The organism is Bacillus sp. ISL-55, assembly GCF_018613155.1.
Classification (GTDB): domain Bacteria; phylum Bacillota; class Bacilli; order Bacillales; family Cytobacillaceae; genus Mesobacillus.
The window spans coordinates 1-215,819 of the sequence record NZ_JAGGQU010000009.1; the positions used below are offsets into that span (position 1 = coordinate 1).

Sequence of the window (215,819 nt, forward strand, 5' to 3'; positions counted from 1 at the left end):
TGTTTTTTGCAAGACTCAAGTAATGATAGTGAGGGGGTAGGAACATAATGGGTACAATTATAATAATTAATAAGGATATAAAGAAAAAATCTTTATTAAACTGGAATAATAGCTGGATTAATAAGTTTGAATCAATTTGGAGTATATTTGAAAAAATAAAGCTAGCAAACAATATTAGCAATAAAGAAATTTTACATCTGTTCGCAAGTGATAAAATTGCTCCAGCTAACAATCGCTCAATATATTTTTCTGAATTTAATTCAGAGACGAATATATTAATTGGTTATGATCTCTATAAACATCAATTGAACATAGTCAAATTACTTTCTACTGGACTACCAATTGATAATTTCCCTCTTGAAAAGTTGTTTAGAAAGGAAGTTACAACTTGCAAAACATGTATAGAGTTTAATTATCATAGCATATTCCATCAATTTAAGTTCTTAAGCTACTGCCCTTTTCATAAAATACCTTTGGCTATCACTAACCATAAAAAGAATATTATAGTTGATGCTTCTCTTGATAGTAATTTTCAACTTAATGCAGTAAGTAGAGATGTAGAAACAAGCGAAAAAGTTCATTTGTTTTTTAATTCAAAAAAGAAATGGCAAACAGTAAACTCAAATAAATTTCAGTTAAGCTGTGCTGTTACAAAAGAATTAATTGAAAAAAAATCAAATAAAGGAAATGTAACTCTTTATTTTGATCCATGTGTATTCTTTGTCAGGGAGGCTGCTTTAGAGAAGTATAACTACATTTTATCTAATAAATATAAAGTGAATATTGGTAAAGAAGAGTGCCTTACCTTCAGTAGTCCAAAAGCAACTAATCATGAAGAGAAATTCAATTTTACTGAAAACGACTTTAAATTACTGTATTTATCTACTCTAAAAACCTTTTATTCTATTGTAAGGCACCTTAAAGCTACCATATTATTTAAACACAAAAAATGTATAGAATTGAATATAAGAAATCATCCTGTTAAACCAAAGTGTCCATACTCAAACACTTACGTTCATTGGAGAAAGTTTATTGAGGGGCTTAATAATATTTCTGAAGTAGAGAAAAAAATTTCAAAAACTCATGATTCTTACCTTAATTTTAAAGTTTATTGCTACCAAGAACATGGTTTTTTTGAAAGACTTTTTTATACAACGATATCCTCTATTGATGAAAAATTTAGAACTCGCAAATTAGTTTTGTGGTTAATTAATAAAATTTATGGAAAGGTTATTACTAACTATTTCTATTGTTGGTTCGAGCACTTTCAGCGAAGGGAAGTCAATGAAAATACTTATTATTATTGTCCTCTAGAATTGGATTACATACCAACTTTTATAGTTGAAATAAATAAGGACCAAAAAGATTCTGTTAACCTTCACATTTGGAAAAAGTAACCAAGTTAAATTATCTTATCAAAAGTTAACAAACCAAATACCTAAAAGGCATTTGGTTCATTCTGCTTATTATTATCTAGTCCGATTTGATTCTTGTTAATATATCTAATATTCTCGCATCAGAATTACCTAGTAGACTTAATAAGGTTAATACATCTTTATTACGGTTCCAATGTTGTACCGCATAAGATTGTCTAAGTTGTTGGGGACTCATACTTTTTGAGAATGAATTTGTATATTTCTCAACTATTAGTTGAATGCTTCGAATTGAAAGGGGTGTGTAACTTCCTAAATGGTTTTTCCCAAATAAGGTTTTACTTTCATTTAAAAAACTTTCCTTTATCAATTTAGAATAGTGAACTTTTAAGTGAGTCAAAGCTGTTAGTGAAATTGGTACTAAGACTTTTTCTCCTTTTCTTATAACTATTATTATTTTTTCCTCCCACTTTATATCATTTTCTTTTAACGAAATTACTTCTGCTGCACGTAAGCCAGATTCTAAAATCAAGCTAACAATTGTTATATCTCTATTTTTATTCTTTTGGAAGGATGTGCGTTGCCGTGCTGAAATATTTTCTCTTTCATAATCATTTATTATAAAGTCTAATAATTCCTTTGTTTTACTTCCGGATAAAATAATGGTTGAAATTTCATTAGCTACTGTTTGCTTCGTTTTCTTTCTCAAATGAATATAGTTCATAACATTTCTGTTAAAATAACTCTCACCATCATCATCTTCATATTCTACTGTAAGATATACAAATAATGAACGGAGGGATGAAATTTTTCGGTTAATTGTATTATCCGAATGTTTCATTTCGAACTCTAGCCAATTTAGATATTCTTGAACTTCATTCTTACTCAACTTTTCTAAATCGTATAAAGTAACAGATTCAGAGGTCCTAGATATAAATATTCCTTGTTCACAATTCCAATTTAAAAAATGATGGATGTCCGAGGCATATCCATATACTGTATCAAACGAGCGTTTATTTTTAATTTTAACATCCAAGAACTCATTAACAAACCACGGAAGTTGGCCCTTTATATTTTCAATTGTTTTTAATTTTCCTTCATGTAAATTCATTCTGCTTTTCTCCCGAATTACTTCATTTTTAACTAGGAAAGATTAAACGTGTAATTAGTCTACTATAGAAATTAACTAAAAATAATATCTAAAAATGTTCCAATTATTTGAGGCCTATTTTGGGGTTCGTTCTTGTCTAGTTAGTCTTTAAAATACTTGAAGCTCATTATTTTGCAACCAAACACACTTTTACCTTTAAAAGTGGCGTCATTTCTAGGAACCAACTACACCTAATTAAAATCAAAATCATTTCTATACAATTATCTCAGCTTATCCACAGCTCCTTAAAAATGAAGGTAGTTCCCAATAATCTTGAATGAATTCTGTTAATGAACTAGTTGATCATAATTGGTGAGAATCAGGAGTTCAAGCGTTAATGAAAGCCATGCATTACGAAGTCTATATCGGTAGAAATTGTATATTGTAGATTAAAATATTGCAGTAAATATGAATTTCAAGAAATTGTTAAAATGTTTCTTGATATTTTTCTTTTTGTGATGTGCATCACATTTCCGATAGGAGAACCCGGTTATGCTATCGGTGTAATCACATTAAGGAGGAATTCAGATCATGAGAAAATCTTATTTTAGAGGGATAAGTTTAGTGATAGCAGCAGGTATCTATCTTGCCGGGTGTGGTATCGAACCTGCCAAAGATGTTACAGAGGCGACTGCCAAGGAAAAGCAGCAAGTCGAAGAAAAATCAGAACAAGCATCAAAAAATGCTCAGGTAGACAAGTTTTATTTTACAGCCAATGAAGGGGGAACAATAAGCAAGGTAAATGCTATGAACAATGAGGTTGTTAAAACGATTCAAGCAGATGGGGTTGTCCATAATATTCAAGTGTCACCCGATGGAAAGACAGTTGCTGCTACGATCGTCCCGAGCATGGGGGCTCACGGAGGTGACGAGCATGATGATGGAGGACATGAAATGAAAATGAATGGCACTGCCCTTTTTTATGATACTGAATCAGATGAGTTGCTGAAAGAAGTAGAAGTCGGCAGCCATCCGGCCCATGTTGTGTATACAGAGGATGGAAAATACGCCCTTGTCACAAACAATGAGGACAATAATGTTTCCGTTATTGATACTAAAGACTACACTGTGGTCAATACAATAGGAACAGGGAAAGGCCCGCATGGCTTCAGGATATCAAGCGACAGCAAGCATGCTTATATAGCGAACATGGGTGAGGATTCTGTCAGTGTCATTAATCTCGAATCAATGAAAGAAGATCGCAAAATACAGGTAGGTGCCGCTCCGGTCACGACAGGAATAAGCGCTGATGGGAAGACATTGGTAACAACGCTCAATGCTGAAAATGCTCTGGCAATTGTTGATCTTGAAAGTGGAAACATAGAGAAGGTAGGAGTCGGTATTGGCCCGGCTCAAGTATATCTTGATGCTAATGATCAATTTGCCTACGTGGCCAATCAGGGAACAGAGAGTAATCCTTCTAATAGCATAACGATTGTAGATTTGAAATCAAAAGCAGCAGTTTCCACAATTGAAACGGGTAAAGGAGCGCATGGTGTGGTGCTGAGCGGTGACAGTAAGACGGCGTATGTGACCAATATGTTCGAAGATACGGTAAGCATTATAGATCTTGAAGCGAAAGAAGTAAAACAAACGATTCAGGTTGGAGAAGTCCCAAATGGGATCACGATCATGAAGTAATGGATGGATGCCGCGCCTCTTATCTTGGGGGGCGACTTTTTGCATGAATGAATACAATTATTCGTCACATAAACTCGATTGTTTCTACACATTTGACTTATAGAATCAAAATGAATTAAGGGTTCCCCTTAGTAAAGGAGGCTTTGTATACCATGAAGCTAGTAAAATGGACAGTAAATACAAGTAAACTAATCGGGGAGATGAATGGACAAGTATAAAAGAATCGTGCTGTTGGCAGCAACTGTTAAGCGATTCAAAAGGCTAGCCTGATAGCCAACGCAATTTGACTTCGACTGCCGGAAAGTGGCTTGAAAACTTCAGTCTTTCGTAAAGAAAGAGGCCAATATCAACAACTCCGGTAAGTTTAGAAGAAGTTGCGAGGACTAAATCTAGTTAGGTTCCAACTAGGGAGGAAATCGGAAAAACACATTGGTGAAAGGCTATATATACCGATTGAAGAAGGGACTGAAAGTAAAAAAGGAAGCCAGGTAGGCTTCCTCTTTGAAATCAGTTTCTTATTCTACATTTTAATGCTCTAACGGAAGATGTTATTATTCAGGTTTATTATTTGCATCAGGATCGGGAGTGAAGTTTACTTTAAACCCATCATATTTAACCATATTCACCATTCCTGCAGTGGCATGATGCAAATCGTGACAATGGAATAGCCAGTTACCAGGATTGTCTGCTTTAAATGCAACGACATATTCATCACCAGGTTTTAAATTAATCGTATCTTTCATGATTGGAGCACCTTCTACAGGTTTTCCATTTTTGCTAAGAACCTGGAAGAAGTGACCATGCAAGTGCATAGGATGGTCATCCATCATAGAATTGTTGGTCAGTGTTACTTTAACAAGATCGCCTTCCTCGACATTTATACTATCAGTTTCTGGGAAAGTTTTGCCGTTAATCGTATATGCCATTTCGTTGCCATCCATCGTTGTGTTTAAATCCATTTTATATTCAATATCATATTTTTGATCCAGTGAAAATTCACCCTTTTCAGAGCCGCCATAATTCATAAAGGAAAATTCAGGTAAATCTTCGGACTTGTTAGATTTGTCAGCTGAATCAGTAGAGTTTTCATATTGAATTTTTGTATTCATTCCACTTGAACCTTCCATATCTCCGTGGCACTCTATGAACCATTCTCCAGGGTTGTTTGCCGTAAACTCAATGTCATATCTCTCACCGGGTGCTATTGAGATTACTTGATCCTTCAATTCTTTTGGTTTATTTAGTTCTTGTCCGTCAATTGCTGCGACTTTAAAGTCATGGCCATGCAGGTGAATTTTATGAGACATATACCCTACATTGACAAGACGAATTCTGACCTTTTCTCCTTCTTTGACCTTTAATGGTTCAATGCTGTTACCGCTTTTGCCATTTATCGTAAAGATATCGTAAGCACTCATATCGTGGCCCATTTCTTCCATTCCATCCATGCTTTCATTCTCATTTGACCCCATATCGCCGTGATCCATGCCACCAGAATCAGTTTCTTTATCACTGTCCTCGTCTGAATCCATATTACCGTGGTCCATTCCCTCCATACTGGATTCAGCTTCTTCTGGCTTGCTCATCCACTCGTCTAGCATAAGGGTATAATCACGATCATAAGACTTATCATTTGGCTCTACAATAAATGAACCATAAAGCCCTTTATCCATTTGTTCAACAGCATTTTGATGGGTATGATACATATAAGTTCCCGGATCCTCAGGGGTAAATTCATAGGTGAAGCTTTCACCTGGCTGGACTGCATTTTGTGTCACACCTGGGATGCCATCCATTTCATTTGGCACTGTAATTCCATGCCAGTGTATAGAGATTGGTTCATTCAGTTCATTTTTAAGATTTATTTTTAATTTCTCTCCTTGCTTTACCCGAATTTGGGAGCCGGGAACAGAACCATTGAAAGTAAGTGCTTTTACACTAACATCCTCACTTAGCTGATGCTTGGCTTCTTTGGCAATAATATTTATTTCATTGCCAGTAAGTGTTTCAGTAACGTTAGCAGTTTGTAGACCTTCTAAATTTTCTTTTACTTCAGAGCTAGGTTCTTCTTCCATGTTTTTATGATCCATTTCACTCATACTGCTACTGGAACAGGCAGCAATAAAAAGGGTGGAGAAAATGAGAATTGAAAGGAACTTTAATTTCATGCTGTATACCTCCTGAAATTTTTTTAAGGAAATCATAATACAAATAATTGCAGAAATTATGGATGAAAATTCGTCGTTTTTTTAGAAAATAGTTATTTGGGTATGAGTTACCATGAAATTTTTGTAAAGTTTTATTTTATCAATTAATAATTAGAAATTTCTGCAAAAAGTAATGTTAAGATTGTTTAAATAGGAGGTGGCGAATTTGGATAAAACAGGAAGGAAGTTAAAAGCCCTGCTATATAAATGGGCTTTTTAATTTTCTTTGTGTTTCGTTGCTTGTACCAGAGTGTGTATATTCTTGTCTGAAATTTATGGTTAAAGAAAAAGGCGTTTTTTTCTAATATTTTATTGCGCATCTCATTCAATTTAATTCATTATATAGGACTGTTAATTTAGAAAGGAATAACTTTAATGAACTTATTTATCAGACACATGGTTGTTGGATTGACAAGCAGTATTCTTGTCTACCTATTCTTAAGTAGTCGCTCCGAATGGAGTCCCATGCATGCTTGGAATAGATCTTATGCTGATGTATCTCTTATTCTTCTCTTCATTACCATTATAATCGGTCCATTAAGTAGATTAAATAACCTATTTATTCGCTTTTTATCATGGAGAAGGGAGTTAGGGATTTGGTGTTTTATCATGGCTTTACTACATGTATATGTACTATTCCAGGGGTGGTTTTACTGGGAACCGATCAGACTGATCATTGGCGTGAACCAAGAAACTGGCCAGCTTTCGTTTGATCCTGGTTTCACCCTCGCTAACCTAGTTGGTGCTGTGGGATTAGCTTACTTATTTCTGCTTGCTTTAATATCAAATAATTATGCAATAAAAATATTAGGGGGAAGGAGTTGGGACTACCTCCAAAAGAAAAGTGGGACACTTTATATTCTAGTAGTATTGCACACTGCATTTTTTCTCTTCTTTTTTAGATTAGGCAGTTATAATTGGGTACAAAAACCTTTTTTAGTAACCGTAACAGTTATTCTCGTGCTGCAATGGGCTGTTTTTATTCGAAGCGTCTACCAAAGCAAAAATTGAAGGAAAATAGAATAGAGTTCTTATTTTTTTCAATTAGAAAAATATGCCTTGCGATTGTATTTTCAGTTTCATTTATTTAAGTGTGTTACTGTGAGCATCTTAAGAGATATGCATTTTATATGCAGTTTATTTACTTAATGCATGGGTATCCTATCAAATGAAAGGAAAAAACAGAAAGGGTGATTCTATGTATAACCAAACTTATGAACAGTGTATTCAGGCTTGCCTTGAATGTTTGGAGGCTTGCAATGTATGCTATGATGCTTGTTTCCATGAAGAAGACTTAAAAATGATGGCAGATTGTATAAGAATGGATCGGGAATGCGCTGACATTTGTGCTTTCGCTGCCAAATCTATGCAATCAAACAGTCCTTTCGTAAAACAAATCTGCCTGTTATGTGCAGATATTTGCGAGGCTTGCGGAAACGAATGCAAGAAGCATTCACATGAACACTGTCAAAAATGTGCAGATGCTTGCTTTAAATGTGCAGAAGCATGCCGACAAATGGTATAGTAACCCAAAAAACAGACACTTGGTGTCTGTTTTTTTGTCTTCAAGATGTCTGAATTCCGACATGCCGGCAAAGCCCTTACCCTAAAAGTCTACATGGAAATCTAGTCTATTATTCTATTTCCGGTCATATAAATCGAGTAAGTTGATAGTTTTAGAACGGAGTGAACGAATGAACAAAAGACATCAAAATACTATATTTTTAATAAGAGTTCACAAGATTTATTTCGCGTTTTTTTTCTTAATTATTAGTATTATATTTTTCATTAATTTTCTTGATTTTAAAGAAAAAATAAATTCTTCCTTTATTACAGCTACTAGCGAAAACGTACATACTAATATCATCCTAAGTCTCATGGCAACTGAAATAGGATCGCTTAGCTCAGTTATTAATGAACAAGAAACACCCTCTATCTCCCGAGCAGTATTTCTCTCTTTTACAAATATTTGGCCAGAAGACACTAGAACATTTCTCGGTCGAGAAATTCCAGGTTTTTTCAACTTTAATACCGAAATTGCTATCGCAGGAATTGGGACAGATCTTACCACAATGCCAATGGAATCTGCTCCTCCGTTAGAAGTGCTTTTGAAAGAGAAAGAAATGGCAGAACAGGAGCTAGGCGAAAAAAATGTTTCACAAGAAAAAGGGATTTCGCCTGTCCTTAATACCGGAAAGGATGTGGCATATATTTATCATTCCCACAGCTGGGAAGCTTTTTTGCCCTCATTGCCTGGAAAGAAGACCGCAAATGAAGCTGTAAGTTTAAATGAAAGTAAAAACATAATAGCAGTGGGGAAAAAGCTAAGAGACGAATTAATGAAAAAAGGCATTGGAGCAAGCCACAGCACGTCCAATGTTACAGAGGAATTAAAAAAGAAAAATTGGAATTACAATGATTCATATACGCTTTCAAGAGAGTCAGTAAAAGAGGTAATGGCACAAGAATCTTCTATTAGTTATCTTATAGATATTCACAGGGATTCCCAACCTAAAAAGCTTACAACTACAATGATCAACGGAAAACCGTTTGCAAGATTATTTTTTATAGTGGGGAGGGAAAATAAAAACTATGAAAGTAATCTTGCCTTAGCCAAAGAATTGAATAAAATGCTAGAAGAGAAATTCCCAGGAATCAGCAGAGGTGTTTTTGTAAAGACAAAAGATGATGGAAATGGAGTATATAATCAGGACCTTTCCAGCCAATCGATGCTGCTTGAGTTTGGAGGAATAGAGAATAATAGCATTGAATTGGATCATTCTATTAAAGCATTTGCGGAAGTTTTCAGTGAATATTATTGGGAAGCTGAGGAAGTAAACGGGAATTGATAGTTTTGCGATTGTGATAGAGTCTATAACTCTATCCACCTACGGAACTTTTGACAGAAGATCGAAACCCAATTCTTCAAAGTTTGCCCATCTCCCTCTTGTTAAATCAGAACCGTTTGTCAATATCGGTGCTTCATAAAAAATGCACAGCTTTATGGGATATTAGTAACAAAAGTAAAGGAATAATAAATTTCAGGAGGAAACGATGACTAAAAAGAAGAAACAAAACAAAGAGCAAAAGTTTGGCTTAGGGTGGCTCTTTCTAGTAGTAATGGGTTTATTCGTGATTATAATTCTTCTTCCTAATAACGGAGGAAATAAAATGACATTTTCTGACTTGCATGGTCTGAGCTATTCAGAAGATGGAGAAAAGTTAATTGCAGCAGTCCATGATGGTTTAAAGGTATACTCTAATGGATCATGGTCAATACCAGAAGGACCAAAAAATGATTATATGGGGTATTCACCCGTTAAGGATGGATTTTACAGCAGTGGACACCCAGCACCTGGTTCTAACCTTCAAAATCCCTTAGGAATTGTAAAAAGCAAGGACAATGGACAGACAGTTGATGTAGTTGATTTGCATGGGGAGGCAGATTTCCATGCATTGTCCGTAGGGTACGAAACAGAAGAAATCTATGTCTTTGCATCTGAACCTAATTCCAAAATGAAAGAACGAGGATTTTACTACTCAAATAATCAGGGAGAAACCTGGAATTTAATGAATTTGCAAGGGATTTCCGGCTCTCCTTTAGTAATGGCGGCACATCCTTCCAAAAATGGAACATTCGCAATTGGAACAGATCAGGGTCTCTATCTTTCTGAGAACTATGGGGATTCGTTTGAACAGATAGTAACGGATTTAAGTGTGAGTGCTGCTGTATTTTCAGAGGATGATACAATAATTGCAGGAACAAATAATGGTGACAAGCGAATCTTACAAATTAATATCAGTGATAGTAGTTTCAGTAATTTAAATATGCCCCAAAACTTTGAGGGAAATATCTCTTATATTGCCGTAAACCGTGAAAACAAAAAAGAGCTCTCATTTGCAACCGATTTACTAAATGTATATACAAGTAGTGATAGTGGCAAAACATGGGATGAAATTGTTGAAGAAGGTACAAGTAGGAAGTCAGGAGAAAAGTAATCTCTTAAATAGAAATGCAACCTGATAGTGAAAATTATATAGAATTGTATGAAGTTTACTGTCAAAAGAGTGAAGGATAAGCTAAAAGCCATCCAAGTATAAATAATAGAGGATGGCTTTTCCTAAATTCTCCGTAATAGTGCCAATCATTCAATTTTTTTATGTCCCCGAAGAGAACAATAAACCCGGTTCTGCAGGTCTTTAGAAGACATTCCAAGGTTTTAGATGGCAACCATGCTTGGGAAATGGGTTCGCAGGATCGAGTATTCAACTTGCTAAATATCTTTATGACACTCAAATGATAAACCCTTTTTATGTGCAAAAAGATACACAGGTAGTAGGCAGGCAATACCAAAAAAGCAAACTGAAAATCAAGTGCAATGCTTATCTTGTTTTGCGTTCACATTAATTACATATTTTTCTAAAAATTAATTTGTTTATATTTACATAGGGTACAGGGGTATAGTATATTGGTTATAGAAGGGGGGAAGCTAAATGCAACCTGAAATAAAAACGAATACTTTAATTGCTGATGAAGTAAATTGTTACGAGCTCGAAAGGAAAAGTCATCACTCGGATAAAGTGAAAAACTCACTTTTGATTCGACTAAACCGGATAGAAGGTCAAATACGTGGCATAAAAGGTTTAATCGAAAGAGACACTTATTGTGATGATGTCATTACACAAATATCAGCAACCCAATCTGCTTTGAACAGCGTGGCAAAAGTTCTTTTAGAAGGACATTTAAAGGGATGCGTAGTGGACCGCCTGGAGCAAGGAGATTTCGATGTATTAGATGAAGTACTCGTTACAATTCATAAGTTAATAAAAAAGTAAAGGAGCTGTTAGAAATGGAAAAGGTAACATTAAATGTACTTGGTATGTCGTGTGGACATTGTGTTAAAGCGATTGAAGGTAGTGTAGGAGAATTACCTGGAGTTTCAAATGTTAAAGTTTATCTTGAAAGCGGAAAAGTCGATGTGGAATACAGTCCAACGGAAGTTTCCCTGGATAAGATTAAGGAAACTATTGATGATCAAGGTTATGATGTGAATTAATTATGAAGAAGGGTGTGCTTAATGCGACACCCTTTCTTTTAATAACATGTATACCCTGCATGGGTATATAACCAATCTTGATAATATAGTATTTATCCTCATTTCCAGCTAAAAAGGAGGAAGAAAAATGGGTGAGAAATCAATAGCAAAGACTCAAACTGATCTTTCAGAAGAAAACGTTACATTGAGTATCACTGGAATGACATGTGCTGCGTGTGCGACACGCATCGAGAAAAACATTGCCAAAGTTCCAGGTGTACAAAAGGCTAATGTGAACCTCGCTACTGAGAAAGCTTCTGTTATATATGATCCTGCTGTTGCTTCTGTTAATGATGTCATTGCGAAAATAAAAAAGACGGGCTATGGAGTTCAGGAGGAAAAAGTCCAACTCGATATCATTGGAATGACATGTGCATCATGTTCAACTCGTGTTGAAAAAGGCTTGAAAAAGGTTGAAGGAGTTACTAGCGCAGCTGTCAATTTAGCAACTGAAAAAGCAATTATCGAATATATTCCTGGCAACACAAATATCGAGCAAATAATGGCGGCTGTAAAAAAAGTCGGCTACGATGCCAGGGTAGTAGGCGATAGTAATGATGATTATGAGCGTAGCGCAAGGGAAAAGGAATACAAAACGCAGGTCAGAAAATTCACTGTAGGGGCAATCCTTTCTGTGTTTTTCTTAATTCAAATGATATCGGATTTTGCGATGGAATATGGAAATGGGATGTTTTTTCATATGAGTCCATGGGTTCAATTCCTTCTTGCTACTCCAGTTCAATTCTATGTAGGAGGCCATTATTACCGTGATGCCTTCAACGCGGTTCGTGGGGGCAGTGCAAACATGGCAGTTTTAGTTGTACTGGGAACTTCAGCCGCATATTTTTACAGTTTAATTGTCACGATATTAGGAACAGGGCAATTTTTGTATTATGAAGCAGCTGCCATTGTTATGACCTTAATTGTTTTGGGGAAATTGCTTGAAACAAGGGCAAAAGGGCAAACATCTGAAGCAATTAAAACGCTCATGGGACTTCAAGCAAAAACAGCAAAGGTCCTACGAAATGGAGAAGAACTTGATATTCCACTAGAAGAGGTTCAAACAGGTGACTTGATTTTTGTTCGAGCAGGAGAAAAGGTTCCAGTAGATGGAGAAATAATCGAGGGAAATACTACAGTTGATGAATCCATGCTTACCGGTGAAAGTATGCCTGTTACAAAAGGAAAAGGCGACACAGTTATTGGAGCAACTGTAAATAAACACGGGGCGTTTACCTTTAAAGCGACCAAAGTTGGAAAGGATACTGCGTTAGCTCAAATTATCAAACTTGTCGAAGAAGCTCAGGGCTCAAAAGCCCCTATTCAGAAACTTGCCGATAAAATATCTGGAATCTTTGTCCCGATTGTCATACTAATTGCATTAGGTACTTTTGCTATAACTTATTTCCTGGCAGGATTTACGCCTGCCCTTGTCAGCACTATTGCTGTGCTGGTTATTGCATGTCCTTGTGCATTAGGCTTGGCTACACCAACTGCAGTAATGGTTGGTACTGGAAAAGGTGCTGAAAATGGCCTCCTTATTAAAGGAGCTGAACATCTTCAAACAGCACAGCGGGTAACTACCGTTGTACTGGATAAGACCGGTACTATAACTAAAGGAGAACCCGATGTAACAGATATCATCACATTTGGGGAATACAGTGAAAATGAATTATTGCAATTAGCTGCTTCTGCCGAAAAAGGTTCAGAGCATCCACTTGGAGAAGCAATTATTAATGGAGCAAAAGGGAAGAATCTTCAGCTCCAGGATGCTCAAAATTTTAATGCCATCCCAGGGCATGGAATTCAAGTGGACATAAATGATCAAAAGGTATTTATAGGGAATAAAAAGTTAATGCACAAAAATAGTATCGTTATTGATACTGCATTAAATCGAATGGAAAAACTTGAAGGTGAAGGGAAAACTGCTATGTTAATAGCAGTTAATGACAACCTTGCCGGTATAATCGCAGTTGCTGATACAGTAAAGGAAACATCTGCAAAAGCAATTAAACACCTTAAAAACATGGGCATAGAAGTTATTATGATAACTGGCGATAATAAATTGACAGCCGAGGCTATCGCCAATCAGGTGGGGGTTGATCGGGTACTTGCCGAAGTTCTCCCAGAAGACAAATCAGCCGAGGTAGAAAAATTGAAGCAGGAAGGGAAAATTGTAGCCATGGTCGGGGATGGTATCAATGATGCACCAGCACTAGCTGCTGCGCATGTTGGTATTGCCATTGGAACAGGTACAGATGTTGCTATGGAAGCTGCGGATATCACCTTAATGCGAGGTGATTTAATGGGAATAGTTGATACAATTAGCTTATCAAAATCTACAATGAGAAAAATCAAACAAAATCTTTTCTGGGCATTTGCGTATAATGTCATATTGATACCGGTTGCAGCAATCGGCCTTTTAAACCCAATTCTCGCTGGAGGAGCTATGGCTTTCAGTTCTGTTTCAGTAGTTGGCAATACACTGTTTTTACGAAAATGGAAACCTATTCGCTAGAAAAGGTCTAGAAAAAAGTACAAGAAATGGGAGTGACTTACTGAGTCATTCTCGTTTCTTCCCTTACCTATGAAAAAACCATACTGATTAGTAATTTTTAAATGATTGCCTTCTATGCAGTTATTAAGTAATAATTTTGACTTTCAGATAAATGTTCGCAGATGGGGAATAAAAGATTAAGGGAATTGATGTGTCTAATTACTAATTCAGGGTAAGATAATCTAAAATGCCAAAGGAGGAGTTTGTTGAATGTTAAGAATTAATACAAAAGGATTAATGCTATTTGTATTGCTGACCTCTCTTTTATTACTACTAGGGGCATGTGCAAATGCAAATGAAGAAAAAAATGAAAGTACGGGGAATAACAATACAGAAGAGAACCAAGATAATATGGATGAAGATATGGAAGATATGGATCATGGCAATATGGATATGTCCGGTTCGGGTGAAGTTCCTGAAGGTTTAAAAGAGGCGGCTTCACCAGCTTATAAAGTTGGGAGCAAAGCAATTATTGAATCCGATCATATGCCAGGTATGAAAGGTTCGGAAGCAACTATTGTAGGGGCATTTGACACAACAGTTTATACTGTTTCATATACTCCGACTACCGGGGGAGAAAGAGTGGAAGATCATAAATGGGTGATTCATGAAGAGTTAGAGGGAGTCAGAGAAGAAGCACTTAAACCTGGAGCAGAAGTTACTATAAATGCTGAACATATGGAGGGAATGGACGGGGTAACTGCTGAAATTGATTCTGCTGAACAAACAACAGTGTACATGGTTGATTTCACACTGACTACGAATGGTGAAGAAGTGAAAAATCATAAATGGGTAACAGAAGATGAACTATCACCGGTTGAATAAAACAACTTAAAAGTAACAGGGTGTCAGGTAAGTCATATTTTAGACTTTCTGAACACCCTTTTTTATGTGATTATTTTTCGAGTTACCCTTTGTAAATAAAAGGCCATTATATAAGATAATTAAGATGTTCTTTCTTCTATTTTAGTTCTTCTAAATACTGCCTCAATTCTTGCTACAATTCTGCCTCACTAGATCGTTTTAAAGGAAACAGAGAGTGGAAAAAAGAATAATTGGTTATCAGTTGCTAAATTATTAAAATGCTTTAGCCATTGAACTTTAGTCTTGAAGAAACAATACTTTATGACTTGTCTAAGTTGATTCTTGAATCAACTTGAATCAGGAAAGACGTCCGATAATCTAGGATTATCAGATTTCTCCACATTTTCTTGATTTTTTTAATCTATTATTAAATGAGTAATACAAATAAAATGAAGTAGTTATTGAGTTAGGGTGAGAATTTTATATGCCTTCTAGGTTGAAGAATATATCTTTTAAATTGGGCCTTTTGTTCAGTGGGATATTTGTCTGCTTCCTTCTACTGCTTGGTTTGGTCCTCTATAGTGTTTTCACAAATGTCTTGATTGATTATATTAAGCAGGATGTCCTCACGCGTGGAAACAACCACGCCCGTATTTTAGAAGAAAACTTCGACCGGGCAACGATTGGCCATGTGGTTGAAATGGAACAAGGAGTCACAACTGAGGTGCTTATTGTAGATTCCGAAAACAATATCATCGCTGCTTCAAAAGACCCCGACAATGACATGAAGAAGCATCTTGGAGAAAACAGGAGAAAAAGCAGTTATATTCTAGAAGATGATTGGAGGGACCATCGCTATATCATCTCAGTCTCTGTTATTGGCGATCAAGAAGGGTATGTTTACATGTACTATCCTTCAAACATCCTCCGAGAAATCGTCTTTGTCATGAATGCCCTTATCACAATAGCCAGTATTGGGATTATCCTCCTGGCTTTCGGGCTTATCGGTATTTTGTCAAAAAAACTGACCAGTCCATTGCTTGCAATGAAGGAAGCCACTTCTAAAATGTCATTGGGAAAGTATATGCAAACGATTCCGGTCAAAGGCGAGGATGAAGTAGCCCAACTTGGCATATCTATCCAGAAGTTGGGTGAACAACTTCAATACTTTGAAGATAGCAGGAATGAATTCCTGGCTGCAGTATCCCATGAACTTCGGACTCCCTTGACATACATCAAAGGGTACAGCGATGTGTTGAAAAAAGGAATGGCAAATAGCGACGAAGAAAAAGAGGAGTACTTATCAATCATAAATAAAGAGGCACAGCGGCTATCCATCATGATTAATGACCTGTTTGAAATGAGCAAGCTTCAGGTGGGGAAATTCGAACTGGATAAAAGGCCGGTCAACCTAAATGAGCTAATTAATAAAACAGCTACGAACCTCAGACCTGAAGTGGTAAAAAAAGGACTGAAGATCACTCTTGAACTTGAGGACGGACTGCCAAAAACAAAAGTAGATAAAGAGAGAATGGAGCAGGTTTTCTACAACCTGCTTGAAAACGCGGTAAAATACAGCACTGAAGGCGAAATTACCATTCGATCCTCGACCAAAAAGGACCTTGTTGTTGTAGAAATCTGTGATACTGGGGAAGGAATACCTAAGCCTGAACTTTCCCGAATTTGGGATAGATTTTACCGGGTGGAACGTTCAAGGGGAAGGAAAACTGGAGGAACAGGTCTTGGACTCTATGTGGTGAAGCAAATTATCGAAGCCCATGGTGGACAGATTCAGGTTAACAGTAAGCTGAATGAAGGTACTGTTTTTACCATCTACTTAAAAACTTCCAAGGAGAGAGTGGAATGAACAAAATATTGATTGTTGACGACGAGGCACAAATGAGAAAGCTGGTTAAACTTTATCTGCTTCAAGAAGGCTATCATGTGGAGGAAGCAGAGGACGGACAGGAGGCAATTGACATGCTTCGAAAGGATGACTACGACCTGATGATTCTGGATGTAATGATGCCTATGATGGACGGGTGGGAGACAATACAGCATGTGCGTAAAATGTCTGACTTGCCGATTATCATGCTTACTGCTAAGGGTGCTGTCCAGGACAAAGTTACTGGCTTATCAACAGGGGCGGATGATTACCTTGTCAAACCTTTTGATGAAGCAGAGCTGCTAGTAAGGGTCAAAGCACTCCTTAGGAGGACCGGCCATTCCAATTCTGGAGAGAACATCTTGAAGTATCAGGGGATGGTAATTGACCTCATCGCGAGGGAAGCAATGTATGAAGGGTTGAGCATCAACCTGACACAGACTGAATTCGACATTCTCGCAGCACTAATCGAGCACAGGGGAAAAGTCTTATCACGAGAACAACTTGTGGATATGATTTGGGGGATTGAATTCATGGGTGAGGACCGGACTGTGGATTCGCATATCAAAAACCTTCGTGAAAAGTTGCAGAAAGCTGGAGTGGATAAGTCTATTGTTAAGACAGTTTGGGGTATTGGATATAAAATGGAATAGTGGTGATGAAAAATGAAGCGTTTATTGCCGATCATCATAATGACATTTTCCACCATAACAGGGTTGTTTTTCCTATTTTTCGTAGTCAGAATGATATGGTTCCCGCCAACTTCCATGGGGATGATGATGGGAAGGCAAATGATGTACCATCATATGCGTTTCTGGTTCGGTCAGGCTTTTTGGCTGTTCCTTATATTGCTTGGAATCGGTTTGTTGCTGTGGATGGTGTTCAACCGCATTAATCGAAAAAAATAAGTAGTCATAACCCTTTTATGCCTTCCTTGTTCACTTCAAGAACAAGGAAGGCTGTTTTATTTTATACAGTAGTGACCTATAGTGTATCAGCCAATAAGAAAATTACATATTTATTAATTTCAATTAAGGAGATGACGCAAAGAATTTTGGTATCGCATCAACGGGTCAAACCGTATTCATCAATATTTAGTGAGGATTCAAGTTCTTATATTCATAATTGAAAATGAATTAACTTACTTACTCAACTACGATAATTCCGACCATTCCGTTCTCTCTATGTCCTGGCAGGGAACAATAAAACTCATATGAACCAGTTTCAGTAGGAGTAAAAGAAATGTTTCCCTCCTCATGTGGACTAGCATGTAAATGTAGTCCATCTCCATGTGAATCATGTGAACCATGTGATGTGATGTTTTCCTGGTCGGTATTAGGCAATGTCGGCATTTTTACTATCACGATATCATGCTCTATGGAGTCGTGATTAGTAAAGGTAAGTAAGACTTTTTTGTTTTTTGACAAATTGATTTTACTTGGAGAATAGGAAAATTTTGATGGGTTAACTTGAATAGTTATTCGGTTTAATTGCTCATCCTTGTCATCAGTAGTAATTTGGGAATGGTTCTCATGAATTGGTGATTCTTTTGAAATAACCGACTCTTTATTTAATTGGTTGCCAAAATAAAAGTATCCTACTAAAACAATGAATGTAAAGATTGGCTTTAAAAGCCAACTGGTAAAAACTCTAGTATCTTTGGTTGCTTTTTGTTGGGAAAGAATCAAATACAGGAATAAGGTAGAGACAGTAATAGTCAAAAATATATTTAGAAGAGAAACTGCTTGGAGTCTTGAAATCATTTCACCAAGCATTGCACCCATCATTCCCCCCATCATTCCAGCCATAGATCCCTCAATAACCGGGAGTATCCCAAATGCAAATCCTGCAGCAATACCTACCGAAATTCCAATCAATACGGAAATAAGGGAAGAAAGGAATAAATCTCCTTGATTTAAAAACCCAAAAAGAATCCCTGAGGTTATACCAATATTCATTGATATAGCCATAGATATAACCATGGATGCCATACTCTTCATCTTTGTTCTATATTGGTATGAAAGTATGATGGAAATTAGAGTCACAAGTAATAGTGTCCCTAAAACAAAATAGTGAAATTCGTTCATTCATCTTCGACCTCCTTTATTTGGTACATCATATGTCACTCCTAGACAAGCCATTCTTAAAAAAAGAATTCTATTTAAGAATAATTATTAAAAAATTCTAAATATTTAGTATTTACAAAAGGTTAGTATGGTAGTAAGATTATTTTTAATTACTCCATGAATATACCGTAGCGGGGTAAAGTACATTTGAGGAGGGAATAGAATGGCAAAAGGACAGAAAATATTGTTTCTTGGGGTCTATGGAATGGAAGTTGTAGAGTGCGGAGGTGCATTGGCTAAGAACGTTCTAAATGGTGGAGAATCATTTGCATCCATCATGCTGTGCCGGGAAACTAGCCAACCACAGGTTAGGAATGCAGCAGAAGTACTAGGAGTAAAGGATATTAAATTCCTGAATTTCCAGTATGGTACTGTTGATTTGAGCGTTGAATCCAAGAAGAAAATTGTGAAAATTATAAGGGAGGTTAAACCTGACATCATTATTACCCAAGATCCCGAACATTCCTTTCACGATTTGGACCCCGACCGTCGTCCGGCAATGACATTGCTTCTCGAGGCAATCGCCCTTTCGAGCAGAGATTTTGCTTTAGATGAACTTCCAGGATTAGAACCTCATCCGATTCCAACTATTTACTACATGACACCGCACCATCCTAATACTGTCGTTGACATTACAGAAGTATGGGAGAAAAAAGAACGTGCAATGGATATGCTTGATAGCCAATTAGAATTCAGTGGCATGCATTTTGATGAAATGCTTGATCCGAAAGCAGCTGAAATTCTGTATCCTGGATTCTCAAAATTAACCAACTTTCAGGAAAAAGGAAGAGCTATTCATCAAGTTCTAGATAAAGCTGTTCATGTTTATCATGGACTTGCAACACATGGACATTTTGCTCTTGCTGAAGCCTATCGAAGAGAAGGTAACTTCCATTTACAGGAATTAATTGTATAACAATTAAAAAGGGGGCCAGAGAATGAGAAAATTAATATCACTTATAATAATTACTCTTTTTGTTTTTTCTTCAGCAGGAAACAGTTTCGCTAAATCAGAAGTAGAATCACTAAAAATCGGGATTCTTAGTGATGAAAGCACGTTAAACCCCTATACTTACCAAACCGGTTATCCAGGTCTTGACTTGGTAAGTCTGCTGTATGACACTCTCTTACAATTAGATAAAGATAATAAACCAGTCCCTTGGCTTGTTAAAGAATATAAAGTCAGTGATAACGGATTAGAGTATAGCTTTAAGCTGAACGATAATATAAAATGGCATGATGGTGAAATGCTTACATCTGATGATGTTAAGTTTACTGTAGATTATTTCATTAAATATCCTAAATCCAGATTTACCAACCCTCTTAAAAACGTTGCCTCATTAACTGTTGAAAACGAAACAGACTTTACTATGATTCTTTCGAAACCTGATCCAAACTTTTTGATTCAACCCCTTGCAGATGTACCAATATTACCTGAGCATATTTGGTCAAAAATATCCACGCCTGACAGTGAAACCAATGCAATAGGCAGCGGCCCATACATTTTAAGTGAACATAAGGCTGACCAATATTATAAAATGACTGCCAACAAGGAATATTTTAAAGAAGCTCCGCCTATTCAAGAAATCATATTTCCAATCATCAAAGATACTACAGCACTCTACAATGCATTGAAATCAGGGGAAATTGATGCGATCTCATCAAATATATCTCCGGAGCTTGTTAGCCAATTTGAGTCTAACCCCTCATTAAAGATTTCACGTGGAGCAGGATTCAGTACCACATTATTCCAGCTAAATTCTGAAAAATATCCTATGACAGAAAAGCCTTTCAGACAGGCAATTGATCTTGCAATAGATAAAAAAAGTCTAGTTGATATCGTGCTTTTAGGATTTGCAGAAGTCGGCAGCCCAGGTTTTATTCACCCATCATCACCTTCTTACAACAGTGAAGTGAAAACTTCTTTCGATCCCGAAAAAGCAAAGCAAATCCTTGATGAAGCAGGTTTCAAGGATAACAATGGAGACGGTTTCAGGGAAGACCAAAAAGGTAATGAAATAAATTTCACCACACTAGTCCACTCAAACAATCCAATAAGAATCCGTGTAGCAGAACTCATTTCTGAAGCTATAAATGAGATAGGCATTAAAAATTCTGTAAAAGCTATGGAAGACACAACCATAATTAGTTTAATGTGGCCTGACTACGATGTTAGCAAGGGAAGAAACTTTGATATGGGAGTATTCGGCTGGTCAAACACGATGCAGCTTTTCCCTGATCGGATAGTCGAGTTGTTTTATTCAGATCCTGCAATTGGTGCTGTAAATATCGGTGGTTATAAAAACAAAGAATTTGATGCTCTGTCGGACCAACTAAGAGCGACATTTGATGAGACGGAACGACAAGAGCTTATTAATGATCTGCAATTAATGGTAGCAGATGAAGCACCAATTATTACTCTCTATTATCAGGAAATCGTCAATGCTTATAACCCTGGAAAATATGATGGTTTTGTTTTCCAAACAGGAAAAGGGATAATCAATAAGTTGTCATTTGTCTCTGGGGAAAGAAGTGAAGATGCTGCTGGGAATAACAGTAATTCCGGTGGGGAAAGTAAATCTTCTGATGAAAAAACGTCTAATGACAGCAATTCAGTAAAAGAAAATAATAACGGGATTTTAATTTTTGGCGTACTTATCGTAATAGCAGCTATAGTTTTCTTCTTATTAAAAAGGAAAAAGAAGTCGAACGATAAGGATGATTTTGATTTTTAAGGAATAAAGGATCTATCCCGTAAAATTTTTTACGGGATTTTTTCCTAAACTAGCAGGAGGTGCAGAATAATGGGGAAATTTATGGCAGGCAAGCTTTTGCAATACACAATTGTTATCTTCTTAATGCTGACATTGAACTTTCTTCTGCCTAGGCTAATGCCAGGCAATCCCCTCGTATTTTTGGCAGGTGAAGATGTTGGATTAATGTCCAGCGCTGAGAAAGAAGCAATCTTGGAAAAGCATGGACTTAATGATTCCATATTTGAACAATACGTTACTTATATAAAAAATATTCTGACAGGAGAATTCGGTTTCTCCTATCAGCAAAAAAGACCGATTTCGGAGATTATTATGGAGCGCTTACCTTGGACAATGCTTCTAACAGGGCTCGGTCTTGTCCTCTCAACCATTCTAGGAGTAATGTTTGGAGCCATTTCAGCCTGGCGCAGAGGGACTAAAACTGATGCGAATTTATTGACAGTTTTTATGTTTCTAAGTGCAATGCCTTCCTTCTGGGTCGGTATGATTTTAGTTTCTATTTTTTCAGCTCAATTAGGATGGCTCCCCGTTTTCGGAGCTGAAAGTGCCTGGTCGAACTATTCGGGTATGGATAGATTCATTGATATTAGTAGACACCTTATATTACCATTAACAACTCTTATATTAATCTCAGTAACAAGCACCTTCATGATTATGAGATATTCGATGCTAAATGTTCTTGGGGAAGACTATATTATGATGGCCAAAGCAAAGGGCGTAAAAGAAAAAGTTATTAAGTATAAGCATGCCATGAGAAACGCTTTGCTTCCGGTGGCTACTGTATTTATGCTTAGTTTAGGGTTTACCTTGGGCGGGGCAACTGTAATAGAAACGGTCTTTGCATACCCGGGTGTAGGACGATTAATGTTTGAATCAGTCCTAAGCAGAGATTACCCACTGATTCAGGCGACTTTCCTGATTATTACCTTCAGTGTTGTCATTGCCAATTTCTTGGCGGATTTACTATATCCTTTACTTGATCCGAAGGTGGGAAGCCGAAATGGGTAATAAAAAATGGAGAAAGTATTGGCATGTACTTACATCTAATAATATCGGTATAGTCGGATTAGGACTTTTGATTATATTTTTGGCGATAGCTGTTTTCGCTCCTTTACTTGCACCATTTGATCCGACTGAACGTGTGGGAACACCATTTACGAAACCTAACAGCCAATTTCTCCTGGGTACCAATGACGTAGGACAGGATATTTTAAGTGAATTGCTGTATGGTACTAGAATTTCATTATTAATTGGTGTCCTTGCTGCCTTTATTTCGATTCTTCTTGGATGCCTTATCGGTGTAATATCAGGGTATTACGGCGGAAAAGTAGATGCTCTTTTAATGAGATTAGTAGACCTTGTTCTTGTTATCCCATTTTTGCCTCTTATGATCTTATTGGCAGCCTTTATTGGTCCAAGTTTTTGGAATATCATTTTGGTTATAAGCTTAATTTCTTGGGCGAGTCCAGCAAGGGTTATAAGATCACAGGTATTAACGCTAAAAACAAAAGGGTATGTCGAAGCCGCCAAATCAATCGGCACAAATATTAAGGTCATATTAGGCCGGCATATTTTGCCTGGTGTTATCCCAATTGCACTTTCCCAATTTGTATTAGCAGCAAGTCATTCTATTTTAATTGAAGCCTCTCTAAGCTTTTTGGGTCTAGGAGACCCTTTTACTAAGAGCTGGGGAACGATTTTATATTATGCCCAGGCAAGGGGAGCGTTCTTGACGGATGCATGGATCTGGTGGATACTTCCTCCTGGCTTACTCATCACCACATTGGTAATAGGATTTGCTTTTACTGGCTATTCATTGGAAGAAGTTATGAATCCGCGACTGAGAAGGGGGCGTTAGCATATGACTGCTGTATTAACTGTTGAGAACCTCTCGACTTTCTTTAAAACCGAAAAGGGAATTGCCCGTGCTGTAGAAAACGTTTCATTCTCTGTTGAAGAGGGAGAAATGCTTGGACTGATTGGAGAGTCGGGATGCGGGAAAACGACCGTTGCCCAATCGATTCTAAGATTAATAGAGTTTCCCGGAAAAGTGGTGGCTGGAAGTGTTCATTTAAATGGTAGGGATTTGCTTAAAGCCTCCGATTCTGAACTAGATTCTTTAAGATGGAAGGATCTTTCTGTCATACCACAAAGTGCGATGAATGCACTAAATCCCGTTTATACAATAGGCGATCAAATTATGGAAGCCATTTTGCTCCATGAAAGAGTAAGCAAAAGAGAAGCACTGGCACGGACGAAGACCCTACTTGAGCTTGTCGGTATCGATGGTGACCGATGGAAAAGCTATCCCCACGAATTCAGCGGAGGGATGAAGCAGCGCGTTGCCATTGCCATGTCTCTTGCTTGTTCTCCCAAACTGGTAATTTCCGACGAATCAACGACAGGACTAGATGTATTAACCCAGGCACAGGTGATAGCATTAATTAAAAACCTTCAGAGAAAGATGGATTTATCAGTAATACTAATTTCACATGATTTGCCGATGGTTACTGCTATTTGCGACAAAATTGCAATCATGTATGCAGGGAAAATTGTTGAGCTTGCATCAACAGAGGATATATTGAATGATACAAGACATCCTTATTCAAAGGCTTTATTACAAGCGACTCCTGACCTGTCCGATCCTGATCGGGAAGTGATTTCGATACCAGGCAGTGTCCCTAATCTAGTAAACATCCCACAATGTTGCAGGTTTCATACTCGATGTGCGTTTGCCTTTGACCGCTGCAGAAAAGAAACACCTGAGTTCAGGGAAGTAAAAAATGGTCACTTTTCCGCATGCTTTCTTGAGGAGGAGGAAAATGGATAATTCAATTTTACTGAAAGTAAGAGACTTGAAGAAAACGTTTGTGAAGAAAACTGGATCGATTTTAAACCGGAAATTGCAAAATGTTTACGCCGTCCATAACGTTAGCTTTGAGATTAAAAAAGGGGAAATTCTAGGGATCATCGGGGAAAGCGGCTGTGGAAAAACTACAACAGCGCGAATGGTGATGCGCCTGATGAAGGAAACCAGCGGGGAAATCCTTTTTGAAGGAAGAGATTTATGTAAATTAACTGATTCAGAGACAAACAAGCTGAGAAGCAAAATGCAAATGATTTTTCAGGATCCATATGATACTCTCAATCCTGGTATGACAATAATGGACATTTTAATGGAACCAATCAATGCCCACGAAAAACACCTGCCATATGATGAGAAAGTCCGAAGGGTCAAAGAGGCTATTGAATCAATTGAGCTGAGGCCGGCTGAAGACTATATGGAGAGGTTTCCACATCAGCTTAGTGGCGGGCAGAGGCAAAGGATTGCTATAGCAAGAGCTGTGATTCTGGAACCACTGTTTATTGCAGCTGATGAACCTACTTCTATGCTTGATGTTTCTGTCCGAGCAGGTATTTTAAACCTCCTTCTCGAACTTAAGAAGAAAATGGGCTTGACCATGATGCTGATTACACATGACCTATCGACAGCAAGTTATATGTGTGACCGCATTGCTGTCATGTACCAGGGTAAAATCATCGAGGTCGGGCCCACCAAGAAAATCATTCAATCGCCTTCACATCCTTACACAAAGGCACTAGTTTCGGTAGTGAAAGATCTAAATTACTTTATCCAAAATCGAGAAAAGTTAATTCTAGATGGTGAAGTGGATGCAACCGAAGAGACAGCAGGATGCCCATTTGTAAAAAGATGTCCATACCAGGAGGATATTTGTAACAGTAAAATGCCTAAACAAGAATCTCTAGGCGCAGGCCATGCAGTATCTTGTCACTGCCATAGTAATTTACTTGAAAAAACTTCTTAGGAAAGGGAGTTTTAAATTGAACAACGAAAAGAAAATAAAAGTCGCTGTTAATGGTGGCATTGATTTCGGGTCCAAACTGACTGCTAATCAGCTTCGAATACTTGCAAAATATATGGAGGACAGCCAGGAGCTAGAGCTTACAACCTTCCAGCAGCTTTATATTGATATTCCTGACAGTAAAAAGGATGAAATTATTACGGATTTTGAGTCGGTCGGGTTACAATGCTACCCAGTCGGCAATTTTGTAAAGAGCCTTAGAACCTGCAACTTTTGTAAAGGTGCAGAGGAAGAGGGAATGCCTGTCGCAATCGAACTTAATAAGAGAATTGCCGGAAAACCTGTTCCGTTTACCCTAAAACCAGCATACACCGGCTGTCCTGTTGGCTGTGGAGAGCCTTTGGTTAATGATATTGGAGTTATGAAAATAAATGGGAATCAATATAATCTTTATATTGGCGGGAAAACAAAAGGAGAGGATGCCGAGGCAGGAAGCTTATTTAAGGAAAATCTAAATCCTGAAGAACTTTATACTACAGTCGAAGAAATTATTAGGGTATATGGGGAAAAAGGAAAGAAACGAGAGCCTTTCCATAAATTTTTAAAGAGATTCGGAAAGGAAGAGCTAATTGAAAATATAAGTCAGGTATAAGGGGGAATGGGCATGGGTGTAGAGGCGGCTAATGAACAAGTATTGCCACCCACTGGTTGCTCTACAAATCATAGAAAGAGCCATCATTCAGAAAAAATAAAAAAGAACCTTGATTCAAGGCTAAATCGGATTGAAGGACAAATTCGCGGGGTTAAAAGATTAATTGAAAATGATACCTACTGTGACGATGTGATAACTCAATTATCCGCCATCCAATCTGCTTTAAACAGCGTTGCAAGTCTTCTTCTTGAAGGACATTTAAAAAGCTGCGTCCTAGAAAGGATAAATGAAGGAGATACTGAAGTCATTGATGAGGTCCTAGTTACCTTCCAGAGATTGCTGAAAAAGTAAGAGAGAAAGAAAACCGGGAGGGATTTTCGGTGGCTCAACAAGAGACGGCGGGTATACAAAGTACGAAACAAAAGGTTAGCACCATCTTAGCTTTAGCTATTCCAGCTATGGTTGAGAATACCTTACAAATGGTGGTAGGTTTTGTGGATACCCTGTTTGTTGCCAGACTTGGTTTAAACGAAGTGACAGCTGTTGGGATAGCGAATGCAGTTTTAGCCGTTTATATTGCTATTTTTATGGCAATAGGGGTGGGAACTTCTTCGCTAATTGCCAGGAGCATCGGATCAGGAGACATCGAAAAAGCAAAATCGATTGCCAGGCAATCCACTTTTATTTCTATTTTGGCGGGAATGATCTTCGGTATCATTTCCGTCTTTTTTAGTGAGCCGTTGCTTAAAATGATGGGCGCAGAATCAGATGTTTTAAGAGATGGGTCCATATATTTACAGATTGTTGGAATTCCATCTGTCTTTATTTCATTGATGTTCAATTTTGGTAGCATATTAAGGGCTGCTGGGGATACTAAAACACCTATGAAAGTAAGCTGGTGGATCAACTTAATTCATATTGGTCTAGATTATGTCCTGATTTTTGGCATATTTAAGTTGGATGGATTTGGTCTAGCTGGAGCCGCGTGGGCCACTGTCATTGTAAGGCTTTTGGGGTCAGCTGCGTTGTATCATCATATAAAAAAATCTCCGGTTTCTTTTTCTTTCTTTGGCGAATCTTCCAAAGGAGATTTATTTGCTATCTTAACATTATCTGCACCTGCAGCAATTGAGAGACTAATTATGCGTCTTGGCCAGGTGGTTTATTTTGGCCTGATCGTGAAAATAGGGGCAGAAACGTATGCTGCCCACACAATTGCAGGGAATATTGAAACATTTTCATATATGCCGGGTTACGGTCTTGCAATAGCAGCCACTACCCTTGTTGGCCAAAGGATCGGTGCTAAACAGTATAGGGAGGCATATGAATTTGGTTTTTTAACTACGGGGTTAGCAATTGGATTTATGTCATTAATTGGCTTGGTGTTGTTCTTTTTATCTCCATGGTTTGCTTCCTGGTTTACTACAGACCTACATGCTAGAAGCATGGTTGTAACCGCGCTAAAAATTGATGCTTTTGCACAGCCTGCATTGGCAGTGGGTTTAGTTTTAGCAGGTGCACTTCAGGGGGCCGGCGACACAAAAAGTCCGATGTACAGCACCGCACTTGGCATGTGGGTGATTAGGATAATCGGAGTTTATATTTTTGGAATACATTTCGGCATGGGGATAGCGGGAATATGGATTTCAATCGCGATTGATTTATATACAAGGGGAGCTTTTTTGTTTTATCAATTTAAAAAACACTTTAAAAAAATAGAAGAAAAAAACTTAGGGATTAACTAAATCAATTTTTATAAGCTTATTTATCGCTGTATGTATTAACCTACAATTCTAATTTTAAAAATTCTATTTATATTTTCTTGACCATCCTTTAATGGTTATTAAAAGTTATTTTAATGATGCACCCACATATACTATAGAGGGGTAATGTATATTGAGAACAGTAGGAGGTTTTGCTTATAGATATCAAGAGGTTTACTTGGATTGATGAGGTTTCGGGTCTAGAACATAATAGGGGGAAACACAATGCTTAATTATGGGAAACGCTTATCATTTTTCAGCTTACTTTGTGTACTGATATTAGTATTTAGTGCCTGTAATAATAGTCAAGTTAATACTCCTGCAAATAAAGAAAAGAATGAAGAAAAAACAAGAAGTTCTAATAAAGAGCAAGTTATCACAGTCAATGCGTTAAGTGAACCGCCTAGTCTTGAACCAGCACTGATTGATAACCAGACTGCAGGGGATATTTCAAATCAATTATTCGAGGGTTTGGTCCGATTGGACAAAGAAGGAAACATAGTTCCTGGTGTCGCAGAAAAGTGGGACATTTCTGATGATGGAACTGTTTATACTTTCTATTTTAATAAGAATGCTAAATGGTCAAATGGTGACCCTGTGACTGCTAAGGATTTTGTCTATTCGTGGGAGAAGGTTTTACGTCCAGAAGTAGCTTCACCTCTTGGCAGTAACTTGTTCTTTATTAAAAATGGAGCAGCATACAATGAAGGTTCATTAAAGGATCAGGCACAGCTGGGAGTTAAGGCTATTGATGAGTATACACTGGAGGTTACTTTAGAAAAACCTACTTCCTTTTTCTTAGGTTTAACTGCTTTCTTTACATTATTACCGATCCATGAAAAAACGGATAAGGCAAATCCAGAGTGGGCTTCTGAAGCTGAAACCTTTGTTTCTAACGGACCTTTTAAAATTGAGAGTTGGAAACACGGCCAAGAATTAATTATGGTTCCAAATGAAAATTATTGGGGCAATGATGTAGTTAAGCTTGAAAAGTTAAAGTGGGTAATGGTGAATGAACAAAATACTGAATATGCTATGTACCAATCGAACGAGCTCGATTTTTCTGCCAATATCCCAAATTCAATAAGAAGTAAATTAATCGCTTCAGGTGAAGCAAAAACAGCGCCAAGCGCAAGTTTAGCTTATATAAGATTTAATCATGAGGATCGAATTTTTAAAAATGAAAAAATCCGTAAAGCATTAGGTCTTGCCCTTGATAGAAAACTTTTGGTCGAAAAAGTGACACAGGGAGGAGAAGTTCCCGCTCTTGGTTTAATACCATTAGGATTGAGTAGTGGTGCAGGAGAATTCAGGGAATTAGCTGGAGACTCCTTGTTTAAGGATAATGATTTAGACACAGCAAAACAACTTCTGAAAGAAGGACTCGAAGAACTGGGACTTTCTACATTGCCAAAAATTAATCTGCTTTTTTATACAGACGATACTTACAATAAACTTTCTCAAGCAATGCAGGAAATGTGGAAGAAAAACTTAGGAATTGATACAGAGCTCCAAACGATGGAACGTAAGGTATTTGTTCAAAATGTTCAAGCCGGTGAGTACCAATTAGCTTTGTACAGTACTGGCGCAGACTATGATGATGCAAGCAATTTAATGGGACAATTCATGAGTGGGGATGTCTATAACTATAGCAACATTTCTATTCCTGATTACGATCAATTAATGGAAAAAGCAGAAGCGGAATTGAACCTGGAGAAGCGAGCGGGGTATTTGGTCGAAGCTGAAAAGGTTCTAATAGACCAAATGGCAATTTCCCCACTTTATTACCGTACAAAAGTTTACTTGCAAAAGGACTATATCGAAGGAGTCTATCAGTATACAATTCAGGCAATTGATTTCCGGGAGGCGAGTGTTAAGTAGTAAAAATGGTGGCGCGCTAAGCGGCTAGAATGCTGAAAGAGTGTACAATGAGTACACTTTTTCAGTTGTTTTTGCTTAAAATCATAAAGGAGGGGGAATATGCGGCAATTTATTACCAGGAGAATTATTAGTGTTATCTTAACTTTATTTGTCATTATTTCGCTTACCTTTTTATTGATGTACGCAATACCCGGTGATCCTTTTACAAGTGAAAATCGTATTCCAGAGCAGGTAGTTGAAAACTTAAAAGAGCATTATGGACTTAATGATCCCTTGTTTATACAATATTTTAAATATCTAAAGGGAGCATTATTGATGGACTTTGGTCCTTCAATCAAATGGGATAACCAGACAGTTAACCAATTAATTGCTAACGGATTTCCTGTTTCGGCCAGGATAGGTATTCAAGCCATTCTCATAGCTGCATTCTTTGGAATCGTTTTAGGTATTCTCGCAGCTTTTCGTCACAATAGTGCAATTGACTATTTTTCGATGATTATTGCCATACTTGGCCTTTCCGTCCCCAGCTTCATTTTTGCTACAATATTAATCAATTTTTTTGCTATAAAGCTGCAATGGTTCCCTGTCGCAACATGGGGTACATGGAAACACTCCGTTTTGCCAAGCATTGCTCTTGCGGTGACACCGATGGCCTATATTGCACGACTCACTAGATCAAGTATTTTAGAAGTACTTTCGATGGATTATATTCAAACTGCCATAGCTAAAGGAGTGACTGGTTTCAGATTAATTTTTAGACATGTACTTCGTAATGCAATGATTCCAGTTGTAACAATACTTGGTCCCATTACAGCTACAGTATTGACTGGAAGCTTTGTCATAGAACAAATCTTCGGTATTCCAGGCTTGGGGAAATATTTTGTTGAGGGCATAACTGATAGAGATTATCCATTAATTTTGGGAACGACTGTTTTTTATAGTGCTATATTAATATTCTTTATTATATTAGTCGACCTTGCATACGTCCTGATCGATCCAAGAATAAAACTTATCAAAAGGAGGGGATAGATGATGCAGCAAGTGCCAGACGATCTTTTTGTTCTAAAGAAAAAAAACAAAGAAGAAAAGGCCGATAGTAAACCTAGTGAATCATTTTGGATAGATGCAATAAGCATTCTGAGACAAAACAAGCTTGCTATGACTGGACTTGCCATTAATATTGGTTTGATTGTAATGGCAATTATAGGTCCAATGCTGGTTCCCTATTCGTATTCAGACCAAAATCTGCTAAATTCCAATCTCCCTCCATCATTTGACTATTGGTTTGGAACGGATGATTTAGGTAGAGATTTATTTTCCAGGACCTGGGTAGGAGCAAGGATTTCCCTTTTTATTGGTATAACAGCAGTAGTTTTGGATTTAATAATCGGAATTATATGGGGAGGAATCGCAGCGTATAAAGGCGGAAAAACTGATGAAGTGATGATGAGAATCGTAGATATACTTTATGGACTGCCTCATTTGCTGGTGACAATTTTATTGATGGTCGTATTAAAGCCTGGATTACTCACTATTATAATTGCCATGGCTGCAACGGGATGGATTGGAATGGCGCGTCTAGTTCGCGGTGAAATACTGAGATTGAAGGAATCTGAATTTGTATTGGCATCCCAAGTATTAGGAGGGAGTTTTTTTCGGGTCTTGTTTAAGCACCTTATTCCAAATGCTATGGGCCCTATAATAGTGAGCATGACATTATCTGTTCCTGGTGCAATTTTTGCGGAAGCCACTTTAAGCTTTCTTGGACTAGGTGTTCCTGTACCGCTTGCGAGCTGGGGAACGATGACATCAGAAGGTCTCGTCACTTTATTAACAGGTGAAATATGGAGGTTGTTTTTTCCCGCATTATTTATTTCTTTAACGATGTTTTCATTTAATGTATTGGGTGATGGTCTGAGGGATGCACTGGATCCGAAATTCAGAAAATAACTCTTTTACTCAATGAAAGGGTGATAAATGTGAAAAAATTACTAGAAGTTAATGACCTGCAAGTTCATTTTCATTCAAAAAAACAGAATATCTACGCTGTCCGTGGGGTTTCCTTTCATGTGAACAAGGGGGAAGTCCTCGCAATTGTCGGAGAATCTGGATCGGGTAAATCAGTTACTGCAAAAAGTATTATGAAACTTCTTCCTGAGAAAACATGTTCCATCCCATCAGGGTCCATTTTATTTAATGGGGAAGAAATCACAACAATGAAGAAAAAACAACTTTCCAAAATCCGGGGGGCAAAGATCGGTATGGTATTCCAGGATCCCATGACTTCCTTAAACCCGACAATGAAGGTGGGTGACCAAATTGCTGAGGGGCTAATCGTTCATAAAGGCTATAGTAAAAAGTTAGCTCATGAAAAGGCAATTGAAATCATTAGTCTAGTTGGAATCCCGGATCCTATATATTGTTGTACAACCTATCCTCATCAACTAAGTGGAGGAATGAGGCAGCGAGTTGCCATTGCAATGGCTTTGATTTGCGAACCTGATCTGTTAATTGCTGACGAGCCAACAACAGCTCTTGACGTAACCATCCAAGCACAGATTTTGGATTTATTAAAAGACCTGCAGGAGAAAATGGGTATGGCGATCATTCTTATTACGCATGATTTAGGTGTGGTTGCAAGGTTTTCAGATAGAGTGAATATAATGTATGCCGGTAAAATAGTCGAAAGTGGAACGAAAAACGAAATTTTTTATAATCCAAAACACCCCTATACGATTGGATTGCTAGAATCAGTTCCTCATCTTGATTTAGAAAAAAACCAACAATTAACCGTGATTGAAGGGACTCCCCCAGACTTGCATGATCCTCCAAAAGGTTGCGCTTTTACTTCGCGATGTCAGTTTGCAATGGAGGTATGTGATTTGTATCAACCTAATAAAACCATCCTATCAAGTACACATCATTCTGTTTGTTGGTTGATGGATCAAAGAGCGCCAAAAGTAGATGACATTCAATATAACGATTTTCATCAGTGAGTTTACTTAAAGGGTTTTTTTCTCTGTTTTCTTATCTAAGCAAAGGTGATTGATATCCTTTCTTTTTTAAGCAATGACTCCCCACTCATTTTAAAATATCGTGGTTGATATCTGTCATAGTAGTCGTGCTATTGTATCCCATTCTTGCAGGGGCAGGAAGAGTACTCATTTCATTATCCGTTGTGGGGAATACATTCTTTCTCAGAAGATGGAATCCTACTAGGTAAGATTAGTCTATCTTAAAACACTCAAGTGGCCATTTGCCTTTGTGTAGCACTATTCTCATATTATGAATTTGCAAGTAGGTACGATAAATATAACCAGTATTCTAGGACATTCACGCCTTAGATTCCACAAACAGTCTGGCCTACACTCCACAAGGAGGGTACAGAAACTCAGACACTCCATTTTTTCTACATAATTAAACATTAATATCAAAGTAGAATGAAAATGAGAGGGTTGATGAAATGTTCATTAAACTGGAGAAAAGCGGCGAAATGGTTTTTGGGCTGTTAGCAGGGGATATGTTCCTTGACGGTGAATGCAGAAGCTGGGGTGAGGGAGCTGGAGTCTTTTTATGGGAGCCATTTGGGAAAGATCCGGCAATTGTTGTGTTTGAGAATAATGGTTCCTATAAATGCTATAACCTACTAGAACAAGTAGACTTTAAGGAAATTATCCTGGCAGAAAAGTAAGCGATGAATGCGAGACAGTTTTTTAATAAAGGGTTCCGTTTACAGGTGCTTTTACAATAAATGACACAAAAATTGACGTATGAAATGGCATACGTCTTTTTCTTTATTTATAAAGGTTTCCGCGGGATTTCTTTAACTTTGACATATAAATTGACATCATTATTATGATGGACAATATGTGTTAGTCAAAACATCTGTAAATTTCAGTTCTGTGTTGAGTATCAATTTTATTGATCCTTCTTCAACTAAAGATGCAGTTTACTTAAATAAAGGCCAACAAAAAGAGATTTTTATTTTTATGTATATATAACAACATTTTTTACCATCTCCATTTATTCACTAAATTTTCCTTTATAATTAAAGATGGAAGATCTTGTAGAAAAGTGGGGAGGAATGGAAATGAAAGTAAGTAGAGTAGAGGTCAAGAATTATAAGTCAATTAGCCACATCATTGCAAATATTGATGACCTAACTGCTATCGTTGGAAAAAACAATTATGGTAAATCAGCTCTATTGGATGCAATTCAGTGCTTTTATGGAGACAAAACAATTAATGATGACGATTTTCATATGGGAAAAGATGACAATATAGAAATAAGCATACTGTTCTCTAATATCATTAATGAAGACATTGAACGTTTTTTTAATTACAAATCAATGTATAACAAAACAATGATGAAAATTATGGAGAATGTAGGTAACCAGACCCTAGAAGAAAGGGAACTGCGTAAGTTGGAGGAAAAGCGAGTACAAAAGTTTGCAGAAACAACTGAAAAATTTTGTCTCGATTTAGATCAGAATGACAGTATATTAATTAAATTAATTAAGCCCAGGCGTGGAAACAGTTTATACAAATTATCAAATGACTCCACCGTGGTAAAAAACGATTTTTGTAAATTAATTCCCCCCATTAAGGTAATATCTGCTATAAGAACACCCGATAAAGAAACTACTGCTGGAACTAAATCCAATATGAAAGAACTAATTTCATTATTACAAGAGCAACAGGAAGAGGAAAATTTCGTGAAACTTCCTAATTCACGAGATAAATTAACTTATGGAGAAATAAAGGCACTGATATCAACTAATGAAGAGGAACAATGCCGAAATTTATCAACCGATTTAACTACACACTTTCAGGAAGCAATCAGTACTGATACGCTTTCTGTTAAAGTCAAAATTGAAGAAAGTTTTAAATTCGATTTTAAATACAAGACAGTACTTATTGATAGGGATATGCCCCATAAGGAAATTGATATATTATCTTGTGGAACTGGACTTCAAAGTATGATGATTTTATCCATCCTACAAACTTATATAAAAATGATGAGTGACAGCAATTTGATTTTACTAATTGAAGAACCAGAAGTTTACTTGCATCCTTCACTTCAACGTAAAATGATTAATACTTTGGTAAAAATAAGTAAGAAAAATCAAGTATTGTTAACTACCCACTCACCAATTATTATTAGCAAGATTGACCAGCAAAATATTCATTGTATAAATAAGGTAGGTGGAATATCGAGTATTATGGATGCTACAGCAACCACCATTATTGAAGAGCTTGGTATTCAAGTATCAGATATACTAAATAAAAATGCTGTATTGTTCGTAGAGGGAAAAGACGATAACAATTTATTCAGTGCATTAATTAACAAAGTAGCAACAAATATGGGCTTAGACGGCGATTTCACAATGAAAGAGATTGATATTATCCAAACAGATGGTTATGACAAAATGGATTTCTATGCCAACGCTAAGATTTTACATAAAGATGTAGTTAAAACTCCATATTGGGTGATAACTGACTCTGACGGAGAAGAAATACCAACTAGAAAAGCTTCACTAGTTAAAAAAGGTACTGATAATGGGGTAACGATTGATGAAAGACGAATAAAAATTCTCCAGGAATATGCCATTGAATCTTACTTTTTGGATCCGATCATATTATCAACAGTATTTCCAAAGTTGGGATCTGAAAATCTAAAGGAATTATGTGATTGTTACTTTCTTGCCTATGAAACAGCCTTAGCCTTATTAAGGCAAAATAGTTTCGGAAAGAAGCAACACTTCAAAGCATATTTTAAACCTAAGATTATGTTTAGTGATTTAGATAGGCCTCAACAAGCAATAAATTATATTCTTGATACACATTATCGTGCCAGCGAATCAGTTAAAGCAACAAGAAACAAATTGATACAAGAGTGGGTAGCTTTGGAGGACCCTATAATAAAGATAGTAGAAACTTTAGATATTATGCTGCTCAAAGAAACAAGAATGAGCGATATAATAAACGTGGTCGAAGAAATTATTACAGAGCTAGTTCCACAGAAACAAGTGCAATAACAGACAAAAAGAAAGTAGTTTTACTCTTCTTTTTTATATTAAAAACATTTAAAAATGCTGAAGAGGGGTGTACTAAATGTAACGGATGGGTTGCTCCAAGAAGAATTAGCCACCTCTTTTCTTGAATTTCCTTATTGAGCAAACGGAGCATTTAGTTCGAAGCTGTCAGTTGCAGAAAACTTTATTCCTTCCCGACAAAGAAAAAACCCAATGCAATTGCAGTGGGTTTAACCATAGGTACAACCGCGTTCGTCAAGTAACCGAGTCCATGTAGCCCATCTGAACAGTAAACTTCGGTAGGCCAACAGAGTTTAGAGGGCGACTAGCTCTGCGAGCTTGGCCGCTACTTCTGCCATTGGCTCTTCTGCTGTGTTTAGACCGCTTCGCGATCCGAGTAAGGGACTGACTTCGCGAAGAGCTTCATACGTTGTAGCGTGCACAATCGGAACGAGCCGATCACCCGCGAGGAGTGCCGAAAGTTCTTTGTCGGCGATGCCCTCTGTTGGGAGGCGGCGTAGCAATGCAGGGGTCACCAGCACAATCCCAACTCGTGAGTTTGCCAAGCCTTTGTCGATGGCGCGAAGTAACGGCACACCGAGGCCAACGTCTTTCTCGCTAAACCAGACGGAGACACCGTGTGACTCAAGCAGATCGTGCAGCTCCTTAGCTGCCCCCTTCCGGTCGTCCCACGCATGGCAGAGGAAGACGTCCCGAAGGTCAGGCTGATTTGCCAGGTTTTCGACGCTGTTGCGGACTGGTGTGAGTGCCCGAACTTCTTCAGGTGTGTACAATATGGCAGAACCTGATCCTGACCAGCGGGGTTTTGAACTGCGGACGGAAACTCCGCCGCTGCTTCGGACGCTCCCATTTGTCAGGGACGAGGAGTAAGAAGGGGGCGAGTACGAGTACGACTTGTAGCCCCCATAACGCCCTCTACATGCTGGACAGTTGGCTGCGGCACTCGCTGAGCTATGTCCCCTTACTGGAGCTGTACATCTAACCATGTTTCTACCTCCCTAATTAATTGAATAGTTCTGACAAATTATATCACTTTTTACCAATAAAAGACAGAATATTTAAGCTACCCTACCTTTCATCATGGAAAGTAAGTAACTGTTGTTTTGAGAGCCTATGGGGAAAATCTTTCCTGTAAAATTTGAACTCAGGGCATTGGATGTTAGCAAAGAGAACTAATATGCATTAATTTCCATTTTTATCCATACCACGCTTACAGGAAACATTAGTTTAACGAGCAAAAGGTAGTAGTCACTATCTTGTTATTCCATTATTGGGCGCTTTTCTTGAATAAGAAGGCGTCTTTTGGCATGGATAACACATTTAAGGGTTTAAGTTTCTGAAGGTGTCATAAAGAATGTGAAATATTGTACTTAAGCTGAACGGGTGCTTTAGTTAAATAAGGCTTTGGTATTCCTAATAAAGAAACTCGCCAATTAAATGGCGAGTTTTACTTTTTTATATATAAATAACGATGCAATACAACTGTCATTTCGGCACGTATTTTTAGAAAACTTCCTCAAAACGGAACCCTTTAGTTTTTTAACGGGTTACGCTTTTTTTTGATTTCAATGTACCAGGAAGGAAAAGTGGTTAATGTAGATCTGTAAGATCAAGGTGATAACTGGCTTGTAGTCCAACCATTAATATGATTTGGCATAACTCGTCCAGCCTATTATATATTGGATTTCTCTTTCAACGCTCCCAGTGATGGGGAAAAGAAGTTCAAATAAATCATTTAGATAGAAGGATAAATTTTACTAGATCCAATTGCAAGTATTATCCACCCCAATACTCATACTGATAATAATCTATAGATAGATACAAATGTGCATAGAAGGATAGAGTGGCGGCTAACTGTAAGGTTTATTACAGCCAGTAGCGGCCAACATTTTTATTACAAAAAGTAAGTTATTCAGTTATTCCGGGAACAGCCCGAATAGTGAGGACAATAAGTACAATCGATATTATCTCCTATATTTGATGTTCTTTATAATTTTTTCACTCTACATACTTTCTCCATGATTCGCTTTTATATTTAAAGCATAGAAACAAACTTCATCACCAGAAAGGAGGGGCTATCATGATGGGACCTGGTTTTGCAGCAGCTGGCTGCGGACCGATTGGCTTACTAATTGGTTTACTGTTGGTTGGTCTTTTGATCTACTTGTTGAAGAACAGGAAGAAATCAGATGGGTCGAATCTGCCTGATTCTAGTAAAGCAATGGAACAATTGAAGATGCGGCTGGCACAAGGGGACATCACCCCGGAAGAGTACCAAAAGATGAAAGACATTGTTTCAAAATAACAGTTTTCGCTTCATACTTTCTACAAATTTTTAAAAGAGAATGAAAGTATAAAGAAATGGAAAGGAGAGAAGGAAATGATGATGGGACCTGGGTATGGTTACTTTGGAGGCTTCGGGATGGGAGGTGGATCCTTGATGATGATAATAGTTTTCCTGGCAGTCGGCTATCTGCTATATCTGGCTTTCAACCAGAATAGAAGGAGTGAACAAACGCTTCCACTCCAGGCAGTGAACAATCAAGCAATTGATCTTGCCAAGGGCAGGTTGGCAAGAGGAGAAATCACTGTCGAAGAATTCGAAAAAATGAAAGCAAACCTTTTATAAAAAGTTTTAAAAAAACTTTTAAAAATAAAAAAATAGGAGTGTTTATTATGATGAAAAAGACAATTATTACTGGCGCATTAGCAGCAGCCCTTATCGCAACAGGAGGTACAGGATTGTATATGGCATCTGCGAAGGAAAATGCAGTTAATCCTGCTGATCTTATGAAGGAGCAGGGAATTGATTTCAAGAATATGGCTAACATCATGGGTGAGGGCAACTTTGAAAATATGCAGGAGTTCATGGGTGAACAGGGTGTAAATATCGATGAGATGAATCAAATGATGGAATCAGGAGATTTTGATGATATGCAAAAATTCATGGATGACCAGAATATCAACTTTGGGCAAATGAAGCCATATATGCAGCAAATGCATCCTGATTTGAGCACTAAAGACCTTGAGGATATGTATAAAGGGATGCATGGTACAGGTGGCGCATCTGACAGCCGGAATTTCCAGGGTATGGGGAACATGGGCTTATAAAATCTTACTGAGGGCCGGTCTTCCGGCCCTTAAGACCAAAATTCAGGAGGATTGAAACAATGTTTACACTGTTGATCTTGGCAATAGGTTTTTACCTTTACAAAACAGGCGATTTACAAAAATGGTTTGGGAAGATGGGTACTCACGTTCCAGATAATACCTCGGCCAGACAGACCATTGATTTGAGGTATGCTGCAGGCAAAATTACTGAGGAAGAATACGTTAAACTGAAAAATCTCATTTAATATGGAGGAGCAATGACAAATGATGAACGGTCACATGGGTTCTTTTATAAATGGTTATGGATATAGCGGTCCATCCGGCTTCACCCAGTTTGGAATGATGCCATACTTTAACTCGTCTACTTTAATTTTTCTTGTTCTAATTGCAATTGGAGTATATTTTCTGATGAAAAACCAGTTTCTACCCAAGGCGGATTCAGGGAATATCCAATCAATAGAAGCCGAAGAAATGGCAAAGTTAAGATACGCAAGAGGAGAGATCACCTTAGATGAATTCCAGCAAATTTTAAAATCGATTAAATCGTAATCGAGGTGAATGAAGTGGTGACTCTTATATTAGCAGCCATAGTCTTCTATTATTTATTGAGGACTGGAGATCTGTTCAGACTAATCAAGATGACAAGGAAGCTGTTTGTTGACCTTATGTACTCTTTCAAAAAGCAGAAGCAAGATTCAATACAAAAGGATTCTCCTTCTGAAGCTCTGAAACTGCGCTACGTCAAAGGCGAGATTTCTCAGAGTGAATATGAAATAATTTCTAAAAACCTACTCTAAAAGAAAGCTGCCAAACGGCAGCTTTCTTTTCATCAGTTTTACCATGACTATTTTTAGAAAAGCGAAACAAATCCCCAACCTGCTGTTGCAAACAGAGTGATGAGTCCTAGTGTCAGACCAATCAGTTGCCGGTTTCCCTTTTTCTGTTGATTTAAATATTCTTTGTAATCAATCTCTCCGCGAGCAAACTGAAGTCCGATTTCATCTGGCTCAATTCGGTACAGGTTACCATCCTTATCAGCCAGTACGATTTTTGAAATCACTCCGTGGTTCTCAACTGGAAAGGGTTTGCCTGCTTCAATGGCAAAGCTGCCTTCCCCGATCAATTCAATATGCAACGGGCGATAAACTGTGAATTGCACGATTTGTTCGGCGGTATGGTATGATATCTGGTCGATATTATGATGAGAAACACACATTTTTTTCACCTCACTAAAATTATATTATAAAGGTTCAAAAATGGAACTAGAAATACTTTATTCATTCTTTGTGCACAATTTGCCAGTATAATGGTCACTAATCCGTAATCAGAGAGGATGGTTTCATTGAAACAGGAATTAAATGAGAAAATTAAAAAAAGATACAACCGAGTTTCAAAAATTTATGACAGAATGGATAGAATGATTCGAGAAGATTGGAGGAGAGACCTACTGGCTGGCGCATATGGTGATGTCATGGAAGCAGGGGTAGGGACTGGGGCGAACCTATCTTTTTATCCGAATAATATTCAATCCTTGATTGGAGTGGATTTCAGCAGCGATATGTTAAAGTATGCAAAACAGAAAGCGTCACAACTTAATGCGTCTTATAAAATGGAACTAATAGAGGGAGACATCCAGGAACTGCCCTTTCCGGACAATAGCTTCGATACGGTAGTATCTACCTGTGTGTTTTGCTCTGTACCAGACCCGATTGTGGGTCTAGAAGAACTGAGAAGAGTTTGCAAACCGGACGGACAGATTCTTATGCTTGAGCATATGAGAAGCGAAAACCAGGCGGCAGGACTTGTAATGGATATACTGAATCCAATAACAGTGGGAATGTGGGGAGCAAATATAAACCGGGAGACAATGGCAAACATTAAATCAGCAGGATTGTCAGTTGTTGGCGAAGAAAGACTAATGGGGTCAATAATGAGAAGACTGTTGCTTTCTCCAAATAAATAGATCAATGTAACAAAAACGGTTCAAAAACAGAACCGTTTTTTGTTTGGGGTTTTTAATTATTTTGACTTAATCATTGATTAACTATTTGTGTTACTAAAGCAAAATTATCCAATAAATACATAAGGTAAGCCTAGTACAGAACATGACGGTATAATTGACATTTCAGTGTCTGTCGAGGTTGTATCTGAAATATTATTACTTTTAATAAAATGCATTAGGGTTTTACCATTGAGCTTAAATCAAATTTTCTTAAGGTTAATTTTGTTGTTTGAGCTTACCTCCATTTCCAGGAAATTTTCCCCTTCCCAATTTAGCAATTTACGTAGTTCACAAGGTATCGTTAAGTTACCATTATTTAGTGTTGCCTGATTTAAGTATTTATCTTCGTGGTCTTTCTCAATAACAATAGTATCTTTTTCGTTATAAATATAAAGCACGTGACCATCTTCAATTCCGAGTTCTTGTGTCACTTTCTTCGGTATGACGATTTGGCCATTATTATAAAGTTTCCTGATTAGCATAACTTCTCACTCCAATTAAGGATTTCTACTCTGTGCTTTTCACAAAGTTTTATTAACCTATGGTATCGAATAAATGAGTAGAAAGTATGCAGGGGTTAATCAATATATATAAAATCCAAAATGTATTAAGAAAAGTCCAGCCCAAGTTGAGAAGAATGGTTGAATATCCATAGTTATTGCACAAATATACGCTAACATGTAGGGTGGTTACTCCTTAACTTCCCTCGAAGAAACGGCCCGCATACAGCCGTTTCTTCATTTATAAACAGCTAGTCACTATTCTATCTTTCTAGCTAATGCCGAATAAGGGAAAATCAATGTTCTTTGTTCCCCTCCATACAAAATCCATAAATACAAGGTATGATGACAGAGAATGACATAGAAGAGGTGAAATAGATGGGAAACTTTGAACCAATTAATCGAATAGCATTGGAATTAGGCCCTATCACTATTTATTGGTACGGCATAATTATCGGCTTTGGGATTTTCTTAGGATGGTTACTTGCTACAAAAGAAGCAAAAAGAAGAGGGTTGCACCCCGATGTCTTTTCAGATTTACTTCTTTGGGCGATTCCAATTTCTCTCCTTAGTGCTCGGTTATATTACGTATTATTCAAACTAGATTACTATTTGGATAATCCAGGACAGATTCTAGCAATCTGGGAAGGCGGCATCGCCATCCATGGAGGATTGATCGGTGCGGTAGCAACCTCGATAGTGTACGCACGAAAAAAAGAAATTTCTTTCTGGCAGCTCGCTGACATAGCTGCTCCTAGCATTATTCTCGGGCAGGCCATTGGTCGATGGGGAAACTTCATGAACCAGGAAGCGCATGGAACAGAGGTGACAAGAACATTTCTTGAAGATTTAATGCTGCCAGACTGGATTATTAACCAGATGTATATAGAAGGAGCGTATTACCACCCAACCTTTTTGTATGAATCTTTATGGAATCTTTCAGGTTTTTTTGTACTCCTTGCCATCAGAAAGTTCGGAGTCAAGCGGGGAGAAGTTTTCCTTTCTTATCTCATTTGGTATTCAGTAGGCAGGTTTTTTGTGGAGGGATTGAGGACGGACAGTCTTATGGTAACGGATGGATTAAGAATAGCCCAAGTCATGTCACTGGTTTTGATTGGCCTTTCTCTTTCAATCGCCTTGTATCGAAGGCATAAAGGATTGGCAGATGAGTCTTATAAAGAAAGTGCTGCTACTCAGTAGCTTAAACACATATCATACCCCCAGACTCCCCAGAGTTCTGGGGTTTTAAGTGAAGAATACCAAAAAGATAAGAAAATGACACCCTGCATAAATTCTCCTAAATTTAATGATAACATGGTTAAAAAATTTACAGGCAGGGGGAGTCCAAAGATTAAGAACGGTATATTAAGGCATGCAATCATTATGGTTATACTCACAATTGCTTACCAAATCGCATATACATATTTTCTTTATCGGAACGGTGAATCACTTGATAAGGTATTTGCAATGGGAGGGAATGTTGTAAATCAAGCAACTTCAATGAAGGAACCGGATGAAAGCGAGGGACCAATAAAGGAAAATGTGATTGTAAGAATAAAGGATAAAGTGCTTCTTGACGCGCCGGTGGTAAAACAATTTCCGGAACTTCCACGAGGATGTGAAGTAACTAGTCTTGCAATGTTGCTTCAATACAATGATATTGATGTGGATAAAATGGAATTAGCTTCAGGCATTAAGAAGAATCCAGTGTTGCACAAAAAAAGAGAGGGTGTAACTTACTGGGGGCATCCAAACGATGGCTATATTGGGGATATGTATACCTATAATAAACCTGGATTTGGTGTTTACCATAGACCAATAACTGAGCTAGCTGAAAAATACTTACCTGGTAAAGTAAAGGATATAACGGGGGCTGACTTTTCCGAAATTAAAACCTATTTATCCTTGGACCTTCCGATATGGGTGATCATAAATACAACCTATAAGAAGTTGCCGGCCTCTTCTTTTGAGGAATGGATAACACCCTCTGGACCGGTATCAATCACATACAAAGAACATTCAGTGCTAATTACTGGTTACGACGATAAATATATATACTTTAACGATCCTATCACGGGATTAAAAAACAGGAAAGAACCATACAACAGTTTTGAAGAGGCCTGGGAGCAAATGGGCAAGCAAGCCATAATCATTTTACCTGATTCTCAGATTTCTGAATAAAGGTGTTAATTAGGTTAGCACGAATTTAATTAATACCTACTAGCTAACCATCCATCCACATTTTGTGATTTTTGGATAATGTAAATCTTTCTTTTTAACAAATGTAAAAATGCGAACTTCTGTGACAAGAAAGTTTTCATCAATTTTAATAAAGAGAAATGTAATGCATATGTAATATTAATTGCACACTAAATGCACGTTGATTCGTTATTATTTAATTACTAGGACCCCCCTTTTTTAATATAATCTTTCCCATGCATGAAAGGCTGTCGTTTAATATGCGACAGCCTTTCTGCTATAGTTGCGTTATTTGCATAGGTGCGAATCTGAGATGCATAAACCCTAAGACAGTGGTCAACCAAAAGGCTCCGGTAAATCACCGGAGCCTTGAGCCTATTCCACATTAAATTGCCCCATCATCCCTGCGTCTTCATGCTCGAGAATATGACAATGGTACATAAATAACCCTTTATGATCAAATGTTGCAATTGCTCGGACTTTTTCACCAGGTGCAACCAAAATGGTATCCTTCCACCCTCGTTCGTTCGGTGGGGGAGGATTCCCGTCACGGTCAAGGATCAGGAATTGGGTTCCATGACCGTGAAACGGATGAGCCATACCCATATTATTGCCCATCATGCCCATTCCTTCATTGGAAATTTCCCATATCTCGGTATCGTGAAGCTTAAGCTGTTCATCAATTCGGTCCATGTCCATCTGTTTGCCGTTGATGCTGACGTTGCGTCCCATCCCGGACATGACAAACGCCCTTGTCCTCACAGCCATAGCCTCATCCGGATCCGGAATGTCAACCAGTTTTGATGGAACCTCTTTTGGACCTTTTTCTTCGTCTGTGACGATGAATTTCATAAACGAGGTGCCCTTATCGGTCAATTCAACGGTTTCTCCTTCCTTAAATTCAGAGAAATCCACAATCAACTCAGCACGCTCTGCGGACCCTAATACAAGCTTGTCCATTTCTACGGGTTTTTCTAAGAGTCCACCATCTGTCCCGATCTGGTAAAATTTCTGATTGTTGCTCAGTTGGAATTGATAAATCCGTGCATTAGAGCCATTCAGCAGCCGGAAACGGACCTTGCCTTTAGGAACTTCAATATAAGGATTAATGGCTCCATTCACCATAATCGTATCTCCCTGCAGTCCCATCATGACATCGTGCATGCTCAAATCATAGGTAAACTGACCGTTTTCATCAAGCTGTTTATCCTGGACAATTAATGGTATATCATTCACCCCATATTCGTTAGGCAGATCCAGGTTCTCACTGTCTTCATCATCAATTATAAACAGACCAGCAAGTCCTTTATATACGTGTTCGCCAGTTTCATGGAGGAGATGGGGATGATACCATAAAGTAGCAGCGTTTTGTTCAATTTTGAATTGCGGATTCCACGTTGTTCCAGGCTGGATGCCGGAATGAGGGCCGCCATCCTGGTCGCCGTCAACTTCTAGTCCATGCCAATGGACCGTGGTTGCTTCATCAATCTCATTTTTTACTTTTATTGAAACATCTTCTCCAGTTTTTACACGAATCACGGGTCCTAGGTAATCGCCATTATATCCAAACGTATCTGTTGGTTTGCCTTCTATAAACTCCATGGATCCTTTTTGGGCAACAAGAGTGAACTCTGCTTTTCCTGGGTCTGGATTCTCGTCTTTTAGGATGGGGGGAATGGGAAGAGAGGTTCCTCCATCAGCGAGTGAGTCATTCTTCATATCTTCAACCTCTCCGTTATCGTTACCCATCATACCACCATCCATCATTCCTCCCCCTTGTCCAGGCATGTTGCCGTTCATGCCGCCAAAACCCCTCATAAAAAACCAGCCGCCCACAATGAGTAGAATCAATAAGATAAGTGCGGCCATAACAATTTTTTTCACCATTTTTTCCTCCTTTAGTCTTACTAGCTTTTACATGACTTTCTTTTTGAATGCACAATACCTCGCTGTGTATTTTATAAGCGCAGGTTTATAATTGCAAACAATACTGCTCACTGTGGTCAAATATGCATTTTCTATGGAGTTTAATTCGAGAAACCCGTGGTAGAAACTATAAAGTAAATAAAATTAAGGAGGAATATAAATATGCTATTACCTGCATCTGACTTAGGGTTAATTTCAACTCACCTACCTGCCCATGACGGCATGATCATGAAAGTAAAGCTTATGGCAAGAGAAGCAAAGAGGAAAAATTACTTGAATTGCTAAATACTAAGGTAGGGATTTTACGAAGCCATGTGCGTATCATGATGGATATGCTTGATCCTGACAAAAGTGATTTTGAGAAGCTTCCGGATTTCAATGAGCTTCCGGAGGGTCAGCTCGAAACTACATCTAGAGGGTCACAGCTGATGGACAAGCACATCGCAATGGAAATTAAGGCTTCTACAGAGGCAATAGCGAAGGATAACTTCGTCTCAGCTCTTAAAATGAAGGACCCGCAGGTCAAACAGACTCATATTGAAATGGCACTTCAGCAAGTAAAGCTGCTTAATATGGTTACTGAATTCCTGAAGGAGATTGAAGCAGATGTAACACCTATGGGTACGCCAGATGAACAAAAGAAAGTCACGAATCATTTCAGTCATATGATGGAAGAATAGATTTTGATTGGAGGTCGAGAGATGAATAATGAAAATGAACATAGTACTGTAAACAATCATGACCACAGTCAGACCAGCAGTATGACTAAAGATAGTAGCCAGTCCAGTCGAACACAACATTACAGTCATGAACATCATCAAGAACATAGCATGATGGATTCCCATCAGGGACACACCGACCATAAGGAGAACATAGCAAAAGTACAGGTTGATTGGATCTCAAACCCTCATACGGTCAAAGTGGATCAAGAAACAGAAATTTTTATTGACATAAAAGATCTCTCCGGGAAGGTTATCGAGACTTTTTTAGCTGTGCATGAAAAAGAAATGCACCTACTGGCAATTAAAAAGGATTTATCTGTATTCCAGCATCTTCATCCGCATTATCGTGGGAAAGGTAGATTTCAGGTGAAGACAACCTTCACAAAGGCAGGGGAATATAAATTTTATGCAGATTTCCTGCCGGAGGGGGCGAATCAGCAGCTTGCCTCTCATGAGCTTGTTGTAACAGGCTCGGAAACCAAGGAAGAGGTTGTTCCCGACAAGCTTTTGAAAAAGGAGATAGATGACCTGACAATCGAGCTTATTCTCCCAAAAGCAAAAGCAGATGAGCATATAAGTTTGATTTTCACTCTAAATGATAAGAATGGAAACCCAATTACTGAACTTGAACCCTATCTTGGTTCTGCAGGACATGTCGTAATTGTCAGTGAGGATATGAATGAATTTCTCCATGTACATCCAGTAGATGAAAACACAAAAGGACCAGATGTTGAGTATATGACAAGTTTTCCCCGGAGTGGATTGTATAAAATCTGGGGTCAGTTCAAGTACAAACAACAACTTTATACGGTGCCTTTTGTGATTGAAGTCAAGTAAAAGGCATCAGTAACTGCAATGGCACACATGAATGTGTGCTATTGTTCAATTTACTAGTAAAGGAGGTGGAACTGTGAAGGATATTGAGGGGAAAATCGACATGCCGCAAACGAACAAAGGTCGATTGAAAATTATCACGGTGCTTGCTATTCCCGCAGTCATTGAAAATTTTTTCCAGACGATCCTCGGCTTTGTCGATACATACTTTGTATCTAAAATCGGTCTGGCAGAAGTTTCGGCGGTAGGGGTCACCAATGCAGTCCTTGCGATATATTTTGCATTATTTATGGCAATTGGGGTAGCAGCCAATGTAAGGATTGCAAACTTCCTTGGTGCTAACCTTCCGGAAAAAGCAAGGCATATATCACAGCAATCAATCGTCCTTGCTGTCATATTTGGAATTATAACGGGGCTCATTACTTTGATTTTCGCTGAACCGCTACTGAAATTAATGGGAATCGAGGCAGAGGTCCTCGAGGCCGGTGCCCTGTATTTCCGTATTGTTGGGATACCTTCGATTGTTATGAGCTTCATGTTTGTATTAAGCGCTATCCTGAGGGGAGCAGGCGATACGAAATCGCCGATGAAGGTGAGTATTGTCATCAATATTGTCAATGCAGTTTTGGATTATGTACTCATTTTCGGTTTTTTGTTCATCCCCGAAATGGGCATCGTAGGAGCAGGGATTGCAACCGTAATTTCACGATTGATTGGCAGTATTGCGCTATTTTACTATGTCAATAAAACAGAAACCCTTACCTTCAGAAGAGATTACTGGAGTATTGACAGGACACATTTAATGGAACTGACTTCTCTTGGAGCCCCAGCTGCAGGCGAGAGACTAGTCATGCGTGCCGGTCAAATCGTCTATTTTGGTTTCGTCGTTGCCCTTGGTACCAATGCATTTGCCGCTCATCAGATTGCAGGCAATGTCGAAGTATTTTCCTATATGATTGGATATGGATTTGCTACTGCCGCCACCATTTTGGTTGGCCAGCAAATCGGTGCTGGTAATCTTGAGGAGGCTAAGCATTATGCGAAACTATCCACCTATCTCACAGTAGGAGCGATGACCCTGCTCGGTGCCTTGCTCTTCATCCTCGGTGACTGGGCAGGCAGCTTTTTCACCGAAGATCAGCAGGTCATCGATAATATAGGAACCGCATTAAAAATATCTGGTGTTTTCCAGCCGTTTCTCGCTGTTTTAATGGTACTTACAGGTGCATTCCAGGGTGCAAATAACACGAAGTTTCCAATGTACCTAACCGGCTTCGGGATGTGGGCTGTACGAACCGTACTTGTCTACCTCCTCGGAATCAAGTTAGGATGGGGACTTGCGGGAGTATGGATAGCAATCGGAGCCGATATCGCATTTCGTGCAATTGTCCTTGCAATCCAATTCAAACGAGGAAAATGGATGGCGCTCGAAAAAGCACCAGACCCAGAGTCGCACTGTCATCCGCAAACGACAAAAGAAACCATGTCAGCTTGCGCTAATAACTATTAATAAGGAGCATACAGTTATCAATCTGTATGCTTTTTTTAGGTAACAATATTATTGAATTGAATCTAAGCTTATCGTAAGGGGTTCCTGCTTAAAAAAGGTGTTTAGTAAAAATAAAAAGTCCTTAGATCGAGTTGTATCAAACACATTAAAGAACAAAAAGTACAGAATTAATCGTGTAACTGGAGATGTCATAGCAATAACCTTCTTTCCAGCTACCAAATCAAACTCCCTAGTTCTGTTAAAATTATGAAATTCACTCTTATTGGTTTTTTGGTGTTTTACCAAGCATCCAAGAGGTATAGGACATAAGAATCTATTTTTTAAGGAGGAACATTAATGACCAATAATAAACTGTTAAGAAGTTCAGGATTAGGTTTAGCGGCTTTAGGACTCGTTTTTTCAGCTGCAGGAGTATCGGCAGAAGCCCATAATCCCGGAGGTAAATTCCAACCCAATAATCAGCTTGAAGTTGAATTGAATGATGAGAAAAAACTAGCTATTGTAGAAAAGAAAGTGATTGCTGTTAAAACTAAAATCGAGGATATCGAAGCCTCACTAGGGGAAGCTCCTCTAACAGCTGCAGAGGTAGAAATGTATGAGAAGTACCTAGAGGATATAAATCCCTTACTTAATCGTTTAAACGCTGCGGAAAACCAGTTAGATGCCAAGGTTAAAAATCAAAGTAATCCTGATCCAATTGCTGAAGAGATTTATGGATGGATAAACGAGGTTCGCTCTAAAATTTCTGTGGTCAAGGAAACAATGGAATCTCAACTGGCTGATACAATGTCCAGTTCAGGTGAAGTTCCTGAAGGACTTGCTACAGCAGAGAATCCGAAGTTCAAAATCGGAAGCCAGGCTATAATTGAAGCAGATCATATGCCAGGCATGAAAGGTGCTCTAGCAACCATAAAAGGAGCATATGACACCACAGCATACTCTGTTACGTATTACCCTACAACTGGCGGAGAGCCTGTGAAAGATCATAAATGGGTCATTCATGAAGAGTTAGAAAACCCGGGGGAAGAACCTCTTGAACCTGGTACAGAAGTAACCCTTAACGCAGATCACATGAAAGGCATGGATGGTGCTACGGCTATCATCGAATCAGCTGTAGATACCACTGTCTATATGCTTGACTTTACAACAACATATGGAGAAAAAGTAGAGAATCATAAATGGATCACTGAAAGTGAATTAAAATCCATTGAGTAAAAAAACAAGATAATAAAGTATAACATCGAAAAAACAAAGTATACAGGTACTAATGTGCTTGTATACTTTGTTTTTTTTAAATACTTAATGAAACTACCTAGAATTTTGTCCCCCGGTTCTATAAAATGGTTTATTTCATAGTCATTTATATCCAATAAATAGTAAAATATCACTAGTGATAATAAAATTTTTCAGGAGCTGATTTAATGTTTGAAAAAATATTAGAATTATTAGAGGCTGGTGGAGAAACAAGGAATATCGAATTTAAGAAAACTTACAATTGGGGTAATCCACAACATAAAGCAAAGATCGTAAAATGTATTTTAGCTATGAGTAATACTAAAGATGGTGGGAACCTTATCCTTGGCATTGATGATGAAAAACAAGGCTTAGAGAAATTAACAGGTATGGAACAGGAGCATTTCTTAAAATTAAACTATGATCATATAGTAGTTGAGGTTAATAAATTCGCAGATCCTCCTATAGCGTTCCATATGTATCCAATTGAAAAGGATAATAAGTACTTTATATTAATTAAAATCTCTGAGTTTGATGAATTGCCTATTATTTGTAAAAGGAGTGGAGAACAAGGACTAAAAGAAGGAGCGGTATTTTCAAGATCAAAAACAAAGCCAGAATCTGCTCTTATTAGGTCTCAATCGGAAATGAGAGAATTAATGGATCTTGCAATAAACAAGGGAATTAGACAATTCTATATGAGGGTAAGAGATTCTGGATTACACCTAGCTGACGACGATACATCCCAAGAGAGTTATGCGAAAGAGTTAGTTGAAATTGAAGATGATGAAATAGTCCAACTGATTAAGAAAAAAGGCTATTGGAAAATTACAATAAGACCTACTTATTATGAGGAAGATAGAATTGAAACGTTGGAAAATTGTAGAAAGATATTACAAGACAACAAGTTGAGTTTGAGAGGGTGGGATTTCCCACACTTGAACGGTTTTGCGAATGGAAACAATTATGTCCAGTCTAAAGAAAACTTCGGTCAATTCAAAGAGCTATTAAGATTTTATAAGAGTGGTCAATTCATTTATTATAATTCCATGTACGAAGAGTATATGGATGAGAGGTATCAAAAAAGAGTGAATGGGAAGGGATTAGAGATTATTAGTTCGCTCTATTTATTCACAGAAATATTTGAATTTGCAACAAGGTTAGCACAAGGGAAAATAGTAGGAAATGAAATTACAATAAGAATTGAGTGTAATGGTATTAAAGGACGACAACTTTTCTTTTATGAAGGTACAAGACCGCTTTTCCGTGACTATATTTCAACTATAGAGGACGAAGCACACTTAGAAATAAACATTGGGGTTGAAGAATTAATATCTAATGGTAGTACAATCGCAATTGAGGTATTAAATAATTTATTTGAAAAGTTTAATTGGGACATTCATGCAATTAAAGGAGTATTTATAGAAGAGCAACAAAAACTGTTAAAAGGATTATTATAATTGCAGATTTGGTGGCCAGCAGAATAGCTCTTTTCATAGGAAAAGGGCTTATTTTAAAGTAATAAGATTCAGGCAATAGTTAAAGATAAGGGTGGAAGTATTTCGATGGAGGTCCTTAAATCATTAGCGAAAAAGTGTCGGAATCCCTTTTCCTAAACTAAACAATAATTTACATAAATTTATTCATAGAACAATAATATTATATACCTATATAACTTGTGTAGCTAAGAACCAAGCAGAGAAATAAATGATAAGTGTCTATTGATGCACCGGAGGAGATCATTAGTTGGTTATTTAGCTAAATAGAATATCAGGTTTTGAGAGGTTCCTAAGAACAAAGTAATTTAAAAAATACGAAATATTTATAGTTGCCTGGTTTAGTCATAACAAAGAAAAGGGGGATACATTTTTTTGCACAGTTAGCCCAAGGATTTAAAAATATTATTACGTAAAATATGAATTTGATGTAATATTATAACGAAGACTAATTTTTTCCTTAGGAGTAATTTGATGAAAAACAGCTCGCAGTCACAAAATTACAAAAAACTTGATTTAATACTTAAAGAACTCCCATGGTATGTAGAAGAATATATTGATAAGAAAAAAAGAAAACTCTCACCAGGCACTTTGCTTAATTACTGTCATGATTTTAAGATCTTTTTTAATTGGTTGGTGTCTGAGGGTTTTTATAATGGAGAAATAAAAGAAATTCCGCTGTCATTGTTTGAGACGCTGACTACTCAACAAATCGAAGACTTTCTCAGCTTCTTAAAGTTCCAGTTAGACAACAGAGAAATTACCATTAATAGAAAGTTATCATCTTTAAAATCACTCTTCAATTATCTGCAAAATATAGCTGAAACCGAAAAGTTAGAACCATATTTAATCCGCAATGTAATGGCGAAAATTGAATTTAATGATGTGTCCGAGGATCCTGAAACAATTGCAAACCGAATGGAAGGAAAAATTTTAATTGGAGATGAATATGAGGACTTCAGAGTATTTGTTGCTAAGGATTACGGTGAAATAAATAAATCCAATAAACGCATTACTACATTTTATAAAATGAATAAAGAACGTGATACAGCAATTGTATCATTATTCTTAGGATCAGGTTTAAGGTTATCTGAATTAGTATGGTTAAATATAGAGGATATAGATTTTAATAAAAACTGTGTGAGAGTAATAAGAAAAGGAAACAAAGAACAATACGTATACTTTAGTGAGCAAGCAATGACAGATTTAAAAGCATATCTGAGTATTAGGAGTAATAATTACAATATTCCGAGAGAAAATAAAGCTGTGTTTGTTGCAGCTCCTATGGGTCCTAAAGGAACTACCAGAAGGCTGTCAGGAAGAGCTATCGAGAAATTAATTGAAAAATACGCGATTGCGTTCGGGAAACCTTCCTTATCAGTACACAAATTAAGACATTCATTCGCAACGAGGTACCATTCTGAAATAAATGATGTACCTAAGTTAAGAAGACAGTTAGGCCATTCCTCAATTGAAACTACAATGATATATACACATCTGAAGAATGAGGATTTAAAGAATGCAATCAATAAACTTAATATGCCTAAAGAACAATAAAAAACTAATGTAGGTAAATTCTCTTCAAAAATTATGTATGTAGGTAGATTCTCTTCAAATTTTAACAATGTAGGCAAGGTCTTTTCAAAAAAATTTCAGTGATTTTAGTGCAGCAACTAAGATTTTTGTTCTAAAACACTGAAATGGAAGGAATGTAGGCACATTCTCTTCATTTATGTAGGCAGATTCTCTTCAACGGACAGGAGAAGAGTACAGATTAACCTCTCATAAAATATTTAATTTCTAGTTTACATAACATAAATTCTAGGAAGTTGAATAAATAATTTAAATTGGTATCTCATTAGCTAAGTATACTTAAATCAGTGAGACAAAATCAAAATTTTCATAAATTCACTTAATCATGATGTTTTTACAACAATCAACTTAGTTCTAAATACTAGTGAAATTCTTTTACTTATAAAAATTCGTTTTGGATACTAGTTAAATTCAATTGCTTTTTAGTTAGATCCATTTGCTTTGCTATCAAAAAATTCATTTTATCAATCATCAATCAGGCTTCTGGATCATTTGAGTAAAACTTACCGGACACTTTTAAAAACTCTATTATTTCTTATATTTCCAGTTATTCATTTACATTGTCTTTAAAACATTATAATCAAAGTCAATCCAATCTTCCTTTATACTCTTTCAATTCACTTCACTTGTTTACATAACAATATTATGTACCTCTATCTAGTATTTCTATCAACTAATAATTTAAAAAGCACAGGTTCACGCCTGTGCTTCTTGGGTTCTTTCCTTATTCACTTTGTTAAGATACGTTCTTGGCGTACCGTAGTAAGCTACCTGATTAAATTCTGCGTAAATAGATGAAAACTGTACATAAATTGGAGCATCGAGCAGCCAAGGATAATATGTGAAGAAGTTTTTATCTCCATATACCATCGCAGTCAGTGCTAAATCCAGCTCTTTTTTGAAAATCATATAACGGATCCTGGACATATTCAGGTCGTATTCCCCGTTACTGATATACACCTTAGCATACAGCAAGTATTCACCATTGATGGTGATCCAGTCTGCCAATACTTCATCCCGCATTTCATAGTTGATTGCCTGGTAATCATAGACATTCCCGACTGCTAAAAACAGCTCTCCAGTAATATCGGAATGTGTTAAAGTATATTTTCTGCTATCTATTGGTACAAAAGCAGTTGCTGGTGGAATAAAGTTAACGCTCAATCGTTCTGGCTTGAATTTGCTCACGGCAGAAGGCTCCTTCCCGCTAAAAGAATCCTTTTCCGATATCATATGCCACTGAGCGGCGATCCGTGACAATCGCCTATATTATTGAGAATTCAGGCTTTTGACTTCAGCGTTTATTAATTGCCATTTCCCCTTTTCATATAACCATGTCGATTCAATATTAGCAATTCCATCCGCATTATATGCACCATTTATTCGCTGGATGCCTTTTAACCCATAAAGATTTTCTTTTACCTTAATCGGCTTTAATGTGCCAAAAGGAAGAACCATTAGCTCTGTTGGTTCATTTAACTTTCCATCCTGATATAAACCCAGGCGTTCGTACTCCTCTTTTCTGTCGCTTAGGTCAAAACTGTATGATTGCCCTGTTTTCTGAATATTTATGGAAGCCTTGTAACCATCCTCAAATTGGCTGTTGACTGCAAGAGGTTCTGGTACAGTCAGATTGGTAACTTGGAAATCCTTTAAAGTGTATAAATAAAAATTCGACAAACCTCCACTTCCACCGGTAGGAACACTGATAAATATGTCCTTTACGGAATCGTGGTTCAAATCTTTATAACTAGTAGTGGGATCGTATCCACTATCTAGATCAATTTTATATATTTCTCCATTTGATGCTCTGACTTTTAAGAAAATCTTTTTGAGAAACTGTGCACCTTCTTCAAAAGGCACTCCTTTTACATAAATCATATCCTTTTTTCCATCACCCGTTACATCAACTTTTTCTTCAGAAATCGTCACCGTTTTTTCATTAGATTCCCCTGCATATACACCGGTAAGGGCGGTTAACGACATAAAAAAGAACGCGCTGAACGTGATTAATAGTTCCTTTTTCATAATGCATCACCCCGTTATACTTAACATCTCCAAATATGGTAAAAAAATACACAAAAACCCCTCTGATTTGATCAGAGGGGTTAATGATGATTATTTATTCTTAGATACTCCGTGTTTACGGTATTCCCAGGATTCAATTCCTGTTAAACCTTCGATTGAATCAGCATAAAACACTGGATCTTTTCCTTGTTTTCGCTGTTCTCTATAATCCTTTAAGGCAGCCATTGCTATTTTTGCAAGCAAGGTAATGGCTACAAGGTTGATTAATGCCATTATTCCCATGAAAAGGTCTGCCAGATTCCAGACAATGGCTAATTCGGCAACTGAACCGAACAAAACCATTCCCATAACAGCAAGACGATAAATAAATAAAGCTGTAGGACTTTCCTTGATGAAACCAATATTTGTTTCTCCATAATAGTAATTCCCGATAATCGAGGTGAAGGCAAAAAGGAAAATAGCTCCGCCGACGAATGCTGGTGCCCATGAGCCAACATGCGCTGTCAGCGCTGCCTGCGTTAACTGTATACCATCTAAATCAGAATTCGTATATTCGCCTGACATAATGATAATGAATGCTGTTGCCGTACAAATCAACAAAGTATCCGTAAATACTCCTAATGTTTGGATTAGGCCTTGCTTTACCGGATGGGTGACTGCAGCAGTGGCCGCTGCATTTGGCGCACTACCCATACCAGCCTCGTTAGAAAATAGGCCTCTCTTGATTCCCATCATGACCGCTGCACCCATTCCACCGCCAACTACTTCCTGTAAGCCAAAAGCATTCTTAATGATAAGTGAGAGCATAGACGGAATTTCACTGAAATTCATGATCACAATGAATAAGGCAAGAATTAAATATAACACCGCCATTATTGGCACAATTATTTGTGATACAAAAGCAATCCTTTTGATGCCGCCAAAAATGACTGCGGCAGTCATAACAGTTAAAATGATTCCCATCCAAAAGCGATCGAATCCAAATGCCTGATCAAAAGCAAGGGAAATGGTGTTAGATTGAACAGAACTGAAAACGAGGCCGAATGTAAAAACAATAATGACAGCGAATAAAATTCCCAGCCACCTTTTATTTAATCCGCGTTCCATATAGTAAGCTGGTCCGCCACGGAATTCATCCTTATCCTTGACCTTATAAATTTGAGCAAGCGTGCTCTCAATGAAGCTGGATGCTGCGCCTATGAGCGCAATGACCCACATCCAAAAGACAGCTCCCGGACCACCGGCTGAGATAGCTGTCGCTACTCCTGCCAGATTACCTGTACCAACCCTTGAAGCTAAGCTTACCGTAAATGCTTGAAATGAAGACCTTCCCCTTTTCCCTTCGGAAGAAACGGTGGCTGGATCCTTTAGCACCCTGATCATTTCAGGAAAGAATTTGAATTGAACAAACCTGGTTCTGAACGTAAAATATGTACCCAGTACAACTAGAACAGCAATTAAGATATAGCTCCACATATAGTTGTTTAATTCAGATATGATGCTGTTGAAAATCTCCATATAAAACTCCTTTTTTAGTTTTTGACAAAGCTGGTCTTACTTTGAATATTACTTTTCTTTTAATACCTATCTTCTAAAAGTGCCAACAGTACAGGAGTAACTTACTATCTACCCATCACGTATTATGGCTTTAAAAAGGCTAGAAAAAGCAAATAGGACTAAGAAAAGAGCGTTGAACAAAGATATTTTAATATAGTTTTTAATGTACCAAAATTGCAATCGCTTTACAATGGTACTTCACTCCCATTATCAGCTTTGTCCAGACAGAGAGGAAGCTATCTATGTAATACCCTGATTATGGTAAAAAAAACAAAAAACACAGCAATTTTACTGTGTTTTTTGTTGATGCTCTAGCTATTGTGAGTTTTTATCCTTTTCATTCTCACTTTTCCAAATGGCTGTAAGTTTTCCGGTTTCAGTTTCATCCACCAGGAAAGATCCATTTGTATATCGATCACTGAACCTTAATTCTGAAGCTTTCACAGATACAATTTGCTGTTTTTCAGACTGGAAGAATACTTCATCCTCGTTATGAACAGCCTCCACGCCAATAATTCGGTGAGGGTTTGCTTTCAGTTCACGCAACATCACAACACCGCGTTTTGCACGGGAAGTCTTCTCGAACTCTGACAGCTTCATTTTCTTAACGGCACCACGCTGCGTAGCGATGACGATAGAATGGCTTTGGTTGTTATCGATAATTTTCCCGCCGACAACATAATCTCCATCCTTCAGGTTCATCCCCTTAACGCCTGCTGCCCTGATTCCAATTGGACTGATTTCTTCTTCGCTGAACCATAAAGCATAACCGAGATGTGAAGCAAGGAATAAATCCTTCTCCCCATTGGTTACATGTATGTCGATGACTCTGTCGTCACCTTTGACATTGATTGCAGTTAGCGGTTTGGAGTATCGCTGAGCTTTATAAAGATTTAATTCGGATTTTTTTACCATACCATTCTTTGTCACAAATAAGAAGAATAAATTCTGTGCGAAATCGGTGACTGGAACAGCTTTGATGATGTCTTCATCCCGGTCTAACGGCACAAGATTTGCTACATGCTGACCAAGGTCTTTCCAGCGGATGTCCGGTAGTTCATGGACAGGCAAGTATAAGTAGCTGCCTTTATTCGTGAATAACAGCAAGACATCAGTTGTATTCATATTCAACTGTGATAAAAGTCTATCCGTATCCTTCATCGCGAAATCCTGACCATTGGATGCGGCATAAGATCTCTGGCTTGTCCGTTTCACGTATCCATCCTTCGTTACGGTTACAATGACGTCTTCACTTGCGATTAGGACTTCAAGGTTAATCTTGATTTCCTCAATCTCGTCCTCAATTTTTGTCCGGCGATCATCTGAGAAACGCTTTTTGACATCCTTCAGTTCCTTTTTGATGACAGATAATAGCTTCTTCTCACTGCCCAGAATGGCGGTAAGTTCCTCTACCTTCTTGGCAAGCTCTTCCGCCTCGGCTTGAAGGGCAGTAATATCAGTATTTGTCAGACGATATAGCTGTAAGGATACAATCGCTTCAGCCTGAACTTCGGTGAAGGCGAATTTTTTGATCAAGTTATCCTTGGCGTCGCGCTTATCTTTGGAAGCACGAATCGTTGCGATTACCTGGTCAAGTATCGATAAAGCTTTTATGAGGCCTTCAACGATATGTTGGCGGTCCCGCGCTTTTTGAAGGTCATATTGGGTACGCTTAGTTACAACATCCTTCTGGTGTTCAATATAAGCATCTAGCATCTCGGCAAGTCCCATCAATACAGGTCTTTTCTTGTTGATGGCAACCATATTGAAGTTATAGGTAATCTGCAAATCACTGTTCTTGTAAAGATAGTGCAAAACACCGTTTGCGTCTGCTTCCTTCTTCAATTCAATGACAACACGAAGGCCGGTGCGGTCTGTTTCATCACGCACTTCCGAAATGCCTTCCACTTTACGGTCGAGACGGAATTCATCTATCCGCTTGACCAGGTTAGCTTTATTGATTTCATAAGGAACTTCCGTGATGACGATCTGCTGTTTGCCGCCACGGATATCCTCGATTTCAGCTTTGCCGCGAACAATGATCTTCCCTTTACCAGTCTTGTATGCCTTAGCGATCCCTTCGACACCTTGTATGATTCCGCCCGTCGGAAAGTCCGGCCCCTTGATCACTTTCATCAGATCTTCAACAGTGCATGCAGGGTTGTCCATCCTCATGATGACCCCATCAATCACTTCCGCCAGATTATGCGGAGGAATATCAGTCGCATAACCCGCTGATATTCCGGTAGATCCATTAACCAGCAAATTAGGGAACATCGCAGGAAGCACCGTAGGTTCACTTGAGGTGTCATCGAAATTCGGAATGAACTCGACGGTTCTTTTCTCGATATCCCTTAACAGTTCACCTGCGATTGCTGATAATCTTGCTTCTGTATAACGCATCGCTGCTGGCGGATCACCGTCAATGCTTCCGTTATTCCCATGCATTTCGACAAGGTAGTTCCGCACTTTCCAATTCTGGCTCATACGGACCATTGCTTCATATACAGAGGAATCACCATGCGGGTGGTAGTTACCAATTACGTTTCCTACTGTCTTGGCTGATTTCCGGAAGCCCTTTTCATTTGTATTGCCTTCTACGTGCATAGCATATAAAATCCTGCGTTGAACAGGTTTGAGTCCGTCTCTAGCATCAGGAAGTGCACGTTCTTGGATAATATATTTACTATAGCGGCCGAAACGGTCGCCCAGTACGTCTTCTAAAGGAAGGTCACGAAATTTTTCAACTGAACTCATTCGTCAGCAACCTCCTCTGCAACTGAGATATTTTCATTTTCAAGGATGTTTCCATCTTCCTCGAGGCCGAACGCTACATTGGATTCAATCCACTTCCTGCGTGGTTCAACCTTATCTCCCATAAGGGTCGTTACTCTTCGCTCCGCTCTTGCTGCATCGTCAATACGCACGCGGATCAAAGTCCTCGTCTCCGGATCCATCGTCGTTTCCCAAAGCTGGTCGGCATTCATTTCTCCCAGTCCTTTATAACGCTGGATTATATAGCCTTTACCGACTTTCTTCATCGCGTCCTTCAGCTCTTCGTCGCTCCAGGCATATTCGATGATTTCTTTTTTGCCCGTGCCCTTGCTGACCTTATATAACGGCGGCAGGGCAATGAATACCTTACCCGCTTCGATCAGCGGCTTCATATATCGGTAAAAGAACGTCAGCAAGAGTACCTGGATATGGGCACCATCAGTATCAGCATCCGTCATGATGACGATTTTGTCATAATTGATGTCTTCGACGTTGAAGTCTGACCCAACTCCGGCACCAATCGCATGGATGATCGTATTGATTTCTTCATTTTTGAAAATGTCCTGCAGCTTTGCTTTTTCCGTGTTGATGACTTTACCGCGCAATGGGAGCACAGCCTGGAATTTCCTATCGCGGCCCTGCTTGGCAGAACCACCAGCAGAATCACCCTCTACCAGGTAAAGTTCATTCTTCGCAGGATTCTTTGATTGCGCTGGAGTCAGTTTGCCGGATAGTATCGCATCTGATCTCTTTCTCTTCTTCCCGCTTCTTGCATCCTCGCGTGCTTTCCGGGCCGCTTCACGTGCCTGATAAGCCTTGATGGACTTGCGGATCAGTAATGTACTGATATCTGGATTTTCCTCAAGGAAATAAGAAAGGTGCTCTGAAACGACTGAGTCGACGGCAGATCTTGCTTCGCTTGTTCCCAACTTTCCCTTTGTCTGGCCTTCAAACTGAAGCAGCTCTTCAGGAATGCGCACGGAAATGATGCCTGCCAGACCTTCTCGGATGTCAGCTCCATCAAGGTTCTTATCCTTTTCCTTGAGCAAGCCAACCTTGCGGGCATATTCATTGAATACACGGGTCATCGCTGTTTTGGAACCCGCTTCATGTGTACCGCCATCTTTCGTGCGGACATTGTTGACGAATGACAACACATTCTCTGAGTAGCCATCGTTAAATTGAAATGCAAATTCAACTTCTATTTGGCTGTATTCACCTTCGAAGCTAACAACTGGATGCATCACATCTTTTTCTTCGTTCAAATATTCAACGAAAGCCTGTATCCCAGTCTCAAAATGAAAAGTATCCTTAACATCATTGCGCTCATCGATTAACTCTATTTTTAATCCTTTTAGCAAAAAGGCAGACTCTCTAAGACGTTCTGAGAGTGTGTCATAGTTATATGTTAGGGTAGAGAAAATTTCAGGGTCTGGTTTAAAGTGGATTGTCGTACCTGATTGGTTTGTTTTTCCGATCTTTTCAAGCGTCGTGGCTGGTTTCCCGCCATTTTCAAAACGCTGTTCATAGACGAAGCCATCACGTTTGATGGTTACAACCAGCCATTCTGATAATGCGTTTACAACAGAAGCACCTACACCATGAAGGCCTCCGCTTGTTTTATACCCGCCCTGACCAAACTTTCCGCCTGCGTGCAAGACGGTAAGGATCACTTCAGGTGTCGGTTTGCCAAGCTTATGCATCCCGGTAGGCATACCTCTCCCTTTATCCTGGACGCTTATGGAATTATCTTTATGGATTTTGACGATGATTTGATTACCGTAGCCACCTAGTGCTTCGTCTACCGAGTTATCAACGATTTCGTATACGAGGTGATGAAGTCCCCGTGTATCTGTGCTGCCAATATACATACCGGGTCTTTTGCGAACCGCTTCAAGACCTTCAAGTACCTGTATGGCATCATCATTATAATCAAAAGCTTGCTGATTTCTTGCCACGAACATACCCCTTTCATTTCTTGCAAACAACATTGACGGTTTTTATGTATAGTGTCAATGATTTCGTTAAGTATTCGTCTTTTCTGATTTAAAAGATTACGTGCAACGTATCCTTTTATCAGTATCAGAACAATTGTTCTCTTAGTTATTTTACCATAAGAATGGCGTCTATGCTTAATTGTAGCGATTAATTGGGATTTGGCAAACGGATTTAAAGAATTAATTGGAATTTTGTCATAAAAATACGGTTATTAGGAGACTTATGTGAAGTTTTCATGTCATTTTTTATCCTATTTTCAGATGGATGATTCAATTCATTTTTTAGAAAATCCACCTTAACCGCCTTTTTTAAAATCCGCTAAACTCCCAGCGATTTCCGCCGTTAATTTTTTAAGATGTACTGCAACATAAGAACAAATACATTTATGGGGGCCTTTTAATTATGAGAAGAACAAGGGTAATCTTTCTTGGATCGGCATTAATCCTTCTTCTTGCACTTACTGCCGGTGGAATATTCAGGAATGATGCTAAAAAAGAGCCTGGGGCCAGAATTCATTCTTCAGGACAACAAGTTATGATGGCTCGGTCTATGGCAAAAGTCAATAACGTGAAATCGGGAGAGAAAATCAAGAACCAACTCGATACACAAGGAGAGGTCACTCTAATCTTTCATAACAAGAAGGATACTAGTCACTATTATGACCATGAAGCTACAGTTGATTTTATAAAAGAACCAAGTATGGAAGAAATCGACGAAATCACACGAGATATTAAAGGCTGGGTCATCAAGCATCTAAACTCAATTTACATTTTCAGGTCAACAGTGATGGAAACGCCCGAAATGATTGAGTATTTTAATCAGAGAGAAAACATTGAGTATTCTGAGCCTAATTTTATCTTAATGCAAAATGAAGTGAATGGACCTAATGACCTGCTTTACCAGGAGAATTACCAATGGAATCTGCCTGTCATAGGCACGGAACAAGGGTGGAAGGTAACTCGTGGAACGGAAGAAATTGAAATTGCGATCGTAGATACTGGTGTTGATCTGGATCATCCTGATCTAAGGAACCGGATTGTTAAAGGCTATAATGTCATCAATGAGAAAGGTGAACCTGATGATGATAATGGGCATGGTACCCATGTAGCTGGGATTATTGCTTCGGAAACAGATAATAACGAGGGTGTTGCCGGCATGACGTGGTTCAGTAAAATCATGCCAATAAAAGCGATGGGAGCAAAAGGCTATGGTACCACATTCGATATTGCAAAAGGGATTGTCTGGGCTGTTGACCACGGTGCAGATGTCATCAATTTAAGTCTCGGCAATTACCAGCCTTCAAAGGTCCTTGAGGAAGCAGTAAGATATGCATTTGAAAAAGATGTCGTCATGGTATCTGCTGCCGGAAATGATGGATCAGACCAGCCGACCTATCCTTCGGCATACCCAGAAGTATTGAGTGTAGCAGCTGTAGATTATAATGGGAACAGAGCAAGCTTTTCAAACTACGGAGATTATATTGATATTGCTGCGCCAGGTGTATATATACCTAGCACATATTTTAATAAGCAATACGCTGCCCTTTCTGGTACATCAATGGCCGCTCCACACGTCGCCGGTCTTGCTGCACTAATCAAATCAGCTAATCCAGAGTTGAAAAGTTCACAAGTTATCAAGATCATTAAAAATTCCGCAATTGACCTTGGCGAGCAAGGAAAAGATATTGAATATGGCAATGGCTTAATTGATGTTAATTCAGCATTGCAGGAAGCGAGTAAAGAACTGCCAAGCGTCAGTGAACAAGAAAAAACGCTGTTTGATTGGCTCAGGTGAATGAAAAAAATACAAAAACAAGCCGCCAATATATTGGCGGCTTGTTGCTGTCATTCCAGATTATATAATTGTTCATCAACATCTTCCAGAAGCGGACTAAGCTCTCCCACGGAAAGGATATATAACTCGTGCATTGCTCTTGTACAAGCTGTATATAACAATTTCCTTTCTTCCATTCTTGTGTAGGACGATGAATCGTAAATAATCACCGCGTCGAATTCAATGCCTTTTGCGAGATAAGTCGGTACGACATTAACCCCATTTTCAAAAGTCATTGTCCCTTTTTCAATCAATCTCGCATCATGCGCCAGTTTGACTCCCGCGAAAGCCGCTTTACTCTCTTTGGCTGTTTTACAAATAACCGCGATGTTTTTATGTCCTAATCCCTGCAACTCGGAGATAAGTTCATTTATCTTCAGACTATGGTCGTTGCTTTCACCGCTCGGGATGATCACTGGCTTTGGCCCCGTGCGATTGAAAGGCTCGATTATATCTCCTCCCTCAATCAGTTGCCGGGTAAATTCAACAATTTGCTTCGTTGATCTGTATGTCTTTGTAAGCCTGTATTGTTCCTTTTCTCCAAAATCAGGAGTTGACTCCGCCAAGATCGTTTGTGCACCTGTTGGTCCTGAGTAAATCGCCTGGTTTATATCACCAAGCAATGTCATCTTGCTGTATGGAAACAGCATTTTAATATATGCAAACTGGAAAGGCGTGTAGTCCTGGGCTTCATCAATGAAAACATGGCGAATGGATGTATTCGATTTCCTGCCTTCAATCAAATCTTGCAGGTATAGAAAAGGAGTTGCATCCTCATATGCAATAGATCTGTTTTCCAAATTACTGATTGACTGTTCACATGCGGCGGCCCAATTTTTAGGTAATGCCTCGATTTTGGAATGAGTATCTTTAAAGAAATTCATGTATATGGCTCTGATATTAATGAATTTCAATCTTTTTACTGCATTGAACAATGGCTTGAAACGCCTCTTGACTACCATTTCCGAAAGCCACTGCTGCTCACGGTCATAATCATGGAAGGTATCATGTGCTCCACCCTGTTTTTTCTGGCTTTGCTTAAATGCCTCTAGATAATCTTCCTTTTCAAGGAATTGAATCTCCTTTTCAACCCATTCCTGTGACATTTCCGCTTTTGCTTTTTTCTTCAGTTCCTTTAACAGCCATTCCTTAACAAGCTGAATTCTGTTTGGAATTGAAATACTGTTATCAAGTGAATCATAGTATGCTGCTATGTCTTTTTTTGAGATGATTGCCCGTTTCTTTAAGCCTAAGCTCTTAAAGACAAGCGTTTCCCTGGCTAATTTCTCAGCGTAATCATCCAATAACTTTTTAAACTCTAAACCCGCCTTAAAACGTATACTTTCAATCCGGTCAAAATAAGCATCATTTTTTTCTGCTTCTAGCAGGAATTCCATTTGTTCAAAAGGGTCCTCTAGTTCATATTCAGCGCCAAACCGTGTTGAAAGATACTCCTGGAATGTGGCCTGCTGCATATTTTCTTCACCAAGCTCCGGCAAAACTGTAGCAACATAGCTATTGAAGAGCGGATTGGGTGAAAATAACATGATATTTTCCGACGTGATGATATTCCGATACTTGTAAAGTAAATACGCGACGCGCTGCATGGCAGCTGATGTTTTTCCGCTTCCTGCCACACCCTGGACGACAACAAGACTGCTTGAGTCGTTGCGAATGATTTGGTTCTGTTCCTTCTGGATCGTTGCCACAATGGTTTTCATTTGGGTATCAGCGTTGTTGCCGAGGACTTCCTGGAGCATTTCATCACCAATGGTAACCCCGGTTTCAAACATTGCTTTGATTTTGCCGCCCTTAATGACAAACTGGCGCTTTAGCTCCATTTCCCCTTTTATGTCTTCTGTTTCTGTTTTATATTGTGCCGGACCGGGTGAGTAGTCATAATATAGACCGGAAATAGGGGCTCTCCAGTCATAGATCAGGAAGTTTTCTTCCTGTTCATCCATTAGGGTCGCAATGCCTAAGTAAATTCTTTCAGCCTCATTTTCACCATCTTCTTTAAAATCAACTCTTCCGAAATAGGGAGAAAACCTGAGGCGGGATAATGTCTGAAGCTGTTTGACCATTTGGGATTGTGTCCGTTCACGCTCCGACAATAGCGCTGCCTGTTGCTTAATGCTCGTGAACGTTTCTGCAACATCGTCAGCTTCATCAAAGTTGACTGTAACATCCTCCCAAAAGGTTTTTCTGATCTGAAGAGCATCGGAGCCGACATCACTGGAACTTTCATTCCATTTCGCTGCTTTTTTATCAATTTCCTCAATGATGGATTCAACACGTTCATGTTCCATTTCTAAATCTTTAATCTGCTTTTCTTCCATGAAAAATCACTCCCAAACTCAATGCTCTTTTACTTGACTGCCACTGTTTTATGTGATAATGTTATGATAGAATTATTATGTGTATGCACTATAGATAAACACTGCCAACTTTCATTTTACTATGTACCTATTTTTATTACAAATATCTTTTACCTAGGCTCTTTTCTCAAACTTTGTTGCTATTTGACTACAATATATGATTATATGACCGTTTTTCTTGGTAAAGTTGACTCTTTTATGAGAAAAGAGCGTACAAACTTTATTCGGAACTGCAAAATGGCCTTTTATTACGTTAAAATCGGCTTTAGGATTTTAACAACAATCTTTACGAAAACAGCCTTTACCTAAAACCACCTTTGAAGGTGCTTTTTTATTTTCTACAAATATCCTATATATATTTATTCGAAATCTAACCTTTTTAAACTTAAAAACCGCGACGCTGATTTGCAGCGCGCGGTTTTTATGGTTTTTTTTAAGAATAATTACTTGCCAAGTTTGATTACGGATGCGATGTTTGCGGCAATTCTTTCAACATACGTACTGGCGTTTTCGAACGCGTCTTGTAGAGTTATGACACCTGGTACTATGCTGAATACCGCGTCGATCCCATGTTCATGCACTACTTCACTGTCTGATGCGACATTACCCGCGATCGCGATGACCGGAACATTGTGTCGTTTCGCTGTCTTCGCAACGCCAATCGGGGTTTTGCCAAAGATTGTTTGTCCATCAATCTTCCCTTCTCCGGTTATAACAAAATCGGCATCTTGTAAATGGGTTTCAAGCTTGGCAGCCTCCAGAACAATGTCAACGCCTCTTTTTAACTCGGCAGACAGGAATGCCAGCAATCCACCGCCAAGTCCTCCTGCTGCGCCTGCGCCTGAAACATGTTCAATATCTTTGTTAAGATCTTTACGAATAACATCAGCAAAATGGCGAAGGTTATTGTCCAATTCTTCAACTATTTCTGGTGTTGCCCCTTTTTGTGGTCCGAAAATATGGGATGCGCCTCTCTTGCCTGTTAACGGATTATCCACATCGCAGGCAACATCAATTTTTACCGATTCCAGCCGTTTATCTAATCCAGCAATGTTAACACCAGCAAGCGAATTTAATGCTCCTCCACCCTCACCTATTTCTTTTCCATCAGAATCCAGAAGCATGATGCCAAGTGCTCTTGCCATTCCGGCTCCTCCATCATTAGTGGCACTTCCGCCAATTCCAATAATAATATGTTCAACACCATAGTCCAAAGCCGCGCCAATCAGTTCACCGGTACCCCGTGTTGTAGTAATCAGCGGGTTTCTGTCACCAGAAGGCACGAGATGAAGTCCTGATGCGGCAGCCATCTCTATGACCGCAGTTTTTTCATCACCGGAAATACCGAAAAATGCTTCAACCGGAGTACCAAGCGGCCCTGTTACTATTTTTGTGATGATTTTCCCTCCTGTTGCATCAACGAGGGATTGAACAGTTCCTTCGCCTCCATCTGCCATAGGTACTTTTACAAAGCTTGCCTCTGGAAGGATTTTTTTCATGCCATTCTCGATTGCTGTAGCGGCCTCAAGCGCGGTAAGGCTCTCTTTAAATGAATCAGGTGCTATTACAATTTTCATGCTCGTTTTCTCCTCTCATTGGATACCGGAGTATTATTACACTGAAATGAAAGGTCCGGACTTCTTAGAAAATCCAGACCCATTTTACTTAACTGAAGAACTTGAAGATACCAAAGATTAGTGTCGATACGATTGCAAGCGTCAAACCGACAGCTGTTTCGTAAGGAATTAATTTCAAACGTTCTTTGATTTCCATGTTTACACTTCCGCCTGTTGCGTGGAAGAAACTTCCATGCGGAAGGTGATCTAGTACTGTTGCACCAGCGTGAACCATGGCAGCACCTGCTATTGCAGTGACTCCCATTTCAAGAATTGTTGATCCGAATACCTGGGAAGCAACAGCTGTTCCTGCTGTTGTCGAAGCAGTTGCAGCCGACATGAAAATACCAGATACAGGGGCAAGAACGAATGCCGGAAGGCCAAGGGCATCCAGGCTGTTAATCAGGACATCCTTTAAACCTGAATTAGCGATGATTCCTGCTAGTGTACCTGTACCAAGGAGCATAATAGCTACACCAGACATTTTGCCGAGGCCTGCCACTGCATAGTCATTGATATGTCTGATTCGTCCCATCGCAAGAGCTCCGGCAATCCCGCCTGCAGGCAGGGCGATCATTGGGTCGATGTTAATATCAAACAAAGGACGAAGTGCAAGCAGGATGATTGTCACCAATGGCGCGACAATCGCTGGGACAATTAACGGAAGTTTCCCTTGAACTGCTGTTTCACTTTCCTGAGCTGTAACGTTAGAGCCTTTATTAACTAGCTTCTTAGCTAAAATATAAGTGACAGTCAATCCGAAAATAGCTGGAATGATTCCTGCAGCCATAACAGAAGTCAAGGGAATTCCATATGCATCTGAAGCAGCTATTGCATTCGGATTGGGTGACATGATATTTCCAACCTTACCGCCGCCGATCATCGCAAGCAGGATAGCTGTTTTGGAAATACCAGCTCTATTTGCGATGGCAAGTGCAATCGGCGCAACAGTGATGACAGCGACATCAACAAATACCCCGACAGTAGTAAGGATCATTGTTGCGATCGCAAGTGCAAGCAGTGCTCGTGTGTCGCCAACTTTTTTAACGATTGTTTCTGCGATTACTGCAGCAGCACCCGATTCAATCAAGACACCAGCAAGCACACCAGCAGCCAGGATTCTTAAAACTGCGGGTATAATCCCTTTTGCACCTTCCATCATCAAGGTCACAGTATTTGTAACATCTACTCCGCCTACAAGTCCTCCGATCAGGGCTCCGGCGATCATTCCATACGCTGGTGAAACCTTCTTTAAAATAAGGAAAATAGCAACAATAAGTGCAACGATTGCGCCGAAAGCGCTTACTTGAATATCCATCATGATGCCTCCTATAAATCATTTTGTAACTCCATTGTAAGCGCTGTCTTATCTATTTACATTAGTCAAACCATCAAAAAAAGACCTGTAATACAACAGATCTTTTGTGCATTTGCACAATTCATTCTAGTTCATTATTTAGAAACGATAAATACAAATGAAGCAGGTCAGCCGTTTTGCGGGGATCCTTCCCGGTTATTTCCGTTATTTTATCAAGACGGTATCGAAGCGTATTACGATGTACAAACAGTTCTTGTGCAGCCTTGTTCATGTCTCCGTTTGTTTCGATAAACACTCTTAACGATTCTGTGAGCTCTCCCTTTACATCCCTTTCCTTTAATGAATGAAAGAAAGGTTTTAAATCTTCGGCCAGGCCTGTTTTTGACGCATTTAAAAGAAATACAGGAAGATAATAGTCTTCATACATGAAAGTGTCTTTTTGTGGTGTCAATTTCAGGCCGGATATTAATGTATGGACCGCCTGGCGGTAGGACTTGGTCAATCCTGACAATCCCTCATGGTATTGACCAACGCCAATTTTCACCTGGTAATCCCCATTCATTTTTAACCCACTAAGCCATCCTTCTGTTATCTTTTTTAGATACTGATCATTGTCGATTTGAGGAATCCCTTTTAAAATAACAATCCTGTCATGCTGCATCAGGATCAGGTCTTCTTTTTGCATTCGGCTTTTTAAATATGTGAATGTTCTCTTACGGTCCGAAGTTTTGATGACAATAGCTGCCCGGGGAAGTTCCAGATCAATTTCCAGACGCATAGCCCTTTCAAGGAAAAGCGGGTCATGTTGGCCTTCGTAATGAATGATTTGGCTGACAAGTTCTTCTTTAAGCCTCTGATCCCATTGTATTTCATTCATCAATACTGCCTGCTGAAGGCTGAGCTCAGCAGCCATGCGTACAAGCTCTCCGAAGTTTCTAATTTCATTTGGAGAACCCGTAATCCCTATAACGCCCATGATTTTCTCATCAAAATAAATGGGCAGGTTGATGCCTGGCTTTACACCATGAAGCCTTTTAGCCTCATCTTCGGTTATTTCAAAACCGGTCCCTTGTTTGATCACAATGACTGCACCGTCATGGACATCATCAATGCGCTTTTTGTCGCCTGATCCAATAATTACGCCATGGTTATCCATTATATTAATATTTTTACCGATGATTCCCATAGTTCTGTCTACAATTTCTTGAGCTAGCTGTTTGTTTAATAATTCCATCTCAAAACCCTGCCTTGCCAACTTGAATAACTATCATTATGACCGATTATTTGCCGAAACAAAAGAGAAGCGTGAGAACATTAGTCCTCACGCGCAAAGATTATTTTGTTAAAGCGTGTTCCACTTTAATGCATCTGTCCATAATCACGGTATAGCCTTTATCTTTAAGGAAATTATAGGCTTCCTCATTTTCAAGTCCTAGCTGAGCCCAAAAAACGTCGGCATCAATTTCTGCAAATTCCTTCGCGACCTCCATCAAGTATTCCGAACGGCGGAAAACATTTACGATATCTACGTGGCCTTCGATCTCTTCAAGTGTTTTAACCGCTTTAACTCCAAGTACTTCGTCAACAGTAGGATTGACAGGGATGATTTCATAGCCTGCTGATTGCATTGCCTGCGATACCATATAGGAAGTCCGCTGTGGATTGTCGCTCAATCCAACAACGGCAATCCTTTTTGCCTTCTTAAGGATTTGGCCGATTTCTTCCCGGTCTGGATTTTTAATTGCCATATTATCTCACTCCTATGGATTATTATGACCCTGATCTTATTTTATCTCAAAATTATGAAGACTAGAAAACAAACTGCCTATTCATAATGGATGAAAACAAGTTTTATTAACTGCGAAATTTTAGTTTGTCCATGCCTCTTTTCTTCATCAATGTAAATTGGTCAGAGACAACGGCAATCAAGGTTCCAAGAATTAAACCATTATTAAGTATGGATACAAGGACAGGCGGTACGCTGCGGAAAGCTTCACCCGGAAGAAACATTGCCCCAACACCAGCCATCAGCGAAGTTCCAACAACGACCCGAACCCTCTTTTTATCATTCTCACGGTCGAATTCCGAAAAAGCGATTCCAATCATATTGACGAATATAACAAATGTGACTGAATAGCCAACGGGTGCAGGCAGTGAAGCGAACAAAGACATCACATGGGGCAGCATGCTGGCAACGACGATCAGCAGTGAGCTTATGATAAAAGGCGTAATTCTTGTAATTCCAGTTGTTGCGATAAATCCAGCTGCACCAGAGATGGGGACAGAGCCAATCGCAGAGAAAAATCCTCCGAGCAGCTGATTGATACCAGCTGTAAAACCGCTGGCCTGATAACGGAAATCAGCATTTTCAGCCCCCATATCTTTTAAAACTTGTCCAGTAACCCTAATGCTAGCTAGCATGTTGGTGATTAACAGGAATGTGATAAAGATAGAAGTCACGATTAACCCTGAATCGAAGATGGGAGGCCCGAATGCCAAAAACTCTGGAAGGGCAATTGCTGCTCCATTGTATCCTTCGTACGCTTTTCCCAGGCCCAAAATTGAAAAAACCAACCAGCCAGCGGCCAGGCTTATTAAAATTGCATACTGGCTGACCCATTTAATTTGATGTCGTGTCAGATAGAAAGTGATGCCCACCAAAAACATGCTAAAAAAAGCGATAGGAAGACTGACTTCGGTTCTTCCGCCACCAAGTCCAACCATTCCATTAAGAAATGAGCCGCTTAATTGAATGACGAGCAAAAGCAAATAAATCCCGCTCACTACGGGTGTAAACAGCTTTGCCAGCTTATCAATAAGCTTGAATAAGCTTAGCAGGAAGAATACAATCCCACTGATGATCATTGCTCCTTCTAATGCCTGCAGAGTTTCAATGTTTGATGAAAACAGAGTGGCACTTAACCCTGCATATATTGTGAATACACCCCACCAAAGACCGGCTGGCCCCTCGTTAATAGGCAAGCGATGTCCGATCAGGGCCTGCAATAGACCAGAAATGCCCAATACAAACATTGTCCTCTGAACAAGTCCTGTCGTCTCCAAATCATTCAATTGAAATAAATCTGCAATGGCAATCGGAGCTACGATTGAACCAGCAATAATGAATGCCATCCACTGAATGGCTGATAAGAATGTCTTCATTTAAAATCTCCATTTTCTTGGCGTAATAGTTATCAATATTTCCAGAAATTAAATCCATGTTTTTATAAGAGAGAGGATATTTATCCTAATTCAATAGGAGACGTCCTTTTTCCTTCGCCTATAATAATATCGTACTTAAGGATATTGTAAATAAGAAGCATTATTTGGATTATCCTGCAAACCAATATAAAAAGGAAAAAGGGCATCCGAATTAAAGATGCCCTTGCCGCTAATAGCTTGTGAACCATAAAATCCTCTGAATCCAGTAAATAATATATTTAAATGGAGTCAGTTTGTCCTTATTTTCTTCATAGTCAAGTGTAAACCTGGCTCCGTCGTTATTCCATATTCTTTTGAAATACCGGTCAACATCTTTGATAACTTGACTGTCAGAAGCGGCTGTTATCTTCATGTTGGTTTCAAGGTTTAAATCATCGAGATTTCGTCGGGTAAAGTTTGCAGAACCCCCGAGAATCACGCTGTTTTTACCACGGTCAAAGAATATCATTTTTGTATGATATTGCTCCTGGCCGGCATTATACCATTTTATTTCGATATTTTCGCTTCCAAATTCCATAATTTCTTCTGAAACAGGAATGTTGGGTAGGCCCGATTTCTGATTGCCAAACGCATTCGTATTTGGATCCAAGATAATTTTGATTTTCGCTCCCCGATCAGCGGCCTTGTCGATTTCGTCGATGACCTTCCTTTCGGCCAAATAGAACATTCCTATCCAAATTTGATCTCCCTTCCCTGTCTTTTTCAGTTCGTTGAGGAGATGCTTGAGTATTTTCCCTTCCGTCAAAACCTGGATCTTAATAGACCCTTTCTCTTCTACAGGTGTGTAATCAGGAAGGCTTCCTCCCCCTGAGAAATCGACCACTGCCTGCTCAGATTCTAGAATGTCCCCAATTATATTTCCGCTTGTTTCAAAGGCTATATTTGAGTGGAAGCCGCTAGCATCATGAGGATTCGCAGATGAAACGATAGCTGTTTTCTCAGTGACGAATACTTTCCTGTGATTAGCCTTAAGGTTCATTAGCTCAAGATAGGAACGAAGTGTCACGTCCGGAGCATTCTTTGCCATTGGATTTGGAATCCAGCCTTCTCCTGATTGCCCAAACCACTGGAAAAACGCCCTCCAAACTCCTGTATATAATGGATTGGAATCCCTCAGCGGATCTAGATTGGTAAAAATCACTTTTATGTCATTTTCACGAAGTTCTTTCAAGATTCCCGATTTGTGGGAACCGTATGTCAAATTAATTTCATCAGTGATGAACACAATTGTGAGATCCTTATGCTTTTTCTTCTGAGCTATAAGCTTTTCACCGATCGATTCACTTATTTCCGGATACCCCATATCTTCTTTATAATAGCCATTGAATAAAAACATATCCAGGACGATGAAATCCTCTGCTTCCTCAATCCCTTTCTTTACCGTATCGAATATTTCATGCTCATACTTTTTTTCACCATCTGTCCCCTTGTAGGTTAAATCATATAAAAAACGAACCTCTTGGACGTTATGGACTTTTCCCTCATACGATAAGCCATCAGGCAGATCTTTATGCGTATGATAGACAGCATTTACGATTACGATTAATGCCAGCATGAGTAAAATCAATAACGTTTTTCTCTTCGATAAACTTTTTCCGATCCTCATATAGAAGGACTCCTTAAAATAGAATAATATACTTCCTTATTCACTTCTTCAGCAAGTTATAAACTTAGCAAGCAAAGAGTAACGCAATTAATGAGCGAAATAATCTAATTGCAAATAAAACAGATACTATATAATAAGCTGGCCATAGGCCATTAATCAGTTTTGTTCAAGATTTGCATGGAGTTTTTAAGAGAACATGGTAAAATAAAAGAACCTTAAAATCTTAAAAGGAGAATATTTCATGGCATTAAACGCAATCATCATTATTCTAGCTTACTTGCTTGGTTCAATACCTTCTGGACTCATAATCGGAAAAGCATTCTATGGCAAAGACATCCGAGAACATGGGAGCGGAAATTTAGGCGGTACAAATACATTCCGGACATTAGGGGTAAAAGCTGGTTTAGTAGTAAGTATTGCTGACGTCTTGAAAGGGACTCTTGCAGCTTTTCTGCCTTTGCTTCTGAATGCTGATGGTCTCCATATGCTTTTAGTAGGGGTGTTTGCTGTAATTGGACACATGTACCCTGTTTTTGCAGGATTTAGAGGCGGCAAAGCGGTCGCTACTTCCGGTGGAGTTTTACTGGCGTACATACCGATATTATTCTTACTCATGCTCGTTATCTTTTTCATCAGCTTGTACATTACAAAGTATGTTTCTCTTTCTTCGATTCTAACTGGTATAGCAGCGTTCATTTACTCTCTGTTTACCCAGGACCTTCCGCTAATCGTGGTTGTCGCTGTCCTGGCCACCTTTGTTACTTACAGGCACAGGGCTAATATTGAGAGAATCCGCAATAAAACCGAGCCGAAAATCAAGTGGCTTTAATATCAGTTAACAACAACAAAATTAGCCGTCAAACCTTGAATAGGTTTGACGGCTTTTTTAGCTAAGAGCTTTGTTCTATTTGGCTGCTGATTTTCCGTTCCTGCCGCTTCGCTTTCCTGCTAACCAATACAATTGAGTTAACTATTTCCGGACGATCCCAAAGGCCTTTAGTGCTTTTCCCAGATTGCTATACATTTTTACGTTATCGAAATTGATGCCAAGTGTCACGACTGAGTGTGCTAGTTCAGGCCTCATGCCCGTCAGATTCACATCCACTCCAGTAAGTTTAAGGCTGTCTATTATTTTGAAAAGCTCTTGCGCAACCATTGTATCAACTATGAAAACCCCAGAAAGATCCATGATCAGGCAGTCAACTTCTTTATTCTTCGTTTCACGCAGGGTATGCTCCATCAATATCCTTGCTCTATGAGTATCAATATCGCCAATGATCGGCAAAACGGCCACTCCATCAACAATGGAAATGACAGGTGTGCTCAATTCATCAATGACCTCCTGCTGTGCTCTAAGGCGCTTATTGGCCTGTCCAGTATAGGAATTCGTGAAAGTGAGGATTAAACCGTCAATGAAGTCGTTAACGAGATTGCTTAACCTTAACATTTCTTTCGCGCTAAGATCATTTATTTTATCTGCCATATCAGAGAGTTCTTCCCATAGCGCCCCACGGATACTATTAAAATGCTGAACTGATTGACTCAGCGAAAGACCTAGTCGCACTTTATCTTCACTTACCCGATTTCCCCAATCATTTATTCTTTCATCATCTATTTCCCCTGTTAAAAAACTTTCAAGCAAATGAATTAGTTCTTCTATTTGTTCTTTATACAAATTCACTTTTATTAATTTAATGTACGTTTCTGGCTGATTTTTATCAATTGACTTTAATATATTGGCTGTTACCTTTTCTTCCCTTTCAGTCAGGAAATTTTTAAATAAGTGAATTGCTCTATCCATCTCGTAGCTCCTTTTTGTCACAAAAAAGTTCTTTTTAGAATATTTTTTGTTCTTTATAAAAAAATACATGCTTTTGCTGGTATAATTTAAATGATTATGTCATATACATTCGAAAGAAATCGAATTTAGGTTGCCCAGGTTAAAGATTGTGAATTCCTGATGAAATTACCCGAATCTTGATTGCTTCAAACAAACACAGTTCAAAAGTATTTTTAAATAAGAAGGGATACAGATGGAAGCTATTAAATATTTTCCACGCGTACAATTCAGTGCTGGAATGGAGAAGAAACGGCCATATGCCAGTAGCTTAATCTTAGCAGGACTAGAAAACCTTGTTCTATTTCCAACTTTCTTATCAATCGGAAACTCTTTCCCATATCATAACCTGGCAATTACGAAGGATGGGTTGACAATGGTTGATTTATATCAAGAAAAAGCAATTCTTGAAAACAAAAATCTCAAGCTCGAACAAGAAATTATTGAAAAACAGCAAACTTTAAAGAATTTACAACTGGCTATTCAATCAGCCACAGGTGATTTTCAAGCTGCTTCAGCGAGCCATTTGGCGGCCGGGTTAGCACATGAAATAAGGAATCCGCTGACAACGATCAAGGGTTTTATCCAGTTGCTCCAGCCGGAACTGCAGGCTGCCGGCCAGCAGGAGTTTGCAGATGTAGCTCTTGATGAACTTAATCGGGCCAACTGCTTACTGACTGAATTTCTTTCTGTATTGAAACCTGCCTCATCTGAGAAAAAGAAGATATCTGTTAACAAGTTAGCTGCAAGCATGTTCAAGCTTTTTTCAAGTGAGTCGATTCTCAAGGATATCGAGATAGATATTGAACTTCCTGATTATGAGTTGTATGTACTGGCAGATGAAAATGCGATCAAACAAGTGTTAATTAATTTATTGAAAAATGCCATTGAGGCTGTTGAAGGAAATAGTGGGAATAAAGGTTCTATAAAATTGGTTGTGAATGAAGATGCTGGTGTCATTCATGTCAGTGTATTAGATAATGGGACTGGAATTGATGAATACTCTCTGAAAAAAATCTTCACTCCATTCTATACTACAAAAACTGACGGAACCGGTATGGGGCTTGTAATCAGCAAGCAAATAATAGAAAATCATGGCGGAGAAATGACGGTTACCACTCAACCCTTAAAGACCATATTCGAATTTTCCCTCCCCGCTATTTAATTTACAGCTTTCCGATTAGTCGAAAAATTGTCAAATTGAACACAGTTCCCTTCTTCCTTCACTGGTAAAATGTAGGTAAGAACAGGAGAAAGAAGGCGGATTGAAATGGAAGAAGTTATAAAGCTGGCTGAAAATTATGTGTACACAACCACAACAGCTGATGTAACGTCGCCAGATGATTTTATTGTTGAATTTCTGACTGATATTCATGACAATGACAAAAATGGTCCATCTACAATAAAAATAAAGAATATGAACGAACTAATGGATTTCCTGGAAAAAATGGAGTGGTAGTATAGTTTCCGTCTCTCTTAAACTTACGAGCTCTACAAGTAGCCCACAGGATGTACTGATACCCAAATACATTAATAAATGCGGTCCCTCAGGAACCGCATTTTTTACTTATAACAGCTTACACTTTAAGGAGTTTAAACTTTCCTGAACCGAAAACATCTTTTAAATAATCTAGTTTGGTATTATCGAAGTAAACTGAATCCCCCTTATGAATCAGGATTGAAACCTCGTCAAATGTAAAAATCTGATCATTGGTTAATGGCTGCTCCTCCAGAGCAACTTTAAGCTGAGGTCCTCCTCAGCCGATTCCCATCGTCAGCCGGACATAAAGCTTTTCCCCATTTGCACTTTCCTTTTTGATAGCTTTGAGCAATATTTTATATGCGCTATCAGTAATTTTAAACATATCCACTCTCCCTCTCTTAGTTATTATTAACAATATACTTTTTGTCAAAAAATTTATCGAATTATGACAAAAATATGAAAATCATACTGAAATTTATACATTAATCATCATTCTTATAATATATTATCCTTAGGGGCTTAAAAATAAAAATGCCTCATTCTAATCTGGGGAGATTAATATGAGAAAAAAGAAGAAAAAACCTTTGGGACTGGCCTTGTTTGCTGGCTTAGGTGTTTTGGCATCTGTATTAACATTTCAGATGTACCATGAAGCCGAGGCAAAAACACCAAGTGTTACAGTCAAATCTCAAAAATCACATCTTGAGAGAAGCTATGATGTTTCTGGAAAGAGCTTTGTGGAGAAAGTGAAATTAGGAGCAATCGGCGATATCTTGATCCACGATACGGTTTACGAAGATGCCTTCGTGAACCCTGGTTATGATTTCAAACCGATGCTCAGTAATGTTAAGGAATATTTAATTGAACCTGACCTATTGCTGGCGAACCAGGAAACGCTTCTTGGCGGAGTGGAAATCGGACTGTCAAGCTATCCTATGTTCAATAGTCCTGTTGAAGTGGGTGAGGCGTTTATCGATGCCGGAGTGGATATTGTTTCAAATGCGAATAACCATTCGCTCGATAAGTCTGAAAAAGGTGTGATGGCTTCTATTAAAAACATGGAAGCTGCCGGTCTTCCTTATGTAGGTTCATACAAGGATGATGCCGACCAGCAAAAACTGCGCATAATGAATAAAAATGGGATTGATGTTTCCTATTTATCATACACCTATGGAACGAACGGGATTCCAGTCCCTATCGGCAAGGATCATCTCGTGAATCTCATTGACAGAGAAGCAATGAAGGCTGAGATTCATCGCGCTAAAGCAGAGTCTGATGTTGTGGTCATGAGTATCCACTGGGGAAATGAATACCAGCGCTTCCCTACAACTGAACAAAAGGATCTTGCCCAGTTTATTGTTGATGAGGGTGTCGATATCATCTTTGGCCATCACCCGCATGTACTTCAGCCTATGGAGTGGCTGACGGCAACAGACGGAAGAAAAGCATTGGTGGTCTTTTCTCTGGGCAATTTCCTGTCCGGGCAAATGTGGGACTATAAAGATATCGGCGGTCTTGCCACTGTAGAAATAACTAAAACCATCACTCCGGAAGGTAATAAAATCGTATTGGAAAAACCTGAGTTTCTTCCAACCTTTGTTTCAAGCAGCAGGCAAAGGAATTACCAGGTGGTTCCTTTGCAAGAAGCCGGTAAATTCGGTCTTGCTGGTGCAGAAAATAAATATAATGAGATCATGCATCATATGACTCAATTTATAAAAGAATAAGGTGAGAGTGCCCGGTCCATGAAGACCGGGCATTGCTTATGTTATAATCGGTCTATCTGGTATGGAAGGAGAACAATATGAATATTACAATTAATGATGATGCAGCAGCATGGTATGAAAATGAAATGGACCTTTCATCCGGAAGCTTTTTGCGATTTTTTGTCCGGTATGGCGGCTTCAGTTCAATCCAGAAAGGTTTTTCATTAGGTGTCTCCAAAGAAGAACCGGATCACATTGGGGTAAAAACAGAAAAAAATGGAATCACCTATTATATTGAAGAGAAAGATATTTGGTATTTTGACGGCCATGATATGACCGTGGAACTCCACCCGGTTGGCCAGGAACCTGATTTCAAATTCGAAAAGAAATAAGGCAGACGCATTCGCGCCTGCCTTATTTCTATCCTTTTAGAATATCGCTCTTAATGCCCTCTTGTTTCAAAATCTCAGCTTGCTTTGTTCCTAAAAGATCGAAATGAGGATACTTTATCTTCCTTTTGTCGATCCATTCCGGCCGCAAACCATATCTTCTTCCCCATTCAGCTAACTTTTCAAGATCCCTGCAACCTACTTTTGTAACCGTAGAACACTCTGGAAAGCGGTCATCAATCCAATAATGGGTCAGGAAGGCAATCTCCCCTCTATCGATTTTAGCTTTCCATTCTTCAAGCTCATGACGCTTGATCCCGAAAGCCAAATCAGACTTGCTCCTTTTCATCTTCTGGCTTCTTCATTGCCTGCAGATAAGCTTCATGCCAGTCAGGGTAGCTCCTTTTTAATGAAATCGGCCGGAAGCTATCCTTTTTAACACAGACATGTTTTGAGCTGCCAGTCAACGCAAGATCACCCTCACCATTGAAGATTTCATATTTATAGACGGAGCGAATGCCATCATATTCCTCCACCCAAGTCTTGATTGTAGCTGTATCTCCATATCTCAGCGGTTTTTTATAGGAAGCTTGGATATCAAGAACAGGTGAGATGATTCCGTCCTTCTCCATTTCTGCATAATTAAAGCCAAGCTCCTTAATCAATTGAGTTCTGCCCAGTTCCATCCACACCAGATAATTAGCGTGATACACGACTCCCATCTGGTCTGTTTCGGCATATCTAACCTCGATCTCCCTAGAAGAAATTATCATTAGCAATCCCCTTTGTTTTTTCTTGTTAGTTTAATCTATCAGCTTTTTTAAAGCCGCTTCAAAATCTTGTTTTTCCAAGTATAAAACAGCTTCACCTAAATTCTCAAAATTTTCGACGTCAATCAATCGATATGCCTGGGATTGTATCGCCTCATCCACTAAGTTAGTAGCGAATCGACCGTTTCCGTTGATTTCTGTTTCTGAGAGTTTTGCAGTTAAAAAAGCTTCAGCTTCCACCTTTATCTTATATTGATACTTTCCAGCGTAGTTCTTAATGATGAGCAGCAAATCACTCGCATTATAGTCCGGAAAATGGAAAAACTTCTTGAACCTTGACCTAAGGCCAGGATTGCTTTCCAGCAGCATGTCCATTTCTGCAGGGTAGCCAGCTAAAATAACGACGAGATTTTCATTATGCCTTGTCATTTCATCAACAAGAGTATCAATCACTTCCTTGCCAAAGTCGCCCGAGCTCTGACCAAGCAAAGAGTATGCCTCATCTATGAATAATACTCCTCCGAGTGCCTCACGGATTTTTTTCTTTGTTTTGATGGCTGTCTGTCCAACATAACCAGCGACAAAATCCGCCCGACTGCTGACGATTAGATGACCGCGCTTTAGCATACCGCATTCCTTCAGGAGCTCAGCATAAATCTTTGCGACAGTGGTTTTTCCAGTGCCAGGATTGCCTGTAAAGACAGAATGAAGCTGGATCGGAACAGCAGGCAATCCCTTTTCTTTTCGAAGCTGCTGGATCCTTACGAAGGAGATCAGTGAAGTAACCTCTGATTTCACATTGTCTAATCCGACAAGGGCATTCAGCCTGTCTAGTGGCTTTTCCGCTTGAGGATTCGAAGGTGATTCAAAGTCTTCTTTTTCCAATAATGTATAGGCCGATAAGTCATCTTCTTCAGCAGGCCTGGATCCCTTTTTAAAAATCGCTTCTAACACAAGATTGCGTACCGTCCTGGCATTTCCGAAGGTATCGTCGACTCTTTCCTTTTCAATACGATCACTAAGCTCGAGCTTCGCTGATTCTGTCATGGCATAATCGTTATCCTGTGCCGCTTGCTCAGCAATTTGCAAAAGTTCTTCATCTGAATAATCCGGGAGATGGATTAAATTTGATTGAGGGAATCGTGATCTTAATCCTGGATTCGCATCAAGAAATTGACGCATTTCTTCTGGATAGCCAGCAAGGATCACAGCGAATTTGCCTCCATACTCATTTCCTGTCATTAAGGACACTAGTGTATCGATAGCTGTTTGACCATAGTCATTTCCAGTCTGTCCTTCCCGCTTAAGACTGTAAGCTTCATCAATAAACAGTACCCCGCCCAAAGCTTGTTCGACGACCTTCCTGACATTTTCCTCCGTCTGGCCTACATAAGCACCAACAAGCTGGGACCGGTCAGCCTCAATTATTTCTTCACGTGGCAATACGCCAAGTTGATGATATATTTTAGCAAGCAATCGGGCTAACGAGGTTTTTCCTGTCCCTGGATTCCCGGTCAGGACCATATTTAAGCTTTGATCATCCTTTGTTTGCAGACCAAGCTCTTTCCGTTTTTGCTGGTACTTCAAGAATCGGTAAAAGTCATTCACTCTCTCCTTTACAGACTCCAGTCCTACCATTTTATTGAGTTCAGCCAGTGGATCCTTTTCAGACTGTGTCTGGCTATCTAATTCTTCAGCAAATTCCTCTTCCCATTGCACCTTGATCTCTTCGAGGCTTTGAAGTCTTTTCTGCATTTCTTCATAATGAACCGCTGTGTGGAAAACCCCGGTAACTGACTCTTCATATAACTCTGTGGCTTTCAGGAGAGCTGCCGTCTCTTCAATAGCCTGTTCGAGCAAATGAGTCAGCCTGTTGAACTTCGCCTCAACATCAGACCCTTTTTCAAGATGCTGGTCAGTTAAGTCATCAAGTTCTTCTTCAGCGTGTGAGAGGAATTGCTGTGAAATATCTATGTACTGCTCTGCTGTTTTCTTTTTTAATGCCCGATTATCCGTTTCCCTGATCCGCGGGTAGGCAAGTTGGTCAAAAAGGCTCCCTTTATTTTTCCATTGATTCCTGGCGAGCATGGATTTTGCCTTCTTGTTTGCCGGGTCTTGTTCAATCGCCGTTTTTAGCCACTCGAGGACTAGAGTATCATATCCGTTTCGCTGGGCCCTCGATTGAGCAGCCAAAGTAAGAGTTTGGGACAGTTTCTTATTCTCTTCGCTTTTTGTCAGCATCCTGACTGCAGTAATTAAACTGGCTTCATCCTGAATATATCCTTTTGTATTTATCTCTTCTTCCCATAGCAAAATCTGTTCATCTATAGGGATTTGTTTTTTTTGTCGATCCATCCAAATCACTTCTTTATCTAAAGTTAATTACACACGATATCTTATTTAGTTCACATTCCGTATATTATCACATTTTTACCGAAACGGAAAAAGACCCGCCTGTTGACGGGCCTTTTCGGTATTACTGCTGGTTGTGCGCTTCATCTTTGATCTCAGCTCTAAACGCATCAATGCTTTCTCGGCGGCGCTCATTTTTAGCTTTAATTCTTTGCTGGTCTTCAGGACTCGAATTGACTATTGCAGCTTCAGCATCCTCCATGTTCTCAATCGTATGATGGATCATGGACTGCAGCTTTTCCACATTATCGCTTCGATCGTCTGGCTTTGGTGTATGATTTGCCATTGTCATGTACCTCCTTTTAAAAAGTACATCAATAGTATGCTACTACTCGTGTTGATTATTAGCGGAAAACAGTGGATAACTTTTCTGGAGATAAAATAAAAGCCCGCCAAATGGCAGGCATATCATTCGGTTATTCACCTTTTGTTTGTATTACCTGGGCGTGTTCACCCGACTTATCATTCATTTTCTTTCCTTTATTGCCACTGAATCCACGCGGCTGCGTTCCTAGATGGCTTGGAACATAGTGCTTGCTGTCCTTTTTAGGATTGCTCATGTATATCCCTCCTCTAGAATAAGTTTTTCCTAAAGAAGAGGTTTTCATAAATGGTAATGTATGATATTTACTCAGCTTTACCCAAGTGTTTTTGCTCTAATTTTGCCTCGATCCTCTCGATTGCATCACGGTCATTCAGAAGTTGGCGTTTATTTTCCATTACAAGCTCTTGAAAAGAACGCTTTCTTGGTTTTCTCATCGTGTTCACCATCCTTTGTCATCATTGTAACAGTTATTATGTCCGGAAACGGTTGCAATTATTACAACTTTTTGAAAATTTAATCGTATTTTATTCTTACCCGATATTTTCGTGTATCTTCCATGCAATTTTTACCATAAAAAAAAACACCAGTAGCCGTACTGGTGTTACTTCATTAGTTCTTGCATCTGTTCGTATGTCATGGAACCAATATGCTTTTTTAGAATCAACCCATGCTCATCAATAATGAATGTGGTAGGAATTGAAATGATGGAATATGTTTGCTGTGTGGTTCCCTCTTGATCAAGTAATATTGGAAAAGTTAATTCATAGTCCTTCACAAACGACTTAACATTATTCTGAGGATCCAAATTGACTCCAAGAATTTCAATTTCCTTTGAATTCTCTTTATAAAATTGCTCCATTGCCGGCATTTCCTCTTTACAAGGCGGACACCAAGTAGCCCAGAAATTCAGCATGACCTTCTTACCTCTGTAATCTTTCAGGCTTACCTCCTCACCAGCAAGGTTTTTCAGAGTAACAGCAGGAGCTACCATCCCGGCACCGATGCCAGTCGTTGCTTTTGAAGCTTCAATCGCTTGTGGCTCTTCCGTTTTATAAAAATGCTGAAACAACGCAAACAGAACCAGACCAGCAAGAATACCAGCAGCAATCGCTTTTTTGACCATAGGAACACCCCCTTTGGTTTATTTACAAATAGGATATCCCAAGTATACAAAGATAATGAAAGTGGAGAAGTGAGAAATTTTGAGGATTATGTGAATTTTAAATTAAAAAGCTATGGGAGGTCGATCACTGCGTACCTCCTTCGGACAAAACATGCCATTCCTACCGAGTATTTGTCCGAACTTGGGGCACCTTCGGACAAAAGGTGCCGTCACTACCGATGATTTGTCCGAACTTGGGGCACCTTCGGACAAAAAGTGCCGTCCCTCTCGATGATTTGTCCGAACTTGGAGCACCTTCAGACAAAACTTGCCGTCGCTCTCGATAATTTGTCCGAACTCGGGTCACCTTCGGACAAAAAGTACCGTCCCACTTGAGGATTTGTCCGAACCTGGGTCACCTTCGGACAAAACGTACCGTCACTCTCGATGATTTGTCCGAACTTGGTTCACCTTCAGACAAAACGTACCGTCACTCTCGATGATTTGTCCGAACTAGGGGCACCTTCAGACAAAACGTACCGTCACTCTCGATGATTTGTCCGAACGGGGTTATACCCGTCCAAATCCTTTGCCAGTAATCTAATTATCAAATGCAGATCACTTTTGATGCAGCCCAACATAAAAAATGCCAGGGAGTCTCTGCCCTGGCATTCAATCATGCTTATTTTTCAAACAAACGCGGCAACTCTTCGCTGTAGTTCCCTCGCATGATCCCTTTTTCTGTAATGATCGCGGTAATTAAGTGATGTGGTGTCACATCAAAGGCTGGATTGAAAACCTTAACGCCTTCAGGTGCTGTCGATTTTCCGAAACCAGCAGTGATTTCCTCTGCTGCCCGTTCCTCTATCGGTATTTCATCCCCTGTTTTTGTTTCAAGATCTATTGTCGATAGTGGCGCAGCGACATAGAAAGGGATGTTGTGTGCTTTTGCTAATAAAGCGACACCATATGTTCCAATTTTATTAGCTACGTCCCCGTTGGCAGCTACACGGTCACATCCTACGATGACTGCTTGTACCTTCCCCTGTTGCATGACCATGGCCGCCATGCTGTCAGTAATGAGGGTAACATCGATTCCAGCCTGCATTAATTCCCAGGCAGTCAGACGCGCTCCCTGGAGCAATGGACGGGTTTCATCCGCAAACACCTTAATATCCATTCCTCGTTCCTTAGCCAAATAAATTGGAGCTAGCGCTGTGCCATACCTTGCTGTGGCAATGCCTCCAGCGTTGCAATGAGTTAAAACGGTCATTCCATCCTCGAATAAAGACAAAGCATTCTCGCCAATGGAACTGCAGACATTTTCATCCTCCTGGCGGATTAAATGCGCTTCCTCTTCCAGTAGACGCTTAATTTCCTTTACCGGTTTACTGCTTTCACCTTTAGCACGTGTATCCATCCTTTTTAATGCCCAGAAAAGGTTGACTGCAGTAGGGCGGGATGTAGCAAGATAATCTGCTTTTTCTTTGAAAAACTTATAAAATGAATTAAAATCATTTTCGGGTGCATCCTTGATACCAAGAGCCAGCCCATAAGCAGCGGCAATACCAATTGCTGGAGCGCCCCTTACTTTAAGTTGTTTAATCGCATCCCATACATCTTCAATATTGTTAATTTCCAGGAACTCAGTAACCTGGGGAAGTTTTGTTTGGTCTAAAATATATATTTTTTCACCGTCATATTTTACTGATTGTAAAAATGTTTCTTCCATGGTGATCCTCCTTATGGCTTTTAAGACAATTCTGAAACTATATATCATTTTATCAATTATAAGCCACAGAGCAAATGAAAATTATCTTTACAGGAATTTTCCCCCACCATTTTAAATATCGTCACATTCAAAAAGCAGCGCCATTGACGCTGCCTTTACTCTTTACCAGTAATATAGTATGGTGGCACCCTTAGCCAGCCTTTTTCCTGCATTAGCGTTTTAAGTGTCAAGGAAAAGGTGATTTTCATCATATGGTACTTCGCAAATAAGTAACCAACATCCGATCGGACGGATTCAGTAATTCCCCTTGTTGCTGATGTGATTCCTACTACAAGATTGTAGGCGATTAAATTGGCGATTTCCTCATCATTCATCCTTGCCCTTTCTGGAAGTGCCTTGAATTCACCTACGATTTTTTCTGCTCCAACATCAGGGAGTGGAATTCCTTCATCCTTGAAAAACTGTGTCAGTTCCTTAATCATTGGTCTGTGGACATTTTCGATGATATCTACGATCTTTTCTTTGAGTTCAGGGTCCTGGGCTAAATTGTAGGCGTGTTGATCGTATCTAAGGGTTTGTTCAGTCCCATGAAGATAAAACCATAGATTCATTACTTCTCCGACATGCAATGGCTTTTTGTCCCCGTCCATAAAAGGACCGAAAGCATCCTTCATCACTTCAAAAAGTTTCAAAGCAGGACACCTTCCTTTCTGCAACAGAATTTGGGGTTATTATTAGATTTATAAAGGTATTCTATTCATCACCATTATCGGATAACCCTAGTCTTTGCTTGACCAATCCAATGAAATTCCTTGCCGGTCTGGAAAGGTGATGCTGTTTTAACCAGATTAACCCAACAGATGATACCAACTCGGCATCTGAAATATTCCGGGTGAAAAGATTTGAATGTCCATATGATTGAAAAACAGATACAGGAACTATAGTTGAACCAATCCCTGAGGAAACCATTTGCATCAGCACATTCATATCTGAGCATTCACATATGACCTGAAGCGGAAGCTGTGCTTTTGTAAAAGCGTCATGGATTATATTGTAGCTTCCAAGTCCCTCTGTAGATGGTAAAATTAACGGAAAATTGCTTATTTCTTCTATTGATATCTCGTCTTTCCCATTTTCTCTGCAAACGAAAACAAATGATTCATTGTATAAAGGAAGGTAGTTAAGATCTTGATTAGCCAATGGCAGCCTGACCAGCCCCAGTTCTATTGTTCGATTTTTTACAAGTTCAGCTAGGTAGGCAGAGTCATTTTGGACAATCCGCAGGTAGACAAGCGGAAAGGATGTGTGAAATGCTTCCACCCATTCAGGAAATTCTGGCACAGATAGTGTGTTGATTCCAACCGATAAATTTCCCTTCCTCCCTTCATCCGTCTCTTGAAGTTCATTTTTCACTTCCTCAAAGGCATGGACAATATTTAGTGCATGTCTGTATAGCAGCTCACCCTTATCAGTCAATTCAAGCTTTTTCCCATGACGTTCAACCAGCATCACTCCTAGTTCTTCTTCCATTTGTTTTAATTGAAGGCTTAACGGCGGCTGTGACATATGAAGTCTATGTGCTGCAGCTGTTATATTCTTTTCTTCTGCGATCGCGATAAAATATCGCATCTGTCTAATATCCATAAAAACTCCTTCTATTTAAAAAAGATATGATTTTAATACAAATTATATATTTTAAATATACCTAAGGTCTATGGTACGATATTTTCATTCGTTTCAAAACGGAAAAATTTATCTGTATAAGAGAGAGGAGAAAATAATGGATAAATTATTTCAATTACAGGCACATGGTACAACGTTTGGTAGAGAGCTATCTGCAGGTCTTATTTCCTATATAACAGTTGTATACATTATCATTGTCAACGCAACAATATTAGCAGCAGCAGGCATCCCACTCGAAGCAGGAATCATCGCCACGATTCTCACAGTGTTTGCGGGCTGTTTGCTCATGGGATTTTGGAGTAACACTCCGATTCTAGTGATTCCGGGTATGGGATTAAACGCGATGTTTACATATACAATCGTCCAGTCCGGCGGTTTCACATGGCAAGAAGCTCTTGCGATGGTTTTTGTATCGGGAATCCTGTTCATGATTTTAGCCTTCACTCCGCTGGCAAAGACAATCATCGCATCCATTCCTGACTCACTGAAAGAAGCCATTACAGTCGGTATTGGAATACTGTTGATTTTAATCGGTTTTGATAATAGCGGCATTATTACAAACTCGGAACACACGCTGCTTGAAATCGGTGATTTAAGCAGCTCAACTGCACTCATCACATTAATTGGTCTAATCGTCACAGTTGTATTATTCATTAAAAACATTCCAGGTAATCTATTGCTGAGCATTGTGTTTACGTCTGTACTTTCCCTTCTTTTCGGTGACTTCGGAAGTGGAGGAGTTTCGTGGAGCATGCCGGCAATTAGTGAGTACACATCTGTCTTTGGGCAGCTGTCATTTGCCCAGGCAGGAAATTTTGTTTTCTGGCTGACAGCCTTTTCTCTTGCGATGGTCGTCATTTTTGAAAACATCGGTCTGATCCATGGCCATACAAAAATGCTTAACCAGACACAAAAAAGTAAGAGGGCACTTCAAGCAAATTCGATTTCGGTTGCCACTGCAGGTATTTTAGGCACGAGCCCAACAGTATCTTCTGTAGAAAGTGCTGCAGGGATTGCGGCTGGCGGCAGAACAGGTTTAACGAGTGTTACAACAGGTGTCCTGTTTCTGGCTTCAATCGTCCTTATTCCGGTTATTAAAGTAGTACCTGAAAGTGCGGTATCACCGGTATTAATTTTAATAGGAATATTGATGCTTCAAAATATAACCAACATCAAGCTTGATGATTTAATGGAAAGCTTCCCAGCACTTCTGATTATTGTATTGATTCCATTAACCTACAGCATTGCAGATGGCATGGCGATTGGCTTTATCCTTTACCCGCTCCTAAAGCTGCTGATGGGAAAAGGCCGAGAAATCCAGCCAGCACTTTATATGATTGCATTGCTGTTTCTTGGTAACTTCGTGCTGCAATATGCACTTTAAGAGCTGCGTAAATGATCTTCGGAATATTATGAGTACCTCAAAAATGTTACATGCCTTAAACACTAAATAGACCAAAGAGAAAAGGACGTTAGTGTATCCTGCCGTCCTTTTCTCTTTGGTCGTTGTGTTTTAAAACGAAAATGCCGTTTCACAGTAAAATGATCCATTAAGTTAGTTGGAGATTGCTCAGTCGGACTGCTTCACACTAAGTACAGTGATCGTAACCAAGATGACCATCATTCCAATAAGTTGAATAGTGGTCAAATGGTCACCGATAATCAGAACGCCAAATAATGAAGCTGTAACCGGCTCTACCATAGCAACCATTGAAGCAGTTGTTGGGGCAGTTTTACGAATGCCAATCACATAAAAAATAAATGAAATTCCAGCACCAACGATCCCTAATAGAAGAAACCATCCTATGTCGCTTGACGTTACCACAGCAACAGCTTCATCTTTGTCTGCAAAAAGAAAAAGGATGAGACATAATGAAAAGAATGCAATGGTTAACGTGGTCTGCAGCTTTCCGATAGAAGAGGCATTTTTAAACCCGAAGATAAACAATGCATAGGAAAGACCAGCAGTTAGCCCCGCTGTCACTCCTAGAAGACTCACTGAAACCGATTCGGTGTTGTAGGCACCTGTAAGAAGGGTAATTCCTATAAGTACACCTGCAATGCACCCCCATTTAAACCAAGTTGAACGTTCTATTCGCAACAAAAAAGATATTAAGAGGACGAAGACAGGCGCCGTGTACATTAGAGTAGCAGCGACAGCAATGCTTGAGGCTTGGATACTTAGAAAATAAAAAGTGAAATTTCCAGCAACTCCTATACCCGCCAATAAAGACCATATGTATAAACGGGTAGATAAGGTCCAATTTTGTCTAAAGCGAAAGAGAAACCAGGCAAAAAAACATATAAATCCAACAGCCGCTCGGTATAGGGATATCACAATAGGATCCCAGCCTCTGGTCATTAAAATATCGGCAATTCCTCCACTAATGCCCCAGAATATTGCCGCTAGTATAACTAAGCCTACCCCTGCAAATTTCATGTTGCGCCCCCCTTATGAGAAGTATGGGTTTGAATTTTTCATCCCGCGCCATAATTCACGAACATTTAAAAACAAACAATTCTTCTTAAGACCTCAACATCAATATATGTTTTAAAAAAGGTATTAACGATAATTCCCTTGTTTTCGTACCTAAAACCTGCTGACATCTTTAAGGCACGTGAATGAGATTGTTTATATGTGGGTGCAAAAAAAATAAACATAAAAATGGCGTGTCAAAACTAATTTCAGTTTACACGCCATTTTTATGTTTATAGATAGGGCACCAAAAAAACAGGCAGGTTTTAATTTGCTTTTTTGAGAATATATGAGGATGGGTTTGTATGAACGTTTGGAATGAACTTTGCCGCTTCCTGCAGCAAATGGATTTGGGCAGCCTGTGCCTGGTCAACTGTCCCCATGCCATACATCTTCAAGGACTTCTCAAGAACAAGCATCGATTCATGACCGTTTACATAGTAGAGACTCTCACCAGCACGCGGATAATAGGATTCAAGGGGCTTTGTATTGGATATGACATGATACTGTGCTTCCCCTTTTTGAGAGTACCCTGCGACCACTGCTTCAAAGGGCTGTCCATCCTCCATGAGCATGGAACTATTGATTGATGACTGGATTGATTCTGCCAATTCTTTAAGACTCATTCCTTGATTAACGAGAATTTCAGCAGCACTTGCGGCCATCATGGCATATTCCTCATCACCTGAGAAAGCAATGAAGGCTGTATTTGGTATTAATTCTTTAAACCTGATATCATTGATTATCTGATGAGTCCCCAAATCGGTAACCAATGAAATAAAATCTTCTCTTGCAACTATTGATACTAGGCCCATAGAAAACACTCCTTATGTTCCATCTATCTTAAACATACCTTTTTGCCAGCAAATTTCAATAAGAGAAGTTGTCGATACATTAGAAGTTTTCGGGAATTTTGTAAGTTCAGTAAGTTAGAAGCATTCCTCACTGTAAAATAATCGAGGAAACTGTATTTAATAGACATTTCTAATGATTATTTTCACTAAACAATAGCATAACCTCGCGAAAACAGCTTTCCATATCAAGCTGGATTTTGACAGGTTTGAGCTCCATGAGGTTAAAGGTTACGAGATTAACCGTTATCTAGACAGGTTCAACCACTTCAGGCAAAAAGTTATCAAGATTCCCCCATTATCTTGACAGGTTCAGCCGCTTCAGGCAAAAAGCTGTCAAGATTCACCCATTATCTTGACAGGTTCAGCCACTTCAGGCAAAAAGCTGTCAAGATTAACTCATTATCTTGACAGGTTCAGCCGCTTCAGGCAAAAAGCTGTCAAGATTAACTCATTATCTTGACAGGTTCAGCCGCTTCAGGCAAAAAGCTGTCAAGATTCACCCATTATCTTGACAGGTTAAAGCTCTTCAGGTGAAAAGCTGTCAAGATTAACCCATTATCTTGACAGGTTTGAGCTCTTCAGGCAAAAAGTTGTCAAGATTAACCCATTATCTTGACAGGTTCAGCCGCTTCAGGCGAAAAGTTGTCAAGATTATCCCGTTATTTTGACAGGTTCAGCCGCTTTAGGCAAAAAGTTGTCAAGATTAACCCATTATCTTGACAGGTTCAGCCGCTAAAGGTGAAAACCTGTCAAGATTAACCCGTTATCTTGACAGGTTAAAGCTCTTCAGGTGAAAAGCTGTCAAGATCACCCTCCCGATATTCTTAACTGATCTAATGACGAATAAAAGCAGCTCTACAATAAACACAAAAAACCCCCAGGTCCGCATAAAGACCAGGGGGTTCTGTGTAACAATTTATGCTTTTAACTTATCACGAAGAACCATTTGCAGGATTCCGCCGTGACGGTAGTAGTCGATTTCGACTTCTGAATCGAAACGCACAAGAGCTTCGAAAGTCTTCTTATTGCCGTCTTCATCAGTAGCTGTCACAGTGATGATGTCGCGTGGGCGGACTTTTTCATCGATCTGGACATCAAATGATTCTCTGCCTGTCAGGCCAAGAGTTTCTGCATTCTCACCAGCTTTGAATTGAAGTGGCAGAACGCCCATCAATACAAGGTTTGAACGGTGGATACGCTCGAAGCTTTCAGCGATAACAGTCTTGATTCCTAATAGGTTCGTACCCTTTGCAGCCCAGTCACGGGATGATCCCATACCGTAATCTTTTCCTGCAATAACCATAAGGCCAGTGCCCTGCTCTTTGTACTTCATGCAAGCATCAAAGATGGACATGACTTCGTTCGTTGGCCAGTAAGTTGTGAAGCCGCCTTCTGTGCCAGGAGCGATTTGGTTCTTGATACGGATGTTGGCGAATGTTCCGCGCATCATGACTTCGTGGTTACCACGGCGTGAACCGTATGAGTTGAAGTCGCGAGGTTCTACACCTTTTTCACGCAGGTATTTTCCAGCTGGTGTATCTTTGCCGATCGCACCTGCAGGAGAAATATGGTCAGTTGTTACAGAATCACCGAACTTGCCGACAATACGAAGGCTGTTCAATGGAGCAACTTCCCCAGCCTCTGGAGTTAAACCTTCAAAGAATGGTGGGTTTGCGATATAAGTTGAATCTTCATCAAATGTATAAAGCGGATCGCTGTTTGTTTGGATCTCATTCCACTTTTCATTGTCAGTGAATACTGTTTCGTATTCTCTGCGGAATAGCTCTGGAGTAACTACGCGGTGAACGACTTCGTTCACTTCTGCAGTTGAAGGCCAGATATCCTTGAAGAATACATCGTTGCCGTCTTTATCTTTACCGATTGGGTCATTCTGCAGGTCGATGTCCACTGTTCCTGCAAGTGCATATGCAACAACCAATGGCGGCGAAGCCAGGTAGTTTGCTTTTACAAGCGGGTGGATACGTCCTTCGAAGTTACGGTTACCGGAAAGTACTGAAGTTACCAGAAGGTCGCTTTCAGCAACAGACTTTTCGATTTCCGGCTTTAATGGGCCAGAGTTACCGATACATGTCGTACATCCATAACCTACAAGGTTAAAGCCAAGTGTTTCAAGGTAAGGAAGCAATGCTGAATCACGAAGATATCCAGTTACAACCTTTGAACCAGGTGCCAATGAAGTTTTTACGAACTTAGGAACTTCCATTCCCAGCTCAACAGCCTTCTTGGCTACAAGTCCTGCCCCAACAAGTACGTATGGGTTAGATGTATTTGTACAGCTAGTGATCGCGGCGATCGCGATTGCACCAGTCTTCATTGTTGTCTTGTCGCCATTAGCGAACTCGACCACTGCTTCTTTTTCGATCTCTTTCTTATCAAGGCCGAATCCCTGGTTTCCTGCAGGAGCAGTCAATGCTTCCTTGAAGGATTTCTGCATATCAGAAAGTGGGATCAAATCCTGCGGACGCTTAGGACCAGAAAGGTTAGCTTCGATGTCAGAAAGATTGATTTCTACTACATCAGTATAAACTGGCTCTAATGCAGGATCAAAGAATAATCCGTTCTCCTTGCAGTAAGCCTCAACCACTTTAATGTGGTCTTCTGTGCGGCCAGTCAAGCGCATGTAATCCAATGCTTCTCCGTCTACTGGGAAGAATCCGCATGTTGCGCCGTATTCAGGTGCCATGTTGGCAACTGTCGCACGATCAGCAAGTGGAAGTGTAACTACGCCAGGTCCGAAGAACTCGACGAATTTGCCAACAACGCCTTTGCTGCGAAGAACCTGTGTCACTTTAAGTGCAAGGTCAGTTGCAGTAGCGCCGTTCGGCATATCTCCTACTAATTTCACACCTACTACTTCTGGTACTGGGAAGTATGAAGGCTGGCCAAGCATTCCAGCTTCTGCCTCGATACCGCCTACGCCCCATCCAAGAACACCTATACCATTGATCATTGTAGTATGTGAGTCAGTACCCACCAATGAATCAGGGAAAGTTTCAAATTCGCCATCTGCATTTTCTACAGCATGAACAACATTTGCAAGGTACTCAAGGTTAACCTGGTGCACGATACCTGTTGCTGGCGGAACAGCACGGTAGTTATCGAATGCTTTCTGTGCCCAGCTTAAGAACTGGTAACGTTCAGCATTACGTTCGAATTCGAGTTCCATATTTACATTAAGTGCGTCTGGAGTTCCGTATTTATCAACCTGTACTGAGTGGTCAATAACTAGATCAACCGGCTTTTCTGGATTGATTTTTTGCGGGTCTCCACCCATGTCTGCCATTGCTTTTCTGAGTGATGCAAGGTCAACGACTGCAGGTACACCAGTGAAGTCCTGAAGAATGACACGTGAAGGCTTGAAAGGCACATCCACTTCTTTAACTTCGCTAGTTCCCCATTTTGCTAGATTTTCAACGTGCTCTTTTGTGATTACAAAGCCATCATGCTGGCGAAGTACGGATTCAAGCAATACCTTCACTGAGTAAGGCAGTTTTGATACATTGCCGATTCCAGCCTTTTCTAATGCTGCCAGGCTATAGTAATGATAGCGTTTCCCGTCAACTTCAAATGAACTGCGGGCGTTAAAAACATCTTGGTTTGACATATGTTTACCCCCTTCTTTTACGTAAACATCATAAACTAAATAAAAGTAATTGTCGAAAAGTTTGAATCTTGTATTCCATCCTAACTTTTCTCACAATTTCATATTAATATAACCTTATGTATAAGTAAATAACAAGAAAGTTATTGTGGTTGATAAGTTTTACTTATCATAAAAATTGTTAACACGATTAAAACATTCTTAATGGGATTTTATCAAAGAAAAAATCCTTCTCCTTTCTCCGCCAACTTTAAGGAAAACTATTTCACAAAAATGAAAAAGCTGGATTGTGTAAGTGATTGTGGGAAAAAATATGGCGGATGGAGGTGAATTCTATGGTAAAAAGAAAAGCAAATCATGTCATCCCTGGAGCGAATGCTGCAAAAGCGCAAGGCAATGGAGCCGGATATAACGAGGAAATGGAAAACGAACCATTATCAGAACTGGAAAAGCAAAACAATAAAAAGAGGAAAAAGAATCAATAAACAAAAAGCGGAAGGCTTCCCTTCCGCTTTTCCTGTTGATTTAGTTACGGATAACTTACATGTAGTGGTCTTGTTCCAACTCCAGCGCCTAGCCCCTTGATTCGCTTCTGTCTCCGCCCAAAGAGGCTCTTGCGCTTTTTGTTCTTATTCCATATTTACCTCAGTTACTATGCTGTGCAAGTCCTGCCGAAATCTTTCAAGCTGTGCCCGTTGGTGGTCAGATGCGTTTTCAAGGGCATTTTCAATCTGCTGGAATGCTTCATTCACTTCATTTTTAAGGTGCTTTAACTGATGACCGTAGCTTGCGCTGTCCCGAACAATTTCCGAGTACAGACCTTGTGCGTCTTCGAATCCTTGTTGTGCTGCCTGAAAGGCTTGCTGTTTATCTTTATGATAAGGCATGTGTGATTTCCTCCTGGTGTATTAAATCTATATCGTTAAATTGCTCAGTTATAAGTAATTTATTCAGTATAAATTCGTCTTAAAATCAAATCCTAAACTCAGGAGGGATGAGCAATGAACAAAAATGATTCCAAAGATATGCGCAAAAATGCTCCAAAGGGCGATCAAGACAGTCAGCCTGCTCCATTAAGCGGATCGAAGAAAGTGAAAAACCGTAACCACTCTCGCCAAAAACATAATTCACACCACGATATGTAAATATGCTCATTGCGCACCGCAAAAAAGTAAGGGCAGCCAGAAAAAGGCTGCCCTTACTTTTAAATTTGTTTTAAAGCATTTAAAAGAGATATTTCTTCTTCTTCTGTAACGGTCCGAAGATCAACATTAACTTCTTCCTTTTGAATCCGAACCACGATTGCCGGAGAATGTTCCGTTCGAAGCTTTCTGGCAATATGTTCAGCGCTAACATCCGGATGACTTATTGAGACAAGATAGGTTGGAAGCTGAACATCGGGCATCGTCCCTCCGCCAACCTGGCTAGTTCCTTCTGTCACAACCGCTTTTAGTCCACCTTCACAGGAATTAATGTTCTCCGCAAAACGCTCAGTCCTGGCTCTCAGTTCATCAATAGGAACAAGCAAGTCTCTTAGTGTAGGAATATGGAGTAACCCCTGCTCACCCTTTAAGTAATCCATCAAAGTTCCCTCTAACGCCGCGAGTGTCATTTTATCTACTCGAACGACTCTTGCCAGCTGGTGTTTTTTCAGCTTATCTATCAGTGCCTTCTTACCTGCGATGATCCCAGCCTGTGGACCGCCAAGGAGCTTGTCTCCGCTGAAAGAAACAATGTCTGCACCCATTTTCAGTACTTCTCCTACAACGGGTTCGTCACCGATTCCATGGCGTGTGAAATCATAAAGAACACCGCTGCCGAGATCTTCGTAAAAAATGACCTGCTCGTGCTTACTTGATAGTTTGGCCAATTCCTCTGTATCAACAGTTTTCGAGAATCCATATATTTTAAAATTGCTCGTATGGACCTTCAAAATCATCCCGGTGTCTTCAGAGATTGCATTCTCATAATCATATAAATGCGTCTTATTGGTTGTTCCAACTTCCACTAAATGAGCACCGCTTTCTTCCATAATGGAAGAAATCCTGAATGAACCCCCTATTTCAACAAGCTGCCCGCGCGAAACAATGACCTCCTTGTTTTTTGCAAGTGCACTCATGATTAAATAAACTGCTGCAGCATTATTATTAACGACCATCGCCGCTTCAGCCCCAGTGACTTTTTTAACTAGACTTTCGACATGGCTGTGCCGGGACCCGCGCTCGCCTTCTTTCAACCTATACTCGAGATTGGAGTAATACCTGGCAGTTTCTACTACATGCTTCACTGCATTCTCGCTCAATCTTGCCCTTCCAAGATTCGTATGCAGTATGGTCCCTGTAGCGTTAATAACCCTTTTGAGTGTATAGTCAAATCTCTCTGCTGCGGATGTATCAAATAATCTAAATAAATGGTCAACAAACAATTGGGTACCAGGCTCTGGCCCGCTCCATTCTTCGTTAACGATTTCTTTTCTTATATCATTTAACACGTCTTTAATTATTTCGGTAAAACGCTCAGCATCTGCATCATGCTTCTTGATCAGATCAAAAAATCTGGTATCTTTCTGTAGTTCATGTACAGCAGGAAGCTGCCTTAAAAACTGTTTCAAACTCGATCTCCCCCACAATATTAATGCATTCACTAATTATATCATTATTGCCCAATTAAAAGTTTTTTCAAAACGGTGAACATGAAGGAGAGACGGAAAGCCAAAACCGCTAGCTATCCAAAAAAGAGAATAAAAAAGCCCGGCTAATTGCCAGGGCATTAATTCATCGCTTCCATATGTTTGATCATGTCGTCTGTATCAGGAAAAACACCTGTATCCAGTTTCGAATATATTGTCTGGCCATTTATTGTTACTTCAAAAGCTCCTTTGGAAGCTGGAATCAGCTCCATCTTCTCAATCTGGCTTCGAAAATGCGTGAATAATTCTTCCGCGAAACTCGCGGCTTTTGGTGCATAATTTCACTGCATGCAAAATTGGATGGTTACTAGAAAATTCTTCATTGCAAAATCCCCCTGTTGTACTTTTTTATATGTTTTTACTGTCATTTTAGTGTAAAGCCATTGTCAGTGCAAATAATAATAGCTTAAGGATGATTTTAAAAACAAGAAAGAGTATACTTTTTTGTGGAGGTGATCAGGTTGAGTGAACACGAGAAAATCCGTTTAACATCACTGTCAACAAAGGCTGGCTGAGGATGCAAAATCAGTCCCGAGGACTTGACGCAAGTTTTGCGTCTATTACCAGCACAGGAAAATGTTCCTGAATTGCTAGTCGGACATGAGACTTCCGATGATGCAGGTGTATATAAACTTACCGACGATATCGCCCTGATCCAAACAATTGATTACTTCACCCCTGTAGTGGACGACCCATATATGTTTGGACAGATTGCAGCGGCGAATGCCCTGAGCGATGTATATGCAATGGGCGGCGAACCTAAAACAGTCCTTAATATGGTGGGATATCCGATCAAAAAGCTTGGTCCAGATATGCTTGCAGAAATATTGAGAGGTGCCAGTGACAAAGTGAAGGAAGCTGGCGCAGTGACGATTGGCGGTCATTCAATTGATGATCAGGAACCTAAATTCGGCTTATCCGTGACGGGTCTAGCCCACCCTGGTGCTATTTGGAAAAATATCGGCGCAGAGCCAGGTGATTTACTTGTTCTTTCAAAACCTATCGGAGTCGGTATCATGACAACAGGAATCAAGCGCAACGCAGTAACTGCACAACAAGAGCAAGAGGTAACGGAAACAATGGCCTTGCTGAACAAATCGGCAGCAGATGCTCTAAAGGCGTTCACCCCACATGCTGTAACGGATGTAACAGGGTTCGGACTGCTTGGACATGGGAGTGAAATCGCTCGTGGCAGCAATGTCAGTTTTGAAATTTCATTAGCTGACGTACCAGTTTTAGAAGGTACATATGAATTGGCTGCAAAAGGAATTGTGCCTGGAGGATCAAAATCCAACCATAAATGGCTGGATAACGATGTAGAGTATAAGGACATTTCTACTGAAGAGCAGTTAATACTCTGTGATGCGATTACTTCCGGAGGACTCCTTGTTTCGCTTCATGAAAGCGAAGCCGGGCAATATGTGGAAGCCTTGAAGAACCAGGGGCTTGTTCATGCGGCTATTGTTGGGAAGGTCACAGAAAAGAAAGATAAACTTATCTATGTAAAAAGGTGAAATCAATGAGATTTCACCTTTTCCTTTTATCTATAGCTTTGCTTTTAATTTTTCCAGCATGTCAGCAGTCATACTTGAGAGATCATACTTCGCCTTGAAGCCCCACTCTTCAGCCGCAGCTGATGCATCGATAGAGTTCGGCCAGCTGTCTGCGATTGCTTGACGTACAGGGTCGACATTATAGGATATTTCAAACCCAGGAATATGCTTCTTGATTTCCGTTGTCAGTTCCTCAGGGTCAAAGGTCATTGCTGTAACGTTGAAAGCATTTCTGTGAATCAACTTGGAAGGGTCAGCTTCCATCAAGTCAATGATCGCCCCAAGCGCATCTGGCATATACATCATGTCCATGTAAGTATCTTTATCAATATATGAACTGTATTTTCCATTCTTGATTGCTTCATAGTAGATTTCTACAGCATAATCCGTTGTACCGCCGCCTGGAGGGGTCACATAAGAAATCAAACCTGGGAATCTTACTCCCCTTGTGTCTACCCCGAAACGGTGGAAATAGTAATCAGCAAGCAGCTCACCGGCCACTTTGTTTACACCATACATTGTTGTTGGACGCTGGATGGTGTCCTGAGGGGTATTGTCCTTAGGGGTATTAGGCCCGAATGCACCTATTGAGCTTGGTGTGAAAAATTGCAAATTTAATTCTCTCGCAGTTTCTAGAGCGTTCATCAGGCCGCCCATGTTAAGGTTCCAGGCAAATACCGGCTTGGTTTCAGCCGTTGCAGACAGCAATGCAGCCATATGCATGATAGTGTCGACATTATATTCTTTTGCCAATTCAACCATTTTGTTTGCGTCCATGACATCAAGGATCTCAAAAGGACCGTTAGAAGCAGCTTCAGAATCAGTTTTCCTGATGTCCGTCGCAATTACATTATCCTGACCATAGATGTCGCGTAGTTTAACTGTTAATTCAGAACCAATCTGGCCAAGCGCGCCAGTGATTAAGATTTTCTTCATTATATGTATTCCTCCCGGTTACTCTGAAAAAGGAAGCCGGTTTGACGTTCAAACCGGCATATCCAATTAAATAATCTCTAATTCCTTGCCTACTTTTTCATAAATAGAAATGGCATTGTCCAGCATTTCCTTTGTATGTGCTGCCGAAGGCATGTTCCTTACACGGCCAGTTCCACGTGGTACTGTAGGGAATACGATTGATTTAGCGTATACTCCCTCTTCGTAAAGCCTTTTGCTGAACTGCTGCGTCTTGACTTCATCGCCAATGATACATGGAGTGATTGGCGTCTCAGAATGGCCAATGTCGAAGCCGAGTTTTTGCAGACCTTCTTTCAGATAATTTGCATTTTCCCATAAACGCTCGTTTAATTCTGTGCTTTCCATCAAAATTTCGATTGCTTTCTTGCTGGCAGCAACGTCGGCCGGAGTCAGTGAAGTTGAAAAAAGGAACGGACGGCTTCTAACCTTCAGCCAGTCGATCAAGTTTTGTTTACCAGCAACATACCCTCCGACTACACCAATAGCCTTTGATAGAGTACCAATTTGGAAATCGACTTTATCTGAAAGGCCGAAATGTTTAACCGTTCCGGCACCTTCACCAAGCACACCAGAACCGTGGGCATCATCGACGTATGTAATAAGGTCGAATTCCTCGGCGATCTCTACAATTTCCGGAAGCTTTGCGATGTCTCCGTCCATTGAGAATACTCCGTCAGTGATGACCATGATTTTATTGTATTGGCCAGAGTCCTTCGCTTCTTTAGCTTTTGCCCGAAGGTCTTCCATGTCTGAGTGGTTGAAGCGGATGATCTTTGCCCTGGATAAACGGCAGCCATCAATGATTGAGGCATGGTTCAATTCATCAGAAAGGATTGCATCGTTTTTATCCATTACAGCTGAAATGGCAGCCATATTGCACATGAATCCGGACTGGTATGCAATCGCAGCTTCTGTCTTCTTGAATTTCGCCAATACTTCCTCTAGTTCAATATGCAGCTGGAGCGTTCCGTTGATTGTACGTACTGCACCTGCTCCCACTCCAAATTTTTCAATGGCTTCATCTGCAGTCTTTTTCAGTCTTTCATCCGTAGCGAGTCCAAGGTAATTATTTGAGGAGAGGTTAATCATCACTTTCCCATTAATGGTTATGACTGGTCCATTTGGGCTCTCAAGCGGGTCGATTACATTATATAAACCCTTCCCTTTTAAATCCTCCAGGTTTTCATTTAAAAACTGATCCAATGTTTTACTAGACATCGTAAATCCCCTTTCTGCCATCACATTTGGCATGTCATTATAATGGATACATCTGTCTTTTTGGAGAGGACAATATTTTTATCTCTTTTTCCATGTTTAATGTGTGTTCACAAAATATACTTTATCATATTTATTTTGTTTGTACATCTATGAAGGACAGAAAACGCTTTCTTTTTTATCTGATTAGTTTTCCCTATTTTTTGTCACAATGCATGATTTTTTAAGAAATGCTGCTTTCGCTTTGATGGTAACATTCATTTATAACCCTATCACATGCTTTTAAATGAAGGTTCTTCCGTAACATTGATGAATGAGCTCGAAAAATAGGTTTGAAAGTTTTTATTAGGGTATAGAAAAGGGAGCCAGTCTGCAGGCAAGCAGTTTGGCGGGGGCAGTGAAATTTGAGGTTTTACATAATAATCACTTCCTCCTTATTTCATATAGAAATAGATACTGAATATGGAGGCTACTTATATGAAACATCCTTTGAACGTAACATCTGAAATTGGTGAGTTAAAATCCGTCGTCTTGCACCGGCCAGGAAAGGAAGTAGAAAACCTAACTCCTAAGTACCTAGAGAGACTTCTTTTTGACGATATCCCTTATTTACCCGCAGTACAGAGAGAACATGATTATTTCGCAGATGTACTAAGAAACCGCGGAGTCGAAGTTCTCTACTTGGAAAAATTAATGGAAGAAGCATTAAAAACTGATGAGTTACATCAACAGTTCATAGATCAGGTATTGAATGAAAGCAAGAGCAATTTGAATGGCTCGAGACAAACAGTGGAAGAGTATCTTCATTCTTTTTCAACTGATGAAATGATCCGAAAAGTCATGTCAGGGGTTCTTAAATCAGAAATCGAGCCAGAGAAAAAAGTCCACTTACATGAGCTGCTCGATGATTACTATCCTTTCTTTCTCGATCCAATGCCAAATCTTTATTTTACAAGGGATCCCGCAGCCGTAATTGGAAATGGTGTCTCTCTAAACAAGATGTGTGAAGGTGCAAGAAAAAGAGAATCATTGTTCATGGACTTTATCATTAAACACCATCCTAGATTCTCCGAGCATGATATTCCACATTGGTATGACCGTGATGAATATTATCCATTAGAGGGTGGAGACGAGTTGGTACTCAGTCGTGAGGTGATTGCGATTGGGGTTAGTGCAAGGACGTCTGCACAGGCGATTGAAAAATTGGCGAAACGGATTTTTGCAAGGAACGGTACCATTAAAAAAGTAGTTGCAGTTGAAATTCCTAAATTAAGAGCTTATATGCATCTTGATACTGTATTTACAATGGTTGATCATGAGAAGTTCACAATCCATCATGGAATTGAAGGCCCTAATGGAAATATGAAAATCTATATTCTCGAAAAAGGCATGGATCCTGACTCTCTTAATATTTCTGAACGCTCAAACCTGACACAAACACTAAAGGAAGTCCTTGGTCTTCAAGAACTCGTACTGATTCCTTGTGGAGGCGGACATGAAATCGCCGCGGCCCGGGAGCAGTGGAACGACGGCTCCAATACACTTGCGATTGCACCAGGTGTGGTCGTTACCTATGACCGTAACTATGTTTCGAATGACTTGTTGCGTAAAAATGGAGTCGAAGTCATTGAGATTCCAAGTTCGGAGCTATCACGAGGACGAGGCGGCCCGCGTTGTATGAGCATGCCGATTTATCGGAAAGATCTTTGATTAAAAAAAGCAGTCCCCTTGGGACTGCTTTAAATGTTTGTTCTAGCTGGTTGCAAGGTAGCTTTGCAGCTCTTTGATCAATTGTTCTGCTCCCTCTTTGCTTAAAACGATTTTACCTTCTGCGAGCGTCATGTTGTCATTGCTGATCGTTCCCGTAATGAGACAAGTCAGATCTGGCTGGTATTTCTTCAGGATAATCATATCCTCATCAACAAAAATTTCAAGCGGATCACTTTCCCCGATACTCAGTTTTTTCCTAAGCTCCATAGGAATGACCACTCTGCCAAGCTGATCTGTTTTCCTCACAATTCCTGTAGCCTTCATATAGCATCCTTCCCTTCAAAAAAATTATGGGATGTGGATGTCAATTCTTTGAATAAATTCTAGCCCAATACAATTATAGCAAAACGAGGCATAAGTTTACATTATTAATGTGTCGGTTTAAGCAATCAGTGTTTGACCGTTCCTATGATTTATCTAAGTATCAAAGTACCTGTAATAATCGAATTAAAGCCTATTCCAACCACAAAAAGGCTAAACTCTAATATTAGAATTTAGCCCCCTGGTGTTATTTATGGTGAAAAGGACATTTGCCTTCTATTGGTTTGCTGTCGTCTCCGATAAAATACATTTTCCATTCTCGATGATCCGGGTCGCCATAATGGCTTACATTAGGGTGCTTTGGCAGGTTGTCCCATTTCTCAACACGCTCCCTTACCTTTTCCCGTGACATAATTCCGCCCTTTGAAGTTCCTTCAAGTCCCTCAAAAATTCGACGCGGCTGAAAACCAAGAACAAGACTATTGCCCAGGTCCCTCGTTTTTCGCTGCTTATAGGCGGGTGCATTTCCGAAAGCAAAAAATGGTTCACCTGCAAATGAAAATGCCCATAAATGATGGTCAGGATCTTTCGGATAATCTGCCGGCCAAGGCTGCGTATCTTTTTCATGTAAGAACTGAAGTACATTCCAAAAGTATTCACGATAATATTCAATTGTCTTTTCTTCGATTTCAGGCTCGACGAATACAAACAGCCCATGTCTAATTAGAGGCTTGGAATCATCAAACAACGCAATGAATTCTTCAATAGCGCCGGGCAATTGATCCCAATTGTCACGGCTTATATAAGAATAGCGGAGTTCTCCTTTTTTCTCGGCAGACATTCCAAAATAGCAAGGAAACTCCCGATTTGTGACAACATCCCGGAAACTTTCATATTCTTTTATTACCCATTCAGGCACAAGGTCTGCATTGACCATATCTTCCTTTGTAAACAAATAACTATTGGTAACTGCCATGTTTTACACCTCAACTTAGTTAGTCAGTTACCATTTACCCTGTCTCTATAGTCCTAAACTTTAAAATGTAAAAGCACGCATTATCGCGTGCTTTTACTTTGTCTTTATCTTACTCCCTGGCTCTGTGGAGCGGATGAACCATTATTCTTCAATAAAACCTTTAGTCCTGAACCGATATCAGATGCAAGAATGTAATTCCTGTCCACAAACACTCCCCAGACATCGCTTCTTTCAGGTACATAATGGCCTACTTGAACAGGTACCGCTGGGTCTGTTATATCAACTGCATATACTCCTCCTGCATAGTGGGACAAGTACAATGTGTTTCCCTGGACTTTAGGGTCGTGGACTGTATTTGCGAATGTAACCTTATCCTCGACGTTATCAACTAAATCAGTCTTGAACTCACTTAGCAATTTAGGATTCGTTTTATCCTTGATATCGAAGATCCTTGTGTAGCCATAGGATTGTTCATAACCTGCTTTCGTTGGGTTATAGACTTCCCTTGTCTCAATTAGTACATTTCCTCCTTTAGCAAGGGTAGCTGAGTGTGCGGAACCCTGCTGGTCGGAGCCGAAATCTGTACGTCCAAGGTATTTAGGGTTTTCAGGACTGCTGATGTCAAAAATGACTGTTCCCAGATCCCACATGGAGACATATGCATATTTTCCGGTTTCATCGATCATCGTGCTGTGATTGAAGACAGGGCGGGTTTTTCCATCAGGAGAACTCCAATGGTATCCGTTAAAATCGTCGGGAATTTCCTCCAGCGTCCTTGGATCGAACTCCCATAGTTTTTGAGGGTTAGCAGGGTCGCTGACATCGACAACCTGGAAGTCTTTCTCCTCCCCATGGCTATAATAGTCTGCATAAGGATTAGCAGCTAGTACAATGGCGCGGTTGCCCTGCATCGTTAAGTATAATTCATGTGTTCCATTTGTCTTTTTCGTAACTTCATAGAAGCCAAGCTTGTTTGGTTCTGTAGGATTTGTTACGTCATAAAGCAAGAATCCGCCTTTTGAGTCAGGGTTATTGCGGTTAAGCTGCTGGACGCTCACCACGGCAAGATCCCCTTTAAACGATGGCGTGTTGACGCTTTTTACTATCACTTTTTCCTGCCAGGTTCCTGGGATATCATTATTGGCAAAAACAGCAACCTCTTTAGGATTTGATGGATCCTTCATATCAAATACCCTTACCCCGCCATTGCCGCCATTTTTTGTGTGAGTTCCAAGGTAGGAATAGCCTTTATGGGCAAAGACATCTGCAAAACTGTTCTGCTTTCCGTCAGCCCTTACCGTTTCCATTTGAGGAGCAGCTGCTTCATGCAAGAATTGAAGGTTTTTGCTGCCCTCCATTAGTGGGACAGAAACGTTGCTATATCCAGCCCTCTCTCCTTTTTCAATATTTACATCCCCAAGTTCGTCATGGGCAAGGACATTGAATGGGACCGTAGAAACCGTCAGAGCACCAGCTAAAATAAGACTCGATAACAAGCGTTTTTTCATAATTTAAACCTCCTTCTATGTATTGAATAACAATATAGCAGAGGTGAAAACTAGAAACCAAACAAAAAACAGTAAATTTTGTAAATTCAGTTAATTTATCCTAATTTTGTATTTCACTCCTATGTCTATGGTAGTTGTTTCGGATTCCGAATTAGGTAAAATTCCACAAAGGTGATAGGAACAGTTTCCATATCTTCCTGCCTAGAAAACGCTGGTCGAAAACCAGAGATTTTAGTATGATTAAGAAATGTGATTGTAAAATATTTGTTCTCTTAAAATAGATTAAAGCGAGGATTTTATCATGAGTTTATTAAATGTAGAAAATTTAAGCCACACATTTGGGGATCGTACCCTTTTTAAAGACGTTTCCTTTCGTTTGCTAGCAGAAGACCATGTTGGTCTTGTAGGAGCGAACGGTGTCGGAAAGTCGACATTGATGAATATCATTACCGGGCAGTTGATACACGACTCCGGTAAAGTTGAATGGACTCCAGGTGTTGAGTATGGATATCTTGACCAGCATACAGTTTTGACACCCGGAAAAACAATCCGTGATGTATTGCGTGATGCGTTTCTTCCTCTTTTTAAGAAAGAAGAAGAATTAAATGAAGTTACTGGGAAAATGGCTGATGCCTCACCAGAAGAACTTGAAAAATTACTTGAACAAATGGCTGAAATTCAGGATGCCTTAGATGCAGGAGGTTTCTACTCCCTTGATATGGAGGTCGAAGAAGCTGCGCGGGGTCTTGGGTTGGACGCAATCGGTATCGACCGCGATGTTTCTGCTTTGAGCGGCGGTCAGCGTACAAAAGTTCTGCTTGCAAAGCTATTGCTTGAAAAGCCAAAGGTTCTCCTGCTTGATGAACCTACCAACTACCTTGATGTCGAGCATATCCAGTGGCTCACAAAATACTTGAAGGATTACCCTTATGCTTTTATCCTGATTTCACATGACACTGAATTCATGAACCCGGTTTCAAATGTTATTTTCCAGCTGGAATTTTCAAAGCTGACTCGCTATACTGCGACCTATGAAAAATTCTTGGAATTGGCCGAGATTAACAAGAATCAGCATATCAACGCATATGAAAAGCAAAAGGAATTCATCAAGAAACAAGAAGATTTTATTGCGAAAAATAAGGCGCGCTATTCGACAACAGGACGGGCAAAAAGCCGACAAAAGCAGCTTGATCGTATGGAACGGATTGACAGACCCGAAACAGCGGTCAAACCTACTTTTGAATTTAAAGAATCCCGCGCAAGCAGCCGTTATGTATTTGAAGGCACAGACTTTGAAATTGGTTATACTCATCCACTTCTCCCTAAAATGTCGGTTACGATCGAGCGCGGTGAGAAGATTGCGATTGTCGGAATGAATGGTGTCGGTAAATCGACCTTGTTAAAAACGATGCTTGGGAAAATCCCTGCATTGAGCGGTAAAATCGAACGCGGCGACTTCCTCTTCCCTTCATACTTCGAACAGGAAGTAAAAGCAGGAAGTATCACTCCGATTGAGGATGTCTGGAGCGAGTTCCCAGGCATGGATCAGCATCAGGTCCGCGCTGCATTAGCACGTGGCGGCCTAAAGAATGAACATATTTCCCGTCCGTTGAACCAGCTCAGCGGCGGTGAGCAGGCGAAAGTCCGCCTGACAAAATTGCTTATGCACGAAAGCAATTGGCTTCTGTTCGACGAACCTACCAACCACCTTGACATCACTGCGAAAGCGGAGTTAAAGCGTGCGTTAAAGGCATATAAAGGAACGATTGTCCTCGTCAGCCACGAACCAGATTTCTACGAAGACTGGGTAACAAAAGTTTGGAATGTCGAAGAATGGATTGAAAAAGCAAAATAGATCCAAAGGAACCTGACGGCTATTCCGTCAGGTTTTTCATTTTTTATATTTCTGACAACTCCTAAAAGAACTTGTTGAAAACAGGATAAAATTGAGATTTCGAACTGCTTGAACAATGAATTCTCCTAGTCTCCCATAATATTCATATTAAATTTCATCAAAAATGTATTGAGTTATCCAGTAGTTATTGATAAATTTTATAGGGTGCATAAAATTTATTTATAAAGGTGATAAATAATGAAAAAAATGATTACATTATTAAGCTTGCTGATGATCTTTAGCCTTGCGGCTTGTTCTGACAATGGTACAGACGAGGGACAAAAAGATACAAAAACAGAAAGTATTAAAATCGGTGCGATTCCTGACCAGAATGCAGCAGACTTAAACAGGAGCATGGAGGATTTTGCGAAGGACCTGGAAAAAAAGACAGGATTGAATGTTGAGTATGTCCCTTCTGTCGACTATTCAGCGCTTGTTACGGCATTTGAACGAGGCGAAATCCAGCTAGCTTGGTTTGGCGGCCTTACTGGTGTACAGGCGAGAAACTTAGTTCCTGAAGCTGAAGCTTTTGCACAAAGACCAATCGATGAAAAGTTTAAATCCGTATTTATTGCCAACAGTGATGTAAAAATTGAGAAGTTGGAAGATTTAAAAGGAAAGTCATTTACTTTTGGCAGTGAGAGCTCGACTTCCGGTCATTTAATGCCGCGCTACTTTATGATGGAAGCTGGCATAGACGCGGATCAGGACCTTGATGGAAAGCCTAACTACTCCGGTTCACATGATAAAACATATAAGCTGGTAGAATCAGGTGCATATCAGACTGGCGCATTAAATATTTCTGTATGGGAAGCAGCTGTAAAAGAAGGCAAAGTAGATGAATCAAAGGTGAAAGTATTTTATACAACACCTGAGTACTATGATTACAACTGGACTTTAAACAAGATGGATGATGAAACTAAAGCTAAACTAAAAGAAGCTATCCTTTCCATGACTTCTGAGGATAATGAAATCATGGAATTATTGCAAACCGATAAATTCATAGAGACAAAGAATGAAAATTACGAAGCCATAGAAAAGGTCGCAAAGCAACTCAAGATCATCAAGTAGGTGGAATACATGCAAGAAATAATAAATCTCCATCAAATATCGAAAATCTACGAGCGGAAGATTGCCTTATCCTCCCTTTCTTTTACTGTAAAAAAGGGAGAATTGGTTGGACTTATCGGTCCAAGCGGAGCAGGAAAAACTACTCTCCTGAACATGCTGGCAACCATACTAACTCCTGATCAAGGTCAAATCCTAATCGACGGCCACCCTTTAACCGATTTAAAGGACCAGAAAAAGAGAGCAAAAAAAATCGGTATCATTCGCCAACAGTTTGATTTAGTTGGAGAGCTTCCAGTCATCCATAATGTCCTTGCTGGAAGGCTGTCTGAATGGGGGATTTTCAAATCGATACTTTCCATGCTGATCCCTCAGGATAAGGAATATGCCATCCAGGCACTGAGTCGTGTCGGATTAACGGAAAAATTGTATGAAAAAACCTCGTCTCTCTCAGGCGGTGAACAACAACGGGTAGCGCTCGCAAGACTCCTTGTCCAAAGTCCTGAAATTGTTTTAGCAGATGAGCCGGTTGCTTCATTGGATCCTGCTCGTGCGGAAGACGTTCTGGAATTATTGGTTAAAATCGCTTTAGAGGAGAACCAAACACTCATTGCAAGCCTACATTCAGTGGAATATGCAAGGAAATACTTCGATAGATTGATAGCCCTTAAAGATGGTGAACTCTTCTTTGACCTCCCCGCTTCCTCCGTAACTGATGACCATATCAATAGCCTTTACAGACTAAAGGAGATAACTTGATATGGATAAAAGATGGTTGAGCTTTGAGCTGCATAAACGAAAAATTCTATCACTGATCCTTTCGTTGGCATTTGTCATGAGCTTGTTCTCTATCGAATGGAATAACGACTTGGTTCACGGCAAAGGGTTCACTACAGCTAAACAGATTGCGGCAGCATTTTTCACTCCTGATTTGACCGGTGATATCCTGTTTCTGGCCTTGGAGTCAAGCTGGACTACTCTTTCCTACGCCGTTGCTGGTATGAGTTTAGCCATAATAATTGCCTTTTTTTACGGCGTTCCCGCCTCGGGAATTATAGTAGCAAACGGGAAAGCCAGACGTTATATCCGAAGTTTTTTCAGAGGGCAGCTTGGATTCATGAGAGCCATTCATGAACTCGTTTGGGCCTGGTTATTCGTCGCCTCGATCGGTCTCTCCCCTTTTGCCGCGATTTTTGCACTGGCTATACCTTACGGCGGCATCCTGGGAAGGATTTTTGCAGATATGCTGGAGGACATACCGAGGGAACCGATAAAAGCTTTGGAAGCGGCAGGCGCTTCTAAATTGCAGACTTTATGGTATGGTTACCTTCCAATGGTCAGGGCGAGCATTACCAGTTATGCGATGTACCGATTTGAGTGCGCAGTTCGTTCATCTGCGATTATGAGCTTTGTCGGTATCGGCGGCCTGGGGTATCAAATTCAATTAAGTCTTGATGATCTTCATTATGATGAAGTTTGGACTTTTGTGTTCTTTTTAATTGCCCTAGTCCTCATCATCGATCTTTGGAGCAACCAATTAAGAAAGAGGCTGGTACAATGAAGAAATATAAACTTAGCTTCGTGACAGCTTCTGTCTATGCTCTATTGCTACTTATGATTGGATCCTGGGCATCAATATTTATTGTAGAAAAAGCTAGCTGGTCCTTACTGTTTTCAGAAAAAAATCTTTTTTACGCTAGCAAGTTCTTCAAAGGGCTTTTGGGTATAGATGAAGAAAGTCCGGCTTATCTTAATGCCAAAAACTGGAAAAACGCATTGGATCTTACGATCGAAACATTGGTCATGAGTGTGATGGCTACTGGCTTTGCGACAATTGCGGCACTCCTGACAGTTGTGCCAGCAGCAAGGAATGTTGCAGACGGGTCCCTCACGCTGGCTAAAAAATGGCATGGCTGGCTTTCATTTGGTGTTGTTCGCGGAGGATATATCTTTTCTCGGGCAGTCCCGGAGCTTGTTTGGGCAATGATCATCATCTTCATTTTTAAACCTGGAATATTGCCGGGTGCAATCGCACTTGCTCTTCATAATTTCGGGATTCTTGGGAAGCTTTTTGCAGAGGTCATCGAAGATATAGACTCAAGGCCGGTTCGGAATCTTTCTTCATCCGGGGCAGGACGCTTTCAGCTCTTTTTGTATGGAGTATTGCCAGCTGCTCTTCCCCGATTTCTGACGTATATCCTTTACCGTTGGGAGGTCATCATGCGAACGACGATTGTCGTGGGTTTTGTAGGCGCAGGAGGCCTGGGCCAGCAATTCAAGCTGAGCATGAGTTTCTTCCATTACACAGATATTACGCTCTTGCTATTTTTCTATCTCCTTCTGGTTTTCGCAGCAGACTACATTTCAGAAAAAGCGAGAATCTTCATAAAATAAATCCGGCCATGCCTGGCCGGATTTTCCCTTATAAAATATCAATTTTGTCCAGACCGTTTTCCAGGAAGTATTTTTCATAACGTGCTTTCAGTTGGAAAAGCCGATTGATCTTTTGTTCGATAGAAGCATTGATGCTGACTTCACGCTTCAAATCAATCGTTGCTAGCTTATGGGTAAGCTGATCCCAAAAGACATCTTCCTCGTACTCATCAATAATCGCTTCTACCGTATCCCTGAGCTCTTCTGAAAGATAGTAATACTCCTCTTCCTCATCATAGTAAATCCCGTCACCAGCTTCAAAGTCCCTTGATAGAGAAAAAATATATTGTTCAAGATCCTCCGCTTTACTCACCAGTTCCTGATTTGCTTCAGTCAGTCCTAAAGGCCAGTTTCCAAGCTGCAATAGTTTCACGAGTGTTAAATATTGTTCCCTTGAAAGGTCAATTCTCATATAACCCTCCCCTTTCATATGCTTGTTTCATATATATGAAAGAACACTGGCTGGCTTTCCTAAATATAACTCAAGCTGGGTCTTTTTTTGTTAACGGCTTTTTCTGACACTCAAAATATACTCCTCTAAATAAAACGGCAAGCCGCTGATCAAGGGCTTGCCGGGTTCTATTTACACCTAGTTACTAATATTGATTGCCTTACCTAATAGCTGAATATCTTTATAAATCTCATTTTTCAGTTCCTTATCCTCGCATTGCGCGTACTCAACGAATAGACGGCCAAGTTCTTTGATAAATAACAGATGTTCTTCGACTGCAACCATACAGAGACCCCTTTACACAGAAGATGACCAGTGGCTAATGCTGCGATTCTATTTCTGTTGACCAGAATATTTACCCGTTAAGATTGATATCAAACTACCAATTTTTATAATTATATGTCAGTACTGTCCACTATATGACAACCAGTTTGTTTAGCGTCCAATTCTTTAAGGTAATTAATAGGAAGAGACATAAAATTTCAGGGGGTTAAAGACATGTGGATTCAACGACCTTTTTTTAAATACGCAACCGGAACCATTCTCCTGCTGCTTATCATTTTCCTCTTTGGTAAGATAGACTACTTTTTGTGGCCGCTGCAGAACTTTATTATCGCCATTTTCTTTCCTGTTTTGATATCCGGTCTTTTCTATTATATATTAAGGAAACCAGTTCGTTGGTTTAATCGATACATGCCAAAAATAGTAAGCATTGTGATTGTCTTTGTTCTGGCAGCTGGGTTCTTTTCGGGATTTATTTATTTTGCAGGTTCCCAATTAGGAGAACAGATCAGCGAAATGAAGGGAAACTTTCCTGAAAAAGTAGATGATATCACGGAAGAGTCGAAAAAAGTCATCAATGATAATCAGCTTGGTTTTGTTAATGCAGATGAATTCAAGCAAAGAGCACTGAACTATTTGAGCACGGTCACACAAGGTCTGGGAGAAAATCTCATGACGGTATTTTCGGTGATCACTAGTGTCGCGACTGTTCTTGTCGTTGTTCCGTTTCTTGCGTTCTTCTTTTTAAAGGATGATGAAAAGTTAAGGCCTTATATTTTGAAACTAATTCCCGAAGAACATGTGCAGGAAGGCAATAAAATACTAAAAGATATAGATAGAACACTATTCACCTATGTTACTGGCCAATTCATCATCGCCCTTGTTGACGGGACACTGATGTATATTGGATATAAGATCATCGGCCTTGATTATGCCCTTATCCTTGCGATTTTCACGATGCTTTTAACAGTCGTTCCATTCCTGGGCCCACTTATAGGTGTTATTCCAGCTTTATTCGTTGCCCTGACAAGCAGTCCAATGATGATGTTGAAGGTATTGATTGTCCTGGTAATCGTGCAACAGCTTGAAGGGAATCTTGTTACTCCTCAAGTGATGGGTAAAAAACTCAACATCCACCCGATTACTGTCATTCTTCTGTTAATTGCTGCCGGTTCCATATACGGCTTTGTGGGTATCCTGATCGCCATACCACTTTATTCTGTAGTCAAGATTGTCATAAAGGATGTATGGAAATTTTATAAACTTAGGGAAAAGAGGAACCTGTTCACCCCTGATTCATGAACAAAAAGCGCAAGCGCCTCGTTCAGCCCCGACAAGCGCTGGAGCTGGATTAAGAAAACCACAGGCAGTTATCCACACCTAAATAATTTTATAATTTCCTTAACAAAAACAAATCACAAAAGGCCAGCAAAGAAGCTGGCCTTTTGTCTGTTTAATTTGTATTCTTTCCTCCATCCTCCAACCCAGCCTGAATAAGAGGGCGGACTGATGAATCTGTCAACAGGCCGCTATGGCTCACACCACTAATTTCAACATTTTCTGCTCCATTTATTATTGAGCTCGTATAAGGGTTAATGACTGTATCAGCACTGCTGGAAATTGATGTGTATTGAATCGGTGCTGAAGTGTCACTGCCATTTGGTGTTTCATCAACACTGTTTAAGTCGTTCAGGAAAGCACTTCCGGGAACCATTTCTCGTGCTCCCTGAGTCCATAACCCAAAATAGGAAGAGTTTGTTCCGTGATGAGGGGAACCTAAGGTGATTACATCATCGACTTTTTGGGCACCTTCCAGGTATTTTACATAGTATCGAGTACTAAGCCCACCCATACTATGTGCGACTATATCTACTTTTGATGCTTTCGTTTGGCGCAAGACGTTTTTAACAAATGATTGCAGTTCATACGCATTGTTGACACTGCTTCCTGTTGTATCTGAATATTGGATAGCATACAGGTAATTGGCCGGCCATCCCTGACTAACAAGCCATTGTTTCAAGTTATCAAAGCTGGAAGATGAACCTGTAAAACCGTGGACAAAAATGACTGGATCCTTCTCTGAAGCAACAGGCACTTTTTTTGCCGCTTCGGCTGTTGAAAAGACGGATAGAAGAAAGACCATTGTAATAGCTAAACTAATCAAACCCCTGAACTTGTTCATTAAAACCCTCCTAAACTTTTTATCTATTAATCTTATGGCGGCGCTTTCATAAAATTCCTCTATCATGTCAAATATCACGTCGCCATACAGGACCAATTAGCCACGACAAACAAAATTCTCCAGCCGCTCGGTTTGGTAAATTCCGAATAAAACTTCAAGGTATTGGACATTCTATTTGCGATTCAAAAATTAGGAGGATTTGCCAATGAAACGAATTAGCGTACAAATGCTTGGTCTCATCATGACCTTCCTTTTGTTCACTGGGTGCAATACATATACGGATGAGGGCACAGAAACTTATCAGATAAATAACGATGGGGCACAAATACAGAATATCAACCAGGAGTACACCTCCAATTCATATAATCAAACATACAGGATGCATGTGGATGAAAATTTGGAGGAACAGGTGGAAATGCTGAATGAAGTTCAAAGCGCAACCGTCATTACGGTGCAAAGAAATGCGTATGTTGCAGTAGTCCTTGAAAATGGTGATACAGATGCTGTTCCAGGTGATATAAAAACCAAAATTGCTCAACAGATCAAAGTCTCCGATGAGTCCATCGCTGATGTTTATGTATCATCCAATGCAGACTTTGTCGTCAGTATGACAGACTACAGGGAGCAGCTTCTGAGCAGGAGACCGATCGTAGGGCTAACTGAAGATTTCAATGATACTATCGAAAGGTTTTTTCCTAAAAATCGTTAATAATAACCGTTAAAGGGCATCGAAAAGATCGATGCCCTTTTTTTACCAGATAAGAAAGTGTAAATTTCCACTTCGAGAATTGTCTAGCTTCAGCGCCTAGTCCCTCGAGTCGCTTCGGTCCGCCCAATGNNGGCTGAACAAGGCGCTTACGCATTTCTTATTTAAGATGGCAATTGTGTTTCTCCCCCGCTTTTACCACCCATAAGCACTTCATCAATCATTTTATCCAGCCTGATTATGCTTTGTTTTGCGCGCTCATGTTCTATTTTCCTGTAATGATGGTTTCCGCCTTCTTCTTCGTCTTTTTCATCTGCCCATTTCACTACCTGCTGCAGTGGCGTACGGATAATATCGTTTGAAGGCAAGAAGGAGTCTGTATGGAAAAGGATTGCAAGTGAAGTGGCTTTTGCCTGCACGGGGTTTTCACCCAATCGGATTAAGAGTTTATGCGCTCTCTCCGCTCCCTTAATTGGATGGATGTCATTTTTTCTGTATAGCTCGTAGTCCCATTTGCCGTTCCTGTACCAGGTAAAATGCCCTATATCATGCAGGAAACCGGCTTTCGCTGCAATATCTACATCCACCTTATGCTCCCTGGCAAGATGGAATGCGTGGTAAGCGACAGCGATAGCATGGGCCATGCCAGAACGCTTCAAGTATTTTTGGGCAATATGGTGTTCAAATATGTCCAAAAGAGTTACATCCCTCATTTCATAACCTCCTTAGCTGATGTGATACCCTCATTTTTATGAATGTTAACAGAAATCATCCAGAAATGCACTTTTTTGCATCCTACCTTTCACATAGCCTGTTTTCGTAAAGATTGTTGTTAAAATCCTAAAGCCGATTTTAACGTAATATAAGGCCATTGCAGGTCGGAATTAAGTTTGCATGCTCTTTTCTCACAAAAGAGTCAACTTTACGAAGAAAAACGGTCATTAAATCCTATTTTGTAGTCAAATAGCAAAAAAGTTTGAGAAAAGAGCCTTCATAAAACAAAGCTGGCAAAGGATCAAAACATTCCCCCTTTGCCAGCTTTTATTAGTTCCAGTTTTTCATTTTCATGATTAAACTCTCTTTTAACTTTGCCAAGAGAGTTTTCTCCCCTCTAGCTCCTTTTTGTTTATTCCACTCATTGAAGCTGGCAGCACTGATCAGGATCGATCCGGCGATCAAGAGGTAACCCCACCAAGGGAGATTTCCCCAGAATGGGCGGGTTTGCAGAACCACATTAAGAAGCAAAACTCCCGCCCCAACAAAGAAATAAGCTTTTACTCTCAGCCACATTCCGGCCAGCATGGAAATCAGCGACAGCGATCCAAGAATCAGGGCATCATAAACCGTATTGCTTTCCAAGCCATCCTGAATGAGCATAAGAGATACCAACATCAACACCGCCCACTGAATATAGCTGGTGATTTGCTTGCTTCTCGCTTTGAACATATATCGTAAGAAAATCACAAGGGCCACGAGTGGAAGTACGTATACCTCCCTTTCAAATAAGGCCGGGATATTAAGCTGCTCTACGGCTGTATAATAAGGAATCAGCAGGTAAGCCCCTGCGATAAATTGAATGACACTTACTCCTTTACCATGAACCCTGTTCTTCTGCAGCCATAATCCTGCAGATAGAAGGAGTCCATGGACAATGAGCGCCCAGAAGGTTTCACCATTCATTAGTGCCACGGAAACAATGAACAAGAACCCGACTATTGAATAAGCATCCATGCTTTGCAGTCCAAAAACTCCTCCCTTTTCCCAGAGATTGCTATAAATCCTTCTCCCTGAAAAAATAAGCAAAATTCCTGATCCTGAAAGAATAGCGATATCCCAATACACATGCAGCTGTGCCAGGAACATGATTTGGATTGTGCCGTAAAAGATCATTAATAACGGGATCATTGCGGCTAAATCCCATTTCACTATATGGAGCAAAACCAATATCGCTGCTGCATAACCAATTGTTATACCGAACAACAGCCAGCTGTATGGATATGCTGCCAGAAAGCTTGCTACTCCTAAGAGTGAAATCGGGACAAGATAATATAAGGTTCTTTGTTTAAAACTCGCGGTTGACAATACCCAGAATAGAGTCAACAAAATACTTGTCACCAGGAAGGCGTAATGGCCTGTATCTGTTTCTGTAAAATGACTGATACCCGTCTTGATCGTCAGGAACAACGTAGTGAATGCAGCGTATAAGAACGATTTCACTTTCCATTCCTTTTTCACAAAGAAAATACTCGCTGCATAGACTCCCGTTCCAACCAAGTAGCTTAAGATCGCTTCATCCCCGTACATGATAAACTCAACTGCCATTATTGGAGCGAGGTAGATATGAGCAATCCATGAATAAGCAATTGCAAGACCTCTCTGCTTTTGAATAAGTAAAGCGGCTGCCCCCAGCAATAACCATCCGCCTCCTGGGATGATTAAAGACTCTAGTGTTGTACTAAAATCAAATATCTTCTGATTGATTGAGTCCACTGTAATCAGGTACCAGGCAAGGCTGACTAAACCTGAGAAGAATGCGACCAGTGACTGCTTTGTGATTCTATAAAGCAAGAGAGACATCAAGATTCCGCCAAGCCAAATGAGCGATTCTCCGTAAATATTTGATATAGGAAATACAAATGTGTAAAACAGGCTTGCTGCATAGAAACCATGAGAACTGAAAAAAGCATTCCGCGCCAGTATGGTTTCCTTTGTTTTGCGAAGGCCAATACCGACAGCCAGCAACAATACTCCCGCCAGCGCTAAATTTCCTGGCATTCCGAGTAAATCGTTATAAAAGCTTGAGTGAATCCGTACTTCCTCAAATATTGAAGCTGCTGATAAGCCCAGCGAGATAGGCACTGCCCATTGAGCAATTAATGGCAAAAACGGTCTCTTGTCGATTTTCATCATGACATAAAATGCATAGCTGGTCAGCGAGAACATCAGGGCCAGCTCCCACCAGCCGAACATGGAAAAAGCAACAAGTATCATGAAAAGCATGATCAACATACCAACATCACGTGAGCTAGTTTTGATGGATTGAAGATATTTCAACTTGACCAGCCAGCCTGTAAGAATGAAGAGAACGAATCCAATAAAATAAATTGGCAAAACAAGATTTTCGAAAACATTCCATTTTGCAATTTGCAAAACGGCTTCAAACATCGCGGCGGCAAGGAAAATCGGACTTAAATATTTGAAAATGATATTTTCATTGGTATTAGCCAGATAGATAAAATTAGCTGAAATGATCAGGTAAGCTGCCATAAGAATAAAGGATGGATTTCCTGCATGAATCATCAACCCTTCGGCTGTGATGAATAAAAAGGCAAGACCTGATACAACCCCACTGGTAATTTGAAAAGCTCTTTTCAAGGCGTATTTATCATCAATGAACTTTGGAACAAACAGAAACACGAACCCAAGAAGTGCATAACCAATTACACTTACTTCTGTAAACCACCAATTTTCAAGAATCTGATAGGCACCATAAACGAACATGGCACTAAAAACAAAATGATACTCTTTATGGCCATTAACGAAGATCATCGATAGATAGACAATAGCAGTCAAAATCAAATTGAAGCCGTTGAAGATATGATTTTCATAAAAGAAAAGCATTAACAAGGTAGACAGTACTAGGTTTGCCTGTGAATATACTGCAAGTTCCTTCGTGAAGAGCGGCAGTTGATCTTTTATTTTCAGCTGGTGATACGCTGCAATCAGAAGTGTATTGAAAATAATCAGGCCGAGGTAGAATCCGTCTGTTTTCAGTCCAATCGCGCTCAACACATATGCTGCTGCAATCGAAGTTGTTATAAACGTAAACCACACGAATAATCTCGAAGATAGCCTCTTTGCCAGAAAACCATAAATCGGAATCAACACTGAACTGCTTATTGCCCCTAATATGAAGCGGCCTTCTCCATAAAACGATAAATAAGGGCCGAGCAATTCAAACCAGCCTAGAGATAGGGTGAAGATAGGCAGGAAAAGGCTGCCAAGTACCACAAACGCAAAGGCTGTTTTTTCAATTTTAATGATCTTGTAGCTAATATAGGCAATTCCATAAAATAAAGCTGAAACCAATGCAATTGACCCTGTCTTCATCAATGGAGTCATACTTTCCCAGTTGCTTGTAGCTAGGTACAAACCACCAATCAAAAGCATGATCACCCCTATATTCAAAGACCAGGAAATATTCCGTTCACGAATCTCTTCCGCTGATTTTTTTGGTCTGGCTTTTACCGGGCGTGGTTTAGAATGTTGTAATTGTTTCTCCTTTACCACAACGCTATCTGTTGACTTAACTTTTTCGTTCTCAAGTCCAAGTACTTCAGGAGTATTGTTCTTAGTTGCCAAGTCTTCCACCTGCCGGTCTTTTGCCAGCAAATCAAGAAAGTATTCATTATGGGCTTCTGATACACTTTTATATTGCTCTGGTGAAACATAACCTAATTCTTTCAAATGATAGAGCTCATTCCGGAAAATCCTGCGTCTTTCCTCTTTAGGAGCATGTTCCATTTTAATCCCCCAATTCCTCTTTTATCCACTTTGAATTGTTTAGTGTAATTTTACACCTTTTATAAAATAATTCAACATTCTTTCTAAAAAAAACAAAAGTGATTTTTCGACAAATTTCTATTCCCACTTTACCCCTGCGCCTTTATAATAGGGAAGGTATTGGGTTCAATGTGACTTTCATTTGGTTCGCCTTCTCAAATTCAGAACCAGGAAGCATAAAACAATCGGATAAAAAATAAATAAAAGATTTCGAGGTAAGAAGATGAGTGATTTTTTATGGTTAATGTATTTAGGATTCATGGGCACGACGGCAATATGGTTTTTGATCAAAGGTAAATATAAAAACAATATCACGAGGCTTGATTTTATCATTTCAATCATCACTTGGCTTGGTTTATTTGGATATGTGACTGAAACAGAGATGCTGACCCCTCTAGTATGGAAAATTGTCTTCGTTTTCGGTCTCATTTGGGATGTGATTTTTACCATATTCTTTGCGGAGCGATTTGCAGGGGATTTTGGCCTGGAAGAAGAGGAAGAACCTATGCCGCTTGCAGCTAAACTGAGTGGATTGATTTTTGTACTGCCCCTTTATTACGGGATATTCCGGTATGCTTTTTAAAACGGCTTAGGCCGTTTTTTTTGTTGCCTTCCTTAAGTTATACTAAAATAATAGTAACGTTTTTTAATATAATAATAGCCGTTCCAGGGTCAGGAACAGCATATTTTAACGGTATTCCTCCATTAAATTAGGACCAGGTACTATCACTGATCGCAAGTGTCTTTTTCAGGAAGACACCTCGGTTTTTGTTTAGTTTGTATAAAAAAAGGATAGAACCTTTGTTGGTTCTATCCTCTGAATGATTATGGATTTGTAGACCACATTCCAGCAGTCTTGATGAAAACCCGGCGGTTCAATTTTAGCTGAGCTACCATTAACTCAGCCAGATCTTCCGGCTGCATGACTTTATCTGGATTGCCATCTGTTAAATTCGTCTCAATGGCCAGATCAGTAGCTACCGTACTTGGAGTAAGTGCGCTGACACGGATATTATGCTTACGAACTTCAAGCATTAGCGATTCAGTCAACCCTAGTACCCCGAACTTTGATGCGCTATATGCACTCGTTACCGGTGCTCCCTTTTGCCCTGCAGTTGACGCAATATTGATTATGTCACCTGTCTTTCGCTCAATCATTCCTGGCAGGACCGCACGAGTCACATAGTATGTTCCCATTAAGTTGACCTGGATGATTTTTTCCCACTCCTGCGGCTCCAGATCTAGAAAGCCGCCGAATTTCGCGGTTCCTGCATTGTTAATCAGGATATCTATAGGGCCGATTTCTTCTGTTACATGCTCAACAGCGTGCTGTATAGATTCGATGTCAGATACATCCGCGACAGCTCCAGAAACATTTACCCCATATTCCTCAAGTTCATTTGTCACCTTCTCCAGATTGGCAAGTGTTAGACCAATCATGCCAATATTTACGCCTTCTTTCGCCAAAGCTATAGCAGCTGCCCGGCCGATGCCTCTGCCAGCACCCGTGATTAGCGCTGTTTTCCCTTTTAAAGATTCCATATTATGGCTCCTTCCAATTATGTAGTCAAGGGTTAATTATAGAAAATCTTATCGGCGAAAACAAATCTTGTGACTCATTATAAAAAATAGCAAACGATTTGGCGCAGAAAAAACCAGCAGTAAAGGATCACTGCTGGTCTGCACATTATAATGGCAACAATGCCACGGTTTCTTTATTTTTCAGCTGGTCCACCATCTTATTCCACTTTTCTGGCTTCTTTTCGAGAACGGAATAATAAGTGGTTAGGAAATCTGTAATTAACGGTGCCGGCAGTTCACGAGTGTTCTCATCAGTCGGCATAAAGCATAAATCAAGTCCCTCTACTGCTTCTCCGTCGTTTTCCCATGATGGATGTACGTATTCGATATCCAGACGCTTATATCCAAGGTGAGATAATACTTCGCGCCTTACAAATGGGTCCATCGTTTTTACACCGCCAAAATCATGATCTGTCTTCCGGTACGGATCATAAATTTCTGCGAACATCCCAAACAGTTCTACTCCTTGATCACCAGCGAGTTTCTGCAGGTCTTCCATTCTTTTATTTGCCAGGAATCTCCCAAGACTCATCCCAGGTTTTCCAACAATAGTAAAGTCAGTCATCGCAATATTCCAGTCAGGATAATACCGGTATTCAGTTACGCCGACCACTTCATTTTCATGTACAGCAACAAAAACCCTGATGCCTGGATCTTCGAGTGGCCCTTTCCATAAATCAAACTCCAATACTTCCTCCGGAGGGAAAACTTCCTTCATTAAATTATGGAGCTTGGTAAAAAGCGGATCATCGATACTATTAACGCGGATATATTCCATGAAGGTTACTCCTTATCTTATAAAATTCTTTTCGGCTTGTTCCCAGTCTGTATAAAGGTCAGTACGGCGGTCACGCCAAGTAGTGACCGAACCGCGCTCACGAACTTCGTACAAAAGCTCCAAATCAAGGTCAGCAGTTACGACCATATCATCATTAAGTTCTCCTTCGACCTGCAGCCCTTTTGGCGGGAAAGGAATATCATTAGGAGTGATCACTGCCGCCTGGCCAAAGTTAGCGCGCATAAAGTCAACTGTAGGCAACGCACCTACTGTTCCTGTCAAAACGACGTAAACCTGATTTTCAATGGCCCGTGCATGGCTCGTATAGCGGACACGATGGAAACCATGACGATCATCTGTACATGACGGAACGAAAATGACATCTGCACCTTTTGCTTTAGCCATCCTGACGATTTCAGGAAACTCAATATCATAGCAAGTTAATAGCGCGATGCGTCCTTTCTCTGTATCAAATACCCTGAAATCCTCTCCCGCACTCATATTCCACTCATTTACCTCAGTAGGTGTAATATGAAGCTTTGCCTGCTCGACGATTCTGCCATCCGGGTAAAACATGTGTGCGACATTGTAGAGCTTTCCAGCTCGAGCGATGACATGTGTACCGCCAATAATGTGCATCCCTGTTTCCAACGCGAAATTCTGGAACAGGTTTAAATATTGTTCGGTAAAACCGGGGAGTTCATTAATGGTCAGCCTCGTACCCTGCTCACTGCCGATTGATAATAATTGAGTAGTAAAGAACTCAGGAAACAAAACGAACTCTGAACCATACTCCTGTGCTGTTTTTACATAATGCTCACATTGCTGAGCAAACTCTTCGAACGACCTGATCGTGTGAAGATGGTACTGGACTGCGGAAACTCTTATTTTCATCCATCATTCCCCCTGTATCTATAAACATTTTTCATCTTGAATTCAAATTTTCGGAAATACGAAAATCATTATATAGCATTTTGCTTTTTATGAATACATTTTTCATTAATATTGGACAAGAAATTTATTGAGTAAAAACTTTGCCTGGTCACTCTGGATTTTCCGAGGAGAAAATGTTCCAATTCCAATCGGATTAGATTATAATCTAATTAGATCATTTTCTAATCTTCGTTTTTTGGAGGGCCATATGTTCTATACTTTCAACATGGAGAAATCTTACCGCAAACTATTCTTTGCTGGCGTTATTAACGGTATCGGTGATCGATTCAGCCAGGTGGCATTGTTAGCTTTAATTTTGCAAATGACTGGTTCTGGCCTGTCAGTCGGGATTACAATGGCTCTCAGGATGATTCCGTTTTTATTCTTCAGCCCTTTGAGCAGCAGCCTTGCCAGGAAATTCGGAAGAAAGAACATCATGATCTTTACGGACCTAACCAGAGCAGTATTAGCCTTGTCGTTTCTGGCTGTCAACAATTCTGATGATATATGGATTGTATATGTCGCAACTTTCATGCTGGCCTCGGGAGAAGCAATCTACGCACCGATCAGGAAATCAAGCATACCTGCCATTGTTTCGTCTAAATCCTTAAAAGATATAAACGGATGGGAACAGGTATTAATGGGAATTGTTTTAATCATTGGAGCTCTAAGTGGCGGGATTGTCTCATACTTCCTGGGAGCCAAAGCAGCTTTTCTGCTTAATATAGTGTCCTTTTTAGCTGCCGGCTGGATTTTATCGACCTTGCCTTCTCTGGGCGGTACCATCAAAAATGAACAAATCAGTGAACCTGACTTAGAAAAGTACAGTGAATTGCTCCCTGTTATTGCGGCTTCAACCTTCCTGTTAATGTTGATGATGTTTGAGTTGATCATCCCGCTGATTAACGGGATTGAGAATGTATTATTAAGTGTGTATGCCGTTGAAACTTTTAAAAAGGCTGACCTGGGTGTAGGGATTTTTTACAGTGTTCTAGGTCTGGGTTTAATGATCAGTCCATTATTGACTAAGATGGTAAAAAAAAGATTTCTATTATTTTCTTTCATTTGCATTATAGGGGAAGGTTTATTTTTGACTTCGATTAGCCAGACAAAAGCTTTCTGGATGGCCGCTGTTCTATTTGGCGTCACCGCAATTTTCAGCGGTGTTGGCAATGCCCTTCTAGATACGGTGGCAATGGAGACCATTCCTACAAAATGGCATGGAATGTACTTCGGCATCACTAGCATGCTGTCCAATACATTCATCGGGGTCTCTATGTTCTTAACAGGTATGGCTCTGGAATGGTTCGACCCAAGATTGGTGGGTATGATTGGCGGAATCATGTATATATCTGCCGGAACCTTGTTCTTGATATGGTCCCTTAAATATAGTGTGGATCAAGAAAAAGCAAAATTAATGAAAAAAGTGGTGTAACTAGAATAACAGGTCCATCGTTTAGAAGACGATGGACCTGTTGTTATATAAAATATTTGTACCCAAACAACTGAGTTCCGCCTTCATCTATAGTAATGATGATTGAATTTTCATGTACGTAAACAAAATATGGTGACAAATTGTGGGCAGCTAAAGCATTTTCGACTATTGTCGGAGTCCATCTTTCCTTTACCGTCATTACACTTCTCATTGCAAAGTCAAAATTTCTACTTCTGTTTATATTGTTATTCAATAAGAGAATTAGAATAATTATCATTTGATTTTCCAATTAAATACAGAAATATCAAACTATCATATTGCTAGCAATTGATATCTAAATGTTATCGAAACCTATCAGTTGTGGTTGGATTTTGTCGAAATGCCTGTTATAAAGCGGTTTATGTGCTTCCCAATCTGTCGGATGGTTGCTTTTCCTGATTCGGCTTCTGATAGTCGATCAATCAATACAACAATAAATGCCTGCTTCTTACCGTATGATATAATACCGCAATCGTGCTCGACTCCGGGAAGTTCTCCTGTCTTATTTCCTATTTTTAATAGAGAATCATCCATATAAACTGGCAGCTTTTCTTTAAATTGTTGTTCCAGAAGCAGCGAAAAGAACGTCTTTTCCGATTGTTTATTTAAAGACCCCCCAGCAACAGCTTCTTTCAGACATAGTGCGATATCAGCTGCGGATGTGAAGTTATCGTCTCCGGATTGAATGGCATCGAAATCCAACATTTTACGCTGCAATATCGAGTTTTTCATTCCAATCATGGATATAGTCGAATTGATTGAATTTATCCCTATTAAATCAATCAATAGATTAGTAGCCGAATTATCCGACACAATGATCATAAGTGATAGCAAATCCTCGACTGTAAGCTGCTTAACTTTCATAGCCTGGAGAACTCCCGTGTCTCCAATTTTGTCGCTTTCTTTAATGGTAACGATTTTGTCTTTTTGCAGCTTACCTGCTTCAATCAGTCTCAAAGCCTCCAATAACATCGGCAGTTTGATCAAACTGGCAGACTGGTAAACTGCATTGCTGTTAAATTCTATAATCGATCCTTCAATTTCCAAAAATAAACTCGCCCGGCCCTTGCACCCAGCGAGTTCATTCGATAGTCTATCTTTTAATTCTTCTATTTTCATGGTTATTCGGTTCCTTATCTGATATTGACGAGCATTTCTTTTTTATCTTTTCCTTCTAAACGTTCATCATATAAATGACAGGCAACATAATGATTTTTGTCGATTTCCTGCCATACCGGTTTCTTCTGGGCACAGACGTCCATTGCGTGCTGGCATCTGGTTCTGAACACACATCCGCTCGGAGGATCCATCGGGGATGGCAGTTCTCCCTGGAGGATGATACGCTCCCGCTTATCCTCCACATTCGGATCCGGTATCGGGATGGCAGAGAGCAATGCCTGAGTATATGGATGAAGCGGTTTATTGTAAAGCTGGTTACTAGCCGTGAGCTCGACAATATGGCCGAGGTACATAACTCCAATCCGGTCGCTGATTTGCTTAACCATGGAAAGGTCGTGAGCAATGAATAGATACGTCAATTCCTTTTCTTCTTGAAGACGCTTCAGCAGGTTTACGACCTGTGCCTGGACAGATACATCAAGAGCTGAAATGGGTTCATCCGCTATGATAAAATCCGGATCAAGCGCAAGTGCTCTTGCAATTCCTATTCTCTGACGCTGACCGCCACTGAACTCGTGTGGATAACGGTTCGCATGGTCACGATTCAATCCCACATCTTCCAAGAGCTGATAAATTCGTTCCAATCGTTCTTTTTTGTTTGGAAACAGTCCATGAACCTCCATAGGTTCAGATATTATTTCCTTTACCGTAGAACGCGGGTTTAATGAGGCATATGGATCCTGGAAAATCATCTGCATCTGCTTATGAAACAGAAATTTCTCTTTTTCCGAAAGCGAGTGCACGTCTTTGCCGTTAAAAACAACTTCTCCATCTGTCCGGTCATAAAGTCCAATCATGGTTCTGCCGGCTGTGGATTTTCCGCATCCAGATTCCCCGACAAGGCCAAAGGTCTCGCCTTTATAAATATCGAATGAAATCCCATCTACTGCTTTAAGGATCTCATTTTTACCCATAGTAAAATGCTTCTTTAAATCTCTTACACTTAATAAAACTTCATTTTCCATATTTATTCCTCCGTATCAATCCAGTAGCGTCTCGCTGCACAGAGTTCTTTTTCATAGATTGTTCCTTCTAAAGAAATGATTTCGATATTCTTGCCAGTATTCGGTGAATGGAGAAGCTTGCCGTCACCATAATAAATACCGACATGATGGATGCTGCCTTTTCCTTCCTCATAGGCGAAGAAGAGCAAGTCGCCTGGCAGGATATCGGACATTGGTACTTCTTTACCCGAAGCAGCCTGTTCATGGGCATCTCTCGGAATGATATAGCCGTTCGCCAGACACATGTTATAACTGAAACCCGAGCAATCATAACCATAGCTGCTCATTCCGCCCCAAAGGTATGGCAATCCGAGGAATTGTTCGCCGGAAGCGACGATGGCGGCCCCATTCTTCTTAGGAATTTCCTTATCCGATGGAATAACTGTTACATCCTCAGCTCTTAAGATGCCAATACCAGTTGGTGTCTTAACGCGGATTCGATCGACTATATCCTCCACGATCGGCAATGTGGTCTGGTAGCTCAATTCCATCAGCTTTTCATTCTTTTCGTTATATAGAAGGGCTTTCTTAGCGGTAATGACTGCATCAGGTCCTTGCTTGATATACCAATCTGATTGTTGAATCAGCTGATCTTTTGGGATCCAGCCTGGATATCCACGACGATCTTTTCCGGATGGCTGATCCGGGACAATCACGTGTGCCCATTCATTCACTTCATCAATGATCAAGACTTCCTGACCAAATAAAACCTGTGATTGAACCAGATTATCATCGCACAATTGTAGTCGTGGCTCATAAGTAAGCTTTTCAAGCCATTTATCTAAATTCAGATTAGCGGAAATTGCGTCCCTGTCGATTTCCCTCGCAGAATCATGTGAAGTCCATAAAGTTGCTACAGGGACATTGACGAGCCAAATATTATTGCTTTCCAACGGAAATTCCTCCTTCTGAAAGGACCTTTTCTATTCCAAGACCTGGTTGGTCCGGAAGTGTGATTTTTCTACCATTATACTTTATCCCGCCTGAAATCGCTTCATTTGCCAGCATTAATGGCGCGTCGAAATCAAAACGCGTGATGTTTTTCTTGCTTGCTGCGAAGTGGGCAGCTGCCGTAATCCCCAGCCGCGTTTCAATCATACTGCCAACCATGCATTCTATCCCAGCGGTTTCAGCCATTTGGTTAATTATTTGAGCCTGGTAAATTCCTCCTGACTTCATCAATTTAATGTTAATCAAGTCAGCGCTTCTCCTCTTGATCACTTCAAATGCCTGTTTAGGTGAAAACACGCTTTCGTCAGCCATTATTAAGGTATCAACTGAATCAGTTACCTGCTTTAAACCTTCCAGATCTTCTGCTTTAACTGGCTGTTCAACCAGCTCGATATCAAGTCCAAGGTCCTCCATTTTTCGGATTGCCCTGACCGCATCCTTCGGTTTCCATCCCTGGTTCGCATCGAGACGAATTTTAATATCATTGCCTATTCTTTTGCGGATTTCCAGGATCCTGGCAATATCGGTTTCGATCTCACCGATTCCTACCTTAACCTTAAGTACATTGAAACCACTGCTTACATATCCAACGGCATCCTCACCCATTTCTTCTGGAGTGTTCACACTGACGGTAAAATCGGTTTCAAGCTCATTTCTGTAGCCTCCAAGGAATTGATAGAGCGGCAGGCTGCAATTTTGCGAGATACAGTCATACAATGCCATATCAACGGCTGCTTTTGCGCTGGTATTGTTAACAAGGATGGTTTTTAACCCCTGGAAAATAGCTTCAGAGTTCAAAAGATTCTTTTTTAATAAAAACGGCTTGATGACGTCATTGATTGCACCCTCGATACTTACGAGACTGTCCCCTGTTATGACCAATGTAGGCGGTGCCTCTCCCCAGCCGGTAATCCCATTATCACAGGTAATTTTAACAAAAATGGCTTCAGCTACAGTAACTGTGCGGAGTGCGGTTTTAAACGGCTTTTTCAAAGGGACAGCATTACGGAATGTCTCGATTTTTTCAATAATCATAACTCTTATCTCCTTTGGTTCTATTTGATCCCGCTCTCAACATATAACGTTTTCTCTTTGGTATTCATGGATGCAGCCACCCCGAGTGGCACACCAATGTGAGGGGAGCAATGCCCCATTTTGAATCCTTTTAGAGCCGGTTTACCTGCAAGTTTAATGTAATGGCCTATAACTTCTTCCAGAGTTAAAGACAGTTCTCTTTCTGGTACGCAGTTATTAAAGTCACCGATAATGATCCCAGCTGATTCCTGCAGCTTGCCTGCCATAAACAGCTGGTTCAGCATCCTGTCTACAGCCCGGGGCTCTTCATTAATGTCTTCAATAAGCAAAATCTTACCTTCTGTATCAATTTCATATGGTGTTCCCATAGAGCTTGAAAGAAGCGAGAGGTTTCCGCCAACTAACGATCCTCTAGCGGTGCCGGGTACCAGCTCATCAATTTGCGAAAGCTCAGAAGAATAATTCAGCTCTGACGGTGTAAACAATTGTTGAAATGTATCCTTGGAAATTTGGTTGGCCCCTTCTTTACCTATATCCGAAGCGAGCATTGGACCATGGAAGCTTACCAGCCCTGTCTGCTGCCTGATTGCAGTGTGCAAGAAAGTAATGTCGCTGTAGCCCCAAAAGATTTTAGGATTGTTTTTAATAACATCATAGTCTATCGCTGAAGCAATTCGGGCTGTGCCATAACCGCCGCCAGCACAGATAATTCCTTTTACTTCGTCATCGAGGAACATCTCATGTAAGTCTGCCAGTCTCTCTTCATCATTCCCGGCAAGGTAGCCATATTCAGTATAAAGTGATTTTCCTAATTTATAATTGAGCCCTAAATCCTCGACGAATTTTAAGCCACGCTTCAAATTTTCTTTATTAGGCGGACTCGCTGGCGCTATGACCGCCACGGTATCTCCTTTTTTCAGACGACTGGGCTTCATTGTCATTTCAATCGACTCCTTTTTATTATCGTTATCAAGTTGACATAACTATTTTATCGACTACTTTAAGAGTACATGTGATAAAGTTAAATACCCTGCTTTGCCCTAAATTCGGTTTCCGGACCATATTGGGTAAATGCAGAAGGCCTGCTTTGCCCTAAATTCTGTTTCCGGGCCATTTTGGGTAAATGCAGAAGGCTTTCTTTGCCGAAAAAGATTCATATGTATAAAGGATATTTTTAAATGGTATGTACTGGTAAAAAAGAGGTGTTCCAAGATGAACACCTCTTTCTTAGAATTACTACTTCTTATCTGCCCACTTTAATTCAAGGTATCCTACCGGATGGCGGACAACATCAGATACAGCTTCATTTTGAAGATAAACTTGGTTGTAGAAGTGAACAGTGAAGATTGGTGCTTCTTCAAACAAAATCTTCTCTGCCTGATACATTAAGTCAAAACGTTTTGCTTCATCAGATTCATTTTTTGCCTGCTTAATCAGTTCATCATACTTCGGATTGCCCCAGCCAGTACGGTTCATGGAGTGGCCAGTCTGGAAGTTTTCCAGGAAGTTGATTGGATCCGCATAGTCAGCAAGGAATGAACTGCGGGAAAGCTGGTGCTTTAGTACTTTCTGTTCTTCCGCGAATACGTTCCATTCCATGTTCGCAAGCTTGACTTCTACGCCAAGGTTTTCTTTGAACATTTGTTGTAAAGCTTCAGCAATCTTTTTGTGCACATCGCTTGTGCTATACGTCAGTGTAACTTCAGGAAGTTCAGTGTATCCTTCTTCTTCCATTCCCTTTTCCAATAGTACTTTCGCTTCTTCTACATCAGTTTTATTGAAATCACCATTTACTTCACGGAAGTCCTTGCCTGATGGATCCTGGAAACCAGGAGATACAAAGCCGTAAGCAGCTTCTTCTTTGTTCTTCGTGACAAAGTCAACGATTTTCTGCTGGTCTACAGCTAGAGCGAAGGCTTTACGGATATTCACATTCTGGAACGGCTCTTTTGTAACATTGAAACGGTAGAAATAATCTCCTGCCTGATCCTCAACCTGTACCTTGCCTTCTTTGAACAGCTTATCGCTTAATTCAGCAGGTACATCGGAAACATCCAGATCCCCAGCCTCATACATTTGATACTCAGTGTTTGTATCGTCTACGATTGCCCATTCTACACGATCAAGCTTGACGTTTTCAGCATCCCAATACTGATCATTCTTTTTCATGACGAATTTGGTGTCATGCTCCCAGCTAGCAAGGTTGAACGGTCCATTTCCTACGAATGAGTCAGCTTCAGAGAACCACTCTGGATTTTCTTTCGCTACCTTTTCATTGATCGGGAAAAATGCCGGATTGGCAATGACACTTAAGAAATATGCCTGCGGGCTTGTTAAAGTAACTTCAAAAGTTTTGTCGTCCACAGCTTTTACTTTTACATTGTCAGCAGAACCTTCTCCACTGTTGAATTCCTCTCCGCCTTCAATGAAATAGCCGAGGAAAGCTGCGGCTGATCCAGTTTCTGGATTCAGGAGACGCTTCCATGCAAATTCAAAATCCTTAGCTGTTACATCGTCGCCATTGGACCATTTAGCATCTTCACGAATGTGGAAAGTGTAGGTCTTCCCATCTTCAGAGACATCCCACTTTTCTGCAGTTGCAGCTTCTGGCTGATGATCTTTACCCAGTCGCGTAAGACCTTCCATCAGATTGTTCAAAGCGTTCCAAGATGCAGAATCGAAACCGATAGGAGGGTCAAAAGATGTTGGTTCCTGGCCATTGTTTAGGTAAAGGACCTTTTCGTCCCCTTTTTCCCCACTATCGTTTCCATCTTTTTCTTTACCTGCATTATCGTTGGCGGTACATGCCGCCATCGTGAACACAAGCATTGCTGCCATGAGTATGGTTAATAACTTTTTCACTCTGTTTCCCCCTTATGTTGACTTAAAATTATATCAAAAAGGCAATAGCCTGATTGAACACTATCTGCTGGCGAGCATTTTTTGCGCTCGCTCATCCTGAAGCCAGCAGTCCACACCGTGGCTGTCGGAAAGCTTTGTTGCTGAAGGGTAGACTTTATCACAAACCTCCATTGCAAATGGGCATCTGGCTGTGAACGGACATCCAACCGGCGGAGAGAATAAATCAGGCGGAGTCCCGCCAATCGGTATCAGCTCTGCACCATCCACATCCAAACGCGGAACGGAATTCAATAGACCTTTCGTATATGGATGCTGCGGGTTATAAAAAATCTCTCTTCTTGTCCCTGATTCGACGATTTTACCAGCATACATGACCGCGATCCGATCAGCGACTTGTGCAACGACTCCTAAATCATGGGTAATCAGGATAATCGAGACACCTGTTTTTTTCTGGATATCACGGAACAATTCTAAAATCTGAGCCTGGATAGTCACGTCAAGCGCTGTTGTCGGTTCGTCCGCAATCAAAACCTCCGGCTGGCAGACTAGCGCCATGGCAATAACAATCCTTTGCCTCATTCCGCCGCTGAATTGATGAGGGTATTGTTTCAGGCGGACCTGCGGGCTCGGTATTCCCACAAGATCCAGCATTTGTACCGCCACTTTCTTTGCCTGTTCCTTTGACAGGTTCATATGCTGGAGAATTCCTTCAGTCAGCTGATCCCCGATTGTCAAAGTCGGATTCAATGCAGTCATCGGATCCTGGAAAATCATCGATATATCAGACCCGCGAATTTTTCGCATCTCAGAATCTTTCAGTTTCGTCAGATCTTTCCCTTTAAAAACGATGGAGCCACCATCAAACCTGCCTGGTGGTTCCGGTATCAATCTCATGATACTTTGTGAAGTCACGCTCTTTCCGCAGCCTGACTCCCCTACAATCGCTAAAGTTTCTCCTTTATGTAAATCAAAAGTGACTCCACGGACAGCTTTAACCTCACCGCCGTACGTCTTGAATGAAACATGAAGGTCTTTTACTACAAGTACTTTTTCCATGTTGCCTACCTCCTTAGCTTCGGGTCAAGTGCATCCTGAAGCCCATCACCTAAAACGTTAAACGAAAACATTGTCATTGAAATGAAGAATGCCGGGAAAAACAGCCTCCACCAGTCACCTGATAGAATAACCGGCAAAGCATCGCTTGCCATCGATCCCCAGCTCGCAAGCGGTGCCTGGATTCCCAAACCAAGGAAGCTAAGGAATGCTTCAGCAAAGATAGCAGATGGAACAGAAAGTGTAATTTGCACAATGATTGGTCCCATCGTATTTGGCAGCAGATTTTTCCGGATGATTCTTGCCGTTTTCGTTCCGAATGTTTTAGATGCTAACACGTATTCGTAGTTCTTGATCTGCAGGACTTGGCCGCGGACAATCCGTGCCATCCCTATCCAGCCTGTAATCGTCAGTGCGAAAATGATCGTAGCAAGGCTTGGCCCCATCACTACACTGATTAAAATAACTACAAGCAAATATGGAAGGCCATAAAGAACTTCTATGATTCTCATCATGAAATGATCTGTCCTGCCGCCTTTATAGCCAGCAATCCCGCCATAGATGACCCCGATAAGAAAGTCGATCAATGCTGCCGCAATGCCGACGAATAAAGATATACGTGCTCCATACCAAGTCCGGGTAAATACATCCCTCCCGAGCTCATCGGTTCCAAACCAATGCTCACTTGATGGTGGAAGGTTTTGATTGACCAAATCCTGATGGTCAACAGTGTGAGGCGAAATGATCGGCCCGAAAATCGCCATGAATGTCAATACAGATAAGAAGAATAACCCCATCATGGCAAGCTTGTTTTTCAGGAGGCGTCTCCATGCATCCTGCCAATATGACAGGCTGGGCCTGACAACAGCTTCTGCTTCCGAGTCACTTTTTTCAATAGGAACAAACCAGTCGTCAGGAATTGACGGTACTTCTGGTGGTTCCTGATGTTTGCGCAGAGCCATCATTTTCCCTCCTTTTTATGAAGCTTGATCCTTGGGTCAAGAATGCCGTAAGCGAGGTCTACAAGGAAAAGCATCATGATCAATACTGTACTGTAAAAAATCGTTGTTCCCATTATGACAGGGTAGTCACGTTGGTTGATGCTTTCGACAAAGTACTTGCCCATGCCTGGAATCGCAAAGATCTTTTCGATTACGAATGTTCCTGTAAGAATACTAGCTGCCAATGAGCCAAGAATCGTGACAACTGGAAGCAATGCGTTCTTTAATGCATGTTTGAACACAATTTTTACAGGAGACAGCCCTTTTGCCTTTGCTGTCCGTATGTAGTCCTGCGTCAAGACCTCAAGCATGCTGGATCTCGTCAAACGGGCAATGATTGCCATAGGTCCGGTCGCAAGTGCCAGTGTCGGCAGAATCATATGCTTCGGACTTGTCCAGGTGGCAACCGGAAGGATCTCCCAGGTAACAGCTAACTGCTGGATCAGCAGGGTGGCCATGACAAAGTTTGGAACCGAAATACCCACTACCGCTACTGTCATCGCAAGATAATCAATCAAGCCATTATGTCGGAGTGCTGCAATGATTCCCAGAAGGATGCCAGAAAAAATCGCGACAATCAGGGTGATCATCCCTAGTTCGAATGAAACAGGGAATCCCCTGCCAAGCATTTCGTTCACAGTCTGTGAGGACTTTTTGATAGATGGCCCAAAATCGAATGTCGCGATAGATTTTAAGTATATAAAGTATTGAACGTATAATGGCTCATCCAAATGATAGAAACTTTCTAGGTTCTTTTGGACTGCTTCGCTCGTCGCCCGCTCCTCGTTAAAAGGAGAACCTGGAATCGAGTGCATCAAGAAGAAGGTCAACGTGATGATGACCAGCAATGTGACCGCCATGGAGCCCAGTCGTTTGAGTATGTAATGGAGCATTAACTCACATCCTTATCATGTCTTTATGTCAGGTCTTAAGGTGATATAGCATTCTATGAAAAAGTCGTCCTCATGGCAAGTTCTGTCATCACAAGCATAGCTTGATAGGCTTCAAGAATGTCCTTAGCCTGATAGCGGACAATTGTGGTCCCTTCTTCAATTTCTGTTCCGGGCATCAAATTTGCCCACTCTGCTTGTCCATAATTGGCAAATTCAATCCTTAGCACAGGATTCTCAGGCGGAGTAAGCGGTTTCACTTTGTCCTTGTTTTTAATAGCCAACTCAGTTTTCTCTGCAAGCAGTTCACCCGCTTTCACTGGTGTTAAAGATTTTGCCGCAGACCTTGAAATTGACTGTTTAACTACAGCAGTTGTAATGTTAGGAATCAATGACTCTGCTTCTCGGGCAGCCCCATCGTCTCCTGCCACCATGATAACAGGTACCCCATAATGACCTGCTACGTAAGCGTTGAATCCAAGCTCGCCAATTTGAACATCATTGATCCACATATGGCGAACACCGAAAATCATCGAATGCGACATCACTCCGCTCATCGATGCCCTGGCATGGTATCCGACAAATACTGCTCCTCCAAAGCTGTCATCCAATCCCTGGACCATTGAAAATGGCTTTACATCTCCGGTAATCAACTGGGTTTCCGGATGAAGATCCTCTATTAGTAGGTTGTTCATTTTGGAATGGCTATCATTGACAATGACTTCCTGGCAGCCAGTCTTAAATGCTTTCTCAATCACATAGTTCGCTTCCTGTGTCATGATTTTCCTGCCGCGATCATAATTGTGCTTTGAAGAGTCAACATGGGTATGGTCGACCAGACCAGTAATCCCTTCCATGTCCACTGATATGTACAGTTTCATTTTTACCCAACTTTCTATGAATAATTATCTTAAAATTATAAATAATAAATCTACCAACCGCAACCTTTTTTCCTATTAATTTCTGTTATTACAAGGAAATAGGAGATTTGTCACTGGTATTAAAATGTCAATAATATTATCAAATGAATAATATTAGCAAAATGGGAAATGAGTAAAATTATAAAAAATTAGGATTTAAAGTTCATTTTCTCGTACCCGCAGGAGTTTTTAAACCGTTTTTTCAAGATAATGGTTTTGAGCAGAAGAAAAGAGCGCAAAAATATGCGCTCTACTCGTTGAGATTATATTGTTCCATTAATTCAATAAAATGGGTCAGCACCTTTGCTGTAAGTCCCCAAATCACCTTGTCGTTCGTGCGATAGAAATATTCATCCATCGTTCTTGTTTGCCAATTGTAATTCTCGCCGCCTATGATCAAGTCGAAAGGAAAACCATCTTCTGGTTCCACTTGAAAGTTGATTTTATAACTGTCCGGCTGGTTCTTTTTAAAGAAAGACAGAGGAACAGTGAATACTTCCCCTACTTCCGCTTCGTTAGGAATGAGGTTGTTTAAATTACTTATTCTCCCCACAAAAGGGTAGATAATTGTTCCGAATGCAGACACCATGTAATCCAAAGGAAAAACATCAATAATCTCGCTTTCCCTTATCCCGAGTTCTTCCGACGTTTCTCTGACCGCTGCTTTTTGGGGATCCTCTCCCACTTCTATCTTCCCGCCCGGGAAACAGACCTCACCAGGCTGTCTTCTCATCTTTAGGGAACGTACCTCGAATAAAATATGGGCTTCACCATGAACTTCCACTAACGGCAGCAACACTGCGAATTTGATGAATTTTTCATGGCCCAAAATTGAGGGTGTCCGCCCCAATAAAGTATTTGCTATCTGATTTATATTCATTATTGGACATCCACTCTCCCTTTAAAAGTATGTACTTTCATTGTATTATGAAAAACCAATGAAAATAAAGGAAATGGCTCTTTTTAGATGATACTTATTGGTGACATCATTCATTCGGATTTTAATAACATAGTATTGAGGAGTTGGATTAGAGACGCGAGTTCCCTGATTTAGAAAAATAAAGAGCCATTCAGCTCGATTGGTGACCTAAATTTCCTGTTCCTTGAAAAACAAGGCACCAATAAGCCCGATTGATGACCTAAATTTCCTGTTCCTTGAAAAACAGGGCACCAATAAACCCGATTGGTGACCTAAATTTCCTGTTCCTTGAAAAACAGGGCACCAATAAACCCGATTGATGACCTAAATTTCTGTTCCTTGAAAAAACAGGGCACCAATAAGCCATTTCACTGAAAAGCTCTGCAACCGTGTGAATGCAAAGTAAAAGACAGCGACGATTTGCCGCTGCCCTTAAATCTCGTATCAACCAGATGCCCGTCCCTTGATCGCCTTATATGCAATCAAGATAATTCCGATTACGAGGAGTATATGGATGATTCCGCCGGCAATCTCAAAAATCAGTCCGAGCAACCAGAGTACCAGCAATATTCCTGCTATTGTCCATAACATTCGAATCCTCTCCTTTCTTGTTGTTTTCTTGGTTAAAGTTTACCCTTTTGTTAATTCTATTAAACAAGATGCCTCCTCACCTTCCTGCTATTGAAATATTTGATACTTAATGGTCCATATGTAACACTTAACTTATACTATCTTTTTTAAGTCAGGAGAAATTGCCATGGGACACTTCAAGATTTTATTTCTGGACATAGACGGAACGATTTTAAGACCCGATGATACCATTGAGGACTCTACGAAGACAGCCATCATTGAAATGAAGAGGCAAGATATTGAAGTGGTTTTGGCCACAGGACGTCCTCTCCATGAGATATCTGAACTTGCAGAGGAACTTCAAATCTCTTCTTATATTGGATATAACGGGGCACTGGGAATTTATGAAGGCGAAACGATTTTTGCCGAACCAATGCAATCTGAGGATGCAAAATACATATTGGATGTGGCAGCCGCTAATGGCCATGAAGTTGTTTGTTATACGAATGATAAAAATTACTTGACCAATTTGGAATCAGAATCGGTACAAGCCTTTCTCAAGCAATTCCATTTGCGGCAAAATGCAACATTCACAGAAGGTATGATTGATGAAATTCTTGGCATGACAATCATCACTGCTGGAAATAAAGGAGATTCACTATACAAATTCAAGAATGGAATCCATTTGTCACAAGTGAATGTTGAGGGTATGCAGCATTGCTACGATGTGATTCGTGATCATGTTAATAAAGGTATTGGTGTCGAATTCCTTTTGAATAAACTGGGAATTAAACGTGAAGAGTCAATTGCCTTCGGAGACGGAATGAATGACCGGGAAATGCTGGCAAGTGCAGGTGAAGGGTTCGCGATGGGCAATGCGCATCCTGACCTGCTTCAATATGCTAAACATAAGACAACTGCTGTCACAAATTCGGGCATTTACAATGGATTAAAATCGCTTGGATTATTATGAAATAAGCCCATGACATAAAAATGGAACCTCTTCCGAAGAGGTTCCATTTTTATTTACCAGCTGCACGTTTTTTTGCGCTTGCCTTTGAAAATTGATCCTCAGGCTGTGCAGCAGGCTTTGTTAAGCTGTCCTTATAACTCATCCAATAAATCAAAGCTACGAAGACTCCTCCGCCAACTGCATTCCCTAAATAAACAGGTACAAAGTTGGCAAAGTATGCACCCCAGGTATAATATCCAGCAAAAATCGCTGCCGGGATGACGAACATGTTTGCGACGACGTGTTGGAAGCCGATTGCTACAAAGCCCATAATCGGAAACCAGATCGCCAAAACCTTTCCTGTCATATCGGATGCTCCATATGAAAGCCAAACTGCCAAACTAACAAGCCAGTTACAGCCAATACCTGAGAAAAATGCCGCCCAGAAGCCAGCATCAAGTTTTGCCCCAGCTACAGCGACTGTTTTATCAAGATATGGACCTGTATCGGTCAAGCCGACTATATGTCCAAAAAAATAAGCTACAAAAAGCGCTCCTATAAAGTTACTTAGAGTAATCCAGAACCAATTTTTCAATAGCATCTTTACTGTTACTTTCTTCGCAAGACTGGCCATTGAAATGGCCGTCATATTTCCCGTCAACAGTTCTCCTCCAGCAAGAAGGATCAATATCAGGCCAAGAGGAAATACCGAGGCACCCAGGAATGTTCCAAACGTCCCCCACTCGTGCGGCAAATTCGCGATTACCCTGATGTCCAAGAGATAGCCTATAGCAATAAAAGCCCCTCCCAGGAATCCCAGTGCAAGCATGTTCTTTACGGGCATAGCAGCCTTGTAGGTGCCTGAATCAATGGTCACTTGAGCAATTTCCTGGGGTTTTCGAAATGCCAATTCAAATTCCTCCTGTTCTTAAGATGCATTTTTAAATCTGGCTATTGAAGATTTCTTTAATGGCTTAATTCCCCTTTGTCCAACAACAAAACAGTCTTTTAATCTTTTTGCCATTTTTTTATCAACAACATTTCTTATTGATACCATACCGATGTGTAAAAACCTAAAGGAGAACTCTACATGTTGAGAAATCATTAGCAAGTTTTCACGCCTAAAAAATAACAAAAAGGGTGCCCAAAAGCTTGTACTTTTTGGCCACCCTTTTTGTAATCAGTCTTTATTCAACAATTCTTCCCCTGCTATTCCGGGGTTTGTCATTTCATATGGATTCAGGATTAAATCGAGCTCTTCTTCCGTCAGGACGTCGTAAGCAAGGCAAAGTTCCCTTACTGACTTTCCTGTCAGAATTGCCTCTCTCGCTATTCTCGACACCGCTTCATAACCTAAGTGCGGATTGACAGCAGTTATGACGCCGACACTTCTCTCAACATCCTTCTCAAGCTTCTCTTTGTTCGCTTCAATTCCAACGAGGCAATGATCAGTGAAAACCTTGAACCCATTGTTCATGATGCTGATTGATTGGATCAGGTTGAAAATCAGGACAGGCTCCATGACATTTAACTCGAGCTGGCCCGCTTCGGAAGCCAGACAAATTGTATGGTCATTTCCAATAACCTGGAAAGCAACCTGGTTGATGACTTCAGGCATAACCGGATTCACCTTGCCAGGCATGATGGATGAGCCTGGCTGTCTTGAAGGAAGGAAAATCTCGTTAAAGCCTACTCGAGGTCCGGAAGCCATCAAGCGTAAGTCATTGGCTATTTTCGACATATTCATCATGCACACTTTTAAGGCCGCTGAAACTGTCGTATACGCATCCGTATTTTGTGTCGCATCCACTAAATGGTCGGCATTTTTCAATGGATACCCACTGATTTCAGATAGGTGATGAACAACATTTTTAATATATTTAGGATTGGCATTTAACCCGGTCCCTACTGCAGTTGCCCCCATGTTAACTTCAAACAGGTGGCCGCGGGTATGCTTGATTCTATCTATATCCCGTTCGATTACCCGGGTATATGCTTCGAATTCCTGGCCAAGGCGGATTGGAACAGCATCCTGTAAGTGTGTTCGGCCCATTTTGATGACAGCATCAAATTCCCTTGCTTTTTGCGAGAAAACATCGCGCATGATTTGCATAGTATCCAATAGCTTGTCCAAAAGCGATAGGACAGAAATATGCATCGCTGTAGGAAATGCATCATTCGTCGATTGAGCCATGTTCACATGTGAGTTGGGGCTTAAAGTGAAATAATCCCCTTTCTCTTCACCAAGCAATTCCAGCGCGCGGTTCGCAATTACTTCATTCGTGTTCATGTTGATTGAGGTCCCAGCTCCCCCTTGAATTGGATCAACGATGAACTGTTCATGCCACTGGCCCTGGATTATTTCATCAGCCGCTTTTACAATGACCTCTCCAAGTCCGCCGTAAAGCCTTCCTGTTTCCATATTGGCAAGTGCCGCAGCTTTTTTTACCATGGCCATCGCCTTTATAAGTTCACTATGTATTCTATATCCTGTTATCGGGAAGTTTTCAACAGCCCTTAAAGTTTGAATGCCATAATACGCATCCGCTAAAACTTCCTTCGTACCCAGAAAATCCTTTTCAATACGGACTTTTACCTCAGACATTTGTTCTACCCCTCCAAAAAGCGTGAAATTTCGTAATCAACCCAAATTTTGTATTGCGGGAAATCATCTTCCGACAATCTTCTGCAACTTTTAGTCCCCCTTAGCCTAAATATCAGCCTACATGACTATTGTAAATCAAAAAGAAGAATTCATCACGACAAATCCGCATTTTCCTAAACCAAGTTTGCGAAAACTGTATGATTTCTGGTTGTTATGCTGAAACTCCACTACTTTTGAGAGCTTTTGTCACGATGCAGGAAAACAGGAATGTTCTTGCTGAATTGTAATAGGACATCGAATTAATCATAAACCAAAACAGAAAGGAATGTGCATGATGACTGACACTCAATTCATGAAGGCATACACAATCAAAGAGGTGTCCAAGAAAATAAATGTTCCGTCAGGCACCATTAGACAATGGGAAAAAGATCTTGCGGGACTGCTGATTGTCCCAAGAACAAAACAAGGTGCAAGATTTTATACGGATATAGAAATAGACCAACTGATGAAGATAAAGCAAATGCGAGATAAAAATCTAAGCAAAGAAATGATTCGGGATCTCTTACAGAGACATAAAAGTTCTGCTGCGGTTTCCGATCAAACTCCACATGAAAACAGCCTTACTGTAAAGCCGAATGTGCCAGCTGCTTCTCCGACAGCCAGCTCAAATGATTTTGATACTTTTATGTTGGCAATGGAACAATATAAAGAGTCCTTGCTTGAAGAAGTAAAAGCAGAGATCAGGAACGGCATTCGAAAGGAAGTACTGGAGGAAGTAAAAAAGGAAATCTCTAAAGGCACTTTTACAACAGTAAAAACCCTTTCCGATTCTATCTATAAAACAGGAGAAAAAACCAATGAACATATTATGGTGCTGTCTGAAACAGTTGCCAAGAGCTCGGAAGATAGTTCCGAACGTCTCGGAACGATATCTTCAGAGCTTACGAATGTTTCGAAAGGTACTTCCGAAATTAGTACGAACCTTGCAAAAGTTTCAAAAGGTACGACAGAAATGTTCAGCAAGCTTTCAGATTCTGTAACCAAAGCTTCTCAGGGTACGACTGAAAAAATTACGAAGCTGACCGAGAGTGTTGCGAAGGTTTCAAAAGGTACTTCCGAAAAAATAAATGCACTATCCGGCAGTCTTTCGAATGTCTCGAAGGGTACTTCCGAACGAATTGCAACTTTGACATCCAGTTTGACAAAAACCTCAAAAGGCACGAATGAAAAAATTGTTAATTTAGAGAGCACAGTTAATAAGCTATCATCCGGTACAAATAAGGAATTATCACTTTTGGCAAAACGCCTGAATGAGACAACCGAGACAGTTTCTGAAGAGTTTAAAATACTTGCGGATTATGTTTCAAATAGTCGCGAGACAACAAATCAGGAACTTTCGAATTTAAACCAGGTCATCAATCAGGAACGAGATTATTTTGTCCGCACCCTTCAAAGTGAACGTGAAGAATTACGCCGGGAGATCAGGCAGCGGGACGAGATGTTTAAAAATATGGTCGATAGCTTCAGGGAGACGGCAGCTTCGAAACAAACAAAACGCAATTGGTGGAAAGTTTGGAAGTAGTTTTCTTTTTTAATGACATATAACTTGTAAAGATGTAAATAATATTGACACTTAAGAACCACCCGTTTTACAGATCTCCATTTAGCATGGCAGAAATACTCTTGGGAGGGAAATTGGAGATGTTGAGATATTTTCGCTGGATGGCAATAACAGCATTGGTCATTTACTTATCAGGAGCACAATCAGATATTGCTATAGCGAAGGTCTCCTCAGATTACGGGCAAATAAAAGCAATCAACATCTCTCATCGTGGTGCTTCAGGCCATGCCCCTGAACATACATTACAGGCTTATGAACTTGGGAATGTCATGAATGGCGATTACATTGAAATCGATCTTCAAATGACGAAAGATGGAGAATTAATTGCGCTGCATGACGAAACAATTGACCGGACTACGGAGAAAAAGGGCCTGGTTAAAAATCTTACTCTAAAGGATATAAAGAAACTTGATGCAGGATCCTGGTTTAATGAGGCTTTCCCTGAAAAAATGAGTATCGAATATTCGGGGCTTCAAATCCCTACCCTGCGAGAGGTGCTTGATAGGTTCGGTCCAGACTCGAAGTTTTTCATAGAAACCAAATCGCCTGAAGTGTATCCTGGAATGGAAGAAAAACTAATAAATATACTGAATGAATACAATCTAACCGGTGCCAATAATACATTCGGAAATGTTGTTGTTCAATCGTTCAGTATAGAAAGTTTAAAGAAAGTCCACCAATTAGATGAGTCGATTCCATTGGTCCAGCTGTTGTCCTACTACACCCCAGCGATCATCACCGATACTGAAGTAAGCAAAATCAAAGAATATGCAGTTGGGGTTGGATTGCATTATACGGCAACAAGTCCCGGCTATATTAAAAAGGTCACAGATTCCGGTTTAATGGTTTTCCCTTATACAGTCAATGAAAAGGAAGATATGAACATGCTTCTGGATTGGGGAGTCACAGGAATGTTTACTAATTATCCTGACCGATTAGACCAAGTCATACAAAGCAGATCACTTGAGAACTAGCAATGCTCAAAATACAAAGCTGCCTTTTGGCAGCTTTGTTGTTCCCTTAATAATGAAACTTGTTTTAAATGCACCTTTATTAGTAATGAACCTCCCGCATAAGGGCCTCTTTTAAGACTAAACGCACCCTTATAGGTAATGAACTTCCTGCATAAGGGTCTCTTTATCGACTAAATGCACCCTTATACGTAATGAATTTCCCACATAAGGGTCTCTTTAACGTTAAATGCACGCTATGCCTTGGGAAATTCACTCATGAGGGCTTATTAATTGGCATCTTCTCAATAAAGTCTATTTTTATATCCTTCTTCCAACCTCTCCTGTATATCGGCTTTTGAAGAACCTGGAATCCGGGCGTGTGCTGCCAAAATCTCTGCACCTGATGGCAAGTCAGAAGAGTCGGCCCAGCTTCCAGGCTCCCATAAGCCGGAGCGCTTCAACGCTTTTCCGCACTGTATATAGCATTCCTCTACTTCTACTACGATTCCAAGCAGCGGATTTTTCCCGCCGGCTTTCATCCTTTCCAACAGCTCTGGCTCGCGTGTCAAACTAGCCTTCCCATTCACTCTCAAGGATTCAGACATCCCAGGTATAAGAAATAACAGGCCCACCCTTGGATTGGATAAAATATTTTTCAATGAGTCCATTCTCTTGTTACCAGGACGGTCTGGAATCACAATTCGGTTTTTGTCCAGAACAAGTACAAATCCAGGTGCATCTCCCCTCGGGGAAGCGTCTGTGAAGCCTTTTTCGTCAGAGGTAGATAAAACAATAAACGGTGAATGGTGTATGTAGTTACGGCAATGTTCGTCTACGAAAGATATGACCTTCCGTTTGGCCAGCTCACTAGGCTCCCCGAACAATGACCTTAATTCTTCAAAGCTATTAATTACATAATTCATTAAATCATCTCCCGTTGTTAATTTTTCTTCATATTTTTCTAGGTCCATTATTAGGTACAGCAATAATGGACCTTGACGGACAATACAAGCCGAAATTGCCATTCACATCTCACGATAGGCGGATTTATTGGTATGTTATTAATTCCTGAAAAATCAAAGAAGAAAGCATCCACCATTATTCTCGCTTTTCTTCAGTGGTTTCTTGCTTGTATTCGGATCTTCGGTGTTGAGCATCTTTTTATCTGACGCTATAAACATACATATAGTTACAAGTTTCCTTAGTCTGGCACCAGTAGGAATGGATCAATTGGGGTTAATCGCACATGAGTCAAGTGCTGTTTAATCAATTGTTTCAAGCTTTCTGCTATTTTTCATTTATTTTGCAGTTCGTCCGAATTCAAGGTGGTTTTTCATGAGGATAAAAAAAACCGTAATGAGGATTCTCATTAATATTCATGGGTATATTAACTAACATCTAAGAAAAGCGCAAGCGCCTTGGTCAGCCCCGACAAGCGCTGGAGGGCCTGACAGTGAAGTCGTTATTTGACTTCATTGGCAGGACCGAAGCGACTCGAGGGGCTAGGCGCTGGAGCTGGACAATTCTCGAAGTAAAATTATATAAATTCTGATATTATAAAAAATACTTAGATGGAGGAATGAAATTGAACCTTTCGTTTAATAATCTGTTTAATAAAGCTAAAGCGACTTTAAATCATGCATATAGTCACGCTAAGGATACCCTTTATTCCATCACTGGGACCTCTTCAGCTTCTGTTCAGCAAATAGCTGATTTCGTGAAGAATCATCCTGATGCAACAGTTGAAAAGAAAGAATACCTGGGTGTGACTTTATCGTTTTATGAACTCGTACAGGATGAAATGAGCTACTATCTAGAGACAAAAAATGCAAAAGTTTTGCAGCTTGATGTCCATTCCCATAATCACACTGTTGTAGCTTACCGATCATACCGTGATCATTTATCAGTTAACACTCCCGTAAAATTCCCGAATTTACAGAATACCAAATAAGCAGGACGATCTTCTAATCCATGATACATCAAATAATAATTAAGGGTGTCCCAAAAGATATGGGACACCCTATTTTCAGTCCTTTATGTCATCCCGGACAGCTGGTCCCGGTCGTCAGCCATCGGAGGTTCCTCCAACCATGAGTTTTTGATCATGATATTGGCACCATCCTCTGCATAAAGCGCAATTTCAGGAATCAGCGAAGCATATTTCAGTCCAATATCCTTGCGCGGACTTGCTGCCATAGCGGCACCATAATTCCCGATACCTGCGGCGATCATTGCTGAGACATGGAATAATATAAGTTTATCTGAAAATACCTGTGTTGTACTGTCTGTTACAGCTGAATCCCAAAACATGGGTGCCGGGATGTCATTATTCTTAAGGATATCACTGAACAAATCGACATGTTTTTGAGCGATTTTCTTTCCTCTCTGCAGATATCCTTTGACCTCTTTGTCCTGAGCCACTTGGATGAATCCCATGATCAGTGCCTTTCCTATTTGGTTGGTTTGTACATTCATGAACAAATGCGTCATTTCTACTGAGGTAAGTGCCCGTCTCCTGCTTTTGATTCCCGAAAGGAATTTCTGTTTCTCAACAAAGTCAACTTTATCTGGGACTGAAATAAATGGTGGCCTTATGTATGTCCCTTGCTCCAGCATTGTCTCCCTAGTCAAATCCTGCAGTTCAATCGCTGATTTCAAGACACTTTTATGAAAACTAATCACATCTGGCCGCGTTCCGAGACCAATTGCCGCAGCATTTGCAGCCATTCCAAGGATAGACATATGCCTCAAATACATCATTACGAATGTATCGGAAAAAAGCCGTGGAGCATGGATATTGACATCTTTCTTTGTGAAACCAATTGGGCAGGGGAAATCTTCACGATCGAAGATCTCTTTTAAAAGAGAAATGTTTTTTTGTGATGCGCCAAGAGCAAACTCAGCGATTTCTTTTACCTTTTTGTCGTCTATGTTGTTCAAAAAATAACTCAAAACACAAATAGATACTGTATCATTTATATATTGCGTCCACAAACTAGACATTTCTGCCGCAGTCAGGCGGATTTTTGTCTTATCCTCCATTTTTACACCCCAATGCACTGATGATATCTTTATCTTTCCTTAACTGGCCGATATTTATTTAATAATTTACCTATGTTAAAGATGAATGATTAATTTTAAGCATTGCAGTTTGAATCTGACTGTAGCTGAAATCGATAATCATCAGAAAACATCCTATCAATTTTACAAAAAGATAGTAAAATAGAAGTATGATTCATATTTAGGAGTGAGAAAGCTGAGCGCAATTTTTTTATTAATCATTGCAGCTGTTGGACTATCACTGACAGCAAATTTATTAAGATTTCATGTAAGCGCTTTATTAAACCAACTGATTTTCTCTGCTGCATCATTGATCCTGGTTGAGACTGCTGTTTATTTATATGGAAGTAATCAATTAAGCTGGACTATTCTTTTATTTATCGCGACTGCGGGTTATTCTTTTAAATTAATCGGGGGTATAGTTGCGGCTCTTATTAGTGTTCTTATCGTTTATTTACATACAGGAGGCTTCCCCATGGAAGTTCTCCCCGTTTACTTGGTAATCGGGACGTGCGCCGGCTACATTTCGCAATATTTACTCAAGAAAAAGAAAGACCACCACCTCTGGATGTACATGCTCATGGAGCAATCTAAGCATCTACAGGTCTTTCGCGAAGTAAGCACAACGATGCAGGGGACTCTTCAGCAGGATTTGCTTTTAAAAGTGATCTTGACATCTGTAACCGCTGGCCATGGCCTTGGATTTAACAGAGCGATGATTTTTCTTGCCTCCAATGAAACTAAGTCCCTTAAGGGAATCGTTGGTGTCGGCCCTATGGATGTGAAGAAAGGCTATGAAGTTTGGGAAAAGATTTCAGAAGACAGACTAAAACTCAGTGATTTAATTGAACATAACTTTGACAGCAATTTTACCGACCCGGAGTTGAATGCTATTTTACGTTCATTGGATATACCAATTGATGAACATAACGTCTTTGGGTTAGCGTTATCAAGTCAAAAACCAGTTATTGTTAAGAACATCGCAAAAGAGGATATGTCACAGATTTTAATTAAAGACTTGTTCCAAACTGAGGAGTTTGCGGTGATCCCCTTGATTAACCAGGGTAAGAACATCGGTATCCTGCTGATTGATAATATTGTAAATAAGAGACCGATTACCTTGATGGATACTGAAAATATCCTTCCTCTGGCGAACCAGGCTGCGATAGCACTTGACCATGCTAACCTTTATGAGCAAATTGAGGAAATGGCTTTACGCGATGGATTGACAGGTCTTCTCAACCAACGGGCATTCCAGACAATTCTTAATGAACACTTCCCGGTTGAAGGAAATCGGAATAGTCCCCTTTCGTTAATCATCTTTGATATCGATTACTTTAAGGTGTTCAATGACAAAAACGGGCACCTGCTTGGGAATGAAGTGTTGATGAAGCTGGCAAGAGTCATTGTTAATTCATTAAGACCTGATGATTTTTCCTTCCGATTTGGCGGAGAAGAATTTGTAGTCCTATTGCCTGGCATCCATCTTGACCAAGCTGAAGTAATAGCGGAAACAATTCGCTCGAACGTAGAGAAAGCAAGCTTTCCTGGTGAAAATACACAGCCCAACGGCACATTAACCGTAAGTATCGGAATAGCCTGTACAGACCATTCGGAAATAACCACTAAAAATGAATTGATAGAAGCTGCTGACCAGGCACTATACAAAGCTAAAAGCGCAGGTAAAAATACGGTAGTTTCTTTTAAGGAGTTTGTGAACATTGATTGAACTGGCATTTATTCTAGCTGCCCTTTTCTTTTTCATGGCTTCCGCTTTGACAAGCAGGCCCTTATATAATCTTTCCCAAAGGCATTATTCCAACCGTGTTACTGCACATTATGGGTTCAAGGTATCCGAATTGCATTATTCCTATGACCAAATGATCTACTTTATTTCAATGCCAACTACTTTGCCGTATATTAAGAATGCGTTAAAAGAGGACCTGATAATTGAGCAGGATTATTCATCTTATTTTTTTCCCATTCTCAAAGGTATCAAAATATCTTTAAAACAGAATGGCGAAAATATGTACCTTGCCTATTTGCCTATTGGCAACTTCCGACTGCCCCATCTCGATAAGCTGCAGCAGGAAGGCACTATTGATGAGCAGACATATTTAAGAATAAGCACCAGTAAACTGCTTGATCCCAGCACATTGCAGGAAGTGCGCGAAGAGGTATATAAACAGCTTCAAGTGGGTCGCTATTAATTATGAAAGAGCCAGCATTGGATGCCGGCTCTTTTACTTTTCAACTTCAGCAGCAGTTCCCTTTTGCTTCACCAGGTCTATATATATCCACTTTTTTAATAAAGCAGCCCAAAGAATCATGAATAAATGAATTGAATTATTAATAATAAAATGGCGGAAATTTTTCTTGGCGATTTCAGCTTTCATGACTTTAACATCCATTAACTTAGCGAAACTAAAAGCCTGTAACATTCCTTTCCATCCTCTGTCATATTTAATGAACACTGCTGTTGCCATTGATAGAATAAATGAATAAATTGGTGCTGTTTTGAAGTGTTCTTTCCAGCTATGCCATCTTTCGATTCCAAATCTGAACTTTCTAAGTATTGATAAGGAGTACATTAGGTTAAGCCCATTTACCAGAATGCCAAGGAATAATGAGCCAAAATGAGAAATGGGTGTTCCATTTCGAAGTTCATTAAAGAAGTGTGGATGAAAAGGAGGGTGAAAAACGGTATATAATGTTTTTTGTTCCTGTTCATAGTGCTCCTTCCACCTTCCCTGATGAAATATCTCTATTAAGATTGACTGATTCAAATATTACTATCCAAAAGGAATGAACAGGAAAAGCCCAATCAAAAGATTGGGCCTGCCTCATCAATTTAATTTTCCAATAAAATTTAGCTCATTGGCTTCAGATATACTAGAAGGGTTTTCAAGAATTCTTTTCACATCGTTTAGTGTATACTCGAGTTTCACGTCCTCTCCCTTCTTGCCAGTGTACGCTTCCGCTACAAAGAAAGGCTGAGTCAAATATGCCTCTAATCTCTCCCCCTGCTGATAAATTTGCGACTCGACAGCTGGAAGGCGTTCGATGCCATGAACATTAACGATCGCCCGCAATTCCCTGTACCTGCGTAGAAGCTTTTGCGCTCTTTGTTGAATGCTATGGTGAACAGGGTCTAAATATGACCCTTCCAGGATGGAGGATGTTGAGTAGATTGGGTTGATTGCAGGATATTTATGGCGTGCTGCAAGGTCGGCATCGAATTGCCACAAAGTATCAAGGGGGCCATACGGAAGGTCTTCATCGACAGCCTCACCTTTCAAATCCATCAGGAATGTCGTTACACGATGGATTTCTTTGTCATCGAAAGTTTCCTGCAAGTTGAACATTTCACCTGATATCACATAGGATCTGTCGGCTGTAAGTATGTAATCTCTCTCTGTGCCTTCTTTTAAAATGACCTTATATGTCTCTTCGATATTGTTTGTTACGTAATCGACCTCATCCAGAATATCGTCAAGCTCTGGGTGATAACCCTTCGGTTTTATAAGAATTGTGACATACCCTACCCTTTTCAGTCGGTAAAGCATCTCGGCAAGTACAACTAATTGCCCCATTCCTGGTCGCGCAACGAGCCCAACAGTTTTGCCCTTTGCAATTGGCGCAAATAAGTCCAAAGTTTTAATCCCTGTTTTAATCATTTCTACACTCTCCCCTCTTAAAATCAGTTCATCCAAACTGCAACCAGCCAGCTCTGCCAGAGCGACTATCGTCCGTACCTCTGCTCTGCCGACCGGTATTTTGCCCGTAGACAAATTAGAAACGGTGGCCGGTCTCAATCCTACAGATTTAGCTGCAGATGTCAGGTTGGGCACCTTTTTTCTCAACAACGCAACATTAAGTCTAAGATTTTCCATAAATAGCACCTCCTTACTTTAGATAGTAAAATAAATTACTCTATATAGCAATAAATTTTACTCTAAAAAGTAATGATTAATTTTCTATAAAGGTGTTTATTGGTTCAAGCAGGGTAAAATAAGTGAATCAAAGAACATGAAAGGAGTTTCCAAATGATTCCTATTGGTGTATCAAATCGTCATATTCATTTAAAAAGAGAAGATTTAGATAAGCTTTTCGGTGAAGGATATCAGCTCACAACTGCTAAAAAACTTTCACAGCCAGGGGAATTTGCTGCGAATGAAACAGTAAGAGTCGTTGGTTCAAAAGGGGAATTTCCCGCAGTCAGGGTTCTTGGTCCGTTACGGAAGTTTACTCAGCTTGAAATTTCCAACACCGACTCCTTTTCCCTCGGGGTAAAAGCACCGTTAAGAGCTTCAGGGAATCTTGACGGCACTCCAGGCATAAAGCTTGTCGGCCCAAAAGGTGCACTGGAAATTCAGGAAGGTGTCATTGTGGCAGAACGTCATATTCATATGACACCAGGTGATGCCGCAAATTATAATGTCCAGGATGGAGACTATGTAAGTGTTAAGTCTGCAGGTGAAAGAAGCTTAATTTTCAATCAAGTACTCATAAGGGTGAAAGATTCCTACGCTCTTGATATGCACATTGATACCGATGAAGCTAACGCGGCTGGTCTGCGAACTGGTGACCATATTGAAATAATTAAATAAACTTGGCCGGACTGCATCATAAGCAGTCCGGCCAAATTCATTTAAACCATAGAGAACACCTACAGACAAAAAGTGGATTACTCCCATATTTCCTTAAGCGTTGCTCGAAACAAATCGTTAAGTTCTTTTGTAGGGTCGTCAAGTTTTTGACTTGCATATTTTGCATAACTGGCAAGCAGTTCAATTTCTTGTTCTATGAACTCATTAAGAATCAAGTTTTTCTCATTGGAATAATGTTCTCCGCTTTGTTTCTCCTCTAGTAAGTCCTTCACTTCCCTTTTTACTTGTGCGTTATTTAAAATGCTTAAAAGTTCCATGAATTCGACTGGTGGTATTTGCTTATGTAATTGTAACCATTTTACCGACAGGATTGACCGGAGAATATATAGATATACCTTTACCCTCCACTCCTTCTTCTTTTTAAGCCCAATGAAATTTCTTTTTGCCAGGTTTAGGTGATGGTTTATGTAAGGTACTTGCGAAATGACTGAGTCCTGCATCAACTTTAATTTTTCGGCCAGGCAAGCCTTATGGAGATACACATGTTTGGAATTCAGCCATTCGAGCAAGGAGGGATTAGACTTCCGAAAAAGCCTGAGAGTTTTAGTCAATTCCCAGCCTACGACATCCAATTTAGGATCGACCATAATAGAAAGCGGATCTTCTTTTGGTATTTCAATAACATCTTTCTGCTGATCAATCGATAAATACCAATCTTTTTTTTGAATGTAAATGAAGCGGATATCATAATCACTGTCTGGTGATGCAAATCCCATCGCTCGGCTCCCGGCGTCACATGCATAAAGTATTTTCACTTCGTACTCTTCTTCAATTTGATTTAATACTGTTATGATATGGTCCTTCATTTTCACATTTGCCCCTTTCATCACATACATTTAATAGTTTGCCATCAATCATAAAGGGTATATAAGAATATACTCAAATAAAGGAGGCCAAAATAATGAATGACAAGCAATCAAAAGGCGCATTTGACCAGGTTAAAGGTGAAGCCAAGAAGCAATTCGGCAAACTGACCGACAATGAATCTATGGAAGCAGAAGGCCGCCTTGATAAGGGAAAAGGAAAACTGAAAGAAACAGCTGGTGATATGCAAGAAGATGTATCACGTGCATTTAACGACTCGTCCAGAGATTAATAAGCGTTAATTTGAAAAGCCTTTGCTTATGACAGCAAGGGCTTTTTTGTATTTTAGTCAATATGATTTTTATTTTTCCCTTTAACAAATCGATAGGCCAAATACGCTACATATAGTGGAGTTGCGATATAAATTAAGTAAGGAAATTGGCTGTAGGTCCCTTTCCAAATGACGAACAGTAAAGAACCAAGGAATATTGTCACGATTGTTCCATACTTAGGGAGCGGTACTTCCTTGAAGCTTGGAATCCTGATTCTGCTTACCATGAGAAAGCTCAGTGCCGTAAAGACAACTGTAGTAACGATATTCGGAATCAAGTCACCAAATAAAGTGAGGATGGCCATAATTCCGCCAGCTGCAGTAATAGGCACCCCAATAAAATAATTAAGCGATGATTTATCAGTACTGATATTGAACCGCGCCAGGCGATAAGCTCCGAATAACGGGAATAATCCCGCTACCATCAAGCCCAATAGTCCAAATTGGTAAAAGTATGTATAATAAACCAGGAACGATGGTGCTACACCAAATGTGACGATATCCGCCAGTGAATCAAGTTCCTTTCCCAGCTGGCTGTCCGCTTTCAGCATCCTCGCCAGCCTTCCGTCCATGCTGTCCAACATCATGCCGATTAAAATTAAAATGGCTGCATTGTTAAATTGGCCATTAGCCGCAAATCCAATTGATAGAAAACCGCAATATAAATTCCCAAGTGTGAACATATTAGGAATCATTTTTGTAAACCGCATCAGTTGTCATCACTCTCCGAACTTTTCTAATTCTGCTTATGCCTATTTTTACCCCGGTCAACTAATAATCATGTTTATTTTATTATAGAATCGCCGAAAATATAGTTTAACTATATCATTTTTTCTCATTCTGAGTAGAGGTTAACCTGAAAAAATCTTATCTGGAATCAAAAGAGTGTATCTCAATGGAAGTAATTTGTCAAAAAGACTTTTAAAATGATTCATCAAATTGTATACTAATTTGGGGCTGGTGAATTATGATCAATAAGAACTTGCGTAAACTAAAATTTCTTCTTATAAAGTTATTTAGAATAAAAGAGAACGCACATAATGTATCTCTAGGGTTTACCCTTGGTTTCTTAATCCACTTCATCCCATCATTTGGCATGGGGCCTATAATTTCGACCGTAGGTGCCAAACTCTTCAAAGGGAATCCTATAGCCGGTTTCATTAGCGGTGTAGCACTCATCTGGCTTTTCCCATTCTTATTTTATTTGAATGTCGTAGTCGGTGAAACTCTTTTCCCTTATGGTATCTTTCCCTCGGCAGCGGGTATGCCCTCTCATGGTTTAGATGCCGGGATCCATTTAGGTGAAGTTTTTTTCATAGGCATGATCATTAATATCATCCTTTTCGGGATGGTTGTATACTACCTCATTTATACTATCATGAGAAAATACCGATTAAGCTTCCTTACTATAGTGAAAAAATGGGAAATTAAAAAATAAGGAATGAAAAAAGCAATGCGCTGTTTCCATTCCTTATTTTTTGTCCTAGTTGACTTCAAGGAATTCTATTATTTCTTTATCTGGACCCAAATAGAAGATCGTCTTCCAACCATTGTCCAATGTATATGGACCCTCAAAAGAATGAAATTCTCTCTCACTCATTTCCTTCATTTTTTCATCAAGATTTTCCACCTCTAAGCAAAAATGAGTCCTTTCACCAATCTCTCCATCTGACTTTACCTGAGATAATTCAAGCCTAAAACCATTCTTCTCCAAAAAAATCATTTCTTCATTTTCAAAGTGGATTTTGCAGCTTACATTAAAACCAAGAATGACCTCATAAAAAGTTCTTGAAGCTGTCAAATCGCTTACTTCAAGTCCAAAATGATGTAATCTCATTCTCCTCTTCCTTCTTTCATCGAGATGATCAGATTTATATCACCAAATTCGTGCCAAAGATATTTTTGTTCAATCGCGATATTATAAGCTTCTACGAGCTTGTTCTCATCAACGAAGGCAGCCAGCATATCCAAGTGACTTGCTTTCGGTTCATGAAACCCTGTTATAATCCCATCAACGATCTGTAGCTCATAATCCGATGTGATATACAGATTCGTCCATCCTTGAGTAGTTGAATTACTGGCTGCCGTTTCAAGTGCGCGAACAACAGTAGTTCCGGCTGCGATGACCTTCGCTCCAAGATCTTTGGCTTTTACTATTGCCTCCATATCTTCCTGGCGAATAGAATATTCTTCGAAGTGTTCTTCTGGTGAATGGGCAAATTCATCATCGAGTAAATAACTAAGACCGGTATGAAGCTGCAAAAATACCAATTTAACTCCTTTTTGCTTCAGCTTTAACAAGAGTTCCCAGCTGAAAGCCCGACCGGCTGATGGCATCTCAACAGATCCTGGCTGACTTGCAAAAACAGTCTGGTAATAATCGAGTTTCCACGGGTGATGAATATATTCATATCTTATTGGTTCACCCATTGAGTAGATTTCATCGTAAAAATCTTTACCTCTCAGATTGAACTGGATCATCTTTAGTGGTGAATTAAATACTTCGCCAATTACATTCGCCTCTAAGGATTCGGAGAATTTTATGCAATCTCCTGATTGTACATTTGTTGCAACGATTAATACTTCCCATTCCGAGTCATTCTTCTTCCTGGCAAGCCGCACTTCCAAGTTCGTGCCGATCACCTCTCCATTTCTAAGCCATGTTCCTTTGAGAATTGCCGGGATTGTTCTGCTATTATTCAACACAAGTATATCCCCTGAATCGAAATATTTTTCTATTTGAATAAATCGATCGTGCATAACATTACCCGTTACTCTGTCCAACACCATCATCTTCACCTGATCTCTGCGCAGTCCTCTCCTTTCTGGCGGGCTTGAGGCGTTAAGAGAAGAAGGCAGAGAAAAATCATGAGTGTGCACCTTTGTTTCCATCTGCATCATCTCACCTCCCGACTAAACTCTTGAGCCTGGAATCGTTGTCCATTGACTCCTTTTGATTCTTCCGAGGCAAGGAAAAGAAAGACTTCGACAACATCCTCTGGTTTGGCTAACTCATAATCACAATCCGGTACTGCAAGAGAATGCATTTTTGTATCCATCTCCCCAGGATCCACCATATTCATTCTAATATTTGTAGCGTTAAGTTCGTCTGCCCAGATCTCTGTCATCCCCTCGACAGCAAATTTGGAAATTCCATAAGCTCCCCAGCCTGCATAACCGACATGGCCAGCTTCTGAAGTTACGTTTATTATTGATCCTTCACCCTGTATAAGCATCGCTGGTAGTACCCTTCTTGTTATCAGGAACGGGCTGATGCCGTTCACCCTGATGACTTCAGCGAAGTCATCCTCAGGATAATCCAACAGTAGTGGCATTGGACTTGGTCCCAGAACTGAAGCGTTATTGATCAGGACATCAATTCTTCCGAAAGTTTCTAGTGTCAGGGCAACAAATTTTTCGGCTTCTCGCGGTACCGATACATCAGCTGTTATTGCCAGCACCTCTGCCCCATAGGATTCCGCTTCTTTTTTTACTGCATCAAGTTCATTTTCCCTTCGAGCGCAAACAGCCAGCTTCGAACCTTCCTTTGCAAACCTTAGCATCAATGCTTTCCCTAATCCCTGTGATACACCTGTAATCATTACAACTTTATTTTTTATCACGTTCAACTTCCTCCTTAGTTTTCTTCTTGTATTTATCTTAAGATTTTGAAGAAAACCGCACCTCATCGAGAAGCTTGATATTTTCTACGACTTTAGTCTGAAGGATATAAGCTTTACGAAGTTGATAAAAAAATAAAAGGCTGCTAATGGCAGCCTTTTTAAAAGATTAATCCTGAATCAGGTATACAATTGCTTCATACGGCTTTAATAAAATGGCAGATCCGTAACCTGTGTTTGCTTCATAATTTGAAATCAATACTTCATGTTTCTTGCCTTGCAGGTCCGCCGGAACATCAAAGCTCTGATTCTCATTTGTAAAATTCAATAAGACAAGTAATTTCTGCGATTCCAGTGTTCTTGTATAAACATATATACTCTCATCCTCAGGAATTAGGATATCATAGCGGCCATGGACAATGACCGGGTGCTCTTTTCGAAGCTGGATTAGCTTTCGATAATAGTGGTAAATGGAATTTTCATCTTCCACAGCCTGCTTGGCATTAATGGCTGTATAGTTTGGATTTACCTGAAGCCACGGGGTACCAGTCGTAAATCCTCCATGATCACTATCGTCCCATTGGAAAGGAGTACGGGCATTGTCGCGTCCTTTTACATAGATTGACTCCATCACCTTTACAGGATTTTCTCCATTTTGATTCACTTTCTCGTTGTACATATTAAGGGTCTCAATATCCTTGTAATCTTCGATGGATTCAAATCGTACATCTGTCATCCCGATTTCTTCACCTTGATAAATATAAGGTGTTCCTTTTAGCATATGAAGGAAAGTCCCAAGCATTTTCGCTGACTCCACACGGTATTCCTTATCGTCACCGAATCGCGATACCATCCTTGGCTGGTCATGATTATTGAGATAAAGGCTATTCCAGCCAATATCTTCAAGACCCTTTTGCCATTTTGTGAAGTTGTTTTTTAAATCGGTTAGCTTCAGAGGTTTAAGGTCCCATTTCCCTCCAGGACCTGAGTCCAGGTCGACGTGCTCGAATTGGAATACCATATTCAATTCATTTCTGGATTCATCGGTATAAAGCTTAGCTTCCTCTACATTGGCACCAGGCATCTCACCAACAGTCATTACATCATATTGAGCAAGTGCTTCCCTATGCATTTCCTGCAGGTAATCATGAATTTTAGGTCCATTCATAAAGTATCTGCTTCCGGAAACGTATTTTTTCCCTTCTGGATTTGGCGCGTCAGGGAGGCCATCTACTTTCGAAATGAAGTTGATCACATCCATCCTGAATCCATCAATGCCTTTGTCCAGCCAGAATTTCATCATCTCATAGACTTCCTGGCGAAGTTTTGGGTTTTCCCAGTTCAAATCCGGTTGTTTTTTACTGAAAATATGCAGATAGTACTCACCGGTATTCTCATCCAATTGCCAGGCCGAACCGCTGAATGTTGACTGCCAGTTATTCGGTTCTTTCCCATCCTTGCCAGGCCTCCATACGTAGTAGTCACGATAAGGATTATCTTTCGATTTTCTAGACTCAACAAACCACTGGTGTTCATCAGAACTATGGTTAACGACAAGGTCCATGATCAGCTTCATTCCTCTGTCATGCATTTCTTTTAATAGAAGCTCCCAGTCTGCCATCGTTCCGAAATCATCCATGATTTCACGATAATCACTGATATCATAACCATTATCATCATTTGGAGACTTGTATACTGGCGAGAGCCAAATAACATCTACACCCAGGTCTTTTAAATAGTCAAGCTTCGAGATAATCCCGGGAATATCGCCGATCCCATCGCCATTGGAATCCATGAAGCTCCTCGGATATATTTGATAAATGACTGATTCTTTCCACCAATGCTTTTTCAAAAAAATCACTCCAATTAATTTCTTTTTGTAAAGGACCTCTTCTTTATAAAGTGTTGCACACTCTTTCCCGATTCATAAAATCTTTCCCCTGCTCTAAGATAAATAAGGATATTTGAATGAGTCAAAAAACGATAACCAAAATAATTGTCTTAGTAAACGTTTACGTATCATGTAAGATTAACTTTTTTCACACTTTCCCGTTCCACAACAGAGTGAGACATAATCCTGCTTTCAACTCTTCTTCCTTGATTCATCATCATAAATAGCATTTCTGCTGCAACAAAACCCATTTCTTCCAAGGGCTGCGCTACTGTTGTAAGCGGCGGAATTGCCATCTCTGCGATCGGCAGATTATCATATCCGATTATGGAAAGGTCCTCAGGTATTTTTATGCCAAGCCTATAAGCAGCCGATATCGCTCCAAGGGCCAATGCATCGCTGGCGGCAAATATAGCTGTCAAATCCGGGGATTGTTCAAGGAGTTTTGGTAAACCGGTCAAACCATCATTAAATGAAAATCCATTTGAATGGATTATATTTTCATCTTTAATGGCGAGTCCTCTTTGAACTAACGCTTGCTTAAAGCCGTCTATTCGCGGCTGGCCAGCTATTACGTCATCTTTATTTCCACTAATCATTCCGATTTTACAATGCCCCATTTTTACCAAATAATCAGTCGCCGTGAAAGCGGCATGCTTATCATCAACTTTCACGTAAGGCAAAGGATATTGATAGGATTCAGTCGAGATAAGGACAACTGGTATCTGCATAGACTCCAGCTTGTTATAATACTCTTCAGTTATCATTTCACTAACAAACAGGATACCGTCCACTCTTTTTTCTGATAAAAGCCGTAAATACTTCATCGTTCTCTGTCCATGTGAAGCCGTATTACAGACAATCACGCTCGAATCATTACGATGGGCCGCTTCTTCAACACCTCGAAGGATTTTGGAAGAAAATTGGCTTGAAACTTCCGGAAATAGGATTCCTAAAGTATTGGATTTATTACTGATTAAACCACGGGCAAATGCATTTGGCTGATAGCCTAGTTCTTTTATCGCCAGATGGACCTTCTCTTCTGTTACTTTTGAATATCCGCCCTGACCATTGAGGACCCTTGATACAGTAGCAATCGAGACACTCGCATGTTTTGCTACGTCTTTTATGGTATAACTCATTACTACCAATCCTTTACGTAAACGTTTACGCTCCAAATTAATAATAGTATGATTTCAACTTAATATCAACCTTGTTTCGAATAAAAGTTGAATGAAGGGTGGTTCTATTTAAAGGAAAACTTGAAGGCCAGAACCTTCAAGTTTACTTTAGTTATTACTCTGATTTTCTTTCACTTTTGCTGGCATTGGTCTTTCATCTGTGGTCATCCGGGATAATACATCACTGTCAAACTTATTGCGATCTTCCCCTATACCTGCCAAAGTATTAGCCGTTGGCAGCTGTTCAAGTTCTTTTCCTCTAGGCAATGCAGACACCTCCTGTTTCTTTAAGATTCCTCTTTTCTTTATAACTTACACACACCAGATATTCCTTAAAGGTATTTGGAGGTCATTTGGTGAATTAATTAATAACTACATTGGTAAGGGTGATTATATTGAAAATAGGATTGATACGTCATTTTAAAGTGACATTAGGTTACCCAAACAAGCTCGTCACCTCCCAGGAGCTTCTTACTTGGCAACAGGAGTATAATGAATCCAATATTGAGGAGGTTACTATCAATCATCAAGGACAGAAGTGGAGCAAATGTTACTCAAGCGATTTAGAGAGAGCGAAAATTACTGCGTCCAGGGCTTTTGAGGGAAATATTACTTTTTTAGAGGACCTTCGGGAGATGTCGCTTTACCCTGTCATCCATACTGAAATGCGCCTGCCTCTTTGGCTTCACGTTACCTTGATAAGGCTTGCCTGGTTCTTAGGGCACAAATCGCAAAAGGAAAGTAAAAAAGAAGTTCTTTCACGCATAAACAGAGTTTTAGATGAGGCATTAGTTCAGGGTGAAGATATTTTGATTGTCGGCCATGGTGGGATTATGATGTTCATGAGGAAGGAATTGCTCAAAAGAGGATTCTCAGGCCCGAAATTCAGCAGACCTGAAAATGCAAAAGTATATATTTTCGAAAAAAATAACTAAAGGCGCTCAGATTGAAGCGTCCTCTCTTATAATTGAATACATTTTTACGTCATAATGGGCACCTTTGATAAAAATGAATTTTCTTAAAATGCCCTCAAAGTTCATTCCGGCTTTTTCCATAACTCGCTCTGAACCTTTGTTTGCAACAAGGGCTTTTGCCTGAATCCTTACTAATTTCATTTCTTTCATTCCGAATCTTATCAACTCTTTAGCTGCTTCTGTAGCGATTCCTCTCCCCCAGTAGTCCATGGAAAGCGCATAACCTATTTCCGCAGTCTTATGTTGTGGCTGCCAGGAAACAAAGTCAACGGTGCCAATAAGTTTATTATCCTCTTTATAGTGGATGCCCCAAGGAGCAATCTTCCCTTCTTCATAAAGAGCAAGAATCATTTTCACATATTCCTCAGTTGCCGCTCTTGTTTTATGCGCTTCCCAGAAGACATATTTTGATACCTCAGGATTGGATGCATAAGTATGTATATCATCAATATCCTCCAGACTGATTTTCCTTAAAATCAGGCGCTCTGTTTCTAGCTGAGGCAGATTTTCATAAATATCTTCAATTCTCAATTTTAGTCACTCCAGACATTGCATTTATAAGGGTGGTTTCGTAAAGGTTGTTGTTAAAGCCCTAAGCCGATTTTAACGTGTCAACATGAATGAATTGAATCGGTAATGGAAAAAGTAACGACGAGTCATTCACAACAGGAGGTACTATAATGGAGAATACCCACGAATTTGTTCAGAAGCTTCATGATAAGCAGAAGAAAGACGAACAAAATAGAAAGAGGCAAGGAAAAGAAAATCCAAGCGACAAACTCCCAAATAAACAACATTAAAATTAAAAGCGTAAGCGCCTTGATCAGCCCCGACAAGCACTGCCCGCCTAAAACGCCACGTCCTGTGGCTGGCGGGTCTAGTACATCGTGTGCCACGGAGGGCCTGACAGTGAAGTCGTTCTTTGACTTTATTGGGCGGCCTGAAGTGTCTCGAGGGGCTAGGCGCTGGAGCTGGACACTAATCTTAGTTCGAAAATCAAACTAACTTTAAAGTAAATAAAAGCGCAAGCACTGCTTGGACACTAAATAGACCGCAGATATGCGGTCTATTTTAGTGTGCGCTACCTGCCCCTGCGGTTTCTTGAACCGCTGCTTTTTGTTGTTCGGCCTCCAGGTGAGCTGGAGTTGCGTCTCTCTCTTCCAGCTCTTTCCTGATTAGGTTTTTCTGAAGTAATCCTTCTGGTTCTTTCGTCACGTGCACCGGTTGAAGGGTTTGACATTCTTCCACCACCTGAACGAGGGGAAGTTGATAGCTGTCCTTCAGAATAGCTTCTTCGTCCACGCTTTGATGATGGCTGTTCTCTATCTCTGTGGTCCGGGCCATCGTAACGTGCTTCACGTCGATCTTCTGTCCGTCTCCGAGAAACTGGTTCTTTTCCTATCTTTTCGCCCCTGTGGTCTCTTTCGGGTTTGCTATCGTCTCGTCTTCTGGATCTGGTATTCTTTCCTTTATAATCACCGGATCTCTGCTTGTTTTTATTACTGGCATTATATTCACCGGTTTGGGATTCACCTTTTTTGGCATTGCCCATGTTTTTCTTTTCGATTCTTATATTGAGCTCTGTTTCAATCTGATCCAACATTGGTCTATCTTTTGGCGAATAAAACGTTACTGCTAACCCCTCACTTCCTGCCCTGCCCGTTCGGCCGATTCGATGGATGTAGCTTTCTGTATCAAGAGGGATGTCATAATTAAAAACATGTGTGACACCTTCAACATCAAGCCCCCTTGCCGCAACATCAGTAGCAATCAGATATTGAATTTTTGCATCACGGAACTTTTTCATGACCTGTTCCCTTTTTGCCTGCGAAAGATCACCATGAAGTTCATCACAATTAATATTATTTGCTTTCAAAGCATCATTCAACTTACTTACTCTTCTTTTCGTCCTGCAAAAAATCACACCTAAAAATGGCTGATACAGTCTAAGTGATTCAATTAAATCATTCTGTTTTGCCCTGTCTGTTGTGCTAATGGCAATTTGCTCAATGTTTTTCAGCGGAGACTGAGTTTTCTCAACCTGGATGTATTCAGGCTTGTACATATGTTGTTTAGCCAACCTTTTGATTTCGTCCGGCATTGTCGCAGAAAAGAGTAAGGTTTGCCTTGTTTTTGGTGTCTGCTTGATTATTTCTTCAACCTCGTTCAAGAAACCGATATGAAGCATTTGATCTGCTTCATCAAGTACAAGAAAAGCTGCTTTGGAAAAATCAACTGTTTCCCTGCGGATATGGTCAAGCAATCTTCCGGGAGTTCCGATGACAATATGGATATTTTTCTTAAGCTTTTTAAGCTGTGATTCGACATCCTGCCCTCCATATACAGCAAGAACATTTATTCCATCTTTCCCCTCAAGCAGCTTATTAACTTCATGGGTAATCTGCAACGCAAGTTCTCTTGTAGGTGTAACGATTAATGCCTGTATATGTGATTTTTCAATATCAATTTTCTCCAGGATCGGCAGCACGAAAGCAAAGGTTTTCCCTGTACCCGTCTGTGATTGTGCAATGACATCCTTGCCATTGAGCAATAACGGTATTGCTTTCGTCTGAATTGGTGTAGGCTCGGTAATTCCCTGTTGGTTTAGTGTTTCTGCAAGCTGTTCTGAAATACCTAAAGATCTAAAGTGATTCAAATTCAATCCCTGCTTTCTATAATAGGCTGGATTATACCAACCATCCTTCTAATTATTGCTTTTTAAGCAAGAAAATATCAAGTGCAATTATTAATTCATATAGTTAATTATGACCTCGGAAAAATCCAGATAGTCATTCTTTCCATGAGATTCATTGCATCGGTAATGAGCTTGGCTTTTCTATAGAAATTCATCATTTGAAAATTAATTTCCAGAAAATTATTGTAGCTTGTCCTTTTTAGGGTCAGGCTCTTTCTGTTTGGGTAAAATAATAATATGTGGATTTTCATATTTGGCTGTGGTACGATTTATTAATTGAAGAATAGGAAGTGATTATAAGTGATTAAGATTGAACTGCCAGCACCAGACGTAGTCATTACACGAAGCAAACAATTAGGAGAAAAGGTTGAAGCGGTTATCAGCAGTGAATATGGTTTTACGGATTACCATCGGATTCCAAGGGATAAAGGCGGAATCATCATGTTTTTCGACGCAGACGATGAATTGATGTTTGTGGGGAAAGCGCGTAAGCTTAGACCTCGCGTAAAAAAACATTTCGAGGATAATGTTTCCCCTATTAAGAACCATCGTCATGAAGTCAACAAGATAGCTGTCATTACCGTGGTAGATCCTATCGACAGAGAAATCTATGAAACCTATGCAATCAACGTACTTAAAGCCAAGTACAATATTGATAAGGTATTTTATAAATAAAAGAGCCTGAATTCCAGGCTCTTTTATTTACTTAAACCACCCTTTTTCCTTTGATTGGGTGATTGCTTCAATTCTGTTGGTTACTTGAAGCTTATCTAAGATCGTTGAGATATAATTTCTTACTGTGCCTGTCGTTAAACTTAGCTGTCCCGCGATTTCCTTTGTATTTTTCCCATCTGCCACCAGCTCAAGCACTTCCATTTCACGTTCAGTCAGCGGATTTTCTTCGCTGTATACATCGTCCATGAGTTCTGGTGCGTATACGCGTCTCCCGCTCATTACACTGCGAATCGAGCTCGCAAGCTCCTCAGATGGGCTATCCTTTAGCAGATACCCACTCACACCAGCTTTCAGCGCACGCTGAAAATATCCTGAACGCGCAAACGTTGTAAGAATAATAACCTTGCATCCCAGCCCTTTCAATTCTTCAGCCGCTTCCAGTCCTGTTTTTCCAGGCATTTCAATATCCATCACACAGATATCCGGTTTTAGCTCCTTAGCAAGCGCGACAGCTTCCTCTCCATTGCTTGCCTTTCCCACGACTTCCATATCATCCTCAAGACTCAGCAGAGAGCCTAATGCCCCCAACAGCATACGCTGGTCCTCTGCAATCACAATGCGAATCATATCAGGTCCTCCCCGCCCGTTTGTTTTAATACTTTAGGAATCTTAATCAACAGCGTCGTACCGTCCTTAGAAAATATATCGAGGGTGCCATTCACGAACTCGAGACGTTCTCTCATGCCATGAAGTCCACTGCCTTTATACAGGTCCTCATCTGTTATATCCCCGACCCCATTATCGCTTACTTCCGCAACTAGCTCCTTCTCTGTTTGCTTTATGGAGATGCTGCAGGTTGATGCCTTACTATGCTTTACTACGTTCGTAACTGCCTCTTTTAAACACATGCTAAGGATATTCTCTGACAACAAGGACACGTTGTTGAGATTAAATTCCTCTTCATCACCGATAAACTTGATCTCAGCAGCTTTTAACATTTGGCTGACATGTATCAGTTCGTCGCGGACCCGGATCCCTCTCATTTCGGCAACCATTTTTCTTACTTCATTCAGTGCGGTTCTCGCCGTTTGCTGGACATCCTTCAATTCTTCTTTTGCCAGTTCTGGATCTTTATTGATTAATTTCCGTGCTAAGTCACTTTTGAGCCCGATCAGGGATAGTTTTTGACCGAGAGTATCATGTAGATCACGGGCAATCCTCTGTCGTTCCTCTATTTTAACAAGATCTGAAATCCGCTTGTTCGCATCCTCAAGCTTCTCTTCCAGTTCTCCTCTTTCATTTCTGTTATGGATACTAAACGGAAGCAGGATGACACCGATCCATACAATCACAATGATTGGCAGCTGTTTGATGAAAAAATCTTCCTTCAGGACAATTTCAAAGTTAATGACGATAGATGTCCCTATTAGATGGATGAAATAAAGAACAAGGAATGGAAGCCGGTCTTTGATATTTCCAATAAAATATGCAATAAAAAACGCGAAATATATGTAACTGAAAAGACTTGTCGATGCTATGGAAATTCCGATCAATATACAAGTCCATAGATATACTGTCCAGCCTTTTGAGACAAAGGCCACCCAGTATACGAGAAAGAACAATAGGGTCAGGATGATGCCGACCACTTTGCTGATTGTTGTTGGCATCTGCCATATGAAGTAAAAAGGCAATATAGCAAGGATTGTCCAAATGTATGGTGAAATGCCGGTACTTCTAAGCGAATTGAGAAAATTTTTAATCATATCAGAACCTCTGCTTTTAAACATTTATACGTTTATTTTACCATATGAAAAATTTGTCAGCTCATAAAAAATCACTCCCCTTATTCCAGAAGTAGTGCATCCAGGAATAAGGGGAGCTGAGATTAAAGTTCAGGCTTCGTCTGAGCCGTCATTTTACTGTTTTGCTTATATGCTTTCATTTCCTTAAAGCTGATAAACTGCTTATTCCGTTCATCCCACAAACGGAACTTCAGGGATGTTAAGCTTGTAGAAAGTGTTATTGTCGGCACATTTTGCAAAGGCTTTGTGTTTTTGTGGACCTCTTCAAGCTTATAATTTGGAACCCTTGGGCTTAAATGATGAACATGGTGATAGCCGATGTTGCCAGTAATCCACTGTAGCACTTTAGGCAGCTGATAAAAAGAACTTCCTTCCACCGCAGCTCTTACGTATTCCCAATCCTTATCAGCTTCGAAATAAGAATCTTCGAATGTATGCTGTACATAAAATAGCCAAATGCCGAACATTCCTGCAATGAAGAAGATTGGACCTTCAACCATTATGAATGCCTTCCAGCCAATTGCCCAAATCATAAGACCAGCAATTCCGAAAATCAACACATTCGTTAAATAAGTGTTCAGGCGCTCCTTCATCCTTGCACCTTTCCGGTTAAAACGGTTTGTGATCAAAACGATATAAATCGGTCCCAGAACAAACATCACCAACGGATTGCGGTACATTCTATATGCAAGCTTCTTCCACATTGGAGCATCCATATATTCGTCAACTGTCAATACCCAGATGTCGCCTGTCCCGCGCTTGTCCAAGTTGCTGCTCGTTGCGTGATGAACAGAATGTTCATGTCCCCATTGGCTATACGGGAACAATGTCAAAACTCCCGTCAGTGTACCAATCACTTTGTTTGCTGTACGATTTTTAAAGAATGAATGATGCGTACAGTCATGGAAGATAATGAAGATCCTGATCATGAAACCAGCTGCAAGAACAGCGATTCCAAGAGTCAACAAATAGGAAATCTCAAGGCTTTTGTAGGCCAGAAACCATAAAACCAAAAATGGAATGACCGTATTGATTATTTGTATGATACTATCTTTAATGTTAGAGCTTTCATAAGGGGCGACCTGTTTTCTAAGTTCTTTTGCGTTGTGAGTTGCCATCTTGATATTAATTCCCCTTTCGGATTTGTTAGTTAACCAAATTATAAACAAGGGAAATGATTCTGTGCAGTAGCAGGTGTCATGCATGACACATGATAAATGTCATGTTTCGTTAGAATCCTTCCTTAAAACCTTGTTATATCAAGGTTCTTTCATTGGTACCAGGTAATAATATTTGTTGATATTTTTTTAAAAAGGGCTAAATTAGTAATACCATTGCTAAAAATTCGAAACCTCCTTTATCTGCTGAAACTTATTTTTCATCTGAAAAATTACCCGACTTATCCAATATCAAACACAAAATTAGAGTTCACACTAAATATTTTTGCTGTTTGGCATAAAATCCTTTGTCTTTTCTGTTCTGATTGAATATTCATCCAGCCACTCAAAATATATGCCTTCATTACAAGACTTCCCTAAGATCTCTTGTGCAACGGGAGGATAGGGATTACTCCTTATATGAAGTGTCAGTTTATTTAGCACCTTGCTGTAATCCATTGACTCACATTTGGTCATCCACATAAGAATCGTTTCACTCTTCAATGTTACAAGCGGATAAACTTTTTCAATAAGATTGAGGACTTTGAGCGCTTCTATCTTCGTCATATGCATGCTCCTTTTCTTGGAAAATCCACAGTATTAGATTTTTTCCATGAATGCTAGAAAGATACATATGTTTATGTTCAAAATAATTTTTTAACTGTAATATAGTAAAAAAGACAGTTAAGAAGGTGAAACAATATTGAAAACAGCCATTGTAACTGGCTCCTCAGGCGGATTTGGTGAATTGATCGCCATCGAGTTGGCAAAATCAGGTTTTCAGGTGATCGCAACAATGCGAAACCTCAATAAAAAAGAAAACTTGCTGCAACTAGCAGCCGCTGAAAATGTGACAGATAAGATTACTGTTTTTCCATTGGATGTTACGATGCAAGAATCAATCGAGAAATTTAAAGTGTTTGTGCAATCCCTTGTTTCTGTAAATGTGCTCGTCAACAATGCGGGATATGCTCAGGGTGGGTTTTCTGAGGAATTGACAGTGGATGAATATCGAAGTCAATTTGAAACGAACTTCTTTGGCGTTATCGCTGTCACGCAGGCTGTCCTCCCTGCCATGCGCAGGCAGGGGTCGGGTAAAATCATCAATATGAGCAGCATCAGCGGCAGATTTGGATTCCCCGGATTGTCTCCCTACGTTTCTTCTAAACATGCCCTTGAAGGATACAGCGAAAGTTTAAGGCTAGAGTTAAAACCTTTTGGAATAGATGTAGTCCTTATCGAACCGGGTTCTTACAAAACAAACATCTGGCAAAGCATCGAAAACGTATCACTGCCAAATGATTCACCATATGAATTGCTGAAGGATTCGATAATGGAAACATTAACAGCCGGGCAAGATTCTTACGGAGATCCACTCGACGTTGCCAGGCTAGCAGCGTCAATTGCTTCAAATGAAAGCACACCAAAACTGAGGTACCCTATTGGAAAAGGAGTCAAGACCATGCTTCAATTAAAGAACTATCTCCCCTGGAAAACAATCGAAAGAATCGTATTGAAAAAACTAAAGTTATAATGTGCCAACCGAAAAAAATCATATTTTGACTGGGTCTGCTCTGTATAAAGAGTTCTTAGGATCCGATATACAAATTCATCTTAATTGTATCCTTATATGATTTGGTAACCCTGCATAAGGGTATGATTCAAGCTTAATTGTACCCTAATATGTTCCGGTAACCCTGCATAAGGGTATGATTCAAGCTTAATTGTACCCTTATTTGGACCAAGAACCCTGCATAAGGGTACGATTCTACCTTAATTGTACCCTTATATGGACCAAAAACCCTGCATAAGGGTACGATTCTACCTTAATTGTACCCTTATATGGACCAGGAACCCTTTATAAGGGTACGATTCTACCTTTAATTGCACCCTTATATGGACCAAAAACCCTGCATAAGGGTACGATTCTGCCCTCGAAGCCCCTACACAAATTTAAATTTTTCTTTCCCCACTCCGCTCTTTTCTTTTGAAAAGAGTTTTTTATTTTGCCGTTTTCATTCCCAGACTGAGGGGATTGTGCAACCAACAATTTAAAAAAATCGTCTTACAAAAAAAGGTTTTTTTACCACAAGAGAGAAATTTAATAGGTCTGAAGGGAGAATAGTCATGAATAATGGTTTATGGATATTTAAAATTATATTGGTGAAGGCACTTTACATCCTAGCCTTGATAGGAGCTTTCTTGCTCGGAATAAGCTTTCTGCTTTCTTTCACTGCTCTATTTAATTTTGATAGAAAGCCAGGTGAACATTTAGCGATATCTTTTCATGGGTTTCAGCTGCAGATGGAAACAATTTTTGCTCAATTAACTGAATTCAGTTTTAAAAGTATTTTTGAATTTGTCAAAGAACCGAATGCTTTGGATAGTTTTATAGCTTCCTATAAAGTTCTAGGCATTTCACTAGTGGCAATCATTATGCTGGGAAGCATGATTGGATTCCTGGTAATCTTGTTACCAATTAAATTAAGGAGAAGTTTTCATCAATTTCTGGATTATTTTGAAGGACTTCCTGACCTTTTGTTCATTTTCATCATTAATATGCTTAACATCTACCTGTTGCAGGAATTTAACTTTAAAATTTTTCCAATGTATGGATTTGGTTCTTCACAGCCTGTCGCTTTCCCTGTCATCGTTATCTCTTTTTTGCCTGCAGTCCTTTTTGGCTTATATTTAATCAAATGTATGGAAGACGAAGAACAGGCTCAATACGTCCAGTTAGGATATTCTAAAGGCTTATCCAAGTCTTATTTATATGCTGTTTACATGCTGCGGAATGTACTGCCTGTTTTATCGCTTAAATTCCGGGTCACCCTTTATATGATGCTTTCCAATTTGATCCTGGTCGAACATATGTATCATTACAATATTGCACTATCAAACCAAATCTTTGAACAGGTCTTCAGAGGACAACATGTATTGCCGCTAATCTATGGAATTGGAATTTTAATTTTCCCGGTAATTATCCTTGAGTACGTTATCAAACTAATCGTTAAAGTGACTGTGATCAGGAAAAGAGGAGAATTCCAGTTATGAAATTACCAACATATCGTAAAACCAAAATCAGCCTCGCTGTCTTGCTGGCCTTATTGATTGCCAGTATTCTCTATGATTATATTGGTCCTGAGGATTATCGTTCGATGCTTGACCAGCTATATGATGAAAACGGAGACGTCCTGGAAAATCCACCTTATCCTCCCAGTAAAGACTTTCTTCTGGGTACTGACCGTGATGCTCGGGATAATTTGCTTCTGATTTTAGATGGACTGAAATATACCATTGCAGCTGTATTTATTGTTTCTCTAGCAAGAGTAATCATTGGCGCCGTGTTAGGCTTAATCACTGAAACCTGGGTACCTGCCATAAAAGCATTTGTTAAGGCCTTTTTCCTGCCTTTTCATTATGTCCCTTTACTGCTGGTCGCTGTCATATTGATGGATTCTGTCATTTTTCCTTTTAACAATATACCCGTAATCGTTAAAATCGAATACCAGTTGATTGTTTTATTCCTTCTTGGCTTTCCCGCTGTCTTTTTCTTCACAACAGATTTAGTTAAGGAAATCAGCACGAAATCGTATGTGACATGTTCAGCATTGCTAGGAGGAAGTAAATTTCATATTGTAAGAGTGCAGATCCTGCCACACCTTAAACCTCATTTGATTCTGTTGTTCGTCCAGCAGGTATTACAAACCCTGCAAATATTGATGGGATTGGCCATATTTCGTCTTTTTCTCGGTGGACGCCATGAGGAAAAGATTTATAATACGTCTTATCCAAAGTCCATCACCAATGAACTTGCAGGACTCACAGGCCAAAATTTCTGGACACTTAAAAATGCTCCATGGGTCGCCTTCAGTTCCATGGGGTTGCTGCTAGTAATTTTCATCCTTGTTATTGTAATCAAGAATGAAATAATCACTAATATGGAAAGACAACCTGAACAATCAGGCCTGTCATATCCCAAAACAAAACAACAAGATATAAAAGAAGACGATGATAATATTCCTTCGGCAAAATTCATCCCAATCCAACAAAAGGTGCCCGATCAATAGATCGGGCACCTTTTATTCCTAGTTTGACATCGCTTTATTATTGAAAATGTTACTAATAGGGTTAAGCAGCATTGCGCCGACTCCCTGTATCGCTGTTTTTACGATAACCTGGCCTAATATCGCTGCGGGAACAGCTTCCCACGGAAGGAAGTTTGCTCCAAGCGGACTTAATCCGATTACGACAAATATTACTGAATCCAAGAGGCCCCCCACTAATCCGCTGTAAAAGATTCTCCAGCTCATTGGAAGCTTAAGCCTTGTGTAAATTTCAGTATCAGTTGTCTCAGCAACAGCGAAGCTCAATGCTGAAGCAAATACAATCGTAAGTGTATCTCCAAGTATATACGAAACAATAGCTGAAAGAACGAGTGCTAAGCCGATGAACATATAAGTTTTCGCACGGCCGTACTTATTCTGCACAAGGTCACGGAAAATGAATGTGGCCCCTATCAGCAATGTCCCCATCGGCACAATGAACATTCCAAAATGAAGTGGCGCAAGAGCCGCAGTAATCACATTGGCAGTAACAATTGAAATTAAATATAAAAAGATTCTCATCATCTTACCTCCGTCTATTAATATCATTATCTATTTTTGCATGAAATCGGATATGCTGAAATTATTCATCAAGATCCCCTGCGAGGAACTCATCCAGCCCTTTTTTCCGTAACTTGCAGGCAGGACAAACCCCGCAGCCATCTGCAATGATTCCGTTATAGCAAGTCAATGTTCTTGACCGGATAAATTCAAAAGCTTCTAGTTCATCAGCCATCTTCCAGGTTTCTGCCTTATTCAGCCACATTAATGGTGTATGAATGACAAAGTTCTGATCCATTGATAGGTTAAGCGTTACATTCATTGATTTTATGAACACGTCCCGGCAATCTGGATAGCCGCTGAAGTCGGTTTCGCACACACCTGTTACAATGTGCTTTGCTTTTACTTGACTTGCGAGCACTCCAGCAAAGGATAAAAACAATAAATTTCTCCCGGGCACAAAGGTTGAAGGTAGCTCTCCGTCTTCCCCATCCTTCACATCGATGTCATTTCGAGTGAGTGCGTTAGGAGCAAGTTGGTTAAGCAGACTCATATCGAGAACATGGTGCTTGATTCCAAGCTCGCTGGCGATTTCTTCAGCGCATTGTATTTCTGTCCGATGCCGCTGGTTGTAATCGAAAGTGACTGCTTCAACTTCTCCAAATTCCTTCATGGCCCAAAACAAGCAAGTCGTACTGTCCTGTCCGCCGCTGAATACGACAACAGCTTTTTCGTTTTTCATTAGAAAACTCCTTTACAACAGAAAAAACAGTACCACTAAGACAGCAGTACTGTTTTCCCTTAGTTTTTTTGAGAGGGTAGCTAGAACCTCTTCCGTCAGAACGGAATATGTAATTTTGACTTTTCTATTTTACCATACATTTTATAAAAGGAAAGCATCTTTTATACCTTCATTTCTCAGATTTCACCGATCCTGATGCACATTAACCATCAATCTCGATATGTGTTTCTTCCATAATTAGAACTAGTCCAACCAATACAATTACTCCATATTATAGAATACTCTCCATGTTGAACTTTACCAACAGGGCATCTTGCTCATTCGAAAATCTATTCCGGGAATAGAATAAATACAGGCACCTATTACCTGAAACTAAAAAGGAGGATACAAATGGATATTGGGGCTTACTTTTCAAAAAGCGGAGATTATTTTGACCAGAAATCCCAGGAATTCCATGACTGCGATCATCCACATTGCCAGGATGTTGAGTCAGCTTTTTCTTTCGGCTCACAAACAGATTGGCCAAACTTGGATGAGCTGGAATCAGGATCGCGTCATGGATATTGCCATAGCTATAAAGATGATTGTGTCCCGGTCATTTTCGACCGTCGCTATAATTTCGCTGATCGAGAGTTATGCAGCAGGCATTTCAGCGTCCGCCTCGGTGGTTTGCGGCACAAAATGGCAGCAGTATTGCGAGGTTATCTTGGATGCAAGGTTATTATTGGGTCAGAATGTGATTCCAGGGTAAAAAAAGTCAATGGTCGTATTTCCTTTGTCGGAACAGATTTCGTCGAGCTGGTCATCCGTGAAAACAACAAGGGCAACGAAAATCATTCAAAAAAGAAGTATAGGATGATTCCGTTTGATACAATCAACTGGTTTGAAATGGATGAAGGAAAAAACGCCTGAGCAAAAGCTCAGGCGATTCTATATGTGTATCAAGCTTTTTTCAGGTAACAGAACGACGTAAGGGAAATTTCTTTCATTTCCCCATTATCGCTCACTAGATTAATGTTTCCGTTTTCCAGACCTGCCAATAAACCTATTACCTTTTCAGAGTTTGTATAAATTGTTACTTTTTCATCTGTAAATGTTTTAAGGTACATAAATAGCTTAATCCTGAAAAAGATTTGGATCAGCTCAGGGTCATGAGCTACTGTTTCTCCAAAACTAAAGGTAAGGTCCCTCCGGAAACATGGATCGATATCCAGTAAAGGGGGTTGGGATCTAGTTGGTTGATACGGCTTTTTAGATAAAACCAGACAAATTTTATTGAAGGGAATAATGAATGTCTTTCTGTTTTTCTGGAGCTGGACAAAGTCACTGCCCACTAATTGTACAAATCCTTCCAGAAAATTTTTGCTTAGCTTCTTCTTTTTATACCTATGCTTGAGCTTCTTCTTGGCAAGACGTTTCTTTTTGCAACGCTTTTTCCTCTCTGTCTTCTTGTTCATTACTTCCTCAATTGAATCTGCTGGACTAGCTTCTGTATTGCTCTCATCATAATCTGAACAGTTTATTTTAATCTTCACCATTTGCCCTGACAGGCCATCGAATAAAATCCTCCGGCCGAGTTCCGACTGCTCATTTGATAGACCGAGATCCAATAGCATGCGATTGGCTGCATCGATTTTTTCTTCAAGTTCGTGCAACCGACCTTCAGGCATACATGATGTCGGCGAAGGGAATTTTGGAGTTTCGATTCTTTCCGGACAATCATCAGGAAAACAGTAATCATCTTCTGGGCTGTTTGCTGAGGAGGAACTGCTTTCCATCAGCTCATGGCTTGAAGACTCCTCAACTGGGATTTCAATTTTATGCCTTTTTTTCATCGTCCCACTCCCCTTTAACTTCCTCAAGTCGTGGCAGATTTTGCTTTGTATCCTTATGAACACGGAAGATCCCCCACATACCCAATTCTATGTCCCAGCGGATATTGCCGGACCGGTACAAGTAATCTCCAGGGAAATTGAAAACTCCTCCTGCGCCACCAATCAAGCGCAAGTCATCAGTATGGCCAGTAACCATATGGCCAATAAATGACTGTATACGGGAATCAAGATCTTTACTGTCGAATTTCCAATAATGTCCGTGAAGGTGGAAAGTGTGGGATCTTCGCCTTTCTGCTGGAGTGGTAATCCGTATAACCACTGCCTCGCCCGGATAAGCTTCGAATAATGGTGTCGCAGGATCCCCGAAAATTTCTGATGAAAACAGCTCGTGCATTACCGGGTGATCCTTGTAACGATTGATCAACCTCTCACTACGGTAGTTAAATCCCCTTGAACCATAATCATACGTATCGACCTCTTCGAGCACCTCTGTATCTGGTATAACCCCATCCATCGGGTCAATGATTACCTTTCCAGCTTTGTCCTCCAGTCTTACACCATCGTGTAATATGAGGACGAAATCTCTTGTAGCAGGCAGCAAGGGGTGACGAAGAATCACATTTTCGCCTGTATTTACTTTTTCCAGGCTGTGCGGGTCCAGGTATGTTGTAAACCTGGATTCGGCAATAAAAGCACCAAATGTTCCAAACGAACGGTGATTTCGCAAATCGGCCATGTCCCACATAGAACACATTCCAAACTGGCCATCAACAAACCATCTATAAGTGATTGTCTCACCGGGGCCGACCGTCTGGTCCGGATTGAAACCAACTGTATCTCCACTTGATGTCTTTACATCATAATTCAGCAGGCTAGTATGGAGTGATATCCTTAGTGAAGGAGGATAAAAAGATTGTTCTTTTACCGGCGGGTAAGGGTGGATTCCATCTTGAAAAGGAAAAAGCTCTTTCTTCAGCTCACTTGTCAAGCTGACCTCTACAAGGTCACCGACATTTGCCCTTAAAATTAATGGCACCGGATTCTTTTTGCCAGAGACTATATCTTCTACATCCTCTTTTAGGGCGAAGATAATACCAAATGGATCATGATCGCCATATGAGTTATATTGGATGGGTGTCTGGAAGGCGACTACCTCGAATTTCTTAACTGGCGAACCCTTATAAGCCCCTGGGGGAAGACTGGCGAGAGGGTTTGCTTTTTCAGGCGGTTTGCCTGTCGGCTTTGGAGTTTCAGCGGTTCCTTCCGGCAGAGCTTCCCGGTCAGCCAATACGATTAAATCATCCATTTTTGAGCTATACGCCCGGATTAAACCCCATGTCCCGAGCCAAACATCTTCCTCATCCTCAAAGGCCCAAAGATAATCACCGGAGGCGGGTATCTCAGTCTCAAAAGTAAACGACTCAGAAATTCCGATATGCTGCTGCGCTTTCATGGATGAGCCAAGATCTGGACGTTCTTCTTTCCACTTTATACCATGAATGTTGAAACTGTGGGATTCCTCATGTGCTCCCTGCAATAGCCTGATTCTGATCGGGTCTCCTTCATAGGCTTTTAGTATTGGTGTTACAGGATCACCATGTACATAGGAACTGAAGGAATAGGCAGGATCACAATCTTCACCCAGCCTGAACTTCAAAGGTTCACATTTATAATTGACACCAAAAACACCCGGATCATCCTCGGAACCTGGGTACTTTGGCGGCTGGATTGGACGGCCATTCTTATCGAATAAAAGTGCAAAATCATGGACGAAAAGAGTCTGGTCACGATAATCCGGGATTAACGGGTGTTCGACAGAAATCTGGGTTCCATGGTCCACCTCATCACCAGTTCTAGAATCTAGAAATCTGGAGAATCGCGGCTGAATGATGCCTGCTCCGAAAACGCCATGCTGCTGGTGCGAGTTAGCAAATAGATGATCATGAAAGAAAAAAGCTTTTAACTCGGTTTCCGCATACCACTCATAGCGGATGGTCTGGCCAGGAAGAACAGCACTGTCATAATTCCATCCTACATTTCCTCCATCGCAGGCAAGGACATCAAATTTTACAAAGTGAATGTGAAAACCATTTTCATACGTCCTTGTCACCAGCTGGAAAGCGTCACCATCAAGAATATGAGGCATACGATTTGTATAATTCATCCTTATACATGTACCAGCAGGAACATGGAAGACTAGCGGCTCTGGCTCTTTTTTTCCCGAAAGGATATCATCCAGATCTTCATCCATCACATAAAATCTTGCCTTCGGATCATGCCAGCCCTGTTTGTTATATACTACAGGCATCTCAATCGCAGAGACATTGAATTCGACTACCACTGGGTCCTGGTCTAGGCAAGGGTCAACAAAAACTGCACCCGGACGGGGATTGGGAATTGCTGCATTCCGTTCCAGTTCAGTCATCTCCCGGCCACCGACAATTCCTAATGGCGGCCTTGGTGCTTTATAGCCAACTTTTCCTGGTATGAAATTAGGGAATCCTGGCTTTTCAGGGGTTGGCTTTGGTGGTGCAGGACGGTCTGGCAGAGGTTTTAGGGCATCAATACGAACACCATTCGGATAACATTGGCTTCCATCCTGTAGTGTATTAAAAACCCTGTTGATTCCCCACATGCCTATGCCGAAATGCGGGTACAGGTGGCAATGGATTATGGAATCTCCAATGGCACCATGCAGGCTCCCTAATCCATAAAGCGGCTGAATGGAATAATGTGTTTGCGGGCTAATGGATTGGGCATCCAGAATTTCCGCATTAATATTGCTGGAATCACCCAGCCATTGATGGACATGGTAGTGAAATACATGAGTTTCCTTTACGCCGCCATGGATTAGCCTGATGATTGCCGGGTCCCCTACATACCCCCTTAATATCGGAGTGGCCGGATCACCAAAAACCCATGAATCATGATGGACCTCTTCTGAATCACAATCCGGACATACCACTCCCGCCTCCATCAGTCTTTTACGGTTTGTCATAGGTTCATAGCGAAGATTCACTCCATGGAAGGATTCAGCTTCCTGGTTCGTCATTGGGTTGAACGGCCGGTTCCCTGTTAAATCCTTAATTTCCATTTCATCATTGAAGAACCAGGCATACTCCCTGAAAGATGGCAGAAGAGGATGATGTATGTCAGCATACACACCACTATTGATTGGTCCGCCCGTAACAGGATCAGTCCAGCTAGAACCCCTTTTTTGGACAAGCAGCGCCCCGAATAATCCCTGGACACTTGATCCTTTTTCTGTGCTTGAAACATTGCCCAGGTCGGTGAAGAAGTAGATACCTTCCTGAGTAGCATTAATCCGGTAAACAATCTTCCCGCCTGGTTCTACCGTTGTATCAGGATTATATCCTGCATCCGCTCCGTCGGATGACAGAACATTATAATCAGCTTCCTGGAAGTGCATTCCTGCTGAAAAAGGAATCTGGTTTTCAAAAAGTATTTCAACTATATCCCCTTCGTTGGCGCGAATAGCTAACGGTTGTACTAAATCAATTGGTTTGTAAGGGTTCTTTCGAACGAGGTCTTTAAGCTTTGACTCATTTTCCTTCAAGACATAAATTCTTCCATTAGGATTGTGATCACCGAACGTATTAACTACTATTCTCGTTGAAATTCCGACAACATGATATTTTCGTAACATGTATTTCCCCCCTTCATAGGTATCTAATAGTCCTCGAGCTTTGGAATTTTAGGCGCACCTGGTCTTTCAATATAGAAAACTTCTATATTATGAATGTGAATGTACCATTCGCGGTTTTCTAATTGAGCAAAGTGAGTGGTCTCAACATCGATTTTTACGGTATCACCAATCAATTCCTTGATGATGCCAACGAACAAATACGGATAGGATGGAGAAATAACAAGCGTTTTGTGGCCAATTCCATTTCTGAAGTGCTCCAAAATAGCTGAGTCATGGATTTCATTTACATCTGTCATTTTTGAATAATCTACGGACATAAGAAATAACGCCTCCCTTACTTGTTTATTTAAACTAATGGTATTCTCATCGAACAATCGACATCGGTTGTAAAATGGGCAATCTTTTCAAACGGAATGGATATAGGAATTGGGAATTTATGAAACGGTGCATTCAAGATTTTGATTGTTACGGGTGATAGTGTTAAATGGCCAGGTTCAACTTCAGCGATTTTTCCGCAGAAAATCGGCCTGAATGTTTGCCCCAATATATTTATTTGTGATGATTCCGTAATAATCAGCATTTGCTTACCCATATTCTCGTAAAAAAAGTCAAATAAAGGGTCATTGGCTTTAATGGCATTAGAAACAGGCGATAATGATTTTAATTGAAAGTCATGCATGTATTTCACCCTTTCTCGGAAATCAGAACTCAAAGGAAATAAGGAACCTAACGGAATAGAGACTGTAACATATTCTTCCCCATTAAAAGGACCCGATTAAAAAGACGGGCAGATATGAGGTGTGATAAATCATTGAAAGCAATTTGTCTATTTGATCCAACAGATTGTAATAACACACTTTCTTCAGTCACCGAGACGATTTTGCCCCAGACTGTTTCTTCAGGAGTAACAGCTTTGACCCATACTCCTTTCCATCTCTCAAGGTTCCCCCTAAGGGATTCTTCGAAAAATTGCTGAATTAAAACATCCCGTTTGGCAACTGTTTCACCAAAATTCGTAGTCAGTTTTTGTTTTAAGTCATTATCATAGATAAAATTTTGGTGGGCATTTTCATAGGTAGGCACTCCGGATGGAGAATTTGCTGATAATATTGTCTTATATGGGATCCAGGTTCGGTCCTTTAAATTCGTGAGTATGACGAAATCTCTTCCAATCGCATTGACCTTCCCTGAGGTTTCCAAAGTGGTACCTTGATGTTCAATATAGACTACCACTTCTTGATTCCGTTTCATCTTAAAGAATTTCTTTAAAATCAAAGTCTTCTTAAATTCAGGAACAGCATTCGCCAGTGTGTGAAGGTTTTTTTGTTCCAGGTATTCGGCTATGATTTTATTCTCTTCTAGTGGTGTTGCACTTGGTGGAGATGTGATTTGATTTCCGACTTCGTGAATAGGATCAACATTCCTGACTTCATTCCTTCTGTCCTCTAATAGGTTTTTTAAATAATCCGAATGACGCATACCGGTACGCAATGGTTTGCCCCCTTTCGAACAAATTTTCCCATTATCTTATGAGGCAAATATCATAATTGTTATTATATTTGGAAAAAAATTCAAACACCTCGTGTTTAGTTATGAATACATTGAACAGTAGAGGTGATGTGTCATGCCGGAATGGATTGTGATTTTTTACCCAATTAATTTTTTGTCCGCATACGTTCTATATATATTTCTATACAATCGAAGAAAACAAATCGGTTTTCATTTAGGAATGAACATAACCATGGTGGCTGCTGGGGGTTTAGCTCTCGGGACAGGTATTATTTTTATCAACTTGTATCCTTTTTACTTTTTGGAAGCGACCTTGTTTTCGGTGATCATAGGTGGTATTTCAGGAATCTTGTTTGGCAACCTCTTTGACTATCAAACTTTATTGTCTGGTTATATAACTGGGCTAATGATGGGAATCATGGCGCCTATGGTTGGGGCTGCAGCATATGAAGGGGTAATGTTCTTACTCATGATCGAGATTTTCATCCTCAGCTCTTTTTGCATAGCGGCTTCCTCGGCCTACAAAACCTGATTCAGTAATCTGGAGGGGTGTCTTATGCAGATCATATTAATCTCCATAACTTTCATCAATTTTTTAATTGGAGCCTGGCTATATTATGTACTTCATAAATCGAGATTGCTGTTTAGTGACAGGTTCGGGTATACAGCTTCCTATTTTGCCAGCAGTACACTGGGTCTAGTTGCTTCACTTAATCTCACACTACTTTTCCCAAACCATTTCGAAATTGTTGCTGTGCTTAATATTTTACTTGGTATCACAATCGGTTATTTATTTGGCTCAATGCTGAATGCGCAATCATTGATTGCAGGGATTTATAACGGGGGCATAAGCGCAATTATGGGGACGATGCTGGGATTGGTGGTAAAAAACCCAGCTATTTGCGGTCTTCCTGGTACCATTGCTACAGAACAAGAAATGATGATCTTCTTTGCCCTTTTCAGTCTGTGTATCCAGGGAATATCTGCTATATTGCTCATATTTTCTTTTAAGGCATGAATGATATGGACACATTAATTGAATGAATTGGATGAAAACTTTCCTTATGGTCACAAGCTTAAACTTAATGCGACGTTGACGAGAACTGATCTCTGGTTATCGTCACATTATATGGGTTAATGTGACCTTGACGGGAGCATATCTCCGTTTATCGTCACATTAATGAACTTAATGTGACCTTGACGGAAGCATAGCTCCGTTTATCGTCACATTAATGAGCTTAATATGACCTTAACGAGAGCATAGCTCTGGTTATCGTCACATTAATGAACTTAATGTGACCTTGACGGAAGCATAGCTCCGTTTATCGTCACATTAATGAGCTTAATGTGACCTTAACGAGAGCATAGCTCTGGTTATCGTCACATTAATGAACTTAATGTAACCTTTACGGGAGCATAGCTCCGTTTATCGTCACATTAATGAGCTTAATATGACCTTAACGGGGAATGTTACGCTACTTATGAGCACATTAATGAACTTAAAGTGGCCCTTAGCGGAAAGAAAACCATTAGTAAAGGACAAAAGCAGCCTCAATCCAGGCTGCTTTTGTCTACTTTATAGAAAAGCCGTCAAATAACCTTCCACCGAATGGTTCTAAGATCCCTTCGGCCATTTCTATGACCATTTTTTTGTTACCAGTTCTGTAATACTGTGAAAATGCTTCTACAAATTGTTCAGAAAAAACGGGGTCATAGTCATTTAATTCCCTCACTACCCATTTTGATTTACCGACCCACCGCTTGTTTGTCCTTAACACAAATTCCTGAAGCTGGTCAGCGAGTGTCCCTGCAACGAAGAGTTCTTCCGCCTCATTGTTGGACCCAATGAAATCATCCAGCGTATCGGTAATGAAATATCGTTTAAAATCGATTTCTTTCTTGGTCCACACCTCTGGTCCCAACTCTATTATTCTTTTAGCTTCTTTAATTAATTCCTGCAAGTAATCACTTTTCTTTATAACAGTCCCTTCTGCAACCATTCTTGGCAAGCTTGGCCGCGCCCTTTTTACATCACTCTCAAAGAAAATCTTATAGGAATGTAAATTATGGACGAAAACTTCAATCGGCCACCCATAGTCAATTAATGACTCTCTGAAAACTGAGGGGATTTCCTTATCAAAGATCACGATATCCAAATCAGATGTCTTGGTTGCTTCACCCCTGGTTACACTACCGGCCAGCAATGCTGCGTCACAGTCCGGGAAGCGCTCCTCCACTAACTTTTGCGCTGTTTCAAAAGCTGATAATCTAGCATACATGTTCATGTGCAAAATCCTCCATTAAATTATACATAAAATTTATTATTGGTTATAACACAAAATTTGTCGACAATATTGAGAATGTTTTATAGGACAACTTCAGTGGTATCCTACGTATAAAAGCAGTTGAATCAGGAGGATATGCTTATGTCATTTTCATTAAATAAATTTTTTATACCTGCAGGATTGGCTGTTTTGCTCATAACTGGCTGCAACAGCGATGAGGCAGAGCAAGGTGCAAAAGAGTTAGAAGAGGAAACAAAGAATGCTGCTCAAGCGACCGATGAAAAATCAAAAGAAGTAGTGGATAAAGTGAAAGAAGAGGCTCCGGGAATTATCCAGAACATGAAGGATACGTATAAAGAAAGTGAACAAGAAGTTAAAGATAACACTCTCCAGGCCGGCGATCAGGCTACTGTACAAAAAGATGCCTACCTCGCACTTACCCCAGAAGCATATGATGAGCTCTATCAATTGATTGAAATTAACGATGTAGAAGGTGTAGACAAGATCGTACAGGATAATAAAGTTAAAGAAATCAAACAAGGCAGTGAAGCAGAAATTTTAGAAAGAGAGATTAGACGAACGAAGGTGAAGATGAAAGATTCCGGTGAAGAAGGATACCTGCCTACCACAATGCTTGAACCTGTCAAGTAGCAAGATCAAGACCCTGACTGATATCAGGGTCTTATTTTTAATGACTATTAATTTGCTGTAAATGTATCTGGCATGACAACAGCAATAACTTCTCCTTTAGCACACAGTGTTTCCCCAGCATACACTTCTGTTTCAACTCGATATTTTTTTGGATGGATTTCATGTACAGTCCCTATTGCTTTTAATGCTGTTCCCTGAGGAGTAGGCTTCATAAAATCGACATGCAAGGATGCTGTTACAAATCTTGGCGGTTCTGCACCGTCTCCTGGTTCATATCCATTTTTTCGATGAAGGTAAAGTGCAGCCGAACCGGTGCCGTGGCAATCAACAAAAGAGCCGATGACGCCGCCATATACGAAACCAGGCAGAGCCATATGTTCTTTTTTTGGATTGTAGATTGATATTGTCTTGTCCCCATCCCAACCTGTCCGGAAATGATGTCCGTGCTCATTCATCCTCCCGCATCCATAGCACCACGAGAAGTCCTCAGGGTATTCATCCTGAATGGCTTTCAAAACTTTTTCTTCCATTGCATTTCTCCCCCTTGTCAATACGTATCTATAATACTTTCTTCGATTGTTGTTTGAATTCCTTTAAAATAATACGAATTCCTTTCTTGGTGTATACAATGGCTCTATTTGTGCAACATAGTTTTGTTTAGAACGTCCAAATGATAAAATTGACATAAATTATTTTAGGGGTGATGGAATGAAGTACAGACGGTTAGGCAAAACAAACCTTGATATATCAGTAATTGGAATCGGAACCTGGCAGTATGGCGGTGAATGGGGAAAGGATTTCGGACAGTATGAGGTCGATGCGGTACTGAATAAAGCAAATGAAAAAGGAATTAACTTCCTCGATACAGCAGAATGTTATGGTGATCACTTATCTGAAAGTCTTATTGGAGATTACTTAAGCCGAAACAATCGCGAGGACTGGATCGTGGCAACCAAATTCGGTCATCATTTTCACGGTAATTTTGAAAGGACACGTCACTGGAGTGCAAATGAAGTACTAAAGCAGCTGGATGCTTCATTGAAGTCACTTAGAACTGATTACATAGATTTATATCAGGCTCATTCATGCACAGATGAGGAATTCAACAACGACGAACTATGGACAATGCTTGATAAACAAATTGAAAAAGGAAAAATCCGCAATTTGGGAATCTCACTGCGTTCGAATGAAGAAAGTTACCAGACTGACCATGCTTCAGATGTGAACGCAGGTGCCATCCAGGTCGTCTACAACCGGCTGGACCGTAAACCTGAGGAGAACATCTTCCCTTCTAGCCAAAATCAAAACCTTGGAGTACTAGCACGGGTCCCGCTTGCAAGTGGATATTTAAGCGGTAAATATAAACCAGGTGTAACCTTCAGCGCTGACGATGTTCGCTCCAGAAATGACAGCGAAGAAACAGCGATCCTGCTCAAGCAGGTGGAGGAGATACACAAAAACGAAGTTCCCGAAGGTGTTCCAATGGCATCATGGGCATTAGCATGGGTTTTGAGACACCCCGCAGTCACTGCAGTAATTCCCGGCTGCAAGACACCGGAACAGGTGGAACTCAATGCAAAAGCAGCACAACTGGCCGAGGAAAACCATCCTCAAAGTCTAAAATAATTTTTTTATGCCCCGGCATGTCGCCGGGGCATTTCTGGTATGCAGACTTTTAAAGAAGCAGGCAGGCACCAGATGAATCTCTGCCTCACCCTTCTTCTATCTTTTAGATTACTTATACAAATTCAATCGATAAACCAAAAATCTCTCATTTGGATTGTTTTCCGGCAGGTTCATTTCATATACCAGCTCAAACGGTGTCTGCTTCTCCAAATAAAATATATAGTCTTCAGATGGATAGTATAGAATCAGGTCGATTTCCCTTTGATATTTTTCGAAAGAGATCATGATGTTTTTTACGACATTGGTCAGGATTTGAACTGTAAAAGGGTTAAAGAAATAAAATTTGTTTTCCTCAGGTGAAATTTCATACTCTTCTGCCAGAACGCAATAAAAGTTAATTTTATCTGCTCGGTTTCGATAGTTCTTTAAGTAACTTTGTTTATTTTCGAGAGCTTCCATATAGAATGTTTCATTCATTTCAACACCGACGACATTTGCGTTGAAATGGTGGTTAAGAAAGAAATTCAATCGGCCTTTTCCGCATCCAAAGTCGACTATATGATCGTGACCGATCAAATTATATTCGTTGAAAAACAATTCAAGCGCACTATATGGAGTGGGTTCATAGCGATGATAATGCAACGAAGTCATGAACCCTCTTTGTTCACCAGTTGTTTTGATATTCAGCAATTTATCCATTTGTTGCTCATTCATAAAATTGAACTCCATTCATCAAGGGTCCCGTAGTAAATCTAAGATTTAGCAGCAAAGACACAAGAAAGGCCTTGACTAAAGATCTTTGTTTTTCCGAACCCGTACTTCTAACATTTTTTCATAAAAGCTTTCTTCCAAATCTATATCAAAGTAATTATAGAACTTCAATAGATATGCAAGGCAATCAGCCAGTTCTTTGCCTATATCCTGTTTGATGCTATCTTTGGCGATTAGGAACGCCTCATCTTCATCCATTCCCTCATTTACTCTGCTTTGAGTAAGGTTAAAGGCCTTCCTCAATTCCTCAGCCACTTCTGCTACTTCCGTAGTCAGCAGTAAATAATTGTTCAAGAGTGATTCTCTGCTCTTGGCATAGTTATCAGAATTGATTTCCCAGCCCATTTCTTTTTGATAATCCCTTGTATATGATTGTAACTCTTTCATTTCCCCACCTCTTTATGTAAAATTACACTGTTATGCTTTTGTCATACATATATTTATTGTAACTTAAAGGCAGATAATTCAACATATCTATCAATATGAGGAGAATAGGGACTAAGGATGTTTTCGAAAAATATGAACAGAAATAGAGCTGCAGTAGTAGGTGGCGGTATTGCGGGCATGCTGGCTGCACGTGTACTGTCTGAGTTTTTCAAAGAAGTTATATTAATAGAAAAAGATACAAAAATTGATCATGTCACTAATAGAAAAGGGGTTCCGCAAGGGAATCAGGGGCATGTTTTGCTGAAGAGCGGAGAAGAGATTATCGAGGAGCTTTTTCCGGGAATCATTCAGGAATTATCCCAAAATGGAGCCATGAAAACGGACTTCGCGGGAGATCTCTTATGGTCACATCACGGTACCCAAAAGATCCGATTTGATTCGAACGTGTTCATTAGCCAGCAAAGCAGGCCTCTACTTGAATGGCAGATCCAGCAAAGACTGGAAAAAATACAAAATATCCATTTTCGATTCGAATGCAAGGTGCAGAGTATTCAATTCAATAACGATGAAATGAACACCATTGTCACCGAGGACAAGAACGGGGTCGTAACAGAACTTTTAGCGGATATTGTAATTGATGCATCGGGTGCAGCAGCACTGCATAACCAGTGGCTAAGGGAATCCGGATATGCGATTCCGACCAAAACAGAAATCAAAGTGGATTTATTTTATGCCAGCATGGTCTTTAAGAAACTGTCTCATGAATCTATTAATTGGCACAGTCTTCTCGTCTATCCCAATCCACCAGAAGTCCAGCGTGGCGGCATGATTTCCCCTATCGAAGGGAATCGTATGCTGGTTACCCTGATTGGCTACGGTACGAAAGAATTACCTAAAGATATAGATAGCTTCCTGGAATATGCAGCGTCAGTTGAGCAACCCGAATTTTATGATGCAATTAAAAATGAATTACCACTCTCTAAGGATGTACAAATATACAGGTTCCCTTCCCTCCGTCGTTATCACTTTGAAAAACTAAGAAATTTTCCATCCGGTTTGTTGGTCATTGGCGACGCTTTTTGCCGGGTCGACCCTGTTTTTGCACAGGGGATGAGCCTCGCTTCTATGGAGGTCCAGGCTTTAAGAGAACTATTAAAGAAGGGCTTAAACAAGAAACAACTAACAAAAAGCTTTCATAAAAAAGTTAGCAGGATTCTCGATATTCCCTGGTTGATTGCTTTAACAGAAGACTTTCGGTTTCGAACAACGAGCGGAAGAAAACCAATAGGCCTTCCCATTTTGCAATGGTTTGTAAAAAGAGTCGTGGCGGCATGCTCTGATGATGAACATGTTTACAGCCGTTTCATTCAGGTGCTACATCTAAAATCGCATCCAATCAGACTTGCTCATCCCGTTATTCTTACTAAGTTATTAAAAAAATATTAAATAACACCAACTAAACCTTCGATGACCATATCGGGGGTTTTTCATTTTTCTAATATTTGTAAGTGAGTCAAAACCATTTACAACCCTGCATTTTGTTGAATGGTTCGCTAAAATTTTGTCGTTTTCCAAACCTGTACTTGCTTAGGCATTCTTAGAGGAAACGGGGGCACTGTACACCGGATTGTATTATATAGGCTGAAGATCGAAATAAAATAATTATACTTCTTAGAAGAATTTCCCAAGTGATATTTGGCCCTTTATGTTAAAAAGTGTGTTAGGCTTGAGAGAATGATAAATATCTAGGGTTGTTCGACTTTTCTTAGTCACCCCCCTTTTGGGAAGGAGAGCTAGAAATGAATGAAATCAGTGTTTTCCTAGATGACTACCGTCAGGCGCCAGAAGGTTATGTTTTGGCAGAAACTATAGATGAATGTCTCATTCTATTGAAAAACTATGAAATCGACCACTTGTCGTTAGACCATGACCTTGCAAGCTATACGAGGAATGGGTTGATGCTTGTAAATATAATGGTCGAGAAACAGCTATTTGCCAATCGAATCACGATACATTCCGCAAACTCAACCGGGGGTAAAGCCATGTATAATTGCTTTAAGCAAGCACAAGATGATTACCTTATGCCTCGTTCCATAAATATTTATTTACGTCCCATGCCCCTAAATCCCTTTATTTCTCCAATGTTGTCTATTTATAAAAAATAGTCAGATGGCACCCTTCATGTGCTGTAACTTTCTTTCTTGCTTACTTATTCATCTAATAAGCGGCTTTCAATTTTTTAGAGCAACGAAAAATGGGCCAGAAACTCTGACCCATTTTTCTCTATTTATTGAGCGCCTTTTCTACTGCTCCATGAGCATGTATTTCCGTGGTGTCAAATAAAGGAATCGGTGTATCCTCCTGCTTTATCAACAGTCCAATTTCTGTACATCCCAGTATGATTCCTTCGACACCTTCTGCTATGAGAGTTTCAATTATTCTCTTAAAATATTCTCTTGAGGACTGCTGTATAGATCCATGGCACAATTCATTGAAGATCACACTATTAATTAAATCCCGGTCATTTTCATTCGGTATTAACACATCAATATTTTGTGATTGTAATCTTGATTTATAAAAATCCTGCTCCATTGTATACTTGGTGCCAAGCAAACCGATTTTCTTAATACCTATCTTCTTGATTTGCGCTGCAGTCTCATCTGCTATATGAAGAATTTGCAGACTTGTCCTCTGAGATATTTGGTTAATTACTTTATGCATCGTATTGGTGCAAATCACAAGAAAATCAGCCCCTGCCTTTTCCAATGAATAAGCGGCCTGACCTAATATCTGTCCCGCTTCATCCCATCTTCCCTCTGATTGGCATTTTTCAATTTCATCAAAATTAACACTGAATAAAATCACTTTTGCAGAATGCAGGCCTCCAAGCTGCCTTTTTACACCCTCATTGATCAGCCTGTAATATTCAGCTGAGGATTCCCAGCTCATACCGCCGATCATTCCAATCGTTTTCAAATTAACCTCTCCTTTGATTAAACTCCCATGATCAGATAAGCCTTTTTAAATGATTAAAACCTCTATTCAAGTATATTGTATTTATAAAAAAACTGTAAACAAGCTCCATTTTCAAGAGGTTGTTTACAGTCTAGAAGCATTGATTAAAATTAAAATCTGTTTATATACCAATCCCGGGCTGCCTCAACCTCACTTAGTGTCAATTGATGTCCGCTGTTCTCCCAATGCATTTCTACACTGGCATGAGCGCTGGACAACAATGATTTCAATTCCTCCGACTCATGTGCCGGACAGATCGGGTCATTTTTTCCAGCAGCTAAGAAAACCTCTGTACCTGACAATTCCGGAAGGTCAATCCCTCTTCTAGGCACCATTGGGTGGTGGAGGATTGCTCCTTTAAGGGCATTCTTAAAATGAAAAAGCAGACTAGCAGCAATATTGGCACCATTTGAGTAACCAATCGCTACTATGTGATCGCGGCTAAAACCGTATTTTTCCGATGCTTCATCAAGGAAATCATGCAACTCCTGCGTGCGGAAAATCAAATCTTTTTCATCAAAGACACCCTCAGCAAGCCTTCTGAAAAAACGCGGCATTCCATTTTCAAGGATATTCCCGCGAACACTTAATAAAGAAGCTTCCTGGTCAATCATGTTTGCTAAAGGGAGCAGATCATTTTCATTTCCACCTGTACCATGCAGCAATAATAAAGTTGGTTTGGATGTATTTGTTCCTTTTTTATAAATATGTTCCATATTAACTCTCCTATCATTTTTAAAAAGCTATATATCTAACTCTTTTACTTCAATTGATTCTAAAGATTCTTCCAGTTCAGCTCGATATTTCTCATACTGTTGCGGAAGCATGAGCCTTTCACCCATCCTATCATGAGATTCATCAATGGCAAAGCCTGGAGGGTCAGTTGCTATTTCAAATAAGATTTCGCCATGCTCCCTGAAATAAATCGCATTGAAATAATTCCTATCCTGAACCGGGGTTACTTTAAACCCATTTGCATCTATATGTCTTTTCCAATCAAGCTGATCACGATCGTCCACTGCTCTCCAGGCAATATGGTGGACTGTACCTATTCCCATCAAACCACTAATACCTTGAGTTGTTTTCAAGTCAATGATATTCCCAATTTCTCCTTGGGATTTAAACCTGATGAAGTCCCGATCTTCATCAATTCGGTCAAAGCCCATGATATTTTCCAACAATGCAGCTGTTTGCGGTGGATTTGAAGAAAAAAGTACAGCGCCTCCAAATCCCTTGATCGCTTCCGTTTTTGAAACTCCGCCAAACTCCCATGTATTCATTTTTCCTTCTTCTCGTTCTACAAATTCAAGTTTAAGGCCGTGTGGGTCATCGAAACTCAAGTACTGCTCACCAAAACGAGCCGTTCTTACCCAATCAATACCGAAGGCTGATAACCTGTTCTCCCAGAAGCGAAAAGCTCCTTCCGGTACTACATAGGTCGTGACCCCAACCTGGCCATCCCCGATTCTCCCTTTATATGAACCTGACCATGGAAAAAAAGTAATGATAGTGCCTGGTGTTCCTTCCTCATTTCCAAAATATAAATGATAGGTCTCAGGGTCATCAAAATTCATTGTTTTTTTCACTAAACGCAGGCCCAGTACACCTGCATAAAAATCAACATTTTCTTGGGGGTTCCCTACGATTGCCGAAATATGATGGATACCAGCTGTTTGTTTCTTCATCCTGTTGTGCACCTGCCTTCTGTATACTCCGCTAATCCTTTTTTTGCAATTATCTCGAATTCGAGATAATTGTATAATTTAAAGTTGTTTATGTCAAGATTCGCATATTAAGCAGGCTTGCCACCGATTCATATTTTACTGTTTTATCTATACGATTGAAGCAAATAAGTTTAAATACCTGAATTTCTCGTATAAAAGAGTGTTTCTATCTGCTTCAAATAGTATCAAAAGATAAAATATAGGCGCTCACCGTAACAGCAATAACAATCAGTACAGCAGCAAGCCAAAAATTGGATACAAAAAATAATATCGATCCCATTATTGAAATCCACATAAGACTAAGACTTAACACTTTATTTTTTAAGGTAATACCATTTTTCTCGCGGAAATCCCTTATATACCCGCCTAACCATTTATTTCTGATCAGCTTTTGGTAAAGTTCATCTGAAGCCTTCACATAACAGGCTGCACCTAGTAGAATCAGCGGTGTGGTCGGCAAAAGAGGAACCACGATTCCGATCATTCCAAGGGCGATTGAAAGTGTACCGATAGTGATTAGTAAAGCCTTAACTGCGATGTTCATCGTGTATCCCCCCTTTGTATACATTAAGCATTTTACAGGCCATTGTCTACTCAAATTGGTTGACAGGAATTCCAGACTCTATGTAACTCCTAATAAGCTTCCAGCCAAAGTCATAGGTAAAAATTTGAAAAAAGAGCCCTTAACAACAATGACAAAATTATCCTATAATATAATGATGCTTTCAATACCTCCGAATGCATAGAAGAACAAAAACGACCGGTGAAGTTGTTCTTTCACTTTAATGCGCGGACCGAACACTTCATTCAGAAGGTACGCCAATAATACCGGGTAGACAAACGGACCTGCATCTTCAGACAGGTTTGGAGCAAATCAGCGAAAAGCTGTCCGAAGTAGAGCCATCTTCAGACAGGTTTGGAGAAAATCAACGGAAAGTTGTCCGAAGCAGGTGCATCTTCAGACAGGTTTGGAGAAAATCAACGGAAAGTTGTCCGAAGCAGGTGCATGTTCAGACAGATTTGGAGAAAATCAACGGAAAGTTGTCCGAAGTAGAGCCATCTTCAGACAGGTTTGAAGGAAACCAGCAAAAAGTTGTCCGAAGTAGAGCCACCTTCTGACAGGTTTGGAGGAAACAAACGAAAAGTTGTCCGAAGTTGGTGCACCTTCAGACAGGTTTGGAGGAAACAAACGAAAAGCTGTCCGAAGTAGGCGCATCTTCAGACAGGTTTGGTGCAAACCAACGAAAAGCTGTCCGAAGTAGAGCCACCTTCTGACAGGTTTGAAGGAAACCAGCAAAAAGTTGTCCGAAGTAGAGCCACCTTCTGACAGGTTTGAATGAAATCAACGGAAAGTTGTCCGAAGTAGAGCCACCTTCAGACAGGTTTGGAGGAAACCAGCGAAAAGTTGTCCGAAGTAGAGCCATCTTCAGACAGGTTTGGAGCAAACCAACAAAAAGTTGTCCGAAGTAGAGGCATCTTCAGACAGGTTTGGAGCAAACCAACAAAAAGTTGTCCGAAGTAGAACCACCTTCTGACAGGTTTGGAGGAAACCAGCGAAATAATCTTAATAAACAAACAAAAGCTGCTCCCAAAGGAACAGCGGAATTATTTAGGAGTTATTGAATGTCTTGTATAGTAATGGCTATATCTATAGAAGAATTCTACAATCGTCTCTCTTCCTTCGACGGTAAGTGTGTAAATAGTTTTGGTGGATTCCGATTTTTTATCGAAATCAACTCCATGTTCTACGACATATTCTTCTAAATATGACTCGATTTCATTCTTCTTAATTGTAATAGGAGTTTCCGAAAGTAATTTTTGCTTCTCTTGCACAAAAGTATCAATATATGAACCTATTTCATGGTTGTTTATACTCATATTAATGAAGGATCATTCCTTTCCAATCAAATTACCCAATAATTTACAATAAAAAAAGTCAGAAAAGGATCAATACGCTTTAATCCTTTTCTGACTTATGATCTGGTTCTATGCCCATTCATTGCTATCAGATTAGTATATTTAGTTATTCACGGTTAAGTCACTATAAGGTATGTTCTTTTCTTTTTCAAATAAGCAAGGTTAAGAGTTTTAACCTTTACCCTATTTAGTATAGTAACATTGTGTCATAAATAAATCAATAGGAACTTCTGTCAAGGCTTTAGAATAAACAAAGTGTAACTTTTGTCCTTATCAAAATTCCAGTCCACAAAGTAATCCGTTATTTTGGCATTTAAGTACTTTTCATAGGAACTTCTATGCTGATTAATCACTTTCTTTTCCAGCTTTCTTTTTGCAATCTTCAGCGTTTCTTGAAACCCTAATTGAATAAATTCTTTTTCAAGGCTTATTAATATGCCGTGGCGTACGATCATAAGCGTCCGCTCATTAAGTAACTTAGAGTAGGTTTCTTCTGGAGCTTTCTGAATTTCCATGCTTAATTCTATGGTTTCCTGTTCTACAAGGTTTTTATTGTTATATGCGTTAAAATTATATGGCAGGTCTTTTTCAAAAATGAATAATAACATTCCAGATTTTTCATCTAGATTCCAGTCATAGTAAAATTCTTTTATCTTATCTTTTGTATTTAATTCGATATAGGATTTGATTTCTTCTTCAAGCGTGTCCATCATCAGATCTCTGGTCTTTTGAACATAGACGCTTTGCTGATTAGTTATTAGAGTATTCTCCATCGTGGACAAAAAGTTGGTAATATAGATTGTTACGAAAGGCTTCGAGACGTTACAAAACACATTACCTGGTCCACGGCCAAAATTCTCTCTTAATAACTTCCCAATGTATCCACTGATTTCTTTTTCAAGCATCGCTACTTCCATAATATACCTCACTATGCAATTTAATCCTCTTTATCTATTCCCTAATCGAATACTGGCAAAACCATGAATACCTCGTGCTTAATTTAGAACTAAACTTCAGATTTATGTATAAATCAATAAAGGTTTATCGTTATATTTAAAGCTTGCTTCGGGCATATTATCAGAAAGTAAAGGGGGACATATCTTGAATAGCACTCATAATTCCATCAAGATGACAGCTGCTGAGATTTCTTACCTTTGGACAACCTATCTGTCAGATACGATGTCTATATGCGTATTTAAATATTTCCTTCAGCATATAGACAATTCTGATATCAAAGCACTTGTTAAACATGCGCTTGATTTGTCGTATCAGCATGTGGAGATAATCAATGAATTGTTCGTTCATGAGCGAATAGCGGTTCCTCAGGGATTTACTGATCAGGATGTAAATCTTAAAGCAGAGAGATTGTTTTCTGATATTTTTTACCTGAAATACATAAAAAACATGGCTGGCGGCGGTTTACTCGGTTACAGCAGGATGCTTCCAAATATATATCGTGAAGATATAAAGAGCTTTTACATGAAAGCATTGACTTCCTCAATGGAGCTGGAACATGAAGCGACCTTACTTCTATTGGAAAAAGGGCTTGCTACACGTCCCCCCTTCATTCCTTATCCCGATAAGGTGGAATTCATCCAAAAACAATCTTTTTTCCTCGAGGGTCTGGGCCGAAGAGCAGCTTTATCTGGAACTGAAGTAACTCACCTTCACTTTAATATTGAAACAAATCAGTTAGGTGCGGCGATTTCAACTGGTTTCAGTCAGACAGCCCAAAACAAGAAGGCACGGAATTATTTTATTAGAGGAAAGGAAATCGCGCTAAAACATATTAATGTTTTTAGGGATTATCTAGAGAAGGACTCCCTGCCTGCCCCTGCCGGTATTGAACAAGAAGTCACTGAATCGACCTTACCTGTTTTCACTGATAAATTAATGATGTTTCATTTCAGCGTGATGATTTATGCTGGTATAGGCAATTATGGAATTGCCATTTCCGAGAGTCAAAGAAGCGACCTTGTGATCGATTATTCGCGATTGAACGCAGAAATCCTCAAGTATTCCGAAGACGGGATCAATATTATGGTTGCAAATGGATGGCTCGAACAGCCACCATTATCAGTTGACAGACAAAATCTTTCAAAAAAATAGTGAATAAAAAAAGCACCCAGTGGGTGTTTTTTTACGGATTCTATCCATTAATAAATTTCAGAATCAATATGCCATAAATAGCTATTAAGTGGCAGGGATCTTTCTGTATTAAATTGGATTCCCTCGGATTCTAGCAACAGTTTCTGTGTGATGAACATTGCTTCATCCCTGAAGCCAATTTCTCCTTTTGAATTAATCACTCTATGCCATGGAAGACCATATTTTTCTGACATCGAATGAAGTATTCGGACAACTTGTCTTGCTGCTCTTGGGCTTCCAGCCGCTCTTGCTATTTGTCCATATGTCATCACTTTACCATATGGGATTGATTGTATAATTCTTATTACGTTATTTGAAAAACTGGTCATTATTCCGCTTCCTTTTCAACAAAGGTTTTTTCGTAAAGATGGTTATTAAAATCCTAAAGCCGACTTAGTGTAATATTACCCATTTTGCAGGATTAAAATATGTTTGCATGCTATTTTTTCAATAAAGAAGGAATATAGAACAAATTTTGAGAAAAGAGCCTCTACCAAACAATATATCATAAAAATCCCTGGCCTTAGGTCAGGGATTTTTATCACTTAGAAGAATAAGATTTAAATTTTTTTATGATTGCCCAGCACATGATTCCTATTAACCAGTAAATCGGAAATGAATAAATATGTTTCCAGGTAATTTCTTTATAAATCCCCAGGTAAACCATGAATGGTTCTGCAATAAAAGCCAGGAAAAGGGATAACACACCAGTAGCGATAAAAAACTTTTTAAATGACGTACTGAATTTTTGATAGACCATCATAAAAGGGATTATCACGACTCCCACATCATATGGATATAGCTGCGGATTTAAATATGGTGTGAGTCTTACTGGATATGTCCATACCATAGCATTGCTTCCAATTGAATCCAGGAAGATGGCTGTTACGCCATAAAATAAACCAAATGCCGTATTTTCGACTAGCCTTGTTTTATCAACCCGTATCCACCAGACGATGGCGGGGACGATGGAAATAACCAAGAGAAACCACCATTTATAAGTAAGGAAGTTATTTTCATACCAATATGTCCTTAATACCTTATGATATTTCGCCTCAGCATCTAATAATTCCTGCAGCGAGATGGACGTTAAAATCATCAAATAATCATTCAATTGGGATCCTATTGCACCCAACATTGAAAAAAGCATATTATCACACCCTTTGTATATAGAGTGTGATTTTTGCTCCTAAATATGTAAATACAGCTAATTTTGATGTTTGATTTCTTTATACATCTCGATGAGCCGATCCGGCTTTTCATCTGTACAGTAGGAATACACTCCTCTTGTTGTATGGAGATAAAGAAAGCCTGTCCTTCCTGACATTTCCTTAAAAGTAATATCTAATATGTCGCGCAGATGAAAAATGTCAGAAGCTGTGGTAATCCTGTCATGATACATTTTTAAGAATTGTTCGTTTTCTTCATAAACTTGTTCATTATCTTTAATCCTGCGATCCACTTTCCAGTAACTATGCGAACAAAGCATTCACAGCTCCCTCCCTTCTGATCAATTTCGCATCAATTTATTTTACACATGTTGTTTAACAATAACTAATATATTTAACAATAATAACAGGACTTCATTCTCTGAGGAGGAATTTTTTGAAATGCATCGGTGAACTTTTGGATCAGGAGAAGTACCGGGTCAATGGAAAAATTGCCATCATCGAAAATAAGGAGGCCGTATTAAAGATTTTTGGGTTTAGGAATGGAAAATGGCTTGATTTATGGGATATTGATTCACGGATTCTGACTCTGTTTTATAAATCTTATGAAACTGAATTCGATTGGTTCATCGTTGTCTATGACTACCAAGCTTTCTGCGTCGACAAAGATATAAAAGAAGCGATTATCTGGCATGAACTTGGTCATATTGAGTATCCGGTACTAGAACAACAACTGAGTATAGAAAGTGAAATTCAATGCGATGGGCTTGCGATCAAGAACGGGCACCAGGAAGGCATTCGTAAAATATTGAATCTTACTATGAAAATGGCCAAAACACTTAACCATGAAATTTTAACTCATATTACTTTCGAAAGGCAAATGAAACTGCCTTTCTAAGAATGACCAGCCACTCCTGTTAAGTACTTCGCCAAAATAAATATTGCTACTGTTTTAATCAAAGAGACCCGCCAAAACGGCGGGTCTTTTTGATCAACCAGTATTCCTTAATCCTGCAGCAACGCCGCTGATCGTTAATAAAACCTGCGTCAATAACTCATCATCCGGGTCTTCATCCCTGCGAAGCTCCTTAATCAATTCAACTTGAATAAAGTTAAGAGGATCGACATATGGATTTCGTCTATGGACAGAGTCTTTGATATTTGGTGTATGGTCAAGAAGTTCTTCATCCTCTGTAATTTGCAGAAGGATGTTCTTGGTTCGTTCATACTCCTCTAAAATGTTGCCAAAGATACGGTCAGCGATTGCTTTATCTTCTACCAGTGAAGTGTATTCCTGCGCTGTGGTGATATCCGCTTTCATCAGTGCCATTTGCAGATTATCAACAGTACTTCGGAAGAATGGCCATTCTTCATACATTTCCTGTAAGACCTTTAAATTATCGGGACTTTCTTGTACAAAGCTCTGCAAGCCAGTTCCAGCCGCATACCACGCAGGGAAGAGTTGTCTGCTTTGTGTCCATGCGAATACCCATGGTATAGCACGAAGATTTTCGAATTGGGCACTGTTTTTACGGCTCATCGGACGTGAACCGATATTCAGTTCAGCTAGTTCTTTCAACGGTGTAGCTTGGTTAAAATATGTGATAAAATCCGGATCTTCAAACACAAGCGACTGATATTTTCTTAAGGAAACAGCAGAAATTTGCTCGATAGCATCCACCCATCTTTGGTCGCGCAAATGACCCTGCTCAGATTCTTTCAGTACATTCGCTGCCGCCTTCATCATCGTAGATGTAGCCTGTTCAAGACTTCTATAGGCAATATCCTTCAACAGATAACGAGAAGACAAAACTTCACCTTGCTCAGTAATTTTGACTCCTTGACCAAGTGTCTCGACAGGCTGGGATAGCAGGCTCTTGTTCAATGGACCGCCTCCACGGCCAAGTGAACCACCTCTGCCATGGAAAAACTTCAATCCGATTTGATATTGCTTCGCCATTTCATTGATCTCAAGCTGGGCTTTATAGAGCTTCCAGTTAGCTGTCAATGTTCCGCCGTCCTTGCTTCCATCTGAGTAGCCAAGCATGATTTCCTGCTGGTCCCCCATTTTATTCAAATGATTGCGGTAAATTGGCAATTTGAATAATGTTTCCATAATTTTTGGTCCAGCTGTTAAATCGTCGATTGTTTCTAGCAATGGAGCGACGTTCAGATCCGTCTCGAAAGTACCATCCGCATGGAGTCTGTAAATGCCAGCCTCTTTAGCAAGGACGAGCACTTCAAGCAAATCGCTAGCGGATTGAGTCATACTCACTAGATAAACAGAAATTGAACGCTTCCCGAATTCATTGTGCGCGCGTTTGATCATCTCAAAAACTTGAAGCATTTCCTGCGTCTCTTTTGAATAATCCTCATGAAGAAGAAGCAATGGACGTGGATCTTCAAGAATTTTAACAAGTAATTCCTGCTTTTCATCTTCTGATAGTGATGCATACTCCTGATTGATTCCAACCTTCTTCAGAATTTCTGCGATTGCTGCTTCATGTTCACCGCTATGGTTACGAATATCCAGAGTAGCAAGATGGAATCCGAACAACTGGACTTGCCTGATCAACTTTTGCAATGTTTTGAGTTCATGATGAACAGGATGATGCTGATAGATGCTCCGTTTTATGACAAGAAGATCTTCAAGCATTTCCTCTGATGATTTATAACCAATATCAGATTTTCCAGCTTCCTTAAGCCTTTGAATGATAATAGCAAATTTGCGGCGATAAACCTCGCCTTCAATATTCCATTTTTGATCATCCGTTAAATATTTTTCTTCATCTTTATTGACTGATGCGATTAACTCTTCACTAACAGCTGCTCTTGTTGTTGAATGGCTGAAACGCTTCATCAAATCAACTAATACAGCTTTATACTTTTTAAGTACCAGACGTCTTTGTCTTTGCAATGTTTCCCAAGTAATATCGGGAGTAACATTTGGATTCCCATCCCTGTCACCGCCGATCCATGAACCAAATCTCAGAAAGTGAGGTACTTTCCATTCATGTTCAGGATAATGGCCTTTCAGGGTAGTTTCGACTTCCTGATGGATTTCAGGAAGTACATCGAATAGTGTCTGGTCAAAATAATAAAGTCCGTTCCTGACTTCATCAATGACAGTAGGTTTTCGGTCCCTCAATTCATCAGTCTGCCAAAGAACTGAAACCTCATTGAACAGGCTTTCCTCGATTTTATCACGCTCTTTCTTGGATAAGAGTGGATTGTCCAGACTTTTAAGAATACCTGCTATCCTTTTCTGGATTTCCAGGACCGAACGTTTGGTAGCTTCCGTAGGATGGGCTGTAATAATCAATTCCAATGAAATGGTATTCAGTACATTCTGGATGATATCTGAGGATATATAATTGTCTTTCAAAGAAAGGATGGCTGCTTCAATAGAGCCTGGCTGTGAGCTGGTATCAGATTTGAGCAGATAGTCGCGGCGCCTGCGGATCCGGTGATTTTGTTCGGCTGCGTTGATTAAATGAAAATATACCGAAAATGCACGGATGATATTTTTTCTCATTGGTACAGACAAGCCTGCGATTTCCTCTTTTAAAGCAGGGTATGTATCGCGGTCATCTCCATTTCTAAGCGTTTTACACATAGCTCGGATTTTTTCTACTTTTTCAAATAATTCCACTCCGCCATGGTAGACTAAGATATCTCCAAGGATGTTTCCAAGCATTTTCACATCCCTGCGCAATGGCAAACTGCTGTCGTTCACTTCGATTCCTGATGTCATTTTGTCACCTTCCTAAAACTTGTAAGAATATTTTAAATATTAATATATCATAAAAGTGCCGAGATTGTGAAGTGATAAGCATATTGAATAAGTATTTCCACAATAACATCCCTGTGTTTAAGTGTAAGTATTCCTTAATTATTTTTCCACTCAAAGGCCTTTGAAACTAACCCCTATTAAAGAAAAGGCTTCCCTAAATGGGAAGCCACTATCAACTAGTAATCGTGTTCGTTAGCTAGCTTTATTCTTTTTCTCAGGTTTCCCTGTTACAATAACTTTCATTGTTTTTACTGCCTTTGTTTTACCCGCAAAGTTCTCTGCTTCTGCATGCAACGTATGCGTTCCATTATCAAGATCCAACTCTACCGAGTACGTGCCATCCTGCCCTGTTTTAACCGAATCTATCAGGAATACTTCATTGCCATGCTTTTCATAAATATTCACGGTCGTTCCCTGTGGTGCTGTGCCTTCTACTAAAGCCGGCTCACCCTTGACCATCAATTCTTCCACTTCCCAAGTTGGTGCTTCAGGGACTTCCTGTACTTTGTCCTTTGACCAGGCAAGAGCATTTACGAATAACTGTCGCCCATCTTGAGTCCAGCCATAGTCAGGGCCAATGATATTTGTAACAGCAAAAGAAGACATCAGCAAATGCATGTGTTCCTTACTCCTGAATTCAAAGCCAATTGAATCACCTTTACTCTCTCCGTCAACTGAAAGGCTCGAAATTTCTATACCTATATAATTCTTGAACGTCGCATATGGACTTTTCGCCGTGTGGATTTTAACCCGCTCATTTTCATCCAATTTAATCCCGTTGAACATTGGATGTCCATCTGCTCCTTCAACATATATCGCTCCTTCATTATATCCCTGCTGGTCCATTTCCAGACCTCCCGTGACCTCTTGTAATCTTTGGATTGAACCTTCAGCCACGCCCCATGTGCCTGTAAAAACAAGGCTTGTCTTTTGTTCGTCACTTTCTCTGATCAGCTGTTCAAATTGCTCATTTGTTCCTTTATTTGTATTGACTAGGATGACATCATAATTTCCCACATTCCCGAGGATGTCCCAACCTTTCTCTTCTGCATACAGTTCCTGTTCATTTAATAAACCTGTCAGGGCACCGTTAACATCTCCCAGTACTGCCGCCTCGAATGCGCTGAGTTCAAGGTTGAATTCCCTATCTTCGGATACAATTTCAACCTCAAAAGCATCCTGCAGATACCCTTCTGCTATTACAAACAAAGTGTACTCGCCAGGCAGCAAATTCTTGAATTCATACGAACCATCTTCTATGCTGGAGCCTTCCATCTGAAAATCAGGCTCATCTTTTGGAACTAGTGTCAACTTAGCACCAGCCACAGGTTCTTTGTCTTTCTTGCCTGTAATTACACCACTCAGATCAGACCCATCAATAGCTTCCAGTGTAAAGTTCAAATCGACACTGCTTCCTAGCTCTGCAACTTTAGCTGGCTTGGTTTGTTCAGCAAAGCCTCGTGCCTGGACCTTCACTTCGTAATCACCAATGCCAATCCCAAACTTATACTTCCCAGCTGAGTTGGTTGTTGTTTTGTGGTTTGTTCCTTCAATGGTGACAAAGGCATTTACAATTGGATTTCCCTGACTGTCCTTGACTTCTCCTTTGATTTCACCCTGGCTAGCGGTCAAGGCGTAATTGATCGCATTCAGGTATATTTTTTTAGCATTTTCAGTCCATCTGTCATTCGGATGACCATAGTTGCTAATTTGCAGCGCGGATAGAAGAATATGGACACTATTGGATGAACTGAACTTATAGGCAATGGAGCTGCCAAGTTCTCCTTTATCCGGGTTAGTCAAGCTGGCAAGAGACGTGCCGCTATAGTTATCAAACACAGAATACTGTACACTGCCTTTAGGATTGAGTAGCAGAGGAAGTTCATCCCCCTTATTGAATCCCTTGAGGATTGGATGATTCTGATCGACCCGAAGATTTAATTCCTTATCTACAAAACTATACTCAAAATCTTCAGGATCACCATATGCATCGCTCAAATCTCCAATTGTCCCTCCGTACAAAGCAGTGAAGATAATGCTGACTTCATTTTCATTTGCTTTCTCCACCATCGCCTTGAATCTATCATCCTTCATTGTATAGGATGTATCATTGACGATGATTAATTTATAGTTCGGTATATTCTCGATCAATGTTTCAAATTCTGTATAAGGATGTAAATCAATGTCATAACCATTGTTTTCAAGGAATGGTATGATTTTGTCCTGTTGGTAAGGGTTCGCAAGAAGGGCAACCTTTTCCGATACAACAAGAGAGACATTCAAGTCTGTCTTTTGCCCTGTGTTAATTTCTACAGACTGGTAAATCGGCTTATAACCGGCCGCAATCACCCTGACTTCATATTGTCCTTCTGGAAGTGTTGCTTGATAATTTCCATCCTCAATTGTCTCGACTGCCACTGGTGTTCCAATTACTTCTACCCTTGCACCAATTATCGCATCTTTCGTAGTGGCATCGACAATTTTACCAGCCAGGATGCCAGAATCAACAGCTTCAAGTACGAAATCTTCATTTGTCGCTTCTCCGTTTTTAATCGAGACTGTGAATTCTTTTGAATTGTGGCCAAAAGCATCAACAGTCAGGGTATATGTCCCTTGCTCTAATGCAGCAAAGAACTTGCCTTTTTCATCTGCTTGATAGGTTTTGCCTGTTTCAGTTACAGTAATTGTCCCCTGAACAGCCCCGTTTACATTTTGGACCATGCCATGAAGTTCACCGACCAGAGCCTCTTTCTCATCAAGTGCCCAATTCAGCGCGTTATTCAACAGCCGTTCTCTCGCCGGGTCGAAAGATTCAGTCGGCTTGAATACATGGCTGATTGTCATATTTGCTAAAAGAATCTCAACTGAATCGGCCGTCCTGCCTTTGTAGGCAACCATGCTTCCCTTCTCACCGGTTCCTGTATGTGAAAAATCGACGATGGTTTTACCCGAATATCCGTCAAAACCATAATAATACCCTGACTTTCCAGGTATTTCGACGATGTCTCCTGTCTTAAAACCTGCAGTAAGTGGATGCTCACCTACTACAGATCCCTGTGCTCCTGGTTTGTTGTTATGTTCGAATATAGTTTTCGGATCATTATTGAATTCCTGCAAATATCTAATCGAACCGCGTCCCCCAGCCTGGCCTGTCCAGATAACTGATTTCCTGTTTTCATCCAAAGCCTTCTGGAATGCTAAAAACTCTTCTTTCGAAGGTTCAAGATCCCTGGCATAATCAGAATTCGCGAAAACAACATCCACTTCATCCAATTTATCCGTATCCTTATAATCCAGATAAACCACCTTGTAGCCTCTTTCCTCAAGGTATTGCTTATAAGTCGTCCCTGAAGCTGTTAAGTCAACGATGATTCCCACCGTTGGTGAAGGTTTTAATTTTGCGTTCACGGCAGCTTTTTGGCCGTCAGTGATATTCAGCTCAATATCCTGGCGTACATAGCCTTCCTTTTCAATCCTGGCTGTATAGTTCCCAGGTTCTACTTTAGAAAGGTTATATTGACCCTGGACGTTTGTAATTGCTTCTTTTGGTGCTCCTAAGAGTGTGACTTTTGCTCCTTCAATCGCATTCCCATCTTTTGAATCTTCCACGGTACCTGAAATGGAGCCAACATTTTCTGCTACTGCCATTCCAATCTCCATCGGCTCACTGTCCATTTCTGTCGTCACTTTCATAGTTTTGGCGGCATAACCATAGGAACTGATTTCAATCTCGTATTCTCCAGATAGCAGCGCGATTGTAAAACTGCCATCCTCACTGCTTGATTGAGTTTGGAACGGCTGTCCCTTCACCTTGATATCTGCCTTTAATGGATTGCCTTCTTCATCGACGATCGTCCCGTTGATTATTGGGTATTTGACATTTGCTGCCCATAACACCGAATTAATGAGAAGCTGTTTTCCCTCCTCTGTATAATCCTTGGCACCATGGTAATAAGCAAAACCGTGGCCGCTCAACAGTAATTCAACACTTCCGGCAGACCTCGGCTTATAAGCAACCCCAAGACCATGGGTGACATCTGATCCTTCATGCTTGATCTCCGCCAGTGGATAGCCGCTGTAATCCTTAAAATAACCAACATAGCTGGCTGCAGGAGCGAGGATTTCAACGATTTCCCCAGTCTTTGCTCCATTAAATATTGGATGCTCCTCGATTACCTTATACTGGGCAGCTTCAGTTGTCTTCCTTATCGTTTTAAGTTCTTTCGGATCCTTTCTGTAATTCACCAGCTGCTTAATTCCTCCGCCCCAGACAGCATCACCATAAATCAGACTGGTTTGCGCTTTGTCTGCCGCTTCCATCATTTCATTGGTTATAGCTGATGAGCTTGGGTCATTAAAGAAAATGACATCAAACTCAGCCATTCTCTGAACTAATTCAGCGGGCTGCACATCTAGAACATTTACTCCCATTTCATTAAACAGAGCTTTGAAGTTTTTCTCTGAAGAATAGTAATCACCTACTACTCCTACTGATGGCATGGTGTGCATCTGCATGTCCAATTCACCCGAATGGCGCGCGACATCGACACTTTGTGTCTGAACGATGTATCCATCCTTACTTAATTTAAGTTCATACAATTCTTCTTCTAAGCCAGAGACTTCATACCGTCCGTTTGCAGCAGTCTGAACTTCTGTAATCGTTTCGCCAGCTGAGTTTTCAACTGTAATATTGACACCTTGAAGTTCCATACCTGATATGGAATCCGTAACAGTACCTGTTAGCAGTCCTTTTTCTGACTCACCTAAAGCGATTTGGACTGAGGCAGCAGCCTCTTTAGCTACAGTAACGGTTTCTGATTTAGAGCCCAATCCTTTTGACCTGACTTCAAGTTTGTAGGTACCTTCATCATGAAAAAGTGTGAAGTTTCCGTTAGCGTCAGTTTTCACTTTTACTCCTGTTTCGAGCACTTCGATGTTTGCCTCGACAGGTTCTCCAGCTGCATTGGTCACAGAACCTGTTATTTTTCCGTATTCAGCTTTGTACAGGTAATCAATACTGTTAAACAGGATTTGCTGCTGTCCGCGCAGCCAGGCCTTGGAACTCTCCCAAGGTACAGTCGCATGGCTCGACAATAATAAATGGGCACTGTCCTCTGATACAGCTTTATAAGCTATCCCTGAACCGACAAAACCAAGGTCAGTGGTCCCGATCTTACCGATTGTCCTGCCGGAATACTGATTGAACCAGGCAAAATCTGCATTATTCTCTAAAACATTGATTCTGTCTCCAGGTTTGTAACCCTTGAAAATAGGATGTTCTGCTTCAACCTGGATCCTTACTTCCCCGCCATCATAATCATGATCTAGCTCTTTAGGGTCCTGATAGAAGTCTTTCAAGTGGTGGATGGATCCATAATTCGAGCCCCACTGGTCTGTGAAGATAATGCTGACATTATGGACTTTTGCTCTTTCTGCCAATTCTTTGAACTGGTCCTCAGTAGGCTTGATGCCATCTGAACCGTATCCGCCATTCAGGTAAATCACTTTATAGCGGCCTATGTCCTCGACAACATCCCAGCCACGTTCTTCAGCGATAAAACCATTAACATTCAACAAAGTCGTGATTTCACTCTTATAATCATTAAGGACCGCAATGTCAATTGGCTTTAATTCGAAGGTTAAGTCAGTACCTTCGCCGGATTTGACAACGATTTTCATGCTGCCGGTCTTATAACCCTTTAATGATATATCTGCCCTGTAGGTTCCTTCATATATATTTTCCTTTGCAAATAGTCCATTACTGTCTGTCTTCCCCTCAACTGGTGTCTGATTTAGGAGGACAGTAGCCCCGGCAACTTGATTTCCTGTGCGCTGGTCTTTTACAAGGATAGATAAAGAGCCCTTAGCTGCTTCCTCAAGTTGATAATCTTTCATAAATTGATATCCTGAAGAAAGCTTTACATTTTCAGTGATTTGCTTTTTACCATATGAAGAGATTCTGATTGTATAGTCACCAGGTGCATGCTTAAGCAAGAAGCCTCCATCTTCATTTGTGTCTACAGATTCCCCTGTTTCCAGCACAGAGACAGAACCTTGAACAACATTTCCATCGCTATCCTTTAATATGCCTTTGACACTACCAGGTGAACTGTAGCTCTTTACGCCTGTTTGGTAAGGTACAATAACCTGACCAGGAAGAATAGGGATTCCCGATGTACTATAAACCGGGAGACTGAAATCCTTCATTCTTTCACCAGTGTACACATCAATGACAGAAAGGTTTCCGCTTGTACCTGCAAAAAATAATAGTCCATTTGCAGAAACAGAACCACTGTTCAAAGTCGTACCCACAGATCGGTTGTTCCAGAGTTCCTGACCAGTCTTTGCGTCGAATGCGCGTAATACCGGCTGAACGGCCGAACCAATGACGACAATATTTTCATAGACAATTGGAGAACCAGCCTGTGTATCACCGATACCTTCAGCCTTCCATTTCTCTTCACCTGTTTTGCTATCAAGAGCATAAAGCGTGCCGCCTTCAGTGTTAAAATTGGTACCTGCCAGATATAGTGTACCGTCATCGAATACCGGCTTTGAGGCAACCCCTTCATTTACGAGTGTTTTGCTCCACACTTCTGTTCCATCTTCAATCCTGAGGGCCCTGAGCTTTTGATTATCATAGCTTCCGATAAATAACATCCCATCTCCAGCACTAGGACCGAAATAGGTAGGCGCACCAAGATTGACACTCCATTTCTTTTCTCCAGTCTCTGCATTCAACGCGGTTAGCTTTGCATCTTCTGAAAGGTCCGATGAAACGAATAACGTTCCATCAACAAGTAATGGAGATTCATAGACTGCCATTGACCCAACCGCAGTTGTCCATATAATGCTACCGGATTTGAGATCCAAAGCATAAATCTTTCCGTCTTCTCCTCCTGAAAGATAGACAGTATCAGCATTTATTGTTGGCGATGATCTGTTCGTGCTTCCAATTCTTACAGACCATTTCTCCTTGCCTGTAAACGAATCTAGCGCTACAACATATCCGTTGTCCGTAACAAGGACCACTTTGTTATTAGCTGCTGCTGGGGTGGAAAAAAGAATCTTGCCTTTACCTGTAGTATTGAACTCCCAGCTTTCATCTAGTGCATCCAGGTCAATTGCATTTGCGGAAACAGCATTGCGTTGATTGTTGCCGTTCGCCATAGACCATTCATTATTTAAATTGTCAGGGTTACTATTTACCTTCAAATCAATGGAAGTTTCCGCGCTCACATCCAATTCTTTTGCCAATCCATTTATCCCTTCACCCGAAACCTGAAGTACATACTGACCGGCAGGCAGATTTACAATTTCAAAAGTACCGTTAGCATTAGTCCGATAAGTTGGCAGCGGTGTGTTTTTGACTCTAATAAATGCATAAGGCACTGCCGTCCCAGAGCTGTCAGTTACTTTTCCAGTTATCTTATATGCCTGTGCGTTCTCCAATACCCAATTCACTGATAATGTTTGGCCTTTTTTTAGCTCAATTATTGTTTCGAAATCCTGATAGCCAAAAGATGTAACCTTGATTTTATGGGTGCCTTCCCTGATTTTGAATTTTATATCCCCGCCTTTTCCAATATTATAGGCAAGGCCTTCTTCCTTTATTTCAAGTTTTCCAGCGAGCGGCTTGCCATCCTTGTCTGTCAGCTTGCCGGTAAGCTCACCAGCGAAAGCAATTTCGGTGACAGCCTGGTAAATATTCATGATACCCGTGCCATAGGAATCATTTGGCAATGTTCCCATGTGAGGCTCTACTCTCGAAGTCTGCTTAAGAGTTTCTTTTACCTGGTCAATTGTCAGGTTTGGATTAGCCTGCAATAATAGCGCTACTGCACCCGTGACATGCGGAGTCGCCATTGATGTACCACTGATCGTGTTGTATTTACCTTCATTCCGTTTTGCTGGCCATGCTGAATAAATCTTGTGGCCTGGGGCAGATATATCAGGTTTAATGATGCGTTGCTCATCGCCGTTTTCATCCTTCCAAAAAACAGGCCCACGGCTGGAGAAAGAGGCAGTTTGGTCATACGCATCAGTTGCGCCGACAGCAAATGTTTCAGGGAAGCTTCCCGGAGAACCGATTGTTTGTGATCCAGGTCCATCATTCCCGGCCGCAAAAGATGGGAAGATTCCTGCTGACACCCATGCTTTTACATCTTCATAGAATTCAAGGTTATAAGTATTCGAATTCCCCCATGAGTTGTTGACTACATGAGGAGCCTTCGATGGGTCACCGCCTGGAGCCATGAACCATTGGAAAGCCTGGTGGATAGCTGAAAGAGTTGTAGAGCCGCCATCATTGAAGATTTTAGCAGCAATCCATTCTGCTTCCGGCGCAACCCCGATTGGTTCGCCAGTGCCTCCGCCGACTGCAGTGCCGGCCACGTGAGTACCATGTCCATGACCGTCATTCGGTGTGGCATACCCCTGGCCTGATAAATCAATCCACGAATATTGATGATTGCCACCTCGTCCGCGGTAGTTATGTTTAAGCGCTTCATGATTTCCATCTACCCCGGAATCCATGATTCCTACAACCATACCCTCACCTTTTAATCCGTATTGCCCCCATACCTTAGGGGCATATATTTTTTCAAGTCCCCATTGAGGCAGTCACGGTGGATTATCTTCCACTTTCAGCTCAGGAAGACTAAGAGTTTCATCGAGCGAGATTTCCGCTATATCTTCGCGGTTCTTTATTTCTTCAAAAGCTTCTTTAGTGATTGAAGCAGTAATCCCATTTTGATCCAAAGTGAATCCTTCTTTTTTGCTTTTCCTTTAGTTTCCAAAGCAGAAAGTGCCTGCTGGATTCCTTTTTGAGAATTGTCCGCTTTTTCTTTGAGGTGATCCTGGATGGCTTTGATTTTTTCAACGCGGTTTTTCTTTGCTTTCACCTGGGGATAAATCTTGCTGAGGTCTGGTTGATCTTTCATCCTGATGATGACATCAAGTTCTTGTTCCTTTTCAAAGGCTTTAAGCAGAGCAGCCTCTTTCTTGATTTCAGTAGCTATTGCTTGATCCCCTTTCAAAGGTGGAGGATCGATTCCCAATCCATCCAAAAGCTTTGCCATTTCACTACTTTCTTCAGATGTCCTTTCTTGTTCTGCTGCTTTTTCAGAAGCAGCGGTCTGTTCACGCTGTTTTTCCAGTAAGAGTTCTTCTTTCGAAAAACTCTTGGGTTTCTGTTCAGCCGCGAAAGAAAGCTGGCTAGTAAACGATGAAATAATCATCAGCATCGCTAACATGACTGCCGAAAACTTCCTTAATTTTACCTTCTTTTTTCTAACCATTTCTTGCACCTCCTGATCATTTGATTACCGAAGAAATACTGCATAATTTTGTAAAAACCTTTTAATTTATTGAATATTAATACTATTCAGATAAAAATGAATACAAAGTATTACTATTTTTGTAATTTATAGGGAATTAGTAGCGGTATATAAATATGAAAAAAAGACCATGAAAATGGTCTCTGATTCTGGTTTTATTTAATTAACGGAATGACTTTCGCATTACAAGTCTTCTCATAAAATTCGATTGGTCCGGCATTATCAATGATAATATCTTTATAACCTTTTCTTTGCATGCCTTCCAGGGCTACATGCAGCAATGATTCTCCAACACCTTCGCTTCTACTGTTTTGGGCGACACCCATCGGTCCAAAATAGCCAGGATGATGGATATCAAATGCAGCAAAGCCAACGATCGCCCCTGAGTCGTCTTCCACGATATAAATTGACGGATGCTTGCTCCTCAACGCGTGTTTGATAGACTGAGTCCAACGGTTACCAAACTCATTGTTTATGAACTGAATTAGCCTTTCAGCGTCGCCTTCACTAACCATCTTAATATCCCTGTAAAGTTTTTTCGGTGGACTGTAACCTGCTAAATCTAAATGCATATCCCTTGAAACTGTAGCTTCACTTAGAAGAATGTCTTTTTGTTCATGAGTCAAAAGCTTTTCAGTTTGTCCGCTCTTGATTAATGCTTTCAGGACATGCCCTTCGTTTAGATAAATTTGATTGTAGTTCCTCATATAGCTGATTGCTTGTTCAATCACTAGATTTGTAGATGAACTAATTGGAATTTTAAAAGGTTCGCAGATTTCAAAAGAAAGGTTCTCATGACTCGGGTTATATGGTTTCTTCATAACATCAATGTCGATACCGCTTTTTTGTTTTGCCTCTTTTATTGGGGAGGAGCCATCATCCAAGCAGCCAAGCAAAAGATGCTCAGGCATCAGGCATGGGCTACCCGCCTGTTTGCACTCCTGTTCTGCTATAGCTAAAGCTTTTGCCATTTGTTTCGTAAGTTTTATATCCTTTAACTCCATACTATCCCCCCCTTAATAGTTCTATAGAGTTTATATTAATATCTGAGCTTGATGGCGCACACCACTTCTACGCGCTGATTTTCATTTGCCCTTCTTTTCTCCTTATTGTTGAATAGCTGTGGAGTGCCATTCCGAGCATGACGAGGCTGATTCCGATCCAGGATAATGGAGTTGGCAGAGGCAGTGTTAAGATAAAAAATTCCCCTGCCAAGGCAAAAAGCACTTCCGCTGCCTGGGTTGCTTCAACGGCAGCAAGCTTCTGCGTATTGCCCCTCACTAAATCTGTAGCCTTAAAGAATAAAACCGTCGCTATCACGCCGGAGGTAATGGCGACTAAAAGGGACTGGAAGCTCTGGTTCAATGTAGGAGCACCCTCCGTAAAAAGACCAAATAAAGCTAAAAGTAGCCAGAATGGCAGACTGGCCAGCGTCATTCCCAGGACACGTTGATAGGCATCAAGATTGCCGTTGGTTACTTCCATCATTTTTCTATTTCCCAATGGATAGGCGAAAGATGCAATAAATACTGGGATGACTCCGAGAATAACCATTTCGATTGGTATATGCCTTGCGTGCTCAATTTGCATAAGCAGTATCCCTGCTAAAATGATTACAGACATTCCGAGTCCTCTAAAAGGTATTTTTGCCCTGACAGTTACTGAACCTTCATTGGTCATTTTGGTTTCATAAAATAAGGGACTGAGCAAAGCACCTGATATAATCCTGGTCTGCCATGTACCGGCAATCAACCAGCCGGGTGAAAAGGCGGCGGCATATGTAAGGGGTGCATAGAACAAGACAAAGCCAACGAAGCTCCAAAGGAACCATGGATATGGATTCTGTTTGATATTCTGGATTACTGGCTTTAAATTCCTCCTTGCTGCCACAATCGCCAAAAGGAATGGAACCATGAATATGTATCTAAGTGCGGCACTCCATATCCAGCTGCCTCCTGATAATTCCATAGATTGATTCAGAACAAAGGTGAAGGCAAAAAAGAAGGCCGCTAAAATGCCTAATAAAATTGGTCCCACTAACACAATCCCCCTTTATGATTAGGCTATATTTATAATCTATATAGCTAGCAATTTCAAAAATCAGCACCATGTTATTCAGACATTTTCATGTCCGATTGGCTGATTAAATATCCTTCTTATTTTGAAGGGACTTAATCTCTTCCTCGATTCTTTTTAACAATATAACATATAAACAGAAGGTCTATCACCAGTTTTTTCCACAAAAAAAGACACCTGGCATGCCAGATGTCCAAAAATACTATTTCTTATTGTTCATACTGAATTTCATTTGGTTTTTCATAAGTAACATACGTTCCAGCTATGAAATCATGGATCGCTCTTTTATCATGACGCATACCTACCATGAAAGCACTGACAATAGCAGCCAGCCCTAATGTAAGTACATAAACAAGTCCTCCGACGAGTGTGCGCAAAAGCATCGTACCGAAGCCCAGTTTTTCCCCGTTAACCTTCGCGATTCTTACACCGACAATTTTCTTGCCTACTGTATATCCTGACCACACTACAGGAACAAGCACGGAGTAAAGCAGATTCACTAAGGAAGTAAAAGCATTATCTTCCGCATTACCTGTAATTAAATAACTTATAATAGCAAGAGGCACTCCGATAATTAATCCGTCTAGAATTGCTGCACCCAGTCTTACCCAAAAGCCAGCTGGTCTGTTCATTGAAATTTCCTCCTAGTTGTTCATTAATTTATTTTAATAAATCTGCGATTTCTTGCTCACCTGATTGCAAAGCGTGCATCCTCGCAGTCATACCCGAATAATCTTTCAGCTGGATGTCTGCCCCCAGCTCTATCAATAGTTTTACTGATTCAATTTTTCCACTGAATACAGCGTAGGTCAATGCTGTATAGCCCGCACTCATTTCTTGATAGTTTGGGTCACCGCCAGCATCATGCAGCATTTTGATCATTGACGCAGTCCCTTTTTCAGAAGCAGTCATGAATGGTGTCATGCCATAATCAGATTCGAAATTTGGGTCGGCTTTTAAATCTAAAAGCAATTGAACCATCTGGATATCGTCATCCATAATAGCCCAGTCCAGTGCAGTGTATCCATTATAATCTATTTGGTGGATATCTTCCCCATTTTCTATTAAGCTATCAACCTTCTTCGTATCTCCACTGATAACTGCATCAATTAACGTCGATCCTTCTATTTCTTCTTCATAATATTCCTCTTCAACGAGGAATGCGGTACTGACCTCTTTAAAGACCATAACTCCTCCAACAACGGCCAAACCAGTAAGCAAAACTGACGCAGCCAGAAAAGCCAACAGTCCTTTTGACTTTTTGGAATGAATTATCATTGAATCAACTTCACCAAAGAAAGCACTGATTTCATTTATTCTTTTTGGAAGCGGTGGATGAGTGGATAAGATTTCTGCCAGCCAGACAAAAAAGCCTTTTTCCTGATTGATTTGTTCTAGGTATTCTGCTTTATTCACACTTTTAAATAAGACTTTCCCAATTGCCAGCATTGTAAGTCCGTTTTTCGCGGCTGCAGGATTACCTGTATAGAAGGCTGCATATCGATCACAAGTATATTCACAAGCGCGCAGGTACATTTCTGCAATACCCGGGATCCACATGGAAGGAAGGATGAACATCATTTTGCAGAGGTGATTGCGTTTGATATGAGCCAACTCATGTGCCAGGACAAACTGAAGTTCCTCCTCAGCATTTTGTTCGATAAGGTCGAATATTTCGGAGTAAACAACAATCATATTCCTTCCGAAAAAGCGCGTCGCAAATGCGTTCATAATGCCGCCAGATTGCATCACGTAAATATCAGGGGTGCGCTTTATTCCCATTTTGACACATAGATCTTCAACCGCAGAGTGGATAAGCGGAAATTGATTTCCACTAATTTTCACTGCGTTAAGCCGGATTTGACCAATCATCAATGCATGAAGCAACAATGAAAACATCAGGAATGCTGCAATAATAAATATTCCTGCAATGGATAATGCAAAGAGAATGTATGAAGCAATACTAATACTTAATACAATCCAGAAATATTTATTCTCATTTTTATGTAGCAGGTTTTTCTCGTTAAAGGTTTCTTCTGTCATTTCCCAATGTCTCCTTAATCACAATTATATAGATTATAGGAGATTTTTATTAATTGGAATAGATGTTTTTTATAGGAATTAACACCTTTTTTTACCTTCTTTAGATACTTTATATTTTCATCAACTGATACGCTTAGTTTCGATTCCTTTTAAGAAGATTTATTCTTTTAAAAACTCCTCCTTTACTGTTGTATTCAGCATCTACTTTTCTATTTTGATACTGATCAATCAACTCATTCAAACGGTCAAGCTGAAAAGCGTAGTCATAAATCGCTGAACCAATGATCGTTAACCGCAATCTATCATTCCTATCTATTGACCGGTCCTCCATGATCGATTCCAGGAATAATCCACTTTGTCTAAGAGTACTTTCCATATTCAGCTCTCTGATTTTTCCCGAATATTTTAGGAGGATCATCTCATGGTAGTGAATCAGTTCCTCGAATTGTCCATCAAATTCATTTGTATCCTCCCGTTCAGGCCGGCTTTGAAAAAAATGATCCTCAACGATATCCAAGAGTCTCAAGCCTTGCTGAAGGCAGGCAAGCATTTGCTTAAACACCACCAATTCCCTCACGTCGAGAGGTTTTACCTTTGAAATTTTCTTTCTTTCCTCATCTAGTATTTTATAAAGGTCTTCAAGCTTGGCTACGTCCTTTCTCAATTGACTCCATTGATCTTGAAATGTTTTTTCTGTCAGTTCATTGGATATAGCTGTCCTGATTAGCAAGGACATGGTTCTAAAGCTATTGTTCATTGTTTCAATAAAATTCTTATTGAAATTTGGTGGTGAGACTATTAAATTGACAAGAAAAGCAGACCCCATCCCAACAAGGACAATGATAAATTTGTTAGCTGCTGTTAAAATACCGTTAAAATCATGTGAACTCATCATGATTAAAACTGTGATTAGCGTTAAAGATATTGAACTTTCCATTTTAAGCTTCAAGCTAATGATAATTACAACAACAGTAACAAATCCAATGACAAACGGATTGTTCCCGAATAAATAAATGGATGCAATCGCGATAATCGCACCGAGTGTATTCGCCTGAAATTGCTCTAGTACTTGTTTCCATGATCGATAAATCGATGGCTGGATTGTAAAGGTAGCAGCTATTGCAGCAAAGACCGGGGGCTCCAATCCAATCCATTCCGTTATATATAAAGCAAGTGCAACGGCCACTCCTGTTTTTAAAACTCTTGGACCTAAAGTAATCATCTAAACCCCTCACTCTCTATTGAGAACGCTTTTATTTTAACATAACCTCGTTTATTGGAATAAAACATATCAATGATACTGAACGATTAAAGAATAGTATATTAAGGTGAGAAAAGATTATCCTCCCACTTAGACGGGAAATAATATTCAAGCAGCTTTTAAAAAAGGTGGGAACAATATGGTAATGATTGATAGAAATCATGATCCTAAAAGAAATGCTGAGCTGATTTCACAGTTATCAGGAAAAAATTTAAATATAAATGACCTGGTTATAGAGACAAACGAATTATTCAAAGAAGCAAGTGAGGATTACAGACCTTTAAACTCGAAAAACAATCAAGGTTTATCTTCTTTTTTCAATAATTTCAGTGCAAGTCTTAGGAAAATAATTCAGACTAAATCCGCCTTCGATAACAGCCGAAACTATGAGACCCTGGTCGACCCTAACAGCAATGTCTTTCCCGAGTGGATGGAAAAATTAAATGAGGAATATAAACATCTGCTGAAGGAAATTAATCAGGAGGTTAATATTGAAGATTTTGGAGCAATCGGTGACGGGAAGACCGACTGCACAGAGGCTTTTAGAATGGCTCTCGGAAAAGGCCGTGTGAAAGTATATATTCCTGAAGGTGTATATGTGGTAAAAGAGATAAAGCTGCCTTCCTTTACCTATTTGGCTGGTGCCGAAAAAAAGAAAACGGTCATCAAACTTCACGACTCAGCCCCCAAAGGCAGGAGACTTATAACGAATAAAAACCATCGTACCGGAAATCGAAATGTAAAAGTGACGGGAATGACGCTGGATTGGAATGTTGAACGTTTGGGGAATGTTGAAAAAACCAGTACATGGGGAAATCATTCCAGCTGCCTGCTGTATGCCAATGTAAAATATGGCTGGGTGAAGGATGTCGAAGGTGTTAATCCAGGGCTTCACTGCATTGATATTTCATCTCCTCTTTATAATTATTATGGCGATGGCTATCGGGCCCGCGGCGGAAGTGAGTTTATCTGGATTGATAATGTTAATGGCTATGGTTTCGGCGATGATGGCATTACAACTCACCATAGCGATAATATTTTTATATCAAATTGCCATATGAGCGACCCAAGCGGGAAAACACATAAAAAAGGCTTTTCAAATTCAAATGGAATCGAAATCGATGATGGCTCTCGAAATGTATGGCTATTAAATAATTCTACTGCAAGATGCTTTGGCGGAGTAGAAATCAAAGCTCATCATACTTCTTCAGCAGCAAATAATGTAGTCATCATAGGCCATCTATCTGTAAATGACAATCGTTCTTATAATTTCAGGCATATTGGCCATCACAAGGAAAATGATCCTGAGTCTAAAACAGCAATCAACATTCGAGCTGCAAATATTATCTCGTACAAGCCGGTTCATACCGAGCTATATGCAAATTCTTCGCCAAGGGCAATGGTTGTATCAGCATACAAAAATGTAGCTGTAAATCATTTTACGGCTATCGGAGATCCTTCTTATGACTATGGAGGTGAACCAGCGATCGCCATACAGTATCGTTCCAGAAATATAATTTTAAAGAATGTGGAATTGAGCGGGTTTACAAATGCAGGGTCCGATATAAAGGTTTTTGGCGGCAGCAATCGCGCTGATAATGTTAAAATCCGAAACGTGCTTGCAAAACATTCCGCACCTAAGGCAATTCAAATAGGTAAAGGAGTCTCTGTAGCATCAGTTGAAAAGGTATATGCAGAAGCTGTAAATGGACAGTCTGTGATCGAACTTGCAGAAAATAAAGCCGTGGTGAAAGAAGTTCATTCAAAAGGATTCAAACAGGTGGTTATGGGACAACGGCAAATATAACAAAAAGGAAGCAGTGCAAGCTGCTTCCTTCGTTACGAGAGGACCCATTTTTGGATTGCCTGGGCAACTCCACTCTCTTCATTTGTACCTGTAATATCGTCAGCAGCTTCCTTTACAGTTTCCTGGGCATTGCCCATTGCTATTCCAAGACCCGCCTCAGTAATCATGGCAATGTCGTTAAGGCTGTCTCCCACCGCCATGACATTTACCATTGAAATATCCAATAAATCACAAACCTTCTGCAATCCTCTGGCCTTATTGATCCCCAGTGCATTGACTTCAATATTTTTTAGGCTTGAGTTGCTAATTTCGAATAATCCCTTTGCCTTTAACTCTTTAAGAACACTCTCTCTTATTTCATCTGCTTCAATGTGGAAGCCAAATTTAATCCATTCTTCGGAGAACAGATCCTCCGGCATATCATTGCGCCAGACGTTTTTACTGCTTGTTGCCCAAAAACCTGTCTGGTGCTTTTGTGATAGTTCATACATCCATTGGATGTGTTCTGTATCTACCATACTTCTTTGTACCAATTCCCCATTTGGTCCCCAGATTTCTCCACCATTGACCGTAACCAGATAAGACGACAGCTCCAGAGAGATTACATAATCCCTTGCTGTTTTCAGACTGCGTCCGGTACTTAATACAACACTTACCCCTCTTTTTTCTGCTGCTTTGATTGCTAGTCTATTTTCCTCAGAAACCTCGTGCCGCTCATCCAGGAGCGTTCCATCCATATCCAATGCAATTAGTTTGATATCTGGCTTATTATTAATCAACTTTATCCTCCTAATAGCTTTACATTTCTATATTAATACTATCAATGGCCTGTTTTACGGTAGCGAAGGTATTGATATTTGAAAAGTCTACCCCACCCTCAACTGCAGCCTGGGCGAGCTCTGGCCTCATTCCAGTGGCAATAGAATCCACCCCTAACAGCCGCAAAACATTGTGAATATCAAAAATGTGTTTGGCAATCGTTGCATCTATTGTGACAATTCCTGAAAAATCAATGATTAAACACTGTACTTTCTGCTTTGCTACCAAAGGGATTGCCCTTTCCATAATCAACCTTGCCCGATCATAGTCCATTTTCCCTACTAATGGCAGCACCGACACATTTTCCTGTACCGGGACGACTGGAGTCGATAATAAATCCACTTCATCCTGGACTTCCTTCATAAGTTTTGTGGTTTGCCGCTCAAAAGCAAATACGGTTTCATTAATACTTATATCAAGCATATTGTTCACTCTTTTATTGATCCAAATCAAATCTTCCGTGTTAACGTCATGTTTCAAACTAATTTCTGCCATTTTATCAATGAAAACAATTCTTGTAGGAGGATACCTGAGTAGGATGTCAGAAATCCTGCCGCCTTTAGCTGCTTCGCGTTCTCCGTTTTGCTGGCTCCATTCAAGAAGGCCCTGAGAAGTTGTTTCATCTTTATTCATAATAGAGTCACCGAGGAATTTAAGGTACTCAGTATAAACAACAATTGCCTGGTCAATTTCCTGCTTTGGTATCTCCACACCAATTAAATCCAGTATGGAATTTACTATTTCCTTTGCGATTGTTTCGGAATTTTGTTGTAGTTCATTTGCTACTGCTGAAGTTGGATTCACAAAGGTCACATCCCTTTTTCTTTTTACTTATGTTCTTTCCGAAATTTCACTCAAAATGCTCAAGGATTGTTTCACTGTCTGTTCGTAAAAAACTTAAATTATTTAATGATAGGATACACCTTTAACAATAAATAATCTTCTTAAAACCTGTAATTACATGCAAATAATCAAGTTGTCCTAGGTAAATAATACTCCTGTGCTCTTTAATAATCCAAGACCGGGAGAAAGACTATCCACAAAATCAATATTCCTTGGATATTCTCGTCAACTCGAAGAATTCTTTTTCTGGTTTCATCCATTTTGCCCCTTTATCAGAAACAAAATAAATTCCTTTCTCCAAGTCGTAGTATACATCAATTGTTATGCTTCCAAAATCAATAACACTTTTTCCGTTATAATAAGCTTGTTTCGAATCGGCTTCAATAGCTCCATTAATCAAACTGACTATCTGTTCAATTGCTTGGCTATCTGTCATTCTGAGGCAATCATCGCTTCGATCCGGCTGTTCGTTAATACAAATTTCCGAAACTTCTGTATCGATCCAAGAGGCAGCATTCAATCTCTCGTTTTTACCAAAAACAACTTCTGTTTGATTCGTATTCTTGAAGTATGCAGCGCTTATTGATAATTCCCAGAGTGTGTTATCTTTTTCCCAATAAGAAATAAAACCAGCACCATCCTCATTAGTATCAGATGAAGCTTGCGACATTCTTAAACTCCATCCATTTTTCGGAAGCTCCTTTTCATAAAAATTAAAGATCTCTTCCCAATGATCACCCTCTGTAATATAAACCGGACTGGCTGGTTTCAAACCACTATAAAGAGGAATATCAGTAGTCTGTTCTGGTATAATGGGAAGTCCGTGATATTTTTCTTCCTGTTTCTTTTGAAAATAAAATAATCCGCCAACTAAAAGCACAATGATAATGATGAGTAATGCCAATTTCCAAAACTTCAAGTGTATCCCTCGCCTTTTCATATAAGCTTTTTCTGTGTATACTGCTGGTCGTACCACCAGATCCGCATAGCAAATCAAATACTGATAAATGAATATTAGTTTTGAGGATAGCAGGGCATCATGCTCATGAAAGAAGCCCTACTTTATAATAATGTAAAAAATGGTAGAATTGAATACTCATCGATCGCTTTATATTATTTAAAAGAGGAACAAAAAGCGCAAGCGCTGGAGCTGGATTAATAAAACCAAATAAATTTGTGGAGGGTTATTTATGACCAATGGAAGAAATCGAAATGAAATCAAACCCGGCTTGAAGGTAAATATTGTCCTTAAAGCTGACCAGAAAACAGGAAAACTTACTCAAGGCATCGTAAAAGATCTCCTTACCAATTCCAGCACCCATCCTCATGGCATTAAAGTGAGGCTTGAGGACGGGCAGGTTGGCCGTGTCAAGGAGATTTTGGAGTAGAAAAGGGTTTATAGAATGATTATTCTATATGCTGTATGAATGCCCGATGAAGAATACCGATAGTTTCTTTAGACTAACAAAAAGCGCAAGCGCCT

The 215,819-nt window shown here is 40.1% G+C and carries 200 protein-coding genes, 1 pseudogene and 1 riboswitch; of the genes and pseudogenes, 89 read left to right on the forward strand and 112 right to left on the reverse strand.

Translation table 11 applies throughout. The features are described 5' to 3' along the window. The first annotated feature begins 47 nt into the window (after positions 1-47). Positions 48-1,397 carry a hypothetical protein gene (locus J7E32_RS04975; RefSeq protein ID WP_214904531.1) on the forward strand — a complete coding sequence of 450 codons (1,350 nt, stop codon included), beginning with the start codon at positions 48-50 and terminating at the stop codon, positions 1,395-1,397. Between the two features lie 76 nt (positions 1,398-1,473). Here J7E32_RS04975 and J7E32_RS04980 read toward each other — a convergent pair whose 3' ends face one another. Further along, entirely contained in the window at positions 1,474-2,484 is a 1,011-nt protein-coding gene (locus J7E32_RS04980) for a tyrosine-type recombinase/integrase (RefSeq protein WP_214904534.1), read from the reverse strand. Between the two features lie 570 nt (positions 2,485-3,054). On the opposite strand from J7E32_RS04980, the gene J7E32_RS04985 reads away from it, so the two are divergent. Continuing rightward, entirely contained in the window at positions 3,055-4,164 is a 1,110-nt protein-coding gene (locus J7E32_RS04985) for a YncE family protein (protein WP_214904537.1), read from the forward strand. A 551-nt stretch (positions 4,165-4,715) separates the two neighbouring features. On the opposite strand, the gene J7E32_RS04990 is transcribed toward J7E32_RS04985, so the two are convergent. Then, entirely contained in the window at positions 4,716-6,332 is a 1,617-nt protein-coding gene (locus J7E32_RS04990; protein WP_214904540.1) for a multicopper oxidase family protein, read from the reverse strand. Positions 6,333-6,836: 504 nt separating this feature from the next. Between J7E32_RS04990 and J7E32_RS04995 the strand changes: the two genes are divergently transcribed. The 11 genes from J7E32_RS04995 (at position 6,837) to J7E32_RS05045 (ending at position 17,621) form a co-directional block, all read left to right on the forward strand. Next, positions 6,837-7,382, forward strand: a complete 546-nt coding sequence (locus tag J7E32_RS04995) for a ferric reductase-like transmembrane domain-containing protein (protein WP_251618377.1) — start codon at positions 6,837-6,839, stop codon at positions 7,380-7,382. 187 nt (positions 7,383-7,569) lie between these two features. Next, positions 7,570-7,896, forward strand: a complete 327-nt coding sequence (locus tag J7E32_RS05000) for a four-helix bundle copper-binding protein (protein ID WP_214904546.1) — start codon at positions 7,570-7,572, stop codon at positions 7,894-7,896. A 169-nt stretch (positions 7,897-8,065) separates the two neighbouring features. Beyond that, positions 8,066-9,220, forward strand: a complete 1,155-nt coding sequence (gene spoIIP / locus J7E32_RS05005; protein ID WP_214904549.1) for a stage II sporulation protein P — start codon at positions 8,066-8,068, stop codon at positions 9,218-9,220. Positions 9,221-9,425: 205 nt separating this feature from the next. Next, positions 9,426-10,370 (forward strand): F510_1955 family glycosylhydrolase, encoded by a 945-nt coding sequence (locus J7E32_RS05010; RefSeq protein ID WP_214904552.1) that lies wholly within the window; start codon positions 9,426-9,428, stop codon positions 10,368-10,370. Between the two features lie 495 nt (positions 10,371-10,865). Beyond that, on the forward strand, positions 10,866-11,207 hold the full coding sequence (locus J7E32_RS05015; protein ID WP_192472095.1) for a metal-sensitive transcriptional regulator: 342 nt from the start codon (positions 10,866-10,868) through the stop codon (positions 11,205-11,207). A gap of 14 nt (positions 11,208-11,221) precedes the next feature. Then, positions 11,222-11,428 carry a copper chaperone CopZ gene (copZ, locus tag J7E32_RS05020; protein ID WP_192472096.1) on the forward strand — a complete coding sequence of 69 codons (207 nt, stop codon included), beginning with the start codon at positions 11,222-11,224 and terminating at the stop codon, positions 11,426-11,428. Between the two features lie 127 nt (positions 11,429-11,555). Beyond that, entirely contained in the window at positions 11,556-13,985 is a 2,430-nt protein-coding gene (locus tag J7E32_RS05025) for a heavy metal translocating P-type ATPase (RefSeq protein ID WP_192472097.1), read from the forward strand. A gap of 249 nt (positions 13,986-14,234) precedes the next feature. Then, the gene (locus tag J7E32_RS05030; RefSeq protein ID WP_214904554.1) at positions 14,235-14,849 is read left to right on the forward strand and encodes a YdhK family protein; all 615 of its coding nucleotides are present in this window, start codon (positions 14,235-14,237) and stop codon (positions 14,847-14,849) included. 463 nt (positions 14,850-15,312) lie between these two features. After that, positions 15,313-16,695, forward strand: coding sequence for a sensor histidine kinase (locus J7E32_RS05035; RefSeq protein WP_286182727.1), 1,383 nt, complete (start codon positions 15,313-15,315; stop codon positions 16,693-16,695). After that, on the forward strand, positions 16,692-17,366 hold the full coding sequence (locus J7E32_RS05040; RefSeq protein WP_214904557.1) for a response regulator transcription factor: 675 nt from the start codon (positions 16,692-16,694) through the stop codon (positions 17,364-17,366). Before J7E32_RS05035 ends, J7E32_RS05040 begins: the two co-directional genes overlap by 4 nt. A gap of 12 nt (positions 17,367-17,378) precedes the next feature. Next, positions 17,379-17,621 (forward strand): hypothetical protein, encoded by a 243-nt coding sequence (locus J7E32_RS05045; RefSeq protein ID WP_214904561.1) that lies wholly within the window; start codon positions 17,379-17,381, stop codon positions 17,619-17,621. A 237-nt stretch (positions 17,622-17,858) separates the two neighbouring features. Here the strand turns inward: J7E32_RS05045 and J7E32_RS05050 are convergent, their stop codons facing one another. Continuing rightward, positions 17,859-18,800: a plastocyanin/azurin family copper-binding protein gene (locus J7E32_RS05050; protein WP_286182730.1), complete on the reverse strand. Its 942-nt coding sequence runs from the start codon at positions 18,798-18,800 to the stop codon at positions 17,859-17,861. Between the two features lie 202 nt (positions 18,801-19,002). Here J7E32_RS05050 and J7E32_RS05055 point away from each other — a divergent pair, with 202 nt between their 5' ends. From J7E32_RS05055 to J7E32_RS05125, 15 genes are all read left to right on the forward strand, one after another. Further along, complete coding sequence (locus tag J7E32_RS05055) at positions 19,003-19,755, forward strand: PIG-L deacetylase family protein (RefSeq protein ID WP_214904563.1); 753 nt, start codon at positions 19,003-19,005, stop codon at positions 19,753-19,755. Positions 19,756-19,777: 22 nt separating this feature from the next. Beyond that, entirely contained in the window at positions 19,778-21,574 is a 1,797-nt protein-coding gene (locus J7E32_RS05060) for an ABC transporter substrate-binding protein (RefSeq protein WP_214904566.1), read from the forward strand. A gap of 69 nt (positions 21,575-21,643) precedes the next feature. Next, on the forward strand, positions 21,644-22,621 hold the full coding sequence (locus J7E32_RS05065) for an ABC transporter permease (RefSeq protein WP_214904568.1): 978 nt from the start codon (positions 21,644-21,646) through the stop codon (positions 22,619-22,621). Next, a complete protein-coding gene (locus tag J7E32_RS05070; RefSeq protein WP_214738066.1) occupies positions 22,614-23,471 on the forward strand; it encodes an ABC transporter permease in 858 nt (285 codons plus the stop codon). Before J7E32_RS05065 ends, J7E32_RS05070 begins: the two co-directional genes overlap by 8 nt. A gap of 3 nt (positions 23,472-23,474) precedes the next feature. Continuing rightward, positions 23,475-24,443 (forward strand): ABC transporter ATP-binding protein, encoded by a 969-nt coding sequence (locus tag J7E32_RS05075; protein WP_214738068.1) that lies wholly within the window; start codon positions 23,475-23,477, stop codon positions 24,441-24,443. Further along, entirely contained in the window at positions 24,436-25,440 is a 1,005-nt protein-coding gene (locus J7E32_RS05080) for an ABC transporter ATP-binding protein (RefSeq protein ID WP_214738070.1), read from the forward strand. The genes J7E32_RS05075 and J7E32_RS05080 overlap by 8 nt, the downstream gene beginning before the upstream one ends. Positions 25,441-25,456: 16 nt before the next feature. Continuing rightward, positions 25,457-26,089 (forward strand): NAD(P)/FAD-dependent oxidoreductase, encoded by a 633-nt coding sequence (locus J7E32_RS05085; protein WP_286182731.1) that lies wholly within the window; start codon positions 25,457-25,459, stop codon positions 26,087-26,089. 12 nt (positions 26,090-26,101) lie between these two features. Next, on the forward strand, positions 26,102-26,440 hold the full coding sequence (locus tag J7E32_RS05090; protein ID WP_192472109.1) for a metal-sensitive transcriptional regulator: 339 nt from the start codon (positions 26,102-26,104) through the stop codon (positions 26,438-26,440). Between the two features lie 29 nt (positions 26,441-26,469). Beyond that, positions 26,470-27,834, forward strand: coding sequence for an MATE family efflux transporter (locus tag J7E32_RS05095; protein ID WP_413632720.1), 1,365 nt, complete (start codon positions 26,470-26,472; stop codon positions 27,832-27,834). Positions 27,835-28,077: 243 nt separating this feature from the next. Next, complete coding sequence (locus tag J7E32_RS05100; protein WP_214904580.1) at positions 28,078-29,733, forward strand: peptide ABC transporter substrate-binding protein; 1,656 nt, start codon at positions 28,078-28,080, stop codon at positions 29,731-29,733. A gap of 99 nt (positions 29,734-29,832) precedes the next feature. Continuing rightward, positions 29,833-30,762, forward strand: coding sequence for an ABC transporter permease (locus tag J7E32_RS05105; protein WP_214904583.1), 930 nt, complete (start codon positions 29,833-29,835; stop codon positions 30,760-30,762). A 3-nt stretch (positions 30,763-30,765) separates the two neighbouring features. Next, positions 30,766-31,683 carry an ABC transporter permease gene (locus J7E32_RS05110; RefSeq protein WP_192472140.1) on the forward strand — a complete coding sequence of 306 codons (918 nt, stop codon included), beginning with the start codon at positions 30,766-30,768 and terminating at the stop codon, positions 31,681-31,683. Between the two features lie 29 nt (positions 31,684-31,712). Further along, positions 31,713-32,729, forward strand: a complete 1,017-nt coding sequence (locus J7E32_RS05115) for an ABC transporter ATP-binding protein (protein ID WP_214904586.1) — start codon at positions 31,713-31,715, stop codon at positions 32,727-32,729. A gap of 467 nt (positions 32,730-33,196) precedes the next feature. Continuing rightward, a complete protein-coding gene (locus tag J7E32_RS05120) occupies positions 33,197-33,424 on the forward strand; it encodes a hypothetical protein (RefSeq protein WP_214904589.1) in 228 nt (75 codons plus the stop codon). A gap of 399 nt (positions 33,425-33,823) precedes the next feature. After that, positions 33,824-35,770 (forward strand): ATP-dependent nuclease, encoded by a 1,947-nt coding sequence (locus J7E32_RS05125; protein WP_214904592.1) that lies wholly within the window; start codon positions 33,824-33,826, stop codon positions 35,768-35,770. 311 nt (positions 35,771-36,081) lie between these two features. Here the strand turns inward: J7E32_RS05125 and J7E32_RS05130 are convergent, their stop codons facing one another. After that, positions 36,082-36,561, reverse strand: coding sequence for a toll/interleukin-1 receptor domain-containing protein (locus tag J7E32_RS05130; protein ID WP_286182734.1), 480 nt, complete (start codon positions 36,559-36,561; stop codon positions 36,082-36,084). Positions 36,562-37,868: 1,307 nt separating this feature from the next. Here J7E32_RS05130 and J7E32_RS05135 point away from each other — a divergent pair. The 5 genes from J7E32_RS05135 (at position 37,869) to J7E32_RS05155 (ending at position 39,448) form a co-directional block, all read left to right on the forward strand. Then, entirely contained in the window at positions 37,869-38,093 is a 225-nt protein-coding gene (locus J7E32_RS05135; protein WP_214904598.1) for an SHOCT domain-containing protein, read from the forward strand. A gap of 75 nt (positions 38,094-38,168) precedes the next feature. Further along, positions 38,169-38,417: an SHOCT domain-containing protein gene (locus J7E32_RS05140; protein WP_286182735.1), complete on the forward strand. Its 249-nt coding sequence runs from the start codon at positions 38,169-38,171 to the stop codon at positions 38,415-38,417. A 47-nt stretch (positions 38,418-38,464) separates the two neighbouring features. Further along, complete coding sequence (locus J7E32_RS05145; RefSeq protein ID WP_286182736.1) at positions 38,465-38,899, forward strand: hypothetical protein; 435 nt, start codon at positions 38,465-38,467, stop codon at positions 38,897-38,899. Positions 38,900-38,958: 59 nt separating this feature from the next. Next, positions 38,959-39,144, forward strand: a complete 186-nt coding sequence (locus J7E32_RS05150) for an SHOCT domain-containing protein (protein WP_214904601.1) — start codon at positions 38,959-38,961, stop codon at positions 39,142-39,144. 19 nt (positions 39,145-39,163) lie between these two features. Further along, entirely contained in the window at positions 39,164-39,448 is a 285-nt protein-coding gene (locus tag J7E32_RS05155; protein WP_214904604.1) for an SHOCT domain-containing protein, read from the forward strand. 301 nt (positions 39,449-39,749) lie between these two features. Here J7E32_RS05155 and J7E32_RS05160 read toward each other — a convergent pair whose 3' ends face one another. Continuing rightward, positions 39,750-40,115, reverse strand: a complete 366-nt coding sequence (locus J7E32_RS05160) for a hypothetical protein (RefSeq protein ID WP_214904607.1) — start codon at positions 40,113-40,115, stop codon at positions 39,750-39,752. A gap of 126 nt (positions 40,116-40,241) precedes the next feature. On the opposite strand from J7E32_RS05160, the gene J7E32_RS05165 reads away from it, so the two are divergent. Then, positions 40,242-40,862 carry a class I SAM-dependent methyltransferase gene (locus J7E32_RS05165; protein ID WP_286182737.1) on the forward strand — a complete coding sequence of 207 codons (621 nt, stop codon included), beginning with the start codon at positions 40,242-40,244 and terminating at the stop codon, positions 40,860-40,862. Between the two features lie 239 nt (positions 40,863-41,101). Here the strand turns inward: J7E32_RS05165 and J7E32_RS05170 are convergent, their stop codons facing one another. Further along, a complete protein-coding gene (locus J7E32_RS05170) occupies positions 41,102-41,383 on the reverse strand; it encodes an AbrB/MazE/SpoVT family DNA-binding domain-containing protein (RefSeq protein ID WP_214904612.1) in 282 nt (93 codons plus the stop codon). A gap of 396 nt (positions 41,384-41,779) precedes the next feature. On the opposite strand from J7E32_RS05170, the gene lgt reads away from it, so the two are divergent. After that, a complete protein-coding gene (gene lgt / locus J7E32_RS05175) occupies positions 41,780-42,601 on the forward strand; it encodes a prolipoprotein diacylglyceryl transferase (RefSeq protein ID WP_214904615.1) in 822 nt (273 codons plus the stop codon). Between the two features lie 114 nt (positions 42,602-42,715). Then, positions 42,716-43,582 carry a C39 family peptidase gene (locus tag J7E32_RS05180; RefSeq protein WP_286182738.1) on the forward strand — a complete coding sequence of 289 codons (867 nt, stop codon included), beginning with the start codon at positions 42,716-42,718 and terminating at the stop codon, positions 43,580-43,582. A gap of 393 nt (positions 43,583-43,975) precedes the next feature. Here J7E32_RS05180 and J7E32_RS05185 read toward each other — a convergent pair whose 3' ends face one another. Next, positions 43,976-45,487 (reverse strand): multicopper oxidase family protein, encoded by a 1,512-nt coding sequence (locus tag J7E32_RS05185; RefSeq protein WP_286182739.1) that lies wholly within the window; start codon positions 45,485-45,487, stop codon positions 43,976-43,978. Positions 45,488-45,688: 201 nt separating this feature from the next. Between J7E32_RS05185 and J7E32_RS22770 the strand changes: the two genes are divergently transcribed. The 7 genes from J7E32_RS22770 (at position 45,689) to xerS (ending at position 52,878) form a co-directional block, all read left to right on the forward strand. After that, positions 45,689-45,811 (forward strand): hypothetical protein, encoded by a 123-nt coding sequence (locus J7E32_RS22770; protein WP_286182740.1) that lies wholly within the window; start codon positions 45,689-45,691, stop codon positions 45,809-45,811. Then, positions 45,805-46,206 carry a hypothetical protein gene (locus J7E32_RS05190; RefSeq protein ID WP_214904619.1) on the forward strand — a complete coding sequence of 134 codons (402 nt, stop codon included), beginning with the start codon at positions 45,805-45,807 and terminating at the stop codon, positions 46,204-46,206. The genes J7E32_RS22770 and J7E32_RS05190 overlap by 7 nt, the downstream gene beginning before the upstream one ends. Before the next feature lie 21 nt (positions 46,207-46,227). Continuing rightward, positions 46,228-47,085, forward strand: coding sequence for a hypothetical protein (locus J7E32_RS05195; RefSeq protein ID WP_214904621.1), 858 nt, complete (start codon positions 46,228-46,230; stop codon positions 47,083-47,085). A gap of 100 nt (positions 47,086-47,185) precedes the next feature. Further along, on the forward strand, positions 47,186-48,592 hold the full coding sequence (locus J7E32_RS05200) for an MATE family efflux transporter (RefSeq protein ID WP_214905027.1): 1,407 nt from the start codon (positions 47,186-47,188) through the stop codon (positions 48,590-48,592). 762 nt (positions 48,593-49,354) lie between these two features. After that, positions 49,355-49,807: a YdhK family protein gene (locus J7E32_RS05205; RefSeq protein WP_413632896.1), complete on the forward strand. Its 453-nt coding sequence runs from the start codon at positions 49,355-49,357 to the stop codon at positions 49,805-49,807. Positions 49,808-50,013: 206 nt separating this feature from the next. After that, positions 50,014-51,285, forward strand: a complete 1,272-nt coding sequence (locus tag J7E32_RS05210; RefSeq protein ID WP_214904624.1) for an AlbA family DNA-binding domain-containing protein — start codon at positions 50,014-50,016, stop codon at positions 51,283-51,285. 510 nt (positions 51,286-51,795) lie between these two features. Next, complete coding sequence (xerS, locus tag J7E32_RS05215) at positions 51,796-52,878, forward strand: tyrosine recombinase XerS (protein ID WP_192472328.1); 1,083 nt, start codon at positions 51,796-51,798, stop codon at positions 52,876-52,878. A gap of 732 nt (positions 52,879-53,610) precedes the next feature. Here the strand turns inward: xerS and J7E32_RS05220 are convergent. From J7E32_RS05220 to parE, 5 genes are all read right to left on the reverse strand, one after another. After that, positions 53,611-54,102, reverse strand: coding sequence for a staygreen family protein (locus tag J7E32_RS05220; RefSeq protein WP_214904627.1), 492 nt, complete (start codon positions 54,100-54,102; stop codon positions 53,611-53,613). A gap of 81 nt (positions 54,103-54,183) precedes the next feature. Beyond that, positions 54,184-54,942 (reverse strand): hypothetical protein, encoded by a 759-nt coding sequence (locus J7E32_RS05225; RefSeq protein WP_214904630.1) that lies wholly within the window; start codon positions 54,940-54,942, stop codon positions 54,184-54,186. A gap of 90 nt (positions 54,943-55,032) precedes the next feature. Next, complete coding sequence (locus tag J7E32_RS05230) at positions 55,033-56,460, reverse strand: alanine/glycine:cation symporter family protein (RefSeq protein WP_214904633.1); 1,428 nt, start codon at positions 56,458-56,460, stop codon at positions 55,033-55,035. A gap of 354 nt (positions 56,461-56,814) precedes the next feature. Further along, positions 56,815-59,256 carry a DNA topoisomerase IV subunit A gene (gene parC / locus J7E32_RS05235; protein ID WP_214904638.1) on the reverse strand — a complete coding sequence of 814 codons (2,442 nt, stop codon included), beginning with the start codon at positions 59,254-59,256 and terminating at the stop codon, positions 56,815-56,817. Beyond that, on the reverse strand, positions 59,253-61,232 hold the full coding sequence (gene parE / locus J7E32_RS05240; RefSeq protein WP_214904639.1) for a DNA topoisomerase IV subunit B: 1,980 nt from the start codon (positions 61,230-61,232) through the stop codon (positions 59,253-59,255). Before parE ends, parC begins: the two co-directional genes overlap by 4 nt. Before the next feature lie 442 nt (positions 61,233-61,674). Between parE and J7E32_RS05245 the strand changes: the two genes are divergently transcribed. Next, positions 61,675-63,066: a S8 family peptidase gene (locus J7E32_RS05245; protein ID WP_214904642.1), complete on the forward strand. Its 1,392-nt coding sequence runs from the start codon at positions 61,675-61,677 to the stop codon at positions 63,064-63,066. A 50-nt stretch (positions 63,067-63,116) separates the two neighbouring features. Here the strand turns inward: J7E32_RS05245 and helD are convergent, their stop codons facing one another. The 7 genes from helD to J7E32_RS05280 form a co-directional block, all read right to left on the reverse strand. Beyond that, positions 63,117-65,444, reverse strand: coding sequence for an RNA polymerase recycling motor HelD (gene helD / locus J7E32_RS05250; RefSeq protein WP_214904645.1), 2,328 nt, complete (start codon positions 65,442-65,444; stop codon positions 63,117-63,119). A gap of 482 nt (positions 65,445-65,926) precedes the next feature. Beyond that, the gene (locus tag J7E32_RS05255; protein WP_214904647.1) at positions 65,927-67,060 is read right to left on the reverse strand and encodes a glycerate kinase; all 1,134 of its coding nucleotides are present in this window, start codon (positions 67,058-67,060) and stop codon (positions 65,927-65,929) included. 88 nt (positions 67,061-67,148) lie between these two features. Next, the gene (locus J7E32_RS05260; protein WP_214905030.1) at positions 67,149-68,417 is read right to left on the reverse strand and encodes a GntP family permease; all 1,269 of its coding nucleotides are present in this window, start codon (positions 68,415-68,417) and stop codon (positions 67,149-67,151) included. A gap of 121 nt (positions 68,418-68,538) precedes the next feature. Continuing rightward, positions 68,539-69,651 (reverse strand): sugar diacid recognition domain-containing protein, encoded by a 1,113-nt coding sequence (locus J7E32_RS05265; protein ID WP_214904649.1) that lies wholly within the window; start codon positions 69,649-69,651, stop codon positions 68,539-68,541. A gap of 100 nt (positions 69,652-69,751) precedes the next feature. Beyond that, positions 69,752-70,165: a CoA-binding protein gene (locus tag J7E32_RS05270; protein ID WP_214904651.1), complete on the reverse strand. Its 414-nt coding sequence runs from the start codon at positions 70,163-70,165 to the stop codon at positions 69,752-69,754. 106 nt (positions 70,166-70,271) lie between these two features. Continuing rightward, positions 70,272-71,579: a purine/pyrimidine permease gene (locus tag J7E32_RS05275; protein ID WP_214904655.1), complete on the reverse strand. Its 1,308-nt coding sequence runs from the start codon at positions 71,577-71,579 to the stop codon at positions 70,272-70,274. A gap of 229 nt (positions 71,580-71,808) precedes the next feature. Continuing rightward, positions 71,809-73,245, reverse strand: a complete 1,437-nt coding sequence (locus J7E32_RS05280) for a phospholipase D family protein (protein WP_214904657.1) — start codon at positions 73,243-73,245, stop codon at positions 71,809-71,811. Positions 73,246-73,486: 241 nt separating this feature from the next. On the opposite strand from J7E32_RS05280, the gene plsY reads away from it, so the two are divergent. Beyond that, positions 73,487-74,074 carry a glycerol-3-phosphate 1-O-acyltransferase PlsY gene (plsY, locus tag J7E32_RS05285; protein ID WP_214904660.1) on the forward strand — a complete coding sequence of 196 codons (588 nt, stop codon included), beginning with the start codon at positions 73,487-73,489 and terminating at the stop codon, positions 74,072-74,074. 141 nt (positions 74,075-74,215) lie between these two features. Here plsY and J7E32_RS05290 read toward each other — a convergent pair whose 3' ends face one another. After that, positions 74,216-75,046: an STAS domain-containing protein gene (locus J7E32_RS05290; protein ID WP_214904662.1), complete on the reverse strand. Its 831-nt coding sequence runs from the start codon at positions 75,044-75,046 to the stop codon at positions 74,216-74,218. Positions 75,047-75,278: 232 nt separating this feature from the next. Here J7E32_RS05290 and J7E32_RS05295 point away from each other — a divergent pair, with 232 nt between their 5' ends. The 4 genes from J7E32_RS05295 (at position 75,279) to J7E32_RS05310 (ending at position 78,663) form a co-directional block, all read left to right on the forward strand. Then, positions 75,279-76,247, forward strand: coding sequence for an ATP-binding protein (locus tag J7E32_RS05295; protein ID WP_214904663.1), 969 nt, complete (start codon positions 75,279-75,281; stop codon positions 76,245-76,247). 105 nt (positions 76,248-76,352) lie between these two features. Further along, complete coding sequence (locus J7E32_RS05300) at positions 76,353-76,541, forward strand: hypothetical protein (protein ID WP_214904665.1); 189 nt, start codon at positions 76,353-76,355, stop codon at positions 76,539-76,541. 584 nt (positions 76,542-77,125) lie between these two features. After that, positions 77,126-78,292, forward strand: coding sequence for a CapA family protein (locus J7E32_RS05305; protein WP_214904667.1), 1,167 nt, complete (start codon positions 77,126-77,128; stop codon positions 78,290-78,292). Between the two features lie 77 nt (positions 78,293-78,369). Next, on the forward strand, positions 78,370-78,663 hold the full coding sequence (locus J7E32_RS05310) for a HesB/YadR/YfhF family protein (protein ID WP_214904669.1): 294 nt from the start codon (positions 78,370-78,372) through the stop codon (positions 78,661-78,663). A gap of 28 nt (positions 78,664-78,691) precedes the next feature. Here the strand turns inward: J7E32_RS05310 and J7E32_RS05315 are convergent, their stop codons facing one another. From J7E32_RS05315 to J7E32_RS05360, 10 genes are all read right to left on the reverse strand, one after another. Then, on the reverse strand, positions 78,692-78,988 hold the full coding sequence (locus J7E32_RS05315) for a hypothetical protein (RefSeq protein WP_214905033.1): 297 nt from the start codon (positions 78,986-78,988) through the stop codon (positions 78,692-78,694). Position 78,989: 1 nt separating this feature from the next. After that, on the reverse strand, positions 78,990-79,433 hold the full coding sequence (locus J7E32_RS05320) for an acyl-CoA thioesterase (RefSeq protein ID WP_214904671.1): 444 nt from the start codon (positions 79,431-79,433) through the stop codon (positions 78,990-78,992). A 30-nt stretch (positions 79,434-79,463) separates the two neighbouring features. Next, positions 79,464-81,785, reverse strand: a complete 2,322-nt coding sequence (locus J7E32_RS05325) for an AAA family ATPase (RefSeq protein ID WP_214904683.1) — start codon at positions 81,783-81,785, stop codon at positions 79,464-79,466. A 121-nt stretch (positions 81,786-81,906) separates the two neighbouring features. Then, positions 81,907-82,128 (reverse strand): small acid-soluble spore protein Tlp, encoded by a 222-nt coding sequence (gene tlp, locus J7E32_RS05330; RefSeq protein WP_214904685.1) that lies wholly within the window; start codon positions 82,126-82,128, stop codon positions 81,907-81,909. Positions 82,129-82,258: 130 nt separating this feature from the next. After that, a complete protein-coding gene (locus tag J7E32_RS05335) occupies positions 82,259-82,402 on the reverse strand; it encodes an acid-soluble spore protein N (RefSeq protein WP_079509087.1) in 144 nt (47 codons plus the stop codon). Between the two features lie 67 nt (positions 82,403-82,469). Continuing rightward, complete coding sequence (locus J7E32_RS05340; protein ID WP_041964980.1) at positions 82,470-82,601, reverse strand: FbpB family small basic protein; 132 nt, start codon at positions 82,599-82,601, stop codon at positions 82,470-82,472. Positions 82,602-82,768: 167 nt separating this feature from the next. Further along, positions 82,769-83,290, reverse strand: coding sequence for a peroxiredoxin family protein (locus J7E32_RS05345; RefSeq protein WP_214904687.1), 522 nt, complete (start codon positions 83,288-83,290; stop codon positions 82,769-82,771). A 661-nt stretch (positions 83,291-83,951) separates the two neighbouring features. Next, positions 83,952-85,001, reverse strand: coding sequence for an S-methyl-5-thioribose-1-phosphate isomerase (gene mtnA, locus J7E32_RS05350; RefSeq protein WP_214904690.1), 1,050 nt, complete (start codon positions 84,999-85,001; stop codon positions 83,952-83,954). Between the two features lie 155 nt (positions 85,002-85,156). Beyond that, positions 85,157-85,693 (reverse strand): DUF3231 family protein, encoded by a 537-nt coding sequence (locus J7E32_RS05355; RefSeq protein ID WP_214904693.1) that lies wholly within the window; start codon positions 85,691-85,693, stop codon positions 85,157-85,159. 61 nt (positions 85,694-85,754) lie between these two features. Next, positions 85,755-86,645 carry a LysR family transcriptional regulator gene (locus tag J7E32_RS05360; RefSeq protein WP_214904695.1) on the reverse strand — a complete coding sequence of 297 codons (891 nt, stop codon included), beginning with the start codon at positions 86,643-86,645 and terminating at the stop codon, positions 85,755-85,757. Between the two features lie 136 nt (positions 86,646-86,781). Between J7E32_RS05360 and J7E32_RS05365 the strand changes: the two genes are divergently transcribed. Next, entirely contained in the window at positions 86,782-88,068 is a 1,287-nt protein-coding gene (locus J7E32_RS05365; protein ID WP_214904698.1) for an NCS2 family permease, read from the forward strand. 186 nt (positions 88,069-88,254) lie between these two features. On the opposite strand, the gene J7E32_RS05370 is transcribed toward J7E32_RS05365, so the two are convergent. The 3 genes from J7E32_RS05370 to acnA all read right to left on the reverse strand — a co-directional run bounded on the left by J7E32_RS05370 (position 88,255) and on the right by acnA (position 93,639). Continuing rightward, a complete protein-coding gene (locus tag J7E32_RS05370; RefSeq protein ID WP_214904700.1) occupies positions 88,255-89,124 on the reverse strand; it encodes a DMT family transporter in 870 nt (289 codons plus the stop codon). 302 nt (positions 89,125-89,426) lie between these two features. Next, positions 89,427-89,975 (reverse strand): hypothetical protein, encoded by a 549-nt coding sequence (locus J7E32_RS05375; RefSeq protein WP_214904704.1) that lies wholly within the window; start codon positions 89,973-89,975, stop codon positions 89,427-89,429. 955 nt (positions 89,976-90,930) lie between these two features. After that, positions 90,931-93,639 (reverse strand): aconitate hydratase AcnA, encoded by a 2,709-nt coding sequence (gene acnA / locus J7E32_RS05380; RefSeq protein WP_214904707.1) that lies wholly within the window; start codon positions 93,637-93,639, stop codon positions 90,931-90,933. A gap of 332 nt (positions 93,640-93,971) precedes the next feature. On the opposite strand from acnA, the gene sspO reads away from it, so the two are divergent. Continuing rightward, positions 93,972-94,121 carry a small acid-soluble spore protein O gene (gene sspO / locus J7E32_RS05385; protein WP_214904710.1) on the forward strand — a complete coding sequence of 50 codons (150 nt, stop codon included), beginning with the start codon at positions 93,972-93,974 and terminating at the stop codon, positions 94,119-94,121. Positions 94,122-94,265: 144 nt separating this feature from the next. Here sspO and J7E32_RS05390 read toward each other — a convergent pair whose 3' ends face one another. Further along, positions 94,266-94,523 (reverse strand): hypothetical protein, encoded by a 258-nt coding sequence (locus J7E32_RS05390; protein ID WP_214904712.1) that lies wholly within the window; start codon positions 94,521-94,523, stop codon positions 94,266-94,268. A gap of 114 nt (positions 94,524-94,637) precedes the next feature. Here J7E32_RS05390 and J7E32_RS05395 point away from each other — a divergent pair, with 114 nt between their 5' ends. Continuing rightward, on the forward strand, positions 94,638-94,781 hold the full coding sequence (locus J7E32_RS05395) for a small acid-soluble spore protein P (protein WP_214904714.1): 144 nt from the start codon (positions 94,638-94,640) through the stop codon (positions 94,779-94,781). Positions 94,782-94,840: 59 nt separating this feature from the next. On the opposite strand, the gene selA is transcribed toward J7E32_RS05395, so the two are convergent. Next, positions 94,841-96,247 carry an L-seryl-tRNA(Sec) selenium transferase gene (selA, locus tag J7E32_RS05400; RefSeq protein WP_214904717.1) on the reverse strand — a complete coding sequence of 469 codons (1,407 nt, stop codon included), beginning with the start codon at positions 96,245-96,247 and terminating at the stop codon, positions 94,841-94,843. Between the two features lie 158 nt (positions 96,248-96,405). Next, positions 96,406-96,594, reverse strand: a pseudogene (locus J7E32_RS05405) (Rdx family protein); the annotation flags it as partial. A gap of 192 nt (positions 96,595-96,786) precedes the next feature. On the opposite strand from J7E32_RS05405, the gene selD reads away from it, so the two are divergent. After that, positions 96,787-97,839 (forward strand): selenide, water dikinase SelD, encoded by a 1,053-nt coding sequence (gene selD, locus J7E32_RS05410; RefSeq protein ID WP_214904720.1) that lies wholly within the window; start codon positions 96,787-96,789, stop codon positions 97,837-97,839. A 30-nt stretch (positions 97,840-97,869) separates the two neighbouring features. Here selD and J7E32_RS05415 read toward each other — a convergent pair whose 3' ends face one another. After that, positions 97,870-98,814 (reverse strand): L-threonine 3-dehydrogenase, encoded by a 945-nt coding sequence (locus J7E32_RS05415; protein ID WP_214904723.1) that lies wholly within the window; start codon positions 98,812-98,814, stop codon positions 97,870-97,872. A gap of 66 nt (positions 98,815-98,880) precedes the next feature. Continuing rightward, positions 98,881-100,071 (reverse strand): glycine C-acetyltransferase, encoded by a 1,191-nt coding sequence (locus J7E32_RS05420; protein WP_214904725.1) that lies wholly within the window; start codon positions 100,069-100,071, stop codon positions 98,881-98,883. Positions 100,072-100,545: 474 nt separating this feature from the next. On the opposite strand from J7E32_RS05420, the gene arcA reads away from it, so the two are divergent. Continuing rightward, a complete protein-coding gene (arcA, locus tag J7E32_RS05425) occupies positions 100,546-101,778 on the forward strand; it encodes an arginine deiminase (protein WP_214904727.1) in 1,233 nt (410 codons plus the stop codon). A gap of 42 nt (positions 101,779-101,820) precedes the next feature. On the opposite strand, the gene J7E32_RS05430 is transcribed toward arcA, so the two are convergent. From J7E32_RS05430 to J7E32_RS05440, 3 genes are all read right to left on the reverse strand, one after another. Next, a complete protein-coding gene (locus J7E32_RS05430) occupies positions 101,821-102,102 on the reverse strand; it encodes an AbrB/MazE/SpoVT family DNA-binding domain-containing protein (RefSeq protein WP_214904730.1) in 282 nt (93 codons plus the stop codon). 244 nt (positions 102,103-102,346) lie between these two features. Further along, the gene (locus J7E32_RS05435; RefSeq protein WP_214904732.1) at positions 102,347-103,075 is read right to left on the reverse strand and encodes a YqcI/YcgG family protein; all 729 of its coding nucleotides are present in this window, start codon (positions 103,073-103,075) and stop codon (positions 102,347-102,349) included. Between the two features lie 104 nt (positions 103,076-103,179). Next, a complete protein-coding gene (locus tag J7E32_RS05440) occupies positions 103,180-104,583 on the reverse strand; it encodes an LVIVD repeat-containing protein (protein ID WP_214904733.1) in 1,404 nt (467 codons plus the stop codon). A gap of 301 nt (positions 104,584-104,884) precedes the next feature. Between J7E32_RS05440 and J7E32_RS05445 the strand changes: the two genes are divergently transcribed. The 5 genes from J7E32_RS05445 to J7E32_RS22780 all read left to right on the forward strand — a co-directional run bounded on the left by J7E32_RS05445 (position 104,885) and on the right by J7E32_RS22780 (position 109,939). Beyond that, positions 104,885-106,438 carry an ABC-F family ATP-binding cassette domain-containing protein gene (locus J7E32_RS05445; protein ID WP_214904738.1) on the forward strand — a complete coding sequence of 518 codons (1,554 nt, stop codon included), beginning with the start codon at positions 104,885-104,887 and terminating at the stop codon, positions 106,436-106,438. Between the two features lie 237 nt (positions 106,439-106,675). Further along, positions 106,676-107,548, forward strand: coding sequence for a putative selenate ABC transporter substrate-binding protein (locus tag J7E32_RS05450; RefSeq protein ID WP_214904741.1), 873 nt, complete (start codon positions 106,676-106,678; stop codon positions 107,546-107,548). Between the two features lie 9 nt (positions 107,549-107,557). Further along, positions 107,558-108,304, forward strand: a complete 747-nt coding sequence (locus J7E32_RS05455; protein WP_214904744.1) for a phosphonate ABC transporter ATP-binding protein — start codon at positions 107,558-107,560, stop codon at positions 108,302-108,304. A gap of 1 nt (position 108,305) precedes the next feature. Then, positions 108,306-109,106 (forward strand): PhnE/PtxC family ABC transporter permease, encoded by an 801-nt coding sequence (locus tag J7E32_RS22775; protein WP_286182745.1) that lies wholly within the window; start codon positions 108,306-108,308, stop codon positions 109,104-109,106. After that, on the forward strand, positions 109,103-109,939 hold the full coding sequence (locus J7E32_RS22780) for a PhnE/PtxC family ABC transporter permease (RefSeq protein WP_286182746.1): 837 nt from the start codon (positions 109,103-109,105) through the stop codon (positions 109,937-109,939). Before J7E32_RS22775 ends, J7E32_RS22780 begins: the two co-directional genes overlap by 4 nt. Before the next feature lie 28 nt (positions 109,940-109,967). Here J7E32_RS22780 and J7E32_RS05465 read toward each other — a convergent pair whose 3' ends face one another. Next, positions 109,968-110,390: a hypothetical protein gene (locus tag J7E32_RS05465; protein ID WP_214904745.1), complete on the reverse strand. Its 423-nt coding sequence runs from the start codon at positions 110,388-110,390 to the stop codon at positions 109,968-109,970. Positions 110,391-110,567: 177 nt separating this feature from the next. Next, positions 110,568-110,714 carry a hypothetical protein gene (locus J7E32_RS05470; protein WP_214904748.1) on the reverse strand — a complete coding sequence of 49 codons (147 nt, stop codon included), beginning with the start codon at positions 110,712-110,714 and terminating at the stop codon, positions 110,568-110,570. 213 nt (positions 110,715-110,927) lie between these two features. Between J7E32_RS05470 and J7E32_RS05475 the strand changes: the two genes are divergently transcribed. Further along, entirely contained in the window at positions 110,928-112,013 is a 1,086-nt protein-coding gene (locus tag J7E32_RS05475) for an AI-2E family transporter (RefSeq protein WP_214904761.1), read from the forward strand. Positions 112,014-112,164: 151 nt separating this feature from the next. Here J7E32_RS05475 and J7E32_RS05480 read toward each other — a convergent pair whose 3' ends face one another. Beyond that, a complete protein-coding gene (locus tag J7E32_RS05480; RefSeq protein ID WP_214904764.1) occupies positions 112,165-112,893 on the reverse strand; it encodes an esterase/lipase family protein in 729 nt (242 codons plus the stop codon). A 205-nt stretch (positions 112,894-113,098) separates the two neighbouring features. Here J7E32_RS05480 and J7E32_RS05485 point away from each other — a divergent pair, with 205 nt between their 5' ends. Beyond that, a complete protein-coding gene (locus J7E32_RS05485) occupies positions 113,099-113,602 on the forward strand; it encodes a YhcN/YlaJ family sporulation lipoprotein (protein WP_214904767.1) in 504 nt (167 codons plus the stop codon). A gap of 161 nt (positions 113,603-113,763) precedes the next feature. Here the strand turns inward: J7E32_RS05485 and J7E32_RS05490 are convergent, their stop codons facing one another. Beyond that, on the reverse strand, positions 113,764-114,312 hold the full coding sequence (locus J7E32_RS05490) for an HD domain-containing protein (protein ID WP_214904770.1): 549 nt from the start codon (positions 114,310-114,312) through the stop codon (positions 113,764-113,766). Between the two features lie 331 nt (positions 114,313-114,643). Beyond that, positions 114,644-118,123: a hypothetical protein gene (locus J7E32_RS05495; RefSeq protein WP_214904787.1), complete on the reverse strand. Its 3,480-nt coding sequence runs from the start codon at positions 118,121-118,123 to the stop codon at positions 114,644-114,646. Between the two features lie 262 nt (positions 118,124-118,385). Here J7E32_RS05495 and J7E32_RS05500 point away from each other — a divergent pair, with 262 nt between their 5' ends. Further along, on the forward strand, positions 118,386-118,745 hold the full coding sequence (locus tag J7E32_RS05500) for a hypothetical protein (protein ID WP_214905059.1): 360 nt from the start codon (positions 118,386-118,388) through the stop codon (positions 118,743-118,745). A gap of 242 nt (positions 118,746-118,987) precedes the next feature. On the opposite strand, the gene J7E32_RS05505 is transcribed toward J7E32_RS05500, so the two are convergent. The 3 genes from J7E32_RS05505 to J7E32_RS05515 all read right to left on the reverse strand — a co-directional run bounded on the left by J7E32_RS05505 (position 118,988) and on the right by J7E32_RS05515 (position 121,415). Further along, entirely contained in the window at positions 118,988-119,704 is a 717-nt protein-coding gene (locus J7E32_RS05505) for a 3-ketoacyl-ACP reductase (protein ID WP_214904789.1), read from the reverse strand. Positions 119,705-119,849: 145 nt separating this feature from the next. Beyond that, on the reverse strand, positions 119,850-120,521 hold the full coding sequence (locus J7E32_RS05510; RefSeq protein ID WP_214904792.1) for a GNAT family N-acetyltransferase: 672 nt from the start codon (positions 120,519-120,521) through the stop codon (positions 119,850-119,852). Positions 120,522-120,533: 12 nt separating this feature from the next. Beyond that, complete coding sequence (locus J7E32_RS05515; protein ID WP_214904795.1) at positions 120,534-121,415, reverse strand: carbon-nitrogen hydrolase family protein; 882 nt, start codon at positions 121,413-121,415, stop codon at positions 120,534-120,536. Between the two features lie 247 nt (positions 121,416-121,662). On the opposite strand from J7E32_RS05515, the gene J7E32_RS05520 reads away from it, so the two are divergent. Beyond that, entirely contained in the window at positions 121,663-122,889 is a 1,227-nt protein-coding gene (locus tag J7E32_RS05520) for an MFS transporter (protein WP_214904797.1), read from the forward strand. Positions 122,890-122,932: 43 nt separating this feature from the next. Here J7E32_RS05520 and J7E32_RS05525 read toward each other — a convergent pair whose 3' ends face one another. The 13 genes from J7E32_RS05525 to J7E32_RS05585 form a co-directional block, all read right to left on the reverse strand. Further along, the gene (locus tag J7E32_RS05525) at positions 122,933-123,100 is read right to left on the reverse strand and encodes a hypothetical protein (protein ID WP_214904800.1); all 168 of its coding nucleotides are present in this window, start codon (positions 123,098-123,100) and stop codon (positions 122,933-122,935) included. A 143-nt stretch (positions 123,101-123,243) separates the two neighbouring features. Next, positions 123,244-124,047 carry a serine hydrolase gene (locus J7E32_RS05530; RefSeq protein WP_214904804.1) on the reverse strand — a complete coding sequence of 268 codons (804 nt, stop codon included), beginning with the start codon at positions 124,045-124,047 and terminating at the stop codon, positions 123,244-123,246. 14 nt (positions 124,048-124,061) lie between these two features. Then, on the reverse strand, positions 124,062-125,072 hold the full coding sequence (locus tag J7E32_RS05535) for an ABC transporter ATP-binding protein (protein WP_214904816.1): 1,011 nt from the start codon (positions 125,070-125,072) through the stop codon (positions 124,062-124,064). A 2-nt stretch (positions 125,073-125,074) separates the two neighbouring features. Beyond that, complete coding sequence (locus J7E32_RS05540) at positions 125,075-126,004, reverse strand: C40 family peptidase (RefSeq protein WP_214904818.1); 930 nt, start codon at positions 126,002-126,004, stop codon at positions 125,075-125,077. After that, positions 125,991-127,097, reverse strand: coding sequence for a mandelate racemase/muconate lactonizing enzyme family protein (locus tag J7E32_RS05545; protein ID WP_214904821.1), 1,107 nt, complete (start codon positions 127,095-127,097; stop codon positions 125,991-125,993). The genes J7E32_RS05540 and J7E32_RS05545 overlap by 14 nt, the downstream gene beginning before the upstream one ends. A gap of 20 nt (positions 127,098-127,117) precedes the next feature. Continuing rightward, a complete protein-coding gene (locus J7E32_RS05550; protein WP_214904824.1) occupies positions 127,118-128,038 on the reverse strand; it encodes a S66 peptidase family protein in 921 nt (306 codons plus the stop codon). A 295-nt stretch (positions 128,039-128,333) separates the two neighbouring features. Continuing rightward, the gene (locus J7E32_RS05555) at positions 128,334-129,935 is read right to left on the reverse strand and encodes a peptide ABC transporter substrate-binding protein (protein ID WP_214905036.1); all 1,602 of its coding nucleotides are present in this window, start codon (positions 129,933-129,935) and stop codon (positions 128,334-128,336) included. An 84-nt stretch (positions 129,936-130,019) separates the two neighbouring features. Beyond that, on the reverse strand, positions 130,020-131,015 hold the full coding sequence (locus J7E32_RS05560) for an ABC transporter ATP-binding protein (protein WP_214904827.1): 996 nt from the start codon (positions 131,013-131,015) through the stop codon (positions 130,020-130,022). A 5-nt stretch (positions 131,016-131,020) separates the two neighbouring features. After that, a complete protein-coding gene (locus tag J7E32_RS05565; protein ID WP_041965394.1) occupies positions 131,021-131,974 on the reverse strand; it encodes an ABC transporter permease in 954 nt (317 codons plus the stop codon). Next, complete coding sequence (locus J7E32_RS05570; protein WP_214904830.1) at positions 131,974-132,906, reverse strand: ABC transporter permease; 933 nt, start codon at positions 132,904-132,906, stop codon at positions 131,974-131,976. The genes J7E32_RS05565 and J7E32_RS05570 overlap by 1 nt, the downstream gene beginning before the upstream one ends. Positions 132,907-132,959: 53 nt before the next feature. Next, entirely contained in the window at positions 132,960-133,784 is an 825-nt protein-coding gene (locus J7E32_RS05575) for a M55 family metallopeptidase (RefSeq protein ID WP_214904833.1), read from the reverse strand. A 289-nt stretch (positions 133,785-134,073) separates the two neighbouring features. Next, entirely contained in the window at positions 134,074-134,703 is a 630-nt protein-coding gene (locus tag J7E32_RS05580; RefSeq protein WP_214904836.1) for an NUDIX hydrolase, read from the reverse strand. Between the two features lie 483 nt (positions 134,704-135,186). After that, positions 135,187-135,333 (reverse strand): lmo0937 family membrane protein, encoded by a 147-nt coding sequence (locus J7E32_RS05585; protein ID WP_167830891.1) that lies wholly within the window; start codon positions 135,331-135,333, stop codon positions 135,187-135,189. 166 nt (positions 135,334-135,499) lie between these two features. Between J7E32_RS05585 and J7E32_RS05590 the strand changes: the two genes are divergently transcribed. Continuing rightward, entirely contained in the window at positions 135,500-136,285 is a 786-nt protein-coding gene (locus J7E32_RS05590; protein WP_214904840.1) for an HAD family hydrolase, read from the forward strand. 49 nt (positions 136,286-136,334) lie between these two features. Here the strand turns inward: J7E32_RS05590 and J7E32_RS05595 are convergent, their stop codons facing one another. Together J7E32_RS05595 and aspA are read right to left on the reverse strand one after the other, a co-directional pair. Then, positions 136,335-137,174: a formate/nitrite transporter family protein gene (locus J7E32_RS05595; RefSeq protein WP_214904842.1), complete on the reverse strand. Its 840-nt coding sequence runs from the start codon at positions 137,172-137,174 to the stop codon at positions 136,335-136,337. 270 nt (positions 137,175-137,444) lie between these two features. Further along, the gene (gene aspA / locus J7E32_RS05600; protein ID WP_214904845.1) at positions 137,445-138,869 is read right to left on the reverse strand and encodes an aspartate ammonia-lyase; all 1,425 of its coding nucleotides are present in this window, start codon (positions 138,867-138,869) and stop codon (positions 137,445-137,447) included. A 331-nt stretch (positions 138,870-139,200) separates the two neighbouring features. On the opposite strand from aspA, the gene J7E32_RS05605 reads away from it, so the two are divergent. Both J7E32_RS05605 and J7E32_RS05610 read left to right on the forward strand, forming a co-directional pair. After that, the gene (locus J7E32_RS05605) at positions 139,201-140,451 is read left to right on the forward strand and encodes a MerR family transcriptional regulator (RefSeq protein ID WP_214904848.1); all 1,251 of its coding nucleotides are present in this window, start codon (positions 139,201-139,203) and stop codon (positions 140,449-140,451) included. Between the two features lie 119 nt (positions 140,452-140,570). After that, complete coding sequence (locus J7E32_RS05610) at positions 140,571-141,464, forward strand: glycerophosphodiester phosphodiesterase (protein WP_214904851.1); 894 nt, start codon at positions 140,571-140,573, stop codon at positions 141,462-141,464. 281 nt (positions 141,465-141,745) lie between these two features. Here J7E32_RS05610 and J7E32_RS05615 read toward each other — a convergent pair whose 3' ends face one another. Continuing rightward, positions 141,746-142,366 (reverse strand): pyridoxamine 5'-phosphate oxidase family protein, encoded by a 621-nt coding sequence (locus J7E32_RS05615; protein WP_214904854.1) that lies wholly within the window; start codon positions 142,364-142,366, stop codon positions 141,746-141,748. 662 nt (positions 142,367-143,028) lie between these two features. Here J7E32_RS05615 and J7E32_RS05620 point away from each other — a divergent pair. Further along, positions 143,029-143,394, forward strand: a complete 366-nt coding sequence (locus J7E32_RS05620) for a hypothetical protein (protein WP_214904857.1) — start codon at positions 143,029-143,031, stop codon at positions 143,392-143,394. A gap of 83 nt (positions 143,395-143,477) precedes the next feature. Here the strand turns inward: J7E32_RS05620 and J7E32_RS05625 are convergent, their stop codons facing one another. Beyond that, positions 143,478-144,485, reverse strand: coding sequence for a DUF3231 family protein (locus J7E32_RS05625; RefSeq protein ID WP_214904860.1), 1,008 nt, complete (start codon positions 144,483-144,485; stop codon positions 143,478-143,480). A 205-nt stretch (positions 144,486-144,690) separates the two neighbouring features. Here J7E32_RS05625 and J7E32_RS05630 point away from each other — a divergent pair, with 205 nt between their 5' ends. Together J7E32_RS05630 and J7E32_RS05635 are read left to right on the forward strand one after the other, a co-directional pair. Continuing rightward, positions 144,691-146,232, forward strand: coding sequence for a GGDEF domain-containing protein (locus tag J7E32_RS05630; RefSeq protein ID WP_214904863.1), 1,542 nt, complete (start codon positions 144,691-144,693; stop codon positions 146,230-146,232). Beyond that, entirely contained in the window at positions 146,225-146,713 is a 489-nt protein-coding gene (locus tag J7E32_RS05635) for a hypothetical protein (protein WP_214904866.1), read from the forward strand. The genes J7E32_RS05630 and J7E32_RS05635 overlap by 8 nt, the downstream gene beginning before the upstream one ends. Positions 146,714-146,746: 33 nt before the next feature. Here J7E32_RS05635 and J7E32_RS05640 read toward each other — a convergent pair whose 3' ends face one another. Beyond that, a complete protein-coding gene (locus J7E32_RS05640) occupies positions 146,747-147,289 on the reverse strand; it encodes a hypothetical protein (protein ID WP_214904867.1) in 543 nt (180 codons plus the stop codon). 60 nt (positions 147,290-147,349) lie between these two features. Continuing rightward, entirely contained in the window at positions 147,350-148,396 is a 1,047-nt protein-coding gene (locus J7E32_RS05645; RefSeq protein ID WP_214904869.1) for an ATP synthase beta subunit C-terminal domain-containing protein, read from the reverse strand. Between the two features lie 153 nt (positions 148,397-148,549). Between J7E32_RS05645 and pduL the strand changes: the two genes are divergently transcribed. Beyond that, positions 148,550-149,113, forward strand: a complete 564-nt coding sequence (gene pduL, locus J7E32_RS05650) for a phosphate propanoyltransferase (RefSeq protein WP_214904870.1) — start codon at positions 148,550-148,552, stop codon at positions 149,111-149,113. 77 nt (positions 149,114-149,190) lie between these two features. Here pduL and J7E32_RS05655 read toward each other — a convergent pair whose 3' ends face one another. Further along, positions 149,191-149,979 (reverse strand): nucleotidyltransferase domain-containing protein, encoded by a 789-nt coding sequence (locus J7E32_RS05655; protein ID WP_214904872.1) that lies wholly within the window; start codon positions 149,977-149,979, stop codon positions 149,191-149,193. Positions 149,980-150,074: 95 nt separating this feature from the next. Between J7E32_RS05655 and J7E32_RS05660 the strand changes: the two genes are divergently transcribed. Continuing rightward, positions 150,075-150,269, forward strand: coding sequence for a CsbD family protein (locus tag J7E32_RS05660; protein WP_214904874.1), 195 nt, complete (start codon positions 150,075-150,077; stop codon positions 150,267-150,269). Between the two features lie 53 nt (positions 150,270-150,322). On the opposite strand, the gene pssA is transcribed toward J7E32_RS05660, so the two are convergent. Next, positions 150,323-151,018 carry a CDP-diacylglycerol--serine O-phosphatidyltransferase gene (gene pssA / locus J7E32_RS05665; protein WP_214904876.1) on the reverse strand — a complete coding sequence of 232 codons (696 nt, stop codon included), beginning with the start codon at positions 151,016-151,018 and terminating at the stop codon, positions 150,323-150,325. A gap of 257 nt (positions 151,019-151,275) precedes the next feature. Between pssA and J7E32_RS05670 the strand changes: the two genes are divergently transcribed. Then, positions 151,276-151,746: a DUF2062 domain-containing protein gene (locus tag J7E32_RS05670; RefSeq protein ID WP_214904879.1), complete on the forward strand. Its 471-nt coding sequence runs from the start codon at positions 151,276-151,278 to the stop codon at positions 151,744-151,746. Between the two features lie 45 nt (positions 151,747-151,791). Here J7E32_RS05670 and J7E32_RS05675 read toward each other — a convergent pair whose 3' ends face one another. From J7E32_RS05675 to J7E32_RS05700, 6 genes are all read right to left on the reverse strand, one after another. Then, complete coding sequence (locus J7E32_RS05675) at positions 151,792-152,145, reverse strand: VOC family protein (protein WP_214904882.1); 354 nt, start codon at positions 152,143-152,145, stop codon at positions 151,792-151,794. Then, positions 152,142-153,209, reverse strand: coding sequence for an S-adenosylmethionine:tRNA ribosyltransferase-isomerase (locus J7E32_RS05680; RefSeq protein ID WP_286182752.1), 1,068 nt, complete (start codon positions 153,207-153,209; stop codon positions 152,142-152,144). Before J7E32_RS05680 ends, J7E32_RS05675 begins: the two co-directional genes overlap by 4 nt. After that, complete coding sequence (locus tag J7E32_RS05685; RefSeq protein ID WP_353654017.1) at positions 153,206-153,931, reverse strand: SDR family NAD(P)-dependent oxidoreductase; 726 nt, start codon at positions 153,929-153,931, stop codon at positions 153,206-153,208. Before J7E32_RS05685 ends, J7E32_RS05680 begins: the two co-directional genes overlap by 4 nt. 166 nt (positions 153,932-154,097) lie before the next feature. Further along, the gene (locus J7E32_RS05690) at positions 154,098-155,780 is read right to left on the reverse strand and encodes a glycoside hydrolase family 13 protein (RefSeq protein ID WP_214904887.1); all 1,683 of its coding nucleotides are present in this window, start codon (positions 155,778-155,780) and stop codon (positions 154,098-154,100) included. A 167-nt stretch (positions 155,781-155,947) separates the two neighbouring features. Further along, positions 155,948-156,997: a LacI family DNA-binding transcriptional regulator gene (locus J7E32_RS05695; protein ID WP_353654018.1), complete on the reverse strand. Its 1,050-nt coding sequence runs from the start codon at positions 156,995-156,997 to the stop codon at positions 155,948-155,950. 111 nt (positions 156,998-157,108) lie between these two features. Further along, a complete protein-coding gene (locus J7E32_RS05700) occupies positions 157,109-157,267 on the reverse strand; it encodes a hypothetical protein (protein ID WP_214904890.1) in 159 nt (52 codons plus the stop codon). Between the two features lie 128 nt (positions 157,268-157,395). On the opposite strand from J7E32_RS05700, the gene J7E32_RS05705 reads away from it, so the two are divergent. After that, positions 157,396-157,935 carry a histidine phosphatase family protein gene (locus J7E32_RS05705; protein WP_214904892.1) on the forward strand — a complete coding sequence of 180 codons (540 nt, stop codon included), beginning with the start codon at positions 157,396-157,398 and terminating at the stop codon, positions 157,933-157,935. Between the two features lie 6 nt (positions 157,936-157,941). On the opposite strand, the gene J7E32_RS05710 is transcribed toward J7E32_RS05705, so the two are convergent. Beyond that, complete coding sequence (locus J7E32_RS05710; protein ID WP_214904895.1) at positions 157,942-158,505, reverse strand: GNAT family N-acetyltransferase; 564 nt, start codon at positions 158,503-158,505, stop codon at positions 157,942-157,944. A 149-nt stretch (positions 158,506-158,654) separates the two neighbouring features. Between J7E32_RS05710 and J7E32_RS05715 the strand changes: the two genes are divergently transcribed. Continuing rightward, complete coding sequence (locus J7E32_RS05715) at positions 158,655-158,774, forward strand: DUF4023 domain-containing protein (protein ID WP_192471571.1); 120 nt, start codon at positions 158,655-158,657, stop codon at positions 158,772-158,774. Between the two features lie 281 nt (positions 158,775-159,055). On the opposite strand, the gene J7E32_RS05720 is transcribed toward J7E32_RS05715, so the two are convergent. Next, positions 159,056-160,630: a DEAD/DEAH box helicase gene (locus tag J7E32_RS05720; protein ID WP_214904897.1), complete on the reverse strand. Its 1,575-nt coding sequence runs from the start codon at positions 160,628-160,630 to the stop codon at positions 159,056-159,058. Positions 160,631-160,969: 339 nt separating this feature from the next. On the opposite strand from J7E32_RS05720, the gene J7E32_RS05725 reads away from it, so the two are divergent. Beyond that, on the forward strand, positions 160,970-161,344 hold the full coding sequence (locus tag J7E32_RS05725) for a nucleotide excision repair endonuclease (RefSeq protein WP_023614140.1): 375 nt from the start codon (positions 160,970-160,972) through the stop codon (positions 161,342-161,344). Between the two features lie 27 nt (positions 161,345-161,371). On the opposite strand, the gene J7E32_RS05730 is transcribed toward J7E32_RS05725, so the two are convergent. From J7E32_RS05730 to J7E32_RS05745, 4 genes are all read right to left on the reverse strand, one after another. Continuing rightward, positions 161,372-161,971, reverse strand: coding sequence for a response regulator transcription factor (locus tag J7E32_RS05730; RefSeq protein WP_214904900.1), 600 nt, complete (start codon positions 161,969-161,971; stop codon positions 161,372-161,374). Continuing rightward, the gene (locus J7E32_RS05735) at positions 161,968-163,107 is read right to left on the reverse strand and encodes a sensor histidine kinase (RefSeq protein WP_214904902.1); all 1,140 of its coding nucleotides are present in this window, start codon (positions 163,105-163,107) and stop codon (positions 161,968-161,970) included. The genes J7E32_RS05730 and J7E32_RS05735 overlap by 4 nt, the downstream gene beginning before the upstream one ends. A 122-nt stretch (positions 163,108-163,229) precedes the next feature. After that, positions 163,230-164,264: a Delta(5) desaturase DesA gene (gene desA / locus J7E32_RS05740; RefSeq protein ID WP_214904904.1), complete on the reverse strand. Its 1,035-nt coding sequence runs from the start codon at positions 164,262-164,264 to the stop codon at positions 163,230-163,232. Positions 164,265-164,579: 315 nt separating this feature from the next. Beyond that, positions 164,580-164,870, reverse strand: coding sequence for a hypothetical protein (locus J7E32_RS05745; RefSeq protein WP_214904907.1), 291 nt, complete (start codon positions 164,868-164,870; stop codon positions 164,580-164,582). 133 nt (positions 164,871-165,003) lie between these two features. Here J7E32_RS05745 and J7E32_RS05750 point away from each other — a divergent pair, with 133 nt between their 5' ends. From J7E32_RS05750 to J7E32_RS05760, 3 genes are all read left to right on the forward strand, one after another. Continuing rightward, entirely contained in the window at positions 165,004-165,837 is an 834-nt protein-coding gene (locus J7E32_RS05750) for an SDR family oxidoreductase (RefSeq protein ID WP_214905043.1), read from the forward strand. 593 nt (positions 165,838-166,430) lie between these two features. Then, the gene (locus tag J7E32_RS05755; RefSeq protein WP_214904909.1) at positions 166,431-167,357 is read left to right on the forward strand and encodes an ABC transporter permease family protein; all 927 of its coding nucleotides are present in this window, start codon (positions 166,431-166,433) and stop codon (positions 167,355-167,357) included. Beyond that, positions 167,354-168,373, forward strand: a complete 1,020-nt coding sequence (locus J7E32_RS05760) for a hypothetical protein (RefSeq protein WP_214904912.1) — start codon at positions 167,354-167,356, stop codon at positions 168,371-168,373. The genes J7E32_RS05755 and J7E32_RS05760 overlap by 4 nt, the downstream gene beginning before the upstream one ends. A gap of 18 nt (positions 168,374-168,391) precedes the next feature. Here the strand turns inward: J7E32_RS05760 and J7E32_RS05765 are convergent, their stop codons facing one another. Next, positions 168,392-168,931, reverse strand: a complete 540-nt coding sequence (locus J7E32_RS05765) for a VUT family protein (RefSeq protein WP_214905045.1) — start codon at positions 168,929-168,931, stop codon at positions 168,392-168,394. 61 nt (positions 168,932-168,992) lie between these two features. Further along, positions 168,993-169,652 carry a 7-cyano-7-deazaguanine synthase QueC gene (gene queC, locus J7E32_RS05770; protein ID WP_214904915.1) on the reverse strand — a complete coding sequence of 220 codons (660 nt, stop codon included), beginning with the start codon at positions 169,650-169,652 and terminating at the stop codon, positions 168,993-168,995. A 53-nt stretch (positions 169,653-169,705) separates the two neighbouring features. Then, a riboswitch (PreQ1 riboswitch) is annotated at positions 169,706-169,748 on the reverse strand. A 294-nt stretch (positions 169,749-170,042) separates the two neighbouring features. Between queC and J7E32_RS05775 the strand changes: the two genes are divergently transcribed. Further along, on the forward strand, positions 170,043-170,564 hold the full coding sequence (locus J7E32_RS05775) for a hypothetical protein (protein ID WP_214904918.1): 522 nt from the start codon (positions 170,043-170,045) through the stop codon (positions 170,562-170,564). A gap of 29 nt (positions 170,565-170,593) precedes the next feature. Here J7E32_RS05775 and J7E32_RS05780 read toward each other — a convergent pair whose 3' ends face one another. From J7E32_RS05780 to J7E32_RS05800, 5 genes are read right to left on the reverse strand one after another with little or no spacing between them, the layout of a single operon-like run. Continuing rightward, positions 170,594-171,487 carry a hypothetical protein gene (locus J7E32_RS05780; protein ID WP_214904921.1) on the reverse strand — a complete coding sequence of 298 codons (894 nt, stop codon included), beginning with the start codon at positions 171,485-171,487 and terminating at the stop codon, positions 170,594-170,596. After that, a complete protein-coding gene (locus J7E32_RS05785) occupies positions 171,471-175,154 on the reverse strand; it encodes a multicopper oxidase domain-containing protein (protein ID WP_214904923.1) in 3,684 nt (1,227 codons plus the stop codon). Before J7E32_RS05785 ends, J7E32_RS05780 begins: the two co-directional genes overlap by 17 nt. Positions 175,155-175,177: 23 nt before the next feature. After that, positions 175,178-175,471 carry a hypothetical protein gene (locus J7E32_RS05790; protein WP_214904925.1) on the reverse strand — a complete coding sequence of 98 codons (294 nt, stop codon included), beginning with the start codon at positions 175,469-175,471 and terminating at the stop codon, positions 175,178-175,180. A gap of 29 nt (positions 175,472-175,500) precedes the next feature. After that, the gene (locus tag J7E32_RS05795; RefSeq protein WP_286182757.1) at positions 175,501-175,833 is read right to left on the reverse strand and encodes a hypothetical protein; all 333 of its coding nucleotides are present in this window, start codon (positions 175,831-175,833) and stop codon (positions 175,501-175,503) included. A gap of 47 nt (positions 175,834-175,880) precedes the next feature. Continuing rightward, on the reverse strand, positions 175,881-176,645 hold the full coding sequence (locus tag J7E32_RS05800; protein ID WP_214904927.1) for a hypothetical protein: 765 nt from the start codon (positions 176,643-176,645) through the stop codon (positions 175,881-175,883). Between the two features lie 238 nt (positions 176,646-176,883). Here J7E32_RS05800 and J7E32_RS05805 point away from each other — a divergent pair, with 238 nt between their 5' ends. Continuing rightward, positions 176,884-177,195: a hypothetical protein gene (locus J7E32_RS05805; RefSeq protein WP_286182758.1), complete on the forward strand. Its 312-nt coding sequence runs from the start codon at positions 176,884-176,886 to the stop codon at positions 177,193-177,195. 24 nt (positions 177,196-177,219) lie between these two features. Beyond that, positions 177,220-177,681, forward strand: a complete 462-nt coding sequence (locus J7E32_RS05810; RefSeq protein WP_214904931.1) for a hypothetical protein — start codon at positions 177,220-177,222, stop codon at positions 177,679-177,681. A gap of 553 nt (positions 177,682-178,234) precedes the next feature. On the opposite strand, the gene J7E32_RS05815 is transcribed toward J7E32_RS05810, so the two are convergent. After that, entirely contained in the window at positions 178,235-178,948 is a 714-nt protein-coding gene (locus J7E32_RS05815; RefSeq protein WP_483297598.1) for a nucleotidyltransferase domain-containing protein, read from the reverse strand. A 141-nt stretch (positions 178,949-179,089) separates the two neighbouring features. On the opposite strand from J7E32_RS05815, the gene J7E32_RS05820 reads away from it, so the two are divergent. Further along, on the forward strand, positions 179,090-179,599 hold the full coding sequence (locus J7E32_RS05820) for a hypothetical protein (RefSeq protein WP_214904934.1): 510 nt from the start codon (positions 179,090-179,092) through the stop codon (positions 179,597-179,599). Positions 179,600-179,646: 47 nt separating this feature from the next. Here J7E32_RS05820 and J7E32_RS05825 read toward each other — a convergent pair whose 3' ends face one another. After that, entirely contained in the window at positions 179,647-180,129 is a 483-nt protein-coding gene (locus J7E32_RS05825) for a PaaI family thioesterase (protein WP_041965343.1), read from the reverse strand. 178 nt (positions 180,130-180,307) lie between these two features. Here J7E32_RS05825 and J7E32_RS05830 point away from each other — a divergent pair, with 178 nt between their 5' ends. Then, the gene (locus J7E32_RS05830; protein ID WP_214904937.1) at positions 180,308-181,225 is read left to right on the forward strand and encodes an aldo/keto reductase; all 918 of its coding nucleotides are present in this window, start codon (positions 180,308-180,310) and stop codon (positions 181,223-181,225) included. A gap of 108 nt (positions 181,226-181,333) precedes the next feature. Here J7E32_RS05830 and J7E32_RS05835 read toward each other — a convergent pair whose 3' ends face one another. Further along, positions 181,334-181,939, reverse strand: coding sequence for a methyltransferase (locus J7E32_RS05835; protein ID WP_214904940.1), 606 nt, complete (start codon positions 181,937-181,939; stop codon positions 181,334-181,336). Positions 181,940-182,014: 75 nt separating this feature from the next. After that, positions 182,015-182,383 carry a MazG nucleotide pyrophosphohydrolase domain-containing protein gene (locus J7E32_RS05840; RefSeq protein WP_214904943.1) on the reverse strand — a complete coding sequence of 123 codons (369 nt, stop codon included), beginning with the start codon at positions 182,381-182,383 and terminating at the stop codon, positions 182,015-182,017. A 132-nt stretch (positions 182,384-182,515) separates the two neighbouring features. On the opposite strand from J7E32_RS05840, the gene J7E32_RS05845 reads away from it, so the two are divergent. Both J7E32_RS05845 and J7E32_RS05850 read left to right on the forward strand, forming a co-directional pair. After that, the gene (locus J7E32_RS05845) at positions 182,516-183,829 is read left to right on the forward strand and encodes an FAD-dependent oxidoreductase (protein ID WP_214904945.1); all 1,314 of its coding nucleotides are present in this window, start codon (positions 182,516-182,518) and stop codon (positions 183,827-183,829) included. A gap of 353 nt (positions 183,830-184,182) precedes the next feature. Beyond that, a complete protein-coding gene (locus J7E32_RS05850; RefSeq protein WP_214904948.1) occupies positions 184,183-184,548 on the forward strand; it encodes a cyclic-phosphate processing receiver domain-containing protein in 366 nt (121 codons plus the stop codon). A 118-nt stretch (positions 184,549-184,666) separates the two neighbouring features. Here J7E32_RS05850 and J7E32_RS05855 read toward each other — a convergent pair whose 3' ends face one another. From J7E32_RS05855 to J7E32_RS05875, 5 genes are all read right to left on the reverse strand, one after another. Beyond that, entirely contained in the window at positions 184,667-185,359 is a 693-nt protein-coding gene (locus J7E32_RS05855; RefSeq protein WP_214904952.1) for an aspartate/glutamate racemase family protein, read from the reverse strand. 149 nt (positions 185,360-185,508) lie between these two features. Further along, positions 185,509-186,114, reverse strand: a complete 606-nt coding sequence (locus J7E32_RS05860; protein WP_214904955.1) for an alpha/beta hydrolase — start codon at positions 186,112-186,114, stop codon at positions 185,509-185,511. 27 nt (positions 186,115-186,141) lie between these two features. Further along, the gene (locus J7E32_RS05865) at positions 186,142-187,083 is read right to left on the reverse strand and encodes a ring-cleaving dioxygenase (protein WP_214904958.1); all 942 of its coding nucleotides are present in this window, start codon (positions 187,081-187,083) and stop codon (positions 186,142-186,144) included. A gap of 214 nt (positions 187,084-187,297) precedes the next feature. After that, a complete protein-coding gene (locus tag J7E32_RS05870; protein WP_214904961.1) occupies positions 187,298-187,666 on the reverse strand; it encodes a YbaN family protein in 369 nt (122 codons plus the stop codon). 1,606 nt (positions 187,667-189,272) lie between these two features. Beyond that, positions 189,273-189,956, reverse strand: coding sequence for a Na-translocating system protein MpsC family protein (locus tag J7E32_RS05875; protein WP_214904963.1), 684 nt, complete (start codon positions 189,954-189,956; stop codon positions 189,273-189,275). Positions 189,957-190,140: 184 nt separating this feature from the next. Here J7E32_RS05875 and J7E32_RS05880 point away from each other — a divergent pair, with 184 nt between their 5' ends. After that, on the forward strand, positions 190,141-191,148 hold the full coding sequence (locus tag J7E32_RS05880; RefSeq protein WP_214904966.1) for a DUF3231 family protein: 1,008 nt from the start codon (positions 190,141-190,143) through the stop codon (positions 191,146-191,148). A 47-nt stretch (positions 191,149-191,195) separates the two neighbouring features. On the opposite strand, the gene J7E32_RS05885 is transcribed toward J7E32_RS05880, so the two are convergent. The 3 genes from J7E32_RS05885 to J7E32_RS05895 all read right to left on the reverse strand — a co-directional run bounded on the left by J7E32_RS05885 (position 191,196) and on the right by J7E32_RS05895 (position 192,676). Continuing rightward, a complete protein-coding gene (locus tag J7E32_RS05885) occupies positions 191,196-191,516 on the reverse strand; it encodes an MGMT family protein (protein ID WP_214904969.1) in 321 nt (106 codons plus the stop codon). 212 nt (positions 191,517-191,728) lie between these two features. Next, positions 191,729-192,337, reverse strand: a complete 609-nt coding sequence (locus J7E32_RS05890) for a CBO0543 family protein (RefSeq protein ID WP_214904971.1) — start codon at positions 192,335-192,337, stop codon at positions 191,729-191,731. 57 nt (positions 192,338-192,394) lie between these two features. After that, entirely contained in the window at positions 192,395-192,676 is a 282-nt protein-coding gene (locus J7E32_RS05895; RefSeq protein ID WP_214904974.1) for a hypothetical protein, read from the reverse strand. Between the two features lie 116 nt (positions 192,677-192,792). On the opposite strand from J7E32_RS05895, the gene J7E32_RS05900 reads away from it, so the two are divergent. Continuing rightward, positions 192,793-193,254, forward strand: a complete 462-nt coding sequence (locus tag J7E32_RS05900; RefSeq protein WP_214904978.1) for a hypothetical protein — start codon at positions 192,793-192,795, stop codon at positions 193,252-193,254. A gap of 93 nt (positions 193,255-193,347) precedes the next feature. On the opposite strand, the gene ppc is transcribed toward J7E32_RS05900, so the two are convergent. The 8 genes from ppc to J7E32_RS05940 form a co-directional block, all read right to left on the reverse strand. Beyond that, on the reverse strand, positions 193,348-196,110 hold the full coding sequence (gene ppc, locus J7E32_RS05905; protein WP_214904981.1) for a phosphoenolpyruvate carboxylase: 2,763 nt from the start codon (positions 196,108-196,110) through the stop codon (positions 193,348-193,350). Positions 196,111-196,341: 231 nt separating this feature from the next. Next, entirely contained in the window at positions 196,342-204,699 is an 8,358-nt protein-coding gene (locus tag J7E32_RS05910; protein WP_214904984.1) for a carboxypeptidase regulatory-like domain-containing protein, read from the reverse strand. Between the two features lie 155 nt (positions 204,700-204,854). Further along, positions 204,855-205,448 carry a hypothetical protein gene (locus J7E32_RS05915; RefSeq protein WP_214904987.1) on the reverse strand — a complete coding sequence of 198 codons (594 nt, stop codon included), beginning with the start codon at positions 205,446-205,448 and terminating at the stop codon, positions 204,855-204,857. 194 nt (positions 205,449-205,642) lie between these two features. Next, positions 205,643-206,491 carry a GNAT family N-acetyltransferase gene (locus J7E32_RS05920; protein ID WP_214904992.1) on the reverse strand — a complete coding sequence of 283 codons (849 nt, stop codon included), beginning with the start codon at positions 206,489-206,491 and terminating at the stop codon, positions 205,643-205,645. Positions 206,492-206,558: 67 nt separating this feature from the next. Beyond that, positions 206,559-207,524 (reverse strand): DMT family transporter, encoded by a 966-nt coding sequence (locus tag J7E32_RS05925; protein WP_214904995.1) that lies wholly within the window; start codon positions 207,522-207,524, stop codon positions 206,559-206,561. Positions 207,525-207,772: 248 nt separating this feature from the next. After that, positions 207,773-208,195, reverse strand: a complete 423-nt coding sequence (locus tag J7E32_RS05930; RefSeq protein ID WP_214904998.1) for an RDD family protein — start codon at positions 208,193-208,195, stop codon at positions 207,773-207,775. Positions 208,196-208,223: 28 nt separating this feature from the next. Continuing rightward, entirely contained in the window at positions 208,224-209,606 is a 1,383-nt protein-coding gene (locus J7E32_RS05935; protein ID WP_214905000.1) for a M48 family metallopeptidase, read from the reverse strand. Between the two features lie 133 nt (positions 209,607-209,739). Next, entirely contained in the window at positions 209,740-210,828 is a 1,089-nt protein-coding gene (locus J7E32_RS05940; RefSeq protein ID WP_286182763.1) for an FUSC family protein, read from the reverse strand. Positions 210,829-211,006: 178 nt separating this feature from the next. Here J7E32_RS05940 and J7E32_RS05945 point away from each other — a divergent pair, with 178 nt between their 5' ends. Then, a complete protein-coding gene (locus J7E32_RS05945; RefSeq protein ID WP_214905003.1) occupies positions 211,007-212,674 on the forward strand; it encodes a glycosyl hydrolase family 28-related protein in 1,668 nt (555 codons plus the stop codon). A 32-nt stretch (positions 212,675-212,706) separates the two neighbouring features. Here the strand turns inward: J7E32_RS05945 and J7E32_RS05950 are convergent, their stop codons facing one another. The 3 genes from J7E32_RS05950 to J7E32_RS05960 form a co-directional block, all read right to left on the reverse strand. Next, positions 212,707-213,459, reverse strand: a complete 753-nt coding sequence (locus J7E32_RS05950; protein ID WP_214905057.1) for a Cof-type HAD-IIB family hydrolase — start codon at positions 213,457-213,459, stop codon at positions 212,707-212,709. A gap of 13 nt (positions 213,460-213,472) precedes the next feature. Then, positions 213,473-214,297, reverse strand: a complete 825-nt coding sequence (locus J7E32_RS23165; protein ID WP_214905005.1) for an STAS domain-containing protein — start codon at positions 214,295-214,297, stop codon at positions 213,473-213,475. Positions 214,298-214,538: 241 nt separating this feature from the next. Further along, entirely contained in the window at positions 214,539-215,255 is a 717-nt protein-coding gene (locus J7E32_RS05960; protein ID WP_214905007.1) for a hypothetical protein, read from the reverse strand. A 271-nt stretch (positions 215,256-215,526) separates the two neighbouring features. Between J7E32_RS05960 and J7E32_RS05965 the strand changes: the two genes are divergently transcribed. Continuing rightward, complete coding sequence (locus tag J7E32_RS05965) at positions 215,527-215,724, forward strand: YwbE family protein (RefSeq protein ID WP_214905009.1); 198 nt, start codon at positions 215,527-215,529, stop codon at positions 215,722-215,724. The last annotated feature ends 95 nt before the right edge of the window (positions 215,725-215,819 follow it).

Coding starts and splice junctions, on each gene's coding strand:
- J7E32_RS05170 (WP_214904612.1), bottom strand. CDS start 41,383: ATGCTAATCAGGAAACTTTATAATAATGGCCAAATCGTCATACCGAAG.
- J7E32_RS05320 (WP_214904671.1), bottom strand. CDS start 79,433: ATGATAATTTCTTCTAGGGAGATCGAGGTTAGATATGCCGAAACAGAC.
- J7E32_RS05495 (WP_214904787.1), bottom strand. CDS start 118,123: ATGGAACATGCTCCTAAAGAGGAAAGACGCAGGATTTTCCGGAATGAG.
- arcA (WP_214904727.1), top strand. CDS start 100,546: ATGAAACATCCTTTGAACGTAACATCTGAAATTGGTGAGTTAAAATCC.
- J7E32_RS05570 (WP_214904830.1), bottom strand. CDS start 132,906: ATGCTCCATTACATACTCAAACGACTGGGCTCCATGGCGGTCACATTG.
- acnA (WP_214904707.1), bottom strand. CDS start 93,639: ATGTCAAACCAAGATGTTTTTAACGCCCGCAGTTCATTTGAAGTTGAC.
- queC (WP_214904915.1), bottom strand. CDS start 169,652: ATGAAAAACGAAAAAGCTGTTGTCGTATTCAGCGGCGGACAGGACAGT.
- J7E32_RS05180 (WP_286182738.1), top strand. CDS start 42,716: ATGGTTAAAAAATTTACAGGCAGGGGGAGTCCAAAGATTAAGAACGGT.
- J7E32_RS05295 (WP_214904663.1), top strand. CDS start 75,279: ATGGAAGCTATTAAATATTTTCCACGCGTACAATTCAGTGCTGGAATG.
- J7E32_RS05015 (WP_192472095.1), top strand. CDS start 10,866: ATGCAACCTGAAATAAAAACGAATACTTTAATTGCTGATGAAGTAAAT.
- J7E32_RS05090 (WP_192472109.1), top strand. CDS start 26,102: ATGGGTGTAGAGGCGGCTAATGAACAAGTATTGCCACCCACTGGTTGC.
- J7E32_RS05205 (WP_413632896.1), top strand. CDS start 49,355: ATGGAATCTCAACTGGCTGATACAATGTCCAGTTCAGGTGAAGTTCCT.
- copZ (WP_192472096.1), top strand. CDS start 11,222: ATGGAAAAGGTAACATTAAATGTACTTGGTATGTCGTGTGGACATTGT.
- J7E32_RS05260 (WP_214905030.1), bottom strand. CDS start 68,417: ATGGATATTCAAGTAAGCGCTTTCGGCGCAATCGTTGCACTTATTGTT.
- J7E32_RS05490 (WP_214904770.1), bottom strand. CDS start 114,312: ATGAGGGATGTAACTCTTTTGGACATATTTGAACACCATATTGCCCAA.
- J7E32_RS05435 (WP_214904732.1), bottom strand. CDS start 103,075: ATGGCAGTTACCAATAGTTATTTGTTTACAAAGGAAGATATGGTCAAT.
- J7E32_RS05045 (WP_214904561.1), top strand. CDS start 17,379: ATGAAGCGTTTATTGCCGATCATCATAATGACATTTTCCACCATAACA.
- J7E32_RS22780 (WP_286182746.1), top strand. CDS start 109,103: ATGAAGAAATATAAACTTAGCTTCGTGACAGCTTCTGTCTATGCTCTA.
- J7E32_RS05680 (WP_286182752.1), bottom strand. CDS start 153,209: ATGATGCAGATGGAAACAAAGGTGCACACTCATGATTTTTCTCTGCCT.
- J7E32_RS05275 (WP_214904655.1), bottom strand. CDS start 71,579: ATGAAGACATTCTTATCAGCCATTCAGTGGATGGCATTCATTATTGCT.
- J7E32_RS05055 (WP_214904563.1), top strand. CDS start 19,003: ATGGCAAAAGGACAGAAAATATTGTTTCTTGGGGTCTATGGAATGGAA.
- J7E32_RS05945 (WP_214905003.1), top strand. CDS start 211,007: ATGGTAATGATTGATAGAAATCATGATCCTAAAAGAAATGCTGAGCTG.
- J7E32_RS05185 (WP_286182739.1), bottom strand. CDS start 45,487: ATGGTGAAAAAAATTGTTATGGCCGCACTTATCTTATTGATTCTACTC.
- J7E32_RS05225 (WP_214904630.1), bottom strand. CDS start 54,942: ATGAAAAAGGAACTATTAATCACGTTCAGCGCGTTCTTTTTTATGTCG.
- J7E32_RS05140 (WP_286182735.1), top strand. CDS start 38,169: ATGATGATGGGACCTGGGTATGGTTACTTTGGAGGCTTCGGGATGGGA.
- J7E32_RS05210 (WP_214904624.1), top strand. CDS start 50,014: ATGTTTGAAAAAATATTAGAATTATTAGAGGCTGGTGGAGAAACAAGG.
- J7E32_RS05930 (WP_214904998.1), bottom strand. CDS start 208,195: ATGAACAGACCAGCTGGCTTTTGGGTAAGACTGGGTGCAGCAATTCTA.
- J7E32_RS05560 (WP_214904827.1), bottom strand. CDS start 131,015: ATGGAAAAAGTACTTGTAGTAAAAGACCTTCATGTTTCATTCAAGACG.
- J7E32_RS05515 (WP_214904795.1), bottom strand. CDS start 121,415: ATGAAAATAAGAGTTTCCGCAGTCCAGTACCATCTTCACACGATCAGG.
- J7E32_RS05510 (WP_214904792.1), bottom strand. CDS start 120,521: ATGGAATATATCCGCGTTAATAGTATCGATGATCCGCTTTTTACCAAG.
- pduL (WP_214904870.1), top strand. CDS start 148,550: ATGATTCCTATTGGTGTATCAAATCGTCATATTCATTTAAAAAGAGAA.
- J7E32_RS05025 (WP_192472097.1), top strand. CDS start 11,556: ATGGGTGAGAAATCAATAGCAAAGACTCAAACTGATCTTTCAGAAGAA.
- J7E32_RS05340 (WP_041964980.1), bottom strand. CDS start 82,601: ATGAGAAAACCAAGAAAGCGTTCTTTTCAAGAGCTTGTAATGGAAAAT.
- J7E32_RS05760 (WP_214904912.1), top strand. CDS start 167,354: ATGAAATTACCAACATATCGTAAAACCAAAATCAGCCTCGCTGTCTTG.
- J7E32_RS05830 (WP_214904937.1), top strand. CDS start 180,308: ATGAAGTACAGACGGTTAGGCAAAACAAACCTTGATATATCAGTAATT.
- J7E32_RS05200 (WP_214905027.1), top strand. CDS start 47,186: ATGCCGCAAACGAACAAAGGTCGATTGAAAATTATCACGGTGCTTGCT.
- J7E32_RS05135 (WP_214904598.1), top strand. CDS start 37,869: ATGATGGGACCTGGTTTTGCAGCAGCTGGCTGCGGACCGATTGGCTTA.
- J7E32_RS05790 (WP_214904925.1), bottom strand. CDS start 175,471: ATGTCCGTAGATTATTCAAAAATGACAGATGTAAATGAAATCCATGAC.
- pssA (WP_214904876.1), bottom strand. CDS start 151,018: ATGCGGTTTACAAAAATGATTCCTAATATGTTCACACTTGGGAATTTA.
- J7E32_RS05825 (WP_041965343.1), bottom strand. CDS start 180,129: ATGGAAGAAAAAGTTTTGAAAGCCATTCAGGATGAATACCCTGAGGAC.
- J7E32_RS05550 (WP_214904824.1), bottom strand. CDS start 128,038: ATGACAATGAAGCCCAGTCGTCTGAAAAAAGGAGATACCGTGGCGGTC.
- J7E32_RS05390 (WP_214904712.1), bottom strand. CDS start 94,523: ATGCCTTATCATAAAGATAAACAGCAAGCCTTTCAGGCAGCACAACAA.
- J7E32_RS05810 (WP_214904931.1), top strand. CDS start 177,220: ATGCAGATCATATTAATCTCCATAACTTTCATCAATTTTTTAATTGGA.
- J7E32_RS05615 (WP_214904854.1), bottom strand. CDS start 142,366: ATGAATTATGTAATTAATAGCTTTGAAGAATTAAGGTCATTGTTCGGG.
- J7E32_RS05840 (WP_214904943.1), bottom strand. CDS start 182,383: ATGAAAGAGTTACAATCATATACAAGGGATTATCAAAAAGAAATGGGC.
- J7E32_RS05555 (WP_214905036.1), bottom strand. CDS start 129,935: ATGGCAGCAATGCTTGTGTTCACGATGGCGGCATGTACCGCCAACGAT.
- J7E32_RS05565 (WP_041965394.1), bottom strand. CDS start 131,974: ATGGCTCTGCGCAAACATCAGGAACCACCAGAAGTACCGTCAATTCCT.
- J7E32_RS05580 (WP_214904836.1), bottom strand. CDS start 134,703: ATGAATATAAATCAGATAGCAAATACTTTATTGGGGCGGACACCCTCA.
- J7E32_RS05850 (WP_214904948.1), top strand. CDS start 184,183: ATGAATGAAATCAGTGTTTTCCTAGATGACTACCGTCAGGCGCCAGAA.
- J7E32_RS04980 (WP_214904534.1), bottom strand. CDS start 2,484: ATGAATTTACATGAAGGAAAATTAAAAACAATTGAAAATATAAAGGGC.
- J7E32_RS05875 (WP_214904963.1), bottom strand. CDS start 189,956: ATGGAAGTAGCGATGCTTGAAAAAGAAATCAGTGGATACATTGGGAAG.
- J7E32_RS05155 (WP_214904604.1), top strand. CDS start 39,164: ATGATGAACGGTCACATGGGTTCTTTTATAAATGGTTATGGATATAGC.
- J7E32_RS05525 (WP_214904800.1), bottom strand. CDS start 123,100: ATGAGAAGTGTAATGACGGTAAAGGAAAGATGGACTCCGACAATAGTC.
- J7E32_RS05415 (WP_214904723.1), bottom strand. CDS start 98,814: ATGAAGAAAATCTTAATCACTGGCGCGCTTGGCCAGATTGGTTCTGAA.
- desA (WP_214904904.1), bottom strand. CDS start 164,264: ATGGCAACTCACAACGCAAAAGAACTTAGAAAACAGGTCGCCCCTTAT.
- J7E32_RS05920 (WP_214904992.1), bottom strand. CDS start 206,491: ATGGAGTTAAAGGATATAAAACTTACGAAACAAATGGCAAAAGCTTTA.
- J7E32_RS05265 (WP_214904649.1), bottom strand. CDS start 69,651: ATGGAATTATTAAACAAACAGCTAGCTCAAGAAATTGTAGACAGAACT.
- J7E32_RS05245 (WP_214904642.1), top strand. CDS start 61,675: ATGAGAAGAACAAGGGTAATCTTTCTTGGATCGGCATTAATCCTTCTT.
- J7E32_RS05370 (WP_214904700.1), bottom strand. CDS start 89,124: ATGAAATTTGCAGGGGTAGGCTTAGTTATACTAGCGGCAATATTCTGG.
- J7E32_RS05445 (WP_214904738.1), top strand. CDS start 104,885: ATGAGTTTATTAAATGTAGAAAATTTAAGCCACACATTTGGGGATCGT.
- aspA (WP_214904845.1), bottom strand. CDS start 138,869: ATGTCTGAGGTAAAAGTCCGTATTGAAAAGGATTTTCTGGGTACGAAG.
- J7E32_RS05575 (WP_214904833.1), bottom strand. CDS start 133,784: ATGAAACTGTACATATCAGTGGACATGGAAGGGATTACTGGTCTGGTC.
- J7E32_RS05895 (WP_214904974.1), bottom strand. CDS start 192,676: ATGCTTTGTTCGCATAGTTACTGGAAAGTGGATCGCAGGATTAAAGAT.
- lgt (WP_214904615.1), top strand. CDS start 41,780: ATGGGAAACTTTGAACCAATTAATCGAATAGCATTGGAATTAGGCCCT.
- J7E32_RS05535 (WP_214904816.1), bottom strand. CDS start 125,072: ATGGAAAATGAAGTTTTATTAAGTGTAAGAGATTTAAAGAAGCATTTT.
- J7E32_RS22775 (WP_286182745.1), top strand. CDS start 108,306: ATGGATAAAAGATGGTTGAGCTTTGAGCTGCATAAACGAAAAATTCTA.
- J7E32_RS05500 (WP_214905059.1), top strand. CDS start 118,386: ATGAGTGATTTTTTATGGTTAATGTATTTAGGATTCATGGGCACGACG.
- ppc (WP_214904981.1), bottom strand. CDS start 196,110: ATGACATCAGGAATCGAAGTGAACGACAGCAGTTTGCCATTGCGCAGG.
- J7E32_RS05010 (WP_214904552.1), top strand. CDS start 9,426: ATGACTAAAAAGAAGAAACAAAACAAAGAGCAAAAGTTTGGCTTAGGG.
- xerS (WP_192472328.1), top strand. CDS start 51,796: ATGAAAAACAGCTCGCAGTCACAAAATTACAAAAAACTTGATTTAATA.
- J7E32_RS05030 (WP_214904554.1), top strand. CDS start 14,235: ATGTTAAGAATTAATACAAAAGGATTAATGCTATTTGTATTGCTGACC.
- J7E32_RS05100 (WP_214904580.1), top strand. CDS start 28,078: ATGCTTAATTATGGGAAACGCTTATCATTTTTCAGCTTACTTTGTGTA.
- J7E32_RS05940 (WP_286182763.1), bottom strand. CDS start 210,828: ATGATTACTTTAGGTCCAAGAGTTTTAAAAACAGGAGTGGCCGTTGCA.
- J7E32_RS05610 (WP_214904851.1), top strand. CDS start 140,571: ATGTTGAGATATTTTCGCTGGATGGCAATAACAGCATTGGTCATTTAC.
- J7E32_RS05375 (WP_214904704.1), bottom strand. CDS start 89,975: ATGGGCCTAGTATCAATAGTTGCAAGAGAAGATTTTATTTCATTGGTT.
- J7E32_RS05655 (WP_214904872.1), bottom strand. CDS start 149,979: ATGAAGGACCATATCATAACAGTATTAAATCAAATTGAAGAAGAGTAC.
- J7E32_RS05965 (WP_214905009.1), top strand. CDS start 215,527: ATGACCAATGGAAGAAATCGAAATGAAATCAAACCCGGCTTGAAGGTA.
- J7E32_RS05660 (WP_214904874.1), top strand. CDS start 150,075: ATGAATGACAAGCAATCAAAAGGCGCATTTGACCAGGTTAAAGGTGAA.
- J7E32_RS05420 (WP_214904725.1), bottom strand. CDS start 100,071: ATGTCTAGTAAAACATTGGATCAGTTTTTAAATGAAAACCTGGAGGAT.
- J7E32_RS05765 (WP_214905045.1), bottom strand. CDS start 168,931: ATGAGAATCTTTTTATATTTAATTTCAATTGTTACTGCCAATGTGATT.
- J7E32_RS05270 (WP_214904651.1), bottom strand. CDS start 70,165: ATGGCAATTAAAAATCCAGACCGGGAAGAAATCGGCCAAATCCTTAAG.
- J7E32_RS05870 (WP_214904961.1), bottom strand. CDS start 187,666: ATGAACATCGCAGTTAAGGCTTTACTAATCACTATCGGTACACTTTCA.
- J7E32_RS05430 (WP_214904730.1), bottom strand. CDS start 102,102: ATGAAGGCTACAGGAATTGTGAGGAAAACAGATCAGCTTGGCAGAGTG.
- J7E32_RS05675 (WP_214904882.1), bottom strand. CDS start 152,145: ATGAGATTACATCATTTTGGACTTGAAGTAAGCGATTTGACAGCTTCA.
- sspO (WP_214904710.1), top strand. CDS start 93,972: ATGGTAAAAAGAAAAGCAAATCATGTCATCCCTGGAGCGAATGCTGCA.
- J7E32_RS05000 (WP_214904546.1), top strand. CDS start 7,570: ATGTATAACCAAACTTATGAACAGTGTATTCAGGCTTGCCTTGAATGT.
- J7E32_RS05505 (WP_214904789.1), bottom strand. CDS start 119,704: ATGGAATCTTTAAAAGGGAAAACAGCGCTAATCACGGGTGCTGGCAGA.
- J7E32_RS05795 (WP_286182757.1), bottom strand. CDS start 175,833: ATGCATGACTTTCAATTAAAATCATTATCGCCTGTTTCTAATGCCATT.
- J7E32_RS05845 (WP_214904945.1), top strand. CDS start 182,516: ATGAACAGAAATAGAGCTGCAGTAGTAGGTGGCGGTATTGCGGGCATG.
- J7E32_RS05450 (WP_214904741.1), top strand. CDS start 106,676: ATGAAAAAAATGATTACATTATTAAGCTTGCTGATGATCTTTAGCCTT.
- spoIIP (WP_214904549.1), top strand. CDS start 8,066: ATGAACAAAAGACATCAAAATACTATATTTTTAATAAGAGTTCACAAG.
- J7E32_RS22770 (WP_286182740.1), top strand. CDS start 45,689: ATGCTATTACCTGCATCTGACTTAGGGTTAATTTCAACTCACCTACCT.
- J7E32_RS05290 (WP_214904662.1), bottom strand. CDS start 75,046: ATGGATAGAGCAATTCACTTATTTAAAAATTTCCTGACTGAAAGGGAA.
- J7E32_RS05530 (WP_214904804.1), bottom strand. CDS start 124,047: ATGAAAATAGAAGAATTAAAAGATAGACTATCGAATGAACTCGCTGGG.
- J7E32_RS05735 (WP_214904902.1), bottom strand. CDS start 163,107: ATGATTAAAAATTTTCTCAATTCGCTTAGAAGTACCGGCATTTCACCA.
- J7E32_RS05755 (WP_214904909.1), top strand. CDS start 166,431: ATGAATAATGGTTTATGGATATTTAAAATTATATTGGTGAAGGCACTT.
- J7E32_RS05120 (WP_214904589.1), top strand. CDS start 33,197: ATGTTCATTAAACTGGAGAAAAGCGGCGAAATGGTTTTTGGGCTGTTA.
- J7E32_RS05805 (WP_286182758.1), top strand. CDS start 176,884: ATGAACATAACCATGGTGGCTGCTGGGGGTTTAGCTCTCGGGACAGGT.
- J7E32_RS05865 (WP_214904958.1), bottom strand. CDS start 187,083: ATGAAGAAACAAACAGCTGGTATCCATCATATTTCGGCAATCGTAGGG.
- J7E32_RS05050 (WP_286182730.1), bottom strand. CDS start 18,800: ATGAACGAATTTCACTATTTTGTTTTAGGGACACTATTACTTGTGACT.
- J7E32_RS05360 (WP_214904695.1), bottom strand. CDS start 86,645: ATGGATATTAGACAGATGCGATATTTTATCGCGATCGCAGAAGAAAAG.
- J7E32_RS05605 (WP_214904848.1), top strand. CDS start 139,201: ATGATGACTGACACTCAATTCATGAAGGCATACACAATCAAAGAGGTG.
- J7E32_RS05455 (WP_214904744.1), top strand. CDS start 107,558: ATGCAAGAAATAATAAATCTCCATCAAATATCGAAAATCTACGAGCGG.
- J7E32_RS05745 (WP_214904907.1), bottom strand. CDS start 164,870: ATGACGAAGATAGAAGCGCTCAAAGTCCTCAATCTTATTGAAAAAGTT.
- J7E32_RS05365 (WP_214904698.1), top strand. CDS start 86,782: ATGGATAAATTATTTCAATTACAGGCACATGGTACAACGTTTGGTAGA.
- J7E32_RS05440 (WP_214904733.1), bottom strand. CDS start 104,583: ATGAAAAAACGCTTGTTATCGAGTCTTATTTTAGCTGGTGCTCTGACG.
- J7E32_RS05485 (WP_214904767.1), top strand. CDS start 113,099: ATGAAACGAATTAGCGTACAAATGCTTGGTCTCATCATGACCTTCCTT.
- plsY (WP_214904660.1), top strand. CDS start 73,487: ATGGCATTAAACGCAATCATCATTATTCTAGCTTACTTGCTTGGTTCA.
- J7E32_RS05280 (WP_214904657.1), bottom strand. CDS start 73,245: ATGAGGATCGGAAAAAGTTTATCGAAGAGAAAAACGTTATTGATTTTA.
- J7E32_RS05060 (WP_214904566.1), top strand. CDS start 19,778: ATGAGAAAATTAATATCACTTATAATAATTACTCTTTTTGTTTTTTCT.
- J7E32_RS05040 (WP_214904557.1), top strand. CDS start 16,692: ATGAACAAAATATTGATTGTTGACGACGAGGCACAAATGAGAAAGCTG.
- J7E32_RS05160 (WP_214904607.1), bottom strand. CDS start 40,115: ATGTGTGTTTCTCATCATAATATCGACCAGATATCATACCATACCGCC.
- J7E32_RS05775 (WP_214904918.1), top strand. CDS start 170,043: ATGGATATTGGGGCTTACTTTTCAAAAAGCGGAGATTATTTTGACCAG.
- J7E32_RS05345 (WP_214904687.1), bottom strand. CDS start 83,290: ATGGTCAAAAAAGCGATTGCTGCTGGTATTCTTGCTGGTCTGGTTCTG.
- J7E32_RS05480 (WP_214904764.1), bottom strand. CDS start 112,893: ATGAACAAGTTCAGGGGTTTGATTAGTTTAGCTATTACAATGGTCTTT.
- J7E32_RS05715 (WP_192471571.1), top strand. CDS start 158,655: ATGGAGAATACCCACGAATTTGTTCAGAAGCTTCATGATAAGCAGAAG.
- J7E32_RS05730 (WP_214904900.1), bottom strand. CDS start 161,971: ATGATTCGCATTGTGATTGCAGAGGACCAGCGTATGCTGTTGGGGGCA.
- J7E32_RS04995 (WP_251618377.1), top strand. CDS start 6,837: ATGCATGCTTGGAATAGATCTTATGCTGATGTATCTCTTATTCTTCTC.
- J7E32_RS05545 (WP_214904821.1), bottom strand. CDS start 127,097: ATGATTATTGAAAAAATCGAGACATTCCGTAATGCTGTCCCTTTGAAA.
- J7E32_RS05625 (WP_214904860.1), bottom strand. CDS start 144,485: ATGGAGGATAAGACAAAAATCCGCCTGACTGCGGCAGAAATGTCTAGT.
- J7E32_RS05835 (WP_214904940.1), bottom strand. CDS start 181,939: ATGAATGAGCAACAAATGGATAAATTGCTGAATATCAAAACAACTGGT.
- J7E32_RS05585 (WP_167830891.1), bottom strand. CDS start 135,333: ATGTTATGGACAATAGCAGGAATATTGCTGGTACTCTGGTTGCTCGGA.
- J7E32_RS05065 (WP_214904568.1), top strand. CDS start 21,644: ATGGGGAAATTTATGGCAGGCAAGCTTTTGCAATACACAATTGTTATC.
- J7E32_RS05325 (WP_214904683.1), bottom strand. CDS start 81,785: ATGGATCGACAAAAAAAACAAATCCCTATAGATGAACAGATTTTGCTA.
- J7E32_RS05230 (WP_214904633.1), bottom strand. CDS start 56,460: ATGGAGATTTTCAACAGCATCATATCTGAATTAAACAACTATATGTGG.
- J7E32_RS04985 (WP_214904537.1), top strand. CDS start 3,055: ATGAGAAAATCTTATTTTAGAGGGATAAGTTTAGTGATAGCAGCAGGT.
- J7E32_RS05910 (WP_214904984.1), bottom strand. CDS start 204,699: ATGGTTGTAGGAATCATGGATTCCGGGGTAGATGGAAATCATGAAGCG.
- J7E32_RS05815 (WP_483297598.1), bottom strand. CDS start 178,948: ATGAACATGTATGCTAGATTATCAGCTTTTGAAACAGCGCAAAAGTTA.
- J7E32_RS05110 (WP_192472140.1), top strand. CDS start 30,766: ATGCAGCAAGTGCCAGACGATCTTTTTGTTCTAAAGAAAAAAAACAAA.
- J7E32_RS05860 (WP_214904955.1), bottom strand. CDS start 186,114: ATGGAACATATTTATAAAAAAGGAACAAATACATCCAAACCAACTTTA.
- helD (WP_214904645.1), bottom strand. CDS start 65,444: ATGGAAGAAAAGCAGATTAAAGATTTAGAAATGGAACATGAACGTGTT.
- J7E32_RS05335 (WP_079509087.1), bottom strand. CDS start 82,402: ATGAGCAATCCTAAAAAGGACAGCAAGCACTATGTTCCAAGCCATCTA.
- J7E32_RS05645 (WP_214904869.1), bottom strand. CDS start 148,396: ATGGAAAATCTTAGACTTAATGTTGCGTTGTTGAGAAAAAAGGTGCCC.
- J7E32_RS05070 (WP_214738066.1), top strand. CDS start 22,614: ATGGGTAATAAAAAATGGAGAAAGTATTGGCATGTACTTACATCTAAT.
- J7E32_RS05820 (WP_214904934.1), top strand. CDS start 179,090: ATGTCATTTTCATTAAATAAATTTTTTATACCTGCAGGATTGGCTGTT.
- mtnA (WP_214904690.1), bottom strand. CDS start 85,001: ATGGAAGAAACATTTTTACAATCAGTAAAATATGACGGTGAAAAAATA.
- J7E32_RS05470 (WP_214904748.1), bottom strand. CDS start 110,714: ATGGTTGCAGTCGAAGAACATCTGTTATTTATCAAAGAACTTGGCCGT.
- J7E32_RS05105 (WP_214904583.1), top strand. CDS start 29,833: ATGCGGCAATTTATTACCAGGAGAATTATTAGTGTTATCTTAACTTTA.
- J7E32_RS05590 (WP_214904840.1), top strand. CDS start 135,500: ATGGGACACTTCAAGATTTTATTTCTGGACATAGACGGAACGATTTTA.
- J7E32_RS05255 (WP_214904647.1), bottom strand. CDS start 67,060: ATGAAAATTGTAATAGCACCTGATTCATTTAAAGAGAGCCTTACCGCG.
- J7E32_RS05035 (WP_286182727.1), top strand. CDS start 15,313: ATGCCTTCTAGGTTGAAGAATATATCTTTTAAATTGGGCCTTTTGTTC.
- J7E32_RS05125 (WP_214904592.1), top strand. CDS start 33,824: ATGAAAGTAAGTAGAGTAGAGGTCAAGAATTATAAGTCAATTAGCCAC.
- J7E32_RS05145 (WP_286182736.1), top strand. CDS start 38,465: ATGATGAAAAAGACAATTATTACTGGCGCATTAGCAGCAGCCCTTATC.
- J7E32_RS04975 (WP_214904531.1), top strand. CDS start 48: ATGGGTACAATTATAATAATTAATAAGGATATAAAGAAAAAATCTTTA.
- J7E32_RS05075 (WP_214738068.1), top strand. CDS start 23,475: ATGACTGCTGTATTAACTGTTGAGAACCTCTCGACTTTCTTTAAAACC.
- J7E32_RS05080 (WP_214738070.1), top strand. CDS start 24,436: ATGGATAATTCAATTTTACTGAAAGTAAGAGACTTGAAGAAAACGTTT.
- J7E32_RS05150 (WP_214904601.1), top strand. CDS start 38,959: ATGTTTACACTGTTGATCTTGGCAATAGGTTTTTACCTTTACAAAACA.
- J7E32_RS05670 (WP_214904879.1), top strand. CDS start 151,276: ATGATCAATAAGAACTTGCGTAAACTAAAATTTCTTCTTATAAAGTTA.
- J7E32_RS05465 (WP_214904745.1), bottom strand. CDS start 110,390: ATGAGAATTGACCTTTCAAGGGAACAATATTTAACACTCGTGAAACTA.
- J7E32_RS05305 (WP_214904667.1), top strand. CDS start 77,126: ATGAGAAAAAAGAAGAAAAAACCTTTGGGACTGGCCTTGTTTGCTGGC.
- J7E32_RS05310 (WP_214904669.1), top strand. CDS start 78,370: ATGAATATTACAATTAATGATGATGCAGCAGCATGGTATGAAAATGAA.
- J7E32_RS05520 (WP_214904797.1), top strand. CDS start 121,663: ATGTTCTATACTTTCAACATGGAGAAATCTTACCGCAAACTATTCTTT.
- J7E32_RS05395 (WP_214904714.1), top strand. CDS start 94,638: ATGAACAAAAATGATTCCAAAGATATGCGCAAAAATGCTCCAAAGGGC.
- tlp (WP_214904685.1), bottom strand. CDS start 82,128: ATGGCAAATCATACACCAAAGCCAGACGATCGAAGCGATAATGTGGAA.
- J7E32_RS05935 (WP_214905000.1), bottom strand. CDS start 209,606: ATGACAGAAGAAACCTTTAACGAGAAAAACCTGCTACATAAAAATGAG.
- J7E32_RS04990 (WP_214904540.1), bottom strand. CDS start 6,332: ATGAAATTAAAGTTCCTTTCAATTCTCATTTTCTCCACCCTTTTTATT.
- J7E32_RS05475 (WP_214904761.1), top strand. CDS start 110,928: ATGTGGATTCAACGACCTTTTTTTAAATACGCAACCGGAACCATTCTC.
- J7E32_RS05915 (WP_214904987.1), bottom strand. CDS start 205,448: ATGGTTAGAAAAAAGAAGGTAAAATTAAGGAAGTTTTCGGCAGTCATG.
- J7E32_RS05885 (WP_214904969.1), bottom strand. CDS start 191,516: ATGACCAGTTTTTCAAATAACGTAATAAGAATTATACAATCAATCCCA.
- J7E32_RS05785 (WP_214904923.1), bottom strand. CDS start 175,154: ATGTTACGAAAATATCATGTTGTCGGAATTTCAACGAGAATAGTAGTT.
- J7E32_RS05890 (WP_214904971.1), bottom strand. CDS start 192,337: ATGCTTTTTTCAATGTTGGGTGCAATAGGATCCCAATTGAATGATTAT.
- J7E32_RS05780 (WP_214904921.1), bottom strand. CDS start 171,487: ATGAAAAAAAGGCATAAAATTGAAATCCCAGTTGAGGAGTCTTCAAGC.
- J7E32_RS05300 (WP_214904665.1), top strand. CDS start 76,353: ATGGAAGAAGTTATAAAGCTGGCTGAAAATTATGTGTACACAACCACA.
- J7E32_RS05195 (WP_214904621.1), top strand. CDS start 46,228: ATGAATAATGAAAATGAACATAGTACTGTAAACAATCATGACCACAGT.
- parC (WP_214904638.1), bottom strand. CDS start 59,256: ATGAGTTCAGTTGAAAAATTTCGTGACCTTCCTTTAGAAGACGTACTG.